General features: G+C 59.7%; 206 protein-coding genes, 1 tRNA gene and 13 pseudogenes (2 of these 220 only partly in view). 96 read left to right on the top strand and 124 right to left on the bottom strand.

Annotation, left to right across the window (positions count from 1 at the left end):
- A protein-coding gene (locus BSK43_RS24965; RefSeq protein WP_077472635.1) for a DUF5330 domain-containing protein crosses the window boundary here: on the bottom strand, nt 1–175 show its beginning. It extends 290 nt beyond the left edge of the window; 175 of the gene's 465 nt are visible here — the first part of the coding sequence; the start codon lies at nt 173–175; its stop codon lies beyond the left edge, outside the window.
- A 470-nt stretch (nt 176–645) separates the two neighbouring features.
- Here BSK43_RS24965 and BSK43_RS24960 point away from each other — a divergent pair, with 470 nt between their 5' ends.
- Genes BSK43_RS24960 through BSK43_RS24950 form a run of 3 tightly spaced genes read left to right on the top strand, consistent with a single transcriptional unit; the run spans nt 646 to nt 3,577 of the window.
- Nucleotides 646–2,181 (top strand): ATP-binding protein, encoded by a 1,536-nt coding sequence (locus BSK43_RS24960; RefSeq protein ID WP_205910656.1) that lies wholly within the window; start codon nt 646–648, stop codon nt 2,179–2,181.
- Complete coding sequence (locus tag BSK43_RS24955) at nt 2,153–3,169, top strand: peptidoglycan-binding protein (RefSeq protein ID WP_077472634.1); 1,017 nt, start codon at nt 2,153–2,155, stop codon at nt 3,167–3,169. Before BSK43_RS24960 ends, BSK43_RS24955 begins: the two co-directional genes overlap by 29 nt.
- Before the next feature lie 48 nt (nt 3,170–3,217).
- A complete protein-coding gene (locus BSK43_RS24950) occupies nt 3,218–3,577 on the top strand; it encodes a DUF1491 family protein (protein WP_077472633.1) in 360 nt (119 codons plus the stop codon).
- 7 nt (nt 3,578–3,584) lie between these two features.
- On the opposite strand, the gene BSK43_RS24945 is transcribed toward BSK43_RS24950, so the two are convergent.
- Together BSK43_RS24945 and BSK43_RS24940 are read right to left on the bottom strand one after the other, a co-directional pair.
- A complete protein-coding gene (locus BSK43_RS24945; protein ID WP_205910655.1) occupies nt 3,585–4,592 on the bottom strand; it encodes a DUF2336 domain-containing protein in 1,008 nt (335 codons plus the stop codon).
- 445 nt (nt 4,593–5,037) lie between these two features.
- The gene (locus tag BSK43_RS24940) at nt 5,038–5,244 is read right to left on the bottom strand and encodes a hypothetical protein (RefSeq protein ID WP_068385381.1); all 207 of its coding nucleotides are present in this window, start codon (nt 5,242–5,244) and stop codon (nt 5,038–5,040) included.
- A gap of 522 nt (nt 5,245–5,766) precedes the next feature.
- Here BSK43_RS24940 and BSK43_RS35210 point away from each other — a divergent pair.
- The gene (locus tag BSK43_RS35210) at nt 5,767–5,934 is read left to right on the top strand and encodes a hypothetical protein (protein ID WP_169055455.1); all 168 of its coding nucleotides are present in this window, start codon (nt 5,767–5,769) and stop codon (nt 5,932–5,934) included.
- 114 nt (nt 5,935–6,048) lie between these two features.
- On the opposite strand, the gene BSK43_RS24935 is transcribed toward BSK43_RS35210, so the two are convergent.
- From BSK43_RS24935 to BSK43_RS24925, 3 genes are all read right to left on the bottom strand, one after another.
- Complete coding sequence (locus BSK43_RS24935; protein ID WP_077472631.1) at nt 6,049–6,597, bottom strand: DUF1254 domain-containing protein; 549 nt, start codon at nt 6,595–6,597, stop codon at nt 6,049–6,051.
- The gene (locus tag BSK43_RS24930) at nt 6,590–7,177 is read right to left on the bottom strand and encodes a DUF1214 domain-containing protein (protein ID WP_077472630.1); all 588 of its coding nucleotides are present in this window, start codon (nt 7,175–7,177) and stop codon (nt 6,590–6,592) included. The genes BSK43_RS24935 and BSK43_RS24930 overlap by 8 nt, the downstream gene beginning before the upstream one ends.
- Before the next feature lie 252 nt (nt 7,178–7,429).
- A complete protein-coding gene (locus tag BSK43_RS24925) occupies nt 7,430–9,625 on the bottom strand; it encodes a transglycosylase domain-containing protein (RefSeq protein WP_077472629.1) in 2,196 nt (731 codons plus the stop codon).
- 163 nt (nt 9,626–9,788) lie between these two features.
- Between BSK43_RS24925 and BSK43_RS24920 the strand changes: the two genes are divergently transcribed.
- Nucleotides 9,789–10,274: a YcgN family cysteine cluster protein gene (locus BSK43_RS24920; RefSeq protein WP_077472628.1), complete on the top strand. Its 486-nt coding sequence runs from the start codon at nt 9,789–9,791 to the stop codon at nt 10,272–10,274.
- Here BSK43_RS24920 and BSK43_RS24915 read toward each other — a convergent pair.
- Nucleotides 10,252–10,581, bottom strand: a complete 330-nt coding sequence (locus tag BSK43_RS24915; RefSeq protein WP_077472678.1) for an MmcQ/YjbR family DNA-binding protein — start codon at nt 10,579–10,581, stop codon at nt 10,252–10,254. The two genes, BSK43_RS24920 and BSK43_RS24915, sit on opposite strands and share 23 nt — an antisense overlap.
- A 158-nt stretch (nt 10,582–10,739) precedes the next feature.
- Here BSK43_RS24915 and BSK43_RS24910 point away from each other — a divergent pair, with 158 nt between their 5' ends.
- The 13 genes from BSK43_RS24910 to BSK43_RS24850 all read left to right on the top strand — a co-directional run bounded on the left by BSK43_RS24910 (nt 10,740) and on the right by BSK43_RS24850 (nt 25,715).
- The gene (locus tag BSK43_RS24910; RefSeq protein ID WP_068385400.1) at nt 10,740–11,048 is read left to right on the top strand and encodes a Dabb family protein; all 309 of its coding nucleotides are present in this window, start codon (nt 10,740–10,742) and stop codon (nt 11,046–11,048) included.
- Between the two features lie 552 nt (nt 11,049–11,600).
- Nucleotides 11,601–11,849, top strand: coding sequence for a hypothetical protein (locus BSK43_RS24905; protein WP_077472627.1), 249 nt, complete (start codon nt 11,601–11,603; stop codon nt 11,847–11,849).
- A 138-nt stretch (nt 11,850–11,987) separates the two neighbouring features.
- Nucleotides 11,988–12,659 carry a response regulator transcription factor gene (locus BSK43_RS24900; protein WP_068385405.1) on the top strand — a complete coding sequence of 224 codons (672 nt, stop codon included), beginning with the start codon at nt 11,988–11,990 and terminating at the stop codon, nt 12,657–12,659.
- Nucleotides 12,649–14,046, top strand: coding sequence for a HAMP domain-containing sensor histidine kinase (locus tag BSK43_RS24895; protein WP_077472626.1), 1,398 nt, complete (start codon nt 12,649–12,651; stop codon nt 14,044–14,046). Before BSK43_RS24900 ends, BSK43_RS24895 begins: the two co-directional genes overlap by 11 nt.
- A gap of 91 nt (nt 14,047–14,137) precedes the next feature.
- Nucleotides 14,138–14,569 carry a hypothetical protein gene (locus BSK43_RS24890; protein ID WP_077472625.1) on the top strand — a complete coding sequence of 144 codons (432 nt, stop codon included), beginning with the start codon at nt 14,138–14,140 and terminating at the stop codon, nt 14,567–14,569.
- 96 nt (nt 14,570–14,665) lie between these two features.
- Entirely contained in the window at nt 14,666–15,808 is a 1,143-nt protein-coding gene (gene ccmI / locus BSK43_RS24885) for a c-type cytochrome biogenesis protein CcmI (protein ID WP_077472624.1), read from the top strand.
- Nucleotides 15,805–16,254, top strand: coding sequence for a cytochrome c maturation protein CcmE (ccmE, locus tag BSK43_RS24880; RefSeq protein ID WP_077472623.1), 450 nt, complete (start codon nt 15,805–15,807; stop codon nt 16,252–16,254). Before ccmI ends, ccmE begins: the two co-directional genes overlap by 4 nt.
- The gene (locus BSK43_RS24875) at nt 16,251–18,239 is read left to right on the top strand and encodes a heme lyase CcmF/NrfE family subunit (protein WP_068385419.1); all 1,989 of its coding nucleotides are present in this window, start codon (nt 16,251–16,253) and stop codon (nt 18,237–18,239) included. The genes ccmE and BSK43_RS24875 overlap by 4 nt, the downstream gene beginning before the upstream one ends.
- On the top strand, nt 18,236–18,709 hold the full coding sequence (locus BSK43_RS24870; protein ID WP_077472622.1) for a cytochrome c-type biogenesis protein: 474 nt from the start codon (nt 18,236–18,238) through the stop codon (nt 18,707–18,709). The genes BSK43_RS24875 and BSK43_RS24870 overlap by 4 nt, the downstream gene beginning before the upstream one ends.
- 168 nt (nt 18,710–18,877) lie before the next feature.
- Nucleotides 18,878–20,434 (top strand): Do family serine endopeptidase, encoded by a 1,557-nt coding sequence (locus tag BSK43_RS24865; protein WP_077472621.1) that lies wholly within the window; start codon nt 18,878–18,880, stop codon nt 20,432–20,434.
- 189 nt (nt 20,435–20,623) lie between these two features.
- Nucleotides 20,624–21,301, top strand: a complete 678-nt coding sequence (locus BSK43_RS24860; RefSeq protein ID WP_198929012.1) for a response regulator transcription factor — start codon at nt 20,624–20,626, stop codon at nt 21,299–21,301.
- Nucleotides 21,298–22,713 (top strand): HAMP domain-containing sensor histidine kinase, encoded by a 1,416-nt coding sequence (locus BSK43_RS24855; RefSeq protein ID WP_077472620.1) that lies wholly within the window; start codon nt 21,298–21,300, stop codon nt 22,711–22,713. Before BSK43_RS24860 ends, BSK43_RS24855 begins: the two co-directional genes overlap by 4 nt.
- A gap of 41 nt (nt 22,714–22,754) precedes the next feature.
- Nucleotides 22,755–25,715 (top strand): bifunctional [glutamine synthetase] adenylyltransferase/[glutamine synthetase]-adenylyl-L-tyrosine phosphorylase, encoded by a 2,961-nt coding sequence (locus BSK43_RS24850; protein ID WP_077472619.1) that lies wholly within the window; start codon nt 22,755–22,757, stop codon nt 25,713–25,715.
- Here the strand turns inward: BSK43_RS24850 and BSK43_RS24845 are convergent, their stop codons facing one another.
- Together BSK43_RS24845 and pepN are read right to left on the bottom strand one after the other, a co-directional pair.
- Complete coding sequence (locus BSK43_RS24845) at nt 25,716–28,031, bottom strand: PAS domain-containing sensor histidine kinase (RefSeq protein ID WP_077472618.1); 2,316 nt, start codon at nt 28,029–28,031, stop codon at nt 25,716–25,718.
- A 229-nt stretch (nt 28,032–28,260) separates the two neighbouring features.
- Nucleotides 28,261–30,909, bottom strand: a complete 2,649-nt coding sequence (gene pepN, locus BSK43_RS24840; protein ID WP_077472617.1) for an aminopeptidase N — start codon at nt 30,907–30,909, stop codon at nt 28,261–28,263.
- Nucleotides 30,910–31,403: 494 nt separating this feature from the next.
- Between pepN and BSK43_RS24835 the strand changes: the two genes are divergently transcribed.
- Nucleotides 31,404–32,279: a hypothetical protein gene (locus tag BSK43_RS24835; RefSeq protein ID WP_077472616.1), complete on the top strand. Its 876-nt coding sequence runs from the start codon at nt 31,404–31,406 to the stop codon at nt 32,277–32,279.
- Nucleotides 32,280–32,375: 96 nt separating this feature from the next.
- Here BSK43_RS24835 and BSK43_RS35205 read toward each other — a convergent pair whose 3' ends face one another.
- The 7 genes and pseudogenes from BSK43_RS35205 to BSK43_RS24805 form a co-directional block, all read right to left on the bottom strand.
- On the bottom strand, nt 32,376–32,540 hold the full coding sequence (locus BSK43_RS35205) for a hypothetical protein (protein WP_169055454.1): 165 nt from the start codon (nt 32,538–32,540) through the stop codon (nt 32,376–32,378).
- Nucleotides 32,541–32,600: 60 nt separating this feature from the next.
- Nucleotides 32,601–32,792 (bottom strand): hypothetical protein, encoded by a 192-nt coding sequence (locus tag BSK43_RS24830; RefSeq protein WP_077472615.1) that lies wholly within the window; start codon nt 32,790–32,792, stop codon nt 32,601–32,603.
- Nucleotides 32,793–32,932: 140 nt separating this feature from the next.
- Complete coding sequence (locus BSK43_RS24825; protein WP_077472614.1) at nt 32,933–33,820, bottom strand: uracil-DNA glycosylase; 888 nt, start codon at nt 33,818–33,820, stop codon at nt 32,933–32,935.
- 55 nt (nt 33,821–33,875) lie between these two features.
- Nucleotides 33,876–35,165 carry an Hsp70 family protein gene (locus BSK43_RS24820; RefSeq protein WP_077472613.1) on the bottom strand — a complete coding sequence of 430 codons (1,290 nt, stop codon included), beginning with the start codon at nt 35,163–35,165 and terminating at the stop codon, nt 33,876–33,878.
- 196 nt (nt 35,166–35,361) lie between these two features.
- Nucleotides 35,362–38,480: pseudogene (locus BSK43_RS24815) on the bottom strand (efflux RND transporter permease subunit).
- A pseudogene (locus tag BSK43_RS24810) lies at nt 38,477–39,717 on the bottom strand (efflux RND transporter periplasmic adaptor subunit). Before BSK43_RS24810 ends, BSK43_RS24815 begins: the two co-directional pseudogenes overlap by 4 nt.
- Before the next feature lie 428 nt (nt 39,718–40,145).
- Complete coding sequence (locus tag BSK43_RS24805; protein ID WP_077472612.1) at nt 40,146–40,934, bottom strand: SDR family oxidoreductase; 789 nt, start codon at nt 40,932–40,934, stop codon at nt 40,146–40,148.
- A 295-nt stretch (nt 40,935–41,229) separates the two neighbouring features.
- On the opposite strand from BSK43_RS24805, the gene BSK43_RS24800 reads away from it, so the two are divergent.
- Entirely contained in the window at nt 41,230–42,894 is a 1,665-nt protein-coding gene (locus BSK43_RS24800; RefSeq protein ID WP_136687224.1) for an electron transfer flavoprotein-ubiquinone oxidoreductase, read from the top strand.
- Nucleotides 42,895–42,900: 6 nt separating this feature from the next.
- A complete protein-coding gene (locus BSK43_RS24795) occupies nt 42,901–43,428 on the top strand; it encodes a GNAT family N-acetyltransferase (RefSeq protein ID WP_077469936.1) in 528 nt (175 codons plus the stop codon).
- Between the two features lie 556 nt (nt 43,429–43,984).
- Here the strand turns inward: BSK43_RS24795 and BSK43_RS24785 are convergent.
- On the bottom strand, nt 43,985–44,899 hold the full coding sequence (locus BSK43_RS24785; RefSeq protein ID WP_077470135.1) for a DMT family transporter: 915 nt from the start codon (nt 44,897–44,899) through the stop codon (nt 43,985–43,987).
- A 144-nt stretch (nt 44,900–45,043) separates the two neighbouring features.
- On the opposite strand from BSK43_RS24785, the gene BSK43_RS24780 reads away from it, so the two are divergent.
- Entirely contained in the window at nt 45,044–45,517 is a 474-nt protein-coding gene (locus BSK43_RS24780; RefSeq protein ID WP_077469937.1) for an Lrp/AsnC family transcriptional regulator, read from the top strand.
- Between the two features lie 65 nt (nt 45,518–45,582).
- On the opposite strand, the gene mgtE is transcribed toward BSK43_RS24780, so the two are convergent.
- Nucleotides 45,583–46,956, bottom strand: coding sequence for a magnesium transporter (gene mgtE / locus BSK43_RS24775; RefSeq protein WP_077469938.1), 1,374 nt, complete (start codon nt 46,954–46,956; stop codon nt 45,583–45,585).
- Nucleotides 46,957–47,311: 355 nt separating this feature from the next.
- Nucleotides 47,312–48,324: pseudogene (locus BSK43_RS24770) on the bottom strand (zinc-binding alcohol dehydrogenase family protein).
- A gap of 104 nt (nt 48,325–48,428) precedes the next feature.
- On the opposite strand from BSK43_RS24770, the gene BSK43_RS24765 reads away from it, so the two are divergent.
- Nucleotides 48,429–48,833, top strand: a complete 405-nt coding sequence (locus BSK43_RS24765) for a helix-turn-helix domain-containing protein (RefSeq protein ID WP_077469940.1) — start codon at nt 48,429–48,431, stop codon at nt 48,831–48,833.
- Here the strand turns inward: BSK43_RS24765 and BSK43_RS24760 are convergent.
- Nucleotides 48,798–50,006, bottom strand: a complete 1,209-nt coding sequence (locus tag BSK43_RS24760) for an MFS transporter (protein WP_246662691.1) — start codon at nt 50,004–50,006, stop codon at nt 48,798–48,800. The two genes, BSK43_RS24765 and BSK43_RS24760, sit on opposite strands and share 36 nt — an antisense overlap.
- 332 nt (nt 50,007–50,338) lie before the next feature.
- Here BSK43_RS24760 and BSK43_RS24755 point away from each other — a divergent pair, with 332 nt between their 5' ends.
- Nucleotides 50,339–51,286 carry a diacylglycerol kinase family protein gene (locus tag BSK43_RS24755; protein ID WP_077469942.1) on the top strand — a complete coding sequence of 316 codons (948 nt, stop codon included), beginning with the start codon at nt 50,339–50,341 and terminating at the stop codon, nt 51,284–51,286.
- Between the two features lie 4 nt (nt 51,287–51,290).
- On the opposite strand, the gene BSK43_RS24750 is transcribed toward BSK43_RS24755, so the two are convergent.
- Nucleotides 51,291–52,631, bottom strand: coding sequence for a glutamine synthetase family protein (locus tag BSK43_RS24750; RefSeq protein WP_077469943.1), 1,341 nt, complete (start codon nt 52,629–52,631; stop codon nt 51,291–51,293).
- A 79-nt stretch (nt 52,632–52,710) separates the two neighbouring features.
- On the opposite strand from BSK43_RS24750, the gene BSK43_RS24745 reads away from it, so the two are divergent.
- Nucleotides 52,711–54,078 carry an aspartate aminotransferase family protein gene (locus BSK43_RS24745; RefSeq protein ID WP_077469944.1) on the top strand — a complete coding sequence of 456 codons (1,368 nt, stop codon included), beginning with the start codon at nt 52,711–52,713 and terminating at the stop codon, nt 54,076–54,078.
- Nucleotides 54,079–54,129: 51 nt separating this feature from the next.
- On the opposite strand, the gene BSK43_RS24740 is transcribed toward BSK43_RS24745, so the two are convergent.
- Nucleotides 54,130–55,149 (bottom strand): glycosyltransferase family 2 protein, encoded by a 1,020-nt coding sequence (locus tag BSK43_RS24740; RefSeq protein WP_077469945.1) that lies wholly within the window; start codon nt 55,147–55,149, stop codon nt 54,130–54,132.
- Nucleotides 55,150–55,243: 94 nt separating this feature from the next.
- Between BSK43_RS24740 and BSK43_RS24735 the strand changes: the two genes are divergently transcribed.
- Nucleotides 55,244–56,203 (top strand): lysylphosphatidylglycerol synthase domain-containing protein, encoded by a 960-nt coding sequence (locus BSK43_RS24735; protein WP_077469946.1) that lies wholly within the window; start codon nt 55,244–55,246, stop codon nt 56,201–56,203.
- 5 nt (nt 56,204–56,208) lie between these two features.
- Here the strand turns inward: BSK43_RS24735 and BSK43_RS24730 are convergent, their stop codons facing one another.
- From BSK43_RS24730 to BSK43_RS24715, 4 genes and pseudogenes are all read right to left on the bottom strand, one after another.
- Nucleotides 56,209–57,450 (bottom strand): RNA polymerase sigma factor, encoded by a 1,242-nt coding sequence (locus tag BSK43_RS24730; RefSeq protein WP_136687267.1) that lies wholly within the window; start codon nt 57,448–57,450, stop codon nt 56,209–56,211.
- A 10-nt stretch (nt 57,451–57,460) separates the two neighbouring features.
- Entirely contained in the window at nt 57,461–57,838 is a 378-nt protein-coding gene (locus BSK43_RS24725; RefSeq protein ID WP_077469948.1) for a YciI family protein, read from the bottom strand.
- Between the two features lie 17 nt (nt 57,839–57,855).
- Nucleotides 57,856–58,217: pseudogene (locus tag BSK43_RS24720) on the bottom strand (YciI family protein).
- Between the two features lie 10 nt (nt 58,218–58,227).
- On the bottom strand, nt 58,228–58,587 hold the full coding sequence (locus tag BSK43_RS24715; RefSeq protein WP_077469949.1) for a YciI family protein: 360 nt from the start codon (nt 58,585–58,587) through the stop codon (nt 58,228–58,230).
- Between the two features lie 155 nt (nt 58,588–58,742).
- Between BSK43_RS24715 and BSK43_RS24710 the strand changes: the two genes are divergently transcribed.
- Nucleotides 58,743–58,973, top strand: coding sequence for a hypothetical protein (locus tag BSK43_RS24710; protein WP_077469950.1), 231 nt, complete (start codon nt 58,743–58,745; stop codon nt 58,971–58,973).
- Between the two features lie 13 nt (nt 58,974–58,986).
- Here BSK43_RS24710 and BSK43_RS24705 read toward each other — a convergent pair.
- The 3 genes and pseudogenes from BSK43_RS24705 to BSK43_RS24700 form a co-directional block, all read right to left on the bottom strand.
- A pseudogene (locus BSK43_RS24705) lies at nt 58,987–60,489 on the bottom strand (AMP nucleosidase).
- 122 nt (nt 60,490–60,611) lie between these two features.
- Entirely contained in the window at nt 60,612–60,788 is a 177-nt protein-coding gene (locus BSK43_RS35200) for a hypothetical protein (RefSeq protein WP_169055453.1), read from the bottom strand.
- Between the two features lie 200 nt (nt 60,789–60,988).
- Nucleotides 60,989–61,327, bottom strand: coding sequence for a DUF2147 domain-containing protein (locus tag BSK43_RS24700; protein WP_077469952.1), 339 nt, complete (start codon nt 61,325–61,327; stop codon nt 60,989–60,991).
- Nucleotides 61,328–61,789: 462 nt separating this feature from the next.
- Between BSK43_RS24700 and BSK43_RS24695 the strand changes: the two genes are divergently transcribed.
- A complete protein-coding gene (locus tag BSK43_RS24695) occupies nt 61,790–62,053 on the top strand; it encodes a sel1 repeat family protein (RefSeq protein ID WP_077469953.1) in 264 nt (87 codons plus the stop codon).
- 133 nt (nt 62,054–62,186) lie between these two features.
- On the opposite strand, the gene BSK43_RS24690 is transcribed toward BSK43_RS24695, so the two are convergent.
- The 3 genes from BSK43_RS24690 to BSK43_RS24680 all read right to left on the bottom strand — a co-directional run bounded on the left by BSK43_RS24690 (nt 62,187) and on the right by BSK43_RS24680 (nt 65,192).
- Nucleotides 62,187–63,299 carry a pyridoxal phosphate-dependent aminotransferase gene (locus tag BSK43_RS24690; RefSeq protein WP_077469954.1) on the bottom strand — a complete coding sequence of 371 codons (1,113 nt, stop codon included), beginning with the start codon at nt 63,297–63,299 and terminating at the stop codon, nt 62,187–62,189.
- A gap of 633 nt (nt 63,300–63,932) precedes the next feature.
- Nucleotides 63,933–64,556: a pyridoxamine 5'-phosphate oxidase family protein gene (locus BSK43_RS24685; RefSeq protein WP_136687222.1), complete on the bottom strand. Its 624-nt coding sequence runs from the start codon at nt 64,554–64,556 to the stop codon at nt 63,933–63,935.
- A gap of 84 nt (nt 64,557–64,640) precedes the next feature.
- Nucleotides 64,641–65,192, bottom strand: a complete 552-nt coding sequence (locus BSK43_RS24680) for a carboxymuconolactone decarboxylase family protein (protein WP_077469956.1) — start codon at nt 65,190–65,192, stop codon at nt 64,641–64,643.
- Nucleotides 65,193–65,296: 104 nt separating this feature from the next.
- Here BSK43_RS24680 and BSK43_RS24675 point away from each other — a divergent pair, with 104 nt between their 5' ends.
- Nucleotides 65,297–66,214 (top strand): LysR family transcriptional regulator, encoded by a 918-nt coding sequence (locus BSK43_RS24675; RefSeq protein ID WP_205910654.1) that lies wholly within the window; start codon nt 65,297–65,299, stop codon nt 66,212–66,214.
- Nucleotides 66,215–66,227: 13 nt separating this feature from the next.
- Here the strand turns inward: BSK43_RS24675 and BSK43_RS24670 are convergent, their stop codons facing one another.
- Entirely contained in the window at nt 66,228–66,620 is a 393-nt protein-coding gene (locus BSK43_RS24670; protein ID WP_169055452.1) for a PilZ domain-containing protein, read from the bottom strand.
- A 309-nt stretch (nt 66,621–66,929) separates the two neighbouring features.
- On the opposite strand from BSK43_RS24670, the gene BSK43_RS24665 reads away from it, so the two are divergent.
- Nucleotides 66,930–67,364, top strand: a complete 435-nt coding sequence (locus BSK43_RS24665; RefSeq protein ID WP_077469958.1) for a glyoxalase superfamily protein — start codon at nt 66,930–66,932, stop codon at nt 67,362–67,364.
- 65 nt (nt 67,365–67,429) lie between these two features.
- Nucleotides 67,430–68,797: an MATE family efflux transporter gene (locus tag BSK43_RS24660; RefSeq protein ID WP_077469959.1), complete on the top strand. Its 1,368-nt coding sequence runs from the start codon at nt 67,430–67,432 to the stop codon at nt 68,795–68,797.
- A 61-nt stretch (nt 68,798–68,858) separates the two neighbouring features.
- Here the strand turns inward: BSK43_RS24660 and iolB are convergent, their stop codons facing one another.
- The 5 genes from iolB to BSK43_RS24635 form a co-directional block, all read right to left on the bottom strand.
- Nucleotides 68,859–69,656 (bottom strand): 5-deoxy-glucuronate isomerase, encoded by a 798-nt coding sequence (gene iolB, locus BSK43_RS24655; RefSeq protein WP_077469960.1) that lies wholly within the window; start codon nt 69,654–69,656, stop codon nt 68,859–68,861.
- Between the two features lie 16 nt (nt 69,657–69,672).
- The gene (iolE, locus tag BSK43_RS24650; RefSeq protein WP_077469961.1) at nt 69,673–70,587 is read right to left on the bottom strand and encodes a myo-inosose-2 dehydratase; all 915 of its coding nucleotides are present in this window, start codon (nt 70,585–70,587) and stop codon (nt 69,673–69,675) included.
- Nucleotides 70,588–70,653: 66 nt separating this feature from the next.
- The gene (gene iolD, locus BSK43_RS24645) at nt 70,654–72,504 is read right to left on the bottom strand and encodes a 3D-(3,5/4)-trihydroxycyclohexane-1,2-dione acylhydrolase (decyclizing) (RefSeq protein WP_077469962.1); all 1,851 of its coding nucleotides are present in this window, start codon (nt 72,502–72,504) and stop codon (nt 70,654–70,656) included.
- A 90-nt stretch (nt 72,505–72,594) separates the two neighbouring features.
- Nucleotides 72,595–74,529 carry a 5-dehydro-2-deoxygluconokinase gene (gene iolC, locus BSK43_RS24640; RefSeq protein WP_136687220.1) on the bottom strand — a complete coding sequence of 645 codons (1,935 nt, stop codon included), beginning with the start codon at nt 74,527–74,529 and terminating at the stop codon, nt 72,595–72,597.
- A 179-nt stretch (nt 74,530–74,708) separates the two neighbouring features.
- A complete protein-coding gene (locus tag BSK43_RS24635) occupies nt 74,709–75,581 on the bottom strand; it encodes a MurR/RpiR family transcriptional regulator (protein ID WP_077469963.1) in 873 nt (290 codons plus the stop codon).
- A 231-nt stretch (nt 75,582–75,812) separates the two neighbouring features.
- On the opposite strand from BSK43_RS24635, the gene BSK43_RS24630 reads away from it, so the two are divergent.
- The 3 genes from BSK43_RS24630 to BSK43_RS24620 all read left to right on the top strand — a co-directional run bounded on the left by BSK43_RS24630 (nt 75,813) and on the right by BSK43_RS24620 (nt 78,513).
- On the top strand, nt 75,813–76,931 hold the full coding sequence (locus tag BSK43_RS24630) for a Gfo/Idh/MocA family oxidoreductase (protein ID WP_077469964.1): 1,119 nt from the start codon (nt 75,813–75,815) through the stop codon (nt 76,929–76,931).
- Nucleotides 76,932–77,077: 146 nt separating this feature from the next.
- Nucleotides 77,078–78,295: an FAD-dependent oxidoreductase gene (locus tag BSK43_RS24625; protein ID WP_077469965.1), complete on the top strand. Its 1,218-nt coding sequence runs from the start codon at nt 77,078–77,080 to the stop codon at nt 78,293–78,295.
- A 128-nt stretch (nt 78,296–78,423) separates the two neighbouring features.
- Nucleotides 78,424–78,513, top strand: a tRNA-Ser gene (locus tag BSK43_RS24620).
- Between the two features lie 15 nt (nt 78,514–78,528).
- Here the strand turns inward: BSK43_RS24620 and BSK43_RS24615 are convergent.
- The 3 genes from BSK43_RS24615 to BSK43_RS24605 all read right to left on the bottom strand — a co-directional run bounded on the left by BSK43_RS24615 (nt 78,529) and on the right by BSK43_RS24605 (nt 80,114).
- Nucleotides 78,529–79,107 carry a TetR/AcrR family transcriptional regulator gene (locus BSK43_RS24615; RefSeq protein WP_077469966.1) on the bottom strand — a complete coding sequence of 193 codons (579 nt, stop codon included), beginning with the start codon at nt 79,105–79,107 and terminating at the stop codon, nt 78,529–78,531.
- A complete protein-coding gene (locus BSK43_RS24610) occupies nt 79,104–79,640 on the bottom strand; it encodes a dihydrofolate reductase family protein (protein WP_077469967.1) in 537 nt (178 codons plus the stop codon). The genes BSK43_RS24615 and BSK43_RS24610 overlap by 4 nt, the downstream gene beginning before the upstream one ends.
- 141 nt (nt 79,641–79,781) lie before the next feature.
- On the bottom strand, nt 79,782–80,114 hold the full coding sequence (locus BSK43_RS24605; RefSeq protein ID WP_077469968.1) for a hypothetical protein: 333 nt from the start codon (nt 80,112–80,114) through the stop codon (nt 79,782–79,784).
- A gap of 358 nt (nt 80,115–80,472) precedes the next feature.
- Between BSK43_RS24605 and BSK43_RS24600 the strand changes: the two genes are divergently transcribed.
- Entirely contained in the window at nt 80,473–81,534 is a 1,062-nt protein-coding gene (locus BSK43_RS24600) for a porin (RefSeq protein WP_077469969.1), read from the top strand.
- 473 nt (nt 81,535–82,007) lie between these two features.
- On the top strand, nt 82,008–83,108 hold the full coding sequence (locus tag BSK43_RS24595) for a porin (protein ID WP_077469970.1): 1,101 nt from the start codon (nt 82,008–82,010) through the stop codon (nt 83,106–83,108).
- Nucleotides 83,109–83,217: 109 nt separating this feature from the next.
- On the opposite strand, the gene BSK43_RS24590 is transcribed toward BSK43_RS24595, so the two are convergent.
- The gene (locus tag BSK43_RS24590) at nt 83,218–84,111 is read right to left on the bottom strand and encodes an alpha/beta fold hydrolase (protein WP_077469971.1); all 894 of its coding nucleotides are present in this window, start codon (nt 84,109–84,111) and stop codon (nt 83,218–83,220) included.
- A 185-nt stretch (nt 84,112–84,296) separates the two neighbouring features.
- Nucleotides 84,297–86,351, bottom strand: a complete 2,055-nt coding sequence (locus BSK43_RS24585; RefSeq protein WP_077469972.1) for a lytic transglycosylase domain-containing protein — start codon at nt 86,349–86,351, stop codon at nt 84,297–84,299.
- A gap of 217 nt (nt 86,352–86,568) precedes the next feature.
- Here BSK43_RS24585 and dapA point away from each other — a divergent pair, with 217 nt between their 5' ends.
- Nucleotides 86,569–87,453 (top strand): 4-hydroxy-tetrahydrodipicolinate synthase, encoded by an 885-nt coding sequence (gene dapA / locus BSK43_RS24580; RefSeq protein ID WP_077469973.1) that lies wholly within the window; start codon nt 86,569–86,571, stop codon nt 87,451–87,453.
- Nucleotides 87,454–87,591: 138 nt separating this feature from the next.
- Nucleotides 87,592–88,071, top strand: coding sequence for an SsrA-binding protein SmpB (gene smpB / locus BSK43_RS24575; protein ID WP_068385567.1), 480 nt, complete (start codon nt 87,592–87,594; stop codon nt 88,069–88,071).
- 81 nt (nt 88,072–88,152) lie between these two features.
- Here the strand turns inward: smpB and BSK43_RS24570 are convergent, their stop codons facing one another.
- Nucleotides 88,153–88,734, bottom strand: a complete 582-nt coding sequence (locus tag BSK43_RS24570; protein ID WP_068385569.1) for an NYN domain-containing protein — start codon at nt 88,732–88,734, stop codon at nt 88,153–88,155.
- A gap of 311 nt (nt 88,735–89,045) precedes the next feature.
- On the opposite strand from BSK43_RS24570, the gene rpoZ reads away from it, so the two are divergent.
- The 11 genes and pseudogenes from rpoZ (at nt 89,046) to recO (ending at nt 98,279) form a co-directional block, all read left to right on the top strand.
- Nucleotides 89,046–89,447 (top strand): DNA-directed RNA polymerase subunit omega, encoded by a 402-nt coding sequence (rpoZ, locus tag BSK43_RS24565; RefSeq protein ID WP_068385571.1) that lies wholly within the window; start codon nt 89,046–89,048, stop codon nt 89,445–89,447.
- Between the two features lie 100 nt (nt 89,448–89,547).
- Nucleotides 89,548–91,764: a bifunctional (p)ppGpp synthetase/guanosine-3',5'-bis(diphosphate) 3'-pyrophosphohydrolase gene (locus tag BSK43_RS24560; RefSeq protein WP_136687218.1), complete on the top strand. Its 2,217-nt coding sequence runs from the start codon at nt 89,548–89,550 to the stop codon at nt 91,762–91,764.
- Nucleotides 91,765–91,954: 190 nt separating this feature from the next.
- On the top strand, nt 91,955–92,104 hold the full coding sequence (locus BSK43_RS24555) for a DUF3563 family protein (RefSeq protein WP_068385574.1): 150 nt from the start codon (nt 91,955–91,957) through the stop codon (nt 92,102–92,104).
- Nucleotides 92,105–92,324: 220 nt separating this feature from the next.
- Nucleotides 92,325–92,912, top strand: a complete 588-nt coding sequence (locus tag BSK43_RS24550) for a DUF2062 domain-containing protein (protein ID WP_077469975.1) — start codon at nt 92,325–92,327, stop codon at nt 92,910–92,912.
- Nucleotides 92,913–92,952: 40 nt separating this feature from the next.
- Entirely contained in the window at nt 92,953–93,357 is a 405-nt protein-coding gene (acpS, locus tag BSK43_RS24545; protein ID WP_068385578.1) for a holo-ACP synthase, read from the top strand.
- Between the two features lie 115 nt (nt 93,358–93,472).
- The gene (lepB, locus tag BSK43_RS24540; RefSeq protein ID WP_077469976.1) at nt 93,473–94,219 is read left to right on the top strand and encodes a signal peptidase I; all 747 of its coding nucleotides are present in this window, start codon (nt 93,473–93,475) and stop codon (nt 94,217–94,219) included.
- Nucleotides 94,216–94,914, top strand: a pseudogene (gene rnc / locus BSK43_RS24535) (ribonuclease III); the annotation flags it as partial. The gene lepB and the pseudogene rnc, both read left to right, overlap by 4 nt.
- 42 nt (nt 94,915–94,956) lie before the next feature.
- Nucleotides 94,957–95,901 (top strand): GTPase Era, encoded by a 945-nt coding sequence (gene era / locus BSK43_RS24530; protein ID WP_077469977.1) that lies wholly within the window; start codon nt 94,957–94,959, stop codon nt 95,899–95,901.
- 85 nt (nt 95,902–95,986) lie between these two features.
- Nucleotides 95,987–96,739 carry a Crp/Fnr family transcriptional regulator gene (locus BSK43_RS24525; RefSeq protein ID WP_077469978.1) on the top strand — a complete coding sequence of 251 codons (753 nt, stop codon included), beginning with the start codon at nt 95,987–95,989 and terminating at the stop codon, nt 96,737–96,739.
- A gap of 192 nt (nt 96,740–96,931) precedes the next feature.
- Nucleotides 96,932–97,441, top strand: a complete 510-nt coding sequence (locus tag BSK43_RS24520; RefSeq protein WP_246662666.1) for a response regulator — start codon at nt 96,932–96,934, stop codon at nt 97,439–97,441.
- Between the two features lie 58 nt (nt 97,442–97,499).
- Nucleotides 97,500–98,279, top strand: coding sequence for a DNA repair protein RecO (gene recO / locus BSK43_RS24515; RefSeq protein WP_077469979.1), 780 nt, complete (start codon nt 97,500–97,502; stop codon nt 98,277–98,279).
- A gap of 41 nt (nt 98,280–98,320) precedes the next feature.
- Here recO and BSK43_RS24510 read toward each other — a convergent pair whose 3' ends face one another.
- The 3 genes and pseudogenes from BSK43_RS24510 to BSK43_RS24500 form a co-directional block, all read right to left on the bottom strand.
- Complete coding sequence (locus BSK43_RS24510) at nt 98,321–99,169, bottom strand: MOSC domain-containing protein (protein ID WP_077469980.1); 849 nt, start codon at nt 99,167–99,169, stop codon at nt 98,321–98,323.
- Nucleotides 99,170–99,178: 9 nt separating this feature from the next.
- The gene (locus BSK43_RS24505; RefSeq protein ID WP_205910653.1) at nt 99,179–99,832 is read right to left on the bottom strand and encodes an HD domain-containing protein; all 654 of its coding nucleotides are present in this window, start codon (nt 99,830–99,832) and stop codon (nt 99,179–99,181) included.
- 69 nt (nt 99,833–99,901) lie between these two features.
- Nucleotides 99,902–102,662, bottom strand: a pseudogene (locus BSK43_RS24500) (DUF2339 domain-containing protein).
- Between the two features lie 295 nt (nt 102,663–102,957).
- Here BSK43_RS24500 and BSK43_RS24495 point away from each other — a divergent pair.
- The 3 genes and pseudogenes from BSK43_RS24495 to BSK43_RS24485 all read left to right on the top strand — a co-directional run bounded on the left by BSK43_RS24495 (nt 102,958) and on the right by BSK43_RS24485 (nt 104,853).
- Complete coding sequence (locus BSK43_RS24495; protein ID WP_077469982.1) at nt 102,958–103,296, top strand: hypothetical protein; 339 nt, start codon at nt 102,958–102,960, stop codon at nt 103,294–103,296.
- 148 nt (nt 103,297–103,444) lie between these two features.
- Nucleotides 103,445–103,953 (top strand): annotated as a pseudogene (locus BSK43_RS24490) (superoxide dismutase family protein).
- Between the two features lie 261 nt (nt 103,954–104,214).
- Nucleotides 104,215–104,853: an EF-hand domain-containing protein gene (locus tag BSK43_RS24485; protein WP_246662665.1), complete on the top strand. Its 639-nt coding sequence runs from the start codon at nt 104,215–104,217 to the stop codon at nt 104,851–104,853.
- 59 nt (nt 104,854–104,912) lie between these two features.
- On the opposite strand, the gene BSK43_RS24480 is transcribed toward BSK43_RS24485, so the two are convergent.
- The 7 genes from BSK43_RS24480 to BSK43_RS24450 form a co-directional block, all read right to left on the bottom strand.
- Complete coding sequence (locus BSK43_RS24480) at nt 104,913–105,446, bottom strand: tyrosine phosphatase family protein (RefSeq protein ID WP_077469984.1); 534 nt, start codon at nt 105,444–105,446, stop codon at nt 104,913–104,915.
- A complete protein-coding gene (locus BSK43_RS24475) occupies nt 105,443–106,060 on the bottom strand; it encodes an HD family hydrolase (protein WP_077469985.1) in 618 nt (205 codons plus the stop codon). Before BSK43_RS24475 ends, BSK43_RS24480 begins: the two co-directional genes overlap by 4 nt.
- The gene (locus BSK43_RS24470; RefSeq protein WP_077469986.1) at nt 106,057–106,896 is read right to left on the bottom strand and encodes a folate-binding protein YgfZ; all 840 of its coding nucleotides are present in this window, start codon (nt 106,894–106,896) and stop codon (nt 106,057–106,059) included. The genes BSK43_RS24475 and BSK43_RS24470 overlap by 4 nt, the downstream gene beginning before the upstream one ends.
- 73 nt (nt 106,897–106,969) lie before the next feature.
- On the bottom strand, nt 106,970–107,725 hold the full coding sequence (locus tag BSK43_RS24465) for a hypothetical protein (RefSeq protein ID WP_077469987.1): 756 nt from the start codon (nt 107,723–107,725) through the stop codon (nt 106,970–106,972).
- A 16-nt stretch (nt 107,726–107,741) separates the two neighbouring features.
- On the bottom strand, nt 107,742–107,999 hold the full coding sequence (locus BSK43_RS24460; protein ID WP_068385602.1) for a hypothetical protein: 258 nt from the start codon (nt 107,997–107,999) through the stop codon (nt 107,742–107,744).
- Nucleotides 108,000–108,103: 104 nt separating this feature from the next.
- Nucleotides 108,104–108,538 (bottom strand): TIGR02301 family protein, encoded by a 435-nt coding sequence (locus BSK43_RS24455; RefSeq protein ID WP_077470138.1) that lies wholly within the window; start codon nt 108,536–108,538, stop codon nt 108,104–108,106.
- Between the two features lie 60 nt (nt 108,539–108,598).
- The gene (locus tag BSK43_RS24450; RefSeq protein WP_077469988.1) at nt 108,599–109,051 is read right to left on the bottom strand and encodes an NUDIX domain-containing protein; all 453 of its coding nucleotides are present in this window, start codon (nt 109,049–109,051) and stop codon (nt 108,599–108,601) included.
- 164 nt (nt 109,052–109,215) lie between these two features.
- Here BSK43_RS24450 and BSK43_RS24445 point away from each other — a divergent pair, with 164 nt between their 5' ends.
- Both BSK43_RS24445 and BSK43_RS24440 read left to right on the top strand, forming a co-directional pair.
- Entirely contained in the window at nt 109,216–109,536 is a 321-nt protein-coding gene (locus BSK43_RS24445) for a YnfA family protein (RefSeq protein WP_077470139.1), read from the top strand.
- A 42-nt stretch (nt 109,537–109,578) separates the two neighbouring features.
- A complete protein-coding gene (locus BSK43_RS24440) occupies nt 109,579–110,343 on the top strand; it encodes an SOS response-associated peptidase (RefSeq protein ID WP_077469989.1) in 765 nt (254 codons plus the stop codon).
- Between the two features lie 78 nt (nt 110,344–110,421).
- On the opposite strand, the gene BSK43_RS35195 is transcribed toward BSK43_RS24440, so the two are convergent.
- From BSK43_RS35195 to BSK43_RS24410, 7 genes are all read right to left on the bottom strand, one after another.
- A complete protein-coding gene (locus BSK43_RS35195) occupies nt 110,422–110,559 on the bottom strand; it encodes a hypothetical protein (protein WP_169055450.1) in 138 nt (45 codons plus the stop codon).
- 324 nt (nt 110,560–110,883) lie between these two features.
- Nucleotides 110,884–111,744: a CDP-diacylglycerol--serine O-phosphatidyltransferase gene (gene pssA / locus BSK43_RS24435; protein ID WP_077469990.1), complete on the bottom strand. Its 861-nt coding sequence runs from the start codon at nt 111,742–111,744 to the stop codon at nt 110,884–110,886.
- A gap of 20 nt (nt 111,745–111,764) precedes the next feature.
- The gene (locus tag BSK43_RS24430) at nt 111,765–112,463 is read right to left on the bottom strand and encodes a phosphatidylserine decarboxylase (RefSeq protein WP_077469991.1); all 699 of its coding nucleotides are present in this window, start codon (nt 112,461–112,463) and stop codon (nt 111,765–111,767) included.
- Between the two features lie 200 nt (nt 112,464–112,663).
- Nucleotides 112,664–113,206 carry an orotate phosphoribosyltransferase gene (pyrE, locus tag BSK43_RS24425; protein WP_136687216.1) on the bottom strand — a complete coding sequence of 181 codons (543 nt, stop codon included), beginning with the start codon at nt 113,204–113,206 and terminating at the stop codon, nt 112,664–112,666.
- Between the two features lie 204 nt (nt 113,207–113,410).
- Nucleotides 113,411–114,109: a phosphatase PAP2 family protein gene (locus BSK43_RS24420; RefSeq protein WP_068385613.1), complete on the bottom strand. Its 699-nt coding sequence runs from the start codon at nt 114,107–114,109 to the stop codon at nt 113,411–113,413.
- Nucleotides 114,110–114,232: 123 nt separating this feature from the next.
- Nucleotides 114,233–116,119: an ABC transporter ATP-binding protein/permease gene (locus BSK43_RS24415; protein ID WP_077469992.1), complete on the bottom strand. Its 1,887-nt coding sequence runs from the start codon at nt 116,117–116,119 to the stop codon at nt 114,233–114,235.
- A gap of 211 nt (nt 116,120–116,330) precedes the next feature.
- Nucleotides 116,331–118,385 carry a LysM peptidoglycan-binding domain-containing protein gene (locus BSK43_RS24410; RefSeq protein ID WP_077469993.1) on the bottom strand — a complete coding sequence of 685 codons (2,055 nt, stop codon included), beginning with the start codon at nt 118,383–118,385 and terminating at the stop codon, nt 116,331–116,333.
- A gap of 155 nt (nt 118,386–118,540) precedes the next feature.
- Here BSK43_RS24410 and BSK43_RS24405 point away from each other — a divergent pair, with 155 nt between their 5' ends.
- On the top strand, nt 118,541–119,164 hold the full coding sequence (locus BSK43_RS24405; protein ID WP_077470141.1) for a TIGR00730 family Rossman fold protein: 624 nt from the start codon (nt 118,541–118,543) through the stop codon (nt 119,162–119,164).
- Nucleotides 119,165–119,640: 476 nt separating this feature from the next.
- Here the strand turns inward: BSK43_RS24405 and rarD are convergent, their stop codons facing one another.
- The 12 genes and pseudogenes from rarD to radA form a co-directional block, all read right to left on the bottom strand.
- Nucleotides 119,641–120,552, bottom strand: a complete 912-nt coding sequence (gene rarD / locus BSK43_RS24400) for an EamA family transporter RarD (protein ID WP_077469994.1) — start codon at nt 120,550–120,552, stop codon at nt 119,641–119,643.
- A gap of 108 nt (nt 120,553–120,660) precedes the next feature.
- A complete protein-coding gene (gene cimA / locus BSK43_RS24395) occupies nt 120,661–122,277 on the bottom strand; it encodes a citramalate synthase (protein WP_077469995.1) in 1,617 nt (538 codons plus the stop codon).
- 91 nt (nt 122,278–122,368) lie between these two features.
- Nucleotides 122,369–123,327 (bottom strand): annotated as a pseudogene (gene pip, locus BSK43_RS24390) (prolyl aminopeptidase).
- Entirely contained in the window at nt 123,324–123,800 is a 477-nt protein-coding gene (locus BSK43_RS24385) for a GFA family protein (RefSeq protein ID WP_077469997.1), read from the bottom strand. The pseudogene pip and the gene BSK43_RS24385 overlap by 4 nt, the downstream one beginning before the upstream one ends.
- Nucleotides 123,793–124,284: a GFA family protein gene (locus tag BSK43_RS24380; protein WP_077469998.1), complete on the bottom strand. Its 492-nt coding sequence runs from the start codon at nt 124,282–124,284 to the stop codon at nt 123,793–123,795. Before BSK43_RS24380 ends, BSK43_RS24385 begins: the two co-directional genes overlap by 8 nt.
- On the bottom strand, nt 124,281–124,763 hold the full coding sequence (locus BSK43_RS24375; protein ID WP_077469999.1) for a GFA family protein: 483 nt from the start codon (nt 124,761–124,763) through the stop codon (nt 124,281–124,283). The genes BSK43_RS24380 and BSK43_RS24375 overlap by 4 nt, the downstream gene beginning before the upstream one ends.
- Nucleotides 124,760–125,128, bottom strand: a complete 369-nt coding sequence (locus tag BSK43_RS24370; protein WP_077470000.1) for a DUF559 domain-containing protein — start codon at nt 125,126–125,128, stop codon at nt 124,760–124,762. Before BSK43_RS24370 ends, BSK43_RS24375 begins: the two co-directional genes overlap by 4 nt.
- A 202-nt stretch (nt 125,129–125,330) precedes the next feature.
- The gene (gene cysS, locus BSK43_RS24365) at nt 125,331–126,722 is read right to left on the bottom strand and encodes a cysteine--tRNA ligase (protein WP_077470001.1); all 1,392 of its coding nucleotides are present in this window, start codon (nt 126,720–126,722) and stop codon (nt 125,331–125,333) included.
- Nucleotides 126,723–126,947: 225 nt separating this feature from the next.
- Nucleotides 126,948–127,688, bottom strand: coding sequence for an SDR family NAD(P)-dependent oxidoreductase (locus tag BSK43_RS24360; RefSeq protein ID WP_077470002.1), 741 nt, complete (start codon nt 127,686–127,688; stop codon nt 126,948–126,950).
- 69 nt (nt 127,689–127,757) lie between these two features.
- Nucleotides 127,758–129,242 (bottom strand): amidophosphoribosyltransferase, encoded by a 1,485-nt coding sequence (gene purF, locus BSK43_RS24355; protein ID WP_077470003.1) that lies wholly within the window; start codon nt 129,240–129,242, stop codon nt 127,758–127,760.
- Between the two features lie 162 nt (nt 129,243–129,404).
- On the bottom strand, nt 129,405–130,028 hold the full coding sequence (locus BSK43_RS24350) for a CvpA family protein (RefSeq protein WP_068385638.1): 624 nt from the start codon (nt 130,026–130,028) through the stop codon (nt 129,405–129,407).
- Between the two features lie 91 nt (nt 130,029–130,119).
- Nucleotides 130,120–131,523, bottom strand: a complete 1,404-nt coding sequence (gene radA, locus BSK43_RS24345) for a DNA repair protein RadA (protein WP_068385642.1) — start codon at nt 131,521–131,523, stop codon at nt 130,120–130,122.
- A gap of 155 nt (nt 131,524–131,678) precedes the next feature.
- On the opposite strand from radA, the gene BSK43_RS24340 reads away from it, so the two are divergent.
- The gene (locus BSK43_RS24340; RefSeq protein WP_077470004.1) at nt 131,679–132,314 is read left to right on the top strand and encodes a LysE family translocator; all 636 of its coding nucleotides are present in this window, start codon (nt 131,679–131,681) and stop codon (nt 132,312–132,314) included.
- 54 nt (nt 132,315–132,368) lie between these two features.
- Here the strand turns inward: BSK43_RS24340 and alr are convergent, their stop codons facing one another.
- Together alr and BSK43_RS24330 are read right to left on the bottom strand one after the other, a co-directional pair.
- On the bottom strand, nt 132,369–133,532 hold the full coding sequence (gene alr / locus BSK43_RS24335) for an alanine racemase (protein ID WP_077470005.1): 1,164 nt from the start codon (nt 133,530–133,532) through the stop codon (nt 132,369–132,371).
- A gap of 113 nt (nt 133,533–133,645) precedes the next feature.
- Entirely contained in the window at nt 133,646–135,142 is a 1,497-nt protein-coding gene (locus BSK43_RS24330; RefSeq protein ID WP_068385650.1) for a replicative DNA helicase, read from the bottom strand.
- A 346-nt stretch (nt 135,143–135,488) separates the two neighbouring features.
- On the opposite strand from BSK43_RS24330, the gene BSK43_RS24325 reads away from it, so the two are divergent.
- Genes BSK43_RS24325 through BSK43_RS24315 form a run of 3 tightly spaced genes read left to right on the top strand, consistent with a single transcriptional unit; the run spans nt 135,489 to nt 138,672 of the window.
- Nucleotides 135,489–135,932 (top strand): MarR family transcriptional regulator, encoded by a 444-nt coding sequence (locus BSK43_RS24325; protein ID WP_077470006.1) that lies wholly within the window; start codon nt 135,489–135,491, stop codon nt 135,930–135,932.
- An 8-nt stretch (nt 135,933–135,940) separates the two neighbouring features.
- Complete coding sequence (locus BSK43_RS24320) at nt 135,941–137,587, top strand: MFS transporter (RefSeq protein WP_077470007.1); 1,647 nt, start codon at nt 135,941–135,943, stop codon at nt 137,585–137,587.
- 17 nt (nt 137,588–137,604) lie between these two features.
- Complete coding sequence (locus BSK43_RS24315) at nt 137,605–138,672, top strand: HlyD family secretion protein (protein ID WP_077470008.1); 1,068 nt, start codon at nt 137,605–137,607, stop codon at nt 138,670–138,672.
- Between the two features lie 85 nt (nt 138,673–138,757).
- Here BSK43_RS24315 and rplI read toward each other — a convergent pair whose 3' ends face one another.
- The 5 genes from rplI to BSK43_RS24290 all read right to left on the bottom strand — a co-directional run bounded on the left by rplI (nt 138,758) and on the right by BSK43_RS24290 (nt 142,653).
- On the bottom strand, nt 138,758–139,339 hold the full coding sequence (gene rplI, locus BSK43_RS24310; RefSeq protein ID WP_068385655.1) for a 50S ribosomal protein L9: 582 nt from the start codon (nt 139,337–139,339) through the stop codon (nt 138,758–138,760).
- 19 nt (nt 139,340–139,358) lie between these two features.
- Nucleotides 139,359–140,339, bottom strand: coding sequence for a DUF2232 domain-containing protein (locus BSK43_RS24305; RefSeq protein ID WP_077470142.1), 981 nt, complete (start codon nt 140,337–140,339; stop codon nt 139,359–139,361).
- A 163-nt stretch (nt 140,340–140,502) separates the two neighbouring features.
- Complete coding sequence (gene rpsR / locus BSK43_RS24300; RefSeq protein WP_004122103.1) at nt 140,503–140,751, bottom strand: 30S ribosomal protein S18; 249 nt, start codon at nt 140,749–140,751, stop codon at nt 140,503–140,505.
- Nucleotides 140,752–140,765: 14 nt separating this feature from the next.
- Complete coding sequence (gene rpsF / locus BSK43_RS24295) at nt 140,766–141,218, bottom strand: 30S ribosomal protein S6 (protein ID WP_077470009.1); 453 nt, start codon at nt 141,216–141,218, stop codon at nt 140,766–140,768.
- Between the two features lie 304 nt (nt 141,219–141,522).
- Nucleotides 141,523–142,653 (bottom strand): SH3 domain-containing protein, encoded by a 1,131-nt coding sequence (locus BSK43_RS24290; RefSeq protein ID WP_246662664.1) that lies wholly within the window; start codon nt 142,651–142,653, stop codon nt 141,523–141,525.
- Nucleotides 142,654–143,016: 363 nt separating this feature from the next.
- Between BSK43_RS24290 and BSK43_RS24285 the strand changes: the two genes are divergently transcribed.
- The gene (locus BSK43_RS24285) at nt 143,017–143,763 is read left to right on the top strand and encodes a phosphoglycerate mutase family protein (RefSeq protein WP_077470011.1); all 747 of its coding nucleotides are present in this window, start codon (nt 143,017–143,019) and stop codon (nt 143,761–143,763) included.
- Between the two features lie 81 nt (nt 143,764–143,844).
- Here BSK43_RS24285 and BSK43_RS24280 read toward each other — a convergent pair whose 3' ends face one another.
- Nucleotides 143,845–144,888: an aldo/keto reductase gene (locus BSK43_RS24280; RefSeq protein WP_077470012.1), complete on the bottom strand. Its 1,044-nt coding sequence runs from the start codon at nt 144,886–144,888 to the stop codon at nt 143,845–143,847.
- Between the two features lie 194 nt (nt 144,889–145,082).
- Here BSK43_RS24280 and fabD point away from each other — a divergent pair, with 194 nt between their 5' ends.
- From fabD to gmk, 7 genes and pseudogenes are all read left to right on the top strand, one after another.
- Nucleotides 145,083–146,027 (top strand): ACP S-malonyltransferase, encoded by a 945-nt coding sequence (fabD, locus tag BSK43_RS24275; protein ID WP_077470013.1) that lies wholly within the window; start codon nt 145,083–145,085, stop codon nt 146,025–146,027.
- 26 nt (nt 146,028–146,053) lie between these two features.
- Nucleotides 146,054–146,791 (top strand): 3-oxoacyl-[acyl-carrier-protein] reductase, encoded by a 738-nt coding sequence (gene fabG / locus BSK43_RS24270; protein ID WP_077470014.1) that lies wholly within the window; start codon nt 146,054–146,056, stop codon nt 146,789–146,791.
- Nucleotides 146,792–147,078: 287 nt separating this feature from the next.
- Entirely contained in the window at nt 147,079–147,315 is a 237-nt protein-coding gene (locus BSK43_RS24265) for an acyl carrier protein (RefSeq protein ID WP_027675866.1), read from the top strand.
- A gap of 114 nt (nt 147,316–147,429) precedes the next feature.
- Entirely contained in the window at nt 147,430–148,692 is a 1,263-nt protein-coding gene (gene fabF / locus BSK43_RS24260) for a beta-ketoacyl-ACP synthase II (protein WP_077470015.1), read from the top strand.
- A 216-nt stretch (nt 148,693–148,908) separates the two neighbouring features.
- Nucleotides 148,909–150,123, top strand: coding sequence for an endolytic transglycosylase MltG (gene mltG / locus BSK43_RS24255; protein ID WP_077470016.1), 1,215 nt, complete (start codon nt 148,909–148,911; stop codon nt 150,121–150,123).
- A 110-nt stretch (nt 150,124–150,233) separates the two neighbouring features.
- On the top strand, nt 150,234–151,121 hold the full coding sequence (locus BSK43_RS24250; protein WP_077470017.1) for a YicC/YloC family endoribonuclease: 888 nt from the start codon (nt 150,234–150,236) through the stop codon (nt 151,119–151,121).
- Nucleotides 151,122–151,124: 3 nt separating this feature from the next.
- Nucleotides 151,125–151,786 (top strand): annotated as a pseudogene (gmk, locus tag BSK43_RS24245) (guanylate kinase).
- Between the two features lie 21 nt (nt 151,787–151,807).
- Here gmk and rsmA read toward each other — a convergent pair.
- From rsmA to BSK43_RS24210, 7 genes are all read right to left on the bottom strand, one after another.
- A complete protein-coding gene (gene rsmA / locus BSK43_RS24240; RefSeq protein ID WP_077470019.1) occupies nt 151,808–152,635 on the bottom strand; it encodes a 16S rRNA (adenine(1518)-N(6)/adenine(1519)-N(6))-dimethyltransferase RsmA in 828 nt (275 codons plus the stop codon).
- Complete coding sequence (gene pdxA / locus BSK43_RS24235) at nt 152,635–153,660, bottom strand: 4-hydroxythreonine-4-phosphate dehydrogenase PdxA (RefSeq protein ID WP_077470020.1); 1,026 nt, start codon at nt 153,658–153,660, stop codon at nt 152,635–152,637. Before pdxA ends, rsmA begins: the two co-directional genes overlap by 1 nt.
- A gap of 6 nt (nt 153,661–153,666) precedes the next feature.
- Nucleotides 153,667–154,581 (bottom strand): peptidylprolyl isomerase, encoded by a 915-nt coding sequence (locus BSK43_RS24230; protein ID WP_246662690.1) that lies wholly within the window; start codon nt 154,579–154,581, stop codon nt 153,667–153,669.
- A gap of 241 nt (nt 154,582–154,822) precedes the next feature.
- Complete coding sequence (locus BSK43_RS24225; protein WP_077470022.1) at nt 154,823–157,201, bottom strand: LPS-assembly protein LptD; 2,379 nt, start codon at nt 157,199–157,201, stop codon at nt 154,823–154,825.
- On the bottom strand, nt 157,202–158,287 hold the full coding sequence (gene lptG / locus BSK43_RS24220; RefSeq protein ID WP_077470023.1) for an LPS export ABC transporter permease LptG: 1,086 nt from the start codon (nt 158,285–158,287) through the stop codon (nt 157,202–157,204).
- Nucleotides 158,284–159,462, bottom strand: coding sequence for an LptF/LptG family permease (locus tag BSK43_RS24215; protein ID WP_077470024.1), 1,179 nt, complete (start codon nt 159,460–159,462; stop codon nt 158,284–158,286). The genes lptG and BSK43_RS24215 overlap by 4 nt, the downstream gene beginning before the upstream one ends.
- 103 nt (nt 159,463–159,565) lie before the next feature.
- Nucleotides 159,566–160,348: a phosphatase PAP2 family protein gene (locus BSK43_RS24210; protein WP_077470025.1), complete on the bottom strand. Its 783-nt coding sequence runs from the start codon at nt 160,346–160,348 to the stop codon at nt 159,566–159,568.
- Between the two features lie 206 nt (nt 160,349–160,554).
- Between BSK43_RS24210 and BSK43_RS24205 the strand changes: the two genes are divergently transcribed.
- Both BSK43_RS24205 and BSK43_RS24200 read left to right on the top strand, forming a co-directional pair.
- A complete protein-coding gene (locus BSK43_RS24205) occupies nt 160,555–162,051 on the top strand; it encodes a leucyl aminopeptidase (protein ID WP_077470143.1) in 1,497 nt (498 codons plus the stop codon).
- A 32-nt stretch (nt 162,052–162,083) separates the two neighbouring features.
- Nucleotides 162,084–162,533: a DNA polymerase III subunit chi gene (locus BSK43_RS24200; RefSeq protein WP_077470026.1), complete on the top strand. Its 450-nt coding sequence runs from the start codon at nt 162,084–162,086 to the stop codon at nt 162,531–162,533.
- A 30-nt stretch (nt 162,534–162,563) separates the two neighbouring features.
- Here the strand turns inward: BSK43_RS24200 and BSK43_RS24195 are convergent, their stop codons facing one another.
- The 7 genes from BSK43_RS24195 to BSK43_RS24165 form a co-directional block, all read right to left on the bottom strand.
- Nucleotides 162,564–163,109 carry a GrpB family protein gene (locus BSK43_RS24195; protein WP_077470027.1) on the bottom strand — a complete coding sequence of 182 codons (546 nt, stop codon included), beginning with the start codon at nt 163,107–163,109 and terminating at the stop codon, nt 162,564–162,566.
- 76 nt (nt 163,110–163,185) lie between these two features.
- Nucleotides 163,186–164,109, bottom strand: a complete 924-nt coding sequence (locus BSK43_RS24190; protein ID WP_077470028.1) for a Gfo/Idh/MocA family oxidoreductase — start codon at nt 164,107–164,109, stop codon at nt 163,186–163,188.
- 94 nt (nt 164,110–164,203) lie between these two features.
- Entirely contained in the window at nt 164,204–166,255 is a 2,052-nt protein-coding gene (locus BSK43_RS24185) for a prolyl oligopeptidase family serine peptidase (RefSeq protein WP_136687214.1), read from the bottom strand.
- A gap of 115 nt (nt 166,256–166,370) precedes the next feature.
- Nucleotides 166,371–167,261, bottom strand: a complete 891-nt coding sequence (locus BSK43_RS24180) for a polysaccharide deacetylase family protein (protein ID WP_077470030.1) — start codon at nt 167,259–167,261, stop codon at nt 166,371–166,373.
- A 105-nt stretch (nt 167,262–167,366) separates the two neighbouring features.
- Nucleotides 167,367–169,256 carry an ABC-F family ATP-binding cassette domain-containing protein gene (locus BSK43_RS24175; protein WP_077470031.1) on the bottom strand — a complete coding sequence of 630 codons (1,890 nt, stop codon included), beginning with the start codon at nt 169,254–169,256 and terminating at the stop codon, nt 167,367–167,369.
- 49 nt (nt 169,257–169,305) lie between these two features.
- Nucleotides 169,306–169,812, bottom strand: coding sequence for a hypothetical protein (locus BSK43_RS24170; RefSeq protein WP_077470032.1), 507 nt, complete (start codon nt 169,810–169,812; stop codon nt 169,306–169,308).
- 176 nt (nt 169,813–169,988) lie between these two features.
- Nucleotides 169,989–170,498 (bottom strand): DinB family protein, encoded by a 510-nt coding sequence (locus tag BSK43_RS24165; RefSeq protein WP_077470144.1) that lies wholly within the window; start codon nt 170,496–170,498, stop codon nt 169,989–169,991.
- 191 nt (nt 170,499–170,689) lie between these two features.
- On the opposite strand from BSK43_RS24165, the gene ndk reads away from it, so the two are divergent.
- Nucleotides 170,690–171,112, top strand: coding sequence for a nucleoside-diphosphate kinase (gene ndk / locus BSK43_RS24160; RefSeq protein ID WP_077470033.1), 423 nt, complete (start codon nt 170,690–170,692; stop codon nt 171,110–171,112).
- Between the two features lie 72 nt (nt 171,113–171,184).
- On the opposite strand, the gene BSK43_RS24155 is transcribed toward ndk, so the two are convergent.
- Together BSK43_RS24155 and BSK43_RS24150 are read right to left on the bottom strand one after the other, a co-directional pair.
- Nucleotides 171,185–171,694 (bottom strand): hypothetical protein, encoded by a 510-nt coding sequence (locus BSK43_RS24155; protein WP_077470034.1) that lies wholly within the window; start codon nt 171,692–171,694, stop codon nt 171,185–171,187.
- Nucleotides 171,691–172,239, bottom strand: a complete 549-nt coding sequence (locus tag BSK43_RS24150; RefSeq protein WP_068385702.1) for a CGNR zinc finger domain-containing protein — start codon at nt 172,237–172,239, stop codon at nt 171,691–171,693. Before BSK43_RS24150 ends, BSK43_RS24155 begins: the two co-directional genes overlap by 4 nt.
- 66 nt (nt 172,240–172,305) lie before the next feature.
- Between BSK43_RS24150 and BSK43_RS24145 the strand changes: the two genes are divergently transcribed.
- The gene (locus BSK43_RS24145) at nt 172,306–173,202 is read left to right on the top strand and encodes a branched-chain amino acid ABC transporter permease (RefSeq protein ID WP_077470035.1); all 897 of its coding nucleotides are present in this window, start codon (nt 172,306–172,308) and stop codon (nt 173,200–173,202) included.
- A gap of 3 nt (nt 173,203–173,205) precedes the next feature.
- Here the strand turns inward: BSK43_RS24145 and BSK43_RS24140 are convergent, their stop codons facing one another.
- The 5 genes and pseudogenes from BSK43_RS24140 to BSK43_RS24120 all read right to left on the bottom strand — a co-directional run bounded on the left by BSK43_RS24140 (nt 173,206) and on the right by BSK43_RS24120 (nt 177,655).
- Nucleotides 173,206–173,673 (bottom strand): molybdenum cofactor biosynthesis protein MoaE, encoded by a 468-nt coding sequence (locus BSK43_RS24140; RefSeq protein WP_077470036.1) that lies wholly within the window; start codon nt 173,671–173,673, stop codon nt 173,206–173,208.
- 124 nt (nt 173,674–173,797) lie between these two features.
- Complete coding sequence (gene moaD, locus BSK43_RS24135) at nt 173,798–174,052, bottom strand: molybdopterin converting factor subunit 1 (RefSeq protein WP_077470145.1); 255 nt, start codon at nt 174,050–174,052, stop codon at nt 173,798–173,800.
- A complete protein-coding gene (gene pgsA / locus BSK43_RS24130) occupies nt 174,052–174,639 on the bottom strand; it encodes a CDP-diacylglycerol--glycerol-3-phosphate 3-phosphatidyltransferase (protein WP_077470037.1) in 588 nt (195 codons plus the stop codon). Before pgsA ends, moaD begins: the two co-directional genes overlap by 1 nt.
- A 210-nt stretch (nt 174,640–174,849) precedes the next feature.
- Nucleotides 174,850–176,892, bottom strand: coding sequence for an excinuclease ABC subunit UvrC (gene uvrC, locus BSK43_RS24125; RefSeq protein WP_077470038.1), 2,043 nt, complete (start codon nt 176,890–176,892; stop codon nt 174,850–174,852).
- Nucleotides 176,889–177,655, bottom strand: a pseudogene (locus tag BSK43_RS24120) (SDR family oxidoreductase). Before BSK43_RS24120 ends, uvrC begins: the two are co-directional and overlap by 4 nt.
- Before the next feature lie 363 nt (nt 177,656–178,018).
- On the opposite strand from BSK43_RS24120, the gene BSK43_RS24115 reads away from it, so the two are divergent.
- Complete coding sequence (locus BSK43_RS24115; protein WP_077470039.1) at nt 178,019–178,651, top strand: outer membrane protein; 633 nt, start codon at nt 178,019–178,021, stop codon at nt 178,649–178,651.
- A 106-nt stretch (nt 178,652–178,757) separates the two neighbouring features.
- Here BSK43_RS24115 and BSK43_RS24110 read toward each other — a convergent pair whose 3' ends face one another.
- Nucleotides 178,758–179,351: a glutathione S-transferase gene (locus BSK43_RS24110; RefSeq protein WP_077470040.1), complete on the bottom strand. Its 594-nt coding sequence runs from the start codon at nt 179,349–179,351 to the stop codon at nt 178,758–178,760.
- A 31-nt stretch (nt 179,352–179,382) separates the two neighbouring features.
- On the bottom strand, nt 179,383–180,234 hold the full coding sequence (locus BSK43_RS24105; RefSeq protein WP_077470041.1) for a 23S rRNA (adenine(2030)-N(6))-methyltransferase RlmJ: 852 nt from the start codon (nt 180,232–180,234) through the stop codon (nt 179,383–179,385).
- 81 nt (nt 180,235–180,315) lie between these two features.
- On the opposite strand from BSK43_RS24105, the gene BSK43_RS24100 reads away from it, so the two are divergent.
- The 3 genes from BSK43_RS24100 (at nt 180,316) to BSK43_RS24090 (ending at nt 184,319) form a co-directional block, all read left to right on the top strand.
- Nucleotides 180,316–182,439: a molybdopterin oxidoreductase family protein gene (locus BSK43_RS24100; RefSeq protein WP_246662663.1), complete on the top strand. Its 2,124-nt coding sequence runs from the start codon at nt 180,316–180,318 to the stop codon at nt 182,437–182,439.
- A complete protein-coding gene (locus BSK43_RS24095; protein WP_077470043.1) occupies nt 182,436–183,011 on the top strand; it encodes an NUDIX domain-containing protein in 576 nt (191 codons plus the stop codon). Before BSK43_RS24100 ends, BSK43_RS24095 begins: the two co-directional genes overlap by 4 nt.
- Nucleotides 183,012–183,149: 138 nt before the next feature.
- On the top strand, nt 183,150–184,319 hold the full coding sequence (locus tag BSK43_RS24090; RefSeq protein WP_077470044.1) for an alpha-D-ribose 1-methylphosphonate 5-triphosphate diphosphatase: 1,170 nt from the start codon (nt 183,150–183,152) through the stop codon (nt 184,317–184,319).
- Between the two features lie 3 nt (nt 184,320–184,322).
- Here the strand turns inward: BSK43_RS24090 and purN are convergent, their stop codons facing one another.
- Together purN and purM are read right to left on the bottom strand one after the other, a co-directional pair.
- Complete coding sequence (gene purN, locus BSK43_RS24085) at nt 184,323–184,994, bottom strand: phosphoribosylglycinamide formyltransferase (protein WP_077470045.1); 672 nt, start codon at nt 184,992–184,994, stop codon at nt 184,323–184,325.
- Nucleotides 184,991–186,064, bottom strand: a complete 1,074-nt coding sequence (gene purM / locus BSK43_RS24080; RefSeq protein WP_077470046.1) for a phosphoribosylformylglycinamidine cyclo-ligase — start codon at nt 186,062–186,064, stop codon at nt 184,991–184,993. The genes purN and purM overlap by 4 nt, the downstream gene beginning before the upstream one ends.
- 220 nt (nt 186,065–186,284) lie before the next feature.
- Here purM and BSK43_RS24075 point away from each other — a divergent pair, with 220 nt between their 5' ends.
- The 4 genes and pseudogenes from BSK43_RS24075 (at nt 186,285) to ppx (ending at nt 191,942) form a co-directional block, all read left to right on the top strand.
- Nucleotides 186,285–187,415, top strand: coding sequence for an AI-2E family transporter (locus BSK43_RS24075; protein ID WP_077470047.1), 1,131 nt, complete (start codon nt 186,285–186,287; stop codon nt 187,413–187,415).
- Between the two features lie 2 nt (nt 187,416–187,417).
- Nucleotides 187,418–188,130 (top strand): annotated as a pseudogene (gene hdaA, locus BSK43_RS24070) (DnaA regulatory inactivator HdaA).
- Between the two features lie 78 nt (nt 188,131–188,208).
- The gene (locus BSK43_RS24065; protein WP_077470049.1) at nt 188,209–190,410 is read left to right on the top strand and encodes an RNA degradosome polyphosphate kinase; all 2,202 of its coding nucleotides are present in this window, start codon (nt 188,209–188,211) and stop codon (nt 190,408–190,410) included.
- Nucleotides 190,411–190,421: 11 nt separating this feature from the next.
- Nucleotides 190,422–191,942, top strand: a complete 1,521-nt coding sequence (gene ppx, locus BSK43_RS24060; protein ID WP_077470050.1) for an exopolyphosphatase — start codon at nt 190,422–190,424, stop codon at nt 191,940–191,942.
- Between the two features lie 56 nt (nt 191,943–191,998).
- Here ppx and BSK43_RS24055 read toward each other — a convergent pair whose 3' ends face one another.
- The 4 genes from BSK43_RS24055 to BSK43_RS24040 all read right to left on the bottom strand — a co-directional run bounded on the left by BSK43_RS24055 (nt 191,999) and on the right by BSK43_RS24040 (nt 197,471).
- Nucleotides 191,999–193,357, bottom strand: a complete 1,359-nt coding sequence (locus BSK43_RS24055) for an esterase-like activity of phytase family protein (RefSeq protein WP_077470146.1) — start codon at nt 193,355–193,357, stop codon at nt 191,999–192,001.
- A gap of 164 nt (nt 193,358–193,521) precedes the next feature.
- Nucleotides 193,522–194,574, bottom strand: a complete 1,053-nt coding sequence (locus tag BSK43_RS24050) for an adenylate/guanylate cyclase domain-containing protein (protein ID WP_077470051.1) — start codon at nt 194,572–194,574, stop codon at nt 193,522–193,524.
- Between the two features lie 191 nt (nt 194,575–194,765).
- On the bottom strand, nt 194,766–195,911 hold the full coding sequence (gene rnd, locus BSK43_RS24045; RefSeq protein WP_068385734.1) for a ribonuclease D: 1,146 nt from the start codon (nt 195,909–195,911) through the stop codon (nt 194,766–194,768).
- Nucleotides 195,912–196,079: 168 nt separating this feature from the next.
- On the bottom strand, nt 196,080–197,471 hold the full coding sequence (locus BSK43_RS24040; protein WP_077470052.1) for a multicopper oxidase family protein: 1,392 nt from the start codon (nt 197,469–197,471) through the stop codon (nt 196,080–196,082).
- 264 nt (nt 197,472–197,735) lie between these two features.
- Between BSK43_RS24040 and aspS the strand changes: the two genes are divergently transcribed.
- Entirely contained in the window at nt 197,736–199,526 is a 1,791-nt protein-coding gene (gene aspS / locus BSK43_RS24035) for an aspartate--tRNA ligase (RefSeq protein ID WP_077470053.1), read from the top strand.
- 79 nt (nt 199,527–199,605) lie between these two features.
- Here aspS and BSK43_RS24030 read toward each other — a convergent pair whose 3' ends face one another.
- Nucleotides 199,606–200,775, bottom strand: a complete 1,170-nt coding sequence (locus BSK43_RS24030; RefSeq protein ID WP_077470054.1) for a serine hydrolase domain-containing protein — start codon at nt 200,773–200,775, stop codon at nt 199,606–199,608.
- Nucleotides 200,776–200,841: 66 nt separating this feature from the next.
- Here BSK43_RS24030 and BSK43_RS24025 point away from each other — a divergent pair, with 66 nt between their 5' ends.
- Nucleotides 200,842–201,504: a TetR/AcrR family transcriptional regulator gene (locus tag BSK43_RS24025; RefSeq protein WP_205910651.1), complete on the top strand. Its 663-nt coding sequence runs from the start codon at nt 200,842–200,844 to the stop codon at nt 201,502–201,504.
- Nucleotides 201,505–201,566: 62 nt separating this feature from the next.
- On the opposite strand, the gene BSK43_RS24020 is transcribed toward BSK43_RS24025, so the two are convergent.
- Nucleotides 201,567–202,754, bottom strand: coding sequence for a hypothetical protein (locus tag BSK43_RS24020; protein WP_077470055.1), 1,188 nt, complete (start codon nt 202,752–202,754; stop codon nt 201,567–201,569).
- 234 nt (nt 202,755–202,988) lie between these two features.
- Between BSK43_RS24020 and parC the strand changes: the two genes are divergently transcribed.
- A complete protein-coding gene (gene parC, locus BSK43_RS24015) occupies nt 202,989–205,247 on the top strand; it encodes a DNA topoisomerase IV subunit A (protein WP_077470056.1) in 2,259 nt (752 codons plus the stop codon).
- 106 nt (nt 205,248–205,353) lie between these two features.
- Here parC and BSK43_RS24010 read toward each other — a convergent pair whose 3' ends face one another.
- The 6 genes from BSK43_RS24010 to hemB form a co-directional block, all read right to left on the bottom strand.
- Nucleotides 205,354–205,746 (bottom strand): type II toxin-antitoxin system death-on-curing family toxin, encoded by a 393-nt coding sequence (locus BSK43_RS24010; RefSeq protein WP_077470057.1) that lies wholly within the window; start codon nt 205,744–205,746, stop codon nt 205,354–205,356.
- Nucleotides 205,743–205,964, bottom strand: coding sequence for an AbrB/MazE/SpoVT family DNA-binding domain-containing protein (locus BSK43_RS24005; RefSeq protein ID WP_077470058.1), 222 nt, complete (start codon nt 205,962–205,964; stop codon nt 205,743–205,745). Before BSK43_RS24005 ends, BSK43_RS24010 begins: the two co-directional genes overlap by 4 nt.
- A gap of 65 nt (nt 205,965–206,029) precedes the next feature.
- Complete coding sequence (locus BSK43_RS24000; RefSeq protein WP_136687212.1) at nt 206,030–206,911, bottom strand: DMT family transporter; 882 nt, start codon at nt 206,909–206,911, stop codon at nt 206,030–206,032.
- Nucleotides 206,912–207,691, bottom strand: coding sequence for an arginyltransferase (locus tag BSK43_RS23995; RefSeq protein ID WP_068385753.1), 780 nt, complete (start codon nt 207,689–207,691; stop codon nt 206,912–206,914). It lies immediately after the preceding gene.
- 184 nt (nt 207,692–207,875) lie between these two features.
- The gene (locus tag BSK43_RS23990; protein ID WP_077470059.1) at nt 207,876–208,334 is read right to left on the bottom strand and encodes an RDD family protein; all 459 of its coding nucleotides are present in this window, start codon (nt 208,332–208,334) and stop codon (nt 207,876–207,878) included.
- A 176-nt stretch (nt 208,335–208,510) separates the two neighbouring features.
- Complete coding sequence (hemB, locus tag BSK43_RS23985) at nt 208,511–209,524, bottom strand: porphobilinogen synthase (protein ID WP_077470060.1); 1,014 nt, start codon at nt 209,522–209,524, stop codon at nt 208,511–208,513.
- Between the two features lie 144 nt (nt 209,525–209,668).
- Here hemB and BSK43_RS23980 point away from each other — a divergent pair, with 144 nt between their 5' ends.
- Together BSK43_RS23980 and BSK43_RS23975 are read left to right on the top strand one after the other, a co-directional pair.
- Nucleotides 209,669–210,109, top strand: a complete 441-nt coding sequence (locus BSK43_RS23980) for a DUF6163 family protein (RefSeq protein WP_077470061.1) — start codon at nt 209,669–209,671, stop codon at nt 210,107–210,109.
- Nucleotides 210,110–210,242: 133 nt separating this feature from the next.
- Nucleotides 210,243–210,758, top strand: a complete 516-nt coding sequence (locus tag BSK43_RS23975; RefSeq protein WP_068385759.1) for a MarR family winged helix-turn-helix transcriptional regulator — start codon at nt 210,243–210,245, stop codon at nt 210,756–210,758.
- Nucleotides 210,759–211,098: 340 nt separating this feature from the next.
- Here BSK43_RS23975 and BSK43_RS23970 read toward each other — a convergent pair whose 3' ends face one another.
- Both BSK43_RS23970 and BSK43_RS23965 read right to left on the bottom strand, forming a co-directional pair.
- A complete protein-coding gene (locus tag BSK43_RS23970; protein WP_077470062.1) occupies nt 211,099–211,932 on the bottom strand; it encodes a hypothetical protein in 834 nt (277 codons plus the stop codon).
- 60 nt (nt 211,933–211,992) lie between these two features.
- A complete protein-coding gene (locus BSK43_RS23965; protein ID WP_077470063.1) occupies nt 211,993–212,283 on the bottom strand; it encodes a hypothetical protein in 291 nt (96 codons plus the stop codon).
- 808 nt (nt 212,284–213,091) lie between these two features.
- On the opposite strand from BSK43_RS23965, the gene BSK43_RS23960 reads away from it, so the two are divergent.
- The 5 genes from BSK43_RS23960 (at nt 213,092) to BSK43_RS23940 (ending at nt 218,095) form a co-directional block, all read left to right on the top strand.
- Nucleotides 213,092–214,405, top strand: a complete 1,314-nt coding sequence (locus BSK43_RS23960; protein ID WP_077470064.1) for a L,D-transpeptidase family protein — start codon at nt 213,092–213,094, stop codon at nt 214,403–214,405.
- Between the two features lie 173 nt (nt 214,406–214,578).
- A complete protein-coding gene (gene glyA / locus BSK43_RS23955) occupies nt 214,579–215,877 on the top strand; it encodes a serine hydroxymethyltransferase (RefSeq protein WP_068385762.1) in 1,299 nt (432 codons plus the stop codon).
- 9 nt (nt 215,878–215,886) lie between these two features.
- Complete coding sequence (gene nrdR, locus BSK43_RS23950) at nt 215,887–216,363, top strand: transcriptional regulator NrdR (protein ID WP_068385764.1); 477 nt, start codon at nt 215,887–215,889, stop codon at nt 216,361–216,363.
- Between the two features lie 2 nt (nt 216,364–216,365).
- Nucleotides 216,366–217,475 (top strand): bifunctional diaminohydroxyphosphoribosylaminopyrimidine deaminase/5-amino-6-(5-phosphoribosylamino)uracil reductase RibD, encoded by a 1,110-nt coding sequence (ribD, locus tag BSK43_RS23945; protein WP_077470065.1) that lies wholly within the window; start codon nt 216,366–216,368, stop codon nt 217,473–217,475.
- Nucleotides 217,475–218,095, top strand: coding sequence for a riboflavin synthase (locus BSK43_RS23940; RefSeq protein ID WP_077470066.1), 621 nt, complete (start codon nt 217,475–217,477; stop codon nt 218,093–218,095). Before ribD ends, BSK43_RS23940 begins: the two co-directional genes overlap by 1 nt.
- Before the next feature lie 36 nt (nt 218,096–218,131).
- Here BSK43_RS23940 and BSK43_RS23935 read toward each other — a convergent pair whose 3' ends face one another.
- The 3 genes from BSK43_RS23935 to BSK43_RS23925 are packed head-to-tail and all read right to left on the bottom strand — an operon-like array spanning nt 218,132 to nt 219,693.
- On the bottom strand, nt 218,132–218,605 hold the full coding sequence (locus BSK43_RS23935) for a GNAT family N-acetyltransferase (protein ID WP_077470067.1): 474 nt from the start codon (nt 218,603–218,605) through the stop codon (nt 218,132–218,134).
- A gap of 21 nt (nt 218,606–218,626) precedes the next feature.
- Nucleotides 218,627–219,145 (bottom strand): GNAT family N-acetyltransferase, encoded by a 519-nt coding sequence (locus BSK43_RS23930; protein ID WP_068385772.1) that lies wholly within the window; start codon nt 219,143–219,145, stop codon nt 218,627–218,629.
- Nucleotides 219,146–219,183: 38 nt separating this feature from the next.
- The gene (locus BSK43_RS23925; RefSeq protein ID WP_077470068.1) at nt 219,184–219,693 is read right to left on the bottom strand and encodes a cupin domain-containing protein; all 510 of its coding nucleotides are present in this window, start codon (nt 219,691–219,693) and stop codon (nt 219,184–219,186) included.
- Between the two features lie 197 nt (nt 219,694–219,890).
- Here BSK43_RS23925 and BSK43_RS23920 point away from each other — a divergent pair, with 197 nt between their 5' ends.
- From BSK43_RS23920 to BSK43_RS23910, 3 genes are all read left to right on the top strand, one after another.
- On the top strand, nt 219,891–220,346 hold the full coding sequence (locus BSK43_RS23920; protein ID WP_068385776.1) for a 6,7-dimethyl-8-ribityllumazine synthase: 456 nt from the start codon (nt 219,891–219,893) through the stop codon (nt 220,344–220,346).
- A gap of 4 nt (nt 220,347–220,350) precedes the next feature.
- Nucleotides 220,351–220,833, top strand: coding sequence for a transcription antitermination factor NusB (nusB, locus tag BSK43_RS23915; protein ID WP_077470069.1), 483 nt, complete (start codon nt 220,351–220,353; stop codon nt 220,831–220,833).
- A 248-nt stretch (nt 220,834–221,081) separates the two neighbouring features.
- Nucleotides 221,082–223,220 carry a sodium-translocating pyrophosphatase gene (locus BSK43_RS23910; protein ID WP_077470070.1) on the top strand — a complete coding sequence of 713 codons (2,139 nt, stop codon included), beginning with the start codon at nt 221,082–221,084 and terminating at the stop codon, nt 223,218–223,220.
- A 146-nt stretch (nt 223,221–223,366) separates the two neighbouring features.
- Here BSK43_RS23910 and BSK43_RS23905 read toward each other — a convergent pair whose 3' ends face one another.
- Nucleotides 223,367–223,876 carry an outer membrane protein assembly factor BamE gene (locus tag BSK43_RS23905; RefSeq protein WP_077470071.1) on the bottom strand — a complete coding sequence of 170 codons (510 nt, stop codon included), beginning with the start codon at nt 223,874–223,876 and terminating at the stop codon, nt 223,367–223,369.
- A 280-nt stretch (nt 223,877–224,156) separates the two neighbouring features.
- On the opposite strand from BSK43_RS23905, the gene BSK43_RS23900 reads away from it, so the two are divergent.
- The 4 genes and pseudogenes from BSK43_RS23900 to BSK43_RS23885 form a co-directional block, all read left to right on the top strand.
- Nucleotides 224,157–224,714 (top strand): ubiquinol-cytochrome C chaperone family protein, encoded by a 558-nt coding sequence (locus BSK43_RS23900; RefSeq protein WP_077470072.1) that lies wholly within the window; start codon nt 224,157–224,159, stop codon nt 224,712–224,714.
- Between the two features lie 9 nt (nt 224,715–224,723).
- Nucleotides 224,724–225,280 (top strand): annotated as a pseudogene (locus BSK43_RS23895) (DUF177 domain-containing protein).
- Between the two features lie 102 nt (nt 225,281–225,382).
- Nucleotides 225,383–226,429 carry a phosphate acyltransferase PlsX gene (gene plsX, locus BSK43_RS23890; protein WP_077470073.1) on the top strand — a complete coding sequence of 349 codons (1,047 nt, stop codon included), beginning with the start codon at nt 225,383–225,385 and terminating at the stop codon, nt 226,427–226,429.
- A 19-nt stretch (nt 226,430–226,448) separates the two neighbouring features.
- A protein-coding gene (locus BSK43_RS23885; RefSeq protein WP_077470074.1) for a beta-ketoacyl-ACP synthase III crosses the window boundary here: on the top strand, nt 226,449–227,100 show its 5' portion. It continues 320 nt past the right edge of the window; the window shows 652 of its 972 coding nt (coding positions 1–652); the start codon lies at nt 226,449–226,451; the stop codon falls past the right edge of the window.

The following is a 227,100-nucleotide window of genomic DNA, read 5'->3' as shown; positions in this document are numbered from 1 at the left end:
TCTCGGTGCACATGGCGCCGACATATTGAACGACGCCCGAAGCCGCCGAAATCGCATCGGAAACCTGCATGGTCGGTTCGCCGGCCGGCCGAGGCGCGCCATCGGGCTTGGCAAAGATCGGCAGAAACATGAGAACCAGTGAAAACCAGAACCCCGCTCTAATCAGAAACCACATGTCCTTGCCCACCTTCTCTGTCGTTCGGCTCGTTTGCCGATTCGGACTGGTCTGTCCGATGTGGCTTGAACCCTATCCGGCAGAGGACAACATCACTTTTCAAAACTCGGTGGCATTTTCGGCTAATTTGATTCAAATTTTAGCTTTCCAAATTCGCACCGCATTTAGATCAAATTGTAGCGATTGCTGTTAAGCATGTCTCGCCCGATCCTGTTAATACGCAGGCATTTGCGGGCTCTAGCCTTGTCATAAAAGTTAACGCGCGGCGGAAATACGAATAAAATCCGTTGCTTACCCGCTGTTAACCACAAAAAACAAAGGTCAGGCATTCTGCGCCAAAACGGGATTTCGGAGGCTTTTCGGCCGGTCGGCAGGTTCTCTCTTTATTCTTTCCTTAAGTCGCGAAGGCCTATTGTGCAGTCCAATAAGTGACCGTTTTGACGGGTTGTAGTGTGCGCGTATTGAGTAAAATGGCTGTTGGGGCTGTAGCCTTCGTGGACCGGGTGAGCGGAAGCTGGCTCTCCGGGACGAACGGGAATGGCGAGGTCCCTGCGCAGGAGTTGGCGATCCTGCGCCGGCTTGCGCTTGCCTCCTCCGTCGCACTTTTTGCGGTTCCCGCCGGGCTTTCCCTCGTCACCAGCCCGGCCGTGGCATTGCCTGCCGGTGTGGCCACTGTTTGCGCCGCCTTTCTGTTTTCCGCTGTCGGCAGCATTGCGCTGTCACGCCAGCGCCCGGCTTCCCATGCTGCGGACGCCATCATCGTCGAACATCGCGATCTGATGCTGCAAGCCGCCTTTGGCATGGTGTTGCTGCTCGATCCGCAGGGAAACGTGACCACCGTCGGCGGTCGCGACCGGGCGGAGTTTCTGAGCTGGATGCGCGATCCGACGGGCCGAGGCCTGATCGAACAGATTCATGTGTCCGATAGGATCGTGTTCCTGCAGGCAATCGATGCACTTCGTCAGGGCAGGGATGCGATTTGCGTCGATCTGCGCCTGGAACGATCCGCCGTCATCGGTTGTGACGCGCAATTCGTCCATGTCCGCGTGGAACTGACCGCCCGCCGCGATGGCGAGGGCCGGTTGACAGGCATTGTCAGCCAATTGCGCGATATTTCGCAGGATCAGCAGCTCCGTGAAGACGCCGCTCGTAAAACAGCGGAAGCGGAATCGGCGAATGATGCCAAGTCGCGCTTCCTGGCGGCCGTCAGCCATGAACTGCGCACACCGCTCAATGCGATCCTCGGCTTTTCCGATATTCTCAGCGGCGAATATTTCGGCAAGCTGGAAAACAACCGGCAGCGCGAATATGTCGGCCTGATCCGCCAGTCCGGCGCCCACCTTCTGTCGGTGGTCAATACCATGCTCGACATGAGCAAGATCGAAGCTGGACGCTATGAACTGCTGATGGAATCCTTCTCGATCGAAGATTCCATTGCGACATGCGAGGCAATGCTGGCCTTGCAGGCGAAGGAAAAGGGCCTGACCCTTTCCAGCCGCGTTCAGCGCGGCCTCGGTGAGATCGTTGCCGATCAGCGTGCGCTTCAGCAGGTCCTGATCAACCTTGTCGGCAATGCCATCAAGTTCACCGATGCCGGTGGTGCTATCACCGTCGATGCGGCATTGACCGATGGAATGCTGAAGCTCTCGGTTGGCGATACCGGCATCGGCATTGCAAGCGAGCGGCTGGCCTCTCTGGGACAGCCCTTCGTGCAGATCCAGAACGATTACACGCGCCGCTACGCCGGCACCGGCCTTGGTCTGTCGCTCGTCAAGGGGCTGGTAGCCCTGCATGGCGGCAGCTTCTCGATCGCCAGTGCCCCGGGCGAGGGCACGGTGATCACGATTCTTATTCCGATCGATGGTTCGGGCGTCTTGGCTGTGGAGCAGCCTGCGGATGTCAATCGCCCTGTCGATTTTCCGCCGCGCCTGAAACATACTGCGGAGATGAGTGAAGGGCGAAAAGAGGAAGGGATGAATGGCCCCGCAAAAGCGAAAATCGCCTAAGGGAAGAGGCAAGGGCAAGCGCAAGCAGCCTGGGCTGGCTTCTCGCGGAGCGGTCGCCCTGGGCAGCCTCAGCCTGCGCGGAGGCACCGCGCTGGGTGGTCTTGGCCTTCGTGGAGCGGGCGCCTTTGCGGGGTTGATCGGCGGCGCCGTGGGCCGGCATCCGGCGATTGCCGGCGGCGTTGCTCTCTTTCTCGGAGTTTTCGGCTTCGTCACCGCCAATGCGCTCTGGTATCAGACGGGCGCGCATCCATCGCCTTTGCTGCGCACTCGTGACCCCGGCGCTCCCTATCAGATCCCCGGCCGCAAAGCCTTCCTGCATGCACAACAGACCGACGCCGGCAACGTCACGACCTTCCGTATCGAGCGGCAGGATTCGGTCACCGCCGCGGCACCATCGGCCAATCCCGCCGTTGCACAGTCCGCCACGCCCTCGAAGCTGGTTGCCGATGTGCAGGCCGAGCTCATTCGTCATGGCCTCTATGACGGTGCTGCGGACGGCGTGCCGGGCTCGCGCACATCAGCCGCTATTCTCTTCTTTCAGGAAGCGTCAGGCTTGACGCAGACGGGTGCCCCGACGCCTGAGCTTCTCGCCGCCCTCAAGGCCAGCAATGCCGCTGATTTCGCTCCGGCTGCAGGTGGCAGGGCGAGTGCCCCAGTCGTTCCCGCACAACGCCCTATCAATGTCTCTGCTACGGCGGAGGCCATCGATCCGGTTGCCGCGGCCATCCAGAGCGCCGAGAAGAACATGAGGACCGGCACCGTCGTGGCAAAGGCCACGCCGAACGATGCGGTCAACACGGTGAATATGGTCATGCAGATCCAGAAGGGACTGAGCAATATCGCCTATAGCAATGTCAGCGTCGACGGGGTTGCTGGCGAACAGACGAAAGCGGCCATCCGCCGCTTCCAGAAGCATTATCGTCTGCCGGAGACCGGCGAGCCGAACATGGCCGTGCTGAAGAAGCTGCAGGATATCGGCGCGCTTTAATCCATCGCTTCAATTGCCTCGCAGGCCGCTCGCCGCTATAGCTCGGCCATGAGATTGCGCAGCGACATCTTTGTTTCCGCCATGACCCGCCGTCTGTTTGCCCGGGGCGACTTCGCTGCCGTCGAACGAAAGGGCGAGGAGCAGGCAGGTGCTATCTTCATCCGCCAGCGCTTCCGCGACGGGTTGGAAACCCTCTATGCTCCGGCGCCGCAAAGTTTATTCGACGGTGAGCGGGATGAAGGGCGGTTGTTCGAGATTAGGGTCAACCGCCAGGAGCCGGCCGAGATCCGCAAAGTCCTCGATCGCGAAGTGAAATTCGATCCGGATTTGTGGGTCATCGAGCTGGAGACGGACGATTTAGCCGAAATCGTCCCTTTGGCCGGTTTGCGCGCCAATCCGCTGGATTAACCCGTCTCTATCGCCGGTTTGCCACGCGCAATTCGCGGATCGAACCGGACTTGGCGCCGAACAATGGTGTAGCCGGGCGCTCTGCCGGCTTTTCCTTCGGAAGATAGGTGTAGCTGTCGGCACGGCGCCATGCTTCGACGCGAGCCTGGCTCTCTTCCGCATCGATGCCGTCGAGCACCAGCCATGCACGGCTGACGCTGCCGTGCCGTTCCGTCAGGTGCGGATAGAAGCGCTCCAGCGAATAGACGGCGTCGGCAATGCCCATGCCGAGGCTGACCAAAGTTACGGCGAGCTGTTGGCCCGATGTATCGAGCAGGATGCGTTCTGCAAGCCAATGGCTCGATGAAAGCGCGTCGGCAAGAGTGGTGGCAAATTGCAGCGCATCGCGTTCCCTGGCGAAACGGACGAGCAGGGCCTCCTGCGTTTCGCTGAGGCTGCGCAGGCCGAGACGGTCTTTTTCGTCGCGAGCCAGATGGCGTGCGGCCTGCTTGATCTGCAGGCGCAAGGCTTCCTCGCGTGACAGCCGCTCGGGGTCCGTCGTATCGGATTTCGGCGGAAGTGCGGTCGCCGACGTTTGCGGGTCCGTCATGCCGCGATCTGGTTCAGCCTGATGCAGGCCGACGAGCGCGTCGATGACCTTGGGCGACAGCGAGGGCCTGCTGACGATTGCTCGTGCGTGGGCAGCACCTTGCGTGCGGGCAATGGTGATCAGCGTATCGTCGTCGATCGCCTGTGAACTTGTGAGGAAAGGGGCAGCAATGGCAATCGGCTGGCAACCGATGAACAGGGCCACGGCCTGCGGCACTGTCGGGCATTGGGAGAGGGCGGCCACGGCCTGCCGCTTTGCCTCGTCGGAGGAGGCCTGGAACACCGGCGTAAAGAGCTCGGCAAATTGGCGAAGTTCCGATTTGGAGGGGTGTCCCATGCCTTCGAAACTGGTGATCGTCGCCATCAGAACCACGTCCTTCTTACGGACTGTCGCAGGCTCTTCAAGGTCTCGAAACCGGTCACGCACGCCAACACCCATACTGATACGCAGAACAAAAACGCAGGGAGCCTGACCGTCGACTGCCACACCTCTTTTCGGTCGTGCCGCAAGACCCTTTCGATGTCAGGGGCGTCTTTGGCGGCGGTTGTCGAAACGGGTATGGACACAGTCGTCCTTATCTGGCTTTCACCGAAGACTAAGGCCGGCACGGTTAATGGTTCGTGAAAACTTTATTAAAATCCGAATAAAAATTGCGCGTTAAGCTTGCGCGATGGCGGAGGCTGAATTTTTGCCGGATGATATGCGGGCTAGGGGATGACGCCTGTCACAAACCATCTATCGCCGCAGGAGTGGCGATGTGAATACTCAACTTATGAGCGTTCCTGCTGCGCATCCGGCTGCAAACCAGGTGAATGCCGTCCGAAGCGGTACATCGGACATCAGATAAGCCTGGCGTGTGAATGGAGCTGCTCTAGATGCCTCTGTGCTCGCGCAGTGCTGCGAGCAGCTTTTCCGACGTATTGTAGCCGGATTGAAAAAGGCCCAACGCTGCCGTTGCCGCGAACTGGGCCTCGGTGCTTTTTATATCGATCCGCTTCTCCAGGCACCACTCATCAAGCGCGCCGCGCAGGACTATGACATCCTCTGGAGAGAAGACGGAATTACCCGCCGCAAACATTAGCCACCCTCGATTTCCGACCTTACAATACGTTAATTTTTCGTGAGCGCAAATAATAATTGCGTGACTCTTTTCTGCAACGCGGCTGTTTGCAATATATTCGCCTGCGGCGCCATCTGTTCACCTAAGAATATGATATTGCTTGATTTCACGGCGAATTTGATTCCGACGATTTTTTCGCGGCTCGTGAAACCAAAGCCATAGTCGAAGCGTTAATAGTGCATGACGACTCATGCCAAGGATGACGTGTGACGAGGATTAGCATTCTGTTAACTGCAATATGGCTGAATCCCAATGCAAGCAGCGATTAGCAGACTGTGGTCGATAGCAGAGAAAGCATGGAAGCCGGCATCGGCGCCCATGCCGCGGTGTCCGGGAAATGCCGTGAGAAGGCGTGAATGCTCCTTGTCTCAGCCAAAAGAAATAGGCCTGATACAAGGGGAAACGCTAGCCCGCTTCAACAACGGGCAGGGTGAAATCAGTCGCAAGTTCATCCGTCTCGAGACGTAAATGGAGACGAGCATGGCAAAGGTAATATCACTTTCGGACTGGCGATTACGCCAGCCGCCGCGCGCCCAGAAGGAGCCGGTGGAAGCAAGAATACTTCTGTTTACCGGTGTGCGCTACGAGCACCTCGATACCCCGACGCACCGGCCGGGAGCAGGCCCCAAGCGGGCTAAAGGGAAGTAACACAGCCGGCTGAAGCGCCTGGATGCATCAGGTCTGCATCCACTGGCTGCCGGAAATGACCTGTGGTGCCCGCATTGCGGTGCCTATGGACCTGAGCGTTGTCGCCGGCCAAACTCAATCAACGCCGAATTCGTCGCATCCGGCCTGCGACAGGAATTCCTTGGCCGCATCGTCAAAGCTCGCCTGTGGCGCCATCGTATGCAACACTGCATAGCCTTGGGCATGCGGGGCCTCCACCAGGATCGATTGTGCAAGAGCAGGCGGCAGGGCCTTGCGTATGCCTGTCAGCTGGACGGGGGAGGCAAGCAGCAGATCGAGCGTGCCGCCGACGGATGTGCGGTCGCTCATGCTGAATACCTCATTAGACGCGGCGTCATAGACGGCGAGCGACCAGAACGGCACCTTGCCCTTCGCGGTCAAATGCACTGGCACATCCTCGATGTCGAATGCGCAGACAGCAGTGCGGATGTAGGGGTCAACGTTGGAAAGCCCTGCATCGTCATCCTTGTTATCAAGCATGTAGAAATGGTTCTCGTCGCCTTCGTCCGAGACGCGGGTATAGGCATCGCGGTCGGAGAAATGCGGTAGCGACAGGATGATGACGATATGCAGAAGTGCGGCGCCGAACAGGCCGGTTAGTATTGCGAAAACGAACCTAAACATTGCCACACCCGATTTTCTCGAGCTTCGGCATAGTGAGATCAATCAGGCCGGAATTGCTGGCCGCCGGCGAATCCAGCAGCGTCCATACCAGCCGGAAATTGCCGGCAGCGGGCAGGGCAAGCCAATTGCCCGCGCTGGCGTTGGGTGAGACGGTAATGGTGAAGCTTGAATCCGGGTTCCGCAACACAACCCAGGAATTGATCGTAAGGGGGCGTCCGGAAGGGCCTGCAAGCGGCGCACCATCATTGCCGGCGATGAAGAGCGTCCAAAGCCGCGCCGGCGGTGTCTGGCCGCTAATGCGATAGCTGCAATTTGTCGTCAGTCTGCCCCCGGCATCGTCGTCGGAAGCGGTAAACACCAATCCTTCCGCCGTACCGTAAAGCAGGCGCCCCGCGCGAGCTCGGTGCGATTTGGCATAGGGATCAGCATCCGCCGTCTGCATTTCCGGAAATGCCTGCCAGGCCCCAAGCTTGATCGCGCCGAAGCCGGATGTCACGTTCAAAGCAAAGAGGGTGAACACAATCCCGCCGCCGAAAGCGATCAGCAGCGAAAGCGCAACAAGAAGGGGGACTCGGAACACCCTGAGATCGTCCTCGTGACAAATCGATGTCGATTTATTCCTGATTCTGACGGTGGGGGGAAGGGCAGCGTGCAGTTATGGCGGCAGCCGGCGCGAATGGGGAGAATGATTGCCGCGCGAAATGCCAGCGCCTGTCGGGTCGCATGCCGGTCCACTCGTTTCGGCGGGAGACGATATTTCTCTGTATATTTCCGCTGGAAATCCATCCGCTTGACGGGGCAGTTCATGCTGCCCACCGGCAACCGGGTGTTTTTACTCCGCCGCTGCCACTTTCTGAGCTTCGAGCGCCGCCGCTGCCTTCAGTCTTTCACCGATATCGCGAAGGATCTTGGTGGAATCCACCGATAGGGAGCGTGGCCGGACGAGCGGTGGCAGGCCACCAGCTGCCGGGTCTGCCGGCTTCTTTGCCGCGACTGTCTGCGGCTTCTGCACCGGGAATGGATTGCTGATCCCCGGGATCGGCTTCAGCACCACGCCTTGGTTGGCATAGTCCATGATCTTCTTGAAGGTCATGGCCGGCAGCGTGCCGCCCGTCATGTTGTTGGTCGACGTATAGTCGTCATTGCCGAACCAGACGGCGCAGGTGTAGTTGCCGGTAAAGCCGATGAACCAGGCGTCACGATAGGCCTGTGTCGTGCCGGTCTTGCCGCCGACGACGATGCCATTGTCCAGCGCCGCCTTGCGGCCGGTGCCGATGATCGGAACCTGTGTCAGCATCTGGTTCATATAGGAGTTGGCTTGCTCGCTGAGGACCCGCTTGGCCGGCGGCTCGTCGCGATTGAAATCATAGAGCACCTTGCCGTCATAACCGGTGATCTGGTCGATGCCGTGGCGTCGCGATTGCATGCCGTCGGCCGGGAAGACCGCATAGGCCGTCGCCTGGTCGAGCACGGTCACTTCCGATGTGCCGATCGGAATGGTCTTGTCGTTGCGGATCGGCGTTTCCACGCCCATGGCCTTGGCCATGTCGCGGATCGGCTGGATACCGAGCTTTTCCTTGGCCAGGCGCACCGGGATGGTGTTGATCGATTGGGCGATCGCCGTCGTCAGCGTCACCTTGCCCGCATAACGGTTCTCGTAATTGTGCGGGCTCCAATTGCCCCAGGTGATCGGCGCGTCGACGATGGTGGAGGTCGGCGTCATGCCGCTCTCCATCGCCACGGAGTAAGTATAGATCTTGAAGGATGAACCCGGCTGGCGCAGCGCTTTTGTCGCGCGGTTGAATTGGCTCTCACCATAGTCGCTGCCGCCGACCATGGCGCGGACCGCGCCACCGTTTTCGATCATGACGCTGGCGCCCTGCTTGGCATGATAACGCTCGCCAAATTCCATCAGGCTGGATTGGACCGAATCTTCCGCAGCCTTTTGCAGCCCCATGTCGATGGTCGTGCGCACGATCAGTGAACGTTCCGGAAAGCGCGTGGCAAGCCGCTGCACCTCATCGAAAGCCCAGTCGAGGAAATAGTCCGGCGTTTCGATCTGGGCGCGGTCGACGACGGAAGCGGGGTTGCGCCGTGCCGCAATCACTTGTCCCTCGGTCATCAATCCGCTCTGCACGAGGTTGGAGAGCACATCATTGGCGCGAGCGCGGGCGGCCGGCAGATTGACATGCGGCGCATATTTCGCCGGCGCCTTGAACAGGCCGGCAAGCATCGCGGCCTCGGCGAGATTGACGTCGGTGATGCTCTTGCCGAAATAGAATTGCGCAGCCGCAGCCGCGCCGAACGTGCCGCCGCCCATATAGGTGCGGTCGAGATAGAGGCTGAGGATCTCTTTCTTGGAAAGATTGGCCTCAAGCCAGATCGCCAGGAAAGCTTCCTTGATCTTGCGGTCGATCGAACGCTCATTGCTGAGGAAGATATTCTTGGCGAGCTGCTGCGTCAGCGTCGAACCGCCCTGGACGACGCCGCCTGCCTGCGCATTGACGGTGACGGCGCGGAACAGGCCGATCACGTCGATGCCGAAATGGTCGAAGAAACGCCGGTCCTCGGTCGCAAGTACCGCCTTGATGAAATAATCCGGCAATTGATCCACCGGCACCGAATTCTCGTGAATGATGCCGCGGTGGCCGATGACGTTGCCGTAGCGATCGAGAAAGGTGACGGCGAAATTGCCGCGATTGCGCCAATCGCCCTGCGTCGCCTCAAACGCCGGCATAGCCAGCATCAGCATGACGACCGAGCCGGCCGCACCGAGCGTCAGGCCCTCGCCGAGCAGTTCGAAAACGATGCGTTTCCAGCCGCGTACACGGAATCGGCGGAAGAAAATCGTGATTTCTTCCCAGGTTTCCGCCAAACGGAAGCCGGCGTTCCACAGGGTGGAATCGATCCATGAATCGATGCGCAGAAAGAAATAGCGCTTTCGGCGCCGAGGCTTTTCGGCTCCGCTATCCTGTTGCGCTTCGGGCTCCATCTTCGGCCCGCCTTCTGGATTGGATGGGTCTTCCACGCTCTACTTCCCGACCGCTATAATGCTGCATGCCACCTTGTGGGACACGCAAAGCCCATTATCTCATAGAACGGCTAATTGAAGAATTGGTTGATTTAGAGAAAAGAACAATAGACACGCATGCCGCAGCCCGCATTTCCTGCCAGGGCGGCGAGGATTGACCATGGACGAGATACCTTTCTGGAAAAGCAAGACACTGGCGGAGATGAGCACGTCGGAATGGGAAAGCCTTTGCGACGGCTGTGGCCTCTGTTGTCTCAACAAGCTCGAGGACTGGGATACCGGTGACGTCTATTTCACCTCCGTTCGCTGCAAGCTGATGGACAGCGAGAGCTGTCGTTGCACCAGCTATCCGAACCGTTGGGATTTCGTGCCTGATTGCGTGCAGCTGACCCCCGAGAAGGTTATGGAGCTGGAGTGGCTTCCGCCCACCTGCGCCTACAGTCTCGTCAAGGAAGGGCACGATCTCTACTGGTGGCATCCGCTGATATCGGGCGATCCGGAAACCGTGCACATAGCCCGCGTCTCTGCCCGAGCCCGCACGGTCAGCGAGAATGACGTCGATGTCGAGGACTTCGAGGACTATGTCGTCGATTGGCCGTTGACCGCCAAGGACGATATGGAGCCTAATCCTCCGGCAAAATCATAGATTTCGGCGCCACGTTGCGCCAGGCACGCCGCACGAGCGTCTTGATCGTCTCGTGATCCGCGGCATGGTGGAAAAGCCGGGTCGAGCCTTTCAGCCCCCATCCGCCCGGCACGGCGTCAACGTGCTGCGGCATGATGGTAAGCGCCATCTGTTGCTGATCAGGCGTCAGTTTGACAACGCAGAAATCCGGACCAGGAAGGGTCATGAAGATCTTGCCCCCTATTCGGAAATCGCGAATTCCGAAATGTGAGCTTTCTGTCGCTTCCGGCAGGCTGAGGGCAAAGGCTATGAGATCTTCGTCGGTCATGCGCACGACAATATCATGCATGGGCGGTGCGGGGAAAATGGCTGTGGCTTGGTAGCCTGCGATGATGTCGCTTCGCTGAACACATCGCCTCTTCATTGAATTGAACCGGCGCGCATGATATCGCGCGGTGCCTTCGCACACGCTCAGGGAGCCGCCGCGTGATCCGTCATATCGTCTTCTTCACCGTTCCCGATCGCGCGAACCTCGAGGATGTCCGTTCCGGCCTGTCGATCCTCACAGCCATTCCACATGCGCGCCTGCTGGAAATCGGCATGAATGTGAAGACAGATCAGCTCGGTACCGATGTCGATATCGTCGTCTATGGCGAATTCGACGATGAAGCAGCGCTCGCCGCCTACAAGGCCCATCCGAATTATCAGCGCTCGATAGAGCGGGTGCGGCCATTGCGCGAAATGCGGATTGCAGCTGATTACGAGACGACGAGCGCCATTCGCGAGCCGTTCTGAAAGAAAGCCCGATCAAAGGGCTTCGATCGCCATTGATTTCAGTCGATTGGGCACTCGCGCGGAATCGATTTGTCGAGGAGCGGATTCATTGCATGAGGCCGTTCAATCAACCTCTCACGTTCCGGACTCAACTTTGAAACAGGTGCCGGCAAGTGATTCAGAAGACTCAAGAAAACCCTGGCATTTTACCTCAGTAAAACACCTGAAGGCCGGTTGCATTGGCCAATCCTGCACGGTCGCTCATGACCGGCTTATGATCGAATGATAATCAAGAATGATTAAAAATGGTTGAGTCTCTCGTTTGTGCATGTGGTCGGAAGTCGAGCGCACCTCATCCAGTGCGCATGAACGAGAGATTGCCGTCGATACCGTCCGATAAATGCCCGTCATCCCTGCTTTGCCATTTCGCATCTAATAAATTCAATTGGTTAAGTCATGAATCGAGCGCGTCGCACGTTCTACGAGCGGAAAATTACAGCCCATTCATTTGCCATTCAGACGTGTTTGGGTACATATTTGCCCAAGTTAATCTCCCCGTGGGAAGTCTGAAGCATGGCCTCAATTTCAAGCATAGCAGCAGCGGCCCTTGTCCTGGCCGGCTCGGCTGTTTTGCCGGCGCCGACGTCGACCCTGGTGGCCCGTGCCAACAGCGACTGCAGCGAAGCTGCGGCCGAGGTGGTTGAGAAGACGGGTGGGCAGCTCCTTTCCGCGCAGCCGTCGGGCGATAGTTGTGTCATCACCGTTCTTGTGCAGGGCAATGGGCAGCGTCCTCGCAAGGTGACGATGAAGGTGCCGATGTGAGGCATGGGCATCCTGGATCATAACGCGCAGTGGACGTTCTAAAGCCTTGAATCTTACGCAAAATCTTGTCGTTTCCGTGATTCCACTGCAGCTCGATTTACAGTACTGTTTCTCGAACCGGGGAAATTGGGTCCAAACATGCGCATTCTGATAGTCGAAGACGATATCAACCTTAATCGCCAGCTCGCCGACGCCTTGAAAGAGGCCGGCTATGTGGTCGATACGGCCTTTGACGGCGAGGAGGGGCATTTCCTTGGCGATACCGAACCTTACGACGCGATCATTCTCGATATCGGTCTGCCGGAGATGGATGGCATCACGGTGTTGGAGAAGTGGCGCGGCGCTGGTCGGGCGACGCCTGTCTTGATCCTGACCGCCCGCGATCGCTGGAGCGACAAGGTGGCCGGCATCGATGCAGGTGCCGATGATTATGTCGCCAAGCCATTCCATGTCGAAGAAGTGCTCGCCCGCATAAGGGCGCTCATTCGCCGCGCTGCCGGCCACGCCTCTTCGGAAATCATTTGCGGCCCGGTGCGGCTCGACACCAAGAGCTCGAAGGCGACGGTAAACGGCAAGCCGCTCAAACTCACCTCCCATGAATATCGGCTGCTCGCCTATCTCATGCACCACAAGGGCGAAGTTGTCTCGCGCACCGAGCTGGTCGAGCATATGTACGATCAGGATTTCGACCGCGATTCCAATACGATCGAGGTTTTCGTCGGTCGCCTGCGCAAGAAGATGGGTGTCGATCTGATAGAGACGGTCCGTGGCCTCGGTTACAGAATCCAAGCTCCGACCAATGCGAATTAAGTCACTCACCGCTCGCGTCCTGCTGTTGACCACACTCTGGTCCGCTGTGGCGCTTGTCGTGATCGGCCTCGTCATATCCAATATCTACCGCAAGAGCGCCGAGCGCGGCTTCCAGGATTTGTTGCGGGCGCAGCTCTATAACGTCATCAACTCCGTGACGATTGGCGACCAGGGTGGGCTAGCAGGCAATCCGCAGCTTGGCGACCTGCGCTTCGCGCAACCGAAGACCGGTTGGTACTGGATAGTCGAGCCGCTCGGCACCTATACGGCGACGCCGTTGGTCTCGCCGTCGCTGGGCGCGTCGAACCTGCCGGTGCTGTCGGTGCTGGAGGCGCCCTTCGACAAGCGTTACGAGCGCTATTACATCGTCAACGACGCCTTCGGAAACCGCGTCCAAGTGGCTGAAACCGAAATCGTGCTTGATGGGGATGGTCACGCGGCTCGGTTTCGCGTCACCGGCAACGTCGCTGTCGTCGAGGACGATGTCGGCAATTTCTCCCACAGCCTCTATTTCGCCCTCGTCGGCTTCGGCGTCGGCAGTCTCATCGTCAACGCGCTTGCCATTCTCTACGGCCTGAAGCCGCTCGATAAGGCCCGCGCGGCGCTGGAGCGTATCCGAGCGGGTGAGAGCGAGCGATTGCAGGGCGATTTCCCGCGCGAAATTCTGCCGCTTGCCAACGAGGTCAACGCGCTGATCGAAAGCAACAGGCGCATCGTCGAGCGCGCCCGCATGCAGGTCGGCAATCTCGCGCATTCGCTGAAGACGCCGATCGCGGTGCTGCTCAACGAATCCCGCGTGCTGGAGCGCTCGCATGGCGATCTGGTCAAGAACCAGGCCGAAGCCATGCAGGGCCAGGTGCAATCCTATCTCAACCGCGCCCGCATCGCGGCGCAGCGCGAATCCGTGCTGGCCCGCACCGAGGCCGAACCGGCGCTGGAGCGGCTTGTCCGCGTCATGCGGCGGCTCAATGCGGAGAAGGAATTCGAGCTCACCGTATCTCCCAATCTGGCGCTCGCCATGGAGCAGCAGGATCTGGAGGAGACGGTGGGCAATCTCCTGGAAAATGCCGCCCGCTTTGCCGAGCACAAGGTGCGTCTTTCCGCAACCGAGGCGCCGCCTGACGTCAAGGGCATCGACCCCGTGCGGCGTCATTGGGTGGAGCTGGTCGTGGAGGATGATGGCCCCGGCCTCGAGCCTGATCAGATCCGCGAAGCCATGAAGCGCGGACGCAGGCTGGACGAGAGCAAGCCGGGCACCGGTCTCGGACTATCGATCGTCAGCGAGATCACCAATGAATATCAGGGCCGGCTGGAGCTCTCCCGCGGTGCCTGGGGTGGCCTTCGTGCCAGCTTAATTCTGCCTGGCCTGACGAAGGATGTTGCGTGAAGCACGGCATGATGACAGAAAGAAGTTGTGGGTCATGATGATGCCGCAGCGCAGTACCTATGGTTTTGCTTGTTGATACTGGTTCGGTTGTATGAAGCTTCGTACCTTTTTCTTGATCACTCCCTCCCTCTTCGCAGCGCTTGCGCTTTCAGGTTGCTCGACCACGAGCAGCAATGGCAGCGGCGCGAGTTTGTTTTCAACCTCCAAGCCACCGGCATCGGCGACGTTCATCAGCGCGCTGGATGGCGGCATTGTCGAACGAACCGGCCTGAAGCTGAGCGACAGTGACAAGCAGCGGGCGCTGGAAGCGGAATATCGGGCACTGGAAAGCTCGCCTCTCGGCCAGTCTGTGGTCTGGAAGGGCAGGGGCGCCAGCGGCGAAGTGGTGGCTGCAGCGCCCTATCAGGTCGGCTCGCAGAATTGCCGCCAATACACGCACACTGTCACGGTCGACGACAAGCCGACCATGGCAAGGGGAGCCGCGTGTCGCAATGACGACGGCACCTGGACGCCGCTCGACTAGCCCCAATGCGCCGAAAGGCGCGGCCAAACGCCTCAAATCTTCGTCAGCGAGGCTTTCGCGGTTGGAATAAGCGCCCCGTTAAAGTATTGGGCGTGTATGCTGTTCTGGATTCTCGTCGCCGTTCTGACGGCCGTTGTCGGCGCTGTGCTGCTTCACCCTCTTCTGCGTGGTGCAAAGGAGGCCGCGGACTGTCGTTCCGGAGAAGCCGAGGTCTATCGCGATCAGCTCCGCGAGCTGGATCGCGATCTTGCCGGCGGGTTGATTTCCACGGAAGAGGCCGGCTATGCCCGCGCCGAGATCGGGCGTCGCCTTATCGCAGCTTCCAGGGAGGAGGAAAGCGGAGCAAAATCGCCGAAGCGTGGCAGCTATCGCATCTCCCAGGCCTTTATCGTCGTGATGCTGCCCGTCATCGGCCTCTGTCTTTATCTTGCCAATGGCGATCCCGGACTGCCGTCGCAGCCGCTGGAGGCGCGTCTGCAGAAACCCGGAAGCGATCTTGCGCTCTCGATCGTCAAGATCGAGCAGCACCTTGCCAGAAATCCGGATGACGGCAAGGGCTGGGAGGTTTTGGCGCCGATCTATTTCAAGACCAACCGCATCGGTGATGCTGAGCTTGCCTATCGCAATGTGATCCGGCTGCTGGGTCCGAGCGCCGCGCGCCTTGGCGATCTGGGCGAGGTACTCGTGGTCAAGGCCAACGGCGTGGTGACGGCGGATGCGCGCAGCGTGCTGCAGCAATCGCGGGCGCTCGATGCCGCCAATCCGCGCACGCTCTTCTATCTGGCGCTGGCGCTTGAGCAGGAAGGCAAGGGGCCCGACGCGAAGACCGCCTTCGAGGCCCTGGCGAAGCAATCGCCGCCCGACGCGCCGTGGCTGGCTGTTGTCAATGAGCACATCGCCAAGAATGGCGGCACGCCTGTCGCATCTGCAAATGCCAATGCACCGGGCAACCCGACTGCCGAGGACGTCGCCGCTGCGAATACAATGAACAATGGCGACCGTCAGCAGATGATCCGTGGCATGGTCGAAAGCCTCGATGCCAAGCTCAAGGAAGATCCGAAGAATTTCGAAGGCTGGATGCGGTTGATCCGCTCCTATGTCGTGCTCAACGACAGGGATCGTGCCCTGGATGCGCTGAAGCGCGGCTTATCGGCCTTCCCGGCGGATGGCGGCGAGGGACAACAGCTCCTGGCACTGGCGAAAGAATTGGGACTGCCGACGGAGGTGACGCAGCAATGACCCGCAAGCAGAAACGTCTGGCCGTCATTGCCGGCGGCATGGGGTTCATCGCCACCGCCGTGCTCCTCGTCCTCTTCGCCTTCAGCCAGTCGGTTGCCTATTTCTACATGCCGGGCGATCTCGCCAAGACCCCCGTCAATGCCGGAACGCTGATCCGCTTGGGTGGTCTGGTCGGTGAAGGCTCCATAAAGCGCGGTCAGGGCACGCAGGTGCAATTCTCCGTGACCGATGGCAAGGATACGATCAAGGTTAGATATGACGGCCTCCTGCCGGATCTCTTCCGCGAGGGACAGGGCGTGGTGACAGAGGGTAAATTCGAGCCCGGCAGCGATGTCTTCGTTGCGGATAGCGTGCTTGCCAAGCATGATGAGCGTTACATGCCGAAACAGGTTGCCGACAAGCTGAAGGCCGACGGTGTCTGGAAGGGCGAGGAGGCGACCCAATGATCATCGAACTCGGACATTATGCGCTGGTGCTGGCGCTGGCGACCGCGCTCATCGTTTCCATCCTTCCCGTTGTCGGCGCCAGGCGCGGCGATGTGTCGATGATGGATATCGCGCCTGTGGGATCGATCGTCACTTTCCTGCTCGTCACCTTTTCCTTCGGCGTGCTGACCTACGCCTATGTCGCCTCCGATTTCTCCGTGCTGAACGTCTGGGCCAATTCCCATTCGCTCATGCCGCTGATCTTCAAGATCTCCGGCGTCTGGGGCAATCACGAGGGATCGATGATGCTCTGGCTGTTGATCCTGGTCTTGTTCAGTGCGCTGGTCGCGCTGTTCGGGCGCAATCTGCCAGACGTGCTGCGGGCCAATGTTCTGGCCGTTCAATCCTGGATCTCGTCCGCCTTCCTGATTTTCATCTTGCTCACCTCCAATCCGTTTATTCGGCTTGATCCCGCGCCGGCCGAGGGCAAGGATCTCAATCCTGTCCTGCAGGATATCGGCCTCGCCATCCATCCGCCCTTGCTCTATCTCGGCTATGTCGGCTTTTCCGTCTGCTTTTCTTTCGCTGTGGCGGCACTGCTGGAAGGCCGCATCGATGCGGCCTGGGCGCGCTGGGTCCGTCCCTGGGCGCTGGCTGCCTGGAGCTTCCTGACGCTCGGCATCGCCATGGGTTCCTACTGGGCCTATTACGAGCTCGGCTGGGGTGGCTGGTGGTTCTGGGATCCGGTGGAGAATGCCTCTTTCATGCCCTGGCTCGCCGGCACGGCGCTGCTGCATTCGGCACTGGTCATGGAGAAGCGCGATGCGCTGAAGATCTGGACGGTGCTGCTGGCGATCCTGACTTTCTCCCTCTCGCTGCTCGGCACTTTCCTTGTCCGTTCGGGTGTGCTGACCTCGGTGCATTCCTTCGCCAGCGATCCGACGCGCGGCATCTTCATTCTCTGTATCCTGCTGCTCTTCATCGGTGGTGCACTGACGCTCTTCGCCTTTCGCGCGCCAAAGCTTGCTGCAGGCGGATTGTTCGCACCGATCTCGCGTGAGGGCGCTCTGGTCCTCAATAACCTCATCCTCACGGTCGCCTGTGGCACCGTCCTCACGGGCACGCTCTATCCGCTGGCGCTGGAAACCCTGACCGGCGACAAGATTTCCGTCGGGCCGCCTTTCTTCAACATGACGTTCGGATTGTTGATGATGCCGATCCTCATTGCCGTGCCCTTCGGCCCGCTGCTCGCCTGGAAGCGCGGCGATCTGCTCGGCGCTTTGCAACGGCTCTATGTCGTGGCCGGTCTGGCGTTCCTTGCGGGGCTTGTGCTGTTCTATCTCAAGCATGGTGGTCCGGTGCTTGCCGTTCTGGGATTAGCCGCCGGCTTCTTCCTGTTCTTCGGCGCACTCGCCGATCTCTGGTATCGCGCCGGCGTTGGCAAAGTGGCTGCCAATGTCGCCTGGCGTCGTCTGCGCGGCCTGCCGCGCTCTGCCTTTGGCACCGCGCTTGCCCATGCCGGCCTCGGCATCACCGTGCTCGGCATCGTCGCGGTGACGACCTTCGAGACGGAAAACATCACCAGCATGAAGCCCGGCGAGACCGCCGAGCTTGGTGGCTACAGCTTGCGTTTCGACGGCATGCAGCCGGGCGTCGGCCCGAATTTCACCGAGGATCGTGCCCACTTCACGGTGAGCCGTGGTGGTGTCGCCTTCACCGAAGTCTCGTCATCCAAGCGTGTCTTCACGGCCAGCCGAACGGGAACCACCGAAGCCGGCATTCTGACGCTCGGCCCCAACCAGCTCTACGTGTCAGTCGGTGACGTCAGTGAGGATGGCGGCATGGTGGTCCGCATCTGGTGGAAGCCGTTCATTCTCTGCATCTGGATGGGTGCTCTCGTCATGGCGATCGGTGGTTTCGTTTCGCTCAGCGACCGCCGTCTGCGTGTCGGCGCGCCGAGCCGGAAGGTGAAGCCGGTGCGCCCCGCCATGGAGCCGGCCGAATGAGCAGGAATTGGTTTGGCTTTGTCCGACTATGCCTCTGCCTTGCGGCGATCCTGACACCTTTGTCCGCCTTTGCCGTCAATCCGGATGAGGTCCTGCAGGATCCGGCGCTGGAGGCGAGGGCGCGCACGATCTCCGCCGAATTGCGCTGCATGGTCTGCCAGAACCAGTCCATCGACGATTCCAATGCCGATCTCGCCCGCGACCTGCGGCTGCTCGTGCGCAAGCGACTAGGCGATGGTGATACCGATCAGCAAGTTCTTGATTATGTCGTCTCGCGCTATGGCGAGTTTGTGCTGCTAAAACCGCGTCTTACCGAAAAGACACTCATCCTCTGGGGCGCACCGATCGCGCTCTTTATCGTGGGTGGATTCGCCCTTGCCGTCTATGCCCGCCGCCGTGCCGGCAAGCCCACTGGCAAGCCTCTGAGTGCCGAGGAAGAGGCTCAGTTGAAAGAGATTTTGGGGAAGTGACGCGGCCGCGTTACCCTTCACTCCATTGGAAACATTTCCTTACATTACGAATTTTTCATGGGGCGGACAGTTCGCTGTAAGGTCCGGCGCCCTATATGTTTACAATCACAAATCACAGCCGGTTCCCGCCGGTGGAAATCTGACGAGAGAAGAGAAGGTAACTCGCATATGTTCAGGAATATCAAGAACACCTTGTCCCGTAGCACCGCTATGAAGGCTTCTGTCGTCGCCGGCCTCGCTGTCGCCGCGCTGGCCACGGGTGTTCCGGCTGTCGTCAGCAATTCCTATGCCGATGCCGTCAATGTGCAGGCGCCGCAGGTTCCCAGTTTCGCCAACGTAGTCGATGCCGTATCGCCGGCAGTCGTCTCGGTTCGCGTCGAATCCCGCGTCAATCCCGTTGCGGATGAAGACGACTCCTTCGGCCTTGGCCGTGGCTTCGACGATCTTCCCGATGATCACCCGCTGAAGAAGTTTTTCCGTCAGTTCGAACAGCAGCAGGGTCGCGGTCAGCAGAAGGGCCAGAACCAGCAGAAGAATTCCGAAGACGGCAAGGGTCACCTGCGTCCGGTTGCGCAAGGCTCCGGCTTCTTCGTCTCTGAAGATGGCTATATCGTCACCAACAATCACGTCGTTTCCGATGGCGCTGCTTTCGTCGTCGTTCTCAATGACGGCACCGAACTTGATGCCAAGCTCGTCGGCAAGGACTCGCGCACCGACCTTGCCGTTCTGAAGGTCGATCCCAAGGGCAAGAAATTTACCTATGTCGGCTGGGCCGATGACTCCAAGGTCCGCGTTGGCGATTGGGTCGTGGCCGTCGGCAACCCCTTTGGCCTCGGTGGCACCGTCACGGCGGGCATCGTCTCGGCCCGTGGCCGCGATATCCATTCCGGCCCCTATGACGACTACATCCAGATCGACGCACCCGTAAACAAGGGAAATTCTGGCGGCCCGACCTTCAACCTCAACGGCCAGGTGGTCGGTATCAACACTGCCATCTTCTCTCAGTCGGGCGGCAGCGTCGGCATCGCCTTCGCAATCCCGGCAACGACCGCCAAGGATGTCGTGACCGATCTGATCAAGACCGGCACCGTTTCGCGCGGCGCTCTCGGCATACAGATCCAGCCCGTCAGCAAGGATATTGCCGAATCCCTCGGTCTTTCCGAAGCGAGCGGCGCACTCGTCGTCGCGCCGCAGGACGGTTCGGCTGGCCAGAAGGCCGGTATCAAGAACGGTGACGTGATCACCGCAGTCAATGGCGAGCCGGTTAAGGACCCGCGTGATCTGGCCCGTCGTATCGGTGCCATGCAGCCGGGTACCAAGGTTGACGTTTCTCTCTGGCGCAATGGCAAGTCTCAGTCGCTTAGCGTCGAACTGGGAAGCTTGCCGGCAGATCAGAACCAGGCCTCCGGCGACGACGCTCAGCCGGCCCAGCCGCAGCAGCCATCCTCCGAAAAGGCTCTGGCCGATCTCGGCATGACGGTCGGTCCGTCCGACGATGGCAAGGGTGTGGCAATCACCGCCGTTGATCCCGACTCCGACGCCGCCGACAAGGGCATCAAGGAAGGTGAGAAGATCACCTCGGTCAACAACCAGCAGATCTCGAATGCCGGCGACATTGCCAAGGTCATCGAACAGGCGAAGAAGGATGGCCGCACGCGCGCGCTGTTCCAGATCCAGTCCGATGACGGCAGCCGCTTCGTCGCCCTGCCGATCAACGCGGGCTGATCCTTTCAGCCTAGGCGATAATGCATTGGGAAGCCGCGTAGGCCACGGCTTGCGCGGCTTCCCCTTTTAAAAGATGTCAATGATGACTGGCTCCAAGGCAGGTGAAACATGACAACCGCTGGCCAACATGCCGTGAATTCCGCCGATTCTGGTTGTACCGAAGCACCCTCGGCAGGTAATGTCGCCCACATGAAGATTCTGATCATTGAAGACGATCTTGAGGCGGCGGCTTACCTCACAAAGGCGTTTCGCGAGGCCGGCATTATTGCCGATCACGCAAGCGACGGCGAGAGCGGCCTCTTCATGGGCACCGAGAACACCTACGATGTTGCCATCATCGACCGTATGCTGCCCCGCCGCGACGGATTGTCGGTCATCAGTGAACTGCGCCGCAAGGGCGTGCACACGCCGGTTCTGATTCTCTCCGCACTCGGCCAGGTCGACGATCGCGTCACCGGCCTGCGTGCCGGTGGTGATGATTATCTGCCGAAGCCCTATGCTTTCAGCGAGTTGCTGGCGCGTGTGGAAGTGTTGGGTCGCCGCAAGGGCACGCCCGAGCAGGATGTGCTTTATCGTGTCGGCGATCTCGAACTCGACCGGCTGTCACATGAAGTTCGCCGCGCCGGCAAGGAAATCCTGCTGCAGCCGCGTGAATTCCGCCTGCTCGAATATCTGATGAAGAATGCCGGCCAGGTCGTGACGCGCACCATGCTGCTCGAAAATGTCTGGGATTATCATTTCGATCCCCAGACCAACGTCATCGATGTGCACGTCTCGCGGCTGCGCTCGAAGATCGAGAAAGATTTCAGCCAGCCGCTGCTCAAGACGATCCGCGGTGCCGGCTACATGATCAAGGACGAAGGATGAGTCGCTTCCGCGTCCTCTTCAAGTCCACAGCAGTCCGCCTTTCCGCCCTTTACATCCTTCTTTTTGCGCTTTGTGCCGCCACGCTGGTCTTCTACGTGACGGCCATGTCCGAGCGGTTGCTGACCGGGCAGATCCGCGATGCCGTTCAGCAGGAAGTCAATCAGGTCAAGCGCGCTTATGATATTGGCGGCCTGAACCTGCTTCTGCGCACGATGGAGCGCCGGGCCCGACAACCGGGCGCCAATCTCTATGTCATTGCCGGCCCGTCCGGCGATATTCTCGCCGGCAACGTGGCTTCGGTGCAGCCAGGCGTGCTTGGTCAGGCCGGTTGGACGGAGCTGCCTTTCACCTACGAGCGTTATACCGACGCATCCAACGATCCGGAGCTGCGGCATCTGGCGATCGCTAATATTTTCATCCTGGATAACGGCCTTCGCATCCTGATCGGCCGTGACCTCGGCGAGCCCGAACGCTTCCGCGTGCTGGTGCGGCAGGCGCTGATGCTGGCGCTGGCAATCATGGGTCTCGGTGCGCTGGTGATCTGGTTTGGCATCGGCCGCAATGCCCTGCGACGCATCGACCGAATGACTGGCGCCAGCCGCAAGATCATGGCGGGTGACCTCTCGCAGCGTCTGCCCGTCGGCGGCTCCGGCGACGAGTTCGACCGTATGTCGGCATCGCTGAACGCCATGCTGGAACGCATCGAGAAATTGAACGAAGGCTTGCGACAGGTCTCCGACAACATCGCGCATGACCTGAAGACGCCGTTGACGCGGTTGCGCAACAAGGCCGCCGACGCGCTCGACAGCGCAGACAGTGAGGGTCGCCGCGTCGCCCTGGAGGGCATTATCGGTGAATCCGACCAGCTGATCCGCACCTTCAACGCGCTCCTGATGATCTCGCGCGTCGAAGCAGGCTCGGTCGCCGCTGAAATGACCGCCGTCGATCTTTCTTCGATCGTCACCGATACGGCCGAACTCTACGAGCCTGCAGCCGAAGACGTGGGTCTGGCGCTGACGGCCGATATCGAGCCGGATGTCGAAGTGCAGGGCAATCGCGAACTGATCGGCCAGGCACTCTTCAACCTGATCGACAACGCCCTCAAATACGCAACCGGCAGCCAGGGCCAGCCGGCGATCACATTCAAACTGTCGCGTACCCATGATGCGGTAACGCTTGCCGTTGCGGATCACGGCCCCGGCATTCCCGCTCATCAGCGCGCCGACGTCGTCAAACGCTTCTTCCGCCTGGATGAAAGCCGCTCCAAGCCGGGAACGGGTCTTGGCCTTGCGCTGGTGGAAGCGGTCATGGAGCTGCATGGCGGCCGGCTGGAGCTTTCGGATACCGATCCCGATAATCCCACCGCCAAGGGACTAACGGTAACGATGATCTTCCCCATGCAGAAACAATAGGTTAATCCTGCCTTATCCGATTGCTCCTTGGGGAGAGCTGCATGACGACGACGCAAGGCGATTTGCTGCGGGATGTCCCGGCTGGGCGACTGCGACCGCTGAACCAGACGGAGATGAAATCCGCACTCGCCGATCTCAAGCAGATCGCCGGAGCGGAACCCGTCGTTGCGGCCCTGCTCGCCGGCGAGAGCCCCTTGCGGGATTTTATCGTCGCAGCGCTGGCGCTGTCGCCGCATTTGCGCGAAACCGCCAATCTCGAACCTTCGCTGCTCGTTACCGCCATCGAGAAGCCACTATCGTCGCAGGTCGAAGACTTGGTTCAACAGGCGCGCCATGCCTGGCTGCCGGCAGAAAATGGTGGACCGTCGCCTTCGGAAGGCGAGGTGATGACGCGCTTGCGCGTCGCCAAGCGCCGGGCTGCCTTTCTGATTGCGCTTGCCGACCTCGCCCGCATCTACGACGGAAGGAAGACCACCCACTGGCTGAGTGCGCTGGCGGAGGCGTCGATATTGGCCGCAATCGACCACTTGCTGCTGTCCTCCCACGAAGCCGGCAAGATCTCGCTTCCCGATCCCACGAGCCCGAGCCTCAAATCCGGCCTGATCGTGCTTGGCATGGGCAAGCTCGGCGCCGAGGAATTGAACTATTCGTCGGATATCGACGTTGTCGTTTTCTTTGATGAAACGGCCGGCATCGTTCCCAATCCCGAGGATGCCATCGATATTTTCCCCCGGCTGATGCGCCGGCTGGTGCGTATCCTGCAGGAGCGCACGGCAGATGGCTACGTCTTCCGCACCGACCTGCGCCTGCGCCCCGATCCCGGTTCGACGCCGCTGGCGATCCCGGTCGATGCCGCAATGAACTACTACGAGGGCAGGGGGCAGAACTGGGAACGCGCCGCCTTCATCAAGGCGCGGCCGGTTGGCGGTGATATCGCCGCCGGACAGGCCTTCATCCGCGACCTCGTACCCTTCGTCTTCCGCAAGTATCTGGATTACGCCGCCATTTCGGACATTCATTCCATCAAGCGGCAGATCCATGCGCACAAGGGGCATGGAGCGATCGCGGTCAAGGGCCACAATGTCAAGCTCGGCCGCGGCGGCATTCGCGAGATCGAGTTCTTCGTGCAGACCCAGCAGCTGATTGCCGGCGGCCGCATGCCGTCGCTGCGCTGCCGCGGCACGGAGGAGACCTTGGCGGAACTCACCAAGGCGAAATGGATCGACGCGGAAACCCGCGACGAACTGGCGGCTGCCTACTGGTTTCTGCGCGACGTCGAGCATCGCGTGCAGATGGTGCGCGACGAGCAGACGCATCTGCTTCCGGAAACGGATGCCGAGCTGAAGCGCGTTGCCTTCATGATGGGTTTTGCCGACGTCTCCGCCTTTTCCGAGGCTCTGGTCACGACCCTGAAAACGGTCGAGCGGCGCTATGCGCATCTATTCGAGCAGGAAACGAAGCTGTCGACCGAAACCGGCAATCTCGTCTTCACCGGCCAGGGCGATGATCCCGATACGTTGGAAACGCTCCGCCATCTCGGCTTCGAGCGGCCGTCCGATATCTCCAATGTCATCCGGACCTGGCATTACGGGCGATACCGCGCCACGCAATCGGTCGAGGCGCGCGAGCGGCTGACCGAACTGACGCCGGAGCTGCTGCGGGTCTTCGGCGAGAGCAAGCGCGCCGACAAGGCGCTATTGCGTTTCGACAGTTTCATCTCCGGTCTGCCGGCGGGCATACAGCTGTTCTCGCTGCTCAGCACCAACCCGGCGTTGCTCTCGCTCATCGTCAACATCATGTCGTCGGCGCCGCGGCTTGCCGAGATCATCGCCGCCAAGCCGCATGTCTTCGATGGCATGCTCGATCCCGGCCTGATGGCCGAACTGCCGACGCGCGATTATCTGGCGGAACGCATCAAGAGCTTTCTTGCCCCTGCAAGGCATTACGAGGAGGTGCTGGACCGGCTGCGCATCTTCGCCTCCGAACAGCGCTTCCTGATCGGTATTCGACTGCTGACCGGTGCTATAGGCGGCAACATGGCCGCCCGCGCCTTCACCTATCTTGCCGATCTGATCGTCGAGGCGGCGCTGGATGCGGTGATGAAGGAAATCCGTTCGGCGCATGGAGACTATCCCGGTGGCCGCGTTGCCGTCGTCGGCATGGGCAAGCTCGGAAGCTTCGAGCTCACGGCAGGCTCCGACATCGATATCATCCTGCTCTACGACTATGACGATACGGGAGGAGAATCCTCCGGTGCCAAGCCGCTGGATGCGACCCGCTATTTCACCCGCATCACGCAGCGCCTGATCGCGGCTCTCTCGGCGCCGACGGCCGAGGGCGTGCTCTACGAAGTCGACATGCGCCTGCGCCCATCCGGCAACAAGGGGCCGGTCGCCACGCGCATCAACTCGTTCGAGAAATACCAGCGCGAGGAAGCCTGGACCTGGGAACACATGGCGCTTTCGCGGGCTCGCCTGATCTACGGCGACGAGGAGCTGGTGCTGAATGCCGAGCGCATCATCGGCGAGGTTCTTTCGGTAAAGAGGGACGTTGCCAAGATCGCTAAGGACGTCCGGGAGATGCGCGGCCTGATCGAACAGGAAAAGCCGCCGGAAAGCATCTGGGATATGAAGCTGATCCCTGGCGGGTTGATCGACATCGAATTCATCGCGCAATATCTACGGCTCATTGCGCCGGCGCGTGGTGTCGGTGTCGACGCAAATGGGCTCAGCACGGCTGAGGCGCTGAAATTGCTGGGTGGCAGCCTGATGGATCGCAACGATCTGGATGTCTGCCTGGAAGCGCTTCGCCTCTATTCGGAGCTGTCCCAGCTGATCCGACTTTGCATCGATGGGACGTTTGATCCGGGAAATGCGCCTTCAGGGCTGATCGAGCTGGTCAGTCGCGCCGGCGACTGCCCAGATATCCGCACACTGGAAGCCGAACTGAAACGGCTGTCAAAGGCGGTCCGGAAGATATTCCAGGCGACGGTTGGGAACTGATCAGCCCTGATTGGGGATGCGGATGGCGATGACCGTGCCGATGCCTTCGCGGGAGCGGATGCGCATGCGGCCTTGATGCAGTGTCGTCAGCGAGCGTGAAATCGCAAGTCCCAGGCCGGAGCCTCCCTTGCTCTTGGCATATTGGCTCTGCACCTGCTCGAAGGGTTGGCCGATCTTGCTCAAGGCGGATTTCGGAATGCCGATGCCGGTATCGGCGATGATCAGCATCACGGCATCCTCGACCTTGCGGGTGCGAACCGCGATGCGTCCGCCATCATTGGTGAATTTCACGGCGTTGGAGAGCAGGTTGAGCAGGATCTGTTTCATGGCGCGGCGATCGGCGCTGAGCTTGACGTTGGGAGAGACGCACTGCTCGACGAGAATATTCTTGTGTGCCGCAGGGATGCGGGTGAGGCGCAGGCATTCCTCGATCAGGGGCGCGAGATCGATCTGCTCGCGGGAGAGCTTGATGTGCCCGGCCTCGATTTTCGACATATCGAGGATATCGTTGATGACGTTGAGGAGATGCTTGCCGCTGTCGTGGATATCCCTGGCGTATTCATTGTATCGGGCGGAGCCGAGCGGACCGAACATCTGATCCTGCAGGATCTCCGAGAAGCCGAGGATCGCGTTGAGCGGCGTGCGGAGCTCGTGAGACATGTTGGCGAGGAATTCCGATTTCGCCCTGTTGGCGGCTTCGGCGCGCTCTTTCTCTGCGAGATAATTGGTGTTTGCGGTCGAAAGCTCGGCCTTCTGCCGCTCCAGGATTTGCCGCGACGCGGAAAGGTCGTTGATCGTCGCCATCAGCCGGCGCTCGGAATCGCGCAGACGCTCCTGGTTGCGCTTCAGCTGGGTAATATCCGTGCCGACGGAAACGAGACCGCCGTCGCGAGTGCGGCGTTCGTTGATCTGCAGCCAGCGCTCGTCGGCAAGCTGGACTTCCGTGGTCTGCGAATGATTGGAGCGGCCCGGGTCGACGATGCGACGCTCGATGACGGGACGAACGGCGGCGGCATTGACCACGGCGCGTTCGGTGCCCGGCACCAGCACGTTGTCGGGCAGGCCATAAGCCTGCTGGAAGTGCGCGTTGCACATGACAAGACGGTCGTTCTTGTCCCACAGAACGAAGGCTTCCGAGGTGCATTCGATCGCGTCCGCAAGCCGTTGATCGGCCTCGGCGTAGCGTTGCGCCAGCCGGTGCTGCTCCGTCACGTCCATGGCAATGCCGATCATGTGCACATGGCCGGAATTGGTACGGATCACCTGAGCGCGCGCCCGCATCCACACATAATGGCCTTTGGCGTGCCGGATACGCAGGATCTGATCCACCTGGCCGGCGCTGCCGCGCGTGACGGAGCGGGCCAACACTTGCAGGCTGCTGTCATCCGGGTGCATCAACCGAGCCGCATCCGTGAAGGCAAATGGTTTGTCGACGGCCGGTAGCCCGAGCATGTCGTACATCGACCGGGACCAGAAGAATTTGCGCGTGGCGAAATCGAAATCCCAGAGGCCGCAACGGCCTCGCGAAAGCGCCGTCTCGACGCGCAGGTTGGATTCGAGGAAGATCTCGTCTGCATCGCGGGCTCGTCTCACCTGCGTGTAATATGCGTAGAGAATGACGAGCAGGATCGAGGAAATGCCGGCAAAGAGCGTGACGTTGAGTGTCAGCTCATCGCGCCAGAGCTTCTCGATCTGCTCCATCGAAGCCGCCGATAGAACGAAGTCGCCCTTGTCGCCCACGAGCGAAATTGCCGCATAATAGGGCTCGCCGTCGATCATCGTCTCGATGACGCCGGCATGATCGCCAAAGCTCCGGATGGCGGAGACTTCTGGAAAGAAATTGGAGATCAATGTGCCGATATAGGCGGAACCTGCGGCCGACGAGCCGAAAACACGCCCGCTTGATTGCACGAGCAGAACGAACGCGCCGGCATCAAGCCGATCCTGTGGCAGATAGGTGGCGAGCTTCCGCTCTGCATTGCCGCGGTCGCCCGCCTGGAAGAGGCTGGCATCGTTGGAGAAGGCAGCCGACGCGGCGGCAATGGAGAGTGAGGTCATGCGCCGCGCCGAGGCAGCCATGCGGCTATGCTCCGTCACCATGCCGAAGAAATGCGAGGCAGCGACGACCATCAGGAAGGACACGATGAGAACTGGAATGATGCGCTTGAGGATATGTTCCGTCTGCGGAAAACGACGTGAAATCGTCTCCACTCGCGCGCCGGCTCGATCGGTAACGCCGCTGTGCCAGGACTTTAGACCGTCGAAATTAACACGCAGCCGTCCATCGGCCGCGGTTGCCCGCCGCACGTCCACCATCGCTTTAGCCTTGTCCCTCGTGTGATTCGCTGCGCCGCTCGCCCGAATCTGCCTTAATGAATCACTCGTGATTCGCCTTGTCCAGAGGGCGAGGTAAAACTTTCTTAACCATATGGGATTTCAGCATTTTTTGCACACGTAACGGTAAGCCGCGCGCATGCGGGACTCGCTGAGGCTGAAAAAGACGATGCAAATCAGTCGTCCTTGGCGACGGTCAGACGGATCGAAATCACTCTTTCAGGATGCGCTCCACAATGTCGCGTACGTCAGTCGAAAGGTTGCCGGCACGCTCGATTCGCAGCAGGGCGGAGCGGGCATGGTCGGCGCGCACCGGTTCCAGCAGGCGCCAGGAGCGCATGGAGGTCAGAATGCGTGCGGCAAGCTGCGGATTACGCTGGTCGATATCAAGGATTTCATCGGCAAGAAGACTGTAGCCGGCACCATCCGCGCGGCCGAAGCCTGTGGGGTTGGCGAAGACGAAGGTACCGAGCACGGCGCGCATGCGGTTCGGATTGGTGCGCTTGAACAGCGGCATGTCCATGAGTTGACGGATGCGGCCAAGTGCACCCGGGCCGGGGATGCCGGCCTGGATGGCGAACCACTTGTCGATGACCAAGGGATTTTCGGAGAAGCGGTTGCGGAAATGCTCCAGCGCCGCCGCCGTCTCCGCCGTCTCGGGAAAGCGATGCGCGAGAATGGTCAGCGCGGTGCTGAGATCGGTCATGTTGTTTGCCGAATCGTAAGCCGCCTTTGCGCGAGCAGGCGTATCGTCCAGCAGCGACAGATAGGTGAGGGCGGTATTGCGCAGCGCTCTGCGGCCGGCGCTCGCGGCATCCGGGCTGAATGGCCCCGATGTCTGCATGCTCTCATAGAGCGCCGCAAAGATATCCTTGCCGGTCTCGGCAACCTGCTTGAGGATCGCTTGACGGGCGGTATGGATGGCATCCGGATCGTTATCGCCGCCAAGCTCGCGACCAATGTCGGCTTCGCTCGGCAAGGCCAGCGCCTGAGCCCGGAAGGCCGGCTCAAGGCTGTCGTCATTCGCTGCTGCTAGCAGCGCATCGATGAAGGCTGAATCGCAGGCGACGGCATTACCCTGGCGCGTGTCGCGAGCCGCCTGCAGCAGATTGGGCAGCCCAAGGTCGATCAGAGCCTGCCAGCGAGCGAAATGGTCGGTCTCGTAGCGAGCGATTAGTGCCAGATCCCGAGCGCTTTGATTGAATTGCAGATTGATCGGCGTCGAGAAGCTGCGGTTGAGCGACAGGACCGGCCGCGACGGGATGCCGTGGAAGACCACCGTCTGCGCTTTTTCCGTGAAATGCAGCACGTCACCGGTCAGTTCGGCGCCGGTTACGGAGGTCGGGACGATCGCAGCGCCGCTTTCGGCAATCAGCGCCAGGCGCAGCGGAATATGCAGCGGCTTCTTGGCAGTCTGGCCCGGCGTCGCCGGCTGCATTTGTTCCAGCGCCAGCGTGAAGGTCTTGGCGGCGGCATCATAATCACCCGAGGCGGTGACGAGAGGTGTGCCGGCCTGGTGATACCACAGCGAAAACTGCGTGAGATCGCGGTGGCTGACATCCTCGAAACATCTGACGAAATCTTCGATGGTGACAGCCTGTCCGTCGTGGCGATCGAAATAGAGATCCATGCCCTTCTTGAACAGATCGCGGCCGAGCAGGGTGGCGATCATGCTGGTGACTTCGCTGCCCTTCTCGTAGACCGTCGTCGTATAGAAATTGTTGATCTCGCGATAGGTCGTCGGGCGTACTGGATGGGCGAGGGGGCCGCTATCTTCCGGAAACTGCTCCGACTTCAGATGACGAACCTCGGCGATGCGCGTGACCGGGCGCGAGCGCTGGTCGGCGGAAAATTCGTGGTCGCGATAGACCGTCAGGCCTTCCTTGAGGCAGAGCTGGAACCAATCGCGGCAGGTGATGCGGTTGCCTGTCCAGTTGTGGAAATATTCATGCGCGATGATCCGCTCGATATTGGCGTAGTCGGCATCGGTGGCTGTGTCGGGATCGGCCAGGACATATTTGTCGTTGAAGACGTTGAGGCCCTTGTTCTCCATCGCCCCCATGTTGAAGTCCGACACGGCAACGATCATGAAGATGTCGAGATCGTATTCGCGGCCGAACCGCTCTTCGTCCCAGGTCATCGAACGCTTCAAGGCGTCCATGGCATAGGTCGCGCGTGGCTCCTTGCCGTGCTCGACATAGATCTTCAAGGCCACTTCGCGGCCGGACATGGTCGTGAACGTATCCTCGACGACACCGAGATCACCGGCGACGAGCGCGAAGAGGTAGCTCGGCTTCGGATGCGGATCGAACCAGGCGGCGAAATGCTTGCCTTCGCCATAGCCGGCGCCGCCGAGGAAATTGCCGTTCGACAGCAGCAGCGGGTTTGCCGCCTTATCGGCGATGATGTTGACGGTATAGGGCGCGAGAACATCCGGCCGATCGGGGAAATAGGTGATGCGGCGGAAGCCCTCGGCCTCGCACTGCGTGCAATAGACCCCACCGGTGCGGTAGAGGCCCATCAGCTGCGTGTTGGCCTCCGGATTGATCACCGTGGTGATCGTCAGTTCGAAGGGATTGCTTTCCGGCAGACCGCGAATGGTCAGGCTGTCGGGCGAGGCTTCGTATCGGTCGGTCGGGACTTCGTCCTGATCGATGAGCAAGCCGGAAAGGACGAGTTCATCCCCATCGAGCACCAGCGGCGCTTTTGGATCTGTGCCCTCACGGCGGTGAAAGATCAGCCGTGCCTCCACCTTGGTCTCGGTCGGATGCAGATCGAAGGTAAGGTCCACGCGTTCCAGAACGAAGTCGGTGGGGCGATAGTCTGCCAGAGAAATGATCTGGCCGGTGTCTGTTCGCATGGTCAATCCTGATCAAGGCTTATGCTGTTCGGGTGCAATCCGAAGCGCTGCCTCGGGTTGAAGGTCGGCGCATCATTACATCGAAATCTGAACCAAAGTTAAAGTCATATCATCACTCCATAATGTTTTGCCGTGGCACAGTAAGTATTCGCTTGGTGAGCCAGTTTTCTTATCAGGGCAGGCACCACTTTCGGATGTATATCCAGTCGGCTCGTTTGCATTTCCCATCTGTTTTTACGGGTGCTAACGCGGTTGTTGCCGTGGGAATTGACGGCCTATCGTTGCTGTGCTGTCTTCTGGAAACATCATATTCGGTTAGAGGGCAGTTACTTAGAGTAAATTATTTGTTTAACCTCTTGCGATAAAAGGCCCTCTGCATAACTATAGCATGCTATTAGATGTTGGAATTATGATCGATTCCAGTGAATTCGTTCACAAAAATGAAACATCCTCCCTTTGTTGATAATTGAAATGGGCACCCCAAGGAGGCCCGATTGAGCTTTTCCATCGAGCAGCTTGCTCGCCATCCCAAGTTCCTCGTGGCGCTCCGCTTTCTTGCGGAGGCGTTGCGAAATCGCTATGACCATGGCCCGAGGATCGCGCGTGTACTGGCTTCGCATCAGCGCTGGCTCCTTACCCAGACGGCCTATGCGCTTCATCTTGAATACAACCCGGCCCTGCCTGGCTCCGGACTGACCGTCGTCGGTCTTCGTGATCTCATTACGCATCATCGCGTTGCCAGCCGCAATACCGTGTTGAGCTTCGTCGACGAATTGCTCAACTATCGTTTCATCATGCTCGCTCCCGGCCACACCAGGCGTCCGCGGCGTTATGTGCCGGCCGAAATTAGTCACACGGCGATGTTCGGGTGGTATCTATCCAATTTGGCGGCGCTCGATCTGCTGGATGATGGTGGCCGGGCCGCAGCGCTTGCCTCGTCTCCGGCGTTGCTGGATTTGGCGCAGCCGCGCATGGCGCGTCATTGTCTGGAGACGGAAGTCTGGCGCGAACCGCCGGAATGCATAGGCCTGTTTCTCTGGACGGAGGCAGGCGGTCTGGTCGTCGACTACATCATATCGCAAATGGATTTGACGAACGAAAACGCGGATCGAATCGATATCGGGCGCGTCGATGCGCGCGCCCTTGCGGCACATTTCATGATATCGCGCACCCATTTGCAGCGTCTTTTGCGCAAATCGGCCGATCGTGGCGACATTGGCTGGCACGACGAGGCCAAGAAGACGCGAATGTGGATATCGCGCAATTTCCTGGATCAATATTGCGGATGGCAGGCGGTAAAGCTGGCGGCGGTCGACGAAGCTTTTGCCTGGGCTCTGTCCGTCACGGCGGGCAACGATCCGAAGCAATGATGCGATGGAGATATCAGCGTCGTCCTGGCGCTGTTCAGGCCTTGCTTTCAGAGCAGGACATGATCGTGGGCTTGCTGATCCCGTCCAATGGATTTCCTAGAGGGGGATACCGGTCGCTGCTACCCGTGCGGGGCTTACGTCTCGGCAATCGTCCTTGCGAAGGCCGCGCGCTCGCTCGAATTCCTCGGCTGCCCGCACTGCGGAGCCGATATGGCCGACCGAATCGAAAAGAGTGATAAGCGAACGCAAACCCGAAGACATGATGCAATTCCTGGAAAACAAAGTGGTGTGCCGTGCAGACGCGACTTTCGCGCCTGTTAATCAGCAGGCGCGGAAATCGGCGAAAATGGCGGCTGGACGGCCGATGCGGGCCGAAACGCCTGTTCCTCGCGCAGTCATCTGCTCATTGGCAGCGATGCCGAGGTTGCGATGTCCGTTTATGGCGCGCACGGGATCGATAGCGCGGCGCAGGGTATCAAACCCGCAGTGAATAGGGCGAAAACGTGCAGTCATTGCCTTGGTTCCTTTAGAGATTCCTCCCAAGACACTGCTATATATTGCAACGCAACATTTAGTTTGCAATGCACAACACCGAAGAACTGACATGCGCTTCACGCATGGCTGATGTCATTTTTCATTAATGTAAGCGAAAATCAGCCTAATATTTCGGCGTCGATATGATTCTTGAAGGCCAGCAGATCATTCCATGCCAGCCGCTTGTTGATGGGCGCGGTAAGCAATTCCTGGGGATGAAGGCTGGCAATCGCCGGTATCGTTCGACCGAGAATGTCGATATCGCGCCATTGTCCGCGCAGACCGTGAATGGTTTCGGCGCTTCCGAAAAAGTGACGCGCGGTGAAATTTCCAAGCAACAGCAAGGCTTTCGGTTCGGCAAGCGCGATCTGTCGCTCTATGAACGGGCGGCATATCTCGATTTCCGGCGCAGAGGGTGCACGGTTGCCAGGCGGACGCCACGGAATGACGTTGGTCAACAGGATATTGTCTCGCTGCAGGCCGATCGCGGCCAGCATCTTGTCGAGCAACAGTCCAGCACGACCGGCAAATGGCGCTCCCTCCCGATCGTCATCGGCACTTGGCATGGGGCCGATCACCATGACCCGGCCTTCCGCCGTGCCGCTTGCAAAGATCGTCGAACGGGCGCTGTTCTTGAGATTGCAGCTGCTGAAGGCTTCGAGCGCAGTCTTCAGCTCGCCGAGTGACCGCGCACTTTCAGCCGCGAATCGGGCCTGTTCGACAGCCTGCTCGTCGGGGATGGCGGGTGTATTGCGTGGCGCTGGCGGAGGCGAGGCGACCGCAGGCTTGGCTGCCTGACGTCGGTCCGGCTGTGCCTTTGCGGCAGGCGGCTGCGCTTCGGCTCGCGGTTGTGGCGCTCTTGCGCCTTGTCGTGCGGCACGCATGGCCTCGAATTCGGCGAACCGATCGACCGGCTGTTCTTCCAGCAGCCAATCGACACCGGCATCCGCATGAAAATGCAGAAGGGCGGCAAGTTCGGCCGGTGTGAGGTCGCTGGCGGAAATCATGGGGCAACTCTAGCCAAAGCGGCGCGCGAGCGAAAGGGCAGGGGCGCTTGCTATCTCACGCCGTCCACTGGGCGATATCTTCACGTTCGCCGATCAGGGCGAGACCGTGCGCGATCGACAGTAGTTCGCCACCCGTCTCGATGCGTTCCTGGCCGAAGCGTTCGGTGAAGATGCGCCTGACCGCCGGCACAAAGGACGTACCGCCGGTCAGGAACACCTTGTCGATCGCTTCGGGCGGTGTGTTGGTGGTTGTCAGCACGTCATCCAGCGCCCCTTCGATCCGGGCGAGATCTTCTGCGATCCAGCTTTCGAAATCGGCACGGCGAACCTGTCTGCGACCGGCCTTGCCGAGCGGCGGGAAGTTGAATTCGGCTTCTTCCTGAGAAGAAAGCGCCATCTTCGTTGCCGATACGGCCTGGTAGAGCGGATAGCCTTCATCATGCTCGACGAGCTCGATGAAGGTCTCCAGCTTTTCGGGCTCGAGGCTGCTGCGCACCAGCGTCTTCAGGTCGGCATATTCACGCGAGGTCTTGAAGATCGAAAGCTGGTTCCAGCGGCCGAAGTTGGCGTAATAGGAGCTCGGCATCTCCAGAAGCTTGTCGAAGCTCCGGAAGTAGCTGCCCTTGCCGATTGCCGGCGAGACGATGTTGTCGATCATCCGGAAGTCGAAATGATCGCCGGCGATACCGACACCGGAATGGCCGATCGGGTTGGCGGTGAGCTTGCCGGCATGGGTCTCGAAGCGGATGAGCGAATAGTCGGTCGTGCCGCCACCGAAGTCGGCAACCAGTACCGTCGCATCCTTTTTCAGATGCTGGGCAAAGTAGAAAGCTGCAGCCACCGGCTCGTAGACATAGTGGATTTCGGGAAAGCCGAAACGGGAGAGGGCCTCGTTGTAGCGCTCGGTGGCGAGCGCCGGGTCTGGATTGGCGCCGGCAAAATGCACCGGCCGACCGGCTACGATGCGCGAGACGTCGGTTGGCCAGCCGTCTTCGGCATAGGCGCGCAGACGCCGAACGAAGATCTCCATCAGATCTTCGAAACGATGGCGCTTGGCGTAAATCAGCGTGCCCTGGAAAAGCGCGCTGGCCGCAAAGGTTTTGATCGACTGCAGAAAGCGACAGTCGCCGGGATTGTCAATGAACTGCCGGATGGCCGCATGTCCGGCCTCGACCTTCAGCGCCGCGGCACCCAGCCCCGGATCCTTCATGAAGGAGAGCGCTGTGCGCATGCTATCGGTCGTGCCTGCTGCACTGTTGAAGGCGACCGATCGCGTGTCGGGTCCATCGGCCATCGCCAGAACCGTGTTCGTCGTGCCAAAGTCGAAACCAAGCGCCCGAGCCATGCCCGCACTCCTTTCCGTCGAAATTTTCTGGATTGGGGCAAAACCCCTGTGAGGCGCAAGACGCGCCCTTGTCGCAAAGAGCGCGCCTCATGCCATGGCTGGACAGCAAGTGCAAGACTTGGCGATGGTTTTATTCGGCCCGTCTGCAATTCTGATCGTGTCAAACGAAACGGGCGCCTCTCGGCGCCCGTTCCTGTCACTCGGCGGCAATCGCCGTCGGCGGCTCTTTGTGATGCGGGTCCTTGTCCTTGCGCTTGCCAAGGCGGCCCAGGAAGTCGTTCAGACGGTTCATCTCGAGGAAGATAACCGGCGTGATGAACAGCGTCAGAAGCTGCGAGACGACCAGACCACCGACAACCGCGATGCCGAGCGGCTGGCGCAGTTCCGAGCTGGCTCCACCACCGACCGCGATCGGCAGTGCACCAAGCAGGGCGCAGAAGGTCGTCATCATGATCGGCCGGAAACGGCGAACGCAGGCTTCGTGGATCGCTTCCGCCGGTGAGACGCCGCTACCGGATCGAAGCGTCTCCAGTGCCACGTCGATCATCATGATCGCGTTCTTCTTGACGATACCGATCAGCATCAGCAAGCCGATGAGGGCGATGATCGACAGGTCGAAGCCGAAGACCTTGAGCGCAAGCAGTGCGCCGAGGGCCGCGGCCGGCAGACCGGACAGAATGGTCAGCGGATGGATGAAGCTTTCATAGAGAACGCCAAGCACCACGTAGATCGTCAACACGGCAGCCAGGATCAGATACGGCGTGCTGCCCTGCGATTGCTGGAAGATCTGGGCGGTGCCGCCGTAGGACGTGAAGATGTCCGCCGGCATGTTGATGTCCTTCTTGATCTGATCGATCCGGGCCGTGGCGTCGCCAAGCGCTTCGCCAGCCGGCAGATTGAAGGAAACGGTGGTCGAAACGAGCTGCCCCGTCTGGTTGATGGTGACAGGCCCGGTGGTGCGTTGGACATGAGCGAAGTCCGACAAGGGAACTAGCGCACCGCTTGCCGAAGAGATGTGGATATCCTCCAGCCGCCGGTCATCCCATGGCGTGCTGGTGTCGAATTCGACCATGACGTCATAGCTGTCGCCGGTGGTTTGAATCTGCGCGGCGTTAAAGCCGCCGAAAGCTTCCTCCAGCGTCGTGCGTAGCTGGCTGTTGTTGATGCCGTAGAGCGCCGCTTTTTCGGTGTCGATGACGATGTTGGCTTGCAGGGCGTTGTTCTGCTCGTCCGATGCAACATCCGTGAAGCGCGGATCGCGGCGCATCTGCTCCAGCATCTTGTTTGCCCAAAGATTGGTCTGGTCGGCACTCAGCGCCTGTATGACCAACTGATACTGGCTGGCAGTCTGGCGGCCGCCGAAGCGCAGGCTCTGCTGCGGCGTGATGTACGCCCGCAAGCCGGGGACCGACGCGATGCTGGCGCGGAGTTCACGCAGCGTCTTGTCCAGCGGCTCACGTTGATCCTTGGGCTTCAACTGAACGAACATTGTGCCGTTGTTCAGCGGCTGCCGGGTGCTGCCGCCAACGATCGACATGACGTGGCCGACGGCCGGGTTCTGTTTGACAAGCGCGGCCGCCTGGTTCTGCAGGTCTCGCATGGCCGGATAGGATATATCCTGACGCGCCTGCGTGGAAATCTGCAGGCGGCCGATGTCCTCAGTCGGGAAGAAACTCGCCGGCAGCACCATGAACAAATAGAGCGAAAGCCCCACCGAGCCGAGGAAGCTGAGCAGAACGATGCCGCGATTGCGCAGGCACCAGGCAACACCCGTGTCGTATCCGCGCTGGACTGCGTCAAACCCGCGGTTGAACACGCGCACCGGATAGGGCGGCTGCCCATGGCCGGCCGACAGGCGCGAGCTGAGCATCGGCGTCACAGTAAGGGAAACGATAGCGGACGCGACGATGGCAATGGCGACGACCATGCCGAATTCGTTGAAGATACGACCGACAACGCCGCCCATCAGCAGGATCGGGATAAACACCGCGATCAGCGAGATGGACATGGAGATGATGGTATAGCTGACTTCGGCCGATCCCTTGATCGCCGCCTGCAGCACCGGCATGCCTTCCTCGACATGCCGCAATATGTTTTCCAGCATGACGATCGCATCGTCCACCACAAGCCCGACCGCGAGTGTCAGTCCTAGCAGTGATATGTTGTCGACACTGTAGCCCAGCACATACATCATGCCGAAGGTCGAAATAAGCGACAGCGGCACGGCAAGGCCGGGGATGATCGTTGCCGTTACGTGGCCGGTAAACAGATAGATGACGAGAACGACCAGGCCGATGGTCAGCAGCAGCGTGAACTTCACGTCGGAGATGGCATCACGGATCGGCTGGGCCGAGTCGTTCATGACGCTCGTCGTCACCGATGCCGGAATTTCCGCATGCAGTTGCGGCAGCTTCTTGTTGATCGCATCGACGACTTCGACGGTATTGGCGTCCGGCTGACGCTGGATCGCCAGAATGATCGCCTGCTTGCCATCGTACCAAGAGCCCGCATTGGTATTTTGCACGCTGTCCTGGACGTTGGCGACATCACTCAGGTGGATCGGCGCGCGTTCGGATTGGCGATGACCAGAGACTTGAATTGTGCGGCATTGGTATTCTGCGTATTGGCGTTGAGCGTCATGCTCTGCTTGTTGTTTTGCAGAGTGCCGACCGGAACCTGACTGTTGGCATTGACGATTGCGCTGTTGACGGTGTCGATGCCGATACCGAGGGCCTGCAGCTTGTCCGGATCGACTTCGACCCGCACGGCGTAGGTTTGCGCGCCGTACACCGTGACTTCCGCCACGCCTGAGATGGTCGATAGCGAAGGAGAGATGATGTCTTCGGCGATTTCGTCGAGCTTGCTGCGCGGCATCGTATCGCTCTGCACGGCAAGCAGCATGATCGGAGCGTCGGCCGGGTTCGTCTTTTTGTAGCCGGGTGGCGTCGTCAGGTTGTTAGGCAGCTGGCGATTTGCATTCGAGATCGCGGCCTGCACATCACCGGCGGCGGCATCGATACTGCGGCTAAGATCGAACTGAAGGACGATGCTCGTATTGCCGAGCGAGCTCGTCGAAGAGATTTCGCTGATGCCGGGGATGGTTTCGAACTGCTTGATCAGCGGTGTGGAAACCGAGGTTGCCATCGTCTGCGGCGAGGCGCCGGTCAACTGTGCCGAAACGTTGATGGTCGGAAAATCGACCTGGGGTACGGCGGCGACCGGCACGAGCTGATAGCCCGCCAGGCCGGCCAGAACGACACCCAAAGCCAGAAGCGTGGTCGCAACAGGCCGCTCGATACAGAACCTGGGTATCATTGCTGCGCTCCAACTGAAATCGTTTCGCTTTTCTGGTTCGTCTGACCATCCGCAGCCGCCACGTTCTCAGACTTTTCGTCGGAGAATTGCTCGACGACATTCTGGCCGTCGATCAGCTGTACCTGGCCTTCGACGACGACGTGATCACCCTCCGAAAGACCCTTGGCTACCGCTGTGAAGCCGCCATTCTCGCGCTCTACGGTGACCGGCGTCATATGAACTTTGTTGTCCTTGACGACATAGGCAAAGAAGCCGTCCGGGCCGGGGCTGATCGCCACGGTCGGAGCGACGATCACCGGCTCGCTGTCGTTCAGGTGAACCACGACGTTGACCGCCCGGCCGGCCAGATTGCGCCATTGGCATTTTCGAACTTCGCCTTGACGATGATGGTGCCGGAGGTGGGATCTACCGTGTTGTCGAAGAAGCTGACTGCACCCTGGCGGGCCTTGCCCTTGCTCGACTGTGGAACGGTGCTGACCGGCACGACGCCGGCCTTCAAGGCTTCCTCCAATTCCCGCAACTGATTTTGCTGCATGTGGAATTGGACGTAGATCGGATTGTATTGGGTAATGGTCACGACGGCAGAGCCGGGGGTGAGATAGGCGCCGGGGCTCGGAACGATATTGCCAAGGCGACCGTCATAAGGCGCCCGGATTTGGGTGTTCTCAAGCAGAACCTGGTCGGATGCGAGCTGCGCCTTGTCGGCGTTGACGTCTGCCGCGGCCGTATCGCGTGCTGCGACGGCCTGATCGACCGTCTGCTGCGTCCCGGCATTGGCGAGCAGGCTCTTCGCTCGCGTGAGGGCTGATTCTGCCGCCACGAGCGTCGCCTGATCCTTGGCTATAGTGGCTTGATCCTTGTCGACGGCGGCCTGTGCGGTCCGCGCGTCGAGCTTTGCGATCAGATCGCCAGCCTTGACCATCGCTCCGTCCGTGGCTTCGATCGACGTAACGATACCGGATTCCTGCGCGGCAATAGTCGTTGCATTCTGTGCAACGGCCGAGCCAGTCGCCGTGATGTCATTCGGCAGGAGCCGCTTGGTGACGGCAGCCGTCTTGACGGTGGAGGTCAGGCTGGCTTGCTTTTTGCCGCCTGCCGGTGCCGCCTTGCTCGCATCTTTGGTTTCTGCAGAGGCCGGCTCAACAAATGAGGAAAGGAAAGGAATGCGGTCGCGATAGCCCCAGGCTGCAAGGGCAGCAATGAAAAGGAGGCCGAGGGGAAGCCAGATTTTTTTCATATTAAAGAACCGGTCGAAGCGAGTTGAAAAAAGCGCGGTGCCGCCGAAGTGTATTTATTGCGTCGCACAACAAAGACGAGTTGCGCCACAATCCATCACATCGCCGTTACCGCTAACGTTCGGTTATTCTGTCCCTATAACGCGAATTCATGAACGCTCATCCAGCGCAATCTACCACAGTTCGACGGCACGAAAAATTAAAGCTTGGAAAGCTTTCGAGTTGCTAAGGCTTTTGCGGTGCAACAAATGATCAAATGGCTATTTTTTGATTGCCGTTATGTAATAAATGGATGGCTTCGTGGTTCTTTGCATCGTTTATAGTGCAAAGCACGTTCGCAAGCCTCATAGCAGTCTCGGTCTATGCTCACGCAATCGTGTTGTCGGCCCCCGTTTACAGAGGGCCGGTTTTCCAACGGCCCATGGTGCCTTCAAAGTGAACGGGCAGCGCCTCCGTCGCAGCGAACCATCGTTCCGGTCACATAACTTGCCGGCCCGCTGCAAAGAAAAGCTGCCGTTGCCGCGAACTCCTCGACACGACCGTAGCGGCCTGTGGGTATGCGTTGCTGGCGCTCGGCACTGACGTCTTCGAGGCTTTTGCCGCCGCGCTTGGCTGCAGCCGTGTCAAGCTCGGCTAGCCGGTCGGTCGCGATGCTGCCCGGCAGCAGCATGTTCACCGTGATTCCGTGAGCGGCGACTTCGCTCGCCAGCGTCTTGCTCCAGCCGGCCAGCGCCGGGCGTAGTGTGTTGGAAAGCGCCAGACTGGCGATCGGCTCGATGACGCCGGAGGAGGCGATGGTGAGGATCCGTCCCCAACCCTGTGCCTTCATGCTCGGCAGGAGCGCGTTGGTCAGGGTAATGATCCGCGACACCATGGAAATAAAATAGGTCTCCAGGCGATCGGCGGTCATATCCTCGGTCGTCCCCGGCGTCGGGCCGCCGCTATTGTTGACGAGAATGTCGATGCCCCCGAGTTTCGCGGTCACCGCCTCACTGACGACCTGCACGAAATTCTCGTCGTTGAGATCGGCCCAGATCCAGTCGGCATGACCTTTACCCTCGGCATTGATGGCCTTGCAATTGCCGTCGAGCCTTTCGCCGCTGCGGCCGCAGAGCAGCACGTTTGCACCTTCGCGCGCTAGCGCCACGGCGATGCCATGTCCGAGGCCCTTGGAAGAGGCGAGCACCAGCGCGCGTTTTCCCTCGATACGAAGATCCATCTCGATAATCCTTCCCGCTATCCGAGTTCCCAAGCCCTACCTATAGAGTGCCCACCGCTGTCTTTGAAAGTCGCACCGGGGCAGAAGGTCGCAAACGCCATCAGAATATTGACGTTGACGTAAGAGTAATTTAGCTTGATTGTCGCGCTGGGTGAATTGGGGGATTGCCTGTCGCTTCCCGGCTCGACAATCCCTTTCCATTTTGACAAGAGAATAGTCGAAATGGGGAAGACGCCCAAAGGGGGACAGGCCGCGCTCCGACATCATCGAGCGCCTGGTCAATCGGAGAGAGTGAATGACAGACGCGATGGATCTTCCGGAACGCGAGAGCATGGAATTCGACGTTGTGATTGTCGGGGGCGGTCCGGCTGGCCTGTCAGCGGCAATCCGGCTGAAGCAGATCAACGCGGATCTGACTGTGGTCGTGCTCGAAAAGGGTGCCGAGGTCGGCGCGCATATCCTGTCGGGCGCCGTCGTCGATCCGATCGGCATCGACCGGTTGCTGCCCGACTGGCGCGAGGAGGAGGGCCATCCCTTCAAGACCAAGGTGACCTCGGATCACTTTCTGCTCCTCGGCCCCGCCGGCTGCATCCGCCTGCCGAACTTCCTGATGCCGCCGCTGATGAACAATCACGGCAATTATATCGTCTCGCTCGGCAATGTCTGTCGGTGGCTGGCCGAAAAGGCGGAAGCCCTCGGCGTCGAGATCTATCCCGGCTTTGCGGCGACGGAAGTGCTCTATAATGACGAAGGCGCCGTCATTGGTGTGGCCACCGGCGACATGGGCATCGAGAAGAACGGCGAACCAGGCCCGAACTATACGCGCGGCATGGCATTGCTCGGCAAATACGTGCTGATCGGCGAGGGCGTGCGCGGCTCGCTTGCCAAGCAGCTGATTGCCAAATTCGATCTGGCGCGGGACAGCGATGTGCCCAAGTTCGGCATCGGCATCAAGGAACTCTGGCAGGTGAAGCCCGAGAACCACAAGAAGGGTCTCGTGCAGCACTCCTTCGGCTGGCCGCTCGGCATGAAGACGGGCGGCGGCTCGTTCCTCTATCATCTGGAAGACAATCTGGTTGCCGTCGGCTTCGTCGTGCACCTGAACTACAAGAACCCCTATCTCTATCCCTTCGAGGAATTCCAGCGCTTCAAGACGCATCCAGCGATCCGCGGCACCTTCGAGGGCGGCAAGCGCATTTCCTATGGTGCGCGCGCCATCACCGAGGGCGGATACCAGTCGGTGCCGAAGCTGACCTTCCCCGGCGGCGCGCTCATCGGTTGCTCGGCCGGCCTCGTCAATGTTCCCCGTATCAAGGGCAGCCACAATGCGGTGCTGTCGGGCATGCTGGCGGCGGACAGGATCGCCGAGGCGATTGCTGCCGGTCGCGCCAATGACGAAGTCATCGAGATCGAGAACGAGTGGCGCCAGACGGATATCGGCAAGGACCTCAAGCGGGTCAGAAACGTCAAGCCGCTGTGGTCGAAGTTCGGCACGGCAATCGGCGTGGCGCTTGGTGGCCTCGACATGTGGACCAACCAGCTGCTCGGCTTCTCCTTCTTCGGCACGCTGAAACACGGCAAGACGGATGCGCAGTCGCTGGAGCCTGCCGCGCAACATCAGAAGATCGACTATCCGAAGCCGGATGGCGTGCTCACCTTCGACCGCCTGTCCTCGGTGTTCCTGTCGAACACCAATCACGAGGAAGACCAGCCGGTGCATCTCAAGGTCAGAGACATGGCGCTGCAGGTATCGTCGGAGCACGATGTCTTTGCCGGTCCGTCGACGCGCTACTGTCCGGCCGGTGTCTATGAATGGGTGGAGAAGGATGGCAAGGAAACCTATGTCATCAACGCGCAGAACTGCGTCCACTGCAAGACCTGCGATATCAAGGACCCCAACCAGAACATCAACTGGGTGCCGCCGCAGGGCGGCGAGGGGCCGGTCTATCCCAATATGTGAGATGGAATGACGGAGATCGAGCAAGACGCCTACACGATCCGTCAGGCACGGCCGGATGAGTTGCATTTGCTGGCAGCGATCGAGATCGATGCTTTCTGGGTTCTGCATGAGGCCGGGGCAGTGGATTGCGAACCCACTTCTCTGTCGCTCGACGTGTTGAAGCAATCTGTTGCGCAGCAATTGTTGTTCGTTGCCGTCGATATCGAAGATCAGCCGTTCGGGTTTCTGGCCGGTATTCGAAAGGACGGCTCCGTCCACATCGCCGAACTCGATGTCGTCAGGCGCTGGCAGAAGCGCGGCGTCGGACGCCGGCTGATGGAGGCTGCGATTGCAGCCGCCAGAACTCAGGGTGCCGTCGGGCTTACCTTGACAACGGATCGGCAGGCGGCCTTCAACGCGCCTTTCTATGCGTCGCTGGGGTTTCGCATCCTGGATGACGAGCAAAGGCCGGCTGTTCTCACGCAGATCCTCGAGAACGAGTTTGCCCAGGGTGCCGATCCGGCCAGACGCGTGGCAATGGTGCTTCGATTCTGATCCGTATCCGGGGGGCAGATCACCAATCCGAAGCGCCATGATGTCGAAGACAGGAAAACGAGTTTAGTGGCGAATGCCACCGATGGCGGGTTTCGGCTCAAAGCGGACAAGTTGCTCCGTCTAACTTCCAAACAAGTGCGGAATTACAACGAGCAATAGCACCGCCCAAGGCAACAAACCGACCGACCCCGCCATCGTTGCCTGGCAAAGGAAGCCTCCGCTTGCCATACGCTTGAAGCCGAGACAGTTGAAACCGGTTTCATGTGACGAGAGAGCCTGAACTCTCACATTACCAAAGGAAATCAACGGCACTATTATGCGGGCGGTCGTGTATCCTAAGACCTCTAAAATGAAATCGACAATAAACACGTCTGCCCTCACCGCAGCTATACCTAAAAGATCGTTTGCCCGCACTACCACAAGTTTGGGTAGTGCGGATTGAAATTTCAAGTCCTGAACTGGAGCATTTTATGAGCCCATCATGTCTGCCCGTAGCGCGAAGTTGCTGCGAGATAAGCATGCAAGGCTGGTGACATTTGCGGCCTGGCTGCAAGAATTAATGCTGGGCAGGCTTCCGGGCGAATAGGCCGGTCGAAAGGGCGACGCCGATACCGGTCACGATGGCGGCTGCGATCCCGGCCACGCCGATTTCCTCACCAAGCAGGAGGCCGCCGCCGATGGTGGCGAGGACAGGCGTGATGGCGGTGAAGGCTGCTGCCTGCGTGCCGCCGAGAGCCTGGACGGCAAGGCCATAGGCAAGGGTGGCGGCAAGGCCTGACAGTAGGCCCTGGCTGACGACCTGGAGGCCGATTTCCGGCAGCGGAACCGAGGCGAGCGAGCTGCCGAAGACGAAGGCCAGTCCGACATGGATGAGGAAGGACCAGACGGCGATGATGGCGCTCGATTGCAGGGCGCTGAGGCCGGAGCGGCGGAAGGCATGGGTATAGGATGCCCAGAGCAGGGCTGCGAGCGGCAGCAGCGTGAAGCCTTCCCAGGAGATCTGCACGCCGTAAAGGCTGCGTGCCAGAAGGATGACGACGCCGGCGACGATGCCGCCCAGGCCGAGCCAACGGGTCACATCGAGCCGTTCGCGAAACAGCGTCACGCCGATCACTGCAGCCGCCAGCGGCATGGAGCCACCGAGCAGGATGCCGGCTGCCGAGGCCGGAGTGAATTGAATGGCGAAGGTGGTCAGCTGGAAGAAAAGGGCGCCGGAACCACAGACCATCAGCGCCAGCAGCTTCAGCGGCACGCCCTTCGGCAAGAGGCCAGTCCGCCACCAGACGGGAGCCAACACCAGCGCCGGCACGCCGTAACGGATAAGACCGAGGTCGATCGTGCTCATCTGGGTCTCCGCCGTGTGGCGCGTGGCGAGAATCCAGTTTGCCCAGATGAGAACGGTGATGATCGCGCCGGCATAGCCGATCGCTGTGGGGCTGATTTTGCGGGTGGGGAGGGTCAAGGCGGTCATCGACATATCCTTTCCAACGATCCGGTTTGTCTTTCGATAGGAAGAAGATAGCGCCGAAGGCCGAGGCATGTCCTTGCTAGTTATGGCTCTGGAAACATGATATAAGCAATAATCTGCCAATATGGATGATTGAGTTTCTCAGATATGCCAAAACTGGATAAATTCGATATTGCCATCCTCAACTGCCTTCAGGAGGATGCGCGGGCCACGAATGTCGAAATCGCCGAGCGTGTGAACCTCTCGCCATCTCCATGTCTAAGGCGCATTCGCAATCTGGAAAAATCCGGGCTGCTGCGCGGCTATCGCGCCGATATCGACCGTAAGGAAGCAGGCCTGGGCCTGACCGTTTTCGTCGAGCTCAAGGTCGGCCATCACTCGAAAGAGAACTCCGAAATGCAGCAGGCAGCATTGCTTGCCATTCCTGAAGTCGTCGCCTGCCATCTGATTTCAGGAACGGCGGATTTTCTGGCCGAAGTGGTGGTGGCGGATCTTGCCGCCTATGAGAAGGTACTGTCGGAAAGGCTTCTGGTGCTTCCCGGCGTGGTTGATCTGCGCTCGAATTTCGCGATCCGCACGATCAAGACCAATGGTGCGCTGAAATTGCTAGAGCCTGAATGAGGCAGCCGGAGTGAAAATGAAAAGGGGCCGTTGCCGGCCCCTTCGCGATGAGAATTTGATTATCCTCAGAGCATCGTTCCACTAAGGATCATTAGGGCGACCGAGAAGTAGATCACCAGGCCGGTGACATCGACCAGCGTGGCCACGAAGGGCGCCGATGCACTGGCGGGATCGAGCCGCAGCTTCTGCAGAACGAAGGGCAGCATCGAGCCGGCAAGCGAACCGAAGGTCACGATGCCGATCAGGGCCGCAAAGACCGTAAGGGCGACAAGCTGCCAGTGCGGGCCGTAATCGAAGAGACCGATGGTCTGCCAGAGCACGATGCGGGCGAAGCCGACGAGGCCGAGGATGGCGCCAAGCACGATGCCTGTGGGCAGTTCGCGGATCGCGACGCGCCACCAGTCCGAAAGCTTCAGTTCGCCGAGCGCCAGCGCCCGGATGATCAGCGAGGTCGCCTGCGAGCCGGAATTGCCGCCCGAGCTCATGATCAACGGGATGAACAGGGTCAGCACGACGGCCTTTTCCAGCTCACCCTCGAAATGCTGCATGGCGCTTGCCGTCAGCATTTCGCCAAGGAAGAGGGCAGCGAGCCAGCCGGCGCGCTTGCGGATCATGCCGGCAAAGCTGATCTTCATGTAAGGCTGCCCAAGGGCTTCCATACCACCGAACTTCTGGGCGTCTTCGGTTGTATCGGCAATCATCGTATCGATGACGTCGTCGACGGTGACGATCCCCAGCATATGGCCCTTGTCGTCGACAACCGGAAGCGCCAGCAGGTCGTGGCGGCGGATCAGGCGGGCGACGTCTTCCTGCTTCATCAGCGGCGGCGCCGTGACCGGCGTGCCCTTCTGGGCCACCGTGAGAATACAGGCATCGGGCTCACCGGTGATGAGACGGCGCAGCGTCACGACATGCAGCAGCACATGCGTTTCATCGTCGAGGACGTAGATGGCATAGACGGTTTCGCGGGAGCGTTCGACCTGGCGAACATGGTCGAGCGTCTGTGCAACGGTCCAGCTTGCGAGCACGCTCACAAACTCCGTCGTCATGATGCCGCCGGCCGTGCGCGGCGGGTAGCCCATCAGGCCCTGGATTGCCACCCGGGCATGCTCGTCGAATGTGGCGAAGAGACGGGCGCGGGTGTCGATATCCATCTCGAGCAGCACGTCGGCGACGCGGTCGTTCGACATGCCGTGCAGCAGCCGCGAGGCGTCCGCATTGCCCATGACTTCGAGAATGGCGGCTGCGTTGCGCAGCTCCGGCCGGTCGAGAATGCGCACGGCGCGTTCTTCCGGCATCTTGGCGAGGATGCGTCCAGCCTCGGCCACATCGAGCACGTTCAAGGACTCGACGCGTTCGGCGATGGTGACGCCACGGTTGTTGTTGATGAATGCACGAGCGGCATTGCCGGCCCGCGCGGGAAAGCTGTTGATGTTCATTATAGCTCGCCTTTCCGTCGATCCGCCGTCGTAGCGGATCGTGGCGAGCCGACAGGAGTCGGTTAGTGCACGAATGCTACTGACGGCAAAGGCAATCGACTACTACTGTCGCTAGGCATCTAAAGATGGCTCCGGTTAATCGGCATGGAAAAGCGCTGCTCTCCATCTGGGGCAGAAGTCGCGCCGAAGGCATAAAAAGTCAAGAGGTGGAAACGGTTTAAAGCCCCATGTCGAAAGAAAAATTTGCTTGGGTGCTTGAAATTTTGTGCGGCGCAACAGGTGGCGTTGCGAATGCGTTAAAACAGCGTGGCCGGACGATGAGCGCCCGGCCTGATTTGCCCTCGATTTTGGCCGTTCAGAAGCCTGCCAGAACGACCTTGCCCTTCATTTTGCCGGTCTCGACGAGGGCATGCGCCTTCTTCAGATTGGCGGCATTGATCGTGCCCGCGGTCTCCGTCAGCGTCGAGCGGATCTTGCCGGCATCGACCAGTCCGGCGACCTTCGTCAGCAGCTTGTGCTGCTCGATCATGTCGGCCGTGTTGAAGAGCGGACGGGTGAACATCAGCTCCCAATGGATCGACACGGCCTTGCGTTTGAAGGGCACGACGTCGAGCGTCTTCGGGTCGTCGATCAAGGCGAACCGGCCCTGCGGCGCAATCGCTTCGACGATCGACGTGATGTGGTCCGTCGTGTTGGTGGTCGAGAAGACGAAGGCCGGCGCGCCGATGCCAAGCGCTTCGATCTGCGGCACAAGCGGCTTCGAATGGTCGATCACGTGATGCGCGCCCAGCTCCTTGACCCAAGCCTGCGTTTCAGGCCGGGATGCCGTTGCGATGATGGTGAGATCGGTGAGCGCGCGCGCGATCTGGATGGCGATCGACCCGACGCCGCCGCGCCGCCGATGATGAGGATTGCATTCGCGACGCCGGGAACGGGATCTTGTACCTTCAGGCGATCGAACAGCGTTTCGTAAGCCGTGATCGAGGTCAACGGCAGTGCTGCCGCCGGCGGAAAATCGAGGCTTTTCGGCTTGGCGCCCACGATGCGCTCGTCGACCAGGTGGAATTCGACATTCGAACCACCGCGATTGATGGCGCCGGCATAGAAGACTTCGTCACCTGGCTTGAACATGGTGACGTCGGGACCGACAGCCCTGACGATGCCGGACGCGTCCCAGCCGATGATCTTGTACTCACCTTCGGCCGGCGCGACGTTGGCGCGGATTTTGACATCGACCGGATTGACGGAGACGGCCTTCACTTCGACGAGCAGATCGTGACCCTTGGCCTCGGGTGTCGGCAGATCGATATCGATCAGGGATGTTTCTGCGGAAATGGGCTGGGGTTGCTTGTAGGCGACTGCACGCATGGGAGAAGCTCCTGGTTTTGTTGCACAGAGGCTAGATGCGCATTATCATCGAAAGGCGCAAGAATGCACAAATTCTGTACGTAGGTACAAAAAGGATACCGTCAATGTCGCTGCCCCGCTCCAAGCTTGTCAAGAATTTCCCGGGTTGTCCGGTCGAGGCGACGCTGAGCCTTCTCGACGGCAAATGGAAGGGCGTGGTTCTTTTTCACCTGATGGAAGGCACGCTGCGCTTCAACGAAATCCGGCGCAAGCTGCCGTCGGTGACACAGCGCATGCTGACGAAGCAGTTGCGCGAACTCGAAGACTCCGGGTTGGTGTCACGCACCGTTTTTCCGGTCGTGCCGCCGCATGTCGAATATGCTTTAACGCCGCTTGGCGCCAGCCTGCGGCCGATCATCAAGGCGATGGCGGTATGGGGCGAGGAGAATGTCTTCTGTCACAACGGCCGGCAGGAGCTGGCAGCGCCCGCCGCTTCAGGCGTGGCCCGTGCGGCGTTCCAGGCCAACTGAAACAGCGAAGATCGCAAGGCCGGCGACGGAGAGAACGGCGCCGACATAGCCTGTGGCAGCCGCGGTGAAGCCCCAGGCGATGACCATGCCGCCGAGCCAGGCGCCCAGCGCATTGGCGATGTTGAAGGCGGAATGGTTGGAGGCGGCAGCCAGCGTCTGCGCATCGGCGGCCACATCCATCAGCCGGGTCTGTACTGCGGGACAAGCGGCAAAACCGCAGCCGATCAGGAAGACGCAGACGCAGAGCATGATCGGATTGGCGGCCGTCAGCGAAAACAGCGTCATAGCGATGATGTTGAAGATCATCATGCCACCGATCGTGCCCTTGATCGAGATGTCGCCGAGGCGCGAACCGACGATGTTGCCGACATTCATGCCGATACCGAACAGCGCCAGCACCACGGGCACCATGCCCGCACCAAGGCCGGCGACCTGGGTCGTCGTGGTTGCCACATAGCTGAAGATCGAGAACATGCCGCCGAAACCGACAGCGGCGATGCCGAGCGTCAGCCAGATCTGAACGCGCTTGAGGGCGCCGAGCTCGCGGGTGATGCTCGCGCCTTCCTCAACCTTGTCCTTCGGCAGAAAGAGGGCGATGAGCAGCATGGTGACGAGGCCGACGCCGCCGACCATCATGAAGGCGGCCCGCCATTCAAGAATCTGGCCGAGGAAGGTGGCAATCGGCGTTCCCACAAGTGTGGCGATGGTGAGGCCAAGCATGACCTGGCCGACAGCACGAACGCGGCGATGAACCGGCACCATGGAGGCGGCAACCAGCGCGGCAACGCCGAAATAGGCGCCGTGCGGCAGTCCGGTGATGAAGCGCAGCGCCGCGAAGCTCGTATAGGTCGGCGCGAATGCGCTGGAAATATTGCCGGCGGCGAAGATCGCCATCATCAGCAGGAGGAGCGTGCGGCGCGCCATCTTGGCGGCGAGCACGGCGATGACAGGTGCGCCGACGACGACGCCAAGCGCATAGGCGCTGATCACATGGCCCGCTTCCGGCGTCGTGACGCCAAACGTATCGGCGACATTGGGCAGCAGCCCCATGATGACGAATTCGCCCGTGCCGATGCCGAAGCTGCCGACGGCGAGAGCCAGCGTCACAAGCGCAATGGCGGTACGCGAGGGCGCTTCGACTGCGATTTGGGAATCGAGGACGTCGACGGCAATATCGCTCACGAAAACTCCTTGGGCGGCAAACCAGGCTGAGCGCCGCGAATCGGGCAACGAACCCCGGCTTCAGTGTTCAATGCATCAAATTGCAATAAGGGACTGGCGAAGCACGGACATGCCTCAAACATACTATCAATCACGGTGAGGTTACTGTCGCGTGCATTTTTTGCAGCGCAGCATGTCGAATGATGCATAAGTGAGTGCGGGTCCGCTCGGGTGCCAGGCCGCCACAGCGCTTGAAATTGCTTCATCAGAAACCATCTGTGAAAAAGCGCACGGGGCATCAGCTCCTTTCTGAGACACAATTTGTGGAAACACCGGGAGCCCCGATGAAATTGATCGGCTTCTTCAATCGCGATGGCGGTACTTTCCGCACGACCGATATGACTGCCTACGAGGCGAGGGCAGAGCAGGTTTTCCGCGATGCCGGTCATGAGTTCGAAGCCGTCGTCGTGGCCGGGCGAGACATCGTATCGGCCATGGAGCGTGCCGCGCGTCGAGATGATATAGACGGTATCGTCGCCGGCGGCGGCGATGGCACGATTTCGGCCGCTGCCTCGATCGCCTGGAAGAACGGCGTTGCGCTCGGCGTCATTCCCGCCGGCACCATGAACCTGTTCGCGCGCTCGCTGCGGTTGCCGCTCGATATCTGGCAGACGCTGAATGTGCTCGCGACAGGCGAGGTCGATCAGGTCGATATCGGCAGCGCCAATGGCCGAGCCTTCGTGCATCAGTTCTCGGCAGGCCTGCATGCGCGTCTGGTGCGTTATCGCAATAGCTACACCTACCGTTCGCGCATCGGAAAGATGTCGGCCAGCACCCGAGCGGCTTTCGGCGTCATCGCCAATCCGCCGGAATTCGACGTCGATTTCGAAGCCGGCGACACTCGCGGGCATCGGCATGTCTCAGCAATTTCGGTTTCCAACAATCCCTTCGGTGCCAATGCGTTGCTCTATGCTGATAATCTGCGCGGCGGCGAACTGGGGTTTTACACGGCCAAGCCCTTGCGGCCGCTTGGTGTGGCCCGCCTGGCCGTCGACATGTTGCGAGGCCGGGTGCGCGACAATACCGATGTCATGGTGATGCATGCGCCGGAAGTGCATCTGCATTTCCCGAAGCTGCGCCAGCTCGCAAACTGCGTCATGGATGGCGAGCTGCTGCCGCTTGCCCGCGATGTGATCCTCAAGGTTCACCCCGGCGAACTCAAGGTGATGGTTCGCGAAGGCACCGGCGCCCGCGTCGAGCGCGAAGGCGCGGTCGACAGGCTGGCGGTTTAACCGTTCAAAGGCGCGGCAGGTAGGTCCGGTAATCGAAATCGGAAACGCTGCGCAGATAGCGGATCGCCTCCTTGTGTTTCGTATCGCCATAGAGCTTTTGATAGCGCTCGCCGAAGATATCGGCGATGAATGCAGAGGCGCGGAAGCGTTCGACGGCCGTCAGGAAATCATGAGTCAACTTGGGCGCATCGGCCGGTACTTGAGACGGCGTTGATTCCTCGCCCGGATCGAGGTCGTTCTGCAGCCCAAACAGCATGCCGCCGAGAATTGCCGCCAACATCAGATAGGGATTGGCGTCGGCGCCGGCGACACGGTGTTCGATGCGCGCGCCGGGCCCATCCTTTTCAGGAATGCGGACGGCCGTGCCGCGATGACCAAAGCCCCAGGTCAGATCGACGGGAGCAAACGAGCCCGGCTGGAAGCGGCGATAGGAATTGGCGTAGGGCGCAAAGATCAGCTGCGCATCCTCAAGCGTCTGCAGCAGACCCGCACAGATCGACTTCAGCTTCTTCGGCTCGCCGCCCGCTGCGTCGAGGACATTGCGGCCCTGATCGTCGATGATGCTGGCATGCACATGCAGCCCGGAGCCGGCATGGTCGGTATAGGGTTTCGCCATGCAGGTCGATTTTAGGCCGTGCTTGCGCGCCGCCTGTTCGGCCACGCGCTTCAGCATGATGCAATCGTCGGCCGCTGCAAGCGCATCCGGGCGGTGCAACAGGTTGATCTCGAACTGGCCGGGGCCGAATTCCGCTGTCGTCGCATCCGCCGGCAATCCCTGCGCCCTGGCATAGCTGCGCAGCGTTTCAAGATAGCCGTCAAGCAGGTCGACAGCGTCCATATCGTAAAGCTGATAGCCATTCGGCTCGTCTCGATAGGTCAATGCCAGGGGCGGCGAGGGGATGCCCCTGTCGCGCCAGTCGCCGGCGAGCAGGTAGAATTCCAGCTCCGTCGCCACGACGGGGGTGAGGCCAAGCGCCTTGTAGCGGTCGAGAACGGCAGAAAGAATGGCGCGGGGATCCTGAAAGCTCGGGCTGCCATCAAGCTCATGCATGGTAGCCAGCACCTGCTTAGATCCAGCCGGCGCCCAGGGCATGTCCGCCAGCGTGCGCTTGTCGGCAACGCAGGTGCCATCGGGATCGCCGATCGTCAGCGACAGGCCGGTAATGTCGTCATTGTCATCGCCCCAGATATCGAGCGATTGCGTCGAGGTCGGCAGCCGCACGGCGCCGGACCAGACCTTCTTTTCGGCCGAAATCGGGATCTGCTTGCCCCGCAGCCGGCCGTTCATGTCCGAAATCAGCACCTCGATGCGCGCGTTACCTTCGGTTGCGTTGTCGGCCGCCATGCTCTTGTAAATCCCCCATGCTCACGTCATGGTCGTAACCGATCGTAGCCCGCCTTTCAATCCGACGAGGATTTCGCAGATGCCCGATACATCCAGCCGCTCCAATCTCGCCGCCCTCGATGCCGCCCACCATCTCCATCCCTTTGCCGACATGAAGAAGCTGAACGCCGATGGCGCGCGCATCATCCAGCGGGGCGAGGGCGTCTATATTTTCGATAGCAACGGCAAGAAATATCTGGATGGGTTTGCCGGCCTCTGGTGTGTAAATATCGGCTATGGCCGCACGGAGATCGCCGATGCCGCCATCAGGCAGATGAACGAGCTGCCCTATTACAATACCTTCTTCGGCACGACGACGACACCGGCAACATTGCTGTCGGAAAAGGTCTGCGCCCATGCCGGCCCGCATTTCAATCATGTCTTCTTCACCAATTCCGGCTCCGAGGCCAATGACACCTGGTTCCGCATGGCGCGTGTCTACTGGGCTGCTGTCGGCAAGCCGACGAAGAAGGCCGTCATTGCCCGCAAGAACGGCTATCACGGCTCCACAGTCGCGGGCGCCAGCATGGGCGGCATGAAATATATGCATGAGCAGGGCGACCTGCCGATCCCTGGCGTCGTCCATATCGGCCAGCCCTATTGGTATGCCGAGGGGGGCGATCTCTCGCCCGAGGAATTCGGTCTCAAGGTTGCCCGCGAGCTGGAGGAGAAGATCGATGAACTGGGCGAGGACAATGTCGCCGCTTTCATCGCCGAGCCGGTGCAGGGGGCTGGCGGCGTCATCGTGCCGCCTTCCACCTATTGGCCGGAGATCGCCCGCATCTGCAAGGCGCGGAATATTCTGCTCGTCTGTGACGAGGTGATCTGCGGCTTCGGTCGTCTCGGCTCCTGGTTCGGCTATCAGCATTTCGGTGTCGAACCTGATCTCGCTCCGATCGCCAAGGGGCTATCATCGGGCTACCTGCCGATTGGCGGCGTGCTCGTCAGCGATCGCATCGCCGACGTGCTGATCAACGAGGTCGGCGAGTTCAACCACGGCTTCACCTATTCCGGCCATCCGGTGTGCGCGGCAGCTGCGCTCGAGAATTTGAGGATTATCGAGGACGAACGGCTGATCGAGCGTGTCCGCGATGATATCGGCCCTCATTTTGCCAAGGCCTGGGGCAACCTGACGGATCATGACATGGTCGGCGAAGCGGTCAGTATTGGCCTGATGGGCGCTCTGCAGCTCGCAGCCGACAAATCCACGCGCCGCCGCTTCGAAAAGCCGGATGCCATCGGCTCGGCCGTGCGCAACCACGCTCTCACCAATGGCTTGGTGCTGCGCGCGACCGGCGATCGCATGCTGGCATCGCCACCGCTGATCATCAGCCATGAAGAAGTGGACGCCATGGTGCGCATCACACGGCTGGCGCTGGATGCCGTCTGGGCCGAAGTGAGGTCTTAACTAGCACCCCGATCGGGATGGCTTGGATCACCTTGCCATCCGGTCGGAACTCTATGCGTCCTGATTGTTACGATCGAAGATCTTGCGGACTATATAATTCGGCGAAAGATCGTCGCGATAATAGATGCGGGCGATCATTTCGGCGAGAATTCCTGTGGTGATCATCTGCACGGACGACAGGAGCAGCACGACGCCAACCATCAGCAACGGACGGCTGCCGATATCGTCGCCGAAGACGAACTTGTCGATGAAGAGCCAGAACAGGATCAAGGCTGCGAGCGCGCCGAGGCCGAGGCCAAGGGAACCGAAGAAATGGCCCGGCCGCGCCTTGTAACGCATGAAGAACATCACCGACAGCAGATCGAGAATGACGCGGAAGGTCCGCGAAATCCCGTATTTGGAGGTGCCGTGTTGGCGCGCATGGTGGGTGACGGGCACTTCGCCGATGCGTGAGCTCGGGACAACGCCGGCGACCCAGGCCGGGATGAAGCGATGCATCTCGCCCATCAACTTCACCTGCTTGATGATCGATGAGCGGTAGATCTTCAGGCTGCAGCCATAGTCGTGCAGCTTGACGCCGGTGATGCGGCCGATCAGGTAATTGGCGCACCAGGAGGGGATCTTGCGCAGGAAAAGCCCGTCCTGGCGGTTCTTGCGCCAGCCGACGAGCAGATCGAGCTGCCGCCGTTCCAGCTCCTCGACCATCGAGGGAATATCCTTCGGGTCGTTCTGCAGATCGCCGTCCATGGTGGCGATGAGCCGGCCGTTTGCGGCATCGATACCGGCCTGCATGGCGGCAGTCTGGCCGAAATTGCGCTGGAGCTCGACGATCCGCAATGTCAGCCCGTCACGCAGCAGCGAGCGGCGCGCATTGGCCAGCGTGGCGTCCGTGCTGCCGTCGTCGATAAGGATCAACTCCCAGCGCTTGTCAAAGCTCGCCATCGCGGAACAGATGCGCTCGATCAGCGGACCGACGCTTTCTTCCTCGTTGAAGACGGGCACAACCAGCGAAAGCTCAAGCGGGCTTATCGCATCGGCCTGGGGGAGGGTCGACTCTGCCGTTGTCTGCAACTCTTCTTTCTCCTACAAGACCGGCAGAAACATGCCGGGCGAAACGAGCGACTGTCCGGTCTGAAGCCTCAGCTCGCATTGGGTGCCTAACTACATGAAGACTCCGATGGTTGCCAGCCGACAGAATTGGTTTATTCGCAACCGAATGATGCTGCTGACGCTGGCCGTCGTCATTGCCTATGCGGCCTTCATCGAATGGTTCTGGGGCTGGAGTTCGATCCTGGCGCAATGGGGCAAGGTCGGCGCCCTGCCCATCCTTCTCGCGCTTGTGCTCCTGACCGGCACCTACTTTCTGCGCACCTGGCGCTTTTACGATTACTTCCCGAAGGAAACGTCAGGCCATTTCGCAGTGCTGTTCCGTGTGACGCAGGTGCATAACCTGCTGAATATCATGATGCCCTTCCGCACCGGCGAGACCAGTTTCCCGGTGCTGATGCGATCCGAATTCGGCATTCCGCTGGCTCGTGGCACTTCGGCGCTGCTCGTCATGCGGTTGCTCGACCTGCATGCGCTACTGGCCGCGGCCGGCGTCGGTCTTGTGCTTGCTTCGCCCTATCGCATTCTGGCCTGGGTCGTGTGGTTGGCTTTCCTGCTTTTGCCGGTCGTGGGCTTCGTCTCGCGCCGCCCGCTGATCCGCCTTGCCGCCCGCATCTTGCCGAAGAAGGCGCAAGGGCTGGTGCACGAGCTCGAGCGTGGTCTGCCGGTCGATGCTCAGGCCTTTGCGCGCGCCTGGCTGACGACGGTGGTCAATTGGCTGGTCAAGGTTGCGGTCCTTGCCTGGGCGCTCGGCCTGATGAACGTCACGCCGCTGTCGGCAAGCTTCGGTGGCGCGCTTGGCGGCGAATTGTCGTCGGTGCTGCCCGTGCATGCGCCGGGAGGCGTCGGCACCTACCCGGCCGGGATCACCGCCGGCGCCATGGCTTTCGGCGCTTCAGGGGAGAAGGCTGCGCTTGAAAATCTGGCGCAGGCCAGCATCAACACCCACCTCCTAATCGTCGTTTCGGCGCTGACGGGCACCGCGATCGGTTTGCTGGTATCGCGCAAGCGCGCCTGATCCGGCTACTGTCGCGTCTTGACTTCAAGCTCGGCAAGCCGCTTGCGCAAGAAGGCCTGCTCCGGCGCCTGTTGGCAAAGCGATAGTGCCGTCACATAGGATTCTCGTGCCTCGTCGCTGCGCCCAAGCTGGCGCAGGAAATCGGCCTTCGCTGCATGCGTGAGGTGATATCGTCCCATACGCTCTTCCCCGAGCAATCTATCGACGATCGAAAGTGCCACTGCCGGGCCATCGCACATCGAAACGGCCACCGCTCGATTGAGTTCGATGACCGGTGAGGGGTTGGCCACCAGCAACAGGTCATAGAGCGCGACAATCCGCTGCCAGTCAGTATCCTCTGCCGTCTGAGCCCGGACATGCTCGGCTGCAATGGCCGCCTGCAGCGCATAGGCGCCGACACTTTCTGCGGCCATCGCCCTGGCCGAGAACGTCAGGCCCTCGCGAATTCCTTCGCGGTCCCAGAGCGAGCGATCCTGATCGGCAAGCAGCACCAAATCGCCTGATGCATCGGCGCGGGCATGCCGTCGAGAATCCTGCAGGAGCATCATCGCCAGCAACCCCGCGACCTCAGCATCCGGCAGAAGCTGCAGCAGCAGCCGGCCAAGACGAATGGCTTCGGCCGAGAGATCAGCGCGGACGATCGCCGAGCCCGATGATGCTGAATATCCCTCGTTGAAGACGAGGTAGATGACATGCAGCACCTGCGCCAGCCTCTCCGGCAACTCGGTCTTGTCCGGCACTTCGTAGGGGATTTGGGCAGAGCGGATCCGGTTCTTGGCGCGGACGATGCGCTGGGCCACGGTGGGCGCCGGAATCAGGAAGGCGTGGGCGATCTCTTCCGTCGTCAGGCCGCATACTTCCCGCAGCGACATCGCCATCTGCGCTTCCGCCGGAATGAGAGGGTGGCAGCAGGTGAAGACCAGCCGCAGCATATCATCCTCGATCTCGTTGCTTTCAGCGATCTCCATTGTTTCACCCTCCGGATAGAGGCTGTCGGCGATATCGGCCTGGGCGGCATTGAAACGCGTTCGCCGCCTGATGTGATCGATGGCGCGAAAGCGCCCGGCGGAGACGAGCCAGGCATAGGGATTGGCCGGTATCGTCTCTTCGGTCCATTGCTGTGCCGCCGCCGAAAATGCATCGTGGAGCGCCTCCTCGGCCCGGTCGAAATCGCCGAGCAAGCGGATCAGCGTCGCCAGCACGCGGCGCGAATGGCTGCGATAGATGCTGTCGATGGTCTGGTTCAGCGACACGGTGTCAGCGTTCCCCCGCGAGATCTCCCTGAAGCGTCAGAATACGCACCGGACGGATCTCGATGGCACCGTAGCGCGCCGAGGGAATACCTTTGGCGATCTCGGTCGCCCCTTCCAGATCCGGCGCTTCGATGAGATAGAAGCCAGCCAAATGCTCCTTCGTCTCCACGAACGGCCCATCCGTCACCGAAAACGTGTCGCCCCGCGGCCGGATGACGATCGATTTGTCCCGGAGTTCCAGTGCATCCGAAACGATCAGGGTCCCGTCCTGTCGCAAGCCCTCATCATAGACGAAATGTTCGCCGATCAGATGGTTCATCTCATTCGGTGACAGCCGTCCGTCGACATCGACCGTTGTGTAGATCAGGCATAGAAACCGCATGTCTTCTCCTCTCGCAGCTATTCGTCCGGAAAGCGGATGTCGAAGGAGGCACGGACCTCGATCATGCCGTAGCGGGCAACGGGGAAGGTGGCGGCGATGGCCGTCGCTTCTTCATATCCCCAGCCTCGATCAGCACGAAGCCGCCGAGATGCTCCTTCAATTCGGCAAAGGGGCCGTCGGTAACAGCTGCTTCACCTTTGCGAACCCGAACCGTTCTGGCAGTCTCCGGCTCCCGCAATGCGTTGGCAACAACAATATGACCGCTGGCGCGCAGCCGGTTGTCATTGTCGATGGACTCCTGCGTGAGCCGTCGCCCTTCCTCCTCGGAAAGCTTGGCGATCTCTGCGCTCTCGAACCAGACCTGGCAAAGAAATTTCATGGCAGCCTCCTCAGGCGTCAGGGCCGAATTCATGGATCGGCCGCACCTCGATGGCGCCGAGCTTGGCGAGCGGAATGCCCGCGGCGACGCGGATCGCATCGTTCAGGTCCTTGGCCTCGATCAGGATGAAGCCGCCGAGATATTCCTTCGTTTCGATGAAGGGGCCATCGGTCACCGCCGTCTCGCCGTTGCGGACCCTCACGGTCACCGCCGATCTTGGAGACTGTAGCGCCTCGGCTTGGATCATGTTGCCGCTTGCTATCAGATCCCGATCGTAACCGAGCGAATCCGAATCGAGCCTGTGCTTTTCTTCCTTGGTCATGAGGTCGAGCCTCGTGCCATCGAACCAGACCTGGCAGAGATATTTCATCGCAGCGCCTCCTCTTTCAATTTGCTGACGCCATAGACGAGCAGGCTTTACGCAAATCGACATCCCGATCCGCAGCATGACAAAAATTCCGGGCGTTGTCGAAAAGGGCGCGCGCCGGTCGTCCAGTTTCCGTCATTACCAAAGGAGAGACGGAAATGTACGGTCTGGAGGCAGCAATCGTGCACTACTGGCAAAAGAAGACAATGTCTGAAGAAGAGCTGCTGGATGCGGCGGATGTCGGAAGGGTCGTCTACCGCATCTGGATCGGCTTTGCGGGCTTTGCCTTCTTGATCCTGTGCCTGAGTTGGGGTGCAGCGCCGAACGACGAACGGCCGCAAGTTGCGGCCGCCGTTCAGATGCATTCAGTCCCCTCGGAGGGGCAATAGTCCGTAGCGTTGCTTACTGGAACGCCGTTTCGAAGAAGCTGCGCAGCTTGCGCGAATGTAGCTTTTCCGGTGGCATTTCGGCCAGTTTCTGGATGGCGCGGATGCCGATCTGCAGATGCTGGTTCACCTGCGTGCGATAGAAGGCGGTCGCCATGCCCGGGAGCTTCAGCTCCCCATGCAGCGGCTTGTCCGAGACGCAGAGCAGCGTGCCGTAGGGAACGCGGAAACGGAAGCCGTTGGCGGCGATCGTCGCCGATTCCATATCGAGCGCAACGGCGCGAGCCTGTGACAGCCGTTTGACCGGTCCTGCCTGATCGCGCAGTTCCCAGTTGCGGTTATCGATGGTGCCGACCGTGCCGGTACGCATGATGCGCTTCAGTTCGAAGCCTTCGAATCCGGTGATTTCGGCAACGGCCGCCTCCAGCGCTACCTGCACTTCGGCGAGCGCCGGGATCGGCACCCAGACCGGCAGGTCGTCGTCGAGAACGTGGTCTTCGCGCATATAGGCATGTGCGAGCACGTAGTCACCCAGCCGCTGGCTGTTGCGCAGGCCGGCGCAATGGCCGAGCAATCAGCATGCATGCGGGCGCAGCACGGCGACGTGGTCGGTGATCGTCTTGGCGTTGGACGGGCCGACGCCGATATTGATCATCGTGATGCCGGCATGGCCCTTCTTCTTCAGATGGTAGGCCGGCATCTGCGGCAGGCGTGGCGGCGTCGTATCGCCCTCGGGCTGGCTGGAGCCAGCCTTGGTGATGATGTTGCCGGGTTCGACGAATTCGGTATAGCCGTCTCCGCCGCTCGCCATCAGATCACGAGCCCATTTGCAGAATTCGTCGATATAAAACTGGTAGTTCGTGAACAGCACGAAATTCTGGAAATGTGCAGCGCTCGTCGCGGTATAGTGCGAGAGGCGCGCCAGCGAATAGTCGATGCGCTGTGCGGTAAAGGGCGCAAGCGGCGATGGTTCGCCCGGCGGCGGGATATATTCGCCGTTGGCGATCTCGTCGTCGGTGGTGTTGAGATCCGGCGTATCGAAAAGGTCGCGCAGCGGGATATCTTCGAAAACCGCGGCGGATGCCTCGACATGCGCGCCTTCACCGAAGGCGAAATGCAGCGGAATGGGCGTCGTCGATTCCGACACGACCACCGGCACATTGTGGCTGCGCATCAACAGCGTCAGCTGCTCCTTCAGATAGTGACGGAACAGATGCGGACGTGTGACAGTCGTCGTGTAGACGCCGGGTGCGGTGACGTGACCATAGGAGAGGCGCGAATCGACATGGCCGAAGCTGGTCGTCTCGATGCTGACCTGCGGATAGAAGGCGCGGTAGCGCGCCGTGATCGGCGCGCCGCTCGCCAACTTGGTGAAGCTGTCGATCAGGAACGCGGTGTTGCGCTCGTAAAGCTCCGTCAGCGCGTCCACAGCCTTGGCCGGATTATCGAAGGTCCGCGGCTGGAACGGGGTGGGGGAGGAGACGTCGAGGGGTGAAAAAGGAGAGATTCGGTTGCTCATGAGCCATTATAGAGTGTCGTTGTTAACAAGCAAACGACGTTGAAAGAGACGGTCCCGGATTTTCGCAGCTATTTTTGCAGCCGCATCCAAATCCCAGCCAGCCGGGATGAGGAAGTGTTCGCTTACTGAACGGTTGTGCAATAGGGCGCGCCGGTTTGCAGGCATGTGAAGCTTGCCCCGAAATGCGATTGCGCGCCGCTGCGGCCGGCGTGTTCGACGACGGCTGAAAAGCTGAATGCGAAGACGGCGGCAAACAGCATGATAACAACAAACCGCCGTGCGATGATGATCGAGTCCATGTTCCCGGCCCTACCAGTGCCCTATACTGGACACTGTTTTGCCATGGTCAGGCTGAACAGGTGCTGAGATACCGGTTCATCCAGCGTTCATGATTCTTAATCTTGCTCGCAGGCTTGTTCCGGACGTCGCCCATAAGAAAAAGCCTGCCCGAAGCGAGCCGGGCAGGCGTGGAATCAGGCCTCTTTCAAGGCGCGTGTCCTCAGAGCCTCTTCCAGGTCTGCGACTTGCAGAAGATCTTCAGGACGCAGCCCGTCATCTTCAAGCTATTGCCGCTGATCGCGCCGGAGCCGCTATAGGTCTTGTCCTCGGAGGGGTCGGTGAGTTCGCCGGTATAGCTGCCGCCCTTGCCCTGCATCTTGCCGATCTGCCGGCCCGCATATTTGCCCGTCTTCAGCGTCACGCAATAGCTGTCCGCGCAGGGCGTGATGGCGGCGGTATCGCCAGCCTCGGTCTTCCAGTTGCCCACGATCGCCTCGTCGGCGAAGGCGCTGCCGGCGCTGACGAGCAGCGCGGCGGCAAAAATCGTTGCACGGATCATAGTGTGTTCCTCCCCAGGGCACCTTCCGGCTCAATAGCCGGAAATGAGGCGAGATTATCTGACGCGAACGTAAAGGTAAATATATTTTGCAAGCGCAAATTCCTTGTTTTGCGGCCCTCCGGCCCATCGAAAATCACCGTTTCCAAAGACGGCAGCTTTTTTCATGGTGAATGAAGGGTTTAAATCCAGATCTTAACAAGACGTAAAATTCGCTCAAAAGTCCTTAATTTGCAAGGCAAGCGATGTTTAACAAAATCCCAAGTTTACCAAGCATTTGTACTTTGTTTGCATCGAATTAAGCATGCATTTTAGCCGTTTTTTGAAAGCCGTCTGCGATAGTGAAGCCATCAAACGAGCGGGGCAAACCCGCCGGCCGGAAGGACCGGAAAGCCGCGAACGACGGCAAGGTTCCGACGGAAAAACAGGGCAAGTACAAACAGAAGTGAAACAGGGATAAAACCGATGGCACGCTTCGAAATACCGATGTCTGAAATGGCCATGATGGGTGGCAACGGCGCCGATGCCCTTTGCGAGCTGGGTGTGAACTACGCAACCGGCAGAGGCTGCACCACAGATCTCGTCGCCGCCCATAAGTGGTTGAATATCGCCGCCATCCGTGGCAGCGCGCGGGCCGCCGAGCTTCGTGCCGACGTCGCCGCGACCTTGACCAAGATGCAGCTCGCGGCAGCGCTCCGCGCCGCCCGCGAGTGGATGACCACGCACTGAAGCGCGCCATGCCGAATACGACGTACTGACCTCGAAAGAGGGGATGTCGGCGGACGACGGAGAGGCGAACCGCCGAAATGACGAAAACCGCGACCGGCCGGAACAAGGCCGGCGCGGTTTCGTCGTTTCTAGCTTAGCCGATCGCCTTCAATACCTTCGGGAGCGCCTCGGCCAGGAGATCCAGGTCCTGTTTGGGTCCGACGCTGACGCGGATACAGCGGTTGAGCGGCGCTACGCCCGGCATGCGGATGAAGACGCCGTGCTGGATCAGCCCATCAACGATCGCGCGGGCATGGACGCCATCGCGGCCGCAATCGATGGCGACGAAATTGGTGGCCGACGCCAGCGGCAGGAGCCCGTTGTCCCGCGCGATCACGCCGATCTGCTCGCGAGCAGCCTGGATCTTTCCGACGACCTCGGCGAGATAGGCCTGATCCTTGAGGGCTGTGAGCGCTGCGACGGTTGCCAGCCGGTTCATACCGAAATGATTGCGGATCTTGTCGAAGGCGATCACGGTCTCTGGTGCGCCGATGACATAGCCGACGCGCGCGCCGGCAAGGCCATAGGCCTTTGAGAAGGTGCGGGTGCGCAAGACGTTCGGCAAGTCGGTCAGATCGGAAATCGCCGGCAGCGAACTCGCTGGCCCCGTCTCGCTATAGGCCTCGTCGAGGATCAGCAGACAATTTTCCGGCAGGGCGCGAGCAAAGGCGACGACCTTTCCTGCCTCCCACCAGCTTCCCATCGGATTGTCGGGATTGGCGAAATAGACCAGGGGCGCTTGCTCGCGTTTGACCGCCTCGAGCAGCCCATCCAGATCCTCGCGATCATCCACGTAGGGTACCGTCACAAGCCGGCCGCCGAAGCCGGCAACGTGGAAATTGAAGGTGGGATAGCCGCCGAGCGAGGTGACGACAGGCGTCCCCGGTTCGATCACCATGCGCGCGATCAGGCCGAGCAGGCTGTCGATGCCTTCGCCGACGGCGATATTGCCGGATTGGACGCCGAGATGCGCGGCAAGCGCCTGTTTCAGCGCGAAGTTTTCCGGATCATTGTACATCCAGATATCGCCGGCCTGCTCGCGCATGGCCGCGATCACGGAGGGCGCAGGACCAAAGCCGTTCTCATTGGCGCCGATGCGGGCCTTGACGGAGAGCCCGCGCTGGCGCTCCAGCGCTTCGGGGCCGACGAAAGGAACGGTGGAGGGAAGGGCGCTGATCAGCGGCGTGAAGCGCGAAAAGGCGGACATGCTGGCTCTGTTTCCCGAATTCTGTTGCAAGGTGCGGCAGAATAGGCGCTTGGCAGGCCGTTGCAAGGGTGGAAACCGCTCGATCTATCCACATTATGGAGCAAATTTTACCGGGCTACTTCAATGGTAAAAGAGAGCGATCAGCTTGTGGCGACTGAGGAGAAGCAGTGCTTTCGTATCGCGTCAGGAGCGGATGTTGCGGGTTATTGGAAATACCATACTTTCCAGACCCGGAACTGACGGAGTTTTGCGAAAAAGCGTCAGATTGAGGTTTCTATTGAATTCGAAGCAACGATGTGGGTCTCAAAATGTGGACTAAAATCGTAAGAGTTGTCGCTCGGTCTGCATGCCCGATTTGTGACAATGGAAGTTGGCATTTGGAAGCGGGTGAGGATTTAGATGATCCAAATCCAATGGTTAGATGCGCCCGGTGCGGTCATGTTGCACCGTCCGGCGATTTTCGGCGTTCCACCGAATCCGAAGAAACAAAGCTCCTACCTCGATCAAACGAATAGATCTCGTAGTACGAGATTCTCAGGTGCTTTAAAGTTCGCTCCGGCTCGAACGCAGACAAAGCGCTCGTGAGCGAATCTGAACGCCCGAAACGCATTCCGAGCGATCCCCAGGCCACTGCTATTCCCGCGGCGCAGACATCGCTGTGATCCGGCTTTCCAGCTCGGCGATCTTACGATCCTTTTCAGCCAGCAACGTTTGAACAGTGGCGGCATCGATAAGCTGCGGTATGTGCTGCGGGCAGTTCACATCCCAGGCGGTTACGGTGAAGAGGATCACCTGTTCGACGCGGGCCTTGTAACCCTCGGGAAACAGGCGCTCGGCGAGCTCGGCATCGCCCTCGACCACTCTTGCCTCGCCCCAGATCTTGACGCGCTGCCGGTATGTATAGTCCATCAGAAACAAATGAGCCTTGGGATTTTCGACGAGGTTTCCCTGCGTGATGTATTGGCGATTTCCGGCGAAATCGGCAAAGCCGATCGTCTTTCGATCAAGGACCTTCATAAAGCCGGCCGGGCCGCCGCGATGCTGGATATAGGGCTGGCCCGCGGCATTTGCCGTCGCCAGAAACGCGCTTGTGCGGCTCTCGATAAATCCAGCAATCTCAGCGGTGATATCGGTCTGCCACGACCCTCCGATTTCCATTCGCTCATAGCCGCGCCTGGAACCCTTGCGGCTCTGAATGGCCTTCACGGAGGGAGTGAAGGCGACATCGCTTGAAAACTCCAGATTTGAATCGGACATCGCCAACTCCTGATCACTCATCGTGATTTAAGTAAATTCGATCTATGGCTCGGCTGCCGGTGAGGGCAGCTCTATCGGTGCGGATCAGGCCGCTTTCCTCGCCGTGACCACAGGGAAATCGATCTCGGTGCCTGCCACCTTGTTGAGATAATTCGTCCATGTGTTCAGCGCGACGTGGAGAATGATCTCGATGATTTCGGCGTCGTCATATCCGGCCGTTTTCACCATCTCGACGTCGCTTGCGTCGACGCTACCGCGTTCGCGGGCCACCTTGGCGGCAAAGCGGACCGCAATGTCAGCCTTGGGGTCGTTGGACTTGCCGTCCCGGTTAGCTTGCATCTCCGCATCGTCGAGTTTGGCGAGGTTGTGACCGAGATAGGTGTGAGCCGAAAGGCAATAGTCGCAGCCGTTGATCTCGGCGACGGCGAGCGCGATCCGATTACGGGTCTGGACCGAGAGCTTCCCCTTTCCAAGCGCGCCGAAAAGCCCGAGATGACCTTCCAGAGACTGCGGGCTGACTGCCATCAGACGAAAAAGATTGGGAGCGACGCCAAGCTGCTGCTTGACGGCCGTCAGCATCTGCTGGGAGGCGATCGGAGCGGCTTCGATCGTGGCAGGGATTGCGATGCGGGACATGTAATTGCCTTTCGCTTGGAGATTTGACGTCCCCACCCTACTTCCTTCCGCTTTATGCGAATATCTGCTACTTTCAGGAATGATCCTCTCATTTTGTGGAAGTCATGCCTGATCGTCTCGAAGCCATGTCCGTGCTTCTCTCTGTCGTGGACGCCGGAAGTCTCTCCGCTGCATCCCGTAATCTCGGCCTGCCACTGGCAACCGTGAGCCGAAAGGTATCGGAGCTTGAGAGCCACCTCGGAACGCGCCTGTTCCAGCGCGCCGGGCGCGGCCTGATCCTGACTGAGACAGGCGAGGCCTACGTGGCGTCCTGCAGGCGCATTCTGGAGGATGTCGCCGAGGCGGAGCGCACGGCAGCGGGCGAGTTCAAGGCCCCGAAGGGCAGCCTGACGATCACCGCGCCGGTCGTCTTCGGCCGGCTGCACGTCCTGCCCGTCATCACCGAATTTCTGAAGACCTATCCCGAGATCGACGTCCGGCTCATCCAGTCCGATAGATTGATCGACCTGCCCGAAGAGCATGTCGATCTGGCTGTTCGGATCGGCAAATTGCCCGACAGCAGCCTGGTTTTTCGCAGCGTGGGGGAGGTCAGGCAGGTGATTTGCGGAAGTCCCGCATATCTGGAGGAGCGAGGAGCTCCCGCAAGTCCGGACGATCTCCGGCTGCACGACTGCATCACGTTCGAAAATCTGATGTCGGTAAAGTCCTGGACCTTCCGAATGGGGCAATCGGAAATCAGCGCCCCAATCCGGTCCCGGCTCGTCGTCGACACCGCCGAGGCAGCCATCGACGCTGCTGTCGGCGGCCTCGGTCTCGCCCGCGTGCTTTCCTATCAGGTGAGGACGCTCATATCCGAAGGGCGATTGAGAACTGTTCTCGACGATGCGGAGCAGGACCCGTGGCCGATCAGTCTGGTCTATCCGTCGCGGGGGCTTATGGCGCTGAAAGTCAGGGCCTTCCTGGATTTTGCAGCCTCGCGGCTCAAGGACAGGCTTGGTCGGCCGGGAACTGTTGCTCCATAACCGAGATCTGGACCTATCGTTTCCTGCCGCGTGCGGCGAGCGCTTCGGCATTGCCGATCATGAAATCGGCGCGCACGACGCGGCGCAATGTCTCCGGCTCGATCAGGTTGATGAAGCGGACATGGATGCGGTTGCCGTTGCGGCTCGTTTCGGCGCAGGCGATGCGATAGGCGAGGCCGAGAATGTTCAGGTAATAGTGGTTCGGCAGTCCCACAGTCGTGGCAACTACGAAGCTGGCGCCGCCGCGCGAGATGTCGACGATCTCGGCGCTGCGCATGGAGATGCCGGTGAGACAGGGACGTACCGCTACGAGACGCGCGGGTCGCTGGACGTAGAACCGCTCCCAACTCCGTTCGTAGACTTCGGATTTGACTTTCGCCAGATGCGTTGCGCGAAGCATTGTCATTCCCTGTTTAAGAACAGACCGAATTCATCTCGGTTACACCACGAACCTTGCACGGAGGTTTTGCGGAAGCGTCAATTGCATTGGTAGAATTTTAACGGGTTCGCTGTTTGTGCCGATTTGAGGGCATCTTGACAGCAAGATCGGCTTCGATCATAGGAAACCTCGGTTCGAGGCGCCTGCCGCTCGCGGATGAAAATCCAAGGTGAAGTTCTCGCAGTTTTGGTCACAGCCACTTAAGGCATGCTGACTGACGGTAATGCGAGCCCCGTTTCACGGTCGTAATTGCGTGCCTTGGTAAAGGCTGATCCTATGACGACGTATCCGTCCATAGATGAATTGAAGGCACAGGCCCGACGTCTGCGTCAGGCCATGGCTGAGCGCGGCGATGACATGAGTCACTCGACGGCGCTGGAGCTGATCGCGAAGCAACATGGCCTGCGTGACTGGAACACGCTGTCGGCGCTCGCGGCCAAACCGAATGATGGGCCTGACGCGCCCTTCGATGTCGGCTCCGCCGTGCGCGGCCGCTATCTGAACAAGCCTTTCACGGGCAAGGTGGTGGCAATATCGGCGAAATCAGGCGGGCTCTACAGGATCACCATTCACTTCGACGAACCGGTCGATGTGGTGGAGTTCGAGAGCTTCTCGGCCTTTCGCCAACGCATCAACGCCCAGGTCGATGCCGACGGCATTTCGCCGCGCAGGACGTCGAATGGCCTGCCGCATCTCGTGCTCGACATCTGACATTCCTCTTTCATCGATAGATCCCTATCTTCGCCCATAACGCGTGATTCTGTCCGGATACCACCATGACCCGTCATACCGAAAACAATATGTTCCTCACCGGCTGGCTGCCTGGCGTCTTCGCCAAGACCGCCGCGCCGATCATCGTCATCACCACGGTCAGCGGCCTTTTTGCCGTCGTCGACGCCTATTTCCTCGGCGTCTATGTCGGCGCCGAGGCGCTCTCGGCGGTCAGCCTCATCTTCCCCGCGCTCATGCTGCTGGTCGCGTTGCAGACACTGGTGTCGAACGGCATGGCGAGCATCCTCGCCCGTCGCCTCGGGGCCGGGGATCGCGCGGGGGCAAGATCCGTGTTTACCGGCGCCCATACGCTCGCAATCGCGGTCGTGATTGTCATCAATCTCGTCTACTGGCTCGCAGCCCGGCAGTTCATTGCCGTGGCTGCGGCGGGAAACACCGATGTCGCCCGCAGCGCCGAGGCCTTCATGGGCGTCATGGTCGCCTTCGCGCCGATCAGCTTCTTCCTGTCCGTGCATCTCGATGGGCTGCGTTGCGAAGGAAAGCTCGGCTTCATGACGCTGGTGACGCTTGCCTCGACGCTGCTGAACATCCTGGCAAACTGGCTGTTGATGGCCGTCTTTCACTGGGGGGTGGTCGGCTCGGCCGGCGGCTCGATCCTGGCGCAATTCATCTGCCTGACGATCGTCGTCATCTATCGCCTGCGTCGGCCGAATGGTCTCTGGGTCGATATGGCCCTGCACGCGCGGGAATGGCGCGGCATCTTTGCCTTCGGCGCGCCGATGAGCCTCGGCTTCATCGGCATCTCGCTGAGTTCGGCTGCCATCCTTTTCAATGTGTCGATCTGGCATGAGGGGGACTATGTCTCGACCGTCGGCGCCTATGGCATCGTCACCCGGGTCATGACCTTCGCCTATCTGCCACTGCTGGGCTTGAGCATCGCACTGCAGACCATATCGGGCCATAATCATGGAGCCGCCCTTCCAGCCCGCGTCGGCCACAGCGTTGTCATCGCCATGATTTCGGCGCTGGTTTATTGTGCGGCAATCGAGCTTATCGTCGAACTGCTGGCGGCACATATGGGCTCGATCTTCGTGGCTGATCCGCTGATCGTCGCGGAGGTCGGCCGCATCCTGCCCTGGACGATCGGTGCCTATTTCCTCTTCGGCCAGGCGATCATCCTGTCGTCCTATTTCCAGTCGATCGGCGATGCCAAGCGCGGCGCGATCTTCGGTTTGTCGCGGTCCTATCTGTTCACCCTGCCGCTGACATTCCTCCTGCCGTTCGTCTTCGGCGAACGCGGGATCTGGATGACGCCCATCTTCGCGGAAGCAGGGATGATCCTGCTTACCTGGCTGGTGCTGTCGCGCAATGCCAGGGACCGGAACTGGCGCTACGGCTTGTTGCCTGCTTGAAATGGAAAAGGCCGCGCTTTCGGGCGCGGCCTTTTCGTTAAATACCAGTCTCAGGCTAACGTCAGGACTTGAGCAGCCATTCGTGTTCTACCGCATTGTGGAATTTCCAGATGCGCTTCGGTCCGGCCATGACGTTGAGATAGTATAGATCATAGCCGTGGCAGGCGGCGCAGGGGTGATATCCCTTCGGCACCAGCGTCACGTCGCCGTCCTCCAGCACCATAGCCTCGTCCAACGACCGGTCGTCGGTATAGACGCGCTGGAAGCCAAAACCCTGCGGCGGGTTGAGGCGATGGTAATACGTCTCCTCAAGGAAGCTTTCGTTCGGGAGATTGTCCTGATCGTGCTTATGGGGAGGATAGGAGGAGGTGTGACCGCCCGGCGTGATCACTTCCACGACGAGCAGCGAGTGCGCCGCACCATCGTCTTCCGGCATGATGTTGTTGACGTGGCGGACATTGGTGCCCTTGCCGCGTGTCAGTGCCGGGTGGGTGCCCGGCGGAATGGCGCGGGCCTCATAGGAGCCGCCACCCGGTGCCGAGCAGACTGCCAGTTCCAGATCGGTCTCCGCGGTCACCGACCAGCTTGAACCCGCCGGAATATAGAGCGCATGCGGCGCTCCCTCGAAAGGGCTCATGCGGCCGCCGAGCAGGCCGAAATCCTTCGCGCCCGCCTTGGCGCTGCCCTTGCCGCTGACCCAGACGAGGCAGACTTCGCGATCGCCGGTTTCGGCCGAAGCGGTCTCACCCGGCTTCAGGCGGTGGAGGTCGAAGCCGACATAGGTCCAGCCGGCGCTTTCAGGCGTGACATGGGTGACGCGGCCATGGGAGCCATCAGGTTTGACCTTGAGATTTTGCATGGACGTTGTTCCTTGCTTACTTGGGAAAACCTTCGGTTTCCACGGTGTAGCCCGCCGCCGTCATGACGCGCATCAATTCGGCATGGCCGATCTCGGCCATTTTCTGTGGCGGCGCCTTGCGCGGGTCCTGCTCCGCCTCGACGACGAACCAGCCTTCATAGCCGTAACCGGCCAGACGCTTGACGATCGCGCCGAAATCGAGCGAGCCGTCGCCCGGCACCGTGAACGCGCCGAGCGCGACGGCGTCGAGGAAGGACTGCTTGCTCCGATCCAGCCCGTCGACGACAGGCTTGCGGATATCCTTGACGTGGACGTGGTTGATGCGGGCGTGGTGGTTGTCGATGGCGCGCAACACGTCGCCGCCGGCAAAGGCGAGGTGACCAGCATCGAGCAGAAGCGGAATGCCTTCGCCGGAATTGCGCATGAAGGCGTCAAGTTCCGGTTCGGTTTCGACGACAGCCGCCATGTGATGGTGATAGGAGAGCGGCATGCCTTGCGCGGCGCACCATTCGCCGAATTCGGTGACGCGGCGGGCATAGGCCTTCATCTCGTCATCCGAAAGGCGCGGCTTGGTGGCGAGCGGCTTGGAGCGGTCGCCCTGGATGGAGCGGCCGACTTCGCCATAGACAATGCAAGGCGCGTTGACTGCCTTGAACAGCTCGATCATCGGCGCGATGCGGTCCTTGTTGGCGGCAAGCTCCTCGTTGACGAGTGTGCCGGAGAACCAGCCACCGCACAGCGTCACGTCGGCGGCGCGCAGGATCGGCAGCATCTCATCCGGGTTGCTCGGGAAGCGCCGGCCCTGTTCCATGCCGGTGAAGCCGGCGCCGCGCGACTGGCGCAGGCATTCTTCGAGGGATACGTCGTCGCTCAGCTCGGGAAGATCGTCGTTCCACCACGCGATGGGCGACATGCCAAGTTTGGCCTTCATCAATGGTCTCCTTGAAATAGTGTCGGAGGAGCGTCTCAGCTCCTCCGGAAAAGTGTCTGACATCAGTTAGCCGATGCGCTGGGCGGCGCGGGCCTTCTCGTAAGCGGCGCGAGCCTTGTTGACCTCGGGCCGCGGACTGACTTCGGGAACGGCGACGTCCCACCAATGGCCGCCTTCGTCCGTGGTGATCAGCGGGTCGGTATCAATGACGATGACCGAGGTGCGATCGTTCTTCTTCGAGGCTTCGATCGCCTGCTCCAGGTCGGTGATGGAGGAAACCTTGACCGCGATAGCACCCATGCTGGCCGCATGCGCCCGGAAATCGATCTCCGGCATCACTTCGTGGTACGAATCCTTCAGCAGATTGTTGAAGTTCGCGCCACCGGTCGCCATCTGCAGCCGGTTGATGCAACCGTAGCCGCGATTATCGAGCAACACGACCGTCAGCTTCAGGCCGAGCATGACCGAGGTCGCCAGTTCGGAATTCAGCATCATGTAGGAGCCGTCGCCGACCATGACGACGACTTCCTTCTCGGGATGGGCCATCTTCGCGCCGAGCCCGCCGGCGATTTCGTAGCCCATGCAGGAGAAGCCGTATTCCATGTGGTAGCTGCCGGGCGCACTTGCCGGCCATAGCTTGTGCAGTTCGCCGGGCAGGCCGCCGGCGGCGCAAAGCACGGTAGTTTTCTCGCCACCAAGGGTACGTGCGACCGCACCGATCACCTGAGCATCGGAGGGCAGGGCGGCATTCGTGGCCGCCATCGCCTTGGCGGCGGCTTCCATCCAGATCTTCTTTTCCTGCGTTGCTTTCTCGGCAAGTACTGCCGGAGCCTTCCAGCCGGCAAGGCCAGCGTCGAGTGCCTTCAGACCTTCGCGTGCATCCGTCACCAAGGGATGACTATTGTGCTTCAACGCGTCATAGGCCGCGATATTAAGGCCGATGAGCGCCAGTTTTTCGTTCTTGAACAGCGCCCAGGAGCCGGTGGTGAAATCCTGGCAGCGTGTGCCGACAGCGATGACAAGATCTGTATCCTCGGCAATGGCGTTGGCGGCCGATGTTCCGGTCACACCCACCGAGCCGAGCGCCAGGGGATGCGTCTCATTGATCGCCGACTTGCCGGCCTGTGTCACCACGACGGGCACGCCGTGCGCTTCGGCGAAAGCCGTGAGTTCCTTGGTCGCCTGCGAATAGAGCACGCCACCGCCGGCAAGAATGACCGGCTTTTCCGATTTGCGGATCAGCGCGATGGCATTGGCAAGCTCGTCTGCGTCAGGCTGCGGGCGGCGCTGGGTCCAGACGTGCTCTTCAAAGAAGCTCTCCGGATAGTCGAAGGCTTCCGCCTGCACATCCTGGCAAAGTGAGAGTGTCACCGGGCCGCAATCAAGGGGATCGGTCAGCACCTGCATGGCGCGCTTCAGCGCCGAGATGATCTGCTCGGGCCGGGTGATGCGGTCGAAATAGCGCGAGACCGGACGGAAGGCATCATTGGCGGAGACGGTGCCGTCGCCGAAATCCTCGATCTGCTGCAGCACCGGATCCGGCGCGCGATTGGCGAAGACGTCGCCGGGCAGGAAGAGAACGGGAATGCGGTTGACGTGGGCGACGCCGGCGGCGGTGACCATGTTCAGCGCGCCAGGGCCGATCGATGTCGTGCAGGCCATGAAGCGCTGGCGGAAGCTTGCCTTGGCATAGGCGATGGCGGCATGCGCCATGCCTTGCTCATTGTGGGCGCGATAGGTCGGCAGCTCCTCGCGCACCTGATAGAGCGCCTCGCCGATGCCGGCGACGTTGCCGTGACCGAAGATCGCCCAGACGCCGCCGAAGATCGGCTGCTTCTGCCCGTCGATCACTGTCATCTGCTTCTTGAGGAAATGCGTGACGGCCTGTGCCATCGTCAGTCGGATCGTCTTGCCCATCGGGCGCCTCCCAAATGCCGTATCTCTTTAGTTTTAAGCAATTCCGGACGCAAAACCGCTATGCACTTTTGCTTGAATTGCTCCAGAATTTCACAGGCCGCGGGTTTTAAGCCACGCCTGTGTCAATTGCCGGAAGCGGCCGGCCATGTCGGCAGTCGCTTCCTCGTCATTCATGCTGCCCGACAGCCAGGCGCGGGCCACATCGGAAAAGATCGTCCGCCCGACGGCGAAACCCTTGACCGAGGGTGCGGCCAGCGTTGCCTCGAAGCTACGGATCAATTCCTCCGCTGGCGCCTCCAGACCCAGCAGCACGATACCGCGGCACCATGGATCATTTTTGGCGATCACGGCATCGATTTTTTTCCATGCGGCGGTCGATTCTTGCGGCTCCAGCTTCCACCAGTCCGGCTTGATGCCGAGTCCGTAAAGCTCTTCCATGGCTGTCGGGATCGTGTCGTCGGTCAAAGAAGCGTTCTTGCTGGCGATGATTTCGACCAGAAGCTCACGGCCGACCTTGCGCGCCGCTTCGAACAGTGTGCGAAGCTTCTCCTGCTGCTCCGCCTTCAAGTCCGCGGGATCGTCCGGATGGTAGAAGCAGAGGCATTTGATGCAGTGGTTGAGCGGCCATTCGACGAGTTGCGAACCGATATCCTGGCTGAATTCGAACTTCAGCGGCTTCGATCCCGGCAGCTCGACGGGCCGTCCGATCCAGGAGAAATTCTTGGTCGCGGCATCGAAGAAGGCGTCACGGCCGAAACGTTCATCGATCAGCATACCGTAGCCGGGCCGTCCGTCCGCCACGCGCGCGGCCGCCTCGACGGCCAGCCGTTTGAAGGCAACGATCCTGTCATGGCCGATGCCGAGTTCGTCGGCAACGCTAACGAGCTGCGAGCGATGATCGATGGCAAGCGCCATCAGCAGCGGGATTTCTTCGCCACGCCGCGTCGTTGCCCAATGAACGTGGTTGATCGCCTCGTCCTTGCGCAATGCCCGGTGCTTGCTGCCCGTCTTCAGGAAAAAGTCGAGTTCGGTCCAGGTCGGATATTCCGGCGAGCAGAGCAGGCGGGAGACGGCGAAAGCACCGCAGGCATTCGCCCAGGTGGCGCAGGTCTTCAGCGGTTCGCCGCGCAGAAAGCCGCGCAGGAAGCCGGACATGAAGGCATCGCCAGCGCCAAGCACGTTGAAGACTTCGATCGGGAATCCCTCGCCGACAATACCGGCTTCAAGATCGTCCGAGATTGGGCCGTCATAGACGATGCAGCCCATGGCGCCGCGTTTCAGCACGATGACCGCAGACGAAAGACGGCGGATTTCCTTCAGCGCGCCGAGCACGTCGTCGGCACCCGAGGCGATCATGATCTCCTCTTCCGTGCCGACGATCAGATCACAATGCGGCAGCGTCTCCTTCATCTTGGCGGAGACGCGATCGGATTTCACATAGCGCTCGAAGCCTTCAGCGTGACCGGCGAGGCCCCAGAGGTTCGGCCGGTAATCGATATCGAAGAGCACCTTGCGGCCATTCGCCTTGGCAATGCGGATCGCCTTGCGCTGCGCTGCCTCGGTGTTGGGTTTTGAAAAATGCGTGCCGGAGACCAGAACGGCGCCGGAGGATTTGATGAAGTCTTCGTCGATATCGCTTTCATCGAGCGCCATGTCAGCGCAGTCGGAGCGATAGAAAATCATCGGCGAGACGCCCTCGGCCTCGACTGCAAGCAGCACAAGCGCTGTCAGGCGCTCCCTGTCTGTCGCGATCCCGTCGACGGCAACACCTTCGCGCGCCGACTGTTCGCGGATGAAGCGGCCCATCTGCTCGTCGCCGACGCGGGTGATGAGGCCGGATTTCAGCCCCAGCCGCGCTGTGCCGATGGCGATATTCGCCGGGCAGCCGCCGACCGACTTGGCAAAGGAGGCAATATCCTCCAGCCGCGAGCCGATTTGCTGGCCATAGAGATCGACGGAAGAGCGGCCGATGGTAATCACATCGAGTTTCGCCTCCGGCCGAGCGCCCGGATTATCGTGTGCCATGATGTCCTCCCGTCCATGCATGACCTCTTTTGCTCTTCAGCTTTCGCCGAGATCATGCGTTATTGAAAGTGCCGGTATTCGTTTCGTCCCGGTTGCGGTGGATCGGCGGGCTATGTTTTATGGCCGCGATCTCGGTTGTAGTGAAACATCGGTTCCGAGAATTTGTCAATTCGGAATGTTTATTCCATTTTGGTTTTATCGGCTTTTGCCATGCCTTTTCGCCGGCGCTCGGCTATGGCGACCGGGAAGGCCATGACCAGCGCCATCGATGCCGACATAGAGCGGAAACCGGCGAAGTCCGCCTCGGCCACCTCAAACCAATGAGTGGCACAGGCGGTGAGCGGCGAGAAGGCCGAATCGGTAATGGCGATGACGGGCACGTTGCGCGAGGCGAGGTCCTCCGCCTGCGCCAGGCTGTCTGCGGCATAGGGCGAAAAGCTTGCCGCGATCGCCGCGTCCTTTTCCGTGGCAAAGCGGGTGATCTCGCCGTCGATTCCATTCGGCGAAGCGACGATCTGGTGGCGGATATTCAGCTTGGAAAAGGCGTAGGTCATATGCGCCGTCAGCGGATAGGAGCGGCGCTTGGCGATGAGATAGATCGTCTCGGCGGCGGCGAGCACGTCGATTGCCTTGGCAAAGGTCTCGGTCTCGATGGTGGCGGCGAGCTTGTTGACCGATTGGCTGGCGGCAGACAGGAAGCCGGAGAGAATGCCGGCCTCTTCGTCCTTGATGCCGGAGCGTTCCAGCGTCACCAGCCGCTCTTCGTAGCTCAGCGTCCGCTCGCGCAGCCTCTCGCGAAAGATGCTCTGCAGATCGGAAAAACCTTCATAACCGAGATGGTGTGCGAGGCGTACCAGCGTCGACGGCTGGACTTCGGCCGCTGCGGCAATGCTGGCTGTCGTGCCGAAGGCGACTTCGTCGGGATTGGCAAGGGCAAAGGCGGCGACCTGCGCAAGGCGCTTCGGCATGGCGCTCTTCCGCTCTATGACGATGCTACGCAGGCTTTCGAAGTCGCGCGGCACCCTGATCTGCGTGTCGATGCTGTTATCCATGCCCCATCCTTCCGCCGCCATATCAGTCAATGAAACAAACATTCCATATTTGCAACGATAGCGGATTTTGATTTGCTCGGCACGAATATTTTTAAGAGAATGATTTAAAACGAATAAATTGGCTTTTTTGGCAGTTTGCGCGATGTTGCGCTCAACGGCCCGCTTGTCAAAACGGTCTAAATATTCCAAAAATTGCCCAGCTTCGGGAGAAGATTTGAGGAGAGTGGGCAAATGAAGCCGTTGGGCGTTGGATTGATCGGTACCGGCTACATGGGCAAATGCCATGCGCTGGCGTGGAATGCGGTGAAGACCGTGTTCGGTGACGTTGCACGGCCCCGCCTAGTGCATTTGGCCGAGGCCAATGCCGACCTGGCAAAGGCGAGGGGCGACGAATTCGGCTTCGAGAAGGCGACGGCCAACTGGCGCGATCTCATCGCCGACCCCGACGTCGACGTCGTTTCCGTCACCACACCCAATCAATTCCATCCGGAAATGGCGATTGCGGCCCTGGAAGCCGGCAAGCATGTCTGGTGCGAAAAGCCGATGGCGCCTGCCTTTGGCGATGCCGAACGCATGCTGGCCGCAGCTAGGTCTTCGGGCAAGGTCGCCATTCTCGGCTACAATTATATCCAGAACCCGGTGATGCGGCACATCAAGGCGTTGATCGAAGACGGCGCGATCGGCGCGGTCAATCACGTCCGCGTGGAAATGGATGAGGATTTCATGGCCGATCCGAACGGCCTGTTCTACTGGAAGAGCGAACTTGCCTCCGGCTACGGCGCTCTCGATGATTTCGCCGTGCACCCGCTCTCCCTGCTGTGGTTCCTGTTCGGTCATGTCGATGCCGTCATCACCGATATGGTGAAGCCCTATGCGGAGCGGCCCTTGAAGGATGGCGGCAGCCGCACTGTGGAAAATCACGATCTCGCCAATGTGCTGATGCGGCTTGGCGGCGGCATCTCGGCCGTGCTGATGGCCAATCGCTCCGCCTGGGGCCGCAAGGGGCGCATCGCCCTGCAGATTTTCGGCTCCAAGGGCTCGATTTCCTACGACCAGGAGCGGATGAACGAATTCGAACTCTATCAGGCCGAGGGCAGGGACAGTGAGCAAGGCTTCCGCAAGGTTCTCGCCGCACCGGCCCACAAGCCCTACGACCGCTTCATCCCGGCGCCCGGCCACGGTCTCGGCTTCAACGACCTGAAGATCATCGAATGCCGCGAGCTGATCCGCGCCATTTCCGGCGAGCCTGCGTCAGTCGTGGCTTTCGCAGATGGCCTGCGTATCGAAAAATCGGTCCATGCCATGGCCCGTTCCTTTCATGAGCGGCGCTGGATCGAAATCGAAAGCTGAGCCTTTCGGCCTAATTTTCTCCCGATCCGGGGTGCAGGGTCAGTCATGATTGACGCTTGCGGGTGCAAGCGTTACCCCTGAGGCCCATAAGCGCATCTTCCTGTATCAGGCAGGTGGATCGCTATAATAACAATGGAGTACGGATCGTGACGGGCAGATTGGTCATTGTCGGGGCCGGGCAGGCGGGTTTTGCGCTTGCTGCCAAATTGCGCGGGCTGGGTGATTCGAGGCCGATCACCATCGTTGGTGCGGAAGAAAACCTTCCCTATCAGCGGCCACCATTGACCAAGAAATATCTGCTTGGCGAAATGAGCTTCGACCGTCTGCTGTTTCGCCCGGAGCATTGGTATGCGGACAACAATGTCGAGATCCGCGTCTCCACCTGGGTCGAGCAGATCGATCGTGCCGCAAAGCAGATCGTCATGCAGGACGGCTCCAGGCTGGACTATGAGACGCTGGCGTTGACGACAGGATCCACGCCGCGCCGCCTGCCGCCCTCCGTGGGCGGTGCGCTCGAAGGTGTCTATCTCGCCCGTGACAAGCGCGATGCCGATCTGCTTGCCGGCGAAATGCGGCCCGGACGCCGGGTCCTCATCATCGGTGGCGGATATATCGGCCTGGAAGCCGCGGCCGTCGCGCGCCATCGCGGCCTGGAAGTGACCCTGATCGAAATGAGCGACCGAATCCTGCAGCGCGTCGCGGCCAAGGAAACGGCCGACATCTTCAGGGCAATCCATCAGAAGCATGATGTCGTCATTCGCGAACAGACTGGGCTGAAGCAGCTCATCGGCCGCAATGGCCATGTCGTCGGTGCGGAGCTTTCCGATGGGTCGACGATCGATGTCGACTTCGTCGTCGTCGGCATCGGCGTTGCCCCGAATGACAGGCTGGCCAAGGAGGCGGGTCTTGAAGTTGGCAACGGCATTACTGTCGATTCCTTCGCCCGCACCTCCGATCCGTCGATCTTTGCCATGGGCGATTGCGTCGAGCTGCCATGGGAAGGCGGTCGCATCAGGCTCGAATCGGTTCAGAACGCGGTCGACCAGGCGGATGCCGCCGCCGAGATCATCGCCGGTGGCGGCAAGGCCTATGATCCGAAGCCATGGTTCTGGTCAGATCAATATGACGTGAAGCTGCAGATCGCCGGTTTCAACCTTGGCTATGATGAGACGCTGCTGCGCCCCGGCGCCCGTGAGGGTGCGGCCTCCGTCTGGTATTTCAAGCAGGGCCGCTTCATCGCCGTCGACGCCGTCAATGATGCAAAGGCCTATGTTACCGGCAAGAAGCTTCTGGAAATCGGCGCCAATCCGTCCAAGGCGATCCTTTCCGATCCCGCTGCCGACCTCAAGCAACTATTGGCTTGAGGTCGTTTTCACGCCCGCGAGAGCACATGTCCTTCGGTAACCGGTTGTTGCTGAATCTCGGGAAGAACGTGCGTGAAGGCGAAAAAGCGCTTGCGTCGATAAATGAATGGCCCTATCAGGGCCGCACCGGAGAGGTGGCCGAGTGGTCGAAGGCGCTCCCCTGCTAAGGGAGTATACCAGAGATGGTATCGTGGGTTCGAATCCCATCTTCTCCGCCATTCCTATCGTTCGCGCTAAACTTCAAGACGATCCAGCAATTCTGAGATCGCGCGTTCGTAGTTTCCAAGCTCCTCGTCGATTGCCACGCGCTGCGAGTTGCCGTTCTTTCTACCTATCGCCGCAGCAAGCGCTGCACCATGTGTGTAGTCCACGAGAATATGCACCCAAAGCAGAGCTCGCGAAGGCGAGAGGCCAAGTTCTCCCAACAGCTTCGTGAGACTGTCTGTAATTCGTCTTGCATGGTCAGGGAGCTCGGCTGACTGGTTGAAAATAGCAAGGGTCAGGTCGGGGTGGCGCACCACTCTTGTGCGATATGCTTTGAGCAGGCCTTCTATTCGAAATCGAGGCGCGCCTTCTGACGGCGGAACAACATCCGCATAGACAATGTCTGCCAAGGCTCCAATCAATCCGTCCCGATCTTGGAAGTGGTGATAGATCGTCATCGGATTGACGCTCGCACGCTTGGCTACCGCGCGCATTGTCAGACGATCAAAACCCTCGCTGTCCAAAAGAGCCAAGGCCTCCGCAAGGATTTTTGCCGGTAGCTCGTTTTCTTCGTCGGCGCGTGGCCTGCCTCGGCTTCGCTGGGTCATTGTGTGACCGCATAGGTCGATTGCACCAGCCCGGAAGGAAATGCACGGGTGCCCACATGCCTCAGCTGGGTGTCGCGCCGGGCCGGGCCGAACAACGGGCGGCCGCTGCCGAGCAATATGGGGACGCGGGTAATCATCAGGTCGCTGATCAGCCCTTCCTGAAGGAAGGATTGGATAATACGTCCACCATCGACATAGACACGACGACATCCTTCCGCTTCGAGCATCGCCATGGCTTGCCGTGGCGACTTGTCGGCGAAGCGGACCTTGCCGGCAAGGTCAGCGGGCACCGGCTGTTCCGCTAAGGTGGAAGAAAGAACCAGCACCGGGCGATCATAGAACCATGGCGTCATGTCGCGCACCGTGTCGAACGTGCCTCGGCCCATTATGATGACGTCGATATCAGCTATGAAATCATTGTAACCGTGATCCTCGCCTGAGGCGTCGTGCTTGAGCAGCCATTCTATGTCGCCGTCATCGCGGGCGATGAACCCGTCCAGGCTGGTTGCGATAAAAACATGACCCGTGATCATCTCGCGTCTCCTAAATTATACGGTGTATAATTATGAATCGACGCGAGCTGTCAATTCTCCAACAACGAGCGGGCTGCCTGAGAACGGTAGATCCGCCCGACGTCACCAGTCGTCGCAAGTCATGGCCCATCGACGTGACCGTCATCTCACGTTGATCAGGATGCGCGGATCGTGCTGGCCCTTGCACAAAGGTGAGACCCTTCGATCGAGATAAAGCGGGCCGAAGATCGCCATCTGGATGAAACGGACATACAAAGCCGATGCCAACAGCTCTGCAGCGTGGTCATGTCCGCGACCTATGCGGATCGCAAGATCGCTATAATGTCGGTCACCATCTGCACAATTTAGCGATATCGAATCGGCTGCGATAGAATCAATTAGAGGCGTGCATCGATTTGGGACGCTGCCGCGGACGGCTTCCGGCCTGCCCACCACCTGCAATCGTAAGAGCGAAAGCAGCAAATCGACCGCCACGCCTCTCCAAATCCTTCAATTCGCTATGAATTGGCTGATATGGCCGCCAGGCTGTGTTTCTTCGGCGATATTTGATCCGGCTGCCTAAGTGCCCGTGACATAAGAATTTTCTTAACGAAGTCTAAATCTATATTGGCGCGCAGCTGTCGTTTTGTGTCCTTTCGGCAACAGGACTTGCGGAAGGCTTACGCAAATCACCCATTCCGAGAAGATGTCGATTGCGTGACAGAGCGCGTCTTGTATTTTCAATCTCGGAAGCGAGGGCGATTGATCGTCCACTTCTTGAAACGCGAGGATGGGACAGGGAATACCTTCGGGTAGTTCTCATTCTCGAATAAAACTTTGACTGGAGGTCAATATGAACATCAAGAGCCTTCTTCTTGGCTCCGCTGCTGCGCTTGCAGCAGTTTCCGGTGCTCACGCAGCTGACGCTATCGTAGCTGCTGAGCCGGAGCCGTTGGAATACGTTCGCATCTGCGACGCCTACGGTGCAGGCTACTTCTTCATTCCGGGCACCGAAACCTGCCTCAAGATCGGCGGTAAGGTTCGTACCGAAGGTCAGTGGTACGATGCCTACAACCCGAACAGCCGTCTGGGCACGCTTTGGCACACTCGTGCTGAGCTCCGCCTCGCAACCGCAAGCGACACCGAATACGGTCCGCTGAAGACCAACACCGAAATTCGTTGGGACTGGAACGACGGCAACGGCACCAAGACCAACCTGCTGCACGCCAGCATCAGCCTCGGTGGTTTCACCGTTGGTAAGGAAGACTCCGAGTTCAACGTATTCACCGGTTACGCCGGCGACGTCATCAACGACGACGTGGTCTATGATGGCCCGTACGAACTGAACCAGATCACCTACAACTACGATGCAGGCAACGGCTTCACCGCTGTTATCTCGCTCGAAGACACCAACTCCGGCACGGGCGCAACCGGTTCGAACGGCGAAGACAGCTCCGATCACTACGCTCCTGACGTTGTCGCCGGTGTTGGCTTCAAGTCCGGTGCATGGGGCTTCAAGGTGGTCGGCGGTTACGACTCGATCGTTGAAGAAGGCGCTATCAAGGCTCGTGTAGACGCTGACTTCGGCGCATTCTCGGCCTTCTTGATGGGCGGCTGGAACACGGACGGCGACAAGCTGAACAAGTATGCCGGCGCAAACGGCGCAGGCGCTGCATCTGGCATCGGCTGGGGCGACTGGGCTCTGTGGGGCGGCGCAAGCGTTCCGATCAACGAAAAGCTGAAGTGGAACGTTCAGCTCGCTTACACCGACTCCAAGATCTTCGCCGCTACGACGAATCTGACCTGGAACCCGGTTAAGAACCTGACCGTGCGTCCGGAAGTCTCCTACACCAACTGGGACTCCATCAATCAGGATCAGTGGTCTGGTATCCTCCGCTTCGAGCGCGCATTCTAATCTGATTTGACTTCGGTCATATGAGATTTATCACTTCGGTGAGGGGAAAGCCCGGCCTTTTGGCCGGGCTTTTTCTATGCTGCATAATCTGCTGCGTTTCTTTGCGTGTACTGCAAAGAGAAGAATGGTTGTTTCGGGATTGCGAATTTTCTCTTTGAATATTGTCTTGTAAGTTGCGCCATTTTTAAAAGTAATCTGAAGTAGAGATTCACTTCAACGGCGGCGATGTTGTGACAGTTTTACGACGTGATTTTTGTGCAACGCACCTTTTGAAACACGCGTCATAAATGCCGATAGTTTGTATCTGATATTGCTCTGAAAAAAACGATCTGTAGGTTCCAAATCGGAAGCAAGGCTTACTGTCTTGGTTCTCCCAGATCAGGGGTCAACTTTTAAAATCTAGGTGGGGTGGGGCGCGTCGATTTTCGCGGCGTGAAGACTCATACCTAATTGATATTGAAACTGGAGTTACTATGAACATCAAGAGCCTTCTTCTCGGCTCCGCTGCTGCGCTGGCAGCAGTATCCGGTGCTCATGCAGCCGACGCTATCGTTGCTGCTGAGCCGGAGCCTTTGGAATACGTTCGCATCTGCGACGCCTACGGTGCTGGCTACTTCTTCCTTCCGGGCACTGAAACCTGCCTCAAGATCGGCGGCATGGTCCGTACCGAAGGCGGCTGGTACAATGCTTACAATCCGGGCGTCGGCGGCAATCGCGGCACCTATTGGCATACCCGCGCTCAGCTGAGCGTCGACACCGCAACGGACACGGAATATGGTCCGCTGAAGACCAACACCGTCTATCGTTTCGACTTCAACGACGGCAAGGCCACGACCACCAAGCTGCTCTGGGCTAACATCAGCCTCGGTGGCTTCACCATTGGTAAGGCCGACTCGGCCTACAACCTGTACACCGGCTACGCTGGCGACGTCATCAACGACGACGTGATCTATGACGGCCCGTACGAACTCAACCAGATCACCTACAACTACGACGCCGGCAACGGCTTCACGGCTGTAGCTTCGGTCGAAGACAGCAACTCCAGCGGCACGGATTCGTCTTCGTACGGCTCCAGCTGGTGGACGGACGACAAGACCAATCACTACGCTCCGGACGGCGTTCTGGGTCTCGGCTACAAGGTTGGCAACTTCGGCTTCAAGGTTGTCGGCGGTTACGACTCCATCGTCGAAGAAGGCGCTGTCAAGGCTCGTATCGATGCCAACTTCGGTGGCTTCACGGCCTTCTTGATGGGCGGCTACAACACGGACGGCGACAAGCTGAACAAGTACGCCGGCACCAACCTCGATCGTTCTGCTTGCCCTGCTAGCGATGCATCGAAGTGCGGCTGGGGTGACTGGGCTGTTTGGGGCGGCGTTGGCGTTCCGATCAACGAAAAGCTGAAGTGGAACCTCCAGCTCGCCTACACCGACTCGAAGATCTTCGAAGCGACCACGAACCTCAAGTTCAACCCGGTCAAGAACCTGCTCATCGAGCCGGAAGTTACCTACACCAACTTCGACTCTGTGAACCAGGATCAGTGGGCTGGTATCCTTCGCTTCCAGCGCAGCTTCTAATTCGGTTCGCCGAATCGGATTGCACTCATCTTCTGATCAGACCTCCGATCAGAAAAAAACTGGCCCGGTTCTCCCAACCGGGCCTTTCCATTTATGCAGAATTGAGACGTTAAGACCCGGAAAGAAAAGAGCGAATGGCATCCGGAATATCACCGAGATGTAATATGGGAGCATGTCCTTGCTCGGCGATCACCTTGATGGTGGCTCCTGGATGGCGGCGCGCCATTTCGTCGGTCGTGGCGGCGGCCAGCAGCTTCGAATTCTCGCCGCGAATCACCATCAGCGGAATGTCCTTGAAGCCCTCGAACTGTGCCCAAAGATCGGGAAGCGGTGCTTCAAGGTCGAGTGCTTGCATCTGTACGGCGATGGCAGGATCGTAATCGGCAATGGGTTTGCCATCCTCGAAGGCGTAAATTGCCCGCGCCATGTCCTCCCAATCCTCATGACTTAGTGCGGTAAAGGCGCTGCCATGATTTTCCCGCAGGATGTCGACGGCATCGTCCCGATCGGCGGCCTTCCTGTCGCGGTTCAGATAGTCGCGAATGTCGGTGAGCCCGATCTTCTCCAACACAGGGCCGATATCATTGAGAATGACCGTTTTCAGAATATCCGGGCGGCTCGCCGCCAGCACATGCAGGACGAGACCGCCGCGTGATGTCCCGATGAAGTTGGCCTGGGGGATATCAAGCGCGGCGCAGACGGCCAGAACGTCTTGGGTTTCGACGGCGAGATTGTAGTGGGATTTCTCCGCATCGCGCTCGGACAGGCCGCGCCCGCGGGCGTCGAGCGTGATCACTCTGTAAGGACTGGTCGGATGCTGCGCCAGCAGCAGCGCCAATTGATGAAAATCCCGCGAATTGCGGGTAAGGCCCGGCAGGCAGATGACGGGCGGCCGGGCTCGCGTTGCTGTTTCATCGCCTGTGTAGTCTCGAACATAGAGCTTTAGCCCGTCCTGGGCTGGTATCGTTCGAGCAAGGAAGCCGCTTTCGTCGTCGCTGCGCATACATCGTGCCTCGTGCTTGGAATATCACGCGGGATGTAACGTCATTTCGACAGCATGCACAACCGCGGTTGAGGCTGCCGTCTAGAGCATTTCCAGGAAAAGTGCGCGGCGGTTTTCCCCGGCCCGGAATGCGTAAAAACAAAGAGATAGGGCGCTTTCGCGATTCGAAGAAAAGCGAAAATGCTCTAGCCGCGACCGTTGACGAGATCGTGCACGATATCGGCCTTCTGGCCGAGGCGCGTCTTGTAGACTTGATAGTTCTCCATCACCCGTTGCACATAATTGCGTGTCTCGGGGAAGGGGATGCGCTCGATCCAGTCGATGACCTCGTCGATCGACTTGCCGCGCGGGTCGCCATAGCGGCTGATCCATTCCGGCACCTTGTTCGGGCCGGCATTGTAGGCGATGAAGGTAAGGATGTAAGAACCGCCGAAGGTGTCGATCTGCTCGCCGAGATAATGGGCGCCGAGCGTAGCATTATAGCCGGCATCCTGTGTCAGCTTCTCGGCGGAGTAAGCCATGCCGTGCCGCCCGGCGACCGCCTTGGCCGTCTTCGGCAGCAATTGCAGCAGGCCGCGTGCGTTGGCCGAAGACACCGCCGCCGGATTGAAGGCGCTCTCCTGCCGAGCGATGGCATAGGCAAGGGCCTTGCCGGAGCCGGAAATATTGGCGTTGGCCGGAATGACGCCGATCGGGAAAGCCAGCGCCGCCACGTCGACGCCACGACCATAGGCGATCTTGCCGATCTGCAACGAGAGCTGATGGTTGCCGGAGCGCTCCGCGCGAGCCGCCAGCATGGCGATTTCGCCAGGGCTCTCCAATTGCTTCGCCAGTGCACGATAGAGCGCCTCGGCACGCCAGCCATGTCCGGCTGCCTCCAGGCGCGATATGGCCTGCACAGCCTCGCGTGCCTGGAATCGCTGCCGATCCTGACCTGACGGCGATGGATAAGTGACATCAAGCATCCTGCGGCCGAGCTTCTCAGCCGCGAGCTGGCCGTAGAATGTGCTCGGATAGGAGGCGGCCTTGGCATAGAGGTCGGCGGCTTTTCCGGGGCCGCCCGCGTCGGCCGCACGACCTAGCCAATACCAGGCGCGTGACTGTGAGATCGGCCCGTTCGACACCTGAAGGATCTTGCGGAAATGCGCCGCGGCGGTCGCGCCGTCCTTGAGACCACGTAGTGCATACCATCCGGCATGGAACTCGGCCTCGCCAACATCTTGCGGGCTTTCCGCGACATTGGCATCGACGACGCGATAGGCATCGCTGAAATCGCCCTGGTCCACCAGGCCGCGGCTGACGATGCGTTGCTCGTTCCACCATTGTCCGGGGTTGACGAGCACGCTGCGGTCGCGCGGCATCTGCGCCAGAAGTCTGGCGGCGTCGTCATATCTGTCTTGGCGGCGCAGGTTTTCGATCCGCATGAAGAGATAGGCAGGGTCCTTGCGCCATTGCGCATCCATGGATGCGATCAGCGCATCTGCCTTGCCGGAACGATCATTGACCGCTGCCCAGGCCTTGTAGAGCGATTGCGCCTTGCCAAGGTCACCGAAACGTTTCGCTTGTACGGTACGATCGCGATAAAGCAGGTAGTCCATGCGGGCCTTGTGATCGGCGGGCGAAAGCAGGCTTGAGAATTCCGCGAGGATCTTGTCTTCGAGCGATTTATCCAGGGTTTCGTTGCGCCAGATCTTGCGGATCAGTTTCGCAGCCGGCGCTGACGAGCCGCGTGCCATCAGTGCGCGCGAGAGGATTATAGAGCCTTCCACGGTTTCCGGCTGGGTGCTGCCGAATGCGGCAAGGACTTGATCCGTCGGCGGATTTTCGGCGTAAAGAGCTCGCTCCGAGTTGGCTCGCAGGCTGCCTAGCCCGGGCCAGCCCACGAGCTCGCGGGCGGCAGCGGCAATTTCACCCGAGGGGACGCCGGTTTGGCCCGAAGTTGCGATTGCCCAGGTCAGGATATGGCGATCAAGCGTGCCGTCGCTCATGCTGTTACGCACAGCGATCGCCTGCATCGGATTTTTGTTGGAAAGTGCGTCGAGACCAGCCTTCAGGTCGCTGTTCACGGGCGCAACCGTGGAGCCAAGCGGGATCGCGGCTGTGCTCATCGGATCCGGCACCGCCATGGCCACATCGGCATCATTACGGGCTGCTGTCTGTTTACCGGGAAGCTGCGAGGCAAACGCGCCCCACGCGACCGCCAAGCCGACAACGGTCCAGATCGTCACAGGTTTCTTCATCCGGCTACTCACAAAACAATCAGGCCCTTTCCATTTGCCAAATGCTATATTAACGAAACCTTACCGGTGCTTCGAATTTCAATCAATTATGATATCGGAAACTGACGCTCACCGTTCAAAGCGCGCTTGTCGCCAGCAAGACGGCGCTTTATGGTGCGCGGATTCATAACCATGGATTGCGGCTGAAGCATGAAGGCTATGCCGCTAGGAGACTTGCATGTTCCAGGGGTCCATTCCCGCTCTCGTTACGCCCTTTACTGATGCCGGCAAGGTGGATGAAGCTTCGTTCGCATCCCATGTCGAGTGGCAGATAAAAGAGGGTAGCCGCGGTCTGGTGCCTGTGGGCACGACCGGTGAATCGCCGACCCTGTCGCATGACGAGCACAAGCGTGTCGTCGAGCTCTCCATCGAAGTGGCGAACAAGCGCGTTCCTGTTATGGCCGGTGCCGGCTCGAACAATACGCGCGAAGCGATCGAGCTTGCCCAGCACGCCGAGAAGGTCGGTGCCAATGCTGTGCTGGTGGTTACTCCATATTACAACAAGCCGACGCAGAAGGGCCTGTACGCTCATTTCGCAGCCGTCGCGGAAGCCGTGAAGCTGCCAATCTATATCTACAATATTCCGGGTCGTTCGGTTGTGGACATGACGCCGGAGACCATGGGCGCGCTCGCGAAGGCCTACGCCAATATCGTCGGCGTCAAGGATGCCACCGGCAAGATCGAGCGCGTTTCCGAGCAGCGCATTACCTGCGGTCGTGATTTCCGCCAGCTATCCGGCGAAGACGCGACGGCGCTCGGCTTCAATGCGCATGGCGGTATCGGATGCATTTCCGTAACGGCCAATGTCGCTCCGCGCCTCTGTGCGGAATTCCAGGCGGCAACGCTTGCGGGTGATTATGCCAAGGCCCTGGAATATCAGGACCGCCTGATGCCCCTGCATAAGGCGATCTTTATCGAGCCTGGCCTGTGCGGCGCAAAGTATGGCCTTTCGCGCCTTGGCCGCATGAGCCGCAATGTACGTTCGCCGCTTTTGTCGACCCTGGAGCCGGGCACGGAAGCTGCAATCGATGCGGCGCTGCGCCATGCCGGTCTGCTGAACTGACGACAGGCAAGCGTACTGGGGAAACTCTCTGTTGGACCGCTCTCTCTTCACAAGGAGGGCGGTCTCGCTTATTTAGGGTGCAGGAATTTGGCGCGCCGAGGGCTGCCGCCGGAATGAACCAAGAAAAGAAGAAGAATCATGGCCCCCAAAGGCAGCCAACGCGTCGTGAAGAAGATCGTGGCGGAAAACCGCAAGGCACGCTTCAACTACGAGATCATCGATACATATGAGGCCGGGCTCGTGCTGATGGGCACGGAGGTCAAGTCTTTGCGCGAAGGCAAGGCTAACATCGCCGAATCCTACGCTTCCGACGAGGGCGGCGAGATCTGGCTCATCAATTCTTATTTGCCCGAATATCTGCAGGCGAACCGCTTCAACCACGAGCCGCGCCGGCGCCGGAAATTACTGCTTTCCAGCCGCGAAATCGGCCGGTTGCGGTCTGCCATCAATCGCGAGGGCATGACGCTCGTGCCGTTGAAGATCTATTTCAACGACAATGGCCGGGCGAAGCTCGAACTGGCACTCGCCAAGGGTAAGAAGCTCCACGACAAGCGCGAGTCCGAAAAAGAGCGTGATTGGAACCGGCAAAAGAGCCGGCTGCTGAAGGATAACCGCTAGAGCATTTCCAGGAAAAGTGCGCAGCGGTTTTCCGTCCGGAAATGCGTAAAAACAAAGAGATAGAGCCGAAAGCCTTCGGCCTTATTCGCTGTCCGCTTCCGCGTGACTGACCTCTGCCGACCGGTGAGGGCGCTCGGAGGGCTCACGGCCGATTTCGGCTTTCAGCGACACAAGGTCGATGAAATGGTCGGCCTGCCGGCGCAGATCGTCGGCGATCATCGGCGGTTGGGTTGCCATGGTCGAAATCACCGAAACCTTGCGTCCGCGCCGCTGCAGTGCTTCGACCAGCGTGGTGAAATCGCCATCGCCGGAGAAGATCACCAGATGGTCGACGGTTTCGGACTGCTCCATGGCGTCGATCGCCAGCTCGATGTCCATGTTGCCCTTGATCTTGCGGCGCCCCATGGAGTCGGTGAATTCCTTGGCCGGCTTGGTGACGACCTTGTAGCCGTTATAGTCGAGCCAGTCGATCAACGGACGGATCGACGAATATTCCTGATCTTCGATAAGGGCTGTGTAGTAATAGGCCCGCAGCAGATAGCCACGCTTCTGGAAGGCTTTCAGGAGTTTGCGGTAGTCGATATCGAAGCCGAGGCTCTTGGATGCAGCGTAGAGGTTGGCGCCGTCTATAAAAAGTGCAATTTTCTCGCGTGGGTCAAACATCGCTTACATATCCACTGTTACAAAAACGTAATATCTTTATTCAAAGTTCAGCTAAAACAATGCCTTATGCTGCAGTGCGGAATAATTCGTATTACTTTATGAACTATTCATATAACCGAGACTTAGGGCACGAAAGGGGATATTCCAAGCAACCTAAGATAGAATTCATAGCTTGTCGCGGAGAATTTTAGCACTTTTCCCGACGGTGCGCAGGCGCTCAAACAGGAAAAACTTGAATTTGCCATCGTTTGCTTGTATCGGCGTGCTACTCCGAGACATGATGACGACATCACGACCGCAAAGGACAGGCAATGGCCCGTGTCACAGTAGAAGATTGCATTGATAAAGTTGAGAACCGGTTCGAGCTCGTATTGCTCGCCAGCCACCGCGCTCGCCTGATTTCGCAAGGGTCCTCGATCACGATCGACCGCGACAACGACAAGAACCCTGTCGTCGCTCTGCGCGAAATCGCCGATGAGACGCTGTCACCAGACGATCTCAAGGAAGACCTGATCCATTCGCTGCAGAAGCATGTCGAAATCGATGAGCCCGAGCCCGATCCTGCAAGCCTTCTGGCCGCCGGCGGTGCTTCTGCCTCGAGCGACGAAGAAGAAGATGCTCCGGAAGCCGTTACTTTCGACCAGATGTCGGAAGAAGAACTGCTGGCCGGCATCGAAGGTCTGGTTCCGCCGGAAAAAAGCGACGATTACTGATCGTTGCGCTTGATGCTCCGAGCAGGAGCGATATGATGAGGGGATGCGTGCGCCGGTCATATGACTGGCGCGCTTTTGTTTTTGCGGGAGTAGCCTTGGAATGATGCGGCAATACGAGCTTGTTGAGCGGGTGCAGAAATATAAGCCCGATGCCAACGAAGCTCTGCTCAACAAGGCCTATGTCTATGCGATGCAGAAGCATGGCCAGCAGAAGCGTGCCAGCGGCGATCCCTATATTTCCCATCCTCTCGAAGTTGCTGCCATCCTGACGGATATGCGTCTGGACGAATCGACCATTGCTGTCGCGCTGCTCCACGACACGATCGAGGATACGACGGCGACGCGCGCCGAGATTGACGAGTTGTTCGGCGAGGATATCGGCCGGCTGGTCGAGGGCCTGACCAAGATCAAGAAGCTCGATCTCGTCACCAAGAAGGCCAAGCAGGCGGAAAACCTGCGCAAGCTGCTGCTGGCCATTTCCGACGATGTGCGCGTGCTTCTGGTGAAGCTCGCCGATCGCCTGCACAATATGCGCACCCTCGATCATATGTCGCCGGAAAAGCGGGCCCGCATTTCCGAGGAGACGATGGAGATCTATGCGCCGCTTGCCGGCCGCATGGGCATGCATGACATGCGCGAAGAACTGGAGGAGCTGTCCTTCCGCCACATCAATCCCGAAGCGCACGATACCGTCACCAAGCGCCTGGAAGAGCTGTCACGGCGCAATGAAGGCCTGGTCAAGAAGATCGAGACGGAGTTGCGCGATCTTCTTGTTGCCAACGGCCTTGCCAATGCAATGGTCAAGGGGCGGCTGAAGAGCCCTTATTCGGTCTTCCGCAAGATGCAGTCGAAGTCGCTGTCCTTCGAGCAGCTTTCGGATATTTACGGCTTCCGTCTTCTCGTCGATGACGTTCCGTCCTGCTACCGCGCGCTCGGCATCGTCCACACGCGCTGGCGCGTCGTCCCGGGTCGGTTCAAGGACTATATCTCGACGCCGAAGCAGAATGACTACCGCTCCTTGCACACGACGATCGTTGGCCCCTCCAGTCAGCGCATCGAATTGCAGATCCGCACCAAGCGCATGCATGAAATCGCCGAATTCGGCATTGCCGCCCATACGCTCTACAAGGACGGGGCAAACGGCAATGGCGACGGCGAGCTGCTCTCGCGGGAGAGCAATGCCTATTCCTGGCTGCGTCACACCATCGAGGCGCTGGCCGAAGGCGATAGCCCTGAAGAGTTCCTGGAGCATACGAAGCTCGAACTGTTCCAGGATCAGGTCTTCTGCTTCACGCCCAAGGGCAAGCTGATCGCCTTGCCGCGTGGGGCAACGCCGATCGACTTCGCCTATGCCGTTCACACCAATATCGGCGACACCACGGTTGGCGCAAAGATCAACGGCCGTATCATGCCGCTGGTGACGCGGCTGACCAATGGCGATGAGGTCGAGATCATCCGCTCCGGCGTACAGGTGCCGCCGGCCGCGTGGGAAGAGATCGTCGTGACTGGCAAGTCGCGCGCAGCCATTCGCCGCGCCACCCGGCTTGCCATCCGCAAGCAATATGCCGGCCTTGGCCATCGCATTCTCGAACGCACCTTCGAGCGCGCCGGCAAGGTTTTCTCGCGGGATGCACTGAAGCCTGCCCTGCATCGTCTCGGCCAGAAGGATGTCGAGGACGCTATTGCTGCCGTCGGGCGAGGGGAGATGTCGTCGCTCGATGTGCTGCGCGCCGTCTATCCCGACCATCAGGACGAACGCGTGACAGTCAAGCCCGCCGGCGATGAGGGTTGGTTCAACGTCCACAGCGCCTCCGGCATGATCTTCAAGATCCCCGGCAAGAACAAGGCCGACCTCGTCGATGGCATCGAAGCTCCGCCCATCCGGGGTCTCGCAGCCAATGTCGAAGTGCATTTCGCCCCGACAGGCGCCGTCCCCGGCGACCGCATCGTTGGCATCATGGAAAAAGGCAGGGGGATCACCATATACCCCATCCAGTCGCCGATCCTGCAGCGGTTCGACGACGAGCCGGAGCGCTGGATTGACGTTCGCTGGGATCTGGACGAGGCCAACAAGTCCCGTTTTGCCGCGCGTGTCCTGATCAACGCGCTGAACGAACCCGGCACACTGGCCAAGGTGGCGCAGACCGTCGCCGATGTCGACGTCAATATCCGCATTCTCAATACCGTCCGCGTTGCCGCCGACTTCACCGAGATGGCGCTGGATGTCGAGGTCTGGGACCTGCGCCAGCTCAACCAGCTTTTGGTCCAGCTCAAGGAACTGGATTGCATCGCAACGGTGAAGCGGCTTTACGAATAAAGACACCGCTTCCGCCATCGATCCGGGCATGCTGCATATTTTGTGATCATTTTATGACCAAATTCGAGCGGCTTTCCGGATTGATATGCATTGAACGCATGGCTGTGTGTATTTTAGAGCGGTGGTAATTAGCCTCCGCCGAGCCTATCTTCCGGTCATCGAAGAAACGAAACAGAGATGAGAGAAGACAATGTTTAGCCCGATCAAGAAAATCGCCCGCGCCCTGCGTGTTCCGAGTGTTGAAGAACGCGAAATGGCTTACCTGAATGGTTCGCATGACCGTTTTGACCTTGAATATCGCCAGCGTCAGGTTGACCGCGGTCTGTTCCGCGTCCGTTAATCGCCGTTAATACTTTTAAGACCAGGAGGGGCGCGTTGTTATTGCGCCCTTGGAGCTTCCCGATCTTGCGGGAATGCTTCCCCGAAATGGAAGAACGTTTTTAATTCTGCCTCCTGAGCAGATGACGTTCCAAAAAAGGGCCGTAGTTGCGGTTCTTAATCAGTGCGTGAATGCTTGGCCGGTCTTGTCATGACGGCCCCCAGTGCACTAGATAAGCCGCATGCTATTTCGTCGCCGAAAACCACTGACACTGAAGGAAAAACTGCGGGAGCATCTTTGGCCCCGCAAGGGTTTCGTTCGTTCATTTCAATATTTTGGTAAGCGCCTCGTTCGTCTTGCAGCCTCGCCGCATTCGGTTGCAGCAGGCTTCGCAGCGGGCATCGTTGTGTCATGGACACCCTTCATCGGCGTACATTTCGTGATGGCGATCATCATCGCCTATCTGATCGGGGGCAATGTCATTGCCTCCGCGCTCGGCTGTCTGGCAGCCGGCAATCCCATTACCTATCCCTTCATCTGGGCCTTCACCTGGGAAATTGGCCATCTGATCCTGGCGCGTGACAGCGGCGGGCAGGGCGGTGGCATCGATCTGCCGGCGCTCTGGCACAAGGGCGACCTCCTGCAAATTTGGGACCCGGTTTTGAAGCCGATGCTGATTGGCGGCATTCCGCCGGCAATCATTTCCGGCGTCATCGTCTATGCGCTCACCTATTATGGCGTTAAGACCTTCAAGACGCGCCGCAAGGAACGTTTGATGGAGCGTGCCCGTGAGCGCTTGGCGCTTGCCGACAACGCATCGAGCGTTTGACGAAGCCTGACTTCGCCCCGGCCGCCTGGAGGGCCTTCTATTGATCATCGGGATAGGCAGCGATCTTATCGACATCCGCCGCGTCGAAAAGACGATGGAGCGCTTTGGTGCGCGGTTTACGGAGCGCTGTTTCACCGACATCGAGCGCGCCAAGTCCGAGCGTCGCAAGAACAAGGCCGCGTCCTACGCCAAGCGCTTTGCCGCCAAGGAGGCCTGCTCCAAGGCACTGGGCACCGGTCTGGCGCAAGGCGTCTTCTGGCGCGACATGGGTGTCGTCAATCTGCCGAGCGGCAAGCCGACAATGCAGCTGACCGGAGGGGCGGCGGAGCGACTCGCCTCTATGTTGCCGGCAAATCATCGCGCCGCCATTCATTTGACGATAACTGATGATTTTCCTCTTGCTCAGGCATTTGTGATCATCGAGGCTCTACCGATGGACGGCTGAATCGCCGTCAGATGCCGCTTTTGGCACCGGCGCCATTGCCGCCGTGATTTGAAGCGAGTAGAGAAGGCCTGAATGCAAGTTGCGCCGGTGGGGTGCGAAAAAGGAATAAGACTGCGTGTCCGAGAAAGCCGTAAAACAGCAGAATGCTCTGTGGGAAAATATCAAGGTCATCGTTCAGGCACTGCTCCTGGCCATGATCATCCGCACGGTTCTATTTCAGCCATTCACCATTCCGTCCGGCTCGATGATGCCGACGCTCCTGGTCGGCGACTATATCTTCGTCAACAAGTTCGCCTACGGTTATTCGAAATATTCGCTGCCGTTCTCGCCGGACCTGTTCAACGGGCGTATCTTCGGCAGCGAGCCGAAGCGCGGCGACGTCGTGGTTTTCCGCTTCCCGCCAAATCCTGATGTCGACTACATCAAGCGCGTTATCGGTCTCCCCGGCGACCGTATCCAGGTGAAGAACGATATTCTCTATATCAACGGCCAGGCCGTGCCGCGCGAACCGCATGGCACCTTCGCTTCGGATTATAGCCAGGAACCGGGTGATAACATCGCGGTCTACAGCGAGCGCCTGGCGGATACGGGCAAGGTCTACGACACGCTGGACCTGTCGCCGAATTCGCGTGGCGATAACACCCAGGAATATGTCGTGCCGGCAGGTCACTATTTCATGATGGGCGATAATCGCGACAATTCGGACGACAGTCGCTTCGATGTCGGTTATGTGCCGGCTGAGAACCTTATCGGCCGCGCCAGCATCATCTTCTTCTCGCTCGGCCACGACACGTCGTTCCGGGAAGTCTGGAAATGGCCGACCAACATGCGTTGGGATCGCCTCTTCAAGGTTGTCGAATGACGAAAGTGCCGACGCTCTCGCAGGCGGATCGTAGCAAACTCGAATCTGCGATAGGCTACGAGTTCGTCGAGAAGGATCGTCTCGATTGGGCGCTGACGCATGCCAGCGCCCGTACCAACAAGACGGATAATTACGAACGGCTGGAATTTCTCGGTGACCGGGTTCTCGGCCTGTGCATTGCCGAACTGTTGTTCAGAACCTTTACGACGGCGACGGAAGGTGAGCTTTCGGTGCGCCTGAACCAGCTGGTCAGCGCCGACACCTGCGCTGAAGTCGCCGACGAGATGCAGCTGCACCTCTATATCCGCACCGGCGCCGACGTGAAGAAGCTGACCGGCAAACGCATGCTCAATGTACGTGCCGATGTTGTCGAAAGCCTGATTGCGGCAATCTATCTGGATGGCGGCCTCGAAGTGGCCCGCAAGTTCATTTTGCGCTATTGGGAGCGTCGCGCCGTTCGGCCCGATGGTGCAAGGCGCGACGCCAAGACGGAATTGCAGGAATGGGCGCATGCGAAATTCGGCGTTACCCCGGTCTACAGGGTTGATGATCGCAGCGGACCGGATCATGATCCCCGCTTCACGGTAACCGTGGAAGTGGCGGGAACGGTGCCCGAGACAGGAATTGATCGCTCCAAACGCGCGGCCGAGCAGGTTGCGGCGACGCGGATATTGGAACGAGAAGGTATATGGCAGCTCAGTCAACTGAGAAATGACTGCCTGGAAACGACGGAAAAGATGACCAATCAAGAAGACACGCCCACCGACGACGGTGCGGCTGAACACATCGGCCCAACCCATTCAGGCTTCGTGGCCCTCATCGGCCCGACCAATGCCGGCAAGTCGACGTTGCTCAACCGCCTCGTGGGCGCAAAGGTTTCCATCGTGAGCCACAAGGTTCAGACCACGCGCGCGATCGTGCGCGGGATTGCCACTCACAACAACGCACAGATCGTGTTCATGGACACGCCCGGCATCTTCAAGCCGCGCCGGCGTCTCGACCGCGCCATGGTGACGTCTGCCTGGGGCGGCGCCAAGGATGCCGATCTGATCATGCTGCTGATCGACAGCGAGCGCGGATTGCGCGGCGATGCCGAAGCCATTCTCGAAGGGCTGAAGGAGGTTTTTCAGCCGAAGATCCTCGTCCTCAACAAGATCGACCGTGTCCGTCGCGAAGATCTGCTGGCGCTGGCCGCTGCCGCCAACGAGAAGATCGAATTCACGCAGACCTTCATGGTATCGGCCGAGAACGGTTCCGGCTGCGATGATGTGATGGACTATCTGGCAAAGACCTTGCCGGAGGGGCCTTGGTATTATCCGGAAGACCAGATTTCCGATCTGCCGATGCGTCAGCTTGCCGCCGAAATCACGCGCGAAAAGCTGTTTCTTCGCCTGCATCAGGAACTTCCGTATTCCTCGCATGTCGAGACGGAAAAGTGGGAAGAGCGCAAGGACGGCTCTGTTCGCATCGAGCAGGTGATCTATGTCGAGCGCGCAAGCCAGAAGAAGATTGCGCTGGGCAAGGGAGGCGAGGCGATCAAGTCGATCTCGACCGCATCGCGCAAGGAACTCTCCGAGATCCTCGAGCAGCCGGTGCATCTCTTCCTTTTCGTTAAGGTACGCGAGAATTGGGGAGATGATCCCGAACGCTTCCGGGAGATGGGGCTCGAATTCCCGCGTTGATGGAACTTTGCTCCGCTGAGCGCTTTATATTGCAGCAGTTTAGCGGGCGTGTCGCCTGGGCTGATGCAACTCAGGGGAGCGTTTCATGGCGGGTGCGGCGGCGATGCATGGGCAGCGAACCTCATGCCAGGAATGTCCGTTGAGATTGCTCCCGAGCTTCCGGGAATTCGAGCGCGATGAGCTGAGTTTCATCAGCCGCTTCAAGAAGGGTGAGCTTCTCGTCGACGCCGGCGCCACGATTTTCCTGGAAGGCGCGCACAGTGCCCACCTCTTCACCATCCTGTCAGGCTGGGGCTTTCGCTACAAGACGCTTGAGGACGGTCGCCGGCAGATCCTCAACTATGTGATGCCGGGCGATCTCATCGGATTGCAGGGCTCGATCATGGGAGAGATGCAGCACTCCACCGAGGCGTTGTCGCCGATTACGCTTTGCGTATTCGAGCGGGCGGAATTGATGACGCTTTACAATTCTCATGCCTCGCTCGCCTTCGACGTCACCTGGATTGCTGCTCAGGAAGAGCGAATATTGGACGAGCACCTGCTAAGCATCGGGCGTCGATCGGCAGTCGAGCGGGCAGCCTATCTGATCGCCTACCTGCATCAGCGGGCCAGTGCCCTCCGTCTCTTTGATGGCAGCAAGGTCATCCCGATCACGCAGCAGCATGTTGCCGATACGCTCGGCCTATCCGTTGTCCATACCAACAAGACATTGAAAAAGCTGGCGGAACGCGGACTGATCGCCTGGCAAGAGCGTGGCTGCAAGGTTCTCGATGGAGAAAAGCTCGCCGAAATCGCGGATTGGAACGGTCTTGATTCGGGACGGCGCCCCTTTATTTGACGCCTATTATTGTTCCCGGCAGTATGTCTTTTTTAAATGTCGGCATCGACTGTATCAGGTTAGATTACTTCCTCCGTCACTTTTCGACCAGTTTCACCTTTTACTAACCCCGGTGGCAAAAGCGATTGGAGCATTTTGACGAGCCCATAGTACCGCAATGCAAAAAGTGCGAAGCGGTTTGGAGGCAAGGTCATGTCACAAGAGACTGCGCCGGCATGGATGGTGAAGCCGTCCATTCAATACGGGCCGATGATTGGCGCCGGAGGGATAAATGTGGGATTTATTTACGGGCAGCACCATTTGGGTGCGGGCGTGCAGGATGGCGTTGAAATGACGGTTCAGCGCGCCCTTATTCTGGAAGACAATCTGATTATTGCTATGGAAGTGGAGGAAATACTGCACCTTGTCGGAATTGGACAGGTGGAGATCGCCTCGAATCTGGAGCAGGCTGTTAACGCCATACATTCCGACAGCTTTGATTTTGCGATGTTGGACGTCAATCTCGGCGAGTCGACAAGCTTTGGCTTTGCCCGGCTTCTGACCGAGCGTGGCATCGCGTTTGGGTTCGTCAGTGGTTATTCCGATACACTCGATTTTCCGCCGGATTTGCGGCATGTGCCGCTTTTGAACAAGCCTTTCGACGAACAGTCGATGCGTCTCTTTATCAACGTGCTGTCGACAAGTGCCTCTTCCGGCATGTGACAGCCGGCGCCATTTGCCCTAAACTCGAATCGAGACATTCTTTCGGGCAAACCAGCCGATGCAGTGGCAAGACCATGCGATCATTTTGGGCGTCAAGCGCCTCGGCGAGACAAGCGTCGTCGCCGAGGTGATGACCCGTGCGCGTGGTCGCCATATGGGCCTGGTGCGAGGAGGGCGATCTCGCGCCATGCAACCGGTGCTGCAGGCGGGAAACCTTGTCGAAGTCACCTGGCGGGCAAGGTTGCACGAACATCTCGGCGAATTCCGGATGGAGCCGGTCGCGCTGAGAGCCGCGCGGCTGATGGAGACGGCAACCGCGGTTTATGGTGTGCAGGCGATGGGTGCGCTTCTGCGTCTGCTGCCGGAGCGGGATCCGCACCCGCATCTCTATGACGCGCTGGATGTCATCCTAGAAAACCTGCAAAATCCCGCAGATGCGGGCGAGCTTTTCGTGCGCTTCGAACTGGCAGTCTTGAACGATCTCGGTTTCGGCCTCGATCTGGCCGAGTGCGCCGCGACCGGCATCCGCGAAGACCTGGCATTCGTTTCGCCGAAGACTGGCCGTGCCGTCTGCCGTGCGGCTGGTCTGCCATGGGCCGACAAGATGCTGGCGCTACCGCCTTTCCTGGCGGCTGGGGCCGTGGTTGCGGCAGACAGCGAAAGCCTGGCCGCGGCCTTCCGCCTGACTGGCTTCTTTCTGCATCGCCATGTCTATGAGCCGCGCGGCATAGAGATAGCCGCCGCGCGTGAAGGCTTTATTCAGGCGGCGATGAAGGCTATTGCCGTTGCCTCATTGGACAACAGGATGGTTTCGCCTGGCCTTGTCGCCGAAGGCTGACAAGGCGAACGCAAGCGGCTTCAAGGAACATGCGTTGATCGTTACCGCCGCTTGAACGCCCAACCTTCCGGCCGCCCCTCGAGCACGGTGACCGTATCGCCGATTTTCACCGAGCCTTCGCCGCGCGGAACGGCGTTCCAGCCGAAGAGCGGGCCGGGTACGCGGCGATCGGCGGACATGCGGATACGGCCCATGGCGGGCATCGGGTTCGGCACATCACGTGATCCGGTCGTCTGATCCTGCGTGGTCATGATGCAGCGCGCGCAAGGCTTGACGAGATCGAGACGGATGCCGCCGATCTCGATCGCCGCCCATTGGTCCTCCGGCCATTCCTCATCGATATCGATGACGATATTCGGCCGAAAGCGCTCCATGCCGACGGCGCCTTCGCCATGGGCGGCGAGATTGGCGTTGAGCGCCTTCAGCGATCCGGTTGTGGTGACGAGGATCTGATATCCGTCGGCGAAGGTAACCGGTGTGTCTTCGCCAGCCCATTCCGGGCTGGCTATGCGCTTGGCAAGTCTGTCAAAAAAGACCATGCGGACCTCGCGCCCCAGCCAGGCCGAGAGGGCTTTGTTGGTTGCCTCGTCGGCGACGGAAGCGCTGACCGGCGATTTCCAGACGATGACATCCATACGGTTTTCAGGATGCGGCGGCGGCACGATGATGTCGGATTTTCCGTCCATCTTCAGCCGCATATAGGAGGGGGCCGGCTGGATATCGATCCGAGCCAGATCCTGCAATTCGCGTTGCGTGAAGAAATGGCCGGAGGGATCGACCAGCATGGCACGACGATCTCCGGCGAGCCCGAAGGCGTCGACGGATGCCGACGAAATGGCGATACCCCGTGCGCTCTTAAGGGGATAGATGAAGAGGTCGCTGACCTGCATGATGTAGCCTCAGATTTCGTCGATGAACATTGCCAGCACAGTTTTCAGCCGGTCGTGCCGTGCGCCGGCAAATCTGCGGCCGGTCTCGGTCTGGAAACCATCCGCCAGTTTGAACAGCTTTGTCTCGAAATGGTCAATGGCGAAGCGTTTGTCGTCGAGCGGCCGCTCGGTTGCGAGCGGGTCGAACGGGTCGTAGAGGCCTGAACCGAGACGGCCGGCAATATAGAAGCAGCGTGCCGCGCCGACCATGCCGATCGCATCCAGCCGATCGGCATCCTGCAGAATTTTCGCTTCCAGCGTTTCCGGTGGAAGATTGGCGGAGAAGCTGTGCGTGGTGATCGCATGCGCCGTCGCGGAGATATCGGCATCGGCCCATCCGAGCTGTTGCAGTATGCCTGAGGCTTTTTCCGCCGCGAGCCGCGATGCCTGCGCGCGATGTGGCGAATTCTTCTCGACCGCTACACAGTCATGCAGCAACACGGCCGCGGCGAGGATACGGGCATTGCCGCCGTCTTCGGCCTGGATGGCCATGGCATTCCTGAAGACGCGCAGGATATGGGCAATATCGTGCGAACCGTCGTCGCTATCAGCCGCATGGGGGATGAGATCCGCAGCCAGCGTTTCGAACGGGGCAAAGGCCCGCGCCATCCTGTTGGTATCCATTGTCGCATTTGCTCCGGAATGATCTGTCGGCAATTCCCCCGTCCTACCGGGTGCAGGGATTCGCCGCAATCATCCCGCCGTTTTCTTGCGCGTCAGGATCTTCTGATAGAACAGGCCAATGCCGATCAGCACAGCGCCAAGGCCAATGAAGGACAGCGCGCGCAGGAAGCCCTCGAGGTTGGCCATGTCGATGAGGAAAGCCTTGAGGACAGCGATCGAGACGAGCACTGCCGAGGCAATGCGCAGGCTGCGCGCCTCGAAACGAGTACCAAGCCCGAGGAGTGCGATGCCGATCAGCAGCCACACGAGCGAATAGGAATAGAGCTCGCCCTGGATGAAGCCATTCCAGAAGGGAATATATTCTCCCTGCCAGACGCGGCGAACCGACAAGGTCGCCCAGGCAAAGGCCATCACGGCTCCGGCGATGGCCAGCATGCTGACATAGGGAAGTGGCCGCCGATTGCGTGCGAAGAGCGCCAATCCCCCATAGGCGGCGGCGGGCAGCAGATAACCCAGCAATAGCAGGTTGAACACCGGGATGCGGCCCGTGCTTTCGCCCGTGATGAACGGGTTCAATCCCAACAGATGCGTTGTCAGGATCAGGACGACGGAGAGGGTGCCGAGGGCCATGCTGCCATAGCGGAACACCGGGCTCGCCGAACTGAGATCGAGCGCCATCAGCGTCGCGGAGGCGCCGATCGCCAGCAGGGTGTAGATCGACTGTTCTCCGAGCGTCGGCACGGCATCATTCAGCACGCCGCCATTCATCGCATGGCGCACCAGAATGGCGATCGTCAGCAATACGAGGAAGGAAGCCAATGCCTGCAGCGCACTGCGCAGCCGGATATCCGCAGTGCCGCGAACCATGAAGGCCGCCCAGGCGGCCAACGCGGCGGGAATGCCGTAGCCCGCGAGCAACATGTTGAAGACCGGCGTCGTGCCGAGCTCGCCCGGGTCGACGATGGTTGGTTGCCAGGCAATGCGCCCCATGGTGATGATCAAGGCTGCGACCATGGTCCAGGGAAGGACCGGCCAGTCGCGCACGCGCGCCGCCAGAAGATAGGCAATGCCGAGAACCGGCAGCAGTATGGTGGGCACCGCATGATGCGCGAGCGTGTGCAAGGTAAAGATCATGGCGGCAAAGGAGCCGGCGGCGAGGATGTTGGTCGATAGGTTCAGCCGGTCGCCCGAGCGGCGGTATTGCCATTCGGCATATGCCAGCAGCACAATCGCTAGACCAATGCCGTAGAGACCGTGGAGCCAGTCGAGCATCCAGTTGCCATAGTTGACGAAGCTGGTCGTGGCGATCGTCAACGGCGTCGCAACCATGATGAGGCTCCAGAGTGCGGCAAAGGGCTTTTCCTCCTCTGCGAATCGCTTGAGGAAGAAGCCGCCGATCAGCACGAAGATGGCTCCGAGGCCGAGCGCTTCATAAAGCACCATGTTCTGGATGGTCGAGATGGCATCGGCGCCAACAGTTTCGGCGCCGGCGATCCAATTCGTCAGGACGCCGTATATGCCGAAGACTGCGATGATGGCCGAGAAGATTGCTGCCCAGGCGGAATAAAGACGGCCGGCGCCGAAGGCTGCGACTGCGCGACGATCGCCGCGAACATGTAGATGGCCTCCACCATGGGATATCCAAATTGGAGACTATAGGTCAGCAAGCAGAGCGCCACGACAAGGGCGCCGATTGTTGCCGTGAGCGTCATTCCGAGCGGTGTGCGGGTCAGGAACGCGCCCCAAGCGACGGAGGCTCTGGGCTGCGATGGATCATCCTCCGACGCGCCGCTAATTCCGGTGGTTGCGGCCTCCTGATATCGCCCGGGCCAAATAAAGATGGTGCCGCCGATCATGGCCAGCATCGAAAGCGTTATAGGCGTGAAATCTACAACCTGACTGTAGGTAATGTACAGCAATGGCCAAAGGCTGAGCAGCACGTTGGCGAGCGAGGGCGCAATGTGCCAACGGCGCAGCCGAGATGCCAGCAGGGTCGCCAGCCAGGTCAGAACGAGGTAGCCGAACAGGACCCAGGGCCGAGGCGCCGCCGGCCCAACCAGGGCAGGGGTGACCATTGAGGCAAGCAAGCCGAGGCGGCGAGCGCCTGCCCATGCAGCAACGACAACGCGACGGTGGCAAGCGAGATCAACGCAAGCAAAATGAAAGCCGTTGCCGGCCCGATGAAGCCATAGATGCCATGAGCAGCATAGGTCGAGCCGAACAGCGCCACCACACCTGCGGCCGTCAGCACGCCGGGGATCATCGCGTTCTGGAAAGCATTGCCCAGCACAGGCGCGGAGCGGCGGCGGATGACTTCGCCAGCCGCGACCAGGATCAGGCCGAAGATCGCTGCGAGCACCAGACGGACGCCCGGGCTCAGCAATCCGCTCTCGATCGAATACTTGACCATGAAAATGCCGCCAAGAGCGAGCGCGATGCCGCCGACCCAGACTGCCCAGCGTGCGCCGATCGTGCTTTCCAGGCTCTCGCGTGGGTGTATCGCTTCCGGCGCGGTGTGGCTCGAACCGCCGTCCGTCATTGTGTCGGCAATGTCGCGTGCGGCGATCGAAGGCTCTTCGGTTTCAACCGTTGCAGGGGCTTCCATTGCCGCTTCGGCTACCAGGGCCTCTTCGTCGGCTGACGGTTGCTCTGCGGCGTCTGTTCCCGAATCAGTCATCAGGGCTGGTTCGCTTGCGCCTGCCGTCTGGAGCTTGCCGGCGAGGGCATTCTGCAGCTCCTGAATGCTGCTTTCCAGTCGCTTTATCCGCAGGTTGTATCCTCGCAATACGAAAATACCGACGATCACGACGATGAGCGGCAACAGTTCCATCATGTCCTCTCCCTGGGCAATCCGCCGCACAATATACCAAACGGGCTGCCCGGTAAGCGCAGATAATCAAATTTGCCTATGATTCCAGTGGATTATGTCAGGTGAACCAATTCGTGCCGTAGTGAGGAAATATTAGGTGATTCCGATTTACTACTTGAAAACTATGGTTAATGATCATTAACAATTTGTCTTTACCGCTGGCGCGAAGCAGCTTATCAGGAACTCATAGTTTAACCCCGAATGTATTGCGTGCAAACGACGTCGCATGAGGCGGCTCCTACCACAGGAGGTTTGTATGTCCCATGTATCTTCCACATCCAACAGCTCTTATCCGTATCGCGGCACGCTCTCGCGCCTCGATGCCAATGGCGACGGCGTTCTCAGCCGTGAGGAACGCGAAGCCAGCGAACGCCCTGGAATTCTCGAGGAGAATGACGGCGGCAATGGCAATAATAGCTCCGGTAGTGCCCTGGGCAGTCTGATGGCCAAGCTTATGCAGCTGCCGAGTGCCGAAACCGCATTCAGCGCCAAAGTGCCGCAATCCAATGTGGCGTTCGATATGGATCTGCTGTCGCCACTGGATGCCTATAACAGCACCTACGGCCAATACGACGTGAATAGCATCGCAGCCTGAAATAGGCGATTTCGATTGATCATGTTGGCGGCTTGCCGGATAACGGCGGGCCGCCTTATCTGTTTGATGCAAATCATTTTCCAGCCTTCGGAACACTCCTGCCTGAAATGCGTTGGACAATATCAACGCAACGAGGGAGGACCGTTTCATGAAACGGACAATGATGATGGCGGCAATTCTGGCTCTGGCCGCGGCCATGCCGGCGGCCGCGCAAGGTCAGAATACGGCGACGGCCGATTTTGTCGGGCTTGATGGCAAGCCGCCGGCCGGGCGACGCTGACCGAGGGCAAGGCGGGTGTGCTGATCGAGATGGAGGTCTCCGGCCTGCCGACCAATCGCTGGGTTGCTTTCCATATTCACGAAAATAGCAATTGCGACCATACGCACGGATTCGAATCCGCCGGCGGCCATTTCAATCCCACGAAAGCCGACCACGGTTTCCTCGCGGCAAACGGCCCGCATGCGGGCGACATGCCCAATCAGCATGTCGATCAGGACGGCAAATTACAGGCCCAGGTGTTCAACGGCATGGTGTCGCTCAATGGCAAGAACGGCATTCGCGGCCGCACGCTGATGATCCATGCGGAGTCGGATGACTACCGTAGCCAGCCTGTGGGAGGCGCCGGCAAGCGCCTGGCATGCGCGGTCATCCAATAGGTGAGCCGGCAAGGGTGATTCGCACTCTCGACCCCGCATATGCCTAGCGGGGGTTGTCTCCGCTAGGTCTGTGCCCACCGCTAATATGATTCGGTGGCTGTCAATTATGGTTAATGATGAATTAACACCTATCTTTAATCGCGTGGCCAAATCGACCTATTCTGCCTTCAGTTGACTAAGCGTGCCGGGGGGCAGTCGAACACGCCGATGGCGTTTGCTTAGGAGATTTGGATGAGTGGCGTTTCTTCAATTGGAAGCAGCATGACGGCTGCCTCGTACAGTCCCCTTGATAAGAACCAGGACGGCGTTGTGGATGCCCAGGAATTGCAGGAGGCTGCACAATCGGGCCTTCTGTCGGCAAGTATCCTCAACGACGAGGATAGCGACAGCAGCAGCGATCCAAGCGCCACTGATGTCTTCTCCGGCAATCTGGCGTCGATGCTGCTGCAAATGCAGCAGGGCAGCGCCGGCCAATCCGGCTCGTCGACGTCAACCGATGGCTCCTCGGACCAATCGCCCATGGACCAGCTGTTTGCCAGCCTCGATAGCAATCAGGATGGCAAGGTCTCGGAGACGGAGTTCGTTGCGGGCCGACCCAAGGATATGAGCGAAAGCGATGCCGAGAACCTGTTCCAGAGCATTGATGCGCAGGGTTCCGGTTCACTGACCAAGGATCAGTTCGCCGAAGGTCTCGATGCGCTTAAATCCTCGGACGCTTCCGCCGCCGATATGCTGTCATTGGAGCCGGCATCGAGCAGCAGCACCGACACAAACTCGGTAACGGCTGCCGAAGACGCCGCGATGGACGCCTTCCTTAGCCAGATGCAAAACCCGACGAGCCTTTATCAGAATACCTATGGTCAGTACGATCCTGACCAGGCGAGTGGCGTCGCTGCCTAATCTCCAGGTGGTGGATTGTCGTAACATGGACGGAGGCTGCGGGAATGCGGTCTCCGTTTTCATGGATGATCGTTAGGAGCCGCCAATGGCAGCACGAACGGTGCATTGCCGTCGGCATCCGCACCGCGCCCTATCTCCTTGACTGCAGCAACCAGCCGGCCTCCGCGGCCAAGCATCTGATCGCCGATCGAGACTAGCCTTGCATTTGGCGTTGCGAAGGGAGAAGCCGAGCGTAGGCGACGCGCGAGCGTCAGATCATCCTGCTCCGGTTGGACGGCAAGAGCAGCGATCAGTGCCGCAGCCGGCGATCGCGAAACACCCATCCAGCAATGGATCAGCAAAGGCAACGTCCGGTCCCATTCCCTCGCAAAGTTGATAATGGCATGGACATGCGCCTCCTGCGGGGCGACGAGATCACCCGTGCCCGCGAAGCTGATATCGTTCATGTTGAGCAGCAGATGGCGATCCGCTCTGATGACGGCAGGCCGATGAAAGGTCTGCTCCTTGGCCATCAGGCTGATCATCTCGCGGGCCTTGTGGCGAACGGCCATTTCGGCTATGCGCGCCAGAGGTGACACGATGATCGTTGTCACGCTTCCGTCCTCACCGCCGCACGGTCCGCCTCGATCTCCTCGAAACGCCGAAGGAACAGCCGCTGCGCCTCGATCGCCGGCATGGGCTCGATCGGTAGCATCTCGCGGGTAATATCGCGGGGTTGACCAAAGAACTTGCGCGCTTCCTCCGGTGTGAATCCGGCAAGCAGCGTCGCTTCGAAATAGGCTGAGACCGTATCTGCCTTCTTAATCTTTTCCTTCAGCTGCGGCGCGCAATGCGGCGGCAGGGCAAAGCGTCGATAGATCGCCGCCTCGAGCCGTTTCTCCACCTCCTTGTAGTCGCCTCCAACCACGGATTTGAACGGCGAGATCATGTCGCCGATGACATATTCCGGCGCATCATGCAGCAGTGCCGCCAGCAATTCGTCTGGTGTCGCCGGATTGAGATGGCGAAAGATCGCCTCCACGACCAGACTGTGCTGCGCGACAGAGAAGGCGTGGTCGCCTGAGGTTTGGCCATTCCAGCGCGCGACGCGGGCAAGCCCGTGGGCGATATCGCTGATTTCGACGTCGAGAGGCGAAGGATCAAGCAGATCGAGCCGGCGCCCGGAGAGCATGCGTTGCCAGGCGCGCGGAGCTTTGCCGGATGTCATGCCGAAGCCTCGTCGGCCGAGGCCGGGAAGGAGAGGCCCGACCATGCGGGCAGCGACACTGTCACTTCGACGTCACCCGCGAGGATCGGTGTACCTGCGGCAATCGCTTCGCCAGCGCGGTCGATGCGGATAATAGCAAGGCCCTTGCTGCCCACCACCGAGCCCAGCGATCCCATCGGCTTGCCGCCGGCGGTGAGGTCGGTTCCGGATGAGGGAAGATCCGCACTACCGCTGACGGTGACGACACGTCTGCGCGCCGTGCCGCGGTGGTGCATGCGGGAAACGACTTCCTGGCCGATATAGCACCCCTTGCGAAAGCCCAGGCCGCCGTTCAGATCCATCAGCACATCGTGCGGAAACGCATCCTGCAGCGGAAAATCACGGCCGGAAACGGCGATGCCATTGGCGATGCGCAGCGCGTCGTAAAGCGCCTCAGAATCGTGCCCATGTTGGCCCGCCACACGCGTCAGCGCTACACCTGCCTTGAGAAAACGGCTGTCCTTTGGACCTTCGCCGGCTTCATCGGCCCAGGCAACCGTGACACCTTCGGCCTCCGTGGCGGTGAACTCGACCTTGGCGCGCAGTCGATACATGGTGAGCCGTTTCAGCAGGCCTTCCTGCTGAGCTGTGTCGGTTTCGATGAGAAAGCCGGCACCGTCACGTCGGATCATGAAGTCGAACAGGATCTTGCCCTGAGGCGTCAGCAACGCGCCGGGGCGCACCTCATCCGCGCCGAGCGAGACGAGATCGGTGGTGATGAGATTGTGCAGAAAAGCTTCCGCTTCCGCGCCGGTGACGTGGATGAAGGAACGCTCTTTCAGGAATACGGCTGGCATGGTGAATCCGCTGATTTGGCCTATGCCTCAGAGGTAGGGCCTTCGGCCGGGAACCGCAAGTTCCCAGACTGGATCATTCGCCCGAGGTAAAGAATTTCCAGCGGCCGTCCGGCGTGATGCCGACGCGATAGAAATTATAGCCGCCGAATTCCAGCATGTCGGCGTAATCGCCCGCTGTCACAATGCGCATCAGGTCGACCTTCTCTGGCGTGGAGAGTGTCTTGATGTCCTTCTGTGCGAAGTAGGGCCAGATATAGATTTCGTCGGGCGTACCCTGGCCGACATGGGCGAAGCCGGTCGACATGATATCGAGAAGGATCGACATGATCTCGATGCCATCGGGATCGCCCGAAAGATCGTGCAAAGTTTTGATCGGATCTTCGCCGGGGTCGTCGGCAGTGACCTGGGTCTGCTTGAGGCCGGCACCGACATTCATCAGTGGCCGCAGGCGCTCGAGATCGCCGGAAGCGGCGGCCTCGACGATCGCCGCGCGGAGCTTTTTCACCGGCTCGGGCGCCTTGTCGATATCGAACAGAAACTCGACGGACTTGCTTGAGTTCGATGTGTCGCTACTGCTCTGGCCTGCCTGTTTGTTCACCAGCGGATCCGGCATCGGCAGGCTGTTCGACGGTGCTTCAAGCGCCTGCTCGATCGGCTTGTCGTTCTTTTGCTGGCCAGGCGTGCCGGCTGCTTTCGGCAATGTAGCCGGCGGATTGAGCTGGGAGAAGGCCAGGGCCGGTAACGGCAGGGCGGCGCCGCTCAAGAACAGGGTGGCAGCGGCAAGCGAGGCAATGGAACAGCGGAACTCATTGCCCGGAAAGATACGCATCAGCAATCTCTGATTGTTATTGCAGGGTACGGTTCGGAGAGAACTCGCCAGCGAGCATGCGTTCGCGAAGCGATTCGAGCAAGGCTTCCGCGCCCTGTTCGCCCTGATTGCGAATTGTCTCGCGAATCGCGTGAGCAATGGCAGCATCGGCAATAATTTCCGGTTCGATACCGTCTGCCATGCCGTCGGCCCAAGCTTCATTCTGGTATTCCAGCGCTGCCTGCATCTTTTCATGGACGATCATATCGTCGATTTCATTCAGGCTGGTTTCCATTGATTCTTTCCTCGAGACGTTCATGTCCTTACCACTTGCTTAATAACTTTATCAGCCTTTTCCTAAAACGACACGGCTCGGTACGAAAAGGGGTTAATAAAACGTTAATTTCCAAAACGCGCGGTGATTTCTGTGGCCAGTGTTGCACCTTCGTTACGGTATCGCTCCTCGGCAACGAGGGCCTGCGGTGTGCAATTGGCGTAAACCGATGCGAATGACCTATACCCACGGTTGAATGAGGCCGTCAGCCTCTCCTTCCGTTTCTGCTCGCCCTTCGTCTCGGTATCGAGCAATTGCTGCATGTCGCCGCGCCATCCGTCTTCTCGTGTGGCACTGCATAGATTGCGCAAATAATCGATCGAGCCGAGAATTTCGGCAAGGCGGGAAAGCTGCTCGTCATAGGGCGTGGGCCGTTCGACGTCCGCATTGTCGGGCGCCTGCACCGGCGGAGCATTCGCCGCAGGCTGCGCCGCCGCTGGAAATGCAGCAGCCAGCCCAATGCAGATCAGAAGCGATTGCCCAAGACGGTTGTGAATCATGGCGTCAGTTGACCGGACAAGCATGACGGGAACAAGGCGTCAGGCCGGCTTTTCACCCCGTTATTGCTCCATATCGTTAATTTGGCGACCGGATTGCGTTCCTGCAGCGGCAATCCTTTCGACACATTCGAGCACGCTCGCCGGCACGGGCAGGGCGCGGATTTCCTCCAGCGAGTACCAGCCGATGGCCGCCGCGTCGTCGGCAGCCTCCGCTATCGCATCCTTGTCGGCATCGACGAGGAAGACCGACAGAAGAAAATGGCTCGTCAGCGTACCGTCTGCCGCATGCGAACGCAGATCATAGGTTTCGAACAGGCGAGGGTTGCGCGCCGTGATGCCGGTTTCTTCCTTGAACTCGCGCAGGGCGGCTTCATCAGGCGTTTCGCCTTCTTCGGCCCTGCCGCCTGGAAAGGCGTACATGTCGGCCGATGGCGGGTTGCTGCGCAGCACCAGCAGGAAATGGCCGTCGCGTTCAAGAATGGCGGAGGAGGCGGGGCGGGGAAGAGACATCATCGGGTCGGTTCGCATTCGCATGACAGGACTGGAGGCAATGGCTTAAGCCATTATCGGCCAATCTCTACAGGAATCGACCCTTGCTGTCCCCTTGGAAAGCCCCTTAATTCGCTGTCGAAATAGGCGACGATTCGGATGCGCCGCATGCACGAGTGACCATGGGGATGATCTACGGACTTTATGCTCTGGCAGCACTGGCCGAAATTGCCGGCTGCTTCGCCTTCTGGGCCTGGCTCCGGCTGGCAAAGCCGATCTGGTGGCTTGCCCCCGGCCTGGTGGCTCTGGCCCTTTTCGCATGGCTGCTGGCATTGGTGCCGAGCGAAGCCGCCGGGCGCACTTTCGCGGCCTATGGCGGCGTCTATATCGTTGCCTCCGTTCTGTGGCTCTGGCTGGCGGAGGGTCGCTTGCCGGATCGCTGGGATATTTCAGGCGCGGCCATCTGCCTGGTCGGTGCGGGTCTCATCCTCTTCGGCCCGCGCGGCTAGCTTCCGCTTGACCCGGCGCTTTCCGGGTGCAAAACAAGCCCCATGTGCGGACGCTTTGCTTTGACATCGACGGCGGACTATGTGGGCGAGGCGTTGGGCGTTCTGCTGCGCGACGATTTTCCCGCGCGCTTCAATATCGCGCCGACGCAACCGATCCTTGTCGTGGTCTCAGGTGACAGGCAGCAGCCCGGAAGCAATCTGCCGGATCGCCGCGCTCTCCTGGTTCGGTGGGGTTTTTTGCCTGGTTGGGTAAAGGACCCGAAGGAGTTTCCGCTTCTGATCAATGCGCGGGCCGAAACGGCGATCGGTAAGGCGTCTTTCCGAGCGGCCATGCGCCATCGCCGCATCCTTATTCCCGCCTCCGGCTTTTATGAGTGGCATCGGCCGTCGAAGGAAAGCGGAGAGAAATCGCAGGCCTATTGGATCAAGCCGCGCAGGGGCGGGGTCATTGCCTTTGCCGGGCTGATGGAAACCTGGTCGTCGGCCGACGGCTCTGAGGTGGATACGGGCGCGATCCTGACGACCGCCGCGAACAGCACCATGCGGCCCATCCATGATCGTATGCCGGTCGTTATCCAGCCGGAGGATTTTGCCCGCTGGCTCGATTGCAAGACGCAGGAGCCGCGCGAGGTCCTGGATCTGATGGCACCGGTTCAGGAGGATTTCTTCGAGGCAATTCCGGTTTCGGATAAGGTCAACAAGGTTGCCAACATGGGACCGGATCTGCAGATGCCGGTAGCGGTCGAGCCGGTGCGGAAATTGCCAAAGAAGACAGATCCCGACGATGGCCAATTAAGCCTTCTCTGAGCGGCCGCCATTTGGCGACCGGCGTCGGGATTCCTCTGCGCCAAGTGGGCTTGGCACGTAGGCAGTCGATTATCGAACCTAAGCGATTTTCTTCTTCAGCGGCTTCTTCAGCATCAGGTGAGCTGCAAGCACGGCCTTCAGGCCCAGAGGGCGATACAGCTTGCTCGGATCGATCTTTGCCTGCGGTTGTGCTTCTTCGTCTTTCTTCTGCGTCATGATTAACTCCTCACCATGCTCCCCCGGAGCATTTCGCGATTCACTGCCGTGCATCGCTATCTCGTGGTAAATCATGACAAATCGAAGGCGTTGGCCAATCAGCTTTTGTAAACAATGACCATATTTCGAGAGATTAGCATCGAATCTTCGCGTAAAATCCGTTCTGACGAGATGCTAATATTCGGTTAAATACTTCGGCTGTGCGCACGCCCACTACGGCACGGCGTCCATCTCGGTCCATCTGATTGCTAAGGGAAACTTACAGACTGCGGTTGCGAACAGGGGTGCCTTCAGAGCCTTCACGCCGGGCGCTTTGCGCGCCTCTCAGATATGCCGGCCGATATCGTCGTTGGAATCGTCGACATCCGGATCGCCTGGTCCATTGATGGTGTAAGTGCCGTATTTCTTCGCCCAGGAACGCGCGCCAAGCGGCAGCGACAGCAGATAGACGACGACGGTCACGACCATGACATGCCATGTATAGCTCATCAGCAGCGCCACATAGACGACGAGAGCAAGCATGATCGGCAGCACGAGATCACGCCGGATACCATTGCCTTCTGTCTTGCCGGACCAGACAGGCAGGCGGCTAACCAGCAGAAAGCCGATGAGCACCGTGTAGGCGGCTCCGAAGTAAGCGAAAGTCTTATCTGGTGTCAGCCCGAGGAAGCCGAGATAGACCGGCAGCAGCACCAGCATGGCGCCGGCAGGCGCGGGAACGCCGACAAAATATTCCGATTGCCAGGAGGCCTTGTGTTCGCGCTCGACCATGACGTTGAAGCGCGCGAGCCGCAAGGCGGCGGCAATGGCGTAAATCAAGGCAGCGATCCAGCCGAGCGAGTGAGCCTGGTCGAGCAGAAAGACATAGACGACCAGCGCCGGAGCGACACCGAAATTGACGATATCGGCCAGCGAATCCATTTGCGCGCCGAATTTGGACGTCGCTTTCATTAGCCGCGCCACGCGCCCGTCCACGCCATCGAGGAAAGCCGCGACCAGCACCGCGACGACCGCAAGTTCGTAGCGGTTTTCGAAAGCAAGGCGGATACCCGTCAACCCCGCGCAGATGGCCAGCACGGTGATCATGTTCGGCACGATCAGCCGCAACGGAATTTCCCTGAGGCGCGGCCCGCGGGCTTCGTCGTTGGGTCCATGAGGCTCGAAAGGCGGAAAGGGCGTCTTCATTTCACTCGTTTTCCTGAGGCTCAGCTGCGGCGGCTAACGGTCGGACCCTTGGCGGAGCCGAATTCGGCAATCACGGTTTCGCCGGCAATCGCCCTCTGGCCGACGGCAACGCGTGGAGAAGCGCCTTCCGGAAGGAAGACATCGAGACGCGAGCCGAAGCGGATCAGGCCGATGCGCTCGCCGGCGTCCAGCGGCTCGTTCGGGTTGACGAAGCAAAGGATGCGACGGGCGACGAGACCGGCAATCTGCACCACGCCGATCTCGCCGTGCTTGGTCTCGATGACGAGGCCGTTGCGCTCGTTCTGCTCGCTCGCCTTGTCCAGTTCCGCATTGAGGAAGCTGCCCTGACGATAGGCGATATTGGTGATGCGGCCGCGCATCGGCGAACGGTTCACATGGCAGTCGAAGACGTTCATGAAGATCGAGACGCGCAGCATCGGTTCTGTGCCGAGGTTGAGTTCGGCCGGCGGCGTAACCATCTGCACGCCGGAAACCTTGCCATCCGCAGGCGATATCGCCAGATCGTCGTCCTGCGGCGTCATGCGCTCGGGATCACGGAAGAAATAGGCGCACCAGAGCGTGAGGATCAGACCGATCCAGAAGAGCGGCTTGAAGATCCAGCCCAGCACCAGCGACGCGACGAAGAAACCTGCAACGAAGGGATACCCCTCCTTGTGCACCGGAACGATGACGTTGCGCACGCTGTTCAACAAGCTCATCTACAGCCTACTCCGTTAGGGCGCCTTTGCGAGAACCGAACCCCGGTTGCCGCGCGACATCGCGCCAGTCAAAAGATGAGAACAAGATAAGCGGTCTTGCTCTGATTACCAGTCGACGGTGACTACAGGCAAACGCTGTCATGGGCAATGCTCTCCCACGTTTGCCCGCATGCTATCCGAATTTCGTTCGCTGCGTATCGCTATCTGGCGCTTTCCAAATCCGCTCTCGTAAAGACGGGAAGAACGGAAAGCTGCGGAACGCCCTGGATTGCAGGAGCGCCTTCTCCGCGCCAGATGGCGCAGATGACGGCAAGGATGTGTGCCTGTTCGCCGAGCGCCAGGTGATAGGCATCCTTGACCGCGCCACCCGTCGTAATCACATCCTCGATGAAGGTTACCTTGCGGCCGGCGAGTTGCTGGCCCTCGATTGCCCGGCATGTCCCGTAAGTCTTTGCTTCCTTGCGGATAAACGCTGCTGGGAGGCCGGTCTCAAGCGAGATTGCCGTCACAAGCGGGATGCCGCCCAGTTCCATACCGGCAAGGATCTCGGTCTCGGCCGGGAGGAGTTCAATCATGGCGCGCGCAAGCGGCTTCAACAATGACGGCGTGCCTTCGAAGCGGTACTTGTCGAAATAGCGGTTGGAGATCTGGCCCGAGCGAAGCTTGAACTCGCCCTCCAAGGTTGCCACTTCGGCGATACGCCGCGCAAGATCGCTTTTCGTATAAGTTACGCCATCAGTCATCAGCAAACCTCCAATATCGCAAAGTTTCACGCGTATACGCGCGAAATCATGCGGCCGTAAACCACATAATGTTCAGCGGTTGCAACGCGTGATGCTGCTGGGCGGGAAGGGCGTTCGCCCTTCACGCTCGGAGGGCCTTGAAAAGACAAGCCGCCGGATACGATCCGGCGGCCTGCAACTGTGAACGGTGTTTCGGAGCAGATATCAGAGGCCGAGAGCGGCGCGCAGTTCGGCCTTGGCGCCTTCGTATTCGCTCTTGTAGTCGTCATGCGTCATGATGGTTTCGGCGATGACGGTGCCGGCGATGCGGCCAGCTTCGATGTCGGATGCATAGTGGATGCCGCCGACGACGCGGTTATGGCCATACTCCCAGGCGCGAGCCATGATGACGGGACGCTTCTCAGGCACCATGTTCGAGAGCACGATGCCCATCAGCGTGCCGAGCGTCGTATGACCGGACGGATAGGAGCCGGACTTCGACAGCGGAACGATCGGCTTGACGAGATCGCTGTAGAGATGCGGACGCGGACGCTTCCAGACATCCTTGGCCGGATCGACGACGGCGCCTTCGGTCTCGACGATACGGTCGAAGAAGGCCGAGAACTTCGGCAGGTTTTCCTTGGTGAATTTCGGATTGTCGATGACGTCGGAGAAGCGCCAGACGTTTTCTTCGGCATCGGCAACGGCGCGTGCGGCCGCTTCCGGGGTGCGGGTGACCTGGATCGTCAGGATTTCGCCGAGCTCGGCCTTCATCTGTGCCGAATCATTGGCAGGCGGTGGCGGCAGCAGATTGAGGAGATTGATCTCCTTGGCATCAGCAAACGGCTTGGCATCCTCAGCGAAAACCGGCGAGGCAACGCCGATAACGAGCAGCAACGTTAAAGCTTTGGTGAAATTACGCATTTGGGGCTCCCTTTTAGTGAGACCCGTACCTATCAAGCTGTTGTCTCAACTACGTGACAAGCGCAGTGTGCAATCTCTCGGTGCCATATTTGCAGCGGTGGTCATGCTTGATGCCAGCATGCTTCAGCTTGCCGGCGCCAGCCGGTTGACCACGCCCAGGTCGTCGTTTTCGCGCACCTGCTTCAGATGCTCCTCGGCCTGTGTTGCCTCGCGCTGGCGGCTCCACATGGAGGCATAGAGACCATTCTGGGCTAGAAGGTCTGCATGCGTGCCGCGCTCGGCAATCACGCCGCTTTTCAGCACGATGATTTCGTCGGCGCCGATCACGGTCGAAAGGCGGTGGGCGATGACCAGCGTCGTGCGGTTCTTGGAAACGACATCGAGGGCTGCCTGGATTTCGCGTTCGGTCGTGGTGTCCAGCGCTGACGTCGCTTCGTCGAGGATGAGGACCGGCGGCGCTTTCAGGACGGTGCGGGCGATCGCGACACGCTGCTTCTCGCCACCCGAGAGTTTGAGGCCACGCTCTCCGACCTTTGTGTCGAAACCCTCGGGCAGAAGGCGGATGAAATCGCCGATCTGGGCGATCTCGGTCGCCGCCGCCACATCCTCGTTGCTGGCGCCTGGTCGGCCGTAGCGGATGTTGTAGGCGATCGTGTCGTTGAAGAGCACGGTATCCTGCGGAACCATGCCGATGACCTTGCGCAGGCTCTTCTGTGTCACCGTGCGCAGGTCCTGATCGTCGATGGTGATCGTGCCGCTCTGGACGTCGTAGAAGCGATAGAGAAGGCGCGATAGCGTCGATTTGCCCGCACCCGACGGGCCGACGACGGCCACCGTCTTGCCGGCCGGCACCTCGAAGGAAATGCCCTTCAGGATCGGCCGCGCGGGATCATAGGCGAATTGCACGTCCTTGAACGAGATGGCGCCATTGCCGATGACCAGCTCCTTGGCGTCGGGCGCATCGACCACTTCCGGCCTGACTTCCAGCAGGTCGAACATCTCTTCGATATCGGTCAACCCCTGGCGTATTTCGCGATAGACGAAGCCGATGAAGTTGAGTGGCACGGAGAGCTGCAGCAGCATGGCATTGATGAAAACGAAATCGCCAACCGTCTGGTGCCCATTGAGAACCGACCAGCCGGAGATGACCATCATCACGGTGGTGCCCAGCCCGAAGATCACGCCTTGGCCGAAGTTCAGCCAGCCGAGCGATGTCCAGACGCCGGTCGCCGCCTTTTCATACTTCGCCATTGATTGATCGAAGCGCTTGGCCTCCATCTCCTCGTTGCCGAAATATTTGACGGTCTCGAAGTTCAACAGCGAGTCGATCGCCTTCGTATTGGCGTCCGTGTCGCTGTCGTTCATCGTGCGGCGGATGGAAATGCGCCAGTCGCTCGCCTTGACGGTGAACCAGATGTAGAGCCAGACGGTGACGGCCGTGACGGCGAGATAGGAAAAGCCATAGCCGCGCCAGAAGATGATGGCGGTCAGTAGGAATTCGATGAAGGTCGGAAACGTGTTGAGGATGGTGAAGCGGACGATCGTCTCGATGCCCTTGGTGCCGCGCTCGATCACGCGTGACAGGCCACCTGTCTTGCGCTCCAGATGGAAGCGCAGCGACAGCTCATGCATGTGGACGAAGGTGCGGTAGGCGAGCTGGCGAACGGCATATTGGCCGACGCTTGCAAACAGCGCATCCCGGAGCTGGTTGAGGCCGAGCTGGATGAGACGCGTGACGTTCGTGGCGATGATCAGAGCGATGGCGCCGACCATGAAGGCAGGCAGGATGCCCTGCATATCGAGCTTGCCGTTCAGGGCGTCGACGGACCACTTGAAGAAATACGGGACCAGCAGCAGGAAGAATTTCGAGATCAGCAGGAAGACGGTCGCCCAGACGACGCGCATTTTGAGATCCATGCGACCGGCGGGCCACATATAGGGCCAGAGGTTGACGATCGTATTCAATGGATTGCTGGAATCCGCCGATATGGTCTTCTTGCGGTCTGCCATGTCCGTCTCCGGCGAAATAATTGAGGCAGCCGGACAGTGACGATGTGGTGTCGGTCCGGCTGGAAAGGCCTGACACACAAAGGCATGGCCGCTGCGTGAAGGCGATGGGGATCGCGCGACGCTTATACTATTTTTATGACGCATAAAAGCATTGGCCGGGCGTTGGTGGCGCCCGGCCAATGAATGTCGTTATCGAGTGACGGCGATCCGCCTAGAGATGTTCGCCCGAAAGCCGCTTGCGGTGAAGCTCTTCGGCATTGGGCAGTGCATCCTTCGGCAGGCCGAACACCTGTCCCGGCAGGATACGGTCCGGATTGTTGATCTTGTCCTCGTTGGCCAGATAGATCGTCGTGTAGCGCACGCCGGCGCCATAGATGCGACGCGAAATCTGCCACAGCGTATCGCCGCGACGGATGATGACCGCACTGGTGTCCTGCGAAAGTGGTGCCTGCTCCAGCGTCTTCGGGCCGTTCTCGCTGGACGAGACCTCCGCATTCGGCTGTGCTGGCGCTGTCTGCGCGGGAGCGGTGATGGCGGCGATCATCCGCTCGAGATTGGGCAGCGCATCGCCGACCGACTTCGGGTCCTTCGGAAGAGCCTGCAATACGCCAAGCGCCTTGAGGGCGGCGGCCGATGCATCGGAAGCAATCTTTTTCAGGCTGGCGCTGGCGCTGATCGACGGCCGGAATTCCGAAAGCGATTTCAGCGCGATCTCGGTGCCGGAGCGGGCGGCGGCAAGCTGTTCCGCATTCGGCTGCTTGCCATCGGTGAACAGACCCTTCAGCAGCGCGAAAGCCTTGCCGGCGCCTTCCTTCAGCTTGGCGAGTTCGCCCTCATCGAGCGGCACCATGTTCGCCGCCGTCGATTGCGACTGGGCGCCGGTCGCAGCCGGCGTCTGTGCGGCAACGGTTACCTGATTGCCTTCCGGGCGGGTGAAGTTGACGCTGGTGCGCACCACGACCTTGCCTGCCTCGTCAAGCACGTCGACACGGATCTTGTGGTCGCCAACCGCAAGCGGCATCGCGCCATCGACGACGAAATGGCCGTCTGCGCCGGCAGCAATTTCGCCGATCAGTTTGTCGTCGGCATACGCGCGCACCTTGGCGTTCGGCTTCGTGGTGCCGGCAACGAAGATATGGTCGTTTTCGATTTCGACCGCATTGACCATGACTTCGGGCTCAGCGTCGGTCTTTGCCGGCGGCGGGGTCGTCGTGCCGGCAGCAGGGTTGGCCGATGCGACGGCCGTGCCATCCTGCTGTGGCTTGGCGTCGGGGGTCGTTGCGGTGTTGCTCTGGGTATTGGCTGCCGGTGCATTCTGCTCCGCGGTGTTCACGCGACCCTGCTTGGCCGAGGGCGCCGTGATGATGCGGCTGGCGGTGCCGGGCTTCGAGACCATGGCGAGAAGCTGTGTGGAATCGTCCTTCGGCACGGAAACGGTTGCGACTTCCTGGGAATTCACGGCCTTGCCGTCCTTGCCCGTGGCACGCAGCACCAGTTCGTGGTCGCCGGGTGGCAGGGGATTGTCGAGTACGGCGGCAAAATCGCCACTGGGCCCGACATTGGTCGTGGTGACGACCTTTTCGCCATCGACAATCTCAAGCTTGGCGTTCGGCTCGGCCGAACCGGCGATGACGGTGGAACCGTCCGGCTCCACGCGCAGCACGTCGAAGGACGGGACTGGAGACTTTGCGGCGGCCTCGGTCTGTGGTGCCGGCTGGCCGGTCAGAGCCGCCAATGCCCTGTCGATCGCGGCGCTGGCTTCAACGGCGTTATCCGGAAGCGACTGGATGATGGCGACTGCCTTGCCCGCGCCATCCTGGGCCTTTTTGATGAGGCCGGTCGTTGTCGCGTCGATGCCTTCAGGAAGCGCAAAGCCGACGATCGATTGAAGCGCCGTGATCGTCTTCGTCTTCGCGGCTGCGACAATATCCTGGCTTGGCGCGGCGCCATCCTTGAACAACCCCTTGAGGTCGACGAGCGATGTCGCCGCAGCGCCGGTCAGATCGGTCAGCTTCTTGGCAAGATCGGCCGTGTTGACGGCGTTGGACACAGCATTCTGTGTTGCCTGGGCCGTCGTCTTCGCGGTCTCGCCAGCCTTCTGCGCATTTTCGTCGATGGTGTTCTTCACCGTGTTGCTGGCTTGATTGACGACATCGCCGATTGGGTTCTTGTTGCCGTTGATGCGCGGCATTACGAAAAAGACCATAAGGATGGTCGCAATTATCAGCACCAACAGAGCCAGCCAACCGGCACGGTTCTTCATCATCATTCATCTCCACGCGGCGCAGTCGTCGCAACTCCTGAAATTGCTAGCGATTTCGCCTGCTTTTACAAGCTTTCTCAGCCATTTTCGCATGCCCGGGCACAAGTTTTCCGTCGAAAAATCTTGACTGAGCATTCGCAGCATTGTTGTTTGCATCCATGACCGACGATTCCACGCCAATTCGATCCATCTGCGTCTATTGCGGCTCCAGGCCGGGGCGTGATTCTTGCTACATGACCGCAGGCCGGGAGCTGGGCAAAAGCATAGCCGAGAATGGTTTGCGCCTGGTCTATGGCGGTGGAACCAAGGGCATCATGGGCGCTGTCGCAAGCGGCGTGCTCTCGCATGGCGGTCAGGTCACCGGCATCATTCCGGAATTTCTTGTCGACATGGAAGCGACGCGCCATTCGCTCGGTCAACTGGATGAGCTGATCATAACCTCGGACATGCATGAGCGCAAACATGGCATGTTCGAACGGTCGGATGCCTTCGTGGCACTGCCGGGCGGTATCGGCACGCTGGAGGAGATCGTCGAGATCATGACGTGGGGTCAGCTCGGCCGTCACGAAAAGCCGATGATCTTTGCCAATATCAACGGTTTCTGGGATCCGATGATGGAGCTCATCCGCCACATGACGGAAGAAGGCTTCATTCACACTCCCCATCGCGTACAGCCACTGCTGATCGACAAGGTGGCCGACATCATTCCGGCCATCCGCAAGCACGCCGCCGAAACGCGCGGCGACCGCAGCGGCGAAGAGGCAGTTATTTCCAAGCTGTAATTTTGGATAGACCTGACCGCTTGTTGGGTTGTGGCAATAAGGTATTATGCGGCTCAGTCTCGATTGGATATGGGCGATAGAATATGTGGCCGGCTTTCAGGGCGTTATTATCGGGCGTTAAACCATTTAACGTCGTTGGCGGCGATGTCATCCTTGCGACTAGATCGGAAAGCGGAACATCCAGATCTTCGTCTTTCGAGTGGCGTGTCAAGGAACTACTCGACAAATCCGATGTTCTGATAGGCGTCAAGATGCAGCCTGATAGCTACGCTGGGCTTGAGGGTGACGTCAAAAACTATATCAACTTCGATATTGAGACGGCCATTAGGCTTCGCGATAGCTTGAACGAGTGCATCGAATTCGCGCAGCGCTACAGTGAAACAGGTAGCAAAGCCCCTTACGCTTCAACTCCGACCGCTAGCTAAACTGCCTGGTGTGCGGTTGATGCGTGTGCGGCTCAGCCGTCAAGTTAAGCTTTAACGCTCTCTGCTCTGACGGAGCATCGACCAGCTGTAAAGCACAAGCCCGGCCCAGATCAGCGAGAAGGCGATCATCTGCGTCGTGCCGAAGGGTTCCTTGAACAGGAAGACGGCGATCAGGAAGACCATTGTGGGTACGATGTACTGCATGATGCCGATGGTCGACATTCTCAGAAGCTTCGCGCCGTTGGCAAAGATCATCAGCGGCAGCGCCGTCACCAGCCCGCATCCGAGTAGAAGCGCGGTGTCCGAGAGGCCGGTCTGATAGAAATGGCCTTCGCCGCGCGCTTCCAAGTAAAGAATGTAGAGCGTTGCGGGGATGCAGAGCAGCAGCACCTCGATGAAGAAACCCTGATTGGCCCCAACGGGCAAAGTCTTGCGGAAAAACGCGTAGAAGCCCCAGGAGAAGGTGAGCGACAGTGCGACCCAGGGGAGCGTGCCGGCTTTTACGGTCAGGATGATCACGGCCACGGCTGCAAGGCAGATCGCGACGATCTGCGTGGGCGCCAGCTTTTCCTTGAGCAGGATGGCGCCGAGCGCGATGCTGAAGAGCGGATTGATGAAATAACCGAGGGCTGCATCAAGCGAATGGCCGGCGCCGATCGCCCAGACATAGGTTCCCCAGTTGATGGTCACCAGAGTTGCTGTCAGCGAGGCCATGGCAACCGTGCGCGGGTTGCGCAGCGCCACCTTCACGTCCCCCATGCGGCCGAGTGCCAGCAAGACGGCGCCGGCAACCGGAACCGACCAGAAGATGCGATGGGCGATCACCTCGAAAGCCGGGATATGCGCAAGGGCCTTCATGTAGAGCGGTAGAATGCCCCAGAAGAGGTAGGCCGTCATCGCGAAGCCGAAGCCGCGGATAGCGTCGTTGTTCTTGATTTCCGGCTTGACCGCATCGGTGGTCATGATTTTTCCCGTCATTCCTTGTTATTTGAGACGGGATTACTCCAATGCGTAACGCATGGCTAATTCATTTCCTTGACGGCATCGTCAAGCTTTTTGATAGACAGCGGATCACTCCGCCGCAATCCTGCCTGCCATGTGCCGGTTCTTCATCAGCTTGTAGATGACGGAATCCATCAGCGCCTGGAACGAGGCGTCGATGATGTTTTCCGAAACGCCGACCGTCCACCAGCGCACGCCGTCGCTGTCGGTGGATTCGATGAGCACGCGGGTGATGGCTTCCGTGCCGCCATTGAGGATACGCACTTTGAAGTCGGCCAGTTCCAGATCGTCGATCTCGTGCTGGTATTTGCCGAAATTCTTGCGTAGCGCCAGGTCGAGCGCATTGACAGGGCCGTCGCCTTCGGCGACCGACATAATGGTTTCGCCGTCGATGATGATCTTGACCACCGCTTCGGAGACGATTTTCACCCGGCCGTGGGAATCGAAACGGCGCTCGACCATGACACGGAAGCCGTCGATCGCGAAGAACTCGGGGATGGTGCCAAGCGTGCGGCGCGCCAGCAGCTCGAAGCTGGCATCCGCGCCTTCATAGGCATAGCCGGTGGCTTCCCGTTCCTTGACGATCTGGATCAGCTGGTCGAGCTTCGGATCGTCCTTGCCGACCTCGATGCCGCGCCGCTTCAGCGCATTGATAAAGTTCGACTTACCGCCTTGGTCGGACACCATGACCTTGCGGAAATTACCGACGGTCTCAGGCGGAATATGCTCGTAGGTGCGCGGGTCTTTGAGCAAAGCGGAGGCATGGATGCCGGCCTTGGTCGCAAAGGCGGAGGCGCCGACATAGGGAGCCTGATGGTCTGGCGAGCGGTTCAGCAGCTCGTCAAAGGCATGCGAAAGGCCGGTCAAGCCCAGCAGCCGCTCGCCATCGATCGTCGTTTCGAAGCGTTCGCTATAGGCTCGTTTCAGCGCCAGCGTCGGGATCAACGTTACCAGATTGGCATTGCCGCAGCGCTCGCCGATGCCGTTCAGCGTGCCCTGGATCTGCCGCACACCGGCCTCGACGGCGGCCAGCGAATTGGCTACAGCTTGCCCTGTGTCGTTGTGCGCATGGATGCCAAGACAGTGCCCGGGGACGCCGCAGGCAATGACGGCCTCGACGATGGCGCGGATCTCCGGCGGCTGCGTGCCTCCATTGGTATCGCAAAGCACCACCCAACGGGCGCCGGCATCATAAGCCGTCTTGGCACAGGCAAGCGCATAGGTCGGATTGGCCTTGTAGCCGTCGAAGAAATGCTCGCAGTCGACAAGGGCTTCCTTGCCGGCGCCGATGGCGGCCTTGACGCTCTCGGCGATGCTTTCGAGGTTTTCCTCGTTGGTGCAGCCGAGCGCGACCTTGACATGATAGTCCCAGCTCTTCGCCACGAAACAGATCGCATCGGCTTTCGCCTGCAAGAGGCTCGCAAGGCCAGGATCGTTGGAGGCCGAAATACCGGCGCGTTTGGTCATGCCGAAGGCGACGAAGGCAGCCGATTTCGTCCGCTTCTCCTCGAAAAAGGCCGTATCGGTTGGGTTGGCGCCGGGATAACCGCCCTCGACATAATCCAGACCGAACTCGTCCAGCATGGTCGCAATGGCAATCTTGTCCTCGACGGAAAAGTCGATGCCGGGCGTCTGCTGGCCATCGCGGAGCGTCGTGTCGAAGAGATAGATTTTTTCGCGTGTCATACTTTTTCCTCCGGCGAACCGGTTTGTTCTTGCTCAGTCGCTCCCTCTCCCTGCTGGCGGGGAGAGGGCTGGGGTGAGAGGCCTTGCGAGGTCAGGCCTTCCCGGCAAACCTATCTGTCTCCCGGATCAGTTGATCGAGAATGCCCGGCTCCGAAGCGGCATGGCCCGCACCCTCGATCAGATGAAATTCCGCCCTCGGCCAAGCCTTGTGCAGCGCCCAGGCATATTTTGCCGGGCAGGGCATGTCGTAACGGCCATGGACGATGACGCCGGGAATGTCCTTGAGCTTATGCGCATCGCGCAGAAGCTGGCCTTCTTCGAGCCAGCCGGCATTGACGAAGAAATGGTTCTCGATGCGGGCGAAGGCATGCGCGTATTCCGCATCCTCGAACTGGCTGCTGACGGATGGTTCGGGCAGTAGGGTGATTGTCTCGCCTTCCCAGATCGACCATGCCTTGGCCGCCTCCAGGCGAGCGGCCTTGTCCGGATGCGTCAGCAGGCGATGGTAGGCGCCATCATCTCATGGCGCTCGTCGGCCGGGATCGGCGCGACAAAACGCTCCCACTTGTCGGGAAACATCTCGGAAACGCCGAACTGATAATACCAGTCGAGTTCAGCCCGCGTCAGCGTGTAGATGCCGCGCACGACCAGTTCCGAAACCCGCTCCGGGTGCGTTTCGGAATAGGCGAGCGCCAGCGTCGAGCCCCAGGAGCCGCCGAAGACGAGCCATTTTTCCACACCGGCCATCTCTCGCAGCCGCTCGATATCGGCGACCAGATTCCAGGTCGTGTTGGCCTCCAGCCCGGCATGCGGCGTCGAGCGCCCGCAGCCGCGCTGATCGAACAGGGTCACGTCATAAAGCGCCGGATCGAACTGACGGCGATGGTTCGCCGAGCTGCCGCCGCCCGGACCACCATGCAGGAACACGGCCGGCTTGGCGCCGGGCGTTCCCACGCGTTCCCAGTAGATCACATGTCCATCGCCGACATCGAGATGGCCGGAAGCATAGGGTTCGATTTCCGGATAGAGCGTCCGCAGGATTTCCGTCATATTTTCAGTCCCTGGGCAGGCCAGACGTCGGTATCGTGATCGGGATGCTGGAAGGAGATGATCCGCTCCTGCTGAGCATAGAAATCAGGATCCTGATGCACCGGCTTTTCGAAGATGGTCTCGACCCAGGGGAGGCGCGAGGCATGGTTCACCTGGATCTGCGGGGCTAGATCGTCACGCTCATCGAAAGCGCCGATGGCGATTTCCAGGCCACCGGGATGGCGATAGGTCATCGGCGTGCCGCAATCCTTGCAGAAGCCGCGCTCGATATTGATCGAAGACTGGAAATAGGTCGGTTCGCCCCGCGTCCATTCCAGACTGTCGCCCGGTGCCGTGACGAGGGCGGAGAAGAAGCTGCCGAACTGCTTCTGGCACATGCGGCAATGGCAGATCGACGGGCGGCCGAGCTCGCCGCGAATGCGAAACCGCACCGCGCCGCATTGGCATCCCCCGCTTCTGGTGACTTCAGTCATGGCGCTTCTCCTGTGGCCAGGTTGAGGTATCGTGATCAAGATGTTGATGGTTGGACAGGCGGATCGACACGGCGCGATCGGTGCCATCTTCATCCGGTTCCATCGGCAGCTCATCCAGCGCCTGAAACCACGGCATCTTTGTCCTGCGGTTCGATTGCGCTACGGGCTGGACAGCCATCGGCTCATCGAGCGACCCAAGCGTCACATTGATGAAATCCGTGCCGGGAATATCGTAGAACAGCGGCGTGCCGCAGGTGCCGCAAAAACCGCGGCGCACGAGATCCGACGAATGAAACCACGAGGGCTCGCCGCGCGTCATCTCAAAGTCGGCGCGCTTGGCGCTCCCCAGCGGCAGGGCATAATTGCCCGATGCTTTCTGGCACATGCGACAATGGCAGAGATGCGGATAGCCGGGCGCGCCGGCGGCACGATATCGGACCGCACCGCATTGGCATCCCCCGCTATATCCTTCCGCCATCGTCATTTCCCGGTCTCCGCAGGCCACTTTGCCGTATCGTGATCCGGATGTTGATACGAGACAAGCTCGAGCACGAAAGGCGCCTGCTCGGCATCGTCTTCTGTCCGGTGGCCGGGCAGCAAATGTAGCCGGTTGACAAAATCGATCTTGGCTTCCGTGCCATATTGCACGACAGGCGGCAGTTGCGATGGATCGTCGAAGGCGCCCGCCGCCACGGCCACACCATCCGGCGCCTCATAGGTCAGCGGCGTGCCGCAATCCCCGCAGAAGCCACGCTCGACGTGGCTGGAGGACTGGAATGTCTTCCGCTCCCCGCGTGTCCAGACAAGCTCGGCGCCGCGCGTCGAAACCAGCGGCGCGTAATAGGCACCGAAGGCCTTCTGGCACATGCGACAATGACAGATCGACGCATCCTTCAACACACCCCGCACCCGGAAGCGAACCGCGCCGCATTGGCAGCCGCCGGTGTAGATAAGAACAGTCATGCTCTATCCTTTCCGAGAACGATGAGGATATGAGTGCAGACATTGTCGATATCCTTCAGGACATCGTCGTTCCAGAAGCGCAGAACAGTCCAGCCGTCCGCTTGAAGGCGAAGGGTGCGGACCCGGTCATAGGTCTGATCGCGATCATTGGCGTGTTGGGAACCGTCGACTTCGACAATCAGCTTCTCGGTCGGGCAGGCAAAATCAACGATATAGCCGGCAATTGGCAATTGCCGGCGGAAGCTGAGACCCATGAGGCGATGGGCGCGCAATTCATTCCAGAGACGCAGTTCCGCATCCGTCATGACCTTGCGCATGCGGCGGGCGTTGCTGCGGATTTTTGGCGGGACTGGAGTATGCGGCAAGACGCCCCCCTCTGTCACTTTCGTGACATCTCCCCCACAAGGGGGGGAGATTGTTAACCCCTGGCACTCGCTCGGCCCAAGTGGAGATAGAACCTGCGGAGGCCAAGCCCAATGATTGTATGAGGACATGCGGCAAGCTCCCCCCAATCTCCCCCCTTGTGGGGGAGATGTCACGAAAGTGACAGAGGGGGGTAATATGCACTCACCGCTTGACCTCCCAAGTCGTGGTGCGCTCGCCCGTCGCCGGATCCTTGCCGTCCTTCAGCTGGATGCCTTCAGCCAAAAGCGCATCGCGGAGCTTATCGGCTTCGGCAAAGTTCTTCGCCTTCAGCAGATCCAGACGCTGGCGCACTTTGGCATCGATATCGGAAGCGACCGCTGCATCGACTTCCGCTTTCTTCGGCAGCAGACCGAGCAGGCTGGCGCTTGCCGCGAAGACGGGCAGGAGGCTGGCGTCGGCATTGGCGGCCTGTGCCAGCGCATGCAGCGCCTGCACCGCCGTGACGGTGTTGAGGTCGTCGGCGAGTGCGGCGACAACAGTTGCATCCGGCGCGGCACTGCTGGCATCCGCTGCCGGCCATTTGGCGAGCAGCCGTTCGGCCTCCTCCAGGCGCTTGACGGAGAAGTCGATCGGCTCGCGGTAATGCGTCATCAGCATGGCGAGCCTCAGCACTGCGCCGGGCCAGGTCCGGCCGCCGAGCTTTTCCGTCTGCAGCAGCTCATGGATGGTGACGAAGTTGCCTTCCGATTTCGACATCTTGCGGCCTTCGAGCTGCACGAAGCCGTTATGCATCCAGACGTTCGCCATCGTGTGCGTGCCGTGCGCGCAACGCGACTGGGCGATTTCGTTTTCATGATGCGGGAAGATCAGGTCGAGCCCGCCGCCATGAATATCGAAGACATCGCCGAGATAGCGCCCGCTCATGGCCGAGCACTCAATATGCCAGCCCGGACGGCCACGACCCCAGGGGCTTTCCCAGCCGGGTTCGTTCGCATCGGAGAGCTTCCACAGCACAAAGTCGCCGGGGCTCTTCTTGTGCTCATCGACCGCGATGCGGGCGCCGGCCTGCTGCTCGTCGAGATTGCGCTTCGAAAGCTGGCCGTAATCGGCCATCGACTTCGTATCGAACAGCACTTCGCCACCAGCCCGATAGGCATGACCCTTGGCGATCAGCTTCTCGATGATCACAATCATCTCAGCGATACTATCGGTCGCCCGCGGCTGCACCGTCGGCTCAAGGCAGCCGAGCGCCGCGGTATCCTCGCGGTACTGCCGTTCGGTCTTTTCCGTCACCAGCCGGATCGCCTCGTTTAGCGGCAGGCCGGGATGGTCGCGCAGCGCACGCGCGTTGATCTTGTCGTCGAGATCGGTGATGTTGCGGACATAGGTGACGTGGTTCTCGCCATAGACCTGCCGCAGCAGCCGGAACAGCACATCGAAGACGATGGCCGGACGGGCATTGCCGATATGGGCGAAGTCATAGACCGTCGGGCCGCAGACATACATGCGGACATTGTTGCGATCGATCGGCTGGAAATCGACCTTTTCGCGCGTCAGCGTGTTGTAGAATTTCAGTTGCGGCTCGGCGCCCATTTCACTCTCCCAAAGGCATAGATCCGAAAAAAATCGTCACCGGCCGGCCGGAACGTTTGTCATCTTGGATTTTGGGAGACGAAAACGGCCAGACCAGCGAAACGCTAGCGAATAATTTTCCGGCAGATAATGCAGATAACCGTTTTCATGGCAGGCTTTATCGCGCGCCGGATGAATTTGGTCAAGTGGGCAGCAAGCCTCTCCCGTACGGGGAAAGGCTGTTTTTTATTCCGGCATCCGGTAGTCGACGAGCTTGTTCTCGCGCACGACGAAGAGCTTGCCGGTTTCGGTGACATCGGCGCCCGCGAGCGGCAGGATTGCCTTGGCGACCTCGCGGGGATGCGGCAGCGTATCGGGATCTTCGCCTGGCATGGCCTGGGCGCGCATGGCGGTGCGGGTTGCGCCCGGATCGACGCTGGTGATGCGCAGCGGCGTGCTCTGTGTTTCTCCGGCCCAGGTGCGCGCCAGTGCCTCGACGGCGGCCTTGGAGGCGGAATAGGCGCCCCAGAAGGGCCGGCAGCGGTGGGCTGCGGCCGATGACAGGATCACGGCGCGTCCGGCATCGGAGCGCATCAGCAGCGGCTCGACGGAGCGGATCAGCCGCCAGGTGGCGGTGACGTTGACGGTCATTACCTTCTCGAACACTTTCGCCTCGATATGGCCGATCGGCGAGATGACGCCGAGCACGCCGGCATTGGCGACGAGGATATCGAGCTTGCCCCAGCGTTCGAAGATCGAGCCGCCGAGCGCGTCGATGGCGTTCATGTCGGCGAGGTCGAAAGGCACGAGCGTCGCAGAGCCGCCAGCCGCCTTGATGGCATCATCAAGCTCTTCAAGTCCCCCGACCGTGCGGGCGCAGGCGATCACATGCGCTCCGGCCTTGGCGAGTTCCAGAGCCGTGAAATAGCCAATACCGCGCGACGCGCCGGTAACGAGGGCGATCTTGTCCTTGAGGTTGACGCTCATGCTGTCTTGATCCGAATGCTATGGGAAGGAAAGGGGCGAGAAGCGCCCCTTGTCAGCCGTTACCGAAGGTCAGCCGTTGCTGGCAAGCATGGAGAGCTTGCGCACGTTGCTGGTGCTTTCCCGGTCGAGCAGGCGAGTCGGATAGTCACCGGTGAAATAGTGATCGGTGAACTGCGGCTGTGCGTTGTCACGCGGTTCGCCACCGACGGCCCGGTAGAGCCCATCGATCGACAGGAATTCCAGCGAATCGGCACCGATGAAATCGCACATGGCCTTCAGGCTGCCATACTGGTTAGCAAGCAGCTTTTCGGCGTCCGGCGTGTCGATGCCGTAGAAGTCCGGATAGAAGATCATCGGGCTGGCGACGCGGATATGCACTTCGCGGGCGCCGGCTTCGCGGATCATCTGCACGATCTTCACCGAGGTCGTGCCGCGCACGATGGAATCATCCACGAGGATGACGCGCTTGCCTTCGATGATGGCACGATTGGCGGAATGCTTCAGCTTGACGCCGAAAGCACGGATCTGCTGCGTCGGCTCGATGAAGGTACGGCCGACGTAGTGGTTGCGGATGATGCCGAGCTCGAAGGGGATGCCGCTTTCCTGCGCGTAGCCGATGGCAGCCGGCGTGCCACCATCCGGCACGGGCACGACGACATCGGCCTCGACAGGGGATTCCTTGGCAAGATTGATGCCCATGTTGCGGCGAGCGACATAGACGTTGCGGCCGCCGACGACGGAATCGGGACGGGCGAAATAGACATATTCGAAGAGGCAGAGCCGCTCGGGCTTGGCGACCTCAGGCTTACGGGCATCGATGGTGATCGAACCGTCGGGCTGGATCTCGCAGATGATGACTTCGCCATTTTCAACGTCGCGGACATATTTTGCGCCGATGATATCGAGAGCGCAGGTTTCCGAGCAGAAGATCGGTTTGCCGTCGAGCTCGCCCATAACAAGCGGCCGGATGCCGATCGGATCGCGGGCGGCAATCAGCTTGGTGCGCGTCATGGCCAGCATCGAGTAGCCGCCTTCCATCTGCCTGATAGCATCGATGAAGCGGTCGGAAGAAGAGGCCTGCTTGGAGCGGGCAATGAGATGGAGAACGACTTCGGTGTCGGATGTCGACTGACAGATGGCGCCGTCAGCGATCAACTGCCGGCGCATGGTGAGGCCGTTGGTGAAATTGCCGTTGTGAGCGATGGCGATGCCGCCGACTTCCAGCTCGGCGAACAGCGGCTGCACGTTGCGAAGGATGGTTTCGCCCGTCGTCGAGTAACGCACATGGCCCATGGAGCGGTCGCCGGGCAGGCGGGCAAGCGTGGCAGGATCGGTATAGTGATCGCCGACGAGACCCATCCGTCGTTCCGAATGAAAGCGCTGGCCGTCGAAGGAGACGATGCCGGCTGCTTCCTGGCCGCGATGCTGCAGGGCGTGCAGGCCAAGCGCCGTCAGCGTTGCCGCGTCCGGATGCCCCAGGATGCCGAAGACGCCGCATTCCTCGTGCAGCGTGTCGCCGTCGATATCATTCTCGATGGAGAGGGAATGGTTCATGGCTGCTGGCCTTTGCTCTCAACGTGGGCGGATCGGGCGGCGTCACGACTGATACTACAATAGCTGAAAATCCGGCCGGAAAACATATCGGGCCGGATTTTCTGATTTCTTGCCGCTCACATGGCGATTATCGCGCTGCGGGTCAAGCCTGTAAACGTATTGTCAATTGTTTGTCTGCGGTGCGGGCGCATCGTCGGGGGGCGCGGTATCGTTCGTCGTACCGTTGTCTCCACCTTGCTGAGGCTGCGTCTGCTGTTGCTGATTGGGCGCGATCTTGTTGATGATCTCGGGCGGCAGCATCGCCTGAACGTTATCAGGAAGCGCCGATTTCAGCTTTTCGACCATCGAATCGAGGAATGGCTTCGACTTGGCATTGTTGACCCAGTCCGGACGGGCGGCAGGTGCGACGAGCCAGTTCCAGAAGGCCACCACGACGACCATCAGGAGCAGGCCGCGAGCCGCGCCGAACAGAAAGCCCAGCGTCCGGTCGAGCGCGCCGATGCGGCTGTCGATAATAAAGTCCGCGATCCGGATGGTGATGAAGGAGATGATGATCAGCGCCAGCAGGAAGATGACACCGGCCGAGGCGATCGTGGCGATCTTGGTGTCGGCCTTGTATTGCAGCGCATAGGGAAGAAGCAGGGGATAGAGATAGTAAGCGGCGACGGCCGAGCCGCCCCAGCTGACAATCGAAAGAATTTCGCGGGAAAACCCGCGGACCATGGCCAGAACGGCGGAGAATAGAAGAACGCCGATAACAATACCGTCGAAAATCGTAATGGGCATGTATAATCCACTTCAAGACTTGCCACGCCATGTGGCGGGCATCGGCCTCAGTCAAGAGCCTCTTCTACGTCAAGGACGGCTGAAGTAAGGCTCAGTCTTCATCTTCCGCACGCTTGAGCGCGCCCTTCGATCCGGCTATGCGCGCCACCAGATCCGGTAGGCTTTCAACCTCGCTCCAGCGTCCGCCGTTGACCTTTGGCAGGTCGGCGGAAGCGGCAGGCAGAACGGCCGCGGAAAATCCCAGCTTCTCAGCTTCCTTGAGACGCTGGCCAGTGTGCGCAACCGGCCGGACGGCGCCCGACAGGCTGACTTCGCCGAAATAGACGCAATCGGAGGGAAGGGCAAGACCGGCCAGAGAGGAAACCAGTGCAGAGGCCACGGCAAGGTCGGCAGCCGGCTCAGAAATGCGGTAGCCGCCGGCGACATTGAGGTAGACATCGTGCTGGCCGAGGCGAACGCCGCAATGTGCCTCGAGCACTGCGAGAATCATCGATAGCCGCGCCGAATCCCAGCCGATCACGGCTCGCCGGGGCGTACCGAGTGAAGTTGCCGCGACCAATGCCTGCACTTCGACCAGCAGCGGTCTGGTACCTTCCATGCCGGCGAAAACGGCGGCACCCGGTGATTTGGAATTACGCTCGCCGAGGAAAAGTTCTGACGGATTGGCAACGTCGCGTAGCCCTTTGTCGGACATTTCGAAGACGCCGATCTCATCGGTCGGGCCGAAACGATTCTTGACGGTACGCAGGATGCGGTAGTGATGGCCGCGATCACCCTCGAAATAGAGGACGGCATCGACCATGTGCTCGACCACGCGCGGACCGGCGATCTGGCCATCCTTGGTGACGTGGCCCACCAGCACCATCGCGGCGCCGGTCTGCTTGGCAAAGCGGATCATCGCCTGAACGCCGGTTCGCACCTGCGTGACGGTGCCGGGAGCGGACTCGGCAAGTTCGCTCCACAGCGTCTGAATGGAATCGATAATGACGAGATCGGGCCTCTTGCCCTCGGCCAGCGTCGCCAGGATGTCCTCGACGTTGGTTTCCGCCGCCAGCATGACGTCGGTATCGGCCGCCTGCAGCCGTTGAGCCCGCAGTCGAACCTGTGCCACGGCTTCTTCGCCCGAGACGTAGACGACCTTGTGGCCCTTGCGGGCAAGCGCCGCCGCTGCCTGCATCAGCAAGGTCGATTTGCCGATACCGGGATCGCCACCGACGAGAACAGCTGAGCCGCGGACGAAACCGCCGCCCGTGGCGCGGTCGAGTTCGGAGATGCCGGTGTAGATACGAGGCGCTTCCTCGATCTCGCCCGAAAGCGAGGTCAGCGTCACGGGCCGGCCCTTGCGCGGCGTCTTTGCCGGACCGCCGCCGATCCCGCCCATGGGATCTTCCTCGACGATGGTGTTCCAGGCACCGCAGCTATCGCACTTGCCGGCCCAGCGATTATGGATCGTGCCGCAGTTCTGGCAGATGAATTGTGTACGGGCCTTGGCCATCGGATGCTGTTCTCAAAATTCTATTGCTCCGCTCTTCGAAGCGAATCGCGATCGGCTGTCAGATAATGTCTTTCGCGGCCTATCAAAACTAATGATTTCCGTATCAACGGTGATCGTGGCAGCTTTTATGCCAGCCTTTTTATGGATGATGACCGATGTTCGACTATTCGCTTGCCCACTGGATCGCCTTTCTGACCGCCGCAACGCTGCTCAATCTGTCGCCGGGGCCGGATATCGCCTTCATTCTCGGTCACACGATCAGAAGCGGCATGCGTTCGGGTTTCGCGGCGCTGTTCGGCATATGGAGCGGTGCCTGCCTGCACGTGTTGATGGCCGCTGCCGGGCTGTCGGCGATCCTGGCGGCTTCCGCGATTGCCTTCTCGGCAGTCAAATGGATCGGTGCCGCCTATCTGATCTGGCTCGGCATCCAGGCGTTGCGTTCGAAAGGTGAGGGTGCCTGGATCAAGGAGGCCGGCAAGACCTTGTCCTCGGGCCGCATCTACCGGCAGGGCATTCTGGTCTCGCTGCTCAATCCGAAGGTTGCGATCTTCTTTCTCGCCTTCCTGCCGCAGTTCGTCGTCGAAGGCGCCGGCCCGGTCTGGGCGCAACTCCTGCTGCATGGCAGCCTGATCATCGTCGTGGCCGCCTTCATCGAGCCGCCACTTATCCTTCTCGGCGGCCGTCTGAGCGAGGCACTGCGTCGCAATCGCAGTCTCGGGCTGTGGCTCGATCGTGGGTTGGGAACGCTGTTTGTCGCTCTCGGCGTGCGCCTGGCGATCAGCGCGCGCTGAAGGCATCTCCGGGAAAAGTGCGGAGCGGTTTCCGTCCGGAATGCGGAAAACGGGCTATTCCTCCGTCTCTTCCGAGATATACCGCCGCTCGTGCCGCAACCCCATGCTGGTCAGCATCTCATAGCCGATGGTGCCTGCGGCTCTGGCCGCATCGTCCAGCAGGACATTGTTGCCGAAAAGCTCGATATAGTCGCCGGCGCGGACCAGGTTTTCCGGAAGGTCGGTCACGTCGAAGATGGTGAGATCCATGGTGATGCGGCCGGCAACCGGGACCTTGTGCCCGGCGATATAGCCGTGACCACCGGCTATGCCCGTCTGGCGCAATGGTACGCCGGCGCTCGACTGGCTGCGCATATAGCCATCGGCGTAGCCGGCCGAAACGATCGCCAGCCGGCTCTCGCGCGTCAGCTGCAGCGCGCGGCCGTAGCCCACCGTTTCTCCCGCTTTCACGGAGCGGGTCTGGATGATCCGGGCTTCGGCCGTCGCCACCGGGCGCATCGGATTGGCTATGCCGGGCACTGCCTCGCCGCCATAGGTGGCGATGCCAGGCCGGGTCAGATCGAAATGATATTCCGGCCCGAGGAAGATGCCGGCCGAATTGGCGAGGCTCGCCTCAATCCCCTCGAAGGCCGCGCTGACCTTGCGGAAGGCCTCCAGCTGCTGCCGGTTCATCGCATTCGAAGGATCGTCGCCGCAGGCAAGGTGGCTCATGACAAGTACCGGCGCAAAGCTCGCGGGACGGGACACGTCATCGGCAAGCGCCAGCGCGTCTTCCATCGGCAGGCCCAACCGATTGAAGCCGGTGTCGACCTGCAGCGCGCAAGGATAGTCGCCATAGTCTGATAGAACCGACATCCAGAAGGTCAGTTGCCCCTCGGAGGCGATGACGGGGACGAGGTCGTTTTCGAAGAATGTCCGCTCCATGCCCGGCCAGATGCCGCAAAGCACGAAGATACGTGCCTCCGGCGCATAGAGCCGCAACGACGCGCCTTCGTCGGCGGTGGCGACGAAGAAATCCCGGGCGCCGGCCGCATAAAGGGTTTCACCGACATCTTCGATGCCGAGCCCATAGGCATCCGCCTTGACGACGGCGGCGGTGCGGGCTCTGCCTGAACGGTGAGCCAGGTCACGCCAGTTTTCAACGAGTGCACCGAGATCCACCGTCAGCCGCAGGCCGGCGGCAGCGAAAGCGTCATTGTCGTCGAAACTATCTGTCATGTGACCGCCTGAACAAAGAAATGGCCGGAGATGATTTGGCTCCGGCCAGGATAGTGATCATCGATGAAAAGAAAAAGTGCTGCGACGCACATATGCGCCGCCAAACAGCTTTATCAATGCTCTTCATACTGAATGAATGAGGAATCGGCGAGGTCGGCAAAACGGGTGAATTCCGACTGGAACGCGAGCCTCACAGTGCCGGTGGGTCCGTGGCGCTGCTTGGCGATGATCACGTCGGCAGTTCCCTTAACACGCTCGAACTGGGCTTCCCATTCCGCATATTTCGGATCGTTGATATCGCGCGGCTCGGCATTTTTGACGTAATATTCCTCGCGGAACACGAAGAGCACCACGTCGGCGTCCTGCTCGATCGAGCCGGATTCGCGAAGATCGGAAAGCTGCGGCCGCTTGTCTTCGCGGCTTTCGACAGCACGCGAGAGCTGTGAGAGCGCGACGATCGGAACGTTGAGTTCCTTGCCGAGCGCCTTCAGGCCGGTGGTGATCTGGGTGATTTCCTGGACGCGGTTCTCGTTTGATTTTCCCGAGCCGGTCATCAGCTGAACGTAGTCGACCACGAGCACATCAAGGCCGCGCTGCCGCTTCAGGCGCCGTGCACGCGCCGACAGCTGGGCGATGGAGATACCACCGGTCTGGTCGATATAGAGCGGCACCTTCTGCATCATCATCGAGCATGCCACCAGCTTCTCGAAATCCGCGTCGTTGATATCGCCGCGGCGGATCTTCGAGGAGGAGACTTCCGTCTGCTCGGAAATGATACGGGTGGCGAGCTGTTCCGACGACATTTCCAGCGAGTAGAAGCCGACGACACCGCCATTCTTCGCCTTGGTCGAGCCGTCGGCCTGCACTTCGCCTTCGAAGGAGGCGGCGATGTTGTAGGCGATATTGGTGGCAAGCGAGGTCTTGCCCATGCCGGGACGACCGGCGAGGATGATCAAGTCGGAGCGCTGCAGGCCGCCCATTTTGCTGTCGAGCGAATGAATGCCCGTGGAAATGCCCGAGAGGCCGCCATCGCGCTCCTTGGCGACGGCCGCCATGTCGATCGCCAGCGCCACGGCGTCGTTGAAGGCCTGGAAGCCGCCATCGTAGCGGCCGTTCTCGGCGAGTTCGAACAGGCGCCGCTCGGTATCCTCGATCTGCGTCTGCGGCGGCATGTCCAGCGGTGCGTCATAGGCGATGTTGACCATGTCTTCGCCGATGGTGATCAGCGCGCGGCGCAGCGCCAGATCGTAGATGGCGCGGCCATAGTCCTCGGCATTGATGATCGATACGGCCTCGACCGCGAGGCGCGCCAGATACTGCGCCACCGTCATGTCGCCGACCTTCTCGTCGGCCGGCACGAAGCTCTTGATGGTTACCGGATTGGCGGTCTTGCCCATGCGAATGATGTCGCCGGCGACCTCGAAGATCTTCCGGTGCAGCGGCTCGTACAGGTGGACGGGCTTCAGGAAGTCGGAGACACGATAATAGGCATCGTTGTTGACGAGGATGGCGCCGAGCAGAGCCTGTTCCGCCTCGATATTGTTGGGCGCTTCGCGATAGTGCTGATCGGCGGGAGCAATGGCGGCGAGCTTGCGCGGCGCTTCGTTCATTTTCCATCTCTTCGTACTTTGGAGTATCGAATGGTTTGCGATGAACCGCTGTCATGGTCAACTGCGCAAGTGGGTCGCATTGGTGAATGAGAGCAAATTCGGCGGCGCTATCAACATTGTTCCACTCGTCCACAGGACAAGTTTCCGCCACTTAAAAAATCCCTTGTCGCCACTTTGCAAGGATAGGACCGACACACGAATCACATATGCAAGCCATTCGGGGGCATTTTAGCCGGGTATTTCGCTATTTGCATCAGCTTTCGCGGCTATGATGCTTGAAAAGATAAGAAAATCCGGTTATTGCCTGTAAATAGGGTAGGCTGCTAATAGTATAAAGTTGCAATAAATGTCTGGTGCGCCATCAAGACGAGAGTTGTTCGACGATCTTTCCTCTTTCAACCGTAAGTTGAGAGCTGCATTCGATGCGCTTGTTCGCGAACATGGGATGACCCTCGCGCGGGCACGGGTTTTTCACAAGCTCTCGCGTCGCGACGGGATAAATCAGCGCGAGCTTGCCGACGAGCTGGAGCTTGAGACGCCGACGCTCGTGCGCATCCTGGATGCCATGGAGGCGCAGAGCTTCATCGAGCGCCGAGCCGTGCCCTCAGATCGTCGCGCCAAGCAGATATTCATGACGGAATCCGGAAAAGTCGTTGCTGCCGAGGTCGAGGCACTTGCCACCGGTGTGCGTGCGGATATCTTGGAGGGGATTTCGGACGAGGATATCGGCATGGCGCTCAAAGTTATCCGCGCCATGACTGCCAATCTTCAGAATGTGGGCAAGTCATGAGGTAGTGCATGAGCGGTGAGCCGAGCCTCGTTTCCGAAGCGGAAAGCACCACCGTTCCTCCTGCTCCGCCGCCCATGCCGGGGTGGAAGGTGCCGCTCTACATAGCGGCGTCCGTGATGTTCTTCCTGACGCAGGGCCTGGGGCTCAACCTCGCCTTTGCCAATCTCACCCAGATCCAGGGCACCATTGCCGCAACGACGACGGAATCGGCATGGCTTTCGGCCGCCTACATGGCCCCGAACGTCAGTCTTGCCATCGCGCTGGTCAAGATCCGGCTGCAGTATGGCGTCCGCAATTTCGCCGAGGTCAGCATCCTCGGTTTTGTCGTCGCCTCGCTGCTCAATCTCTTCGTTTCCGACCTGCATTCGGCAATCGTCGTCCGCTTTTTGAGCGGTATCGCCGGTGCGCCGCTTTCGACGCTTGGTTTCCTCTACATGCTGGAAGCCTTCGAGCCGGCCAAGAAGATGACCGTCGGCGTCAGCCTGGCGATGACGAACACGCTGCTAGCTGCCCCCATCACCCGCCTCGTATCGCCTTCGCTGCTCGATTATGGCGAGTGGCGCGGCCTCTATACGCTGGAAATGGCACTGGCGCTGCTGGTCATGCCGATCATCTATCTCCTGCCTCTGACGCCGCCACCGCGCGTTAAGGTCATCGTTCTCGGCGATATCTTCAGCTATTCGCTTGTCGCCATAGGATTCGGCTGTCTGGCGGTCATTCTGTCGGTGGGGCGCCTCTATTGGTGGCTGGAAGTGCCCTGGCTCGGCGTTGTGCTGGCGATCGGCATAGCATCCCTGACGCTTGCCATCGTCGTTGACCTGCGCCGCTCGACGCCGCTCATCGACGTTCGCTGGCTGCTGCGTCCCGAAATCCTGCACCTGACCGCAATCCTGCTGATCTTCCGCCTGATCGCGGCCGAGCAGACCTCGGTCATCATGACCTTCTATCAGAACGCCGTCGGCCTTCTCTATGATCAGCTTTCCATGCTTTATTGGATCATTCTGGCCTTCTCGGTGATCGGTGGGCTCATCTGTACGGTCTTCATGGTGTATGGGTTCAGCTGGCAGATCCAGTTCGTCGCGCTCATCCTGATGGGAGTAGGGGCCCTCATGGACTCACAGGTGACGAACCTCACCCGACCGGAGCAGATGTATCTCAGCCAGGCTATGATGGCGGCCGGCGCGGCACTCTTCCTGCCGCCGTCCATGTCGCAAGGTTTCAAGGCGGCGCTGAGCAAGGGGCCGCCCTATCTCGTGACCTTCTTCGTCGTCTTCACCTTCACGCAGAGTATCGGCGGTCTCATCGGCTCGGCCTTCTACGGCACGTTGATCATCATTCGCGAGAAATTCCATTCCGCCGTCTTGACCGAGCGGGTGCTTTTGACCGATCCGCATGTGGCCGAGCGCGTCAGCCAGCTTTCATCGTCCTATGGCAAGGTCATCGGCGATAGCGCTCTTCTGAAGGGAGAGGGATTGGCACTGCTTGGCGCGCAGGTGAGCCGCGAGGCGAACATGCTCGCCTATGGCGACGCGTTCTTCGTCGCCGCCGTCATCGCCTTCCTATCGCTTGCCGGTCTTTCGCTGCACGTATTGTTTCGCTTCGTCAGAGCTCGGCTTGCTGAAGATCAGCCTCAAGCCGTAGCACCCAACCCATGAGGATATGAAATAGCTCCATGTCGAGGCTCGTTCGCTCCCCAATCGAAGTCATCGCCGTTCTCGCCGGCATCGGCGGCGTCATGCTTGTGCTTTATGCCTGGCATCTGCCGCCGTTCAAGAGTTCCGTCGAGACCACCGACGATGCCTATGTCAAAGGCTACGTCACGACCATCAGCCCGCAGGTCAGCGGCTACATTACCGCTGTGCCAATCAAGGACTACAAGCTCGTCAAGCAGGGCGATGTGCTCGCCCAGATCGACGATCGCATCTATCGGCAGAAGGTGGCGCAGGCGAACGCAACATTGGCTGGTCAGAAGGCCGCTCTTGCCAATTCCCAGCAGCAGGAGCAGGCGGCCAAGGCCGGCATCGTCTCCAGCCAGGCGCAGATCGATAGCGCCAACGCCGCGCTGAAGCGCGCCCAACTGGCTGCTGATCGCGTGACGACGCTGGTCGCCAGGGGCGTATCGACGACAAGCGATTCCGAACAGGCGCAGGCGACGCTGCAGCAGGCACAAGCATCGGTCAATCAGGCCAAGGCCGCCCTCGACGTATCGCAGCAGAACCTGACGACGATCATCGTCAATCGCGCCTCGCTCGAGGCAGGGGTCAGCGGCGCGGAGGCAGCCGTGCAGCTTGCCAACATCGATCTTCAGAACGCAACGATCGTCGCGCCTCAGGACGGCCGCGTCGGGGAGGTCGGTGTGCGCCTCGGCCAATATGTGACGGCCGGAACGCAGCTGATGGGGCTTGTGCCGAAGGACATCTGGGTAATCGCCAATTTCAAGGAAACCCAGCTTGATGGAATGAAACTCGACCAGCCGGTCACCATTTCCGTCGATGCGCTCGGTCACCGGCAGATCAAGGGCCGCATCCAGCGTTTCTCGCCGGCGGCAGGCTCCGAGTTCGCCGTCATCAAGCCGGACAACGCCACCGGAAATTTCACCAAGGTCGCCCAGCGCATCGGCGTCCGCGTGAAGATCGAGGATGGCCAGCCCCTGACCGACGAATTGGCTCCGGGCATGTCCGTGGTCGTTTCGGTCGACAAGGATTCCACGCCGTTGCCGGAGCCCTCCGCCAACGATTGATAGGGCGGGAATCGCGTGTCGGATGACAAACAAAAAGCCCGGATCGTCGATCCGGGCTTTTGCATATCCAGCAATGGGCTGGAAATTATGCGTCGTCGTCTTCAGCGTTGCCGTCGGCTTCCGGATCGAAGAAGTCTTCCGGACGCAGGGCGTCTTCGTCGATGCCGTAGATGGCGTCGGCGGAGGTGAGGGTCTCACCCTTGGACTGACGCTCGGCTTCTTCGGCGGAACGGGCAATGTTGAGTTCGATCGTGATTTCGACTTCGGCGTGAAGGCCGATCGTAACATCGTGCAGGCCAATGGCCTTGATCGGCGTGTTCAGGTGAACCTGGCTACGGCCGATGCTGAAGCCTTCAGCAGCGAGGATTTCAACGACGTCACGGGCAGCGACCGAGCCGTAGAGCTGGCCGGTTTCGCCAGCCGAGCGGACGACGATGAAGGACTTGCCGGCGAGAACGTCGGCGACCTTCTGAGCTTCGCTCTTGCGCTCCAGGTTACGGGCTTCGAGCGTTGCGCGTTCAGATTCGAAACGAGCCTTGTTGGCAGCGTTGGCGCGCAGCGCCTTGCCGAGCGGCAGCAGGTAGTTGCGAGCAAAGCCGTCGCGAACCTTTACGGTTTCGCCCATCTGGCCGAGCTTGGAGATGCGTTCGAGAAGAATGACTTCCATTTTCTTGTTCCTTTCTATGTCAGATTTTCGTGTCTGTTGGTTTGGGTGTATCTGCGTCCTTGTTCGGGGTCAGCGATATCGCCTTGCGGGTATCGTAGAGGCCGAGAACAAGGATGATGAAGAGCGGTAGCGTCAGGAAGAACGAGACCAGATAGAAGAGGACAAGCACGGGTATGCGCCAGTCCTTGCCGCGCGTCCGGTAGTGCAGCGACGCAAAGCCGGAAACGATGAAACCCGCGCCGAAGGCGCCGAGGACGGCGGCTGCGATCAGGCCGATCACGCCGCCGAAGAACATGGCGACGATCGCCACGAGAAAGACGAAGATCGCATTGCGATTCATGCGCAGCGACGAGGGAATATCCTCGCGCGGGCGCAGATTGTGCTTCGAGGCCGTGACGATGCGGATCGCCACATAATAGGCAGCCAGCAGCATCATGACCCAGATCATGCCCCAGACCATGGGAATGGCGTAAAGCATCAGGAACTTGGTCTTGTCGATCGCCGCCGCATCGAGCTGCAGTGCCGGCTGCTGCTGGTTTACGGCCTTGACATAAAGGTCGATCACCTGGCCGACGAGATCGGCATTGTAGCCCATGATCGCGCCAACGATGATGATCATGGCCGCGGCAAGGCCACACAGATGCAGCATGATGTCGGAGAGCGGATACCAGGCCATCAGATGGTCAGGGCCGCCGAGTTCGGAAGCCGGGCGCGCCAGATTGGCAAGATGGCTGAGCCATGCCGGGATCAGTGTCAACAGAACCGTAAAGAGCCCGAAATACAGAGACTGCCAGACGGCGCCGACGAGACCCGCCACCACGACGGCGACAATGACCGCAGCGTTACCCCAGCCAAGACCGACGATCAGGATGGGAAGAGCGGAAAGCGCGCCGAAAAGGATAAAAAGCAAAGGCTGAGTGGTCGCGCCATACACGAGTAAGGCGACGGTCAGACCGGCGAGCACGCCGATGCCAAGCTCTTTTGCGTTCAACTTTTTCACGTCGCTGTCCTGCTTCGTATGAGCAGTTAGAGGATGCTTCCGAAATTCTGTTCTGGAAGCCGTCCCCAACATGGGGTTTCAATGTTCCGATCCGCGCCCATCGCGAAAGGGAGAAGGGAAGGCATGACTGCCTTCCCTCGATTTCATGCAGCGTCGGCTTGAATTAAGCGACGACGTAAGGCAGCAGGCCGAGGAAACGGGCGCGCTTGATCGCCTGGGCGAGTTCGCGCTGCTTCTTCTGGGAAACGGCCGTGATGCGGGAAGGAACGATCTTGCCGCGCTCGGAAATGTAGCGCTGCAGGAGACGAACGTCCTTGTAGTCGATGCGCGGCGCATTGGCGCCCGAGAACGGGCAGGTCTTGCGGCGGCGATGGAACGGACGGCGGACCGGTGCGGAGGAAACTTCAGACATTGTTCAAAATCTCCTTATACGCGGTCTTCGCGCGGACGGCGCGGACGGTCTTCGCGGTCACCACGATCCGGGCGAGGACCACGGTCACGATCGCCGAAGCTGCGCTCCGGGCGGTCGCCATCGCGGCGCGGACGGTCGTCACGGTCGCGCTTCTGCATCATGGCAGACGGGCCGTCTTCGTGCTTTTCAACAGCGATCGTCATGTAGCGCAGGACGTCTTCGCTGATGCGCATCTGACGTTCCATTTCCTGGATCGCAGCGGCCGGAGCATCAATGTCCAGCAGGGCATAATGAGCCTTGCGGTTCTTCTTGATGCGGTAGGTAAGGGACTTGAGGCCCCAGTTTTCGATACGCCCGACTTTACCGCCGTTAGCTTCGATAACACCCTTGTACTGTTCTACGAGGGCGTCGACCTGCTGAGCGGAAATATCCTGTCGAGCAAGGAATACATGTTCATAAAGAGCCATGGATAGCTTTGCCTTTCTTGCGTTGATCTGACCCGGGCTCTAGCGGCTAAGCCTCAACGACTGCTCCTGAGAGGGATAACCCCAAGCAAGAAAAGCGTTTCCGAGACGGTCGAGAGCGGAGACACGGGAGGCTGGAACGCTTCCGTTCCGACGATTCTCCTTGCGAAAAACCGGCCCTCCGTTCAGCCACCAGCCAGAAGACCGGGTTGCGAACAGGGCGGCTTATACGGATTTTTGCGCGAAAGGCAAGGGCACTGGCGAAATTCAATGAAAACCCGCATTGAGGTCTCATTATCAATTTCACCTACTTATTTGACAACAAGTCACCGCAACAGACCTCTCGGACATAGGTATTGCCGAACGTTAAAAAGGCGTCTTTCGCGACTTCATTCTTTGCTCTCAATATCTGGAGCAAAGAGCTTTCAATGCCATTGTTTCCCGTCGCCTTGACCGTAATCGCAAACCCACCATTCGTCGTCAGATGTACTGCCAAAGGAACTTTCGAACCCAAAACGAGCGATCGTGCAGTCGCCAAATCATCGACGCTCCTAATTTGAATATAGGTCTTCCCGAACTCTTTCTCTTCGAACTCGCGAACCCATACCCAAGCATGGTGCATATACCCGCGCTGCCCGGCGATCGATACCTGATACCAGTCACCGTCACTCGCTTTGATTTCGAGTGCGCTTCCGTTTGCAAAACTGGCAATTGTCTTTGAACTCGCGCTGGTGTCGGCCTTGAGTGGCGCAGTGCCTTTCGGGTGTTGAACAATTCCGTTTTGTGCCAAGGGAATTTGAAGAGTGGTGGAGGCCTCTTCGACGGTTTCTGGTTCCGCTTTTGGCTCATCCTCATCTGGTGTCGTCACGCTATACTGTTTCATCTCGCTTGCCGACAGGTAGCGCATGTCATCGGAATCATATTTCAGGGAAAGCTTTAACAGTCCGGGGTCGGCACCCATATCCGTCATGTAGGATATGACGTCGGCTGTTATCGCTTGGACCGCGGCGACGGCGTCTTCAACGCGCATACCCTTCGTATCGGCAAATGAGGTCTTATGGACACCGATCGATCCGGCGTCAGCAAAACGAACGACGCCACCAAGGAACGCCAAAGAGCAGGCTGACGAGCATTCTTGTACACGTACGGCAACCGTGGTCAAACCTAGTGACCGGATCATTCTTCCTAGTTCGAGTGCCTTTGAGACATTTCCGCCGGGGCTGTCGAAGGTGACGGAGTTCGCGCGGTACGATTTCACTGCCTTGCCAAATTTGTTTAAATCATCGTCTGAATCGAACGAGCCCTTTACGAGGATATAACGCCTCCCGTCATCCGTCGTGAAGTGGGTGTAACTGAGACGAGCATTCGCATCGGCTGCGAAATAGGTCATGCCCAAAACAAATAGCCATGAAGCACAGCCGATTTGAAATGCTCTCACGACACTCACTCCTGCCTAAGGGAAACTATGAATTTCATAGGTTCCGAGTTTCCACAAGGTCTGCGTTCATCTTTGAGTGTCACTAATGTTTAGATTGCAGAGATTGGGCGCGCCCATGAGTTTACCCGCCGTGCTGGCCGGGTAGCTGCGTGTAGTGGTGCAGAAGAGGACTTTTGAGAACAGGGCAAAAGCAACACCCGGTTCTCATTAATTTAGGTTCTGAATTGAGGGCCTTTGGCATGAATATGCTCTGCCAATTCATAACCGAGTAGAAGTGCTACTCGCGTCTGTATTCGCTATCGCATTGCGTGCCGCCCGCTCTCCCGTCATGATGCCGTATCAATAGAGGTGACACGACCATTCATGCGCATCTTTCTCGTCCGCCACGGCGAATCCCTCGGCAACATCGATGACCGCGCCTACCAACAGTTCGGCGATCACAATGTTCCGCTGACCGAATGGGGCTATCGCCAGGTGCTGGGGGCAGCGCAGGCGATTGCTGCCTATCTAAAGGGACTGCCGGCTGCCGAATTGCGCAAGCTGAGCGTCTGGTATTCGCCCTTCTTGAGAACGCGGCAGAGCAAGGATGCCTTGCTGGAGGTTTTGCCGGCCGAACTGATCGGAGACATCAGGGAGGACTACCTGCTGCGCGAGCAGGATTTCGGGCTCTTCACCGAAATCTACGACCACGCGGAACAAAGGCGAAAATTTCCCGACGAATTCGAGAAGTGGGCGCGGCTGCGCAACAACAACGGCAAGTTCTACGCGCGGCCGCCGGATGGGGAGAGCCGGGCGGATGTCGCCCAGCGTGTTCGTCTGTTTCTGCAAACCATCATGCACGACGCCGAAAACGGAAAGAACAACGTCATCATCGTCGGCCATGGGGTGACCAACCGCGCCTTCGAAATGAACTTCCTGCATCATCCTGTGGAATGGTTCGAACGCTCGGACAACCCCGGCAATGCCGATGTCACGCTGATCGAGGGAGGGCGTTCGGAGGATTATCGGTCCATCTTGCTGCACAAGTCTGTGGATCGTGTGAAAGGGCAGGAGGAGTTGCGCGAGGCCTATGGTTCCGAACTGACCATAGCACCAAAGGCCGGGAAATAGATCGCCCGCCTCGACACATTCCGCCTCTACCCAACTTTCATTTGCCAAGCGCTCCGCCCTGCGACGGAGCGCTTCAACACATTACATCGGCATCGGATATTTCCGGTGCACCTGCTCGATCTCGGTCAACACCTCTTCCGGCAGCGTCACGTAAGCGGCGGCGATATCGGTTTCGAGCTGCGCCATGGTGGTGGCGCCGATGATGACCGAGGCCATGAAGGGTTTGGTGAGGCAGTAGGCAAGCGCCAGCTTGGAAGGATCGATACCGTATTTGGCTGCGATTTCCAGATAAGCCTTGACCGGCGGTTCCTGCAGAGGCTGCAGGCGCCCGCCGATATCAAGGTTGATCGAGCCGCGCGAGCCGGCCGGCCGGGCGCCGCCGACATATTTGCCGCTGAGGATACCGCCGGCGAGCGGCGAATAGGCCAGTAGCCCGACATCCTCGTGATGCGAAAGCTCGGCCAGGTCGAGATCGAAATGCCGGTAGAGCAGATTGTACTCGTTCTGCGTGGTGGCCACGCGCGGCAAGCCCTTCTGCTCGGAGATCGTCAGATATTTCTGAATGCCCCAGGTCGTTTCGTTCGACAGGCCGATAGCGCGGATCTTGCCGGCCTTCACCAGTTCGCCCATCGTCTCAAGAATATCGGTGATATTGGCGACGACCTTCTCGCGATCCTGGTTGAAGGGGTTGTAGCGCCAGTTCTGGCGGAAATGGAAATGGCCGCGGTTGGGCCAGTGAACCTGATAGAGGTCGATGTAATCGGTCTTCAGCCGCTTCAGGCTGCTGTCGATCGCAGCGCGGATATTGGCGGCATCGGCGCCCTGGCCGTTGCGCAGATAATCGCGGCCGGGCCCCGCGACCTTGGTGGCAAGCACGACATCCCGGCGCTTGCCGGTCTTTTCGAACCATGAGCCGATATATTCCTCGGTGCGGCCTTGCGTCTCCGGGCCGACGGGCGTCGTTGGGTACATTTCGGCGGTGTCGAAGAAATTGATGCCCTTATGGAGCGCATAATCCATCTGCTCGTGGGCTTCTGCTTCGCTGTTCTGCGTGCCCCAGGTCATCGTGCCCAGGCAAATCTGGGAAACTGAAATATCGGTGCGGCCTAAATTCTTATATTTCATGGGAAAACCTTGGGGGTAGGAGAAGCTGAAAATGAAGAGGGTCGCGCGAATTTAGGCGCGAACTGAGCGAGCGCAAGAAAAAAATCATTGCCTTTCGCAGGTGCAAAAGCCTGTGGCTGCGGGGCTTGCGCTATTGACTCCGCTGCAAACAATGTCATTGGGAAGCGAAACGACCCCTAAAAGGACGCTTTATAATGACAGTTGCTTTCACATTTCCCGGCCAGGGCAGCCAGGCCGTCGGCATGGGCAAGGATCTTGCCGACAATTTCGCCGAGGCGCGCGCCGTCTTCGAGGAAGTCGATGAAGCGCTCGGTGAAAAGCTCTCCGACGTCATCTTCAATGGTCCGGAAGACAAGTTGACGCTGACGGCCAATGCGCAGCCGGCGCTGATGGCTGTGTCGCTTGCCGTCATTCGTGTTCTGCAGGCCCGCGGCCTCGATCTGAAGAGCAAGGTCGCCTATGTCGCCGGCCATTCGCTCGGCGAATATTCGGCGCTCTGTGCTGCCGGTACTTTCTCGCTTGCCGACACCGCGCGGCTGCTGCGCATTCGCGGCAATGCCATGCAGGCGGCGGTTCCCGTCGGCGTTGGCGCCATGGCCGCGATCATCGGGCTCGAACATGCCGATGTCGTCGCCGTCTGCGTGGAAGCATCCGGCCTCGGCGCCTGTCAGATCGCCAATGACAATGGCGGCGGCCAGATCGTCATTTCCGGCGAGAAGGTTCCCGTCGAGAAGGCGGCCGAGCTTGCGACCGCCAAGGGTGCCAAGCGCGCCATCCTGCTACCGGTCTCCGCGCCCTTCCATTCCGTGCTGATGGCGCCGGCTGCCGAAGCGATGCGCGAAGCGCTCGCCGGCGTCGCGAAGGCCAATCCGGTCGTGCCCGTGATTGCCAATGTCAGGGCGGCTCCGGTGACGGATGCGGATGAGATCGCCAGGCTGCTCGTCGAGCAGGTCACCGGCCAGGTGCGCTGGCGCGAGACTGTTGAGTGGTTTGCTGCTAACAATGTGACAACATTGTATGAAATTGGCGCCGGCAAGGTGCTGACGGGCTTGGCTCGCCGTATCGACAAATCGGTCAATGGCATCGCCGTCAACAATGCTGCGGATATCGACACCGTGCTTGGCGCATTGCTCGGCTGACAGAATTCAAGAAACGAGGGACAAACATGCTTGATTTGACCGGCCGCAAGGCCTTGGTAACCGGTTCATCCGGCGGCATCGGCGAAGAGATCGCCCGGCTCCTGCACAAGCAGGGCGCCATTGTCGGCCTGCACGGCACACGCGTCGAAAGGCTGGAGGCACTGGCGTCCGAACTCGGCGATCGCGTCAAGATATTCCCGGCCAATCTGTCGGATCGCGACGAGGTCAAGGCGCTCGGCGCCAAGGCCGAAGAAGAGCTCGGCGGCGTCGATATTCTCGTCAACAATGCCGGCATCACCAAGGACGGCCTGTTCGTGCGCATGAGCGACGACGATTGGGATGCCGTGCTGGAAGTCAACCTTACGGCCGTCTTCCGCCTCACGCGCGAGCTGACCCATCCGATGATGCGCCGGCGCTATGGCCGCATCATCAACATCACGTCGGTCGTCGGCGTCACCGGCAATCCGGGTCAGGCGAACTACTGCGCCTCCAAGGCCGGCATGATCGGCTTCACCAAGTCTCTGGCGCAGGAAATTGCCACCCGCAACGTCACGGTTAACTGCGTTGCTCCCGGCTTCATCGAGAGCGCCATGACCGGCAAGCTGAACGATAAGCAGAAGGAAGCCATCATGGGCGCCATTCCCATGAAGCGCATGGGCACCGGTGCGGAGGTCGCTTCGGCGGTCGCCTATCTTGCTTCCTCGGAAGCAAGCTACGTCACGGGCCAGACGATCCATGTCAACGGCGGCATGGCAATGATCTAAAGGGAATTGCTATTGGAGGGAACTTTCCCTCCAATAGCATGTTGAGCAACCCGGAGCCGGCTATTTTCTGGCTTTGCGACGGACTTAAACCGTGTTAAGCGGGCCATGACTGTGAACAGTCGTCCCGAAAATGCAGACGGACGGCGCCGCGCTCAAGGCGGCTCGACCGGATCTCAGTGCCGGGTTGAACGGGTTTGCCAGCGGCGTCAAGACAGATGCTGCAGGCTTGAATTAGGTAGGGATGTCACAGGGCATTCTGATCAGGACATAAGGTCGAGGAAACCGACATGAGCGATATCGCAGAACGCGTAAAGAAAATTGTTGTTGATCATCTTGGCGTTGACGCCGACAAGGTCGTTGAAGGCGCAAGCTTCATCGACGATCTGGGTGCGGACTCGCTCGACACTGTCGAACTGGTCATGGCCTTCGAAGAAGAATTCGGCGTTGAAATCCCCGATGATGCTGCTGACTCGATCCTGACGGTCGGCGACGCGGTAAAGTTCATTGAGAAGGCCCAGGCCTAATCCTCTGTGCTTTTTGAACGGGCGGGCTGAAGAGTCCGCCCTATTTCGTCCGGCCATGTCGGGCGAGCAATATTTATACGCATATCATCATAAGAAGACGGGGGTCTGCGGGCGATGAGACGTGTCGTTATCACGGGTACCGGCATGGTATCACCTTTGGGCTGTGGCACGGAGGTGTCCTGGTCACGCTTGATCGCCGGGCACAACGGCGCACGCCTCGTGACCGAATTCGAAGTCGAAGATCTTCCCGCCAAGATCGCATGCCGCATTCCGGTAGGCGACGGCACCGACGGCACCTTCAATGCTGACGATTGGATGGAGCCGAAGGAACAGCGCAAGGTCGATACCTTCATCATCTACGGCATGGCTGCCGCCGATATGGCGCTTGCCGATGCTGGCTGGCATCCGGCCACCGACGAGGACCAGATCGCGACCGGCGTCATGATCGGCTCCGGTATCGGCGGTCTCGAAGGCATCGTTGAAGCCGGCTACACGCTGCGCGACAAGGGCCCGCGCCGTATCTCGCCCTTCTTCATCCCCGGACGCCTCATCAATCTCGTTTCCGGCCAGGTCTCCATTCGCCACAAGCTGCGCGGCCCGAACCATGCCGTTGTCACCGCATGCTCGACCGGCGCGCACGCCATCGGCGATGCTGCCCGCCTGATCATGCTCGGCGATGCCGATGTCATGGTGGCCGGCGGCGCGGAAGCTCCGGTCTGCCGTATCTCGCTTGCCGGCTTTGCCGCCTGCAAGGCGCTGTCGACGGAATACAATGACGACCCGCAAAAGGCGTCGCGGCCCTATGATCGCGATCGTGACGGCTTCGTCATGGGTGAGGGTGCCGGCATTGTCGTTCTGGAAGAGCTGGAACATGCCAAGGCGCGTGGCGCCAAGATCTACGCCGAAGTTGTGGGCTACGGCCTTTCCGGCGACGCCTATCATATCACCGCTCCGTCGTCCGACGGCGAGGGCGCATACCGCTGTATGATGTCGGCCCTGAAGCGCGCGGGCCTGACCCCGGCGGATGTCGACTACATCAACGCTCATGGCACTTCGACCATGGCAGACACGATCGAGCTCGGCGCCGTCGAGCGGTTGGTCGGCAATGCCGCATCGAAGATCTCGATGTCGTCGACGAAATCGGCGACGGGTCATCTGCTCGGCGCTGCCGGTGCGATCGAGGCGATCTTCGCCACGCTCGCCATTCGCGACAACATTGCACCGCCGACGCTCAACCTCGACAATCCGGAACGGGAGACTGCAATCGATCTCGTTCCGCACAAGGCCCGCAAGCGGGAAGTCAACGTTGCGCTGTCGAATTCCTTCGGGTTCGGCGGCACGAATGCGTCGCTTGTCCTGCGCCGTTATGAGGCTTAATAACAGCGCGTAACTGCAACAGCGGGAGTGTTGCTCGGCAAGCCTGCGTGCCGTTCTCGAACGTTACCGTGTTTCAGTGCATCCTCAAGATGCGTCGCGGTCATGTTCGATCGGTGTAAGTCGGAGCCTGACAAGGCACCGACTTATCTTCTGAACCTGTTTTTTGCCGCATTGCTTGGCCAAAGAGCAGGCAATTAAAAAAGGAAGGGATTGCCGGTGAGCGATACGAACCAGAGCAACGGAACTCCGAACGGGCAGAAGGGGCCGATCATCCCTAAATCGGCGAATGAAGCCCTGCGCCCGGAGCGTGTTCCGGATCCGCCGAAGCGTTCCCGCAAAGCCCGCAGCCAGATGGTGATCTTCCTGAACTTCCTGATGACGCTCGTGGTTTTCGTCGTCATCGCAGCGGTTGCCGGCACCTATTATGCGTTCTCGATCTACCGAAGCCCTGGTCCTCTGACGACGAACACAAATTTCATCGTGCGCAATGGCGCCGGGTTGAACGAAATCGCCAACCGACTGGAATCCAACAACATCATTACGGACCAGCGCATTTTCCGCTGGCTGACGGCCACCTATCTGCATGATGGCGAAACCCTGCGGACCGGTGAATACGAGATCAAGGCCGGCGCTTCGATGAAGGACATCATGGAGCTGCTGAAATCGGGCAAATCCATCCTTTATTCCGTGACCCTGCCGGAAGGCCTGACCGTTCGTCAGATCTTCAACAAGCTGCAGGCCGATCCGGTGCTGGAAGGCGATTTGCCGTCGGCCTTGCCGACGGAAGGCAGCCTGAGGCCCGATACCTACAAGTTTACGCGCGGCACCAAGCGCACGGAGATCGTCGAGCAGATGGCCGCCGCGCAGGAAAAGCTGGTGGATCAGATCTGGCAAAAGCGTGATTCCGGCGTGCAGTTGGCCAACAAGCAGGACTTCGTTACCCTGGCTTCGATCGTCGAGAAGGAAACCGGCCTGGCGGATGAGCGTGCGCATGTCGCCTCCGTATTCCTGAACCGGCTTGGCAAGGGCATGCGCCTGCAATCCGATCCGACAATCATCTATGGTCTGTTTGGCGGCGAGGGGAAGCCTTCCGATCGCCCGATCTACCAGTCGGATCTGAAGAAAGAGACGCCTTACAACACCTACCTGATCAAGGGTCTGCCGCCGACGCCGATCGCAAATCCCGGCAGGGATGCGCTGGAAGCGGTCGCCAACCCCTGGAAGACGCAGGATCTCTATTTCGTGGCCGACGGCACAGGCGGTCACGTCTTTGCCGCGACGCTTGAAGAGCACAACGCCAACGTCAAGCGCTGGCGCAAGCTGGTCGCCGAGAAGGGCGAAGATCCGAGCGCCATCGCCGTCGATGGTCAGCCCGACGATTCCGCAACCGCTCCGGGCTCTGGCACTCAGCAGAAGAAGAAGACCAACTAATCCTTGTTGCACCACGGCGTCGATGAGGCCCGTGGTGCGGTTTCACTTTACATTGGTCGTCAATCCAACGATTTTCGGTGGATTGGGGATGGGAATTTTCGGAGGCTTGCATGGCATTGCAGTCCATGACCGGTTTTGCCCGGCGTGAGGGAACGAGCGGTCGCGGTCGCTGGGCATGGGAATTGCGCTCGGTGAACGGCAAGGGGCTGGATGTCCGCCTGCGTCTGCCGCCCGGCCTTGAGCGGCTGGAGACGGAAGTCCGCAAGTCGATCTCCGATCGGTTTTCCCGTGGCAACCTCCAGGTCAGCCTGTCGCTGTCTGTCGAGGAAAGCCGAATTGAGGTTGTCGTGAACCAGGATGCGCTCGCAGCCGTGCTGGCGCTGCGCGATCAGCTCGCGGGCATCATCGATCCCGCGCCGTTGAGACTGGATAGCCTTATGGCGGTTCGAGGCCTTGTCGAGTTCAAGGAAGCCGAGGAAAGCGAAGAAACGCTTGCGGCGCGCGATGCGGACATCCTGAATGGCCTGACAGCGGCCGTGGCGGATCTCCACGAGATGCGAGGCCGGGAAGGGCAGGCACTTGGCAATATCCTGCTCGGCCATGTCGCCACAATCGAGGCTCTGACGGCAACGATCGAGCGCGACCCCTCCCGCTCGCCGCAGGAGATCGCCACGAGGCTGGCGGCTCAGGTTGCCATGCTTCTTGAGGGCTCATCCGGTCTCGACCGCGACCGGCTGCACGCCGAAGCCGCGCTGCTTGCCACCAAGGCCGATCTTCGCGAAGAGATCGACCGGCTTAAGGCCCATGTCGCGGCAGCTCGCGATCTTATTTCCAAAGGTGGACCGGTTGGCCGCAAGCTCGATTTTCTTGCACAGGAATTTAACCGGGAATCGAATACTATCTGCTCGAAGTCGAATGCCGCCGCGGTCACCACGGCCGGCATCGAACTGAAGGTAGTTATCGACCAGTTCCGCGAACAGGTTCAGAATCTGGAGTAGGCCATGAAGCCGGCGACATCAACATCCATCCCGATTGCCGCCGGGGGCTGATGCTTGCGATTTCCTCGCCGTCCGGCGCGGGCAAGTCGACCATTGCGCGCACCTTGCTGGATAAAGACAAGCAAGTGAGCCTTTCGGTCAGCGTTACGACCCGGCAGCGCCGGCCGAGCGAAATCGAGGGGGTGCACTACCATTTCGTTTCGCAGCGCGAGTTCGAGCGTCTTCGTGATTCCGACTCCCTGCTCGAATGGGCCGAGGTGCATGGCAATTTCTATGGCACGCCACGTGAACCGGTGGAGACCGCCATGGCCGAAGGCCGCGACATGCTCTTCGACATCGACTGGCAGGGTGCCCAGCAGCTGCAGGAGAAGATGCCGGCGGATGTCGTCTCCATCTTCGTGCTGCCGCCGACCATGACCGAGCTGCAGTCACGCCTGCATCGTCGCGCCGAGGATTCCGAAGAGGTGATCGCCATGCGTCTCGCCAATTCCCGGGCCGAGATCGCTCACTGGCGCGAATATGACTATGTCATTATCAATGACGACCTGAACGTTGCCTTCGACGCTGTGCAGTCGATCGTCAAGGCCGAACGCCTGCGCCGCGATCGCCGACACGGCATGTTCGATTTCGTCCGGGATTTGCTGGAAGAGACGCCGAAGCTCTGAGAGGCCGGCCGTCTGCTCTGATCAGAGGCAATTCGCCAATCGGCAGAACTCTTCGATGGAGAGCGTTTCAGCGCGCCGCTGGGGATCAATATCCGCTTTGAGCAGCAATGCCTCGCCGCCGATCGGTTTCAGGCTCTGGCGCAGCATCTTCCGGCGTTGGCCAAAGGCTGCCTGCGTCACCTTCTCAAGCTTGTCGACCGCGCAGGGAATGGGATTTTCTCGCGGCGTCAGATGCACCACGGTCGAGGTGACTTTCGGCGGTGGCGTGAAAGCCTGTGGTGATATGTCGAAGGCCATGTGCGCCTGCGTGCGCCAGCCGCAGATCACGCCAAGCCGGCCGTAATGATCATCATCCTCCTGCGCAACGATCCGCTGGCCGACTTCCTTCTGGAACATCAGGGTCAGCGATTGCCAGAAGGGCGGCCAGGAAGCCGGCAAGAGCCAATTGACGAGCAGCTGCGTGCCGACATTGTAGGGGAGGTTGGCGATGATCTTGACAGGGCTTGCCGGCACCATTGCCGCGAAGTCAGTCTTCAGGGCATCGCCCTCGATGACCTCGAGCCGCCCTGGGTAGTGATCGGCAATTTCCGCCAATGCCGGCAGGCAGCGCGCGTCGCGTTCGACGGCGATGACCTTGGCCGCACCCAGCGCTAGGATGGCGCGCGTCAGGCCACCCGGTCCCGGTCCTACCTCGAAAACCGTAACGCCCTCAAGCGAACCGGCGGTACGGGCGACCTTCTGCGTCAGGTTCAGATCGAGAAGGAAATTCTGGCCAAGCGCCTTGCGTGCGTCGAGGCCGTGGCGCTGGATCACATCGCGGAGGGGAGGCAAACCATCAAGAGCGGCCATCAGCGGTTGCTTCCGGTCTTGCCGCTGATTTCGCTTGCCAGCTTGAGGGCGGCCACGAGACTGTCTTCCTTTGCAAGGCCCTTGCCGGCGATGCCAAAGGCCGTGCCGTGGTCAGGCGAGGTGCGGACGAATGGCAGCCCGAGCGTCACATTGACGGAATCGTCGAATCCCAATGCCTTGGCCGGGATCAGGGCCTGATCGTGGTACATGCAGATGGCGACATCGTATCGGCGTCGGGCTTCGTCATGGAACATCGTGTCGGCTGGCAAGGGGCCGAAGGCGTCGATCCCCTCACTGCGAAGGACGTCGATTGCCGGCCGGACGATCTCGTCGTCTTCCTTGCCAAGTGCGCCATTCTCTCCGGCATGTGGATTGAGGCCTGCAACCGCAAGGCGTGGCTTGGAGATGCCGAAGCGGGTTCGCAGATCATGCTCGGTGATCCGGCAGGTCTCCGCGATCAGATCGGCAGTCAGTGCCTGCGGTACATCCTTCAGCGGAATATGAATCGTAACCGGGATAGCGCGGAGCTTGGGACCGGCCAGAAGCATGACAGGCATGACCGGCCTGCCGGTCGCGCGCGTTGCCAGATCCGCCAGAAATTCCGTGTGGCCTGGGAAACCGAAGCCGGCATCATAGAGAACCGACTTGGCGATCGGGTTGGTGACGACGGCGGAGGTCTTGCCGCCCATGGTCAGGGAGACCGCCATTTCGATGGCAGCGATTGTTGCCTTCGCGGTGCCGACATGCGGCTCACCTGCAACGACGCTTACCCCAGCCTCGATCGGCAGGACCGGCAGGGCATCAGGGAAGACATCGCATGCGGTTGCGGGATCGGCCTCCTTCAGAGGCACTTCGAGGCCAAGCTGTAAGGCCCGTGCAGAGAGAACGTCCGCATCACCGAGAAACAGGAAAGGTGGCAGGCCGAGCTCGCCGCGGCGAAGCCAGGCAGCGAGCGTGATGTCAGGGCCTATACCCGCCGGATCCCCTTGCGTCAGCGCCAGGGGGATGGAAGAGCGCGAGGGCATGGACGATCAACGATAGACAATCTGCGCCTTGGTGCGCAGTTCATCCATGTACTTCTTATCGTTGGCGCTAACGCCCTGCTGGGCACTGTTCTTGCCGATATCCTCGGCGCGGAAGACGGCAGCCGCGGCGACGTCATCATTGACCTGACGCTGCGAGCAGATGGCGACATATTCGACGCCGCGATCCGTCACGACAGCGCTGGTCGTATTGCCGGTAGCCTTTTCGAGCAACGGCTTCCAGATCTCCGGAACTTCCGGCGCCAGAATGCGGCCGAGATCCTGAACCGAGACGTCGCGCATCGTCGCGGCAAATACCTTTGCCTGATCGCAGCCTGGGAATTTTGCACGGGAAGCTTCGGCTTCGGCCTTGCGTGCATTCAGAATGGCATTCCGCTTTGCGGGCGGGACGACGAAAATGATCTGCTTCAGGAAGTATTCCGTCGTGACCGGCTTCGTCTTGTTCTCCGTCATGCGGGTGACGAGATCGTCGTTCGATATCTTGCTGCTTGCGCCGAAGCGGGCATTGACCACGCGCGGCCAGCTCATCGAAATGGCAATGTAGGATTTGAAGTGGTCGACCGTCACGCCCATCTTATCGAGGATCTGGCTGAGTTGTGCCGTCGACATCTTGTTGCTGGCGGCAAAACGACCGAAGGCAGCGTCGACCTCCGTTGTCGAAACGGACATGCGCAGACGGGAGATTTCCGCGCGTTTCAGCGTTTCGTCGACAAGCTGATCCTTTGCCAGCTTGTTGAGGTCGCCCTTCTGACGCTGCAACTTCAGGAAGTTGACGCGCTTGGCGATATCGCCCGATGTGATGACCTGGTTGTTGACAAGAACCTTCACCTCGCTCGCCGCAAAGGCGAAATCGCTGCTCGGCACGGCGAAGCTTGCCATAACAAGGGCTGCAGCTCCGAACATCAGAGCGCGCATCGGTGTCTTTCCAGAAAACATCAACTACCCCTTCCCAAAGGTCTTTCTGTCGGCATGCACCATTTCGGCACGCCTTAGGCGCAATACGTCAACTTTGCGCCACATGTCTACAACAAGCGCGATGAATTGCAAAATCCTTGCGGCGAAACAATGACGCAAAAGGGAGAGCGATCCGCCCCGAAACAATAAAGCCGGCTGTGAAGCCGGCTTTATGCAATTTTCTTAGATATCAGAACGTTGCGTCCTGGACGCTGCCAAGGTTGACATCGCCGAGCGTACGGAAGGTCAGCCGCGCGCCGATCGACCAGTCGCTTGCGGCCTGGTTGGTCGAGTCCTTCTTGTTCAGGAACGAAATGTTCAAGATCGTGCACTCGTCCTCGTAAGAGAGGCCGATACCCTGACGGGTGACCTGGCTGTTGTTGATATCGTAGCTGACCGTTCCAAAGACGGACCAGTATTCCTTGAACTTGATCTGAGCACGCGTCTGGATTTCATCCTGATTACTCGTAAAGCCATACTGCGGCTGGGCGGCAATATGGGTGTAGATCAGATTCGTCTGGAATATATCGTTCGAGAAGCCGAGCGATGTGTCACCACGACGGAAAGCGAAGTCCTTTTCATCGAAGCGGTAGGATGTTGCCAGTGAGATGCCCTGCGGCGTCGTCAGGCCGAACATCGTAACATAGTCGGAACGGGTGGTTTCAAGGCCCGAATCCGAGCCGACGCCCGCGAGATCCGTGGTGGCGAAGGAGTTGCGTCCGGCAAGCTGATAGGACTGGCCGAAAATATGCTGCAACTTGTAGCCGTTGTCGAAGCTGCCCGTATAGCGCCAGCCGAGGTTGGCGCGCGTACCGCCTTCTACACGGTCGAATCCGGAGAACTTGTCGCGGTCGAACAGGTTCGTGGCGTCGAAGACGAAGCTCTGCGCATCTTCGTTCGGCAGTCTTCCGCCAAGCTGCTCGTCCGGGCGCACATAAAGCTGCGCGATCGGCTCGAACACATGCGTGCTGTTGCTTGTCGTGATGAGGAATGGATACTTGGCCTCAAGACCGGCCGTCACCATGCCACGCGTTGCAAAGTCACTGTTGTCATAATTGCCAGAGTAAGTGCCGGCTGTCGGCCCATTCATATCCAGGCCATAGACGTCGCCACGAGCTGCGGCCAACGGAGTCAACACCAAACCACCATCGGTGGTAAAGGTGCGCTGCCACTGAAGCTCGGTGGTCAGGCGGGTATAGTCCCCCTTAAGGCCGAGGTAACGATCGTTCAGGGTTGGATCGAGAAGAGAAGTAGTGGCGTCGAGCACCGAGGTCTTGTCACGCGATAGATGCGTGAGGTTCATCGTTGCCGACAGCTCGCCACCATAAACCGATTTTGGATCGACATAGTGATAGTCGATGCTCGGATAGACGTAGGCCTGCTGCTTTTGCGACGTATTATTGTTGTCCGCATCCTGCTCGTTATAGTAGAAAGCGCGCATGTCGAAATAGTTGCGCTTGCCCAGGCCCGTCAAATAGGCCTGATTAGTATGTGTGCTCTGGTTGAGACCATCCAGGCCATAGGTGCGCGAGAAGTTATTGTCGGTCTGCGCCATGACATCCCAGCCGAAAGTCCAGCGGGGATTGATCTTGAAGTCTGCCTTGGACGAAATCATGCCGCGCGTTTTATGCTCGGCATCGCTAGTCCCGGCGGTAAACGCCTCGGGATCCATCTGGTTGATACCGGCGACGCGTAAAGTATGCGTACCGTTCTCGAAACGCTGACGGAATTCGCCTTCCAGAAGAAGACCCTGGTTGGTGAAGCCGGTGGCGGTGACTGTCGCATCCATGCTGGGCGAGATGACGTAATAGTAAGGAACCCTTACGCCAACGCCGAGGCGCTGCGAGATGCTGACCGACGGAAACAGGAAGCCGGACTTACGCTTTACCGTATTGTCGGGAACTTCGATCCACGGCACGTAGGCAATCGGCTGGCCGAAGAGCTCGAAACGAGCATGCTCCAGGCGGATGGTATGGGTCACGCCGTTCTGGACGACGCGCTGTGCCTTGACCTGCCACAGCGGCGCGCGGCCCTGTTCGGAGCAGGCCATGCAGGCGGTGTAGACGCCCTTTGTCAGAATCAACTGCGTGCCGCCGACGCGTTCGCCCTTTTCGGCGACCATGCGTGTGTTGTCGGGCATCTCGACGCGCAGAGAATTGACGAAGCCATCCGAGAAGCTGTCGGTGACATCCATTTTGTCACCGTACATGCGATTGCCGTCCGGGGTGATCAACTCGACATTGCCGAGAGCCGTCATCCGCCCGGATTTCTGATTATATTCAACTTTTTGGGCGACCATTCTATAGCCGCCATAGTTGATCTGAACGGCACCGCTGGCGGTGACGATCTGCGTGTCCTTATTATATATCAGCTCGTTCGACGACAAGACGAGCTTGGCGCCGTCCGGTACCTTCACCTTGACAGGAGAGGTCGCTGCACCGGCGCTGCTATTATTATTGCTAGCCTGTGCATAAACTGCGACCGGGCTCATAATATACGCGCATGCGGCCGTGCCCGTGACAAGGGCAGCCACAATCTTTCTGATACTCTTGCGGTTGGCTGCCGCCACTTAGCCGTCCTCCTGATGAAGCAGGATCGTTGCTCCGAATGCTAATGCGACGATCACGGGTATCCATGTCGCCACGAAGGGAGGAACCACTCCGCTGCTCCCGAATGCTTTTACAAGCACGGTGACAACATAAAGCACGAAGCCTGAGAGGATTCCACCCAGAATCACAGAGCGCGATTGGTTGAATCTGCTGAATTTTAGGGACACAGTTGCAGCGATCAGCGTCATGGCCACCAAAAGGAACGGCTGTGACAGCAGCGAGTGAAACTGTGTTTCGAGTGCATTGGTCGAGATGCCGAAGGAGCGCGCGACCTTTATTCGATTAGAAAGATCATAAAAAGCAATGGTTTCCGGCTGCGCCAGACGCTGAGAGACAAAATCCTGTTTCAGATTCGTACGGACCTGTACCGAACTTTTGTGATCTGGAATTTCACCCGGCCGACGTTCGACAACATTGTTAAGAAGCCAGTAACCATCTTCCAATTTTGCCGACTCGCCATCCTGGCGGAGAACGATATTTCCCTGTGAATCGAAGTGGATAAACACGACGCCCTTAAGCGTCGTTCCGTTGTCCAGAATAGCCTTGGCACCGATAATCGTGTCGTCTTTCCCACTCGATTGGCGCAGCCACGGCACGGAAAGTGTATTGTGATAGGACGGATCGCCGCGCAGATCGGCTTCCATCGTTTCAGACAGTCGCTGTCCCCAAGCCGCCACGGGATTGAGGGCGAGCATGGTCAAAAGGCCAACGCAGAAGGCGCCTACCACAAAGGGCGTCATGAACTGCCAGACCGAGATGCCGGCTGCGCGGGCTATCACCAATTCGCGGCGCCGGTTGAGCGCGATCAGCACCGTCATGCCGACGAAGAGCGCGATGAACGGCACCGTCTGCTGCATGATGAACGGCAATCTGACCGCCGTCATTATCAAGCCGAGGGAGACGGTATAGCCGGGCAATCCGGCGAGCCGGCCCGCTGTCTCGCTGAAATCCACGAGATAAACGATGGAGATGACGCCCAGGAAGAACCAGAACGTGGTGACGACGTAACGCGTGAAGAAGTAGCGTCCGAGCGTACTGAAGATCATGCGCCGCTCCCGTTCGAATTGCCGGGCGCAGCAGGCAGGCGCTCCTGAACCTTCTGTCTCCAGTTGCTGAGGCGATTGCGGATCGATACCGGCATCGACATTTTCCGGTTTCTCATCAGCAACGCGATCGCTATCAGCGCGACGGCGATATTAAGGCCATAAAGAACGCCAATGAAAGCGGGTGTACTCTCGATCTGGTTGGTGGCGTAGAAATCAGCCCAGCGCAAGGCAAAGGCCAAGGTCAGAGCCGACACCATGGGGTGCAGCCGTGCCTCACGATGCGATCGCGCATCGCCGGCGATCACCAGGGAGATCAGCGCGAAGATGGCGGGAAGCGCCCAGTCGTTGAGGCGGCGGTGCAATTCCGTCCTGTAGCCGGTAGGCTTTGCCTTATAGTCCGCGTCGTTCGGATCTGGATTCAGCAGGAAGCTGAGGCTGCGGTCGCTGGCGCGCAAGGTCGCCTGGCCGCGATTCTGCGTCATGTCGGAGAGATCGAAGGAGTAGGAATCGAACTTGATGACGGAGACGTTGCCATCAGGCGTCTTGCGGTGAACCTCGCCATCCTTCATCAGCAGCGATGAGCCGCTCGGATCGACGGCGCCTTCCTTGGCGTAATAGATGAGATCGAACGCCGGATCGCGTGAATCCACCACGAACAGCCCCTTGAGGATGCGCCCCGACATGCGCTGGCTGATCTGCACATATAGGCCGTCGTCGATACGTCGGAAATTCTTCTCTTCGATAACGGTGGAGAGAAGGTCGGCATAGGCTTCGGCCACCATCTGGCGCGCAGCGACGCGTGCCTTGGGCTCGACCACATTGTCGACGAAGAAAGAGAAGGCGCTGACCGCGATCGCGAGAATCATGATCGGGCGAATGATGATGCTGCGTCTTGCACCCGCCGCTTCCATGACTGTCAGCTCGGAATCGCTGTTCATGGCCGTCAGCGTCTGTGTGATGCCGATCACGAGTGCGAAAGGCAGAACGATGGGGATGATGGTCGGCAGGATAAGGGTCGCAAGCTTTACGAAAGACCCCATCGACTGGCCGCTGTCGGTCACGAGATTGATGCGCTGCAGCACCTGGGTCGTCCAGATAATAGCAAGCACTGGCAGCAACGCCACCAGGAACATCATACCGACACGCCGTACGATATATGTTTCGAATAACTTCATGCCGGCCCTTAAACGCAAACGCTCTTCGGGCGAGCCGACAGAGATTCACCCTCATCTACGCTGTTTGCGTTTTTTTGGCGACAACCAACTCGCAAAAAAATCGTTAATTTTCCGAGATTCTTTTGTTGTGTGTCGTTTGAGATAATGCCAGCAGGGCGGCGAATATGACAAGCGAGGACAGCCATCCGAGCACGGCATCTGAAAGATAATGTCCGCCAAAAGCCACCCGAAGTGCCGGAATCAGCAGGGAAACGGCCGCAATCGGCAGAGCGACGGCCGTCCGCAACGGTTGGGGGATGATGAAGATCAGGCAGAACAGCCAACCCGCAGCAGCAGCTTCGCCGGAGATGAACGAGCAGTTGCTGACACATTTGCCGGCGAAGGATCCTGCATGGACGAAGTCGAGCGTGCCGCCGAACAGATCGGTTTGCCGAGGGCGAGGGCGACCCGAGAAGGCTTTCAGCCAAAGGTTGACGACCAGCACCGGGCCGATCAGCAGGGAGCCGAGCGCAATCTTCAGGTTGCGCGCCCTGTCCTTGTTGAACGTGGCGCCATGGTGCTGCCAGCATTGAAACAACATCCAGCATAAAGCGAAGGCAGTGATGTAGGGCAGTTGAAAAAACACCTCCCGCAGGAAACGCATGCGCGGATCGTCGCTATACGGGAAAAAGCCGCAGATCTGGTCAGGCTTGGCAAGGACGTGGCATTGCTCGGGCAGGAAGAACAGATTCGCGACGGCAAGATCGATCTGCGGAAAGAGCGAAAACAAGCCGAGCAGCGCCCACCATAGGCAAAAGAGGGCGATGAAGGCGTCGCCAGCCGTCCGAGGGCGCAGAATTTCAGGAAAACGGTCTTCCCGGTTCAGGCTGTTGAAATCAATAATCAAGGCGGTTTCCGCTACAAGAACAACACCGTCCGACGACGACAAAATCGACTATCTGAAGATCTTAGCCGCACTAAATGACAGGGATTTGAAGCCGCCGTTTTGCTTCCTCGAGGAATGGCTTTGCCAAAGGGTTGTATTCCCTAGGCAAACCTTGAATGATGGTTGCCTAATCCTTCTTCTATAATTGCATGTTCATCGGAGCAGAAATGTCTGTGAAATTCGAGATCTCCTTCGCCAAGTCGGCCCGCCTCAGTGGTGGTCTGGCCATTCTCCTGAAAGACACGGACAGTGAGAGGCCCGCGGGCGCGGACAGCGCCGATCCGGCAAATGTTTTTGCCAAGGCCGCGCCGATTTCCGGCTTCAAGAGCAAGGCGTTGAGCAGTCTCGACATCATTGCTCCGGAAGCCGCTCCCGTCGATCGGATCATTGTCGTCGGTGTCGGCAAGGCCAAGAACCTGCAGGCGCACGACTGGCTGAAGCTCGGCGGCGGCGCGGCAGCCAAAATCCGCAATGTCGAGAAGGTAGTCATCTACATCGATGCTCCGGGCGTCGAGGTCGGAGCCAAGGCGGCCGCCGATTTCGCATTGGGCATGCTGCTGCGCGCCTATAGCTTCGATACTTATAAGACGAAGAAGGGCGATGACGAGGAGAAGGGCAGCGCTCGCAAGGCCGTGAAGGTGACGATCGTGACCCAGGAAGCCGCTGCGGCCAAGAAGCTGTTCGCCGCCTCGGAAGCCATTGCCGGCGGCGTGATTCTTGCGCGCGATCTCGTCAACGAACCGCCGAACGTCCTCGGCCCGGTCGAATTTGCCGCGAAGGCCAAGGAGCTTGAGAAGCTTGGCGTCGAGATCGAAATCCTGACCGAGCGCGAGATGCGCCGACTTGGCATGGGCGCACTGCTCGGCGTTGCCCAAGGTTCGGTCCGGCCGCCGCGCCTGGTGATCATGCAGTGGAAGGGGGGCAAGTCGAAAGACAAGCCAGTGGCTTTCATCGGCAAGGGCGTGGTGTTTGACACCGGCGGCATCTCCATCAAGCCGGCCGCCGGCATGGAGGATATGAAGGGTGACATGGGCGGGGCCGCAGCCGTGACCGGCCTGATGCACACGCTTGCCGTGCGCGGCGCCAAGGTCAACGCTATCGGCGTCATCGGCCTTGTCGAGAATATGCCTGATGGCAATGCCCAGCGCCCGGGCGATATCGTCACCTCCATGTCGGGCCAGACGATCGAGATCATCAACACGGATGCCGAGGGTCGGCTCGTGCTCTGTGACGCGCTCTGGTACACCAATGACCGTTTCAAACCGCAATTCATGATCAACCTGGCGACCCTGACCGGTGCGATCCTGGTTGCACTCGGCAATCTGCAGGCCGGCCTTTTCAGCAACGACGACAAACTCTCGAACGAGCTGACGGCGGCAGGACTCCTGACCGATGAGCGCCTGTGGCGCATGCCGCTCGGCAAAGACTACGACAAGATGATCGACAGCAAGTTCGCCGATATGAAGAATACCGGCGGCCGTTATGCCGGCTCGATCACTGCCGCTCAGTTCCTGAAGCGCTTCGTTGGCGAGACGCCCTGGGCGCATCTCGATATTGCCGGTACGGCGATGGGTTCGGTGCAGGATGAGATCAATCAATCCTGGGGTTCCGGTTTCGGCGTGCGCCTACTCGACGAGCTGGTCCGTGCCAACTACGAATCGTGACCCGCGCTGCTTTGTGAGATAGAAGAGGCGCCATGACAGACGTTCTCTTCTATCACCTGACCGAATCGAAGCTTGAAGATGCCCTGCCGCCGCTCATCGACAAAAGCGTCGAGCGCGGCTGGCAGGTGGCCGTGCAGATGCGAGACCCGGCGCGGCGCGATGTTCTCGATACTCATCTCTGGACCTATCGCGAGGACAGCTTCCTGCCGCACGGCACCGATGAAGGCGAGATGGCAGACCGGCAGCCGGTGCTTTTGACCGTTTCGCCTGACAATCTGAACAATGCCGCCGTTCGTTTCTTCATCGAAGGTGCGGAAGCGACTGATGTCGAGTCCTACCAGCGTGTTGTTCTGATGTTTGATGGTTACGACCAGGAGCAGCTGGAAAGCGCTCGTGCCCAATGGAAGCGGTTGAAAGGCGAGGGGCATAATCTGACCTACTGGCAGCAGAGCCAGGATGGTCGCTGGGAGAAAAAGGCCTAGCAGGTCTCCCGCATTGCACGGAAAATGCGCCTACTGGCCTTCCGCAAGGATCTTCTGGATAAAATCCTTCTTCGCCGCCGTATAGGCCGCGCGGTCATTGGCATATTTCGCTGCCAGTTCGACCTTCAGCGCCTCATAGGCATGGGCCAGATCCGGCTCCCGACGCAAGCGATCGCGGAAAATAAGGAAGTTGCGCCAGGTCGGGCCGCCATATTCGACCACATGCACCAGGTGCGTGCGGGTGTTCCCTTCGATATCACGACCAAAAATATGATCGTCCGGGACAATATTGCTGCCGGCATAGATATAGCCGATGGATGCCATCGGCTCGATACAAGCGAGACCATCCTCGAAGCGTCGAACGCCCACGGCGATATCGATGATCGGCTTGGCCTTGATTTCCGGGACGGAGGTGCTGCCGAAGTGTTGCACGTCGACGGCAAGGTCGCCGAGCGCACCACGAATGGCAGCCTCTTCCAGCAAATAGGCTTCGTGCCAGCTCTGGTTCGGCTCGGCGAGCCTGACAGATTTGTTGCCGACGCCGAGCCCGAAGGTCTGTTCATGCTCCGATGCCATAGGCATCATCTCCGATGAGGACTTTGTGCTAAGCTAGCACGTTGAGGATCGAATTGTCTTCATCGGGAAGCGCGTATCAATCATAAAATGCTTCGACAAATTTGCGTTTGCCGAGCATGAAAGCATCGGCGACGTGCCGCAGCGGCGAAACGTCGACGTCGGAGGTTCCGGCTTTGACGATTTCCGCAAAACGGCGATAGAGCGAAGGATATTCGGCTTCAGGCGCCGAGAAGGTCAGTTCGCCGTTCACCGAAAGCTTGGAGCCGCCTTCGGCCAGAACCATCTGGCCGGCGTCCGTCTCGGCGACGATATCCCAGCTCTGCTTGCCGGTCTGGCGCCAGTCGAATTCGGCGTGAACCGGAAGTCCCTGGCCACTCTTGAATTGGAGATCGGCTGCGATGGGCGAATCGCGATTTTCCGGAAACTCCAGTGTTGCACCCGTCAGGAAAAGGGCGGGGAAAATATGCGTGACGATCGACAGCGCGTTGATGCCTGGATCGAAAACTCCGAGCCCGCCGGCTTGCCAGATCCATTCCTGGTTTGGATGCCAGTGACGGACATCTTCCTTCCAGATCACATGGACGCTGCGGATGGTCGTACCGGCGAGGAAGGCTTTTGCTGCCTCCACTGCCGGAGCATAGCGCGAATGCCAGCTTGCAAAGAGCGAAACACCCTTGGCCTTTGCGAGATTTTCGAGATCCACAATTTCGCTCAGCGTCGCGCCCGGTGGCTTTTCCAGGAAGACGTGCTTGCCGGCCAGAAGCGCCTTGTAGGCTGCCTCGTAACGATACTGCGGCGGCATGCAGAGCGAAACCGCATCGATCGAAGGGGCGGCGTCCAGCATGGCCTCGATGGTGGTGAAGGCCGGAATGGCCTCGACCGTGCCATGGCGGCTGGCCGTGGCGACCAGCTTGAAATCCGGATTGTTCGCGATGGACGGAAGGTGCTGGTCGCGGACGATCTTGCCGACGCCGACAATAGCGAGGTTGATGGGGGACATGGGTGTCTCTCGATTAGTATGATTATTAATCTGATCTTTATCAGAATGCTGCCAGTGGGCAAGGGTGACCAGGCATGATCTCCGACGGAGCGATTCAGCCGTCGCTCTGCTTTACGATCGTCTCTCGGAGAAAACTGTAACCCAGTGCGACGCGTGCCGCCAGTTCCGTCGATGCCCCGTCACCCCCATGGCCGCCCGAACCGAATTCATGAAACAGTGGATGATGGCCGAGCTCCTCCATGCGGGCGGCAAACCGCCGTGCATGCGAGGGATGAACCCGGTCGTCGTTACTGGAGCTCTCGATGTAGATCGGCGGATAGGTAATCTCGGAGACAGGCTTGATATTGTGCAGCGGCGAATAGGTCAGCAGATATTCGAGATCGGCCGGATCGTCGGGATTGCCGTATTCGTCGATCCATGCCTGCCCGGCCGGGAAGACGTGGAAACGGGTCATGTCCAGTACCGGCACCTGGCACCAGATCGCGCCGAAATCCTGCGGATAGCGTGTCGTCATGACACCGGTTAGCAGTCCTCCATTGCTGCCGCCATTGGCGGCAATACGCGAAGGCTTGGTGTAACCCCGGGCAACAAGATCACGAGCGACCGCGACAAAATCGGCGTAGGCCCTATAGCGTCCATGGCCCTTGGCGGAACGATGCCAATTGGGGCCGAGTTCGCCGCCGCCACGGATATAGGCCTGAACGTAACCGCCACCCTGTTCCAGCCAGCGGCCGATCGTGCCGGAATAATACGGACTGAGCGAAACGTCGAAACCGCCATAACCATAGAGCAGTACCGGCAGTTCGCCCTTCATCCAGCTTTTTGGCAAGACAAGCCGATAGGGTACCTTCGTGCCGTCTTCGGAGGTGGCTTCCAGCAATTCGGCGACCATGCCTTCACTGTCGAAATAGGCAGGCGAGCTGGCGATATGCTCAAGCTCAAGCGGCTTCTCGCGATTGGAAAGCTCCAGCCGATAGCTCGATGGCGGCTGGAGGAAACCGTTGCCGTAGACCTGCAGCGTATCGTCGCCGAGATGCAGGTCAGAATAAAGGGGCGAGATCCCCACCGTCTGTGCGTCCGCCGGCAAGACAATCTCCTGGACTGCAGCATCGGCCCGGGTCAGATCGAGGACGAAGAGACGCGGCTGCAAATTGTCGGACACGACGAAAACGCACCATTCCCGCATCAGCAAGAAACGCGAGATCGACTGCCGTTCGCTCGGCGAAAACAGCACACGCATCGCCGCATTGCCGGCATGTTTCGGCAAGGGCTGCAGCACAAGGCTGCCGGCAGCCACCCGCTCGTCAGTTTTCGCAAGCCAGAGACAGTAGGAATGGTTGAATCCCGCGTCGATCTCCTTCGGCAGATCGATCCGCCGCAACGAAAGGTCCTCATCCTCGATGAAGACGCTGGAGCTGCCGATTTCATGACCGGCAATGAACAGGCGCACCGGCCGCTCAGCATTCTCCGTAGCAGTGCTGTTGGTCAGCGGATTGAGCACGGCGCAGGAACCGTAGACGTCGGCATCATCGGCCGCATCGAGCACAGGCGCTTCTGCGGGGGCGACCCCGCGCTTCAGGCTGCGACCGACGCGCGGCCATCCCGAACGGGTCGAGGAGAAGCGATCGATCGAGCCGAAATAGGCGATCTCGTCGCGGCTGAGCCAGGTCGCGTGGCAGCGCACCGGTGGCGTGTCGAACCCGCCTTCGACGATGCTTTTCGCCTCGCAATCGAATTCAAGGAGCCGCATGGGATCGGAGCCGCCATCTGAAAGGCAAAGCAACACGCGGGTCGGCTCCCAGGGACAGGTAATCGCGCCGCGCCAGAGCCACGATCTGTTTTCACTGGCACAGAAGGCGTCGAGATCGAAGATCGGCTCCCAGGGTGCATCGGGGAGAGGGGTCTGGTCTGCGGGCAGCCGCGACCATACGCCGAGGGGATGATCCGCGCTGCGGTGGAAGTCGAACAGCCATTTGCCACGGCGCACGGCGTGGATCAGCCGGTCTTCCCGCTCGATAAGGGCTTTGATCGCCGCACTGTCCGCCTCGAATTCCGGCGTCTTCAGCGCCTTCTCCGATTGCGCACCCCTCTCGGCGACGAATTGCAGGGTGAGTGGATCGTCGTCGCGTTCGAGGTGGAGGTGCATAATAGCCCTGAAATCCATTGATGATGGCAGTCGCCCGCCACCAAATCAAAATACGCGCGAGACAACCATGCTTCCGCGGCCGTATTGACCATGGATGTTTCGGTGTTGACGGGTCTCAGCGCACCATCTTGATATCGGCCTGAGCGACGAGATTGGTCGCAGGGGCGGGAGCGTGCCGGTACTTGAGTGTCACCACCTTGTAGCCCTCTTTTTCCAGACGGGTGAGAAGGACCGGCAGCATTCTTACGGTCCGCTGGTGGATGTCGTGCATCAGAATGATGCCGTGGCCGCGTTGATGCAGCTGTCTCATGGTGCGATCCGCCACAGCGGCGGGCGTCGAGGTGAAGTAGTCCTTGCTGTCGACGTCGACATCCATGACGATCATGCCGCGGTCGGCGATGGCGGCGCGCAGGCGCTTGGAATCGGCAAGGTAGGGGAAGCGGAAGAACGGCACGTCGCTGCCGACAACCTTGGAGACGGCGTTCTTGCCCTTGGCAATCTCGGCCATCGCCATGTCGAAACTCATCTTGTCGAGGTCCGGATGGCGGAAGGTGTGGCTGCCGATCGTGTCGCCGCGAGCGGAGACTTCCCGGGCGGTCGCCGGATGAGCCAGCGCCATCTCGCCGACCATCATGAACGTCGCCTTGACGCCGAACTTGTCGAGCGTGGCAAGAATGCGTTCGGTCTTGCCGGGGGCAGGGCCGTCATCGAAGGTCAGGACGACTTCCTTGTCCGCCAGCCTGATATCCTTGAGCGAGGAGACTTCAAGCGTCCGGCCGGCAAGATTGTGCGGGCCGTTGAGACCCGCCAGATCTCGGGTCTCGAGATCGGCGACGAGCCATTTGTTCGGCTCCATTTCGACCGGGTCGTTAGCTTTCAGCGCCTTGTGGCGCGGCTCTTCGGCGGCGTAGCCGGTCTTGAGCGAAGCTTCGCTGCCCGGCTTTGTGGCACATCCTCCCAGAGCCAGGGACACGGCAATGCCAGCCAGTAAAACGCGGTAGTTCATCGGAATCGCTCAACACTTATGTCAATGAAGGTTGAGCGTACTTTCCGTAATTATGGTTAATGATCGGTTAGGATCGGCTCCGAAACCATTAAGAATTCGCCGAGATCAACCGGCCATGGCGCTTTCATATTCCGCTGAAAGTTCCAGCCATTGCTCTTCGGCTGCAGCGAGCTTTTCAGCGGCATCCGCGCGCTGCTTCGCCTTCTCAGCAGCCTTGGCGGGCGCCTTCTCGTAAAGGGCGGGATCTGCAAGCTCTGCATCAAGCGCCTGAATCAGTTTCTCAAGCTTGGCGGTCAAGGATTCGATTTCGTTGATCTTCTTCTTGAGCGGCGCCTGCGAAGCACGGCGCTCGGCAGCGAGCTTGCGCTGATCCGCCTTGGAGACGGAATCGTCGCCGGCATTTGCCTTGGCCTTGTCATCGCGCGGCTTCGGGCTCGCAACGACGAGGCTACGATAATCTTCAAGATCTCCGTCGAAGACCGATACTGTGCCGTCGCGCACCAGCCATAGCCGGTCGACCGTCGCCTCGATCAGATGGCGGTCGTGCGAAATAAGAATAACGGCACCGGGATAGTCGTTCAGCGCCTGAATGAGCGCATTGCGGCTGTCGATATCCAGATGGTTGGTGGGTTCGTCGAGGATCAGCAGGTTCGGCGCGTCGAAGGCGGCAAGGCCCATCAGCAATCGGGCCTTCTCGCCGCCGGAGAGGTCCTTGACCTGTGTGTCCATCTTCTCCGTTGCCAGACCCATCTGCGCGACGCGAGAGCGCACTTTCGCTTCCGGCGTCTCGGGCATGCGGCGGCGCACATGCTCGACAGCCGTCTGGTTCGGCACGAGGTCATCGAGTTGATGCTGGGCGAAGAAGCCGATCTTCAGGCTAGGCGCCAGCTTCACATCGCCGCTCTCGGCGTTAAGCCGGCCGGAGATGAATTTCGCGAAGGTCGATTTGCCGTTGCCGTTCGAGCCGAGCAGGGCGATGCGGTCATCGGCATCGATACGCAGGTTCAGCCGCTTCAGGATCGGCTTTTCCGGCTCATAGCCGACCGCGCCGCCGCTGACGGCGATGATGGGCGAGGCGGGCTGCTTTTCGGGCTCCGGAAAGCTGAAGCCCATGACATGGTCTTCGATGACGGAGGCGACGGTTCCCATCCGCTCCAGCGCCTTGACGCGCGACTGCGCCTGCCGCGCCTTCGAGGCCTTGGCCTTGAAGCGGTCGATGAAGCTCTGCAGATGCTTGCGCGCCGCGTCGTTCTTGGCTTTCGCCTTCGTCTGCAACTCGTCGGCCTCGGCCTTCTGCCGCTCGAACTGATCGTAGGAGCCGCGATAGAAGGTGAGTTTCTTCTGGTCGAGATGGACGATGGAATTGACCGCCGTGTTCAAGAGGTCGCGGTCATGCGAGATGATGATGACGGTATGCGGGTAGCGGCGAATATAGTCCTCGAGCCACAGCGTGCCTTCGAGGTCGAGATAGTTTGTCGGTTCGTCGAGCAGCAGCAGATCCGGCTCGGAAAACAGCACGGCTGCGAGCGCGACACGCATGCGCCAGCCGCCGGAGAAGGAGGAAGCCGGGCGCTTCTGCGCTTCGTGGTCGAAGCCTAGGCCGGCGAGGATGCTGGCGGCACGCGCTTCGGCAGAATGCGCGCCGATATCGGCAAGCCGCGTCTGGATATCGGCGATCCGGTGCGGGTCGGTTGCCGTCTCGGCTTCCACGAGCAGGGCGGCCCGCTCCTTGTCGGCCGCGAGCACGATATCGATCAGCGGCTCTTCCGTGCCGGGCGCCTCCTGCGCGACCTGGCCGATACGGGCATTACGCGGGATCGACACCGAGCCGCTTTCAGGGGCGAAATCGCCGGTAATGATCCTGAACAGCGTGGATTTGCCCGCACCGTTCTTGCCGACGAGACCTGCCTTCGTGCCCGCCGGAAGCGTCACGTTGGCATGGTCGATGAGAAGGCGGCCGGCAATGCGGGCGGAAAGGTCTGAAATCGAAATCATGGCGCGGTTTTGGCCGAACTCGGCGCCGAAGGCAAGAGTGTGAAAGCGCTCAGGCGTCTGCGCGGAGGGCTGCTTTCGGCAGATTGGCGCAGTTCTTCAGCCTCTCGGTCAGCTCGGTCTCGTAGAGCATTAGATTGCTCAGGGAGGCGTTGAGGCTGTCGAGCGTCGCATTGACATCCGGAATCGTTGCGATCTCGCGGGCGAAATGCTGCTTTTTCATCAGCCCTTTGGCGAGCTGATCCGCCACCTCGCGCAGCATCTCGGCCGCATCGTTTTCGGATTTGCGTGCCACCAGTCCGCAATGGCTGACGAGGCGATGTTTCAAGCCGATCTCGTCGAGCCTACCCTGCGAGGGTTGGGGGCCAAGCGCCTCGATCTCTTCGGAAAGACAGCGGTCCTGCCCAAAGAGCGCTTCATGGAAGAGTTGATAGTTGCGCGGCAGGTTTCGGATCTTCAGCCGCGTCATGAAGCGGCCGATGGCTTCGAGCTCGGTTTCTCCTTCACCGTCAGCATTGTCGGTGAAATACGTGGAAACACCTGTCTGCGAACTCTTCATGCCTGCTCTCTGACTGCCACCCGGTCGATATATCTCTCCAATTTGCAGGTGCGCAGGTTAAGGCAGCATGAACAAAACGGCTTATCGGCTTGGCCACGCAACAAAATGAGGCGTATGCTCAACGCATGGGCGAGGTCGAGAAGTGCCGGCTCGCTCAATGCTTACATCGCCAATGCCTATATCCACTGCTGCCCTTCGGTGCGCTGGAAGTGCAAGAGGTCCAGCACCAACGATGGCTTGCCCATCGACGTCAGGATCATGTGGCATTGGCCGCGATGATGGGTGTGGTGGTTGAACATATGCCCCACTGCCAGGTGAAGTGGGTGAGTGATGGCGCCCGGTCGCAGGACGGATGTATAGGTGATGTCGGTGGCGAGAGCCGCAGCATCGAGCCTATCGACCCAATCCATGATGCGCCGATCCTCCGCTTCGCGCGCTGCACGAAGGCCTTCGAGATCGTCATGCAGAACGAGGCCCAGTGCTTTCGGTATTTCGCCGGTGCCGCTGAAGCGCTGCATCCATAATCGGTCCGCCACCAGGAGATGGTTGAGCGTGCCGTGGAGCGAACCGAAGAAGGCGCAACGGTCTTCGTGGAACTCCGCGTCGCTGAGGTCTGCCGCGGCATTATAGACCTGAACATTGGCCCAGCGATTATAGTCGGCAAGCATCCTGAAATACCTGAGCATATCGTTCTCCTCCATTGTGGTGGTGATGTTATCGCGAAGTTCGGCAATGGGCAGCCGCTTCATGGCCTCATGGGTCGCGAATCGGCGGCCCGTACTGTGACAGCGGCGTGAAATTGGCCCATACCCCTTGTTTTCGGGCTGTGGGGCGGGTAAAGACCGCCCACTTTTCTCTGATTACAAGGAATGGATCCATGGCGATTGAACGTACTTTCTCGATGATCAAGCCGGACGCAACGAAGCGCAACCTTACCGGCGCCATCACCAAGATTTTTGAAGACAACGGCCTGCGCGTCATCGCCTCCAAGCGCGTCTGGATGAGCAAGCGCGAAGCCGAAGGCTTCTACGCTGTTCACAAGGAACGCCCCTTCTTCGGCGAACTCGTCGAAGGCATGACCTCTGGCCCGACCGTCGTTCAGGTTCTGGAAGGCGAAGGCGCCATCCTGAAGAACCGCGAAATCATGGGCGCGACCAACCCGGCCAATGCTGCTGAAGGCACGATCCGCAAGATCCATGCTCTGTCGATCGGCGAAAACTCCGTTCACGGCTCGGACGCTCCGGAAACGGCTGCCGTCGAAATCGCCTACTGGTTCGCCGAAACCGAAATCGTCGGCTGAATCGGCCTCTCAGCTCCAGGGCTGAACGATTTGAATTGACTCATGAAAGCCGGGATCGCATCCCGGCTTTTTTCATGCCGGACAGGCGGCGTCGTGCCCATAGTCGGTGCTGCCGTCGCCCTTGAAGACCTCCGGATTGGCTGTGTAAACCGGGCCGACGACGAGGGGCTTGGTCGGCAGCACCGTCTGATCGAGATCGGATTTCACCTCGGTTTTGATCGTCTGGATCGTCTTGTTGCTGGCATCCACGAGCTTGATCGAGACGGAATAGGGGCGATCCTTGCGCACGCAGCGCAGGTCCGGGCTTTCGAGCGTGATCTTGTCCCAGAAGGAATAGATCTTCTCGCGGATCACAAGCGGATCGCCACCGGCTGGATTTTCGAATTCCGCGACAGCCGTCGTCCCCTCGGGAATTGGCGCGATCTTCTTGAGCGTGACCATGTAGCTGGCGCTTGCCACGCGATAATTGAAGACGAAGAGGCGGCCGCTCAGTTGTGTTGGACCTTCATCGTCTTTCCTCTGGCAGCCGGCTAGCGCCAGTCCCATGATCGTGGCGGATAATAGGATCGTTCGAATTTTCATGGTGCCGTCTCCTCCTTCTTGCGCCGGTAGTGCCGGCTTGCCTTGGCGCGGTTGCCGCAGACCGCCATGTCGCACCAGGCGCGGCTTTTGTTCTTGCTGCGATCGATGAAGAGCCAGCCGCAGTTGCCGCAGATTTTCATTCGTTCGGGATCGGGCATGGCGATCAGGCGCAGCGTCGAATGTACGGTGGCTGCATCGAGTCCATCGGACGAAGCGCGCTTGAGAACCTTCGCCAGCACAGCCAGGAGTTCGGCCAGCAGCATGTCGGCCATCTCGCCCTGAACGCGGGCGCGAAAGTAGCGGTCGATCGCTTCGCGCAAACCGATGAAGTCCGTCCTGTTCTCGCGCACCACAGGCAGAATATCGCCAAACAAGGCCCGCTCGGCGCAGAAATTCGCCGCCGCCTTCGGAAAGCTTTCCATCTGGCCTGCCGCCTCGAACCGGTCGACCCGGCGCTCGTCGTCATGGCGCAGGATCACGCTGTTGGCGACATCAAGTGCCAAGGCGCCACCGGAAAAGCGATGCGGGGTCCAGGAAAAGCTCATGTCGAAAATTATAACTGGTAAAATCAATTTTGCCAGTTACTATTTACCAATCCTTCGGAGGGGCGAATGGCTTATCTTCTGCAGCAGTTGGCGAACGCGGTTCCGCTTGCCGCGCTTTATGCCGCGCTGGCCTTCGGTTATGCCGTTGCGTTCGGCGTGATGAAGCGGGCCGATATCACCTACGGTGCGCTGTTCGCCTTCGCTGGCCAGATGCTGGTGCTGTTTACCGATGTCGGCTACACGCGGATGTATCTTATCCTGCCGGCCGCCTTCACCTTTGGCGCGATCGTTGCGGCGACTTATACGCTGGGCACAAGTTTGCTCGTTGGCCGGTCGATCATGCTGCCTCTCTCGCGCAAATCGCCGAATACCGTCATCGTCGCCGCGCTCGGCATGATGATCATCCTGATGGAGACGGCGCGGCTCGCCTCCAATACCCGCGGCATCTGGCTGCCACCCTTCCTGAACGGAGCGATCGTCTTCTGGGATAGCGGTGACTTCCGGGTGACGCTGACCGAGATCCAGCTGATCAATACCACATTGATGATCTTGGTCATCCTGGCCGGCGCCTATGTCCTCAAATGCACCGGATGGGGCCGCATCTGGCGGGCTGTGACCGATGACGCGCTGGCCGCCGAGCTTTGCGGCACAAGTGCCAATCGCGTCTTCCTGATGGCCTACGTCGCCTCGGCACTGGTCGCGACCATCTGCGGGCTGCTGGCCACCTCCTATTACGGCACGATGGATTTCGGGGCAGGGCTGATGTTCGGGCTCAAAGTGCTGATGATCGCGGCGGTCGGGGGCTATTCCGACCCGCTGAAGTCTGCGGCAGGCGCTGCGCTGCTCGGCCTGGGGGAAACCATGTGGGGGGCTTACGGCCCATTCCTCTGGCGCGACTTTGTCATCTTCTCACTGCTCGTCCTGCTGCTGATATGGAGCCGGCGCGAGCGGGTCGTTCCCTGACGCTTATTTTTTACCGTCCCATTTGGCACGAGCGGTATCGTCCGCGTCTTTGGCCGAAATCCAGTTCCCGGCCTTGCCGTCCCTGGCGTGTTCCTTCTTCCAGAAGGGAGCCGAGGTCTTCAGGAAATCCATGACGAAATTGGCGCCGTCGAAAGCAGCCTGCCGATGTGGCGCAGCAGCGATGACGAGGACGATATTTTCGCCGGGCACGATCTTGCCGTAGCGATGGATGGCGGTCAGGCCGAGAAGCCCGAAGCGCTCGACGGCGAGGTTGGCGATGCGGGTGATTTCCGCCTCCGCCATGCCTGGATAATGCTCCAATTCAAGTGCGCTCAGCGTGCCGCCATCATTGCGGCAGAGCCCAGAAAATGTCACGACGGCGCCAATGTCGAGCCGCCCCTGTGTCAGCCGGTCGATCTCCGTCTGGAGATCGAAATCTTCCTGCTGAACGCGGACAAATGGTGAAATCATCGCAATTTCCTTGTCGCCCTCCGAAACGGTCTGAGGAGCTTCCCGGCCCTTCGCTTTGGCTCAGGGCGTTCGTCGCTGCAATCGATTCACTGGATCGATTGCTCGGGCGTTGCCCGACCGCTCCTCACCCTCCAGTCATGGGCGGAAAGAGCCCGATCTCGCGCGCGCCGGCAATCAGCTCGTCATGATCGGCATGTTCCATGTTGATGGCGACGCGGATCGCTTCCGGAAACTGCAGCGCCGCTTCGTATTCTTCGCCCAAGGTCTTCAAATGGTTGAGGAGATCGCCGACTGTGATCACCTCGGCAGGCAAGGAAATCTCTTCCTCGGCCTTGCCGATCCGCTCGCGCACCCAGGCGAAATAGACGAGCCTCGTCATCATTCATCGTCCACGATATGCTTCAGGCCGGCGCGGAAATAGTCGTAGCCGGTGTAGATGGTCAGCAGCGCTGCGACCCAGAGCAGAAGGATGCCGATCTCCGTGGTGTAGGGTAGCACCTTGTCACCGGCCGGCCCAGCCAGAAGGAAGGCGATGGCCACAAGCTGCGCAGTCGTCTTCCATTTCGCGATACGCGTCACGGGAACACTCACCTTCAATGCGGCCAGATACTCGCGCAAGCCGGATACCAGTATTTCACGGCAGAGAATGATGATCGCAGCCCAGAGCGACCAGCCGGCAATGGTGCCGTCCGCAGCCACCAGAAGCAGGATCGAGGCCACCAGCAGCTTGTCGGCGATCGGGTCCAGCATGCGGCCGATATTCGAGGTCTGGTTCCAGATGCGCGCGAGATAGCCGTCGAGAAAGTCGGTGAGCGAGGCAATGACGAAGATCCAGAGCGCAACCCACCGAGCGAAATCGGAACCTTCCAGCTTGCCTTCGATGAAGAAGCACAGAACGATCAGGGGTACGCAGAGGATGCGGCCGTAGGTGAGCAGATTGGGGATGCTGTAAGCGCGCGAAGCCATGGAAATCGTTTCGTTTCGGTTGTATCGGCGGACTTTGATGAGCTTCTATTCAAGCCCCATCGCGTGCCGACCTTTTGATTGAGCATGATCTGGTCCAAAAACCGCTCCGCACTTTTTGGGATCATGCTTAGATGATGGTTTGACTAGCTTATCGTCAACATTGTTTCTGTTTTTTCACCGCTATTGCGTGGAATTTGCGACCGAGATTTCTTATTTCGCGGCGTCCTCGTGGAAATGATTATAGACCTGCCGCGCTACCGCTTCCGATATGCCTTCCACGGCCATCAGATCGGAGAGGGCGGCGCGTGATACGGCCTTGGCGGTGCCGAAATGCTGCAGCAGCGCCCGCTTGCGCGAGGGGCCGATGCCGCCGATCTCGTCCAGCGGGTTCTTCACCATCTCTTTCTTGCGTCTGGCGCGATGCGATCCAATGGCGAAACGGTGGGCTTCGTCGCGCAGGCGCTGGATGAAATAAAGCACGGGATCGCGCGGTGGCAGGGTGAAGCTTTCGCGGGAAGGAGGGAAAAAGCGCTCGCGTCCCGCATCGCGGTCGACGCCCTTGGCGACGCCGATGGCGATGACGCTGTCGGTGATTCCCAATTCCTCGAGAATGGCGCGCACGGCGGTCATCTGCCCTTGACCGCCATCGATGAGGATGATGTCGGGCCAGGCGGGGAAGGGCTGGTCGGCCGCATCGGCGGCGGAAGCCTCGGTCACGGCACTGCGGTCGGGCTTGCCCTCTTCCTTCAGCAGCCGAGAGAACCGCCGGGTCATCACTTCGCGCATCATGCCGAAGTCGTCACCAGGGGTGATGTCAGTCGATTTGATGTTGAACTTGCGGTACTGGCCTTTGACGAAGCCTTCAGGTCCCGCCACGACCATGCCGCCGACCGCATTCGTTCCCATGATATGGGAGTTGTCGTAAATCTCGATGCGCTGCGGCACGTAAGGAAGCTTGAAGGTTTCCTTGAAGCCCTCAAGCAGCCGCGATTGCGAAGCCGTTTCCGCAAGCTTGCGGCCATGCGCCTCGCGGGCATTGGCAACGACATGATCGACCAGATCGCGCTTCTCGCCGCGTTGCGGCACGAGGATCGAAACCTTGTGGCCGGTCTTCTCGCTCAGTGCGGTTGCCAGCAGCTCGATTTCCTCGACGGTCTCCGAAAGCAGAATCTGTTTCGGAACCGGCTTGTCATCATAGAACTGCGCCAGGAAGGCGTTCAGCACCTCGGCGCCGGACAGCGATGGGTCTGCCTTCGGGAAATAGGCGCGGTTACCCCAGTTCTGGCCGGTGCGGAAGAAGAAGACCTGGATACAAGAGATACCACCCTCATGGTGAATGGCGAAGACATCGGCCTCCTCGACTCCGGCCGGGTTGATGCCCTGGTGGCTTTGCACATGCGATAGCGCCGCCAGCCGGTCGCGAAAGACTGCCGCACGCTCGAAATCGAGATTCTCGGCGGCAGCATTCATCTCCTCGGCCATGTGCGCCTTGACGTTCTGGCTCTTGCCGGACAAGAAATCCTTCGCCTCCTGCACCAGCTCGGCATACCCCGCATCGCTGATCTCATGCGTGCAGGGGCCCGAACAGCGCTTGATCTGATAGAGCAGACAGGGCCGGGTGCGCGTTTCGAAAACGCTGTCGGCGCAAGTCCGGATCAGGAAGGCACGCTGCAGCGAATTGATGGTGCGGCCGACGGCGCCCGCCGACGCAAAGGGACCGAAATAATCGCCCTTGCGGGCGCGAGCGCCGCGATGCTTGAAAATCGCCGGCGCGCGCTGGTCGCCGGTGATCAGAATATAAGGGAACGACTTGTCGTCCCGCAGTAAGACATTGAAGCGCGGCCGCAAGCGCTTGATCAGATTCGCTTCCAGCAGCAGCGCTTCCGTCTCAGTGCGGGTGGTGACGAACTCCATATTGGCTGTTTCGCGCACCATCCGGGCAATACGGTTAGAATGCCCTCGGCCCATGGCATAGTTGGCGACACGCTTCTTCAGGCTGCGCGCCTTGCCGACATAAAGCACGTCGCCGGCTTCGTTGAACATGCGGTAGACGCCGGGGTTGTTCGGCAATCGCTTGACGAACTCGGCGATCAGTTCCGCGCCGCGAAGCCCGGTTTCGTTCTTGCCGCCTTCGTTCCAGTCGACGGGCACGACAGGGGAGGCGGCGGCATCGCCCTCTACCTCGATGTCGTCTTCTATATCATCCGATTCGTCGTAGAGAATGCCGCCGTCGGGCAGCTTTCTTCCATTCATTCCGCACTCTCCGCCACATCGGGCGTTTCCCAGGCAAGATGCTGGCCGCCATCGAGCGCTATCATTTGGCCCGTGATCGAGGGCGTGTCAAAAAGAAAGCGGATGGTGCGACCGAATTCCTCCAGCCCTGGCGCCGCCTTTAATATGAGGCCGTCGATCTGCGCTTGAAAGTCCTCCTCCGACTGTCGAACGCTGCGCACCGTCGGCCCGGGCCGATCGCGTTGACGCGAATGCGAGGCGCAAAGCTCTGGGCCATCGTTTGAGTCGCGGCCCAGAGCGCCGCCTTCGATAAGGTATAGGAATAGAAGCGCGGATTGAGCGCCCAGACCCTCTGGTCGACCATGTTGACGATCAATCCCGGATGGGGCTCGGGAAGTTGCCGGACGAAATCGGCAGCGAGGATGGAGGGCGCACGGACATGCACGGCAAAATGCGCGTCGAAGGCTTCCGAGTCGAAACGCTCGGCGGAATCACCGAGGAAAGCGGAGGCGTTGTTAACAAGCAGATCAAGTGGGCCGAGTGTATCGGTGACCCTTTCGACAAGGGTTGACGTCTCACCAAAATTTTGCAGATCGGCCTTGATCGCAATCGCCTTTCTGCCAGCTTGTCGCAATTTTGCCGCAATCTCCGCAGCCTCGGCGAATGATTGATGAGCATGCAGCGCCACTGAAAAGCCGTTAGCCGACAAATCCTCGGCAATTGCCCGGCCTATTCTTTTCGAAGCGCCTGTGATCAGCGCGGTTCGTAGTTTTTCCTGGCTCAAGATGCTGCCTTCTTCTCGTCGTTACCCGGTCGACGCTCATATAGGGTGTGGATACACCATATGAAAAGGTGTTGAGACGAAAGACGCTCTCGATGCGTCTTATGTAAAGCTTGAGTTATAGTTCGATTAAAATAAGTATACACGGTTTAACCATTGGTTATGGTTAACAATTCATCTGTTGCGATGAAGCAACATCGAAATTCAGCCACCTCTGTGCCACAATGATATCATATTTTGGCTCTTCCAATTCCTCATTTGCACTCCAATTTCAATCTCGATCCGGGAGGGATTTGTTTTAATTGCTCGTGACGCTTCGAAGTCAAAGATAGTAGACGAAGCACACGGGACTGAAAGGAGAAAAGTATGCGTACTCTCGTAACGACCCTCATGGTCTCCGCTTTGGCTCTCGGCGGCTACACCGCAGCTCATGCTGCCGACGCTGTTGAGCAGATCCCGCAGCCGCCCGTCGCTCAGGATGCACCTCCGGCCATCAATAACTGGTCTGGCTTCTACATCGGTGGCGAAGGCGACTGGAACAAGGGTCACTTCAACCGCACCGGCAACAGCTACGCCTTCGGCGGCGGCGCCTTCACCGGCTACAACTGGCAGCAGGGCCAGATCGTATACGGTGTCGAAGGTGACCTCGGTTACGCCGACTCCGAAACGAGCCGCAACGGCCTCACCGCCAAGAACGGCATCAACGGCTCGGTTCGCGGCCGTCTCGGTTACGACTTCAACCCGTTCATGCTGTACGGCACGGCCGGTCTGGCTCTCGGCCAGAACAAGCTCTCCGACTCTACGTCGTCTGAAAGCAAGACGGGCGTTGGTTACACGGTCGGTGCAGGTGCTGAAACCTTCATCACCAACAACATCACGGCTCGTCTCGAGTACCGTTACACCGACTACGGTAAGAAGACCTTCAACCTCGACTCGGGCAGCTTCTCGCGCGGCTTCGACGAGCAGAGCGTCAAGGTCGGTATCGGCGTCAAGTTCTAATCACTTGACCGCAAGGTATGAAGAAAAAGCCGGGGCTCTTGCCCCGGCTTTTTCTGTTTGTGCTTAGAGTTGTGAGGCATCAGCGCCTGATGTGATCGGGCACGATTTATGCCCGGGGCTTCATTGCCTGATAGGCCGGAAAATGCTTCTCGAACTTCGCAGCCCATTCGATCAGGCCGGCGTGATCCGTCTCCCATTGGCCTTCAAAGCGGAGCTGCAAATAGCCGATGAGGGCAGCAAGCGCGAAATGTCCCGCATGCAGCTTCTTGCCGATCTTCGGCGGTTCGGCGCTAAGATGCATGAGTGCGCGCTTTGCCTTTGTCCATTGCCGGTCGATCCACGGCTGGTGCTGCTTTTCAGGCTCGCGAAGCCGTCGTTCATAGACGATGGAGAGAAGGCATTCCTTCGTGCCGTCGCATAGCGCTTCCAGAACTTCGGCCTCGGTGCGCTTGCCCTTCTTGGGCGGATAAAGGCCGCCTTCCTGGCGGTCGAAGTAGTGCATGATCGCACGGCTGTCGAAAATCGCCTCGCCATCGCCGGTCAGCAAGGTCGGGATCTTGCCGAGCGGATTGTTGTCGACGAGCAGCGCCGGTCCTGCATTCGTCTCGACATGGATTTCCTCCAACTTGATGCCGAGATGGCGCGCCGCCATGCGCACCTTGCTGGAAAAGGGGGAGGCGGGCGAGCAGAGCAGTCTCATCAAGTCACCTGTGGGATATGCAGAGAAGGATTCAATGTTCGCCGCGCAGCCAGAAGGCGCGCTGCGAGGCGAAACGGTCCTGCGCCAGCAGGTCCTTCAACGCCGGCAGCAGCGCATGCAGCTCGTCCTTCAGCGTGAAGGGTGGATTGACGATGATGAGGCCGGAACCGGTGAGCCCGGTGAAGCCGCGATCGCTTTTGATGGTGAGTTCGGCGCAAAGCATCTTCGGGATTTCCAATGCCTGCAGCGCCTCGTGGAACTGCTTGATCGGCGCATCCTTCTTGATCGGATACCAGAGGCAATAGGTGCCGCCGGGAAAACGGCGCCACGCCTTCGCCAGGCCGTCTACCAGCCGCTCATATTCGCCGTCTTCCTCAAAGGGCGGGTCGACGAGCACGATGCCGCGTTTTTCCTTCGGCGGCAGATGCGCGCCGAGCGCCAGCCAGCCGTCGAGCTCCGTGACGCGGGCGTGGTGGTCACCCTCGAACAGCCGGTGCAGCCGCTGGAAGTCCTGGGGGTGCAGTTCCATTGCGGACAGCCGGTCTTGCGGACGAAACAGCATGCGGGCCAGTTTTGGCGAGCCGGGATAGAGCCGGATGCCGCCCTCGGGGTTCAGCTCGCGAACGGCAGTGAGGTAGGGCTCAAGCAGGTCGGCCACCTGTGGCACGAGTTCCGCCTCGAGCAGGCGGCCGATTCCGTCTTGCCACTCGCCGGTTTTCTGCGCCTCCTCCGAGGAGAGATCGTAAAGCCCGATGCCGGCATGCGTGTCGAGGACGCGGAATGCCTTGTCCTTGTTCTGCATGTAGCGGACGAGGCGGGCAAGGATCGCGTGCTTCAGCACATCGGCGAAGTTGCCCGCGTGATAGATATGCCGATAGTTCATTGTCGGTGAAGTCCGCATGAATTGTTGAGATGGGCCGGATTATCGCTAGTGGCCGGTCACCGCTTGAAATATAGAAATATCATGAACATTGCGACCCCTATTCAAGCCAAACCCCGCATTGGTCACACGGCCTGTCCGCACGACTGTCCGTCCACCTGTGCGCTGGAGATCGATCTGACCGAGGATGGGCGGATGGGCCGCGTCCGCGGCGCCGGCGATCATTCCTACACATCCGGCGTCATCTGCGCCAAGGTCGCGCGTTATGCCGAGCGGCTCTATCATCCTGATCGTCTGATGAAGCCTTTGCGCCGTGCCGGCGCCAAGGGCGAGGGGAGCTGGCAGGAAATCTCCTGGGACGACGCTCTGGACGAGATCGCCGAGGCCTTCGTCAAGGCCGAGGCCAGGGATGGCAGCGAGGCGATCTGGCCCTATTTCTATGCCGGCACCATGGGTTGGGTGCAGCGCGATTCCATCGATCGCCTTCGCCATGCCAAGCGTTATTCCGGCTTCTTTTCCTCGATTTGCACCAATCCGGCCTGGACCGGCTTTACCATGGCGACGGGCGTGCTGCGCGGCCCCGATCCGCGCGAGATGGGCCGCACGGACTGCGTCGTCATCTGGGGCACGAATGCGGTGGCGACGCAGGTCAATGTGATGACGCATGCGATCAAATCCCGCAAGGAACGCGGCGCCAAGATCGTCGTCGTCGATATCTACGACAATCCGACGATGAAGCAGGCCGATCTGGCGTTGATCGTCAAGCCGGGCACGGATGCGGCGCTCGCCTGCGCCGTCATGCATGTCGCTTTCCGCGATGGCTATGCCGACCGCGCCTATATGGCTAGATATGCCGACGATCCCTCAGGTCTAGAAGAGCATTTGAAGTCGAAGACGCCTGCCTGGGCCGCCGATATCACAGGCCTTTCGGTCGACGAGATCGAAGCCTTCGCCAAGCTGGTGGGAACCACGAAGAAGACCTATTTCCGCCTGGGCTACGGCTTCACCCGCCAGCGCAACGGTGCCATCGCCATGCATGCGGCGGCCTCGATCGCCACGGTGCTGGGCTCCTGGCAATATGAAGGTGGCGGCGCCTTTCATTCGAACAGCGATATCTTCCGCATGGATGCGAGCGAGCTGACCGGCCGCGCCATGAAGGATGCCGACATCCGCATGATCGATCAGTCGCAGATCGGCCGGGCGCTGACCGGCGACGCCGTGGCGCTGCGCCATCGCGGCCCGGTGACGGCCATGCTGATCCAGAATACCAATCCGGTGAACATCGCGCCCGAGCAGCGGCTGGTGAAGCGCGGCTTTGCCCGCAGCGATCTCTTCGTCGCCGTGCACGAGCAGTTCATGACCGACACGGCCGAGATGGTCGATATCGTCATCCCCGCCACCATGTTCGTCGAGCATGACGATATCTATCGCGCCGGTGGCCAGAACCATATTCTTCTTGGCCCGAAGCTGGTGGAGCCGCCACCGACGGTACGCAGCAACCTTTTCGTCATCGAGGAACTGGCCAAGCGTCTCGGCGTGGCGGATCGCCCCGGCTTCGGCTTTTCCGCCCGCGAGATGGTCGATCGGATTCTGACGAAAAGCGAGCTGCCGGATTACGACTATTTCCTCGAGCACAAATGGTTTGACCGCCAGCCAGCTTTCGAAGACGCGCATTTCATCAACGGCTTTGGCCATCCCGACGGCAAGTTCCGCTTCCGTCCGGATTGGGTCAACCAGCCCGCGCCGAACCGGCCGCCGGCCGCCGTTGGATTGCTTGGCCCGCATGTGGAGCTGCCGGAATTTCCGGATCAGGTCGACGTGATCGAAGTGGTCGATCCCGAGCATCCGTTCCGGCTCGCAACGTCGCCGGCGCGCAATTTCCTCAATTCGAGCTTTGCGGAAACCAAGACCTCCCGGCAGAAGGAAGGCCGTCCCGAAGTGATGATCAATCCGGCCGATGCCGAGCGGCTCGATATCATCAATGGAGAGCTGATCCGCGTTGGCAATATGAGGGGCGCTATTCGCCTCCATGCGCGCGTGACGACAGAGGTGAAGCCCGGCGTGCTGATCGCCGAAGGTCTCTGGCCGAACAAGGCTCATGTTGACGGCGAGGGCATCAACGTGCTCACCGGCGCCGATCCGGTCGCGCCCTATGGCGGCGCGGCGGTTCACGACAACAAGGTATGGCTTCGCAAGGATGTGGCATGACCGAATTTGGAAAGGCGAAAGCCGAGATCGTCAACGAAAAGACGTTGGCGGATCAATGGACGCGGCTGAGCAGCTACGATCTCGACTACACGGATTCGCGCGGCGAGAAACACCGGGTCAAGCGCGAGATCTACCATCGTACACCTGCCGCCTGCATCCTGCTTTATGATCCCAAGCGTGAGACGGTGGTGCTTGTCCGTCAATATCGTCTGCCATCGCAGTTGGTCGGCCTGCCGGCATGGATGATGGAGGTGCCCGCCGGACTGCTCGACGGTGACGATCGTGAAGCCATGGAGGAAACCGGGTTTCGCATTCGTGACGTCCGCTTCCTCTTCAAGGCGCTGACCTCTCCCGGTTCAGTGACCGAGGTCATCCACTTCTTTGCCGCCGTAATCGATACGACGGATCGCGTCGCCGATGGCGGCGGGCTTGCCGAGGAACACGAGGATATCGAGGTTCTGGAAGTTCGCTTGTCCGAAGCCATGGCCATGATCGAGGCGGGCGATATCTACGACGCAAAGACGATCATGCTGCTGCAATGGGCAGTTCTGAACAAGGCCAGCCTGACGTAAGCAGGCGGACGGTCAGGAGGTATATTCCCGGCGTTCATCATCATGTCACGAATCGGGGCTAACGGGGCGTCTTGATCGGAAACATTCGAATGTTTCCCTACCGCTTTCGATGTTTGACGCTGTTTCAGGAGAAAGCCGATGTGGCTCAGCAATTTCACGCTCGTTCTTCCCAATGAAGTCGTCGAGAGCGGCGCGGTGCGCATTGAGGACGGCGTGATTGCCGAAATCCGCTCCGAGCCAGTGGAACAGCCGACATTCGATGGTGGCGGGCGTCTGCTGATGCCGGGTTTCGTCGATCTTCACTGTGACATGATCGAGCGTGAGATCGCCCCTCGGCCGAATGCCATGATGCCGATCGATTTCGGCATTCACGAACTCGACAAGAAACTGGCCGCTGCCGGCGTCACCACGGCCTTTGCCGCACTCTCCTTTGCGACTGAAAGCGTCTACGGTCACGTCCGCTCGCTCGAAACCACCTCGGCGGTCATCCGTGGCATCAACGGCCTGCGCCATGAACTGTTGATCGATCATCGTGTCCATGCCCGCTACGAGATCACCAATCTCGGCGCCGCTCCGACGCTGGAGCGGCTGCTGGAAGAGGGCTCCGTCGATATGGTCTCGCTCACGGACCATACGCCGGGGCAGGGGCAATACAACGATATCGAAAGCTATATCCGCAGCATGTCCGAGCGCCGCTCCATGTCGCGCGAGGCGGCCGAGGAAGTCGTGGCAAAGCGTATCGCGCAGCGCCAGGACCCGGAGATCGAGCGCAAGCTGCACGACGTGGTCGGGCTTTCGCTGAAGCATAAGCTGTCGCTCGCCTCGCATGATGATGACAGCGCCGAAAAGGTTGCGGCGATGCACGATCTCGGCGTCACGATCAGCGAATTTCCAGTCACCGGACCGGCAGCAGAGGAAGCCTGCCGTCGTGGTCTTTGGACCTTGATGGGTGCGCCGAACGCGTTGCGTGGCCAATCCATGTCCGGCAATCTCAGTGCGCTGGATGCCGCCCGCTCCGGCCTGCTCGGTATCATTGCGGCCGACTACCACCCGGCTGCCTTCGTCCCGGCGATTTTCAAGATTGCGGACGTGGTTGCCGGTGGTCTACCAGCGGCGGTTGCGACGGCAACGTCCAATGCCGCGCGTTCGGCAGGCCTCAAGGATCGCGGCGAAATCGCCATCGGCCAGCTTGCCGATCTGGTGGCAGTCGAACCGGGCTCGGTTCACCGCATCCGCGCAACCTTCCGCGGCGGTCGCATCGTTTATAGCGACGGCACGCTGCATCCGCTGATGGCGCTGGCCGCCTGAAAACTAGCTCGCATCACCGAGCAGTGACACGACCTGCTGCCCTTTGGCGGCAGGCGTTTTGGCAAGGCTCACGGCCTTTCCGCCGTCCATCCTCACACTGCCTTCCGCGAAGAGGCGAAGCGACTGCGGATAGATCTGATGCTCGATCGTCAGTACGCGGGCAGCCAGCGCGTCCGCCGTGTCATCGGTCAAGACGGGTACGGCGGCCTGTCCAATCACCGGGCCTTCATCCATGCCTTCGGTGACGAAATGCACCGTGCAGCCTGCGATGCGCATGCCGGCGTCGATGGCACGCTGATGCGTATGCAGGCCGGGGAAAAGCGGGAGCAGGGAAGGATGGATATTGATGATCCGGCCTTCGTAGGCCTGGATGAAGCGGCCGGAAAGCAGCCGCATGTAGCCTGCAAGGCAAATAATATCGGGCGAGAGGGCGTCCAGCTGCGCAAGGATCGCCTCTTCATGGGCTTCCTTGCTGGCAAAATCCTTGCGGACGAAAGAGAATGTGGCAATGCCCTCGGCCGCGGCTTTCGCCAGCCCACCGGCATCGGCCTTGTCGGCGATGACGCCGACGATCTCGGCCGGATAATCGGCGGCCTTCGTGGCTTTCAGAAGAGCCAGCATATTGGAGCCGCCGCCGGAGATGAAGACGACGACGCGTTTGCGCGGCGTGGTCATAGAGCCAGCGTGCCCTTGTAGACGGTGCCGTGAGCGCCTTCTTCGCGCGCGATCATGCGACCGAGTGTGATGACTGCCTCGCCCTCAGCTTCGAGCGCGGCTTTGACGGCAGCAACATTTTCCGGCGCCACGACGACGATCATGCCGACGCCGCAGTTGAAGGTGCGCAGCATTTCCTTGGCTTCGACGCCGCCTGTCTTGGCGAGCCACGAGAAGACCGGCGGCACCTTGACGGCGGCCAGATCGATTTCAGCGGCCAGATGCTTTGGCAGCACGCGCGGGATATTTTCAGGGAAACCGCCGCCGGTGATATGGGCGAGTGCCTTCAGAGCATGGGTCTCGCGGATGGCCTTGAGCAGCGGCTTCACATAGATGCGTGTCGGCGTCAGCAGCGCTTCGCCGAGTGCCTTGCCTTCGGCAAAGGGGGCCGGGGCATCCCAGCCAAGGCCGGAAAGTTCGACGATCTTGCGCACCAGCGAAAAGCCGTTGGAATGGACGCCGGAGGAGGCAAGGCCGAGAATAATGTCGCCTTCGGCAATATCGCCCGAGGGCAGCAACTGACCGCGTTCGGCAGCACCAACGGCAAAGCCAGCCAGATCGTAATCGCCATGGGAATACATGCCCGGCATCTCGGCCGTTTCGCCGCCGATCAGCGCGCAGCCCGCATCGCGGCAGCCGGCGGCAATCCCGCCGACGATCGCCGCGCCCTGGTCGGGGTCGAGCTTGCCCGTGGCGAAGTAATCAAGGAAGAACAAAGGCTCGGCGCCTTGGACAACCAGATCGTTGACGCACATAGCGACGAGGTCGATGCCGACTGTGTCGTGATAGTTCGCGTCGATGGCGATCTTCAGCTTGGTGCCGACGCCGTCATTGGCAGCGACCAGCACAGGATCGGTAAAGCCCGCGGCTTTGAGATCAAACAGGCCGCCGAAACCGCCGATTTCGCCATCGGCGCCGGGGCGGCGCGTCGAGCGCACGGCAGGCTTGATCTTTTCGACGAGCAGGTTGCCGGCATCGATATCGACACCCGCGTCGCTATAGGTCAGACCGTTTTTTCCAGACTGGCTCATGCTTGCGCCTCCGATGGCCGCCCTTCGTCTCGACAGGGCTTCGATCGGGTCGCCATTGCATGATAGGGCCGTTTATGCAAGGCGCAAGCGCCTCAAACCCCTCGATTTCCCCGCTTCACAGCGCATGAAGCCGATTTCCGGTCTGAGGCTTGACCATAATTGCAGCATCATCCTATGTCCTAAGCAAGCGGCAGGTAGGCCGGAAACAGCGGGGAAGTCGATGGAGCAAAAGGTCAGCGGAGCGAGCCTCAAGCGTCAAGTCACGTTCTGGGTGATCGTGCTCGTCGTCTTCATCAGCTTTGTCTATATCTTCAGCACGATCCTGCTGCCGTTCATCGCCGGCATGGCGGTCGCCTATTTTCTCGATCCGATCGCCGACCGGCTGGAAAGGCTTGGCCTCAGCCGCCTGATGGCGACAGTGGTGATCCTCGTATCCTTCGTGCTGGTCTTCGCTCTGGCGCTGACGATCGTCATTCCGATCATCATCAACCAGTTCAACGACTTCATTCAGCACATACCGACCTATGTGCAGCAGATACAGCAGCTAATCGCCAAGGCGCAGACGATGGTGCTGCCGGACTGGATCCGCAATCAGCTCGGCGCGATCAAGGACAATTTCTCCAGCATCATGTCGGAAGGCCTGAGCTTCGTCGGCGGCCTGTTCGCCCAGCTCTGGAGTTCCGGCAAGGCGCTCGTCAACATCCTCTCGCTGATGGTCGTCACACCTGTCGTCGCCTTTTACATGCTGCTCGACTGGGACCGGATGATTGCCAAGGTGGACGACTGGATCCCGCGGGACCACGTCGCCACTGTCCGCCAGATTGCTCGTGAGATCGATCAGGCGATTGCCGGTTTCATCCGGGGACAGGGCTCGCTCTGCATTATTCTCGGCGTGTATTACGGTGTCGGCCTCTCGCTCGTCGGCTTGAACTTCGGTCTTCTGATCGGCCTGTTCGCCGGCGCAATCAGCTTCATTCCCTATGTGGGCTCGATGGTTGGGCTGGTTCTGGCCGTCGGAGTGGCGCTGGTCCAGTTCTGGCCAGATTATCTTTGGGTCGGCCTCACGCTCGCGGTCTTCTTCACCGGACAGTTCCTCGAGGGCAACGTGCTTCAGCCGAAGCTCGTCGGCGAAAGTGTCGGCCTGCATCCGGTCTGGCTGATGTTCGCGCTTTTCGCCTTTGGCGCCCTTTTCGGCTTTGTCGGCCTTTTGATCGCGGTTCCGGCCGCGGCAGCCTGCGGCGTGCTTGTCCGGTTTGCCCTTTCGAGATACCTTCAGAGCGATCTCTACCACGGCCGTTCGGAAGCAGGTAAGGCGCGCAGAGCCAAGGCCGGCAAGCCCGAGAACAGCTAGACATGACCGATACAAAAAATGCTGATGTGAGGCGCAAGACCGCCGAACAGCTACCCTTGGCCTTTACGCACGACCCCGCAAGCGGCCGTGACGACCTTCTCGTCGCCAATCCATTGAACGCGGCGGTGAAGATCGTCGATTCCTGGCCGCATTGGCCGTCGCCGGTGGTCATCCTTGCCGGTCCGGTCGGCTCGGGAAAATCGCATCTCGCCAATATCTGGAGCGAGAGATGCGACGCAACGTCGATCCATCCCGTGGCGGGCGCCAATGCCGCCGTTGTGGCTGCGAACGGCCCCGTCATCTTCGAAGATGTAGATCGCCTCGGCTTTGACGATAGAGAGCTCTTCCATGTCATTAACAGTGTCAGGGAAAACCGCACCAGCCTGCTGATGACGACGCGCCTCTGGCCGATGTCCTGGCCGGTCACCTTGCCGGATCTGCGCTCTCGCCTGAAGGCGGCGACGGTGGTCGAAATCGGCGAGCGGATGAGGAATTGCTGTCGCAGGTGATCGTAAAACTCTTCGCCGACCGCCAGCTTTATATCGATGACAAACTCGTCCTTTATATCGTCAATCGAATGGAGCGTTCCATGAACGCGGCGCAGCTGATCGTCGACCGGCTGGATCGGCTGGCGCTTGCGCGAGGCACGCGAATTACGCGTGTGCTGGCGACTGAAGTGTTGAATGAACTGGGTAATGCCGCTCAACCCGATTGAGCTGATGTTGAACTGTCACAGTTCCGTCGTCAAACTGATATACGTGGCACATGGGTTAGAGATGAGGGTAGGTGGAACATGGACTCGGCAGTAACGGAACATCAGGACGCCAGCCAAGAGACACCGGAGGCCACGCCGCCGATCAACGAGCTGCTGAGCAGCCCCGAACGCTTCATCAACCGCGAATTTTCCTGGCTGCAGTTCAATCGCCGCGTTCTCGAGGAGACGTTGAACACGGCGCATCCGCTGCTGGAACGCGTGCGCTTCCTCTCCATTTCCGCCGCCAATCTCGACGAGTTCTTCATGGTGCGCGTCGCCGGTCTTGAAGGCCAGGTCCGCCAGAAGATCTTGGTGCGCACGCCCGACGGCAAGACACCGGCCGAACAGCTCGACGATATCCTGCGCGAGATCGACAATCTGCAGATGGAACAGCAGGCTTCGCTTGCCGTCCTGCAGCAATATCTCGCCAAGGAAGACATTCTGATCGTCCGCCCGGCCGCCCTTTCCGATATGGATCGGCAGTGGCTGCACACCGAGTTCGAGCAGGCGATCTTCCCCGTCCTGACACCGCTCTCCATCGATCCGGCCCATCCGTTCCCGTTCATTCCGAACCTCGGTTTCTCGATCGCGCTGCAGCTGAAGAGCATGAACGGTCGCGAGCCGATGACGGCACTGCTGCGTCTGCCGCCGGCGCTCGATCGCTTCGTGCGCCTGCCGGATGCGAGCAACGTCATCCGCTACATCACGCTTGAAGACGTGGTGAACATCTTCATCCACCGGCTCTATCCCGGCTATGAAGTGCAGGGCTCGGGTACGTTCCGCCTGATCCGCGACAGCGATATCGAAGTCGAGGAAGAGGCCGAAGATCTCGTGCGCTTCTTCGAAACCGCACTGAAGCGCCGCCGCCGCGGTTCGGTGATCCGCATCGAGACCGACTCCGAAATGCCGCTCGAGCTGCGTCAGTTCGTGGTGGAATCGCTGAACGTGCCGGGCAACCGCATCGCGGTTCTGCCGGGCCTGCTCGCCCTCAATACGCTCTCCGAAATCTGCAAGGCGCCGCGCGACGATCTGCGCTTCGAGCCCTATAATGCGCGATTTCCTGAGCGTGTTCGCGAACATGCCGGCGATTGCTTCGCCGCCATCCGCGAAAAGGACATGGTGGTCCACCACCCCTACGAATCCTTCGACGTGGTGGTCCAGTTCCTTCTCCAGGCTGCTAGGGATCCTGACGTTCTGGCGATAAAGCAGACGCTTTATCGTACGTCGAATGACAGCCCGATCGTACGTGCGCTGATCGACGCGGCCGATCTCGGCAAGTCGGTGACGGCTCTGGTGGAGCTGAAAGCCCGTTTCGACGAAGAGGCAAACATCCGCTGGGCTCGCGATCTCGAGCGCGCCGGCGTGCAGGTCGTATTCGGCTTCATCGAACTCAAGACCCATTCGAAAATGTCGATGGTCGTGCGGCGCGAGGACGGCAAGCTGCGCACCTATTGCCACCTCGGCACCGGCAACTACCATCCGATCACCGCGAAGATCTATACCGACCTTTCCTACTTTACCTGCGATCCGAAGATCGCCCATGACATGGCGAACATCTTCAATTTCATCACCGGCTATGGCGAGCCGGAACATGACATGAAGATCGCGGTTTCGCCTTACACGCTCCGCAGCCGCATCCTTCAGCATATCGAGGGTGAGATCGAGCATGCCAAGAACGGCCATCCGGCTGCAATCTGGATGAAGATGAATTCGCTTGTCGATCCTGACATCATCGACGCGCTTTATCGTGCCAGCAATGCCGGCGTCGAGGTCGATCTCGTCGTGCGCGGCATCTGCTGCCTGCGTCCGCAGGTGGCCGGCCTTTCCGAGAATATCCGCGTCAAGTCGATCATCGGCCGCTTCCTCGAGCACAGCCGCATCTTCTGTTTCGGCAATGGCCAGGGCCTGCCTTCGGACAAGGCGCTGGTCTATATCGGCTCGGCGGACATGATGCCGAGAAACCTTGATCGTCGCGTTGAAACCCTCGTGCCGCTGACCAACAAGACCGTGCATGAGCAGGTGCTTTCGCAGATCATGCTGGGCAATATCATTGACAATCAGCAAAGCTACGAGATATTGCCGGACGGTACTTCAAGGCGCATGGAAGTGCGCAAGGGAGAAGAGCCATTCAATGCGCAGCAGTATTTCATGACCAATCCCAGCCTGTCCGGCCGCGGTGAAGCCTTGAAATCCAGTGCGCCGAAACTGATCGCTGGGCTGTTGTCGGGCCGCAACAAATAAACTGGACCTGCATGGTTGAATCAGAAGCCCAGGGGCGCCTTCCCGGTATTGCCCCTGTTTCCGTTGTCGATATCGGGTCGAATTCGGTCCGTCTCGTCGTCTATGAAGGCCACTCGCGGTCGCCAACCATTCTTTTCAACGAGAAAGTGCTTTGTGGCCTGGGAAAGGGCATAGCACTGACCGGAAAGATGGATGAGGAAAGCGTGGCCCGGGCGCTTGCAGCCCTGCATCGCTTCAAGGCGCTCTCCGATCAGGCCCGTGCATCGACCATCTATGTCCTGGCCACAGCGGCTGCGCGCGAAGCGAGCAACGGTCCCGAATTCATCCATCAGGCCGAAACCATCCTGCAGCGCAAGGTGCGCGTGCTCTCCGGCGAGGAGGAGGCGCGCTTCTCCGCGCTCGGCATCGTCAGCGGCTTCTTTCATCCCGATGGCATTGCCGGCGACCTGGGCGGCGGCTCGCTGGAATTGATCGATATCAAGGACCGGGAAATCGGCAAGGGCATCACCCTGCCGCTCGGCGGCCTGCGCCTGTCGGAATATGCCGGCGGTTCGATCGAAAAGGCGCGCAGCTTTGCGCGCAAGCATGTGAAGACGGCGAAGCTTCTCGCCAAGGGCGAGGGCCGCACTTTCTATGCCGTCGGCGGCACCTGGCGAAACATCGCCAAGCTGCATATGGAAACCCGCAAATATCCGCTGCACATGATGCAGGGCTATGAAGTGTCTCTCGAGGAGATGATGCGGTTCCTCGACCAGCTCGGCGATGCGCGGGAAACGAAAGACCCGGCTCTGCTGACGATTTCCAAGCACCGTCGCTCGCTGCTGCCCTTCGGCGCCGTGGCAATGCGTGAAGTGTTGGCGACCATGAAGCCGTCCATCGTCTCCTTTTCCGCGCAGGGTGTGCGCGAGGGCTATCTCTACTCCTTGCTGACGGAGGCGGAACGCCAAAGCGACCCGTTGCTTGTGGCGGCTGGTGAGCTTGCCATCCTGCGAGCCCGTTCGCCGGAGCATGCCCGCGAGCTCGCCGAATGGACGGGGCGGATGATGCCCTTCTTCGGGATCACCGAGACCGAGGAAGAGAGCCGCTATCGTCAGGCCGCGTGCCTTCTGGCGGATATCAGCTGGCGTGCTCATCCGGACTATCGTGGCCTGCAGGCGCTGAACATCATCGCCCATACGTCCTTCGTCGGCATCACCCATGCCGGCCGTGCCTTCATCGCGCTTGCCAATTACTATCGTTTCGAGGGATTGCACGATGACGGCGCGACCGAGCCGTTGGCGACGATCGCAACCCCGCTATACATCGAGCGCGCCAAGCTGCTCGGCGGCCTGCTGCGCGTGGTCTATCTGTTTTCGGCATCGATGCCGGGCGTCGTGCGCAATCTGTCGTTCCGCCGTTCGACAAACCCCGAGCTGGATCTCGAATTCGTGGTTCCGGCCGAGTATCACGATTTTGCCGGCGAGAGGCTTGATGGGCGCCTGCAGCAGCTCGGCAAGCTCACGAACCGCCGACTGGCGTTCTGCTTCGAATAGGTCCGATCGAATGAAGCCTCTCCCTGCAAGGCAGGGAGAGGCCGGATCTTTGGCGCTTACTTCGCGTTCAGGAAATCACCGACTTCAAGAATGCTGAACTCGTTGTCGTCTGCCTTGTCGACGGCGCGGCCGGCTGAGAAGGGCAGGTTGTTGTCGTTGCCGATGATGATATGCGTGGCATCGACGCGGTCGACATTCTCGATGGTGACGAAGGGCATGTCGTAGAAGCCTTCGCCGCCGCCCTGGCGACGCTTGTGGTTCGGATCCTCGATGCGCATGAGATCGATATAGCCGATCTTGCGGACGGATTTGCCGACATTGGCGTCGCTGAACTCGATCTTGTAGACACGCTTCAGCTCGGCCGGGGCTTCGAAGCAATCCGGCTTCGGCTGCTTGGGATCGGCGCAGGCCTTGTCCTTCGTGCCGGCGCCGTTGTCGCGCTCGATCACCAGGGCCGTCTTTTCATCGAGCATGTTGAAATCGCCGATCGACGCACCCTTGTCTGCGAACGGATAGAGCCAGCTGCGGCCGGTCCAGCCCTTCGAGGCGACGTCGAATTCGATGACGCGGATGGCGGTCTTGCCATCGACGCTCTCCATCTGGCCGTCATCCTTGTAGATCGGGCCTTCCAGCAGACCGTAGAGCTTCGAGCCGTCCTTCGACATGGCAAGGCCTTCGAAGCCGCCAGAGCGCTTCAGGTTGAAGGCCGGCATCTTCTGCGTGGGGTTGCCCGGAAGCTGCAGCAGCGGATTGTCCGGAGACATCACAGGCTTGCCGTCGACCGTCGTCGAGAAGACGTCCGTCAGCTGGCCATTCGTATCGAACTTCAGCAGATAGGGACCGAACTCCTCGCCGATCCAGAAGCCGTCTGCGACAGGCTGGATCGATTCGATGTCGAAGTCGGAGCCGGTGAGATAGCGCTTGTCGGAGCCTTCGAGAACGATCGGGAAGGGGGCCTTCTTGTTCGGGTCGGAAAGGAAGAGGTTCTTGACGACATCGACCTTGCCATTGTCCCAGTCGAACTTCAGCTGGTGCAGGAAGAGCATCGCGTCGCTGGAGTTCTGCTTGGAGCCGAAGCCGTTGTCAGACAGCGTCCAGAACGTGCCGTCAGGCATGGCCTTGATGCCGGAAAAACCCTGGATTGGCTGGCCGTCGAAGGGCAGCTTCAGGTCGGTCACGCGAGCGCCGTCCTTGCCGGGCACGGTGCCGAGAGCCTCTGTGCGCTTGCGATCCGGCGTCGTGAACTTGCCGGAGGTCTTGACGAAATCAGGCGCATCGGCCGGCGCTGGAACGATGGTGTTGGCCGGCAGGATGGCCTGCCCGGCAAGCTTTGCCGGAAATTGCTGCTCGTCGGCATGGGCCGATGCAGCAAGCAAAATGAAGAGTGCCGTAGAGGCAGAAAGAATTCGGGTCATCATGTCACCTTGTTGGCCAGGATTGGCGAAAACAACCCCGCTTAACAGGCGAGCAGTGTCGACGAATTAACGCTTAGGTGAAGATTTGGTGACTGTGGACAACCTATGAGGTGTGAAGCCCAGGCGTGTGTCGATATGTCAATACAGCCGATGCTTTGTATCGCTTACGATCTGCCGCGTGCTGTCTTGAGGGCCTGGCGGCTTTGCGTATGAAGCGCGATGACGCCAAGCGACTGGTCGCGGCCGCGAACGGCATGCTCCCCGAGGTCTTCCTTGATGATCGCTTCGGGAAGCTCCAGCTGCCGGGCGAGGTCTGTGGAAATCAGCACCTGGCGCTCCAGCGTCTTGCAGAGTGATTCCAGTCTGGCGACGGTGTTCACCGTGTCGCCGAAATAGGCGATCTTGTGATGATCGACGCCGATTTCGGCGGTGACGATGCTGCCGCCATGCAAGGCAGCCCTCAGGCGTGGTACTCGACCGTATGATTTCAGCCATGTCTCGGCATTCTTTTCGATATCGTCGAGAATGTTGAAGACACAGCGCACGCAATTGGCATTCTTGACACCGCGCCGAAGCGGCCAGGTGATGACGGCGGCATCGCCGATATAGTCGTCGATTGCCCCCTGATGCCGACGCACGGGTTCGGCCATGGCGCCAAATACGGCACCGAGAAATTCCTGCGTCTTGAGATCTCCATGCTCTTCCGCAAACGCGGTGGAGCCGACGAGATCTACGAACAGAAATACGCGCTCTTCCTGCACAGGATTGCGGTAGCGACCGGTCAGCAGGCTGAGGAAGATATCGCGCCCCAGCAATTCCCGCACGCGGCCGACGAAAATGACGATGGCCGTTACCAGCACGGCATAGATATAGACGTCAATCTTCAGGACCGTGAGGTCTTCCCAGGAGCCATCGACCAGACCGAGCAGTTTCATGAGACTGCCCGCAATGGCGTAACCGACGCTCATCAGGAGGAAATCGACGATCAAGGCCGAAAAGATGAAGGCCGGTGTCGGCAGGCGATGCATCCAGTCATTCAGCCTCGACAGGATCATCCGGCGTTCGAAGACCAGCAGCGGCATGCCGCAGAAGAGCGCAAAGACCGCACCAATATAGGACGGCGCTTGCGGGAAGAATATCTTGCCGTAGATGACACCCGTCGAAGCGACGAATAGCGATGTCAGAATCCAGTTGCGCATCGAATGGAGAATGCCCATTCACTTTTCCGCCGAGAAGCGACGCCTGTCATTGGCGCGGAATTGCGCCAGCAAACTGGAACGTCATCGAATATAACGACCACATCAGACGTTCATTCCACGAGATTTGCGGCGCAATCGTGATCGCCGTCTGCATGCCCGTTGCCGAATCATACGCAATCGCAACGCGTCGGGAAAGAGCGATGTCGCGACTAGAGCGTGACCGTCTCGACCCGCTTCCCGACGAAGCGCAAGGCCACCTGGCCCTGGATCAGCTGCAGAGCCGTTTCGCCGAAGAGATCGCGCCGCCAGCCGGTAAGGGCGGCAACATCGGCCTTCTCGCCTTCCGCGGCGATCTTGTCGAGATCTTCGCTATTGGCGATCACTTTCGGCGCGACGCCGTGCTTTTCCGCGATCAGCTTCAGCAGCACCTTCAGCAGTTCGGCAGCGGCGGCCGTGCCTTCGGGAGCCTGCTGATGGCGCGGCGGATGGGGCATTTCGGATTTGGGTAGCGCCAGGGCAGCGTTGATCGCCTCGATCACGGCCGCACCGGCGGCGGAACGTTCCCAGCCCTTCGGAATGGTGCGGAGCCGGGCAAGCGCTTCGCTGTCCTTCGGCTGCTGTTGGGCGATCTCATAGATAGCATCGTCCTTCACCACACGAGCGCGCGGAACGTTGCGGGAGCGCGCCTCGCGTTCGCGCCAGGCGGCCACATATTTGAGCACTGCGAGTTCCTGTGGCTTGCGCAGTCGCATCTTGAGGCGCTGCCAGGCATCATCCGGATGCAGATCGTAAGTCTCGCGCGCTTCGAGGATAGCCATTTCCTCCTGCAGCCAGGAGGCTCGTCCTTCGCGCTTCAGCTGTTCGTCAAGCGCAAGGTAGACGTCGCGCAGATGGGTGACGTCGGCGAGCGCATAGTCCAGCTGCTTTTCCGACAGCGGCCGGCGGCTCCAGTCGGTAAAGCGCGAGGACTTGTCGATATGGACATTCTTGATACGGCTGACGAGCTGATCGTATGAAACGGAATCCCCGAAACCGCAGACCATCGCCGCGACCTGCGTATCGAAGATCGGATGCGGGATGAGATTGCCGCGATGGAAAATGATTTCGATATCCTGACGTGCCGCGTGAAAAACCTTCAGCACGGCCGGGTTTGCCATCAGCTCGAAAAATGGCGCAAGGTCCAACCCCTTGGCCAGTGGATCCACCAGCACTTCGGTTGTCGGGCTCGCCATTTGTATCAGGCACAGCTCTGGCCAGAAGGTTGTCTCGCGCAGGAATTCGGTATCAATGGTAATGAATTCCGACTTGGCCAGCTCTTGGCAGGCCGCCTCCAATTGGGCGGTAGTTTCGATCATCTCAACACATTCATCGGTAAAACAATTCCTTAACTTCCTTCTCCTTTCAGCCGGATATGTCAATACTTTCGCGGACAAAGCTTTGCCGCATTTCGTTTTTTGCTGAAATTACCCGGAAGGATGCAGCCGCGAAGGGCTCCAGGCGGATGGACTATCGGCGGCTGTAAGTTAGGCGACGCGGACGTAGCTGGTCATGCCGGTTTTCTGATGCTCGATGATATGGCAATGCAGCAGCCAGTCGCCGGGATTGTCGGCAACGAAGGCGAGCTGCACTTTTTCATCCGGCTGGATCAGGTAGGTATCGGATACGAACGGCTGCACCTGCCGCGTCGAAGAAGAGATGACGGTGAAGCTCATCCCGTGCAGATGGATCGGATGGCTGTGGGGCGTCACGTTTTCCATGTCGATGACATAGCTCTTGCCGAGTTTCAGTTCGGCAAGCGGCGCGGTCGGGTCGGGCGTGTCGCCCGGCCACGGCACCTTGTTGATCGCCCAGAAGCTGTAGCCGAGCGAGCCGCAGATGCTGTTGTCTGCCGTATTTTCCGCCGTTGAGCTGAGGATCAGCGGCAGGTGTGTTGCTGCGCCGAAATCTGCCTTCTGCACTGGATTATCTTCTAGGGGTGGCAGATCGCGAACGTCGCGCTTCAGCGAGCTACCCACCGAACGCAGCGTCGCCAGCACCTTCGGATTCGTTCCCTTGATGTCCTCGAGTTGCACGACTGCGCCCTCGCTATCGGGCATGCGTACCGCAAGCTCCAGTCGCTGGCCGGGGCCGAGCTGCAATAAATCCAGCGGAAAGCGCTGCGGCACCGGATTGCCGTCAATCGCGATCACGGTCGCTTCGCCGCCATCAACGCGGAAGGAATAGATACGCGTGACGTCGGTAATCGCGATCCGCAGCCGCACCAGGCCGCCGGAGGGTGCGTCATATTGCGGCTGCTGCTGCCAGTTCGCAGTTCGCACCGTGCCGTAAGTGCCGGATTTGGCGGCATCGCGCGGGCGGAACTGCGCGATGAACTGGCCGTCGCCACCCAAGCGCCAATCGCGCAGATTGAGCACCACTTCCGAATCGAATGCTGGATCCTTGGGATTCTCAACGACTATGACACCGGTCATGCCATGGCCCATCTGCTCGAGCGTGTTGCAGTGCGGGTGATACCAGAATGTGCCGGCGTCGGGCGGCGTGAAGGCATAATCGAAATGATCGCCAGTATAGACATAGGGCTGGGTCAGGAAGGGCACGCCGTCCATGTTGTTTGGAAGCCGGATGCCGTGCCAGTGGATCGTCGTCGGATCGTCTATGCCGTTGATGAGACGGGCGGCGAAGGATTCGCCCTTCTTCATGCGCACCACAGGCGGCATTCCACCGTCACCATACGTCAGGACATCCTTGGTAGGCCCGTCATCCGCCAGATTGGCCTGGATCTTGGCGGTCTTCAGCACACGCGGCTCGGCTGCCGCCGCCTTGCCGGCAAACCTGCCGGCGATGCCAAGACCGACACCATAGGCGCCTGCGACCGCGGAGGCTTTCAGAAGATTGCGGCGGGTCAGGATCGGCATGTCGGGCTCCGGGGGCGAAGATATCTGGATGTCTGTTTAAAGTTGACCGTGCCGTTCAGCAATAGCATTGCGGTAGCCAAACTGCCGCAGCGGCTACTTGCGGGTGTCGATAGAGGCGGTGAATGAAACAGCTTTAAGTCGACTTCCCGCGTTGGAGCCTTGACAAATCGGGCGTGCCATGCGCTTTTCCGCCCGATTTTCTCGTCGGCAGGCGAGGGCTTGCATGCCCTTTCGCCGCGGCCCGCCAAGTCCAGGATATATACTATGCATCGCTATCGCAGCCACACATGCGCCGCCCTGCGCAAGTCCGACGTCGGTTCGACCGTCCGTATTTCCGGCTGGGTTCATCGCGTCCGAGATCATGGCGGCGTGCTGTTCATCGACCTTCGCGACCACTATGGCATTACTCAGGTCGTCGCCGACCCTGATTCTCCGGCGTTCAAGCTCGCCGAAACTGTCCGTGGCGAGTGGGTCATCCGCATCGACGGCCTGGTGAAGGCCCGCACGGAAGATACCGTCAACAAGAACATGCCGACCGGCGAAATCGAGCTTTACGCTCAGGAGATCGAAGTGCTCTCCGCCGCCAAGGAATTGCCGCTGCCGATCTTCGGCGAGCCGGACTATCCGGAAGACGTGCGCCTCAAGTATCGCTTCCTCGATCTGCGCCGCGACACACTGCACAAGAACATCGTCAAGCGCACGCAGGTCATCTCCTCCATGCGCCGTCACATGGGCGAAGTCGGCTTTACCGAATACACGACCCCGATCCTGACGGCCTCATCGCCGGAAGGCGCGCGCGACTTCCTCGTACCATCCCGCATCCATCCCGGCACCTTCTACGCGCTGCCGCAGGCGCCGCAGCAGTACAAGCAGCTGCTGATGGTCGCCGGTTTCGACCGCTACTTCCAGATCGCGCCGTGCTTCCGTGATGAAGACCCGCGCGCCGACCGTCTGCCGGGCGAATTCTACCAGCTCGACCTCGAAATGAGCTTCGTCACCCAGGAAGACGTCTGGAACACCATGGCACCGCTGATGACCCAGGTGTTCGAGGAGTTTGCCGATGGCAAGCCCGTCACCAAGGAATGGCCGCGCATCCCCTATGACGTTGCGATTCGCAAATATGGCTCCGACAAGCCAGACCTGCGCAACCCGATCGTCATGGAAGCCGTCACCGAGCATTTTGCCGGCTCCGGCTTCAAGGTCTTCGCCAACATGATCGCCTCCAACCCGAAGGTGGAAGTCTGGGCAATCCCAGCCAAGACCGGCGGTTCGCGCGCATTCTGCGACCGCATGAACGCCTGGGCGCAGAGCCAGGGCCAGCCGGGCCTCGGCTACATCTTCTGGCGCAAGGAAGGCGAAAAGCTCGAGGGCGCTGGCCCGCTCGCCAAGAACATCGGCGAAGAGCGCACTGATGCGATCCGCACCCAGCTCGGCCTCGATGACGGCGACGCCTGCTTCTTCGTCGCCGGCGATCCCGCCAAGTTCTACAAGTTTGCCGGTGAAGCCCGCACCCGGGCCGGCGAAGAGTTGAACCTGGTCGATCGCGATCGCTTCGAGCTGTGCTGGATCGTCGACTTCCCGTTCTTCGAATGGAGCGAGGAAGAAAAGAAGGTCGATTTCGCCCACAACCCGTTCTCGATGCCGCAGGGTGGCCTTGAGGCGCTGCAGAACCAGGATCCCCTCACCATCAAGGCGTTCCAGTACGACGCCGTCTGCAACGGCTTTGAAATCGCCTCGGGCTCGATCCGTAACCAGTCGCCGGAAACCATGGTCGCTGCCTTCGAAAAGGTCGGCCTCAGCCAGGCCGACGTCGAGGAGCGCTTCGGTGGCCTCTACCGCGCCTTCCAGTATGGTGCACCTCCGCACGGCGGTGCTGCCTTCGGTATCGACCGCATCGTCATGCTGCTGGTCGGCGCCAAGAACCTGCGCGAGATCTCGCTGTTCCCGATGAACCAGCAGGCGCAGGACCTCTTGATGGGCGCTCCGTCGGCTGCAACGCCGACGCAGCTGCGCGAACTGGCCATCCGTCCGGTACCGCCGGTGAAGAAGGACTAAGGTCCTTCAGGCCCGTTCAGAAATACAAAACCCGGCGACCGAAATCGCCGGGTTTTTTGTTTGGGATATTGGGCACAGGTTAAATCGAGGCATAGACCGCTTTGGCGAGGTCGATGGTGAATTGCCCCCACATGCCTTCGAGCGCCGTGTTGGTCAGCGCCACCACAGTCAGCTTTTTCCGAGGGTCCACGAACCAGCTGTGACCGTAGACGCCACCCCATTTGATCGTGCCCGTCGAGAAGGGCACTTGAGCGGCGAGGGGATCGGTGATGACAGACCAGCCATAGCCGAAACCGACGCCGGCCTGCAGAGCCTGCATATGTCCATCAGCCTGATCGGTCATCATCGCCTTCACGGTATCTGCCGCCAGGAGCGGTGCGCCACCCCTCTGTATGGCCTCCAGAATTGTGAGGATATCATGCGCCGTTCCAGCCATGCCTGCGCCGCCGGAATGATAGGAGCCGGGATCGAAGATCCTGTCCGGTGCAAAGCGGATCACACCGTCGAGTATCGGAACAAGCGTGCCGTCTTCCATTCGCTGCGGCTGGGGATCACCATTTACGTAATTGGCCGAGAGGCGGCTGCGATCCCGAACCGAGAATGCCGTATCGGAAAGGCCGAGAGGCTTCATGACAAGCTCTGCGACTACATCGCCGAGCGCGCGGCCGGTCTCCTTTTCGATGACGCCGCCGAGCACATCCATCGCCAGCGAATAGCGCCAGTTTTCGCCGGGTGCGAACAGAAGCGGGACACTGGAAAGGCGCCTGAGATTTTCTGCGATCGCAAGACCGGGCGTGTCGAGGCCATCGGACACACCGGCGCGATGATAGGGGCCGTCCTGCTCCTCGGCGAATGTGTAGCCCAGCCCGGAAGTATGCGTGAGGAGATGCCGGATAAGGATAGTGGCTTCGCCACCGTCGGGCAGTCGCGGCCGGAAATCCGGCAGCCATTTGGTGATCGGATCGTCGAGCCCGATGCGGCCCTGTTCGACGAGCAGCATGGCGGTGATGGCGACGATCGGCTTGGTGATGGAGGCAAGGCGGAAGATGGTATCCTCTCGCACCGCCACCTTGTTCTCGCGATCGGCGAGACCGGCGGCGCGCCGATAGACAAGCTCTCCATCCCGGGCGACCAGAACGACGGTGCCGACCAACCTCTTGTCCGCCAGGGCGGAATCGACAGCGGCATTCACGCCTTCAGCAAGGCTGCCGTCGCTTGGGCGTGCGGAATTTTCGAGGGGAAGACTCATGGCGCAAAACCTTCTATAATCACAATGACCATTCCTGAATAAACCAGATTGGAGATTATTTCTAGAGTGACCATTGTGAAAAATAATGAAGCGGCCGAAAATTCTGCGCCGCGCAAACGCGGCCGCCCGCCCGCCTTCGATCGCGAGACCGTTCTTGCCGCCGCACGGGATACATTCTGGAAGCATGGTTATGACGGCTCTTCCATCGCCGATCTGACCGCGGCAATGGGAATTACGCCCCAGAGCCTCTATGCCGCCTTCAATTCGAAAGCTGATCTCTATCGCGAGACGCTCGAGCAATATCGCCGCATGCCGCGGCCTGAACCCGGTAATCCCTTTCAGGAGAAGGTGGATACGGTGACAGCCTTCGAACGCTTCCTGACGAATTCGGCCAGGATTTTCACCGCACCTGAACATCCGAAGGGCTGCATGATTTCGACGGCAGTGCTGAATTGCGCCGAAGAAAACGAGCCGATTGCCCACCATGTCGCATCCATGCGCCTGCAGACGCTGGATATCTTCACCGCCCGGATCGAGCGCGGTATTGCGGAGGGTGACATGCGGCCGGACGCCGATGCCCGCTCGCTGGCGCGCTTTCTCGGCGCGATCGTGCAAGGCATGTCCGTGCAGGCGAGGGACGGTGCGACGACGGATGAGCTGCTCGCCTTGATAGCCCATGGCTTGAGCGAGCTTCGGAAGTATCAGCTCGCCACGACAGCAGGCCTTTGACGGCAAAGAAAAACCCGGCGACCGAAATCGCCGGGTTTCCATATCGTTCGGTGAATGACCGATCAGTCGTTCGACGAAACCTTGAGGCCGATGACCTGCGGGATCGAGTTCGGAGCGCCCATGGCAGCCCCGATGATCATCGGCACCGGAACCGGCTTGCCCGGAGCGGCGGAGATCGTCAGGCTCTTCGGATTGTCGAGATAGGAGCTGACGGCAGCCGATACGGCGTTCTGCAGTTCCGGAACATTCAGCTGCGCCATCATGATCGGCGTCATCGCCTTCAGCGTGTCGGCGAGCTGCTTGCCCGTGACGCCCTGCTGCTTGCCGGCGAAATCAAGCGCGCGAGCCGTGATCGACGCATCGTCGAAGCGGATCTTGGCGCTGTTGAACGTCAGCTGCTGCAGAAGGCCGAGCATGGCGAGGCCGGCAGACTGTTGTGCTTCCTGCTGGTTCGGGTTGGAGCGTACGGTCTTGAGCGCATCCTGCATCGACTTTGCGAAGGCGGGCGTGTAGCCGGAAATGCTGAAGGCCAGGTTCAGCTTGCCGATATCCCGGAAATCGAAGGAATATTCGCTGATGTCGATCGTGCCGGGGCCAATTTCCCAGCTGCCCTTCATGGCGATCATGCCATCGACCTGCTGCAGCTTCAGCGCCTCGATGGCTTCCTTGGCCTTCGGGTCGTCAACCTTGCTGAGGTCGCCCTTTACGCCGTTGATCTTGGCGTCGAAGTCGAGGCCCGACTTGTCGTCGCGCTTCTTCATGTTGGCATCGGCGCCCTCGATCGAGAACACTTCGTCGCCGTCCTTGCTGACGGACACGGCGCCTGCATGGGCGCTCTTGTAGTAGAGAAGCGAGGTCAGGTCGCCCTTGGTGGCGTCGGCCGGAATCTCGACACCGGTCAGCTTGAGGTCGGTGGCCGAAACGGCTGCGCCATCCTTGTCGAAATCGACATCCGCAAAATCGATTTCGTCGATCGTGTAGCCGCCGTTATTTTCTTCGACGCCGTCCAGGGTGATGTCGCCGAGCGGAATGCTGTTGTCCAACCCGGCGGCCTTGAGGGTCGCGCCCTTCAGCGTCACAGTGGTGCCGTCCACATCGACACCTTCGGCGGCGATCGAGCCGCCCTGCTGGCCGTATACGTCGTTGATCTTCTTCAGCAGGTCGTTGCCATCAAGCGCGAAGGCTGAGCTGGCGAAAGACAGGATGGCGGCGCTGCTCAGCATCAGCCGCGTGGTCCGGTAGAAAGTCATGATGGCGTTTCCTCGTTAAGACGGTGGTATCTAGGCGGGGGGTGTACATATTCAGCGTGTACTGCCGGGATTTATATTGATCTTTCTCTAAAAATCCAATGACAAAGACAATTGCGAGCAGGTGCAGCAAAAATGTGTCTATCTCCGTATGGAAAGATGCCTGAAAGGCCTTCATCCACAAGTGCTTTCCGCTGATTTCTTGCCGGGAATCGCGATCTTCTATAGTCAAGGGCCATGGGACAAAATCTGACTCCGCCGTCTGGTGATGGCGACGACAACATCCTTCCAGTCGATCTGAAGGCGGCACTCGAAGAGCGCTACCTGGCCTATGCCTTGTCGACGATTACGCAACGCGCGCTTCCCGACGTTCGCGACGGTCTGAAGCCGGTGCATCGGCGTATCGTCTATGCGATGAGCGAGATGGGGCTGCGCCCCAACGCCGCTTTCCGCAAATGCGCGAAGATCGTCGGCGAGGTGATGGGTAACTATCACCCGCATGGCGACCAATCGATCTACGATGCGCTGGCGCGCTTGGCGCAGGATTTCTCGCAGCGCTACACGCTGGTCAACGGTCAGGGCAATTTCGGCAATATCGATGGCGATAGTCCGGCCGCGATGCGCTACACCGAGTCCAAGATGACGGCGGTGTCCGAACTGCTGCTCGAAGGCATCGATCAGGATGCCGTGGATTTTCGCGACACCTACGACGAGTCTAATTCCGAGCCCATCGTTCTGCCGGGCGCTTTCCCGAACCTGCTTGCCAACGGCTCCTCCGGCATCGCGGTGGGCATGGCGACCTCCATTCCCTCGCATAATGCCCATGAGCTCTGCGACGCCGCGCTGCATCTGATCAAGGATCGCGATGCCACGGTCGAGAAGCTGGTGGAGCTTTATATTCCCGGCCCGGATTTTCCGACCGGCGGCATTATCATCGACGATCGCCGCAGCATCATCGAAAGCTACAAGACCGGCCGCGGCGGTTTTCGCGTCCGCTCCAAATGGGAGATCGAGGATCTCGGTCGCGGCGGCTATCAGATCGTCGTCACGGAAATTCCGTTCCAGGTGCAGAAGTCCCGGCTGATTGAGAAGATCGCCGAACTGCTTATCGCGCGCAAACTGCCGCTGCTCGAAGACATCCGCGATGAATCCGCCGAGGACATCCGCGTCGTTCTCGTGCCGAAGAGCCGCACCGTCGACGCGACGATCTTGATGGAATCGATGTTCAAGCTCACCGAGCTTGAGAGCCGCTTCCCGCTCAACATGAATGTTCTGTCCATGGGCCGCATTCCCAAGGTCATGGCGCTGAACGAAGTGCTGAAGGAGTGGCTGGACCATCGCCGCGAAGTGCTGTTGCGCCGCTCCCGCTTCCGGCTTGCCGCCATCGAAAAGCGGCTGGAGATCCTCGGCGGCTTCCTGATCGCCTATCTCAATATCGACGAGATCATCGCCATCATCCGCGAGGAAGATGAGCCGAAGCCCGTCATGATGGAGCGGTTCGGTCTCACCGACAACCAGGTCGAAGCGATTCTGAACATGCGGCTGCGCTCCTTGCGCAAGCTGGAAGAATTCGAGATCCGCAAGGAATTCGACGGCCTCAGCAAGGAAAAGGCTGATATAGAATCGTTGCTCGCTTCGGAAGAGAAGCAGTGGCAGACGGTCGCTTGGGAAATCGGCGAGGTGAAGAAGAAATTCGCCAAGGCCACCGAGATCGGCCGCCGCCGCACGCAGTTTGCCGAAGCGCCCGAGGCCGATGACGCAGCGATCCAGCAGGCGATGATCGAGAAAGAGCCGATCACCGTCGTCGTCTCCGAAAAGGGATGGATCCGTGCCCTGAAGGGACATATCTCCGATACGGCGACGCTGACCTTCAAGGAAGGCGACGCGCTGAAGGTGGCCTTCCCGGCCCAGACCACCGATAAGATTCTCATCATCACGACAGGCGGCAAGGCCTATACGCTCGGCGGCGACAAACTGCCCGGTGGCCGTGGTCATGGCGAACCGCTGCGCATCATGGTCGATATGGAGAATGACCAGGATGTGCTGACGGCCTTCGTCCACGATCCGCAGCGCAAGCAGCTGATTGCCTCGACGGCCGGCAACGGCTTCATCGTGGCCGAGGCGGAACTGGTCGCCAATACCCGCAAGGGCAAGCAGATCATGAATGTCTCCTATCCGGACGAGACGAAGCTGCTGGTGCCGATCTCAGGCGATCATGCTGCCGTGGTCGGCGAGAACCGCAAGATGGTGATCTTCTCGCTGTCGCAGGTGCCGGAAATGTCGCGCGGCAAGGGCGTGCGCCTCCAGCGCTACAAGGATGGCGGCGTCGCCGACATCAGATGCTTCGCGATCGCCGATGGCCTGACATGGGAAGACAGCGCCGGCCGCACCTTCACCAAGACCAAGGATGATCTGGCCGAATGGCTGGGCGACCGCGCCGGCGCCGGCCGCGCCGTACCGAAGGGCTTCCCGAGAAGCGGTAGGTTTTCGGGGTGACGAGCGGTTGGGCGTAGCCCGAGCAATCGACCCGGTGGGTCGATTGCAGCGACGAACGCCCTGAGCCAAAGCGAAGGGCCGGGTGGCGCCGCAGATGGGGTCGTCGCTACCCGGCGAGTGGAGTGCAGAAGTCTTTGAAAAACTGCGTAGCGCCCGTTTCGTCAATTTCTCCGGCAGCGACACCCTGTACGAAGGCGACAACCGTTGCGTCATCAGCGTCGATCAGATTGCCGTTGATGTAGAGAAACGTGAACGCTGCCAGATAGCCTGCTCGTTTGTTTCCATCGGAAAATGGGTGATTCCGAACGATGCCGTAGAGGTAAGCGGCGGCCAGAGCGAATAAATCATTCTCGCCATATGCTGCCTTGTTCAACGGGCGCGCCATGGCTGCTTCCAGCGCATTCTCGTCTTTTAGTCCCGGCAATCCGCCATGCTCAGCGAGTTGCTCTTCATGCATGATTTCAACCGCTTCGCGGGAGAGCCACTTGTAGTCGTTCATTTTGCGAGTTCACGCAGGGCGGCGCGATATTTCTGCATGCCAAGTCTTGCGGCCCGCAGTTGCTCGGCAAGGTCAGCGCGCTCCGGAACCAACTCGATTTTGCCGTTCACTTCGCGGATCTCCAGCGCATCGCCATTTTTCAGGCCGAGCCTCTGGAGAACTTCCTTCGGAATAATCACGCCTTCGGAATTGCCGATTTTGCGGATGACGATGTTCATATCTCAGCTCCCCATGTAATAACCAAGTTATAACATCGGGCGGCGATAATATCAACACATCGGCGTCACCCAGCCATCGCCGCTCGTGTCTTCGCCCGCGCCTGCCACAGCGAATGGGCTCCCAGCGCCACGATCAATATGGCGCCGCCCGCAAGGGTCATGTCGGTTGGCGCTTCGGCAAAGATCATCCAGACCCAGATCGGCGCCAGGATCGTTTCCAGGAGATAGAACATCGCCACCTCAGGCGCCGAGAGGAAGCGTGTGCCTGTGGCGAGGCACCAGAAGGAGAGGGGCATCAGTACCGCCCCGTCGAAGAGGATCCAACCAGGGTGCTCGATGGAAAAGCCCGTAGGGATGACTTGATAAAGCCCGACAATGGCTGGCATGACCGCCGCCAGCAACGAGGCGAAACCCATATCCTGTCGCGAGGCGCGGCTGATGGTGATGGCGCAGGCAATCGAAAACGACGCAACCACGGAAAGTGTATCGCCGAGAAGATGGCCGCCCTCCATGCCGTCCCCGACGATCAGGCCAACGCCGATGATCATGACGGCCATGGTGATGAAGGTCGAAACGGCGGGACGTTCCTTGAGGAATATCCAGGAAAGCAGCGCTGTGAACATCGGGTTGAGCGCGATGATGAACACCACATTCGCTGCCGTCGTATAATAGACGGCAAGAAGAAAGCTGATCGTCGTCAGCCCATAGAAGAACCCCACCGGAAGCCCAAGCCAGCCGGGCAGCACGCCGCGCAGCGAACCGGTGACGCGACGGATGACGAAGAGGGCGGCCAGCGCCACGACCACCGTCGCAAGACTGCGTACCGACAGCACCGACCAGACTTCGCCGCTGGAGAGCCGGATCAGCGGAATATCCATCGACAGGGCCAGGCCGCCGAGTGTGGTCAGCAGCAGGCCCTTCCTGTGGTCTGAGAGATTGGCGAACATTCAGCGGGCGCTGTCTTTGTCGCCGTCCGCGGCTGGGTCGAAGCGCTCCCAGCCACGCGGGGTTAGATGTTCCTGCGGCTGAAAACGCGTCTTGTAGTCCATCTTGCGCGATCCCCTGACCCAATAGCCGAGATAGACGTGCGGAAGTCCCAGCGCCTTCGTCCGCTTGATGTGATCGAGGATCATGAACGTACCGAGCGATCGCTCGTCGAAATCGGGATTGAAATAGGAATAAACCATCGACAGCCCATCGCTCATCACATCGGTTAGGGCCGCCGCCAGCAGTTCGCCTTTCGGGCGCTGTTCCAGCCCGGAGCCTTCCTCACGACGGCGATACTCAATGATGCGTGTGTTGACATGCGTGTCTTCGACCATGATCGCATAGTCGAGCACGGTCATGTCGGACATCCCGCCCTGTTGGTGGCGATAGTCGAGGTAACGGCGGAAGAGGGAATATTGTTCGCTCGAGGGCTGTGCCGGAAATTCGGTGGCGATGATATCGCTATTGGTTGCCAGCACGCGTCTCATCGAGCGGCTGGGCTCGAATTCCTGGGCAAGAATACGCACCGATATGCAGGCGCGACAAGATTCGCAGGCCGGTCGATAGGCGATGTTCTGCGAGCGTCGGAAGCCGCCCTGGGTCAGGATATCATTCATCTCGGCGGCGCGCGGACCGACGAGATGCGTGAAAACCTTGCGCTCCATCTCGTGCGGCAAGTACGGGCAGGTAGCCGGTGCCGTCAGATAAAACTGCGGAGATGGCGTCGACTGCGTGTTCATCTGCCGTTGAATGCCCTTTCTTTCGGCATTGGTTTTTTACAAGCATGGCCCAAGTTTGGAAAACGTCAACCATGTCCTTTGCTAAAGATCACAGTTTCCTAAAAGACTGCATGCGAAAACACCGCCCTATGCGCCCAAAGGCTTAGCCGTAAACCGCATATGCAGTTGTGGATAGCGTCTCGTCCTAGGCCGTGCGGGCGATCACCGTGCCGAGCAGCAGGTCGTGCACCAGGCGGCTGCGATCGGTGAAGAGGCCTGCGAGCAGGATCAGCGGCGTCAGCACCGAGTTCAGGATCCAGAACAGTGCCAGATGGACGATCGCGGTCAGGAAATCCATCCGCCGACCATCGACTCGCACCATCGTGATGCCCATGGCGCGCATGCCGAGCGACGCCTGATAGGGGCCGCCAAGCGTCCAGCCGAAATAGAGGCCGGCAACGAGGATGAAGAGCACAGGATAGAGAAAGAAGCCAAGCCCGAGTGTCAGGATCGAGAGGAAGAACAGCACGACGGCCGCAGGAATGCAAAGCAGGGCGACGATGATATAGTCGACGATGAAAGCGAAGATGCGCCGGCTCAGCACACCACTATAGGCGCGCCAGTCTTCCGGTGCTGCATAAAGCGGGCTGGGGTTCAGGCTCATCGTTTTTTGCTCCTTCGCGTGCCCTTCAATCGTTCCGATATGAAGAAGGCTTGTGCGCCAGTTAAAGATCCTTCTGCGACTTTTATACGACCGATCGGCGCGAAAGCCGCAGCAAAGGAAACATTTGCCGAACATATGGTGTCAGGTCCGGCAAATACAATAAGCCTGGCTTGGAGCTACTTTCTTGCCAGGTGCCTTGCCACATCCATCGCGAAATAGGTGAGGATGCCGTCGCAGCCAGCGCGCTTGAAGGCGAGCAGGGTTTCCAGCATCACCCTTTCGCCGTCGATCCAGCCATTGGCGGCGGCGGCCTTGATCATCGCGTATTCGCCTGAGACCTGATAGGCGAAGGTCGGAAGGCCGAAAGCCTCCTTCAGCCGCCAACAGATGTCGAGATAGGGCAGGCCCGGCTTGACCATCAGCATGTCGGCGCCTTCCTCGACGTCGAGGGCCGCATCGCGCACGGCTTCGGTGCCGTTTGCCGGGTCGATATAATAGGTCTTCTTGTCACCCTTCAGCAGCCCGCCGGTGGAAATCGCCTCGCGGTAAGGGCCGTAGAAGGCCGAGCTGAACTTCGTCGCATAGCTCATGATGCCGACGCCTTGGTGGCCGGCGGCGTCGAGTGCCTGGCGGATGGCGCCGATGCGCCCGTCCATCATTTCGGAAGGTGCGATGATGTCGGCACCGGCATTGGCCTGATAGACGGCCGCGCGGGCGACCTGCTCGACCGTTTCGTCATTGACGATCTCGTTGCCACGCAGGATGCCGTCGTGCCCATGGCTGGTGAACGGGTCGAGGGCGACATCGGTAATGACGCCGATGTTCGGCACGGCTTTCTTGATCGCGGCTGTTGTCAGATTGATGAGGTTGTTCTTCTCGAGGCTGTTCGAGCCGGTCTCGTCGCGCAGTTCCATTTCGATGTTCGGGAATGTGGCGAGCGCGGGAATGCCGAGATCGGCCGCTTCCTTCGCCGCTTCCACGGCTTTATCCACCGTCATGCGGTTGACGCCGGGCATGGCGGGGATCGGTTCCACGATGCCGGTGCCGGGGATGACGAAGATCGGCCAGATCAGATCGTCGACGGTTAATCGGTTTTCCTGCACCAGGCGGCGGGTCCAATCGGCCTTGCGATTGCGCCGCATGCGACGATGCCCGGTGATCTCGTCGACCAGATGCGTCTTGTTCTCCATGATGCCGCCATCCTTCTTCGTCTATCTATGGCCTTATTATATGGGCAGCGTACCTAGCATGCTGTCCCCAGGATTCAAAACCAGGCGAAAGGCCGCAGCCATTATGCTCTGGCGAGCCGGGTGCCTCCTACGTATTGTTCGCGCATGGACTCTGATTCTTCGACCGTACCCAAGAATACGCTGACGGACATCCTGTTCGTCCTGTTCCTGCGGCTGATCGCCATTGCCTGCTTCTGGCTCGGTCTGCAGTACTGGGCCATGCTGGTCGGCTACTCCCTTGATGGTCATGCCCGCTTCGATCTCCTTAATTTGCCGTGGAAGGTCGCGGGCGCCGGACTGGCCGTCGTTTTCCCCGTCGCCGCGCTTGGATTGTGGCTCACCGTATCCTGGGGACCGGTGATTTGGGTGCTTGCCGCGGGAGGGCAGGGATTGATGTACGGGATGTGGCCGGAGGTGTTCGGATCCAATCCGTTGATCATGATCTTGCATGTCTGTGTCGCCGTGCTGTATTGCCTGTTCCGCATCCTGTTATGGCAGGAAAAGCGCCGGCGCCGGCAGCAGCAGGTAATGGTTGATTTACCCTGAGACAGCAAGAGTTCGCGGTAAGGTGCTGTTAAGCTTGCAGTTTAAGTAGAATTTTATGTGTATTCGATAGGGTCTCACTCAAGGCGGGAAGAAAACGACACCGCCAAACAAAACAGAGTGAGGCCAAGTCATGATGAACACGAAAATGAAGCCGCAGGCAGTTGCGAACGCTCGGGATCAGCAGGTTGACGACATCCGGGCCCTCTACATGGAATCTCTCCATCTGGTCGAGCGTTTGCACCGCCGCCTGCTTGACGTCATCAAGGACGAGTTCGACCGTCAGGGTCGCGACGACGTCAACGCCGTCCAGGCACTTCTCCTTTTCAACATCGGCAATTCCGAACTGACAGCCGGCGAACTGCGCTCCCGCGGTTTCTACCTCGGCTCCAACGTTTCCTACAACGTCAAGAAGCTGGTCGACCTCGGCTTCATCAACCATCAGCGCTCGCGCATCGACCGTCGCTCGGTCCGCATCAGCCTGACGGAAACGGGCCAGGATATCGCCGAAACCGTTGCCAAGCTCTATGAGCGCCACATCGGCTCGATCGACAAGGTCGGCGGCATCGGCACCGACGAGTTCACCCAGATGAACAAGCTCCTGCAGCGCCTCGACCGCTTCTGGAACGACAGCATCGCTTACCGCATGTAATCTACCAAGCCGGCGTTCCCTCCGGCTTCTTAGGACCTCCAGACGGGTAAACGGGCGTAACGGTGTGCGAAACGCACCGGTACGTCCGTTTACGCGCAAGCTACGCGCGCATATTTTTGCGCTCAACGAAGCCGAAAACAACCCAATTTGGCTTTTGTTCGAAGTTGGTCACGCAGTTAATCAGGCCGAGAAACGAACTGTTTGTGAAGCGGCCATTTTCCCATCCACGATAAGTTCGAATGTGTCTCCAGTCCGGAACCCATGGTTGCGGTTAGCTCCGAACAGAAATGGCCGATTTGAAGCACATGGAAAACAACATGCAGCGATCCTGAAATCCGTCTCAGCCATCAGTCAGCTTCGAGAAGAAACTCCGTGCAGGAAGAAGATTGTTGATGAAAATGATTTGGGATTTCAGTTCGTCCAATTCCAATGTCTTTGCTTTAATTTGAACACTCTCAGGAAGCTTTGAGATTGTTTCGGCGCTGCTGATCACAGCACTGGAAATGCGCTCGAAGTCGTAGGAGTACACAGCAGCAAGACGGGAACCTGCGAAATGTTCCCGAAGATTGCGGAGCTGCGTCCTAACAGTCTGAACGGTCCGAGCAATAACCAATTGATCGGTCAAGTCATTGTACGTCGTTCTTGATATTCCGAAGATCGCGGAGTTATTTGTGTCTGGCTTGCCGTTAGGGGTCGCGAGGTAAATTTCCCACGCGTTTGAATATTGACGCAGGCGCGTGGCGACTAGGTCGATGCTAGCTGTGTAAACCTCTAAAGAAGCTGCATGCGCTCTGTCTTCGAGGTGCATTCTCGTTTGTTGTTCAATGTATTCAGCCTGTCGCCGTGCTTCATTAGCTTGCGCCGTCATGACCTCACGGTTGTGCTCGTACTCTCTGCGGGTGAGCGCAATCTCCCTGCGCTGCTCTTTAAGTTCCGTGGACTGAAGGATGACGGCAAGAACAAGCCATAAAAAGGCGATTGGCGCAGAAACACCGGCAGCAAAATCACCCCATTCATTTATTTTTTCCGGCGGTTTTGCGAGGCTTGATGGATGGAATCCCAAGTAGAGAGCACCTAAAAGCCAAATTACAGTGAGCGCGATGGCTCCGGCCAATAGGAATTTGGAAGAGGTGGGTAGGGTAATACTATCGAGATCGCGGTTTTCTTCGTTCATCAGGTTCGTTTCCACCCACAAGCTTATACAGAATTATAGCTTTGTCTCTGCGGGTCGATTTTAGTCCGGAATATTGGCATGTTCTTTGTCTCTGCGGGCTTGGTAGCGTTCCTCGCGCGCCTTCTCTGCGGTGATCCGGTCTGCGTTGATGCTCACACCGGTTATATATGAGTGCTGATAGTTGAGCTTGTTGACCTCCTCCATGATAGTTCCGATTGGAGTGCTGGCAGGGAACGTCCACGTCTCGCGGCTTTGGAACGAGCGGAAGATCGTTGAGCCATCCTGATGGTCGCGGCCGTCTTCTTCGCGATTCATGATGTCAGCGGTTACAACGTAAAGAATTTCGGTCATGAGAACTCCTCGGGGAAGATTCGAAGCAACGGACACTATAATATCAGAAGCTAGCCAAGCGGATGCATCAATGCTCTGTTTATTGTACTAATGCTCACATGAAATTTGTCGGCTGGGTCAACGCTGTTCTCTCCGGAACTTGCGAGCTGGGTAATGTCACACCGTTGTGCAGCGTTATCTAGGTCTTTGATTGGGCCATACGCTTCCACCAAAGAATTATGATAAAGGACAGGGTGGCGCGCGGACTCGGCTTCACAAAGTGCCACCAGCGCTACATGGTCGTATCCCTGCTCCTAGCGCTGGCCCCATGCGTCGGCGCGCTAATCTGCCTCAAAAGAAGAAGAAGCTGGACACGTTCCCTGCGTGTCCGGCTTTCACCCGTTCCCAACCCCGCAATTGTGCGCTTTTTGCCACGTCCGCTCCCCACCTTCTGTCGCAGAGGAGGCGTGGGGCATCTGAGCGATTGACGGCAGGGCAGGAGAGGTTATGAACCAAGCCCATTCTGTGGTATATTAGCACATACAATATGGTGATCTTCCGCGAGCGCTCGGCACGGCAAGTTTCATGCCGCGCGACACGAATTGGCCATATTGATATGACAGCGGAAACTGACGGCAAGCGACGTTTTCAAACCTCGATCCTACTGTGCCTTCGCTTCGCGATATTGTGATAGTTCGTGGCGAAGTTTTTGATGGTGCTTTAAGGGAACGGATCGATACTGAGCTGCGTTACTTGGCGCAAGCCGCGCTATTTACTGCTTCCTCTCTAGGCTGCGCATAATTGGATCGCAGCGCTGAACGGTTGGGATATGTCGAAGAAAAACGGAATTGAACCCTTCTCGCGCCGCTCTTTCCTGCGGTCGGCCGTAACTTTTGGCGCTGCCGCATTGGCTGCACCGGCCCTCGCGCAAAACGCGACACCGCTGGAAGCATTGATCAATGACCGTTCTCGCGGCAACTGGGACGACCAGTTCGACGCCAAGGCCGCTGCGCGCACGGCCGCTGCCGTACAATCGAACACGCCAATCCTCGGACCGGATTCCGTGCCGAACATCCAGCAGGCGATTGCCCAGTATCAGAGCATCGTTGCCAATGGTGGTTGGCCGCAGGTCAATCCGACGAGCCAGCAGCCTCTGCAGATCGGCGCCACCGATCCTGCGGTGCAGACGCTTCGTCAACATCTGATGGTTTCCGGTGACTTGCCGCGCGAGGCGGGTATCTCCTCCTCCTTCGATTCTTACGTGGACGGCGCCGTCAAGCGCTTCCAGGCTCGTCACGGCTTGCCGCCAGATGGCGTCATCGGCGATTTCACGCAAAAGGCGATGAACATTCCCGCCAATGTCCGCCTGCAGCAGCTGAACACCAATCTCGTTCGCCTTCAGACATTCCCGTCCGACCTCGGACGCCGTCACGTCATGGTCAACATCCCGGCGACCCGTGTCGAAGCCGTGGAAGACGGCCAGGTGGCACTGCGTCATGAGGCGATCGTCGGCCGTGAATCGCGCCCGACCCACATCATCAATTCGAAGATCTATGAGGTCATCCTCAATCCATACTGGACGGCGCCGCGCTCCATCATCATCAAGGACATCATGCCGCTTATGCGGAAGGATCCGACCTACCTGACGAAGAGCAACATCCGCCTTCTCGATGGCAAGGGTCAGGAAGTAGCGCCCGAGACGATCGACTGGAATTCGGACAAGGCACCGGACCTGATGTTCCGTCAGGACCCGGGCAAGACCAACGCCATGGCGTCCACGAAGATCAACTTCCATAACCCCAACAACGAATACATGCACGATACGCCGGAGCAGGGCCTGTTCAACAAGCTGATGCGGTTCGACAGCTCGGGCTGTGTGCGCGTTCAGAACGTTCGCGACTTGGCGACCTGGCTGTTGTCGGAAACGCCTGGCTGGCCGCGCCAGCACATCGAGCAGGTGATCTCCACCCGCGTCAACACGCCGATCACCCTGGCGACGGAAGTGCCCGTTTATTTCGTCTACATCTCCGCCTGGAGTGCCCGCGACGGCATCGTGCAGTTCCGTGACGACATCTATAACCTCGACGGCAATGCCCAGCTGGCGCTTGATACGACCCAGGGCATGGAGCAGCCGGTTCAGTAATCGGCATTCCGAGTGCAATTCATATCAAAGCCGCATCCCTGGATGCGGCTTTTTCATTGGCCTGAACCGCTCTGCGTAGAATGCCCAGCAAATGTCGCTGGTCGTATTGCCCTTGTGCGACCCTGACGTTAATACCAACTACATTGCCGTTTGGCCGTTCAGGAGCTTTCACGATGACCAATGCGTTCACCGAACCCTTCTTCAATCGCTCGCTTGCCGATACTGATCCGGAAATTTTTGGCGCGATCGGCAAGGAATTGGGTCGCCAGCGGCACGAAATCGAACTGATCGCCTCGGAAAACATCGTCTCGCGCGCCGTGCTGGAAGCGCAGGGCTCGATCATGACGAACAAGTACGCTGAGGGATATCCGGGCAAGCGCTACTATGGCGGCTGCCAGTTCGTCGATATCGCCGAAGAGCTCGCCATCGAGCGCGCCAAAAAGCTGTTCGGCGTCAATTTTGCCAACGTCCAGCCGAATTCCGGTTCGCAGATGAACCAGGCCGTATTCCTCGCGCTGCTGCAGCCGGGCGATACCTTCATGGGCCTCGATCTGAACTCGGGCGGCCACCTGACGCATGGTTCGCCGGTCAACATGTCCGGCAAGTGGTTCAACGTCGTGTCCTATGGCGTGCGCGAAGGCGACAACCTGCTCGATATGGATGCGGTGCAGCGCAAGGCCGAGGAAACCAAGCCGAAGCTGATCATCGCCGGCGGTACGGCCTATTCCCGCATCTGGGACTGGAAGCGCTTCCGCGAGATCGCCGACAGCGTTGGCGCCTATCTGATGGTCGACATGGCCCACATCGCCGGCCTCGTCGCTGGTGGCCAGCATCCGTCGCCGTTCCCGCATTGCCACGTTGCCACCACGACCACGCATAAGTCGCTGCGCGGCCCGCGCGGCGGCATGATCCTGACCAATGACGAGGATCTGGCCAAGAAGTTCAATTCGGCCGTCTTCCCGGGCCTGCAGGGCGGCCCGCTGATGCATGTCATCGCTGCCAAGGCCGTGGCTCTGGGTGAAGCACTGCAGCCGGAGTTCAAGGACTATGCCGCGCAGATCGTCAAGAATGCCAAGGCTCTGGCCGAAACGCTGATTTCTGGCGGCGTCGACGTCGTCTCCGGCGGCACCGACAACCACCTGATGCTGGTCGACTTGCGCAAGAAGAACGCCACCGGCAAGCGCGCCGAGGCTGCCCTTGGCCGAGCCTACGTCACCTGCAACAAGAACGGCATCCCGTTCGATCCGGAAAAGCCTTTCGTCACCTCGGGTGTCCGTCTCGGCACTCCGGCCGGCACGACGCGCGGCTTCAAGGAAGCCGAATTCCGCGAAATCGGCAATCTGATTATCGAAGTGCTCGATGGCCTGAAGGTTGCCAACTCCGATGAAGGCAATGCTGCCGTCGAAGCGGCCGTACGCGAGAAGGTGGTCAAGCTCACCGACCGCTTCCCGATGTACGGCTACATGGGCTGAGGAGGGCGCATGCGCTGCCCCTATTGCGGTACGGAAGACACGCAGGTGAAGGATTCGCGCCCGGCGGAGGATAATACCTCCATCCGCCGGCGGCGTATCTGCCCGGATTGCGGCGGCCGCTTCACGACGTTCGAGCGCGTGCAGCTCCGCGAGCTGATGGTCATCAAGAAGACCGGCCGCAAGGTGCTTTTCGATCGCGACAAGTTGGTGCGGTCTTTCGAGATCGCGCTGCGCAAGCGTCCGGTCGATCGCGATCGCATCGAGCGCGCTGTTTCCGGCATCGTTCGCCGCCTCGAAAGCTCGGGCGAGACGGAAATCAGCTCGGAGCAGATCGGTCTTCAGGTGCTGGAAGCGCTGAAGAGCCTCGATGATGTTGCTTTCGTGCGCTATGCGTCCGTCTATCGCGATTTCTCCCATGCGGAGGATTTCGAGCACGTGATCAACGAGATCAACGCCAAGATCGCCCGCGATCCGCTGGATCCTTGACTATGAGCGAGCAGCCGGAAGACGAGCGTTTCATGGCGGAGGCGATCCGCCTCTCGCTCACGCATCTAGGGCTGACCTCCACCAACCCGTCCGTCGGCTGCCTCATCGTGAAAGATGGCATTGTCATCGGCCGTGGCGTAACGGCTGTGGGCGGCCGTCCGCATGCCGAACCCCAGGCTCTCGCCGAGGCAGGCGAAGCGGCGAGGGGAGCGACAGCCTATGTCACGCTCGAACCCTGCTCGCATTACGGCAAGACGCCGCCCTGCGCCGAAGCGCTGATCGCTTATGGTGTTGCACGGGTTGTCGTCAGCGTCACCGATCCCGATCAGCGTGTGTCCGGCCGTGGCATCAATATGCTGCGTGCTGCCGGCATCGAAGTCGATACCGGCATCCTGGAGAAAGACGGTAGGCGCTCTCTGGCGGGCTACCTGATGCGCCAGACGAGAAACCGGCCCTATGTGACTCTCAAGCTTGCCGTTTCCGCCGATGGCATGATCGGCAGGACAGGCGAGGGACAGGTCCGCATCACCGGCGATCTTGCCCGGGCGGAGGTGCAGAAGCTGCGGGCCGAAAGCGATGCCATTCTCGTTGGTATCGGCACGGCGATCGCAGACGATCCGGAATTGACCTGCCGGCTTCCGGGCCTGGAAGATCGCACCCCCTTGCGTATCGTTATCGATGAAGACCTGCAGCTGCCGCTCGGCAGCAAGCTGGTGAAGACTGCGCGGCAATATCCGGTCATCGCCGTTGCCAGCCATCAGCCGCCCTTTGACGAGAATACCGACAGCGCCTTTTTAGGTCGCCGCGCCGCCCTTGATGCGGCGGGTGTCGAGGTGCTGCAGTCCAATTCCAGCGAGCCGGGAGAGCTGCTCGAAGCTTTGGGCACGCGCGGGATTTCCTCACTGCTGGTCGAAGGCGGCGCCAGGACCGCGCGGCGTTTCCTCGAGGCCGGGATGGTCGATCGCATCCTGCTGTTCCAGGGACCGGCCGATATTGGCGAAGGCGGTATTGAATCGCCCGTTCTCAGATCCAATATCCCACCCAGTTTCATGCATATCGGCGAGAGCCAGTTTGGCGACGATCGCTGCGACGAATACGAAAGAGGTTTTTGATGTTTACCGGAATTGTCACCGATCTCGGCACGGTCGAATCCGTTTCTCCTCTGAAAGAAGGTATCAAGCTGCGCGTTGCCACCAATTATGATCCGGCAACCATCGACATGGGTGCTTCGATTTCGCATGCCGGCGTCTGCCTGACAGTGACCGGCCTGCCGCAAGAGGGCAGCAACGGTCGCTGGTTCGAGGTCGAGGCCTGGGAAGAAGCCCTGCGGCTGACCACCATCGGCAGCTGGGAAGCGGGAGCCAAGATCAACCTCGAACGTTCGCTGAAGATTGGCGATGAGCTCGGCGGACACATTGTTTCCGGCCATGTCGACGGCAGGGCTGAAATTCTCTCGGTAACGCCTGAAGGCGATGCCACCCGCTATCGCCTGCGCGCGCCGGAGCATCTTGCCAAATTCGTCGCGCCGAAGGGGTCGATTGCACTCGACGGCACCTCGCTGACGGTCAACGCCGTCGATGGGACCGATTTCGACGTGCTGCTGATCCGCCACACCCTTGAGGTCACCACCTGGGGCGAACGCAAGGCCGGAGACTTCGTCAATTTCGAGGTCGATACCATGGCGCGCTATGCTGCCCGGCTGGCTGAATTTCCGGTCGCCCGCGAAGGCTGAGCCTCACCCCCACTCCCACATATGAGCTCGGACTGTTTACTCGAGCATTTTCTCCATGCGAAAATTCGCCAGCGTCTGGCCGAGCTTTTGCACCTGTTGCGCGGCCAGGACGACAAAGCCCTTTCGCTCGAAGAAGGGACGGGCGGTCAGGCTGGCTTCGGTGAATATTCGCTGCAGGCCTTGATCGCGAGCAGCCTTTTCGACGGTCGCAAGCAGCAGGCTGGCAATACCCTTGCCCTGATAATCGGAGTCCACGAACATCATGTCCAGACAGCCGTCCGGCTTGAGATCCGTGAAACCGACCGGCATTGGTCCGTTCATTGCAAGCCATGTCGGTCGGCTCGCGCGATATTGAGCCCAGACTTCGGCATCATCGACCTTTGCCCAGGCCGCAATTTGCTCGGGGCTATAATCCTTAGATGCAGTCTCACGAATGGCTCTTAGGAAAATGTCGATCGTGGCCCGTGCATCATCCGGCACATAGGCCTTGATCGAGAACATCTCCAACATCCGCGCCTTTTCCCGGTTCGTCTATCGTTCGAACATGGCGTTGGGTTTGTGTTTGTAGGTCACGTCACCGATCCGCCGGAAGCCGATCTTTTCGGCGATGCGCAGCGACGGCTTGTTTTCCAGATCGACCATGCAGGTCATGCGCCGGCCGGCGAACTGCTTGTCCGCCCAGGAGATCGCGGCACTCATTGCCTCCGTCGCATAGCCCTTTCCCTGCATTGGCGGCGTGATGCCCCAGCCGGCCTCGAGCGTGCCCTCCGTCGACGGGATCTCGTCTCTGTGCAGATCGAGAAAACCAACTTCGCCGATCAGCTTGCCGCTTTCGCGTTCCTGAACCGCGAAGAAACCGAAGCCAAGATGATGCCACAGGCCGCCGTAGCGCAGGAGGCGCGCCCAGACCTGCTCACGGGTGGGCAACTCGCCGCCGATGAAGCGCACGAGGTCTTTATGCTTCCAGAGATCAAGAAACTCGTCGAAATCGTCCAGCCGGTGGCCGCGCAGCAAAAGCCGCTCAGTCGTCAATATCGGAATGATGGTCATAGGGGTCTATGTCTTTGCTAATATGTATTTGGTTAGATTCAGTCGTTCGATGCGCCGGGCTCGCCGTCCCAGTAGTCTACATTGATGGTCGCAGCCCGCCCGATGACGCGGAATGCCGCCTCACCGGCGCGGTTGGTCTTGGCGAGAAACTTGCCGGAATCGGGATATTCGACGACCTCCGTCTGCGCCTTGGTCGAAATGGCGAGATAGGTCAGCACACCAGGGCCGTTGTTGATCAGCTGGTGCGCCGTTTCCGGGCCGCCGGCCGGGGCTCCGAGAACGTCACCCTGCCTCACAGCAATCCGATGGTCTCCAAAACGATATTCGCCTTCGCCGTCGAGAATGACGAACATCTCTTCCTCGACGTGATGATTGTGAAACGGACAGCCTGATTTGCCGGGAGGGACTTCGTTGTAACTGATGCCGAGGTGCTTCAGGCCGAGCATCGCCCCGAAAGAGGCGTCGCTGCCGGCAAAAAAGCTGCCCTGCTGCCAGTGATCCAGCTGAAGTTCGCCGACATTCACGGCGGGTACGGATTTCTTCGTCATGAGCCCCCCTTCCCAAGTCTGGAATTATTATCGAAGCAGCCGCACGCGCGAAAGCTACAATTTTATGGGTGTTTCGATGATCTCCAAATAGGGTTAGAATCAGGCTCGACCGTTGAAAAACACTTGCCAAGCGAGGCCTGCCGTGGTTTGACCCGGCCTAATAAGGTGCCCAGCCCCTCTCAATTCGCAGGTGATCCATGTCAAGCTCTTCCAATGCCCATATCCTGATCGTCGAAGCCCGCTTCTACGATGATATGGCCGACGCCCTGCTCGATGGTGCCAAGACCGCTCTCGATGAAGCAGGCGCCACTTATGACGTCGTCACCGTGCCCGGCGCGCTGGAAATCCCGGCTGCGATCGCGATGGCTCTCGACGGTGGCGACAATGGCGGCGTCGTCTATGACGGCTATGTTGCTCTCGGCATGGTCATCCGTGGTGAAACCTACCATTTCGATATCGTCGCCAATGAATCCTCGCGTGCCCTGATGGATCTCGCCGTCAGCGAATCCCTGCCGATCGGCAATGGTATCCTGACCGTCGAGAACGATGATCAGGCCTGGGCGCGTGCGCGGCGTACGGACAAGGACAAGGGGGGCTTCGCCGCCCGTGCGGCGCTGACCATGATCGCGCTGAAACAGAAGTTGGGTGCATAAGTTCATGAGCAATCAGGACAACGAGCGATCGGCAAAACCCGCTAATCAGCGGGGCGCGGCGCGTCTTGCGGCGGTGCAGGCGCTCTATCAGATGGATATCGGCGGAACCGGCGTTCTGGAGGTAGTGGCCGAATACGAGGCGCACCGTCTCGGACAGGAACTGGACGGCGAGACCTATCTGAAGGCTGACGCCTCCTGGTTCCGTTCCATCGTATCGGGCGTCGTGCGCGAACAGACCAAGCTCGATCCGCTGATCGGCTCGGCTCTTCAGGACGACTGGGCGTTGTCGCGTCTCGACAGCACCGTTCGTGCGATCCTGCGTGCCGGAACATTCGAACTGCTCGACCGCAAGGACGTGCCGGTTGCGGTCATCGTCACGGAATATGTCGAGATCGCACATGCCTTCTTCGAAGAAGACGAACCAAAACTCGTGAATGCTGTGCTCGACCGAATCGCCAAGCAGGTTCGCGGCGAAGCCAAGAAATAAGCTTCGCCGAGGCTGCGGCCTCCGGCGCGTTGCGCTTTCGTTTCCTTCGTTCGCGCCTGATTTCAGCCACGGATATTCTTTTGAACCTCCTGCGGGCGTTTTACCCGCGGGCGGTCTTGACGCGACGTTTTCCCAACAGCAATCTTGCACTGCACATCCGTCGATCGCCTTGGAGGAGGGCAGTCACGGTTGTCGCAGGCGGCCGGGGGAGGAGTGAACCGCCGGCTTTTTTGGAGGGAAAAAGCGAAATGTCGATTCTTATAGGCGTTATAGCGTGCGGGCTGCTCTCGGTGGTTTATGCCATCTGGACGACCCGGTCGGTGCTTGCGGCCGATCAGGGTAATGCGCGCATGCAGGAAATTGCGGGTTATATCCGCGAAGGCGCACAAGCTTATCTGGCGCGCCAATATACAGCGATCGCAATTGTTGGTGTCATTGTTTTCATTGCCGCCTGGCTTCTATTGTCTGGCGAAGCCGCTATTGGCTTCCTGATCGGCGCAGTTCTCTCGGGCGCAGCCGGATTCATCGGCATGCATGTCTCCGTGCGCGCCAACGTTCGCACCGCGCAGGCCTCATCGCATAGCCTGTCCGCCGGCCTCGATATCGCCTTCAAGTCGGGCGCCATCACCGGCATGCTGGTTGCCGGCCTCGCATTGCTTGGCGTCTCCATCTATTTCTACGTGCTAACAGGCGTTCTCGGTCATGAACCGGGCTCGCGCGATGTCATCGATGCACTCGTCGCCCTCGGTTTCGGCGCGTCGCTGATTTCGATCTTCGCCCGTCTCGGCGGCGGTATTTTCACCAAGGGTGCCGATGTCGGCGGTGACCTGGTCGGCAAGGTGGAAGCCGGCATTCCCGAGGATGATCCGCGCAATCCCGCCACCATCGCCGATAACGTCGGCGACAACGTCGGCGATTGCGCCGGCATGGCAGCTGATCTGTTCGAAACCTATGCGGTCTCCGTCGTCGCGACCATGGTCCTCGCCTCGATCTTCTTCGCCGGCTCTCCGCTGCTTGCTTCCGCGATGATCTATCCGCTTGCGATTTGCGGCGCCTGCATCATCACATCGATCATAGGCACCTTCTTCGTGAAGCTTGGTGCGAATGGATCGATCATGGGCGCTCTTTACAAGGGGCTCATCGCCACCGGCATCCTCTCGATCCTCGGGCTGGCCGCGGCCACGTCGCTGACCATCGGCTGGGGCTCGGTCGGGACCATCGCCGGTTTCGAGGTCACCGGAACCAAGCTGTTCGCCTGCGGCATCGTCGGCCTGATCGTCACGGCGCTGATCGTCGTCATTACCGAATACTACACCGGCACGAACAAGCGGCCGGTCAACTCCATCGCCCAGGCATCGGTCACCGGCCACGGCACCAACGTCATCCAGGGCCTCGCCGTTTCACTTGAATCGACGGCTTTGCCGGCGATCGTCATTGTCGGCGGCATCATCGCGACCTATCAGCTCGGCGGCCTGTTTGGCACCGGTATCGCCGTTACGGCCATGCTTGGTCTTGCCGGCATGATCGTTGCGCTCGACGCCTTCGGCCCGGTCACCGACAATGCCGGGGGCATCGCGGAAATGTCGCATCTTCCGCCGGAAGTGCGCAAATCGACCGATGCGCTCGATGCGGTCGGCAACACCACCAAGGCAGTCACAAAGGGCTATGCCATCGGCTCGGCTGGTCTCGGCGCACTGGTACTGTTCGCTGCCTATTCGAACGACCTGCAGTATTTCGCGGCTCACGGCGACAAGTTCCCTTATTTCGCCAATGTCGGCACGATCTCCTTCGATCTGTCGAACCCCTATGTCGTTGCCGGATTGCTGTTCGGTGGCCTCATTCCCTACCTCTTCGGCGGTATCGCCATGACGGCCGTCGGCCGGGCTGCTGGTTCGATCGTCGAGGAAGTGCGCAAGCAGTTTCGCGAGAAGCCGGGTATCATGCAGGGCACCGAACGTCCCGATTATGGTCGCGCGGTCGACATACTGACCAAGGCCGCCATTCGCGAGATGATCATCCCGTCGCTGCTGCCCGTTCTGGCACCGATCGTCGTCTATTTCGGCGTTCTGCTGATTTCCGGCTCCAAGGCCTCAGCCTTCGCCGCACTCGGTGCGTCCTTGCTTGGCGTGATCATCAACGGCCTCTTCGTCGCCATCTCCATGACGTCGGGTGGCGGTGCATGGGACAATGCCAAGAAGAGCTTCGAGGATGGCTTCGTCGACAAGGATGGCACGCGTCACATGAAGGGCTCCGAAGCCCACAAGGCCTCGGTTACGGGCGATACCGTCGGCGATCCCTATAAGGATACAGCTGGTCCCGCAGTCAATCCGGCGATCAAGATCACCAACATTGTCGCATTGCTGCTGTTGGCCATCCTCGCCGGTTAGAGCATGACGCCGAAAGGTGTGGAGCAGATTCAGATTTTAGGTCGGCGCGACCTAAAATCGCCCGCTCTAGACGAAGTAAAACGAACGCATAAAGAAACCCGCGGGGCGAAGCGCCTCGCGGGTTTTTCGTTGGAGGATTTCCCGGCTTACTGGCCCGGGTTGAGGTTGTTGAGGAAGTTCCTCGCACCGTTGACGCCACTGCCGCCACCCTGGAGGATCTGCTGCAGGAAAGTGATGTCGCGGCCGCCTGTCGGCGTCGTCCGGCCGATCATGTCGAAGACCTTGCCGTCCTTCAGCGTGTAGTTGGCTTCCTGCTTCACGATGCCATCCTTGTCGAAATAGATCGCCAGGATGTTCTGGTCGACCAGCTTCGGCTTCATGAAGGCGACGGCGCGCGTGCGCTTCTGGGAAATGTAATAGAAGACCTCGCCGTCGAACGTCGCAGTGGTCGAAGGCGTACCAAGCGAGAGCAGGACCTGCTCGCGGCTCGAGCCAACCGGCGCCAGCGCCAGCGACTGCTGATCGAAGATGTAACCGTTGTTCATGACGTCGCCGGTCTGGCAAGCCGTAAGTCCTACGGTCGCAATCACCAGGGCGATGGCGGCACTGCTGCTGAAAGTTATGTCAGACTTGAAATACCGTCTGGTCAACGACATCTCATCTCCCCTAATGAATCAATCCGATGGCCGGTCGGCCGGTATCACCTTGCTGTACATATCATTGTGGCCTTTCCGCGATTGAAAAGGGCACAAGACGTTGTTCGTCACTCTTCATCACCGATCATGCACAGCGTGACGACGGGTAAGGGCAGGAGCCTCGAAGCGGGCACAAACGGCATTGCAATTCGCGCCTGCTTCGGTAAACCAGCTTTAGCGTGGATGCAACAAGGCCAAGCAAAAACGGCGCGCTCTGAATGAGCCAATTCCGGGAATTCTCATGATTTTTGGGCTCTTTCGCAAAAGAAATAACAATCAGCTCATTGTCGTCAGGCAATATGAGCTTCTGACATCCGTGGCGCGGCAGCCGATTTTCTATACCGATTATGAGGTGCCCGATACGGTGATGGGGCGCTTCGAATTGCTTTCGGTCGTCATGATCCTGTTTTTTCGCCGCACACGGGCGTCAGCGACCAGTGGGCAGGAGCTTGCGCAGGAAATCGTCGATGCGTTCTTCGAGGACATCGATTATTCGATCCGCGAACTCGGAATCGGCGACAACAGCGTACCGAAGCGCATGAAGAAGCTGGCGGGTATGTTCTATGGCCGGCTCGAGAGCTATGCAGCCGCCATGGACGGCAATGATCGCGTTGCTCTTGCCGCGGCCCTTCGGCGCAACATCTATCCCAAGGCCGCTGACGGTGAGGCCTCCATGGCCGCGCTTGCGGAATGGATGATGACCGCGGAGGCGCATCTGGCTGGGATAGAAGAGGATGCGATTGCCACGGGTTCTGCGGTGTTGCCGTTGCCGGCCGCGTTCGGGCAACAGTTGGTTTAGGAGATAAGAATGAAAAACAACGACTCCGGCGAAACGCCTTTTTCCTATTTCGTGAAGGTTGGCCACATCTCCGCCAATCCCGTCGAGGTGCATGTCGAGGCTGATAAACGCGAGCTTGCAGGCCTGGCGGAGCTATGGGATGTCCTCTCCGTGGAGAAGCTTGAGGCCGATCTGAAGATCTCGCGCTGGAAGCGCGACGGCGTGCGGATCAAGGGAGATGTGCGGGCGAAGATCGTTCAGGCCTGCGTCGTTACGCTCGAGCCTGTGGAATCGGAGATCAACGAGAATTTCGAGCATATTTTCGTGCCGGAAGATTCCAAACTGGCGCGCGCGCGTCGATGGATGCCGGTGAAATGGTGCTCGATCCGGACGGCCCTGATATCCCAGAGACATTTACCGGAGATACAATCGATGCCGGTGCGGTCGTTGCGGAATTCGCAGCGCTCGCAATCGATCCTTACCCACGCAAGCCCGGCGTAGAGTTCGACGGGCATATAGAAGATACGGGCGAAAGTGACAGGAAACCGTCACCTTTCGCGGTTCTGAAAGACTGGAAAAAGGAATAGACCCTCGTGGCAACCGAGCACAATTCAGTTGTAACCGAGGGAGAAAACGGTATTTTGACGCCAAATTCGCCAGGCCCGGCGGACAACAAGGACTAGGGACGCGTGATCAGAATTTCTCTTGACCTGATGGGTGGCGACTTCGGCCCTGAGGTTGTTGTTCCCGGCGCGGCCAAGGCGCTGGATAGGCATCCCGATATCACGTTCATCCTGTACGGACAGAAGGACCGCTGCGAGGCGGTCCTGGCCAAGTATCCGAAGCTTAGGGAAAAGTCCGTCTTTCACGAATGTGATGTTGCCATCGGCATGGACGAGAAGCCAAGCCAGGCACTTCGCCGCGGCCGCTACGTGTCCAGCATGTGGCGTTCGATCGAAGCGGTGAAGCTCGGAGACGCGGATGTCGTCGTGTCGGCCGGTAATACCGGCGCGCTCATGGCTATGGCGAAGTTCTGTTTGCGCACCATGGCCAATATAGAACGGCCGGCGATCGCCGCGATCTGGCCCACGCTGCGCGGCGAAAGCATCGTGCTTGATGTCGGAGCCACCATTGGCGCTGATGCCCAGCAATTGCTCGACTTTGCCTTGATGGGTGGCGCCATGGCGCGTGCGCTCTTCGAGATCGAACGTCCGACGGTTGGCTTGCTGAATGTCGGTGTTGAGGAAATCAAGGGGCAGGAAGACGTCAAGGATGCCGGACGCCTGATCCGTGAGGCTAATCTCGAATCGCTTGAATATTCCGGTTTCGTCGAAGGCGACGATATCGGCAAGGGTACGGTCGACGTCGTGGTCACCGAAGGCTTCTCAGGCAATATCGCGCTGAAGGCTGCAGAGGGCACGGCAAAGCAGATCGGCGCCTATTTGCGCGCGGCGATGACGAGGACGTTGCTGGCGCGCATCGGCTATATCTTTGCCAAGGGCGCGTTCGACCTGCTGCGCGAGAAGCTCGATCCCAGCAAGGTCAATGGCGGCGTCTTTCTCGGCCTCAACGGTATTGTCATCAAGAGCCATGGTGGCGCGAATGCCGAAGCCTTCGCGGCGGCTATCGATGTCGGCTACGATATGGCCAAGAATGGGCTCACGCAGAAAATCGAAAATGATTTGAAGAGATATCATGCCAAGCGGCTCCCCCCAATCGGGCCGGAAGCGGCATGAGCGACGGGGTAAAAGCAGAATGATCCGTTCAGTTGTTCGCGGTTTTGGGGCGGCGCTCCCCAAACGCGTCATGACCAATGCCGAGATGGAACAGGTTGTCGAAACCAGCGACGACTGGATTGTCCAGCGCAGCGGTATTCGTCAGCGCTACATAGCAGGCGAAGATGAAACCACGGCGTCGCTGGGCGAGCAGGCGGCGCGAGCCGCCCTTGCCAATGCCGGTTTGACGCCCGACGATCTCGACATGATCATCGTTGCCACCTCGACACCGGACAATACTTTTCCGGCAACCGCGGTGAACATTCAGAATCGGCTCGGCATGCATCATGGCTTTGCCTTCGATGTTCAGGCCGTCTGTACCGGTTTCGTCTATGCCGTGACCACCGCCGACGCCTATATTCGCGGCGGCCTTGCCAAACGCGTGCTTGTCATCGGCGCCGAGACGTTTTCCCGCATTCTCGATTGGACCGATCGCACGACCTGCGTTCTCTTCGGCGACGGCGCTGGTGCGCTGATCCTCGAGGCAGGCGAGGGGAGTGGCGTCAACACCGATCGTGGCGTGCTCTCGGCAAGTCTGCGTTCCGACGGCGCGCACAAGGACAAGCTCTATGTCGACGGCGGTCCGTCGTCGACGGGCACGGTCGGCGTGCTGCACATGGCCGGGCGTGAGG

Origin of the sequence: Rhizobium sp. P44RR-XXIV (genome assembly GCF_001999485.2) — a bacterium.
GTDB lineage: Bacteria > Pseudomonadota > Alphaproteobacteria > Rhizobiales > Rhizobiaceae > Rhizobium.
The sequence above is the reverse complement of the archived record's forward strand: the minus strand, read 5'-3'. Positions and strand labels throughout refer to the sequence as shown.

What these genes read in the sequence shown, in the direction of transcription:
- BSK43_RS24960 (WP_205910656.1), top strand. Translation starts at nt 646, where the DNA reads ATGGCTGTTGGGGCTGTAGCCTTCGTGGACCGGGTGAGCGGAAGCTGG.
- BSK43_RS24955 (WP_077472634.1), top strand. Translation starts at nt 2,153, where the DNA reads ATGGCCCCGCAAAAGCGAAAATCGCCTAAGGGAAGAGGCAAGGGCAAG.
- BSK43_RS24950 (WP_077472633.1), top strand. Translation starts at nt 3,218, where the DNA reads ATGAGATTGCGCAGCGACATCTTTGTTTCCGCCATGACCCGCCGTCTG.
- BSK43_RS24940 (WP_068385381.1), bottom strand. Translation starts at nt 5,244, where the DNA reads ATGTTTGCGGCGGGTAATTCCGTCTTCTCTCCAGAGGATGTCATAGTC.
- BSK43_RS35210 (WP_169055455.1), top strand. Translation starts at nt 5,767, where the DNA reads ATGGCAAAGGTAATATCACTTTCGGACTGGCGATTACGCCAGCCGCCG.
- BSK43_RS24935 (WP_077472631.1), bottom strand. Translation starts at nt 6,597, where the DNA reads ATGTTTAGGTTCGTTTTCGCAATACTAACCGGCCTGTTCGGCGCCGCA.
- BSK43_RS24920 (WP_077472628.1), top strand. Translation starts at nt 9,789, where the DNA reads ATGGACGAGATACCTTTCTGGAAAAGCAAGACACTGGCGGAGATGAGC.
- BSK43_RS24915 (WP_077472678.1), bottom strand. Translation starts at nt 10,581, where the DNA reads ATGACCGACGAAGATCTCATAGCCTTTGCCCTCAGCCTGCCGGAAGCG.
- BSK43_RS24905 (WP_077472627.1), top strand. Translation starts at nt 11,601, where the DNA reads ATGGCCTCAATTTCAAGCATAGCAGCAGCGGCCCTTGTCCTGGCCGGC.
- BSK43_RS24900 (WP_068385405.1), top strand. Translation starts at nt 11,988, where the DNA reads ATGCGCATTCTGATAGTCGAAGACGATATCAACCTTAATCGCCAGCTC.
- BSK43_RS24895 (WP_077472626.1), top strand. Translation starts at nt 12,649, where the DNA reads ATGCGAATTAAGTCACTCACCGCTCGCGTCCTGCTGTTGACCACACTC.
- BSK43_RS24890 (WP_077472625.1), top strand. Translation starts at nt 14,138, where the DNA reads ATGAAGCTTCGTACCTTTTTCTTGATCACTCCCTCCCTCTTCGCAGCG.
- ccmI (WP_077472624.1), top strand. Translation starts at nt 14,666, where the DNA reads ATGCTGTTCTGGATTCTCGTCGCCGTTCTGACGGCCGTTGTCGGCGCT.
- ccmE (WP_077472623.1), top strand. Translation starts at nt 15,805, where the DNA reads ATGACCCGCAAGCAGAAACGTCTGGCCGTCATTGCCGGCGGCATGGGG.
- BSK43_RS24875 (WP_068385419.1), top strand. Translation starts at nt 16,251, where the DNA reads ATGATCATCGAACTCGGACATTATGCGCTGGTGCTGGCGCTGGCGACC.
- BSK43_RS24870 (WP_077472622.1), top strand. Translation starts at nt 18,236, where the DNA reads ATGAGCAGGAATTGGTTTGGCTTTGTCCGACTATGCCTCTGCCTTGCG.
- BSK43_RS24865 (WP_077472621.1), top strand. Translation starts at nt 18,878, where the DNA reads ATGTTCAGGAATATCAAGAACACCTTGTCCCGTAGCACCGCTATGAAG.
- BSK43_RS24860 (WP_198929012.1), top strand. Translation starts at nt 20,624, where the DNA reads ATGAAGATTCTGATCATTGAAGACGATCTTGAGGCGGCGGCTTACCTC.
- BSK43_RS24855 (WP_077472620.1), top strand. Translation starts at nt 21,298, where the DNA reads ATGAGTCGCTTCCGCGTCCTCTTCAAGTCCACAGCAGTCCGCCTTTCC.
- BSK43_RS24850 (WP_077472619.1), top strand. Translation starts at nt 22,755, where the DNA reads ATGACGACGACGCAAGGCGATTTGCTGCGGGATGTCCCGGCTGGGCGA.
- BSK43_RS24845 (WP_077472618.1), bottom strand. Translation starts at nt 28,031, where the DNA reads ATGGTGGACGTGCGGCGGGCAACCGCGGCCGATGGACGGCTGCGTGTT.
- pepN (WP_077472617.1), bottom strand. Translation starts at nt 30,909, where the DNA reads ATGCGAACAGACACCGGCCAGATCATTTCTCTGGCAGACTATCGCCCC.
- BSK43_RS35205 (WP_169055454.1), bottom strand. Translation starts at nt 32,540, where the DNA reads ATGTCTTCGGGTTTGCGTTCGCTTATCACTCTTTTCGATTCGGTCGGC.
- BSK43_RS24830 (WP_077472615.1), bottom strand. Translation starts at nt 32,792, where the DNA reads ATGACTGCACGTTTTCGCCCTATTCACTGCGGGTTTGATACCCTGCGC.
- BSK43_RS24825 (WP_077472614.1), bottom strand. Translation starts at nt 33,820, where the DNA reads ATGATTTCCGCCAGCGACCTCACACCGGCCGAACTTGCCGCCCTTCTG.
- BSK43_RS24820 (WP_077472613.1), bottom strand. Translation starts at nt 35,165, where the DNA reads ATGGCTCGGGCGCTTGGTTTCGACTTTGGCACGACGAACACGGTTCTG.
- BSK43_RS24805 (WP_077472612.1), bottom strand. Translation starts at nt 40,934, where the DNA reads ATGGATCTTCGTATCGAGGGAAAACGCGCGCTGGTGCTCGCCTCTTCC.
- BSK43_RS24800 (WP_136687224.1), top strand. Translation starts at nt 41,230, where the DNA reads ATGACAGACGCGATGGATCTTCCGGAACGCGAGAGCATGGAATTCGAC.
- BSK43_RS24795 (WP_077469936.1), top strand. Translation starts at nt 42,901, where the DNA reads ATGACGGAGATCGAGCAAGACGCCTACACGATCCGTCAGGCACGGCCG.
- BSK43_RS24785 (WP_077470135.1), bottom strand. Translation starts at nt 44,899, where the DNA reads ATGACCGCCTTGACCCTCCCCACCCGCAAAATCAGCCCCACAGCGATC.
- BSK43_RS24780 (WP_077469937.1), top strand. Translation starts at nt 45,044, where the DNA reads ATGCCAAAACTGGATAAATTCGATATTGCCATCCTCAACTGCCTTCAG.
- mgtE (WP_077469938.1), bottom strand. Translation starts at nt 46,956, where the DNA reads ATGAACATCAACAGCTTTCCCGCGCGGGCCGGCAATGCCGCTCGTGCA.
- BSK43_RS24765 (WP_077469940.1), top strand. Translation starts at nt 48,429, where the DNA reads ATGTCGCTGCCCCGCTCCAAGCTTGTCAAGAATTTCCCGGGTTGTCCG.
- BSK43_RS24755 (WP_077469942.1), top strand. Translation starts at nt 50,339, where the DNA reads ATGAAATTGATCGGCTTCTTCAATCGCGATGGCGGTACTTTCCGCACG.
- BSK43_RS24750 (WP_077469943.1), bottom strand. Translation starts at nt 52,631, where the DNA reads ATGGCGGCCGACAACGCAACCGAAGGTAACGCGCGCATCGAGGTGCTG.
- BSK43_RS24745 (WP_077469944.1), top strand. Translation starts at nt 52,711, where the DNA reads ATGCCCGATACATCCAGCCGCTCCAATCTCGCCGCCCTCGATGCCGCC.
- BSK43_RS24735 (WP_077469946.1), top strand. Translation starts at nt 55,244, where the DNA reads ATGAAGACTCCGATGGTTGCCAGCCGACAGAATTGGTTTATTCGCAAC.
- BSK43_RS24725 (WP_077469948.1), bottom strand. Translation starts at nt 57,838, where the DNA reads ATGCGGTTTCTATGCCTGATCTACACAACGGTCGATGTCGACGGACGG.
- BSK43_RS24715 (WP_077469949.1), bottom strand. Translation starts at nt 58,587, where the DNA reads ATGAAATATCTCTGCCAGGTCTGGTTCGATGGCACGAGGCTCGACCTC.
- BSK43_RS24710 (WP_077469950.1), top strand. Translation starts at nt 58,743, where the DNA reads ATGTACGGTCTGGAGGCAGCAATCGTGCACTACTGGCAAAAGAAGACA.
- BSK43_RS35200 (WP_169055453.1), bottom strand. Translation starts at nt 60,788, where the DNA reads ATGGACTCGATCATCATCGCACGGCGGTTTGTTGTTATCATGCTGTTT.
- BSK43_RS24700 (WP_077469952.1), bottom strand. Translation starts at nt 61,327, where the DNA reads ATGATCCGTGCAACGATTTTTGCCGCCGCGCTGCTCGTCAGCGCCGGC.
- BSK43_RS24695 (WP_077469953.1), top strand. Translation starts at nt 61,790, where the DNA reads ATGGCACGCTTCGAAATACCGATGTCTGAAATGGCCATGATGGGTGGC.
- BSK43_RS24690 (WP_077469954.1), bottom strand. Translation starts at nt 63,299, where the DNA reads ATGTCCGCCTTTTCGCGCTTCACGCCGCTGATCAGCGCCCTTCCCTCC.
- BSK43_RS24685 (WP_136687222.1), bottom strand. Translation starts at nt 64,556, where the DNA reads ATGTCCGATTCAAATCTGGAGTTTTCAAGCGATGTCGCCTTCACTCCC.
- BSK43_RS24680 (WP_077469956.1), bottom strand. Translation starts at nt 65,192, where the DNA reads ATGTCCCGCATCGCAATCCCTGCCACGATCGAAGCCGCTCCGATCGCC.
- BSK43_RS24675 (WP_205910654.1), top strand. Translation starts at nt 65,297, where the DNA reads ATGCCTGATCGTCTCGAAGCCATGTCCGTGCTTCTCTCTGTCGTGGAC.
- BSK43_RS24670 (WP_169055452.1), bottom strand. Translation starts at nt 66,620, where the DNA reads ATGACAATGCTTCGCGCAACGCATCTGGCGAAAGTCAAATCCGAAGTC.
- BSK43_RS24665 (WP_077469958.1), top strand. Translation starts at nt 66,930, where the DNA reads ATGACGACGTATCCGTCCATAGATGAATTGAAGGCACAGGCCCGACGT.
- BSK43_RS24660 (WP_077469959.1), top strand. Translation starts at nt 67,430, where the DNA reads ATGACCCGTCATACCGAAAACAATATGTTCCTCACCGGCTGGCTGCCT.
- iolB (WP_077469960.1), bottom strand. Translation starts at nt 69,656, where the DNA reads ATGCAAAATCTCAAGGTCAAACCTGATGGCTCCCATGGCCGCGTCACC.
- iolE (WP_077469961.1), bottom strand. Translation starts at nt 70,587, where the DNA reads ATGAAGGCCAAACTTGGCATGTCGCCCATCGCGTGGTGGAACGACGAT.
- iolD (WP_077469962.1), bottom strand. Translation starts at nt 72,504, where the DNA reads ATGGGCAAGACGATCCGACTGACGATGGCACAGGCCGTCACGCATTTC.
- iolC (WP_136687220.1), bottom strand. Translation starts at nt 74,529, where the DNA reads ATGGCACACGATAATCCGGGCGCTCGGCCGGAGGCGAAACTCGATGTG.
- BSK43_RS24635 (WP_077469963.1), bottom strand. Translation starts at nt 75,581, where the DNA reads ATGGATAACAGCATCGACACGCAGATCAGGGTGCCGCGCGACTTCGAA.
- BSK43_RS24630 (WP_077469964.1), top strand. Translation starts at nt 75,813, where the DNA reads ATGAAGCCGTTGGGCGTTGGATTGATCGGTACCGGCTACATGGGCAAA.
- BSK43_RS24615 (WP_077469966.1), bottom strand. Translation starts at nt 79,107, where the DNA reads ATGACCCAGCGAAGCCGAGGCAGGCCACGCGCCGACGAAGAAAACGAG.
- BSK43_RS24610 (WP_077469967.1), bottom strand. Translation starts at nt 79,640, where the DNA reads ATGATCACGGGTCATGTTTTTATCGCAACCAGCCTGGACGGGTTCATC.
- BSK43_RS24600 (WP_077469969.1), top strand. Translation starts at nt 80,473, where the DNA reads ATGAACATCAAGAGCCTTCTTCTTGGCTCCGCTGCTGCGCTTGCAGCA.
- BSK43_RS24595 (WP_077469970.1), top strand. Translation starts at nt 82,008, where the DNA reads ATGAACATCAAGAGCCTTCTTCTCGGCTCCGCTGCTGCGCTGGCAGCA.
- BSK43_RS24590 (WP_077469971.1), bottom strand. Translation starts at nt 84,111, where the DNA reads ATGCGCAGCGACGACGAAAGCGGCTTCCTTGCTCGAACGATACCAGCC.
- BSK43_RS24585 (WP_077469972.1), bottom strand. Translation starts at nt 86,351, where the DNA reads ATGAAGAAACCTGTGACGATCTGGACCGTTGTCGGCTTGGCGGTCGCG.
- dapA (WP_077469973.1), top strand. Translation starts at nt 86,569, where the DNA reads ATGTTCCAGGGGTCCATTCCCGCTCTCGTTACGCCCTTTACTGATGCC.
- smpB (WP_068385567.1), top strand. Translation starts at nt 87,592, where the DNA reads ATGGCCCCCAAAGGCAGCCAACGCGTCGTGAAGAAGATCGTGGCGGAA.
- BSK43_RS24570 (WP_068385569.1), bottom strand. Translation starts at nt 88,734, where the DNA reads ATGTTTGACCCACGCGAGAAAATTGCACTTTTTATAGACGGCGCCAAC.
- rpoZ (WP_068385571.1), top strand. Translation starts at nt 89,046, where the DNA reads ATGGCCCGTGTCACAGTAGAAGATTGCATTGATAAAGTTGAGAACCGG.
- BSK43_RS24560 (WP_136687218.1), top strand. Translation starts at nt 89,548, where the DNA reads ATGATGCGGCAATACGAGCTTGTTGAGCGGGTGCAGAAATATAAGCCC.
- BSK43_RS24555 (WP_068385574.1), top strand. Translation starts at nt 91,955, where the DNA reads ATGTTTAGCCCGATCAAGAAAATCGCCCGCGCCCTGCGTGTTCCGAGT.
- BSK43_RS24550 (WP_077469975.1), top strand. Translation starts at nt 92,325, where the DNA reads ATGCTATTTCGTCGCCGAAAACCACTGACACTGAAGGAAAAACTGCGG.
- era (WP_077469977.1), top strand. Translation starts at nt 94,957, where the DNA reads ATGACCAATCAAGAAGACACGCCCACCGACGACGGTGCGGCTGAACAC.
- BSK43_RS24525 (WP_077469978.1), top strand. Translation starts at nt 95,987, where the DNA reads ATGGCGGGTGCGGCGGCGATGCATGGGCAGCGAACCTCATGCCAGGAA.
- BSK43_RS24520 (WP_246662666.1), top strand. Translation starts at nt 96,932, where the DNA reads ATGTCACAAGAGACTGCGCCGGCATGGATGGTGAAGCCGTCCATTCAA.
- recO (WP_077469979.1), top strand. Translation starts at nt 97,500, where the DNA reads ATGCAGTGGCAAGACCATGCGATCATTTTGGGCGTCAAGCGCCTCGGC.
- BSK43_RS24510 (WP_077469980.1), bottom strand. Translation starts at nt 99,169, where the DNA reads ATGCAGGTCAGCGACCTCTTCATCTATCCCCTTAAGAGCGCACGGGGT.
- BSK43_RS24505 (WP_205910653.1), bottom strand. Translation starts at nt 99,832, where the DNA reads ATGGATACCAACAGGATGGCGCGGGCCTTTGCCCCGTTCGAAACGCTG.
- BSK43_RS24495 (WP_077469982.1), top strand. Translation starts at nt 102,958, where the DNA reads ATGTCCCATGTATCTTCCACATCCAACAGCTCTTATCCGTATCGCGGC.
- BSK43_RS24485 (WP_246662665.1), top strand. Translation starts at nt 104,215, where the DNA reads ATGACGGCTGCCTCGTACAGTCCCCTTGATAAGAACCAGGACGGCGTT.
- BSK43_RS24475 (WP_077469985.1), bottom strand. Translation starts at nt 106,060, where the DNA reads ATGACATCCGGCAAAGCTCCGCGCGCCTGGCAACGCATGCTCTCCGGG.
- BSK43_RS24470 (WP_077469986.1), bottom strand. Translation starts at nt 106,896, where the DNA reads ATGCCAGCCGTATTCCTGAAAGAGCGTTCCTTCATCCACGTCACCGGC.
- BSK43_RS24465 (WP_077469987.1), bottom strand. Translation starts at nt 107,725, where the DNA reads ATGCGTATCTTTCCGGGCAATGAGTTCCGCTGTTCCATTGCCTCGCTT.
- BSK43_RS24460 (WP_068385602.1), bottom strand. Translation starts at nt 107,999, where the DNA reads ATGGAAACCAGCCTGAATGAAATCGACGATATGATCGTCCATGAAAAG.
- BSK43_RS24455 (WP_077470138.1), bottom strand. Translation starts at nt 108,538, where the DNA reads ATGATTCACAACCGTCTTGGGCAATCGCTTCTGATCTGCATTGGGCTG.
- BSK43_RS24450 (WP_077469988.1), bottom strand. Translation starts at nt 109,051, where the DNA reads ATGATGTCTCTTCCCCGCCCCGCCTCCTCCGCCATTCTTGAACGCGAC.
- BSK43_RS24445 (WP_077470139.1), top strand. Translation starts at nt 109,216, where the DNA reads ATGATCTACGGACTTTATGCTCTGGCAGCACTGGCCGAAATTGCCGGC.
- BSK43_RS24440 (WP_077469989.1), top strand. Translation starts at nt 109,579, where the DNA reads ATGTGCGGACGCTTTGCTTTGACATCGACGGCGGACTATGTGGGCGAG.
- BSK43_RS35195 (WP_169055450.1), bottom strand. Translation starts at nt 110,559, where the DNA reads ATGACGCAGAAGAAAGACGAAGAAGCACAACCGCAGGCAAAGATCGAT.
- pssA (WP_077469990.1), bottom strand. Translation starts at nt 111,744, where the DNA reads ATGAAGACGCCCTTTCCGCCTTTCGAGCCTCATGGACCCAACGACGAA.
- BSK43_RS24430 (WP_077469991.1), bottom strand. Translation starts at nt 112,463, where the DNA reads ATGAGCTTGTTGAACAGCGTGCGCAACGTCATCGTTCCGGTGCACAAG.
- pyrE (WP_136687216.1), bottom strand. Translation starts at nt 113,206, where the DNA reads ATGACTGATGGCGTAACTTATACGAAAAGCGATCTTGCGCGGCGTATC.
- BSK43_RS24420 (WP_068385613.1), bottom strand. Translation starts at nt 114,109, where the DNA reads ATGCGTAATTTCACCAAAGCTTTAACGTTGCTGCTCGTTATCGGCGTT.
- BSK43_RS24415 (WP_077469992.1), bottom strand. Translation starts at nt 116,119, where the DNA reads ATGGCAGACCGCAAGAAGACCATATCGGCGGATTCCAGCAATCCATTG.
- BSK43_RS24410 (WP_077469993.1), bottom strand. Translation starts at nt 118,385, where the DNA reads ATGATGAAGAACCGTGCCGGTTGGCTGGCTCTGTTGGTGCTGATAATT.
- BSK43_RS24405 (WP_077470141.1), top strand. Translation starts at nt 118,541, where the DNA reads ATGACCGACGATTCCACGCCAATTCGATCCATCTGCGTCTATTGCGGC.
- rarD (WP_077469994.1), bottom strand. Translation starts at nt 120,552, where the DNA reads ATGACCACCGATGCGGTCAAGCCGGAAATCAAGAACAACGACGCTATC.
- cimA (WP_077469995.1), bottom strand. Translation starts at nt 122,277, where the DNA reads ATGACACGCGAAAAAATCTATCTCTTCGACACGACGCTCCGCGATGGC.
- BSK43_RS24385 (WP_077469997.1), bottom strand. Translation starts at nt 123,800, where the DNA reads ATGACTGAAGTCACCAGAAGCGGGGGATGCCAATGCGGCGCGGTGCGG.
- BSK43_RS24380 (WP_077469998.1), bottom strand. Translation starts at nt 124,284, where the DNA reads ATGACGATGGCGGAAGGATATAGCGGGGGATGCCAATGCGGTGCGGTC.
- BSK43_RS24375 (WP_077469999.1), bottom strand. Translation starts at nt 124,763, where the DNA reads ATGACTGTTCTTATCTACACCGGCGGCTGCCAATGCGGCGCGGTTCGC.
- cysS (WP_077470001.1), bottom strand. Translation starts at nt 126,722, where the DNA reads ATGGGCGCCGAGCCGCAACTGAAATTCTACAACACGCTGACGCGCGAA.
- BSK43_RS24360 (WP_077470002.1), bottom strand. Translation starts at nt 127,688, where the DNA reads ATGAGCGTCAACCTCAAGGACAAGATCGCCCTCGTTACCGGCGCGTCG.
- purF (WP_077470003.1), bottom strand. Translation starts at nt 129,242, where the DNA reads ATGAACCATTCCCTCTCCATCGAGAATGATATCGACGGCGACACGCTG.
- BSK43_RS24350 (WP_068385638.1), bottom strand. Translation starts at nt 130,028, where the DNA reads ATGCCCATTACGATTTTCGACGGTATTGTTATCGGCGTTCTTCTATTC.
- radA (WP_068385642.1), bottom strand. Translation starts at nt 131,523, where the DNA reads ATGGCCAAGGCCCGTACACAATTCATCTGCCAGAACTGCGGCACGATC.
- BSK43_RS24340 (WP_077470004.1), top strand. Translation starts at nt 131,679, where the DNA reads ATGTTCGACTATTCGCTTGCCCACTGGATCGCCTTTCTGACCGCCGCA.
- alr (WP_077470005.1), bottom strand. Translation starts at nt 133,532, where the DNA reads ATGACAGATAGTTTCGACGACAATGACGCTTTCGCTGCCGCCGGCCTG.
- BSK43_RS24330 (WP_068385650.1), bottom strand. Translation starts at nt 135,142, where the DNA reads ATGAACGAAGCGCCGCGCAAGCTCGCCGCCATTGCTCCCGCCGATCAG.
- BSK43_RS24325 (WP_077470006.1), top strand. Translation starts at nt 135,489, where the DNA reads ATGTCTGGTGCGCCATCAAGACGAGAGTTGTTCGACGATCTTTCCTCT.
- BSK43_RS24320 (WP_077470007.1), top strand. Translation starts at nt 135,941, where the DNA reads ATGAGCGGTGAGCCGAGCCTCGTTTCCGAAGCGGAAAGCACCACCGTT.
- BSK43_RS24315 (WP_077470008.1), top strand. Translation starts at nt 137,605, where the DNA reads ATGTCGAGGCTCGTTCGCTCCCCAATCGAAGTCATCGCCGTTCTCGCC.
- rplI (WP_068385655.1), bottom strand. Translation starts at nt 139,339, where the DNA reads ATGGAAGTCATTCTTCTCGAACGCATCTCCAAGCTCGGCCAGATGGGC.
- rpsR (WP_004122103.1), bottom strand. Translation starts at nt 140,751, where the DNA reads ATGTCTGAAGTTTCCTCCGCACCGGTCCGCCGTCCGTTCCATCGCCGC.
- rpsF (WP_077470009.1), bottom strand. Translation starts at nt 141,218, where the DNA reads ATGGCTCTTTATGAACATGTATTCCTTGCTCGACAGGATATTTCCGCT.
- BSK43_RS24285 (WP_077470011.1), top strand. Translation starts at nt 143,017, where the DNA reads ATGCGCATCTTTCTCGTCCGCCACGGCGAATCCCTCGGCAACATCGAT.
- BSK43_RS24280 (WP_077470012.1), bottom strand. Translation starts at nt 144,888, where the DNA reads ATGAAATATAAGAATTTAGGCCGCACCGATATTTCAGTTTCCCAGATT.
- fabD (WP_077470013.1), top strand. Translation starts at nt 145,083, where the DNA reads ATGACAGTTGCTTTCACATTTCCCGGCCAGGGCAGCCAGGCCGTCGGC.
- fabG (WP_077470014.1), top strand. Translation starts at nt 146,054, where the DNA reads ATGCTTGATTTGACCGGCCGCAAGGCCTTGGTAACCGGTTCATCCGGC.
- BSK43_RS24265 (WP_027675866.1), top strand. Translation starts at nt 147,079, where the DNA reads ATGAGCGATATCGCAGAACGCGTAAAGAAAATTGTTGTTGATCATCTT.
- fabF (WP_077470015.1), top strand. Translation starts at nt 147,430, where the DNA reads ATGAGACGTGTCGTTATCACGGGTACCGGCATGGTATCACCTTTGGGC.
- BSK43_RS24250 (WP_077470017.1), top strand. Translation starts at nt 150,234, where the DNA reads ATGGCATTGCAGTCCATGACCGGTTTTGCCCGGCGTGAGGGAACGAGC.
- rsmA (WP_077470019.1), bottom strand. Translation starts at nt 152,635, where the DNA reads ATGGCCGCTCTTGATGGTTTGCCTCCCCTCCGCGATGTGATCCAGCGC.
- pdxA (WP_077470020.1), bottom strand. Translation starts at nt 153,660, where the DNA reads ATGCCCTCGCGCTCTTCCATCCCCCTGGCGCTGACGCAAGGGGATCCG.
- BSK43_RS24230 (WP_246662690.1), bottom strand. Translation starts at nt 154,581, where the DNA reads ATGTTCGGAGCTGCAGCCCTTGTTATGGCAAGCTTCGCCGTGCCGAGC.
- lptG (WP_077470023.1), bottom strand. Translation starts at nt 158,287, where the DNA reads ATGATCTTCAGTACGCTCGGACGCTACTTCTTCACGCGTTACGTCGTC.
- BSK43_RS24215 (WP_077470024.1), bottom strand. Translation starts at nt 159,462, where the DNA reads ATGAAGTTATTCGAAACATATATCGTACGGCGTGTCGGTATGATGTTC.
- BSK43_RS24205 (WP_077470143.1), top strand. Translation starts at nt 160,555, where the DNA reads ATGTCTGTGAAATTCGAGATCTCCTTCGCCAAGTCGGCCCGCCTCAGT.
- BSK43_RS24200 (WP_077470026.1), top strand. Translation starts at nt 162,084, where the DNA reads ATGACAGACGTTCTCTTCTATCACCTGACCGAATCGAAGCTTGAAGAT.
- BSK43_RS24195 (WP_077470027.1), bottom strand. Translation starts at nt 163,109, where the DNA reads ATGGCATCGGAGCATGAACAGACCTTCGGGCTCGGCGTCGGCAACAAA.
- BSK43_RS24190 (WP_077470028.1), bottom strand. Translation starts at nt 164,109, where the DNA reads ATGTCCCCCATCAACCTCGCTATTGTCGGCGTCGGCAAGATCGTCCGC.
- BSK43_RS24185 (WP_136687214.1), bottom strand. Translation starts at nt 166,255, where the DNA reads ATGCACCTCCACCTCGAACGCGACGACGATCCACTCACCCTGCAATTC.
- BSK43_RS24180 (WP_077470030.1), bottom strand. Translation starts at nt 167,261, where the DNA reads ATGAACTACCGCGTTTTACTGGCTGGCATTGCCGTGTCCCTGGCTCTG.
- BSK43_RS24175 (WP_077470031.1), bottom strand. Translation starts at nt 169,256, where the DNA reads ATGATTTCGATTTCAGACCTTTCCGCCCGCATTGCCGGCCGCCTTCTC.
- BSK43_RS24170 (WP_077470032.1), bottom strand. Translation starts at nt 169,812, where the DNA reads ATGAAGAGTTCGCAGACAGGTGTTTCCACGTATTTCACCGACAATGCT.
- BSK43_RS24165 (WP_077470144.1), bottom strand. Translation starts at nt 170,498, where the DNA reads ATGCTCAGGTATTTCAGGATGCTTGCCGACTATAATCGCTGGGCCAAT.
- ndk (WP_077470033.1), top strand. Translation starts at nt 170,690, where the DNA reads ATGGCGATTGAACGTACTTTCTCGATGATCAAGCCGGACGCAACGAAG.
- BSK43_RS24155 (WP_077470034.1), bottom strand. Translation starts at nt 171,694, where the DNA reads ATGAAAATTCGAACGATCCTATTATCCGCCACGATCATGGGACTGGCG.
- BSK43_RS24150 (WP_068385702.1), bottom strand. Translation starts at nt 172,239, where the DNA reads ATGAGCTTTTCCTGGACCCCGCATCGCTTTTCCGGTGGCGCCTTGGCA.
- BSK43_RS24145 (WP_077470035.1), top strand. Translation starts at nt 172,306, where the DNA reads ATGGCTTATCTTCTGCAGCAGTTGGCGAACGCGGTTCCGCTTGCCGCG.
- BSK43_RS24140 (WP_077470036.1), bottom strand. Translation starts at nt 173,673, where the DNA reads ATGATTTCACCATTTGTCCGCGTTCAGCAGGAAGATTTCGATCTCCAG.
- moaD (WP_077470145.1), bottom strand. Translation starts at nt 174,052, where the DNA reads ATGACGAGGCTCGTCTATTTCGCCTGGGTGCGCGAGCGGATCGGCAAG.
- pgsA (WP_077470037.1), bottom strand. Translation starts at nt 174,639, where the DNA reads ATGGCTTCGCGCGCTTACAGCATCCCCAATCTGCTCACCTACGGCCGC.
- uvrC (WP_077470038.1), bottom strand. Translation starts at nt 176,892, where the DNA reads ATGAATGGAAGAAAGCTGCCCGACGGCGGCATTCTCTACGACGAATCG.
- BSK43_RS24115 (WP_077470039.1), top strand. Translation starts at nt 178,019, where the DNA reads ATGCGTACTCTCGTAACGACCCTCATGGTCTCCGCTTTGGCTCTCGGC.
- BSK43_RS24110 (WP_077470040.1), bottom strand. Translation starts at nt 179,351, where the DNA reads ATGAGACTGCTCTGCTCGCCCGCCTCCCCCTTTTCCAGCAAGGTGCGC.
- BSK43_RS24105 (WP_077470041.1), bottom strand. Translation starts at nt 180,234, where the DNA reads ATGAACTATCGGCATATCTATCACGCGGGCAACTTCGCCGATGTGCTG.
- BSK43_RS24100 (WP_246662663.1), top strand. Translation starts at nt 180,316, where the DNA reads ATGAACATTGCGACCCCTATTCAAGCCAAACCCCGCATTGGTCACACG.
- BSK43_RS24095 (WP_077470043.1), top strand. Translation starts at nt 182,436, where the DNA reads ATGACCGAATTTGGAAAGGCGAAAGCCGAGATCGTCAACGAAAAGACG.
- BSK43_RS24090 (WP_077470044.1), top strand. Translation starts at nt 183,150, where the DNA reads ATGTGGCTCAGCAATTTCACGCTCGTTCTTCCCAATGAAGTCGTCGAG.
- purN (WP_077470045.1), bottom strand. Translation starts at nt 184,994, where the DNA reads ATGACCACGCCGCGCAAACGCGTCGTCGTCTTCATCTCCGGCGGCGGC.
- purM (WP_077470046.1), bottom strand. Translation starts at nt 186,064, where the DNA reads ATGAGCCAGTCTGGAAAAAACGGTCTGACCTATAGCGACGCGGGTGTC.
- BSK43_RS24075 (WP_077470047.1), top strand. Translation starts at nt 186,285, where the DNA reads ATGGAGCAAAAGGTCAGCGGAGCGAGCCTCAAGCGTCAAGTCACGTTC.
- BSK43_RS24065 (WP_077470049.1), top strand. Translation starts at nt 188,209, where the DNA reads ATGGACTCGGCAGTAACGGAACATCAGGACGCCAGCCAAGAGACACCG.
- ppx (WP_077470050.1), top strand. Translation starts at nt 190,422, where the DNA reads ATGGTTGAATCAGAAGCCCAGGGGCGCCTTCCCGGTATTGCCCCTGTT.
- BSK43_RS24055 (WP_077470146.1), bottom strand. Translation starts at nt 193,357, where the DNA reads ATGACCCGAATTCTTTCTGCCTCTACGGCACTCTTCATTTTGCTTGCT.
- BSK43_RS24050 (WP_077470051.1), bottom strand. Translation starts at nt 194,574, where the DNA reads ATGGGCATTCTCCATTCGATGCGCAACTGGATTCTGACATCGCTATTC.
- rnd (WP_068385734.1), bottom strand. Translation starts at nt 195,911, where the DNA reads ATGATCGAAACTACCGCCCAATTGGAGGCGGCCTGCCAAGAGCTGGCC.
- BSK43_RS24040 (WP_077470052.1), bottom strand. Translation starts at nt 197,471, where the DNA reads ATGCCGATCCTGACCCGCCGCAATCTTCTGAAAGCCTCCGCGGTCGCA.
- aspS (WP_077470053.1), top strand. Translation starts at nt 197,736, where the DNA reads ATGCATCGCTATCGCAGCCACACATGCGCCGCCCTGCGCAAGTCCGAC.
- BSK43_RS24030 (WP_077470054.1), bottom strand. Translation starts at nt 200,775, where the DNA reads ATGAGTCTTCCCCTCGAAAATTCCGCACGCCCAAGCGACGGCAGCCTT.
- BSK43_RS24020 (WP_077470055.1), bottom strand. Translation starts at nt 202,754, where the DNA reads ATGACTTTCTACCGGACCACGCGGCTGATGCTGAGCAGCGCCGCCATC.
- parC (WP_077470056.1), top strand. Translation starts at nt 202,989, where the DNA reads ATGGGACAAAATCTGACTCCGCCGTCTGGTGATGGCGACGACAACATC.
- BSK43_RS24010 (WP_077470057.1), bottom strand. Translation starts at nt 205,746, where the DNA reads ATGAACGACTACAAGTGGCTCTCCCGCGAAGCGGTTGAAATCATGCAT.
- BSK43_RS24005 (WP_077470058.1), bottom strand. Translation starts at nt 205,964, where the DNA reads ATGAACATCGTCATCCGCAAAATCGGCAATTCCGAAGGCGTGATTATT.
- BSK43_RS24000 (WP_136687212.1), bottom strand. Translation starts at nt 206,911, where the DNA reads ATGTTCGCCAATCTCTCAGACCACAGGAAGGGCCTGCTGCTGACCACA.
- BSK43_RS23995 (WP_068385753.1), bottom strand. Translation starts at nt 207,691, where the DNA reads ATGAACACGCAGTCGACGCCATCTCCGCAGTTTTATCTGACGGCACCG.
- BSK43_RS23990 (WP_077470059.1), bottom strand. Translation starts at nt 208,334, where the DNA reads ATGAGCCTGAACCCCAGCCCGCTTTATGCAGCACCGGAAGACTGGCGC.
- hemB (WP_077470060.1), bottom strand. Translation starts at nt 209,524, where the DNA reads ATGGAGAACAAGACGCATCTGGTCGACGAGATCACCGGGCATCGTCGC.
- BSK43_RS23980 (WP_077470061.1), top strand. Translation starts at nt 209,669, where the DNA reads ATGGACTCTGATTCTTCGACCGTACCCAAGAATACGCTGACGGACATC.
- BSK43_RS23975 (WP_068385759.1), top strand. Translation starts at nt 210,243, where the DNA reads ATGAACACGAAAATGAAGCCGCAGGCAGTTGCGAACGCTCGGGATCAG.
- BSK43_RS23970 (WP_077470062.1), bottom strand. Translation starts at nt 211,932, where the DNA reads ATGAACGAAGAAAACCGCGATCTCGATAGTATTACCCTACCCACCTCT.
- BSK43_RS23965 (WP_077470063.1), bottom strand. Translation starts at nt 212,283, where the DNA reads ATGACCGAAATTCTTTACGTTGTAACCGCTGACATCATGAATCGCGAA.
- BSK43_RS23960 (WP_077470064.1), top strand. Translation starts at nt 213,092, where the DNA reads ATGTCGAAGAAAAACGGAATTGAACCCTTCTCGCGCCGCTCTTTCCTG.
- glyA (WP_068385762.1), top strand. Translation starts at nt 214,579, where the DNA reads ATGACCAATGCGTTCACCGAACCCTTCTTCAATCGCTCGCTTGCCGAT.
- nrdR (WP_068385764.1), top strand. Translation starts at nt 215,887, where the DNA reads ATGCGCTGCCCCTATTGCGGTACGGAAGACACGCAGGTGAAGGATTCG.
- ribD (WP_077470065.1), top strand. Translation starts at nt 216,366, where the DNA reads ATGAGCGAGCAGCCGGAAGACGAGCGTTTCATGGCGGAGGCGATCCGC.
- BSK43_RS23940 (WP_077470066.1), top strand. Translation starts at nt 217,475, where the DNA reads ATGTTTACCGGAATTGTCACCGATCTCGGCACGGTCGAATCCGTTTCT.
- BSK43_RS23935 (WP_077470067.1), bottom strand. Translation starts at nt 218,605, where the DNA reads ATGTTGGAGATGTTCTCGATCAAGGCCTATGTGCCGGATGATGCACGG.
- BSK43_RS23930 (WP_068385772.1), bottom strand. Translation starts at nt 219,145, where the DNA reads ATGACCATCATTCCGATATTGACGACTGAGCGGCTTTTGCTGCGCGGC.
- BSK43_RS23925 (WP_077470068.1), bottom strand. Translation starts at nt 219,693, where the DNA reads ATGACGAAGAAATCCGTACCCGCCGTGAATGTCGGCGAACTTCAGCTG.
- BSK43_RS23920 (WP_068385776.1), top strand. Translation starts at nt 219,891, where the DNA reads ATGTCAAGCTCTTCCAATGCCCATATCCTGATCGTCGAAGCCCGCTTC.
- nusB (WP_077470069.1), top strand. Translation starts at nt 220,351, where the DNA reads ATGAGCAATCAGGACAACGAGCGATCGGCAAAACCCGCTAATCAGCGG.
- BSK43_RS23910 (WP_077470070.1), top strand. Translation starts at nt 221,082, where the DNA reads ATGTCGATTCTTATAGGCGTTATAGCGTGCGGGCTGCTCTCGGTGGTT.
- BSK43_RS23905 (WP_077470071.1), bottom strand. Translation starts at nt 223,876, where the DNA reads ATGTCGTTGACCAGACGGTATTTCAAGTCTGACATAACTTTCAGCAGC.
- BSK43_RS23900 (WP_077470072.1), top strand. Translation starts at nt 224,157, where the DNA reads ATGATTTTTGGGCTCTTTCGCAAAAGAAATAACAATCAGCTCATTGTC.